At 72.0% G+C, this 224,586-nt stretch carries 207 protein-coding genes and 7 pseudogenes (2 of these 214 cut by a window edge); 105 read left to right on the forward strand and 109 right to left on the reverse strand.

Annotated features, from left to right (window positions below; translation table 11 throughout):
• The 3 genes from ACVHNB_RS22830 to ACVHNB_RS22840 form a co-directional block, all read right to left on the reverse strand.
• Positions 1–905: the 5' portion of an alpha/beta hydrolase gene (locus ACVHNB_RS22830; protein WP_456225736.1), read on the reverse strand. It extends 94 nt beyond the left edge of the window; 905 of the gene's 999 nt are visible here — the first part of the coding sequence; the start codon lies at positions 903–905; the stop codon falls past the left edge of the window.
• A 20-nt stretch (positions 906–925) separates the two neighbouring features.
• Complete coding sequence (locus ACVHNB_RS22835; RefSeq protein WP_456225737.1) at positions 926–2,542, reverse strand: phosphodiester glycosidase family protein; 1,617 nt, start codon at positions 2,540–2,542, stop codon at positions 926–928.
• A gap of 186 nt (positions 2,543–2,728) precedes the next feature.
• On the reverse strand, positions 2,729–3,757 hold the full coding sequence (locus ACVHNB_RS22840) for a LacI family DNA-binding transcriptional regulator (RefSeq protein WP_456225738.1): 1,029 nt from the start codon (positions 3,755–3,757) through the stop codon (positions 2,729–2,731).
• Positions 3,758–3,896: 139 nt separating this feature from the next.
• Between ACVHNB_RS22840 and ACVHNB_RS22845 the strand changes: the two genes are divergently transcribed.
• From ACVHNB_RS22845 to ACVHNB_RS22860, 4 genes are all read left to right on the forward strand, one after another.
• Complete coding sequence (locus tag ACVHNB_RS22845) at positions 3,897–5,198, forward strand: ABC transporter substrate-binding protein (RefSeq protein WP_456225739.1); 1,302 nt, start codon at positions 3,897–3,899, stop codon at positions 5,196–5,198.
• The gene (locus ACVHNB_RS22850; RefSeq protein WP_428956846.1) at positions 5,195–6,124 is read left to right on the forward strand and encodes a carbohydrate ABC transporter permease; all 930 of its coding nucleotides are present in this window, start codon (positions 5,195–5,197) and stop codon (positions 6,122–6,124) included. Before ACVHNB_RS22845 ends, ACVHNB_RS22850 begins: the two co-directional genes overlap by 4 nt.
• A complete protein-coding gene (locus ACVHNB_RS22855; RefSeq protein WP_428956845.1) occupies positions 6,124–6,966 on the forward strand; it encodes a carbohydrate ABC transporter permease in 843 nt (280 codons plus the stop codon). The genes ACVHNB_RS22850 and ACVHNB_RS22855 overlap by 1 nt, the downstream gene beginning before the upstream one ends.
• Before the next feature lie 104 nt (positions 6,967–7,070).
• Complete coding sequence (locus tag ACVHNB_RS22860) at positions 7,071–9,356, forward strand: beta-xylosidase/alpha-l-arabinosidase (protein WP_428957758.1); 2,286 nt, start codon at positions 7,071–7,073, stop codon at positions 9,354–9,356.
• 104 nt (positions 9,357–9,460) lie between these two features.
• Here ACVHNB_RS22860 and ACVHNB_RS22865 read toward each other — a convergent pair whose 3' ends face one another.
• The gene (locus ACVHNB_RS22865) at positions 9,461–10,051 is read right to left on the reverse strand and encodes an isochorismatase family protein (protein ID WP_456225740.1); all 591 of its coding nucleotides are present in this window, start codon (positions 10,049–10,051) and stop codon (positions 9,461–9,463) included.
• A 195-nt stretch (positions 10,052–10,246) separates the two neighbouring features.
• Here ACVHNB_RS22865 and ACVHNB_RS22870 point away from each other — a divergent pair, with 195 nt between their 5' ends.
• Positions 10,247–11,239, forward strand: a complete 993-nt coding sequence (locus tag ACVHNB_RS22870; protein WP_428956843.1) for a GlxA family transcriptional regulator — start codon at positions 10,247–10,249, stop codon at positions 11,237–11,239.
• Positions 11,240–11,259: 20 nt separating this feature from the next.
• Here the strand turns inward: ACVHNB_RS22870 and ACVHNB_RS22875 are convergent, their stop codons facing one another.
• Positions 11,260–12,279: an Lrp/AsnC family transcriptional regulator gene (locus ACVHNB_RS22875; RefSeq protein ID WP_428956842.1), complete on the reverse strand. Its 1,020-nt coding sequence runs from the start codon at positions 12,277–12,279 to the stop codon at positions 11,260–11,262.
• A 217-nt stretch (positions 12,280–12,496) separates the two neighbouring features.
• Here ACVHNB_RS22875 and ACVHNB_RS22880 point away from each other — a divergent pair, with 217 nt between their 5' ends.
• Complete coding sequence (locus ACVHNB_RS22880; RefSeq protein ID WP_428956841.1) at positions 12,497–13,888, forward strand: MFS transporter; 1,392 nt, start codon at positions 12,497–12,499, stop codon at positions 13,886–13,888.
• Positions 13,885–15,114, forward strand: coding sequence for an amidohydrolase (locus ACVHNB_RS22885; RefSeq protein ID WP_428956840.1), 1,230 nt, complete (start codon positions 13,885–13,887; stop codon positions 15,112–15,114). Before ACVHNB_RS22880 ends, ACVHNB_RS22885 begins: the two co-directional genes overlap by 4 nt.
• Before the next feature lie 31 nt (positions 15,115–15,145).
• Here the strand turns inward: ACVHNB_RS22885 and ACVHNB_RS22890 are convergent, their stop codons facing one another.
• The 4 genes from ACVHNB_RS22890 to ACVHNB_RS22905 all read right to left on the reverse strand — a co-directional run bounded on the left by ACVHNB_RS22890 (position 15,146) and on the right by ACVHNB_RS22905 (position 17,554).
• Positions 15,146–15,634 carry an SRPBCC domain-containing protein gene (locus ACVHNB_RS22890; RefSeq protein WP_456225741.1) on the reverse strand — a complete coding sequence of 163 codons (489 nt, stop codon included), beginning with the start codon at positions 15,632–15,634 and terminating at the stop codon, positions 15,146–15,148.
• Positions 15,635–15,670: 36 nt separating this feature from the next.
• On the reverse strand, positions 15,671–16,849 hold the full coding sequence (locus tag ACVHNB_RS22895; RefSeq protein ID WP_428956838.1) for a 4-hydroxybenzoate 3-monooxygenase: 1,179 nt from the start codon (positions 16,847–16,849) through the stop codon (positions 15,671–15,673).
• A gap of 111 nt (positions 16,850–16,960) precedes the next feature.
• Entirely contained in the window at positions 16,961–17,254 is a 294-nt protein-coding gene (locus tag ACVHNB_RS22900; RefSeq protein ID WP_428956837.1) for a GNAT family N-acetyltransferase, read from the reverse strand.
• 33 nt (positions 17,255–17,287) lie between these two features.
• Positions 17,288–17,554: a hypothetical protein gene (locus ACVHNB_RS22905; RefSeq protein WP_428956836.1), complete on the reverse strand. Its 267-nt coding sequence runs from the start codon at positions 17,552–17,554 to the stop codon at positions 17,288–17,290.
• Positions 17,555–17,692: 138 nt separating this feature from the next.
• On the opposite strand from ACVHNB_RS22905, the gene ACVHNB_RS22910 reads away from it, so the two are divergent.
• Positions 17,693–18,355, forward strand: a complete 663-nt coding sequence (locus tag ACVHNB_RS22910; protein WP_428956835.1) for a M15 family metallopeptidase — start codon at positions 17,693–17,695, stop codon at positions 18,353–18,355.
• Positions 18,356–18,364: 9 nt separating this feature from the next.
• Here the strand turns inward: ACVHNB_RS22910 and glsA are convergent, their stop codons facing one another.
• The gene (gene glsA / locus ACVHNB_RS22915) at positions 18,365–20,158 is read right to left on the reverse strand and encodes a glutaminase A (protein WP_456225742.1); all 1,794 of its coding nucleotides are present in this window, start codon (positions 20,156–20,158) and stop codon (positions 18,365–18,367) included.
• An 88-nt stretch (positions 20,159–20,246) separates the two neighbouring features.
• On the opposite strand from glsA, the gene ACVHNB_RS22920 reads away from it, so the two are divergent.
• The gene (locus ACVHNB_RS22920; RefSeq protein ID WP_456225743.1) at positions 20,247–20,816 is read left to right on the forward strand and encodes a DinB family protein; all 570 of its coding nucleotides are present in this window, start codon (positions 20,247–20,249) and stop codon (positions 20,814–20,816) included.
• 15 nt (positions 20,817–20,831) lie between these two features.
• Here ACVHNB_RS22920 and ACVHNB_RS22925 read toward each other — a convergent pair whose 3' ends face one another.
• The 3 genes from ACVHNB_RS22925 to ACVHNB_RS22935 all read right to left on the reverse strand — a co-directional run bounded on the left by ACVHNB_RS22925 (position 20,832) and on the right by ACVHNB_RS22935 (position 24,763).
• Positions 20,832–21,893, reverse strand: a complete 1,062-nt coding sequence (locus tag ACVHNB_RS22925) for a PP2C family protein-serine/threonine phosphatase (RefSeq protein WP_456225744.1) — start codon at positions 21,891–21,893, stop codon at positions 20,832–20,834.
• Between the two features lie 93 nt (positions 21,894–21,986).
• Positions 21,987–23,804: a bifunctional sugar phosphate isomerase/epimerase/4-hydroxyphenylpyruvate dioxygenase family protein gene (locus ACVHNB_RS22930; RefSeq protein WP_428956831.1), complete on the reverse strand. Its 1,818-nt coding sequence runs from the start codon at positions 23,802–23,804 to the stop codon at positions 21,987–21,989.
• A 56-nt stretch (positions 23,805–23,860) separates the two neighbouring features.
• Positions 23,861–24,763 carry a shikimate dehydrogenase gene (locus tag ACVHNB_RS22935; RefSeq protein ID WP_456225745.1) on the reverse strand — a complete coding sequence of 301 codons (903 nt, stop codon included), beginning with the start codon at positions 24,761–24,763 and terminating at the stop codon, positions 23,861–23,863.
• 165 nt (positions 24,764–24,928) lie between these two features.
• On the opposite strand from ACVHNB_RS22935, the gene ACVHNB_RS22940 reads away from it, so the two are divergent.
• Together ACVHNB_RS22940 and ACVHNB_RS22945 are read left to right on the forward strand one after the other, a co-directional pair.
• The gene (locus ACVHNB_RS22940) at positions 24,929–25,594 is read left to right on the forward strand and encodes a TetR/AcrR family transcriptional regulator (protein ID WP_428956829.1); all 666 of its coding nucleotides are present in this window, start codon (positions 24,929–24,931) and stop codon (positions 25,592–25,594) included.
• A gap of 182 nt (positions 25,595–25,776) precedes the next feature.
• Entirely contained in the window at positions 25,777–27,138 is a 1,362-nt protein-coding gene (locus ACVHNB_RS22945) for an MFS transporter (RefSeq protein ID WP_428956828.1), read from the forward strand.
• A gap of 63 nt (positions 27,139–27,201) precedes the next feature.
• Here ACVHNB_RS22945 and ACVHNB_RS22950 read toward each other — a convergent pair whose 3' ends face one another.
• Both ACVHNB_RS22950 and ACVHNB_RS22955 read right to left on the reverse strand, forming a co-directional pair.
• Positions 27,202–28,605 (reverse strand): MFS transporter, encoded by a 1,404-nt coding sequence (locus ACVHNB_RS22950; RefSeq protein ID WP_428956827.1) that lies wholly within the window; start codon positions 28,603–28,605, stop codon positions 27,202–27,204.
• A 179-nt stretch (positions 28,606–28,784) separates the two neighbouring features.
• Complete coding sequence (locus ACVHNB_RS22955; protein ID WP_428956826.1) at positions 28,785–29,660, reverse strand: LysR substrate-binding domain-containing protein; 876 nt, start codon at positions 29,658–29,660, stop codon at positions 28,785–28,787.
• A 136-nt stretch (positions 29,661–29,796) separates the two neighbouring features.
• Between ACVHNB_RS22955 and ACVHNB_RS22960 the strand changes: the two genes are divergently transcribed.
• The gene (locus tag ACVHNB_RS22960) at positions 29,797–30,969 is read left to right on the forward strand and encodes an L-talarate/galactarate dehydratase (protein WP_428956825.1); all 1,173 of its coding nucleotides are present in this window, start codon (positions 29,797–29,799) and stop codon (positions 30,967–30,969) included.
• 46 nt (positions 30,970–31,015) lie between these two features.
• Entirely contained in the window at positions 31,016–31,957 is a 942-nt protein-coding gene (gene kdgD / locus ACVHNB_RS22965; protein ID WP_456225746.1) for a 5-dehydro-4-deoxyglucarate dehydratase, read from the forward strand.
• A 7-nt stretch (positions 31,958–31,964) separates the two neighbouring features.
• Here the strand turns inward: kdgD and ACVHNB_RS22970 are convergent, their stop codons facing one another.
• Together ACVHNB_RS22970 and ACVHNB_RS22975 are read right to left on the reverse strand one after the other, a co-directional pair.
• Entirely contained in the window at positions 31,965–33,623 is a 1,659-nt protein-coding gene (locus ACVHNB_RS22970; protein WP_428956823.1) for a thiamine pyrophosphate-binding protein, read from the reverse strand.
• A gap of 52 nt (positions 33,624–33,675) precedes the next feature.
• Positions 33,676–35,142, reverse strand: a complete 1,467-nt coding sequence (locus tag ACVHNB_RS22975; RefSeq protein ID WP_428956822.1) for a sodium:solute symporter — start codon at positions 35,140–35,142, stop codon at positions 33,676–33,678.
• 155 nt (positions 35,143–35,297) lie between these two features.
• On the opposite strand from ACVHNB_RS22975, the gene ACVHNB_RS22980 reads away from it, so the two are divergent.
• From ACVHNB_RS22980 to ACVHNB_RS22990, 3 genes are all read left to right on the forward strand, one after another.
• Complete coding sequence (locus ACVHNB_RS22980) at positions 35,298–36,734, forward strand: PucR family transcriptional regulator (protein ID WP_456225747.1); 1,437 nt, start codon at positions 35,298–35,300, stop codon at positions 36,732–36,734.
• Positions 36,735–36,802: 68 nt separating this feature from the next.
• Entirely contained in the window at positions 36,803–37,162 is a 360-nt protein-coding gene (locus ACVHNB_RS22985; RefSeq protein ID WP_428956820.1) for an AIM24 family protein, read from the forward strand.
• Positions 37,163–37,211: 49 nt separating this feature from the next.
• Positions 37,212–38,309: an abortive phage infection protein gene (locus tag ACVHNB_RS22990; RefSeq protein WP_456225748.1), complete on the forward strand. Its 1,098-nt coding sequence runs from the start codon at positions 37,212–37,214 to the stop codon at positions 38,307–38,309.
• Here the strand turns inward: ACVHNB_RS22990 and ACVHNB_RS22995 are convergent.
• Both ACVHNB_RS22995 and ACVHNB_RS23000 read right to left on the reverse strand, forming a co-directional pair.
• Positions 38,206–38,571, reverse strand: coding sequence for a YkvA family protein (locus ACVHNB_RS22995; protein ID WP_428956818.1), 366 nt, complete (start codon positions 38,569–38,571; stop codon positions 38,206–38,208). The genes ACVHNB_RS22990 and ACVHNB_RS22995 overlap by 104 nt on opposite strands.
• Positions 38,572–38,613: 42 nt before the next feature.
• Entirely contained in the window at positions 38,614–39,408 is a 795-nt protein-coding gene (locus ACVHNB_RS23000) for an SDR family NAD(P)-dependent oxidoreductase (RefSeq protein WP_428956817.1), read from the reverse strand.
• Between the two features lie 131 nt (positions 39,409–39,539).
• On the opposite strand from ACVHNB_RS23000, the gene ACVHNB_RS23005 reads away from it, so the two are divergent.
• Positions 39,540–39,710, forward strand: a complete 171-nt coding sequence (locus ACVHNB_RS23005; protein WP_428956816.1) for a hypothetical protein — start codon at positions 39,540–39,542, stop codon at positions 39,708–39,710.
• A 19-nt stretch (positions 39,711–39,729) separates the two neighbouring features.
• Here ACVHNB_RS23005 and ACVHNB_RS23010 read toward each other — a convergent pair whose 3' ends face one another.
• Positions 39,730–40,236: a DUF5709 domain-containing protein gene (locus ACVHNB_RS23010; RefSeq protein ID WP_428956815.1), complete on the reverse strand. Its 507-nt coding sequence runs from the start codon at positions 40,234–40,236 to the stop codon at positions 39,730–39,732.
• A 325-nt stretch (positions 40,237–40,561) separates the two neighbouring features.
• Between ACVHNB_RS23010 and ACVHNB_RS23015 the strand changes: the two genes are divergently transcribed.
• Together ACVHNB_RS23015 and ACVHNB_RS23020 are read left to right on the forward strand one after the other, a co-directional pair.
• Positions 40,562–41,881: an SLC13 family permease gene (locus ACVHNB_RS23015; protein WP_456225749.1), complete on the forward strand. Its 1,320-nt coding sequence runs from the start codon at positions 40,562–40,564 to the stop codon at positions 41,879–41,881.
• Between the two features lie 190 nt (positions 41,882–42,071).
• Positions 42,072–42,491: a Ser-Thr-rich GPI-anchored membrane family protein gene (locus tag ACVHNB_RS23020; protein ID WP_428956813.1), complete on the forward strand. Its 420-nt coding sequence runs from the start codon at positions 42,072–42,074 to the stop codon at positions 42,489–42,491.
• Here ACVHNB_RS23020 and ACVHNB_RS23025 read toward each other — a convergent pair.
• Together ACVHNB_RS23025 and ACVHNB_RS23030 are read right to left on the reverse strand one after the other, a co-directional pair.
• A complete protein-coding gene (locus ACVHNB_RS23025) occupies positions 42,488–45,118 on the reverse strand; it encodes an FUSC family protein (RefSeq protein ID WP_456225750.1) in 2,631 nt (876 codons plus the stop codon). The two genes, ACVHNB_RS23020 and ACVHNB_RS23025, sit on opposite strands and share 4 nt — an antisense overlap.
• Positions 45,115–45,585 (reverse strand): MarR family winged helix-turn-helix transcriptional regulator, encoded by a 471-nt coding sequence (locus ACVHNB_RS23030; RefSeq protein ID WP_456225751.1) that lies wholly within the window; start codon positions 45,583–45,585, stop codon positions 45,115–45,117. The genes ACVHNB_RS23025 and ACVHNB_RS23030 overlap by 4 nt, the downstream gene beginning before the upstream one ends.
• Positions 45,586–45,741: 156 nt before the next feature.
• Between ACVHNB_RS23030 and ACVHNB_RS23035 the strand changes: the two genes are divergently transcribed.
• The 4 genes from ACVHNB_RS23035 to ACVHNB_RS23050 all read left to right on the forward strand — a co-directional run bounded on the left by ACVHNB_RS23035 (position 45,742) and on the right by ACVHNB_RS23050 (position 51,690).
• A complete protein-coding gene (locus ACVHNB_RS23035; RefSeq protein WP_456225752.1) occupies positions 45,742–48,339 on the forward strand; it encodes an ATP-binding protein in 2,598 nt (865 codons plus the stop codon).
• Between the two features lie 98 nt (positions 48,340–48,437).
• Positions 48,438–49,853 (forward strand): FAD-binding oxidoreductase, encoded by a 1,416-nt coding sequence (locus tag ACVHNB_RS23040; protein WP_428956809.1) that lies wholly within the window; start codon positions 48,438–48,440, stop codon positions 49,851–49,853.
• Between the two features lie 57 nt (positions 49,854–49,910).
• Positions 49,911–50,543: a DUF6629 family protein gene (locus ACVHNB_RS23045; RefSeq protein ID WP_428956808.1), complete on the forward strand. Its 633-nt coding sequence runs from the start codon at positions 49,911–49,913 to the stop codon at positions 50,541–50,543.
• A gap of 181 nt (positions 50,544–50,724) precedes the next feature.
• Positions 50,725–51,690 (forward strand): NAD-dependent epimerase/dehydratase family protein, encoded by a 966-nt coding sequence (locus ACVHNB_RS23050; RefSeq protein ID WP_456228930.1) that lies wholly within the window; start codon positions 50,725–50,727, stop codon positions 51,688–51,690.
• An 8-nt stretch (positions 51,691–51,698) separates the two neighbouring features.
• On the opposite strand, the gene ACVHNB_RS23055 is transcribed toward ACVHNB_RS23050, so the two are convergent.
• Positions 51,699–52,388, reverse strand: a complete 690-nt coding sequence (locus ACVHNB_RS23055) for a phosphogluconate dehydrogenase C-terminal domain-containing protein (RefSeq protein ID WP_456225753.1) — start codon at positions 52,386–52,388, stop codon at positions 51,699–51,701.
• Here ACVHNB_RS23055 and ACVHNB_RS23060 point away from each other — a divergent pair.
• Positions 52,345–52,557 (forward strand): annotated as a pseudogene (locus tag ACVHNB_RS23060) (FCD domain-containing protein); the annotation flags it as partial. The gene ACVHNB_RS23055 and the pseudogene ACVHNB_RS23060 overlap by 44 nt on opposite strands.
• A 13-nt stretch (positions 52,558–52,570) precedes the next feature.
• Here ACVHNB_RS23060 and ACVHNB_RS23065 read toward each other — a convergent pair.
• Positions 52,571–53,509: a GlxA family transcriptional regulator gene (locus ACVHNB_RS23065; protein ID WP_428956806.1), complete on the reverse strand. Its 939-nt coding sequence runs from the start codon at positions 53,507–53,509 to the stop codon at positions 52,571–52,573.
• 222 nt (positions 53,510–53,731) lie between these two features.
• Between ACVHNB_RS23065 and ACVHNB_RS23070 the strand changes: the two genes are divergently transcribed.
• The 6 genes from ACVHNB_RS23070 (at position 53,732) to ACVHNB_RS23095 (ending at position 58,024) form a co-directional block, all read left to right on the forward strand.
• The gene (locus ACVHNB_RS23070; RefSeq protein WP_428956804.1) at positions 53,732–54,403 is read left to right on the forward strand and encodes a DJ-1/PfpI family protein; all 672 of its coding nucleotides are present in this window, start codon (positions 53,732–53,734) and stop codon (positions 54,401–54,403) included.
• 47 nt (positions 54,404–54,450) lie between these two features.
• Complete coding sequence (locus tag ACVHNB_RS23075) at positions 54,451–54,771, forward strand: hypothetical protein (protein ID WP_428956803.1); 321 nt, start codon at positions 54,451–54,453, stop codon at positions 54,769–54,771.
• A gap of 2 nt (positions 54,772–54,773) precedes the next feature.
• A complete protein-coding gene (locus ACVHNB_RS23080; protein WP_456225754.1) occupies positions 54,774–55,241 on the forward strand; it encodes a hypothetical protein in 468 nt (155 codons plus the stop codon).
• A gap of 2 nt (positions 55,242–55,243) precedes the next feature.
• Positions 55,244–55,516: a DUF3817 domain-containing protein gene (locus ACVHNB_RS23085; RefSeq protein ID WP_428956801.1), complete on the forward strand. Its 273-nt coding sequence runs from the start codon at positions 55,244–55,246 to the stop codon at positions 55,514–55,516.
• Between the two features lie 92 nt (positions 55,517–55,608).
• Positions 55,609–57,150, forward strand: a complete 1,542-nt coding sequence (locus ACVHNB_RS23090) for a PstS family phosphate ABC transporter substrate-binding protein (protein WP_456225755.1) — start codon at positions 55,609–55,611, stop codon at positions 57,148–57,150.
• A gap of 58 nt (positions 57,151–57,208) precedes the next feature.
• On the forward strand, positions 57,209–58,024 hold the full coding sequence (locus ACVHNB_RS23095; protein WP_456225756.1) for a hypothetical protein: 816 nt from the start codon (positions 57,209–57,211) through the stop codon (positions 58,022–58,024).
• On the opposite strand, the gene ACVHNB_RS23100 is transcribed toward ACVHNB_RS23095, so the two are convergent.
• Positions 58,021–58,563, reverse strand: a complete 543-nt coding sequence (locus ACVHNB_RS23100; RefSeq protein WP_428956798.1) for a helix-turn-helix domain-containing protein — start codon at positions 58,561–58,563, stop codon at positions 58,021–58,023. The genes ACVHNB_RS23095 and ACVHNB_RS23100 overlap by 4 nt on opposite strands.
• 146 nt (positions 58,564–58,709) lie before the next feature.
• On the opposite strand from ACVHNB_RS23100, the gene ACVHNB_RS23105 reads away from it, so the two are divergent.
• A complete protein-coding gene (locus tag ACVHNB_RS23105; RefSeq protein WP_456225757.1) occupies positions 58,710–59,948 on the forward strand; it encodes a benzoate/H(+) symporter BenE family transporter in 1,239 nt (412 codons plus the stop codon).
• Here ACVHNB_RS23105 and ACVHNB_RS23110 read toward each other — a convergent pair.
• Positions 59,908–60,633: a type 1 glutamine amidotransferase gene (locus tag ACVHNB_RS23110; RefSeq protein WP_456225758.1), complete on the reverse strand. Its 726-nt coding sequence runs from the start codon at positions 60,631–60,633 to the stop codon at positions 59,908–59,910. The two genes, ACVHNB_RS23105 and ACVHNB_RS23110, sit on opposite strands and share 41 nt — an antisense overlap.
• Before the next feature lie 98 nt (positions 60,634–60,731).
• Here ACVHNB_RS23110 and ACVHNB_RS23115 point away from each other — a divergent pair.
• The 3 genes and pseudogenes from ACVHNB_RS23115 to ACVHNB_RS23125 all read left to right on the forward strand — a co-directional run bounded on the left by ACVHNB_RS23115 (position 60,732) and on the right by ACVHNB_RS23125 (position 63,188).
• Positions 60,732–61,587, forward strand: a pseudogene (locus ACVHNB_RS23115) (fructosamine kinase family protein).
• A 42-nt stretch (positions 61,588–61,629) separates the two neighbouring features.
• On the forward strand, positions 61,630–62,712 hold the full coding sequence (locus tag ACVHNB_RS23120) for an NAD(P)H-dependent amine dehydrogenase family protein (protein WP_456225759.1): 1,083 nt from the start codon (positions 61,630–61,632) through the stop codon (positions 62,710–62,712).
• Entirely contained in the window at positions 62,709–63,188 is a 480-nt protein-coding gene (locus tag ACVHNB_RS23125) for a carboxymuconolactone decarboxylase family protein (protein WP_456225760.1), read from the forward strand. Before ACVHNB_RS23120 ends, ACVHNB_RS23125 begins: the two co-directional genes overlap by 4 nt.
• Positions 63,189–63,250: 62 nt before the next feature.
• On the opposite strand, the gene ACVHNB_RS23130 is transcribed toward ACVHNB_RS23125, so the two are convergent.
• A complete protein-coding gene (locus ACVHNB_RS23130) occupies positions 63,251–64,036 on the reverse strand; it encodes an SAM-dependent methyltransferase (protein ID WP_428956792.1) in 786 nt (261 codons plus the stop codon).
• 371 nt (positions 64,037–64,407) lie between these two features.
• Between ACVHNB_RS23130 and ACVHNB_RS23135 the strand changes: the two genes are divergently transcribed.
• Together ACVHNB_RS23135 and ACVHNB_RS23140 are read left to right on the forward strand one after the other, a co-directional pair.
• Positions 64,408–65,247: a nitroreductase/quinone reductase family protein gene (locus ACVHNB_RS23135; RefSeq protein ID WP_456225761.1), complete on the forward strand. Its 840-nt coding sequence runs from the start codon at positions 64,408–64,410 to the stop codon at positions 65,245–65,247.
• Between the two features lie 47 nt (positions 65,248–65,294).
• Positions 65,295–65,759: a cupin domain-containing protein gene (locus ACVHNB_RS23140; protein WP_456225762.1), complete on the forward strand. Its 465-nt coding sequence runs from the start codon at positions 65,295–65,297 to the stop codon at positions 65,757–65,759.
• A 3-nt stretch (positions 65,760–65,762) separates the two neighbouring features.
• On the opposite strand, the gene ACVHNB_RS23145 is transcribed toward ACVHNB_RS23140, so the two are convergent.
• The 4 genes from ACVHNB_RS23145 to ACVHNB_RS23160 form a co-directional block, all read right to left on the reverse strand.
• Positions 65,763–66,725, reverse strand: a complete 963-nt coding sequence (locus ACVHNB_RS23145) for a D-2-hydroxyacid dehydrogenase family protein (RefSeq protein WP_428956789.1) — start codon at positions 66,723–66,725, stop codon at positions 65,763–65,765.
• Between the two features lie 68 nt (positions 66,726–66,793).
• Positions 66,794–67,351, reverse strand: coding sequence for a cysteine hydrolase family protein (locus ACVHNB_RS23150; protein ID WP_456225763.1), 558 nt, complete (start codon positions 67,349–67,351; stop codon positions 66,794–66,796).
• A 45-nt stretch (positions 67,352–67,396) separates the two neighbouring features.
• Positions 67,397–68,731 carry an MFS transporter gene (locus ACVHNB_RS23155; protein WP_428957756.1) on the reverse strand — a complete coding sequence of 445 codons (1,335 nt, stop codon included), beginning with the start codon at positions 68,729–68,731 and terminating at the stop codon, positions 67,397–67,399.
• 64 nt (positions 68,732–68,795) lie between these two features.
• The gene (locus ACVHNB_RS23160) at positions 68,796–69,242 is read right to left on the reverse strand and encodes a MarR family winged helix-turn-helix transcriptional regulator (RefSeq protein ID WP_456225764.1); all 447 of its coding nucleotides are present in this window, start codon (positions 69,240–69,242) and stop codon (positions 68,796–68,798) included.
• A 295-nt stretch (positions 69,243–69,537) separates the two neighbouring features.
• Between ACVHNB_RS23160 and ACVHNB_RS23165 the strand changes: the two genes are divergently transcribed.
• Positions 69,538–70,398 (forward strand): glycoside hydrolase family 16 protein, encoded by an 861-nt coding sequence (locus ACVHNB_RS23165; RefSeq protein ID WP_456225765.1) that lies wholly within the window; start codon positions 69,538–69,540, stop codon positions 70,396–70,398.
• A 76-nt stretch (positions 70,399–70,474) separates the two neighbouring features.
• Here the strand turns inward: ACVHNB_RS23165 and ACVHNB_RS23170 are convergent, their stop codons facing one another.
• Both ACVHNB_RS23170 and ACVHNB_RS23175 read right to left on the reverse strand, forming a co-directional pair.
• On the reverse strand, positions 70,475–71,185 hold the full coding sequence (locus ACVHNB_RS23170) for a ribonuclease H family protein (RefSeq protein ID WP_428956785.1): 711 nt from the start codon (positions 71,183–71,185) through the stop codon (positions 70,475–70,477).
• A 151-nt stretch (positions 71,186–71,336) separates the two neighbouring features.
• A complete protein-coding gene (locus tag ACVHNB_RS23175; protein ID WP_428956784.1) occupies positions 71,337–71,732 on the reverse strand; it encodes a nitroreductase/quinone reductase family protein in 396 nt (131 codons plus the stop codon).
• A 461-nt stretch (positions 71,733–72,193) separates the two neighbouring features.
• On the opposite strand from ACVHNB_RS23175, the gene ACVHNB_RS23180 reads away from it, so the two are divergent.
• The gene (locus ACVHNB_RS23180; RefSeq protein WP_456225766.1) at positions 72,194–73,021 is read left to right on the forward strand and encodes an endo alpha-1,4 polygalactosaminidase; all 828 of its coding nucleotides are present in this window, start codon (positions 72,194–72,196) and stop codon (positions 73,019–73,021) included.
• A 10-nt stretch (positions 73,022–73,031) separates the two neighbouring features.
• Here ACVHNB_RS23180 and ACVHNB_RS23185 read toward each other — a convergent pair whose 3' ends face one another.
• Entirely contained in the window at positions 73,032–74,363 is a 1,332-nt protein-coding gene (locus ACVHNB_RS23185) for a hypothetical protein (RefSeq protein ID WP_456225767.1), read from the reverse strand.
• Between the two features lie 76 nt (positions 74,364–74,439).
• Positions 74,440–75,753, reverse strand: coding sequence for an LCP family protein (locus ACVHNB_RS23190; protein WP_456225768.1), 1,314 nt, complete (start codon positions 75,751–75,753; stop codon positions 74,440–74,442).
• Between the two features lie 220 nt (positions 75,754–75,973).
• Between ACVHNB_RS23190 and ACVHNB_RS23195 the strand changes: the two genes are divergently transcribed.
• Entirely contained in the window at positions 75,974–76,213 is a 240-nt protein-coding gene (locus tag ACVHNB_RS23195; RefSeq protein ID WP_428956780.1) for a hypothetical protein, read from the forward strand.
• A gap of 65 nt (positions 76,214–76,278) precedes the next feature.
• Here the strand turns inward: ACVHNB_RS23195 and ACVHNB_RS23200 are convergent, their stop codons facing one another.
• Positions 76,279–77,226, reverse strand: coding sequence for an SDR family oxidoreductase (locus ACVHNB_RS23200; RefSeq protein WP_456225769.1), 948 nt, complete (start codon positions 77,224–77,226; stop codon positions 76,279–76,281).
• A 246-nt stretch (positions 77,227–77,472) separates the two neighbouring features.
• Here ACVHNB_RS23200 and ACVHNB_RS23205 point away from each other — a divergent pair, with 246 nt between their 5' ends.
• The 4 genes from ACVHNB_RS23205 to aroA all read left to right on the forward strand — a co-directional run bounded on the left by ACVHNB_RS23205 (position 77,473) and on the right by aroA (position 81,405).
• Positions 77,473–79,095 carry an FAD-dependent oxidoreductase gene (locus tag ACVHNB_RS23205; protein WP_456225770.1) on the forward strand — a complete coding sequence of 541 codons (1,623 nt, stop codon included), beginning with the start codon at positions 77,473–77,475 and terminating at the stop codon, positions 79,093–79,095.
• Positions 79,096–79,141: 46 nt separating this feature from the next.
• Positions 79,142–79,708, forward strand: coding sequence for a rhodanese-like domain-containing protein (locus tag ACVHNB_RS23210; protein ID WP_456225771.1), 567 nt, complete (start codon positions 79,142–79,144; stop codon positions 79,706–79,708).
• On the forward strand, positions 79,705–79,971 hold the full coding sequence (locus ACVHNB_RS23215; protein WP_428956776.1) for a metal-sensitive transcriptional regulator: 267 nt from the start codon (positions 79,705–79,707) through the stop codon (positions 79,969–79,971). Before ACVHNB_RS23210 ends, ACVHNB_RS23215 begins: the two co-directional genes overlap by 4 nt.
• A gap of 162 nt (positions 79,972–80,133) precedes the next feature.
• Positions 80,134–81,405 carry a 3-phosphoshikimate 1-carboxyvinyltransferase gene (gene aroA / locus ACVHNB_RS23220; RefSeq protein ID WP_456225772.1) on the forward strand — a complete coding sequence of 424 codons (1,272 nt, stop codon included), beginning with the start codon at positions 80,134–80,136 and terminating at the stop codon, positions 81,403–81,405.
• 21 nt (positions 81,406–81,426) lie between these two features.
• On the opposite strand, the gene ACVHNB_RS23225 is transcribed toward aroA, so the two are convergent.
• The 4 genes from ACVHNB_RS23225 to ACVHNB_RS23240 are packed head-to-tail and all read right to left on the reverse strand — an operon-like array spanning position 81,427 to position 86,045.
• A complete protein-coding gene (locus ACVHNB_RS23225) occupies positions 81,427–82,800 on the reverse strand; it encodes a GH1 family beta-glucosidase (RefSeq protein ID WP_428956774.1) in 1,374 nt (457 codons plus the stop codon).
• 41 nt (positions 82,801–82,841) lie between these two features.
• The gene (locus ACVHNB_RS23230) at positions 82,842–83,714 is read right to left on the reverse strand and encodes a carbohydrate ABC transporter permease (protein WP_428956773.1); all 873 of its coding nucleotides are present in this window, start codon (positions 83,712–83,714) and stop codon (positions 82,842–82,844) included.
• The gene (locus ACVHNB_RS23235) at positions 83,707–84,714 is read right to left on the reverse strand and encodes a carbohydrate ABC transporter permease (protein WP_428956772.1); all 1,008 of its coding nucleotides are present in this window, start codon (positions 84,712–84,714) and stop codon (positions 83,707–83,709) included. Before ACVHNB_RS23235 ends, ACVHNB_RS23230 begins: the two co-directional genes overlap by 8 nt.
• A gap of 14 nt (positions 84,715–84,728) precedes the next feature.
• Positions 84,729–86,045, reverse strand: coding sequence for an ABC transporter substrate-binding protein (locus tag ACVHNB_RS23240; protein ID WP_456225773.1), 1,317 nt, complete (start codon positions 86,043–86,045; stop codon positions 84,729–84,731).
• Between the two features lie 203 nt (positions 86,046–86,248).
• Here ACVHNB_RS23240 and ACVHNB_RS23245 point away from each other — a divergent pair, with 203 nt between their 5' ends.
• From ACVHNB_RS23245 to ACVHNB_RS23260, 4 genes are read left to right on the forward strand one after another with little or no spacing between them, the layout of a single operon-like run.
• Positions 86,249–87,541 (forward strand): ROK family transcriptional regulator, encoded by a 1,293-nt coding sequence (locus ACVHNB_RS23245; RefSeq protein ID WP_428956770.1) that lies wholly within the window; start codon positions 86,249–86,251, stop codon positions 87,539–87,541.
• A 29-nt stretch (positions 87,542–87,570) separates the two neighbouring features.
• On the forward strand, positions 87,571–88,422 hold the full coding sequence (locus tag ACVHNB_RS23250) for a hypothetical protein (protein WP_456225774.1): 852 nt from the start codon (positions 87,571–87,573) through the stop codon (positions 88,420–88,422).
• 48 nt (positions 88,423–88,470) lie between these two features.
• Positions 88,471–89,040: a GNAT family N-acetyltransferase gene (locus ACVHNB_RS23255; protein ID WP_428956768.1), complete on the forward strand. Its 570-nt coding sequence runs from the start codon at positions 88,471–88,473 to the stop codon at positions 89,038–89,040.
• Positions 89,037–89,504, forward strand: a complete 468-nt coding sequence (locus ACVHNB_RS23260; protein WP_428956767.1) for a pyridoxamine 5'-phosphate oxidase family protein — start codon at positions 89,037–89,039, stop codon at positions 89,502–89,504. The genes ACVHNB_RS23255 and ACVHNB_RS23260 overlap by 4 nt, the downstream gene beginning before the upstream one ends.
• 60 nt (positions 89,505–89,564) lie before the next feature.
• Here ACVHNB_RS23260 and ACVHNB_RS23265 read toward each other — a convergent pair whose 3' ends face one another.
• Positions 89,565–91,187 (reverse strand): MDR family MFS transporter, encoded by a 1,623-nt coding sequence (locus ACVHNB_RS23265; RefSeq protein WP_428956766.1) that lies wholly within the window; start codon positions 91,185–91,187, stop codon positions 89,565–89,567.
• Positions 91,188–91,336: 149 nt separating this feature from the next.
• The gene (locus ACVHNB_RS23270) at positions 91,337–91,975 is read right to left on the reverse strand and encodes a TetR/AcrR family transcriptional regulator (RefSeq protein WP_428956765.1); all 639 of its coding nucleotides are present in this window, start codon (positions 91,973–91,975) and stop codon (positions 91,337–91,339) included.
• Between the two features lie 127 nt (positions 91,976–92,102).
• Here ACVHNB_RS23270 and ACVHNB_RS23275 point away from each other — a divergent pair, with 127 nt between their 5' ends.
• Positions 92,103–92,654, forward strand: a complete 552-nt coding sequence (locus ACVHNB_RS23275) for a DUF4232 domain-containing protein (RefSeq protein ID WP_456225775.1) — start codon at positions 92,103–92,105, stop codon at positions 92,652–92,654.
• Positions 92,655–92,658: 4 nt separating this feature from the next.
• Here ACVHNB_RS23275 and ACVHNB_RS23280 read toward each other — a convergent pair whose 3' ends face one another.
• Positions 92,659–94,533, reverse strand: coding sequence for a discoidin domain-containing protein (locus ACVHNB_RS23280; RefSeq protein WP_428956755.1), 1,875 nt, complete (start codon positions 94,531–94,533; stop codon positions 92,659–92,661).
• Positions 94,534–94,856: 323 nt separating this feature from the next.
• On the opposite strand from ACVHNB_RS23280, the gene ACVHNB_RS23285 reads away from it, so the two are divergent.
• The gene (locus ACVHNB_RS23285; RefSeq protein ID WP_428957754.1) at positions 94,857–96,611 is read left to right on the forward strand and encodes a coagulation factor 5/8 type domain-containing protein; all 1,755 of its coding nucleotides are present in this window, start codon (positions 94,857–94,859) and stop codon (positions 96,609–96,611) included.
• Here ACVHNB_RS23285 and ACVHNB_RS23290 read toward each other — a convergent pair.
• The gene (locus ACVHNB_RS23290; RefSeq protein ID WP_428956754.1) at positions 96,600–96,869 is read right to left on the reverse strand and encodes a DUF5133 domain-containing protein; all 270 of its coding nucleotides are present in this window, start codon (positions 96,867–96,869) and stop codon (positions 96,600–96,602) included. The genes ACVHNB_RS23285 and ACVHNB_RS23290 overlap by 12 nt on opposite strands.
• Positions 96,870–96,983: 114 nt before the next feature.
• Positions 96,984–97,703: a PP2C family protein-serine/threonine phosphatase gene (locus tag ACVHNB_RS23295; RefSeq protein ID WP_428956753.1), complete on the reverse strand. Its 720-nt coding sequence runs from the start codon at positions 97,701–97,703 to the stop codon at positions 96,984–96,986.
• Positions 97,704–98,018: 315 nt separating this feature from the next.
• Here ACVHNB_RS23295 and ACVHNB_RS23300 point away from each other — a divergent pair, with 315 nt between their 5' ends.
• The gene (locus ACVHNB_RS23300; protein WP_456225776.1) at positions 98,019–100,382 is read left to right on the forward strand and encodes an ATP-binding protein; all 2,364 of its coding nucleotides are present in this window, start codon (positions 98,019–98,021) and stop codon (positions 100,380–100,382) included.
• Between the two features lie 76 nt (positions 100,383–100,458).
• On the forward strand, positions 100,459–102,189 hold the full coding sequence (locus ACVHNB_RS23305; RefSeq protein WP_456225777.1) for a sensor histidine kinase: 1,731 nt from the start codon (positions 100,459–100,461) through the stop codon (positions 102,187–102,189).
• Between the two features lie 9 nt (positions 102,190–102,198).
• On the opposite strand, the gene ACVHNB_RS23310 is transcribed toward ACVHNB_RS23305, so the two are convergent.
• The 3 genes from ACVHNB_RS23310 to ACVHNB_RS23320 form a co-directional block, all read right to left on the reverse strand.
• The gene (locus ACVHNB_RS23310) at positions 102,199–102,900 is read right to left on the reverse strand and encodes a response regulator (protein ID WP_428956750.1); all 702 of its coding nucleotides are present in this window, start codon (positions 102,898–102,900) and stop codon (positions 102,199–102,201) included.
• 95 nt (positions 102,901–102,995) lie between these two features.
• Positions 102,996–103,454, reverse strand: coding sequence for a Crp/Fnr family transcriptional regulator (locus ACVHNB_RS23315; RefSeq protein WP_428956749.1), 459 nt, complete (start codon positions 103,452–103,454; stop codon positions 102,996–102,998).
• A 255-nt stretch (positions 103,455–103,709) separates the two neighbouring features.
• Positions 103,710–104,297 (reverse strand): Rv1733c family protein, encoded by a 588-nt coding sequence (locus ACVHNB_RS23320; protein ID WP_428956748.1) that lies wholly within the window; start codon positions 104,295–104,297, stop codon positions 103,710–103,712.
• Between the two features lie 262 nt (positions 104,298–104,559).
• On the opposite strand from ACVHNB_RS23320, the gene ACVHNB_RS23325 reads away from it, so the two are divergent.
• The 3 genes from ACVHNB_RS23325 to ACVHNB_RS23335 all read left to right on the forward strand — a co-directional run bounded on the left by ACVHNB_RS23325 (position 104,560) and on the right by ACVHNB_RS23335 (position 108,137).
• Positions 104,560–105,423, forward strand: a complete 864-nt coding sequence (locus tag ACVHNB_RS23325) for a universal stress protein (RefSeq protein WP_428956747.1) — start codon at positions 104,560–104,562, stop codon at positions 105,421–105,423.
• 80 nt (positions 105,424–105,503) lie between these two features.
• A complete protein-coding gene (locus ACVHNB_RS23330) occupies positions 105,504–107,108 on the forward strand; it encodes an alpha-amylase family glycosyl hydrolase (protein WP_456225778.1) in 1,605 nt (534 codons plus the stop codon).
• Between the two features lie 120 nt (positions 107,109–107,228).
• Positions 107,229–108,137, forward strand: coding sequence for a TIGR03619 family F420-dependent LLM class oxidoreductase (locus ACVHNB_RS23335; RefSeq protein ID WP_428956745.1), 909 nt, complete (start codon positions 107,229–107,231; stop codon positions 108,135–108,137).
• Between the two features lie 31 nt (positions 108,138–108,168).
• Here ACVHNB_RS23335 and ACVHNB_RS23340 read toward each other — a convergent pair whose 3' ends face one another.
• Positions 108,169–109,377 (reverse strand): cytochrome P450, encoded by a 1,209-nt coding sequence (locus ACVHNB_RS23340; RefSeq protein WP_456225779.1) that lies wholly within the window; start codon positions 109,375–109,377, stop codon positions 108,169–108,171.
• A gap of 148 nt (positions 109,378–109,525) precedes the next feature.
• On the opposite strand from ACVHNB_RS23340, the gene ACVHNB_RS23345 reads away from it, so the two are divergent.
• Both ACVHNB_RS23345 and ACVHNB_RS23350 read left to right on the forward strand, forming a co-directional pair.
• Positions 109,526–110,539, forward strand: a complete 1,014-nt coding sequence (locus ACVHNB_RS23345) for a LacI family DNA-binding transcriptional regulator (RefSeq protein WP_428956743.1) — start codon at positions 109,526–109,528, stop codon at positions 110,537–110,539.
• Positions 110,540–111,045: 506 nt separating this feature from the next.
• Complete coding sequence (locus ACVHNB_RS23350; RefSeq protein ID WP_456225780.1) at positions 111,046–112,506, forward strand: PP2C family protein-serine/threonine phosphatase; 1,461 nt, start codon at positions 111,046–111,048, stop codon at positions 112,504–112,506.
• A gap of 46 nt (positions 112,507–112,552) precedes the next feature.
• Here the strand turns inward: ACVHNB_RS23350 and ACVHNB_RS23355 are convergent, their stop codons facing one another.
• On the reverse strand, positions 112,553–114,046 hold the full coding sequence (locus ACVHNB_RS23355) for a DNA-binding protein NsdB (RefSeq protein ID WP_428956741.1): 1,494 nt from the start codon (positions 114,044–114,046) through the stop codon (positions 112,553–112,555).
• 233 nt (positions 114,047–114,279) lie between these two features.
• Between ACVHNB_RS23355 and ACVHNB_RS23360 the strand changes: the two genes are divergently transcribed.
• Both ACVHNB_RS23360 and ACVHNB_RS23365 read left to right on the forward strand, forming a co-directional pair.
• Positions 114,280–115,431, forward strand: coding sequence for an aminoglycoside phosphotransferase family protein (locus ACVHNB_RS23360; RefSeq protein WP_428956740.1), 1,152 nt, complete (start codon positions 114,280–114,282; stop codon positions 115,429–115,431).
• Between the two features lie 387 nt (positions 115,432–115,818).
• Positions 115,819–117,798 (forward strand): N-acetylmuramoyl-L-alanine amidase, encoded by a 1,980-nt coding sequence (locus tag ACVHNB_RS23365; RefSeq protein WP_456225781.1) that lies wholly within the window; start codon positions 115,819–115,821, stop codon positions 117,796–117,798.
• 77 nt (positions 117,799–117,875) lie between these two features.
• Here the strand turns inward: ACVHNB_RS23365 and ACVHNB_RS23370 are convergent, their stop codons facing one another.
• The 4 genes from ACVHNB_RS23370 to ACVHNB_RS23385 form a co-directional block, all read right to left on the reverse strand.
• Positions 117,876–120,098 (reverse strand): glycoside hydrolase family 95 protein, encoded by a 2,223-nt coding sequence (locus tag ACVHNB_RS23370; protein WP_456228931.1) that lies wholly within the window; start codon positions 120,096–120,098, stop codon positions 117,876–117,878.
• 259 nt (positions 120,099–120,357) lie between these two features.
• Positions 120,358–120,855, reverse strand: a complete 498-nt coding sequence (locus ACVHNB_RS23375) for a hypothetical protein (RefSeq protein ID WP_428956738.1) — start codon at positions 120,853–120,855, stop codon at positions 120,358–120,360.
• A gap of 58 nt (positions 120,856–120,913) precedes the next feature.
• The gene (locus ACVHNB_RS23380; RefSeq protein WP_456225782.1) at positions 120,914–123,796 is read right to left on the reverse strand and encodes a helix-turn-helix transcriptional regulator; all 2,883 of its coding nucleotides are present in this window, start codon (positions 123,794–123,796) and stop codon (positions 120,914–120,916) included.
• A gap of 100 nt (positions 123,797–123,896) precedes the next feature.
• Positions 123,897–124,529, reverse strand: coding sequence for a CGNR zinc finger domain-containing protein (locus tag ACVHNB_RS23385; RefSeq protein WP_428956736.1), 633 nt, complete (start codon positions 124,527–124,529; stop codon positions 123,897–123,899).
• A 64-nt stretch (positions 124,530–124,593) separates the two neighbouring features.
• Between ACVHNB_RS23385 and ACVHNB_RS23390 the strand changes: the two genes are divergently transcribed.
• Positions 124,594–125,316, forward strand: coding sequence for a leucine-rich repeat domain-containing protein (locus ACVHNB_RS23390; RefSeq protein WP_456225783.1), 723 nt, complete (start codon positions 124,594–124,596; stop codon positions 125,314–125,316).
• A gap of 28 nt (positions 125,317–125,344) precedes the next feature.
• Here ACVHNB_RS23390 and ACVHNB_RS23395 read toward each other — a convergent pair whose 3' ends face one another.
• From ACVHNB_RS23395 to ACVHNB_RS23420, 6 genes are all read right to left on the reverse strand, one after another.
• Entirely contained in the window at positions 125,345–126,259 is a 915-nt protein-coding gene (locus ACVHNB_RS23395; protein ID WP_456225784.1) for a universal stress protein, read from the reverse strand.
• 181 nt (positions 126,260–126,440) lie between these two features.
• Positions 126,441–126,683: a DUF397 domain-containing protein gene (locus ACVHNB_RS23400; protein WP_428956733.1), complete on the reverse strand. Its 243-nt coding sequence runs from the start codon at positions 126,681–126,683 to the stop codon at positions 126,441–126,443.
• Positions 126,684–126,778: 95 nt separating this feature from the next.
• Positions 126,779–127,954, reverse strand: a complete 1,176-nt coding sequence (locus tag ACVHNB_RS23405; RefSeq protein WP_428956732.1) for a thiolase domain-containing protein — start codon at positions 127,952–127,954, stop codon at positions 126,779–126,781.
• Positions 127,951–129,015, reverse strand: coding sequence for a thiolase domain-containing protein (locus tag ACVHNB_RS23410; protein WP_456225785.1), 1,065 nt, complete (start codon positions 129,013–129,015; stop codon positions 127,951–127,953). Before ACVHNB_RS23410 ends, ACVHNB_RS23405 begins: the two co-directional genes overlap by 4 nt.
• Positions 129,016–129,981 carry a Zn-ribbon domain-containing OB-fold protein gene (locus ACVHNB_RS23415; RefSeq protein WP_456225786.1) on the reverse strand — a complete coding sequence of 322 codons (966 nt, stop codon included), beginning with the start codon at positions 129,979–129,981 and terminating at the stop codon, positions 129,016–129,018.
• 228 nt (positions 129,982–130,209) lie between these two features.
• Positions 130,210–131,010 carry a crotonase/enoyl-CoA hydratase family protein gene (locus ACVHNB_RS23420; RefSeq protein WP_456225787.1) on the reverse strand — a complete coding sequence of 267 codons (801 nt, stop codon included), beginning with the start codon at positions 131,008–131,010 and terminating at the stop codon, positions 130,210–130,212.
• 184 nt (positions 131,011–131,194) lie between these two features.
• On the opposite strand from ACVHNB_RS23420, the gene ACVHNB_RS23425 reads away from it, so the two are divergent.
• Together ACVHNB_RS23425 and ACVHNB_RS23430 are read left to right on the forward strand one after the other, a co-directional pair.
• Complete coding sequence (locus ACVHNB_RS23425) at positions 131,195–132,814, forward strand: acyl-CoA synthetase (protein ID WP_456225788.1); 1,620 nt, start codon at positions 131,195–131,197, stop codon at positions 132,812–132,814.
• 71 nt (positions 132,815–132,885) lie between these two features.
• On the forward strand, positions 132,886–133,668 hold the full coding sequence (locus ACVHNB_RS23430) for a GNAT family N-acetyltransferase (RefSeq protein WP_456225789.1): 783 nt from the start codon (positions 132,886–132,888) through the stop codon (positions 133,666–133,668).
• Between the two features lie 28 nt (positions 133,669–133,696).
• Here the strand turns inward: ACVHNB_RS23430 and ACVHNB_RS23435 are convergent, their stop codons facing one another.
• Complete coding sequence (locus ACVHNB_RS23435; protein ID WP_428956726.1) at positions 133,697–134,533, reverse strand: alpha/beta fold hydrolase; 837 nt, start codon at positions 134,531–134,533, stop codon at positions 133,697–133,699.
• A 160-nt stretch (positions 134,534–134,693) separates the two neighbouring features.
• Here ACVHNB_RS23435 and paaK point away from each other — a divergent pair, with 160 nt between their 5' ends.
• Positions 134,694–135,989 (forward strand): phenylacetate--CoA ligase PaaK, encoded by a 1,296-nt coding sequence (gene paaK / locus ACVHNB_RS23440; RefSeq protein WP_456225790.1) that lies wholly within the window; start codon positions 134,694–134,696, stop codon positions 135,987–135,989.
• Between the two features lie 102 nt (positions 135,990–136,091).
• On the opposite strand, the gene ACVHNB_RS23445 is transcribed toward paaK, so the two are convergent.
• Complete coding sequence (locus ACVHNB_RS23445) at positions 136,092–137,603, reverse strand: acyl-CoA synthetase (RefSeq protein ID WP_456225791.1); 1,512 nt, start codon at positions 137,601–137,603, stop codon at positions 136,092–136,094.
• 117 nt (positions 137,604–137,720) lie between these two features.
• Between ACVHNB_RS23445 and ACVHNB_RS23450 the strand changes: the two genes are divergently transcribed.
• Entirely contained in the window at positions 137,721–140,135 is a 2,415-nt protein-coding gene (locus ACVHNB_RS23450) for a penicillin acylase family protein (protein WP_456225792.1), read from the forward strand.
• Between the two features lie 65 nt (positions 140,136–140,200).
• Here ACVHNB_RS23450 and ACVHNB_RS23455 read toward each other — a convergent pair whose 3' ends face one another.
• Positions 140,201–141,757 carry an acyl-CoA synthetase gene (locus tag ACVHNB_RS23455; RefSeq protein ID WP_456225793.1) on the reverse strand — a complete coding sequence of 519 codons (1,557 nt, stop codon included), beginning with the start codon at positions 141,755–141,757 and terminating at the stop codon, positions 140,201–140,203.
• 210 nt (positions 141,758–141,967) lie between these two features.
• Positions 141,968–143,068 carry an NAD(P)H-dependent flavin oxidoreductase gene (locus tag ACVHNB_RS23460; protein WP_456225794.1) on the reverse strand — a complete coding sequence of 367 codons (1,101 nt, stop codon included), beginning with the start codon at positions 143,066–143,068 and terminating at the stop codon, positions 141,968–141,970.
• 169 nt (positions 143,069–143,237) lie between these two features.
• Between ACVHNB_RS23460 and ACVHNB_RS23465 the strand changes: the two genes are divergently transcribed.
• Positions 143,238–145,058 carry a serine hydrolase gene (locus ACVHNB_RS23465; RefSeq protein WP_456225795.1) on the forward strand — a complete coding sequence of 607 codons (1,821 nt, stop codon included), beginning with the start codon at positions 143,238–143,240 and terminating at the stop codon, positions 145,056–145,058.
• Positions 145,059–145,333: 275 nt separating this feature from the next.
• Here ACVHNB_RS23465 and ACVHNB_RS23470 read toward each other — a convergent pair whose 3' ends face one another.
• The 4 genes from ACVHNB_RS23470 to sigJ all read right to left on the reverse strand — a co-directional run bounded on the left by ACVHNB_RS23470 (position 145,334) and on the right by sigJ (position 151,223).
• Complete coding sequence (locus tag ACVHNB_RS23470) at positions 145,334–146,884, reverse strand: phytoene desaturase family protein (RefSeq protein ID WP_456225796.1); 1,551 nt, start codon at positions 146,882–146,884, stop codon at positions 145,334–145,336.
• A 101-nt stretch (positions 146,885–146,985) separates the two neighbouring features.
• A complete protein-coding gene (locus tag ACVHNB_RS23475; protein ID WP_456225797.1) occupies positions 146,986–149,265 on the reverse strand; it encodes a tetratricopeptide repeat protein in 2,280 nt (759 codons plus the stop codon).
• 88 nt (positions 149,266–149,353) lie between these two features.
• Entirely contained in the window at positions 149,354–150,226 is an 873-nt protein-coding gene (locus ACVHNB_RS23480; protein ID WP_456228932.1) for an oxygenase MpaB family protein, read from the reverse strand.
• Positions 150,227–150,284: 58 nt separating this feature from the next.
• The gene (gene sigJ / locus ACVHNB_RS23485) at positions 150,285–151,223 is read right to left on the reverse strand and encodes an RNA polymerase sigma factor SigJ (RefSeq protein WP_456225798.1); all 939 of its coding nucleotides are present in this window, start codon (positions 151,221–151,223) and stop codon (positions 150,285–150,287) included.
• A gap of 150 nt (positions 151,224–151,373) precedes the next feature.
• Between sigJ and ACVHNB_RS23490 the strand changes: the two genes are divergently transcribed.
• Positions 151,374–152,456, forward strand: coding sequence for an LUD domain-containing protein (locus ACVHNB_RS23490; protein WP_428956716.1), 1,083 nt, complete (start codon positions 151,374–151,376; stop codon positions 152,454–152,456).
• Positions 152,457–152,475: 19 nt separating this feature from the next.
• Here the strand turns inward: ACVHNB_RS23490 and ACVHNB_RS23495 are convergent, their stop codons facing one another.
• The gene (locus tag ACVHNB_RS23495) at positions 152,476–153,654 is read right to left on the reverse strand and encodes an acyl-CoA dehydrogenase family protein (RefSeq protein WP_456225799.1); all 1,179 of its coding nucleotides are present in this window, start codon (positions 153,652–153,654) and stop codon (positions 152,476–152,478) included.
• 101 nt (positions 153,655–153,755) lie between these two features.
• Entirely contained in the window at positions 153,756–154,250 is a 495-nt protein-coding gene (locus ACVHNB_RS23500) for a ferredoxin (protein ID WP_456225800.1), read from the reverse strand.
• A 171-nt stretch (positions 154,251–154,421) separates the two neighbouring features.
• Here ACVHNB_RS23500 and ACVHNB_RS23505 point away from each other — a divergent pair, with 171 nt between their 5' ends.
• Positions 154,422–155,303, forward strand: coding sequence for a GNAT family N-acetyltransferase (locus ACVHNB_RS23505; RefSeq protein WP_456228933.1), 882 nt, complete (start codon positions 154,422–154,424; stop codon positions 155,301–155,303).
• A gap of 92 nt (positions 155,304–155,395) precedes the next feature.
• Here ACVHNB_RS23505 and ACVHNB_RS23510 read toward each other — a convergent pair.
• Positions 155,396–155,476 (reverse strand): annotated as a pseudogene (locus tag ACVHNB_RS23510) (hydrophobic protein); the annotation flags it as partial.
• A 60-nt stretch (positions 155,477–155,536) separates the two neighbouring features.
• On the opposite strand from ACVHNB_RS23510, the gene ACVHNB_RS23515 reads away from it, so the two are divergent.
• From ACVHNB_RS23515 to ACVHNB_RS23540, 6 genes are all read left to right on the forward strand, one after another.
• Positions 155,537–156,508: a cation diffusion facilitator family transporter gene (locus ACVHNB_RS23515; RefSeq protein ID WP_428956713.1), complete on the forward strand. Its 972-nt coding sequence runs from the start codon at positions 155,537–155,539 to the stop codon at positions 156,506–156,508.
• Positions 156,509–156,581: 73 nt separating this feature from the next.
• Positions 156,582–156,986 carry a VOC family protein gene (locus ACVHNB_RS23520; RefSeq protein WP_428956712.1) on the forward strand — a complete coding sequence of 135 codons (405 nt, stop codon included), beginning with the start codon at positions 156,582–156,584 and terminating at the stop codon, positions 156,984–156,986.
• A complete protein-coding gene (locus ACVHNB_RS23525) occupies positions 156,964–157,614 on the forward strand; it encodes a DUF6328 family protein (RefSeq protein WP_428956711.1) in 651 nt (216 codons plus the stop codon). The genes ACVHNB_RS23520 and ACVHNB_RS23525 overlap by 23 nt, the downstream gene beginning before the upstream one ends.
• 102 nt (positions 157,615–157,716) lie before the next feature.
• On the forward strand, positions 157,717–157,875 hold the full coding sequence (locus tag ACVHNB_RS23530) for a hypothetical protein (protein WP_456225801.1): 159 nt from the start codon (positions 157,717–157,719) through the stop codon (positions 157,873–157,875).
• 66 nt (positions 157,876–157,941) lie between these two features.
• Positions 157,942–158,433: a response regulator gene (locus tag ACVHNB_RS23535; RefSeq protein WP_428956710.1), complete on the forward strand. Its 492-nt coding sequence runs from the start codon at positions 157,942–157,944 to the stop codon at positions 158,431–158,433.
• A gap of 259 nt (positions 158,434–158,692) precedes the next feature.
• Positions 158,693–159,709: a hypothetical protein gene (locus tag ACVHNB_RS23540; protein WP_456228934.1), complete on the forward strand. Its 1,017-nt coding sequence runs from the start codon at positions 158,693–158,695 to the stop codon at positions 159,707–159,709.
• A gap of 87 nt (positions 159,710–159,796) precedes the next feature.
• Here ACVHNB_RS23540 and ACVHNB_RS23545 read toward each other — a convergent pair whose 3' ends face one another.
• Positions 159,797–160,429 carry an HdeD family acid-resistance protein gene (locus tag ACVHNB_RS23545; RefSeq protein ID WP_456225802.1) on the reverse strand — a complete coding sequence of 211 codons (633 nt, stop codon included), beginning with the start codon at positions 160,427–160,429 and terminating at the stop codon, positions 159,797–159,799.
• Between the two features lie 59 nt (positions 160,430–160,488).
• A complete protein-coding gene (locus ACVHNB_RS23550; RefSeq protein ID WP_456225803.1) occupies positions 160,489–163,020 on the reverse strand; it encodes an ATP-dependent Clp protease ATP-binding subunit in 2,532 nt (843 codons plus the stop codon).
• Positions 163,021–163,115: 95 nt separating this feature from the next.
• On the opposite strand from ACVHNB_RS23550, the gene ACVHNB_RS23555 reads away from it, so the two are divergent.
• Positions 163,116–163,493 carry a DUF488 domain-containing protein gene (locus tag ACVHNB_RS23555; protein WP_428956707.1) on the forward strand — a complete coding sequence of 126 codons (378 nt, stop codon included), beginning with the start codon at positions 163,116–163,118 and terminating at the stop codon, positions 163,491–163,493.
• A 6-nt stretch (positions 163,494–163,499) separates the two neighbouring features.
• On the opposite strand, the gene ACVHNB_RS23560 is transcribed toward ACVHNB_RS23555, so the two are convergent.
• The 5 genes from ACVHNB_RS23560 to ACVHNB_RS23580 form a co-directional block, all read right to left on the reverse strand.
• Entirely contained in the window at positions 163,500–163,883 is a 384-nt protein-coding gene (locus tag ACVHNB_RS23560; protein WP_456225804.1) for a helix-turn-helix domain-containing protein, read from the reverse strand.
• 104 nt (positions 163,884–163,987) lie between these two features.
• Positions 163,988–164,347 (reverse strand): luciferase domain-containing protein, encoded by a 360-nt coding sequence (locus ACVHNB_RS23565; protein WP_428956705.1) that lies wholly within the window; start codon positions 164,345–164,347, stop codon positions 163,988–163,990.
• 110 nt (positions 164,348–164,457) lie between these two features.
• Positions 164,458–165,624, reverse strand: a complete 1,167-nt coding sequence (locus ACVHNB_RS23570) for an acyl-CoA dehydrogenase family protein (RefSeq protein WP_456228935.1) — start codon at positions 165,622–165,624, stop codon at positions 164,458–164,460.
• Positions 165,625–165,707: 83 nt separating this feature from the next.
• Positions 165,708–166,349 carry an HAD family hydrolase gene (locus ACVHNB_RS23575; RefSeq protein WP_456225805.1) on the reverse strand — a complete coding sequence of 214 codons (642 nt, stop codon included), beginning with the start codon at positions 166,347–166,349 and terminating at the stop codon, positions 165,708–165,710.
• Positions 166,346–167,158, reverse strand: coding sequence for an SDR family oxidoreductase (locus ACVHNB_RS23580; RefSeq protein ID WP_428956702.1), 813 nt, complete (start codon positions 167,156–167,158; stop codon positions 166,346–166,348). The genes ACVHNB_RS23575 and ACVHNB_RS23580 overlap by 4 nt, the downstream gene beginning before the upstream one ends.
• Before the next feature lie 204 nt (positions 167,159–167,362).
• Between ACVHNB_RS23580 and ACVHNB_RS23585 the strand changes: the two genes are divergently transcribed.
• A complete protein-coding gene (locus tag ACVHNB_RS23585) occupies positions 167,363–168,013 on the forward strand; it encodes a TetR/AcrR family transcriptional regulator (RefSeq protein WP_428956701.1) in 651 nt (216 codons plus the stop codon).
• Here ACVHNB_RS23585 and ACVHNB_RS23590 read toward each other — a convergent pair.
• Entirely contained in the window at positions 167,989–168,573 is a 585-nt protein-coding gene (locus ACVHNB_RS23590) for a PadR family transcriptional regulator (protein ID WP_456225806.1), read from the reverse strand. The two genes, ACVHNB_RS23585 and ACVHNB_RS23590, sit on opposite strands and share 25 nt — an antisense overlap.
• A 78-nt stretch (positions 168,574–168,651) precedes the next feature.
• Between ACVHNB_RS23590 and ACVHNB_RS23595 the strand changes: the two genes are divergently transcribed.
• On the forward strand, positions 168,652–169,044 hold the full coding sequence (locus tag ACVHNB_RS23595) for a nuclear transport factor 2 family protein (RefSeq protein WP_428956699.1): 393 nt from the start codon (positions 168,652–168,654) through the stop codon (positions 169,042–169,044).
• A 3-nt stretch (positions 169,045–169,047) separates the two neighbouring features.
• On the opposite strand, the gene ACVHNB_RS23600 is transcribed toward ACVHNB_RS23595, so the two are convergent.
• The gene (locus ACVHNB_RS23600) at positions 169,048–169,968 is read right to left on the reverse strand and encodes a LysR family transcriptional regulator (protein WP_456225807.1); all 921 of its coding nucleotides are present in this window, start codon (positions 169,966–169,968) and stop codon (positions 169,048–169,050) included.
• Positions 169,969–170,078: 110 nt separating this feature from the next.
• On the opposite strand from ACVHNB_RS23600, the gene ACVHNB_RS23605 reads away from it, so the two are divergent.
• On the forward strand, positions 170,079–170,774 hold the full coding sequence (locus ACVHNB_RS23605; RefSeq protein WP_428956697.1) for a type 1 glutamine amidotransferase domain-containing protein: 696 nt from the start codon (positions 170,079–170,081) through the stop codon (positions 170,772–170,774).
• 24 nt (positions 170,775–170,798) lie between these two features.
• Here ACVHNB_RS23605 and ACVHNB_RS23610 read toward each other — a convergent pair whose 3' ends face one another.
• Positions 170,799–171,212 carry a Zn-ribbon domain-containing OB-fold protein gene (locus tag ACVHNB_RS23610; protein ID WP_428956696.1) on the reverse strand — a complete coding sequence of 138 codons (414 nt, stop codon included), beginning with the start codon at positions 171,210–171,212 and terminating at the stop codon, positions 170,799–170,801.
• 114 nt (positions 171,213–171,326) lie between these two features.
• On the reverse strand, positions 171,327–172,043 hold the full coding sequence (locus tag ACVHNB_RS23615) for a TetR family transcriptional regulator (RefSeq protein ID WP_456225808.1): 717 nt from the start codon (positions 172,041–172,043) through the stop codon (positions 171,327–171,329).
• A 117-nt stretch (positions 172,044–172,160) separates the two neighbouring features.
• Here ACVHNB_RS23615 and ACVHNB_RS23620 point away from each other — a divergent pair, with 117 nt between their 5' ends.
• Positions 172,161–172,949 (forward strand): electron transfer flavoprotein subunit beta/FixA family protein, encoded by a 789-nt coding sequence (locus tag ACVHNB_RS23620; protein ID WP_428956528.1) that lies wholly within the window; start codon positions 172,161–172,163, stop codon positions 172,947–172,949.
• A gap of 57 nt (positions 172,950–173,006) precedes the next feature.
• Positions 173,007–173,969, forward strand: coding sequence for an electron transfer flavoprotein subunit alpha/FixB family protein (locus ACVHNB_RS23625; protein ID WP_456225809.1), 963 nt, complete (start codon positions 173,007–173,009; stop codon positions 173,967–173,969).
• 30 nt (positions 173,970–173,999) lie between these two features.
• Here the strand turns inward: ACVHNB_RS23625 and ACVHNB_RS23630 are convergent, their stop codons facing one another.
• A complete protein-coding gene (locus ACVHNB_RS23630) occupies positions 174,000–174,587 on the reverse strand; it encodes a hypothetical protein (protein ID WP_428956692.1) in 588 nt (195 codons plus the stop codon).
• A 171-nt stretch (positions 174,588–174,758) separates the two neighbouring features.
• Entirely contained in the window at positions 174,759–175,208 is a 450-nt protein-coding gene (locus ACVHNB_RS23635; RefSeq protein ID WP_428956691.1) for a cyclic nucleotide-binding domain-containing protein, read from the reverse strand.
• A gap of 213 nt (positions 175,209–175,421) precedes the next feature.
• Here ACVHNB_RS23635 and ACVHNB_RS23640 point away from each other — a divergent pair, with 213 nt between their 5' ends.
• Positions 175,422–176,498 carry a D-alanyl-D-alanine carboxypeptidase family protein gene (locus ACVHNB_RS23640; RefSeq protein ID WP_428956690.1) on the forward strand — a complete coding sequence of 359 codons (1,077 nt, stop codon included), beginning with the start codon at positions 175,422–175,424 and terminating at the stop codon, positions 176,496–176,498.
• A 59-nt stretch (positions 176,499–176,557) separates the two neighbouring features.
• Here the strand turns inward: ACVHNB_RS23640 and ACVHNB_RS23645 are convergent, their stop codons facing one another.
• Positions 176,558–176,938 (reverse strand): hypothetical protein, encoded by a 381-nt coding sequence (locus ACVHNB_RS23645; RefSeq protein ID WP_428956689.1) that lies wholly within the window; start codon positions 176,936–176,938, stop codon positions 176,558–176,560.
• Between the two features lie 222 nt (positions 176,939–177,160).
• On the opposite strand from ACVHNB_RS23645, the gene ACVHNB_RS23650 reads away from it, so the two are divergent.
• The 3 genes from ACVHNB_RS23650 to ACVHNB_RS23660 are packed head-to-tail and all read left to right on the forward strand — an operon-like array spanning position 177,161 to position 179,499.
• Positions 177,161–177,676: a hypothetical protein gene (locus tag ACVHNB_RS23650; RefSeq protein WP_428956688.1), complete on the forward strand. Its 516-nt coding sequence runs from the start codon at positions 177,161–177,163 to the stop codon at positions 177,674–177,676.
• Between the two features lie 18 nt (positions 177,677–177,694).
• A complete protein-coding gene (locus ACVHNB_RS23655) occupies positions 177,695–178,330 on the forward strand; it encodes a class F sortase (protein WP_428956687.1) in 636 nt (211 codons plus the stop codon).
• Positions 178,331–178,389: 59 nt separating this feature from the next.
• Positions 178,390–179,499, forward strand: coding sequence for an aminotransferase class V-fold PLP-dependent enzyme (locus tag ACVHNB_RS23660; RefSeq protein WP_428956686.1), 1,110 nt, complete (start codon positions 178,390–178,392; stop codon positions 179,497–179,499).
• A gap of 45 nt (positions 179,500–179,544) precedes the next feature.
• On the opposite strand, the gene ACVHNB_RS23665 is transcribed toward ACVHNB_RS23660, so the two are convergent.
• The 6 genes from ACVHNB_RS23665 to ACVHNB_RS23690 form a co-directional block, all read right to left on the reverse strand.
• Positions 179,545–179,937 carry a hypothetical protein gene (locus ACVHNB_RS23665; protein ID WP_456225810.1) on the reverse strand — a complete coding sequence of 131 codons (393 nt, stop codon included), beginning with the start codon at positions 179,935–179,937 and terminating at the stop codon, positions 179,545–179,547.
• 47 nt (positions 179,938–179,984) lie between these two features.
• Positions 179,985–180,983: a type I glyceraldehyde-3-phosphate dehydrogenase gene (gene gap, locus ACVHNB_RS23670; protein WP_428956684.1), complete on the reverse strand. Its 999-nt coding sequence runs from the start codon at positions 180,981–180,983 to the stop codon at positions 179,985–179,987.
• Positions 180,984–181,101: 118 nt separating this feature from the next.
• Positions 181,102–182,058, reverse strand: a complete 957-nt coding sequence (locus tag ACVHNB_RS23675; RefSeq protein ID WP_456225811.1) for a GlxA family transcriptional regulator — start codon at positions 182,056–182,058, stop codon at positions 181,102–181,104.
• A gap of 26 nt (positions 182,059–182,084) precedes the next feature.
• The gene (locus ACVHNB_RS23680; protein WP_428956682.1) at positions 182,085–182,768 is read right to left on the reverse strand and encodes a lysophospholipid acyltransferase family protein; all 684 of its coding nucleotides are present in this window, start codon (positions 182,766–182,768) and stop codon (positions 182,085–182,087) included.
• 112 nt (positions 182,769–182,880) lie between these two features.
• A complete protein-coding gene (locus ACVHNB_RS23685; protein ID WP_428956681.1) occupies positions 182,881–184,245 on the reverse strand; it encodes a cation:dicarboxylate symporter family transporter in 1,365 nt (454 codons plus the stop codon).
• A gap of 256 nt (positions 184,246–184,501) precedes the next feature.
• Complete coding sequence (locus tag ACVHNB_RS23690; protein ID WP_456225812.1) at positions 184,502–188,959, reverse strand: HAD-IC family P-type ATPase; 4,458 nt, start codon at positions 188,957–188,959, stop codon at positions 184,502–184,504.
• Positions 188,960–189,165: 206 nt separating this feature from the next.
• Between ACVHNB_RS23690 and ACVHNB_RS23695 the strand changes: the two genes are divergently transcribed.
• Positions 189,166–189,561, forward strand: coding sequence for a hypothetical protein (locus ACVHNB_RS23695; RefSeq protein ID WP_456225813.1), 396 nt, complete (start codon positions 189,166–189,168; stop codon positions 189,559–189,561).
• Positions 189,562–189,612: 51 nt separating this feature from the next.
• On the opposite strand, the gene ACVHNB_RS23700 is transcribed toward ACVHNB_RS23695, so the two are convergent.
• Positions 189,613–189,744 (reverse strand): hypothetical protein, encoded by a 132-nt coding sequence (locus tag ACVHNB_RS23700; protein ID WP_428956678.1) that lies wholly within the window; start codon positions 189,742–189,744, stop codon positions 189,613–189,615.
• A gap of 534 nt (positions 189,745–190,278) precedes the next feature.
• Here ACVHNB_RS23700 and ACVHNB_RS23705 point away from each other — a divergent pair.
• Positions 190,279–190,533 carry an HIT family protein gene (locus ACVHNB_RS23705; RefSeq protein WP_456228936.1) on the forward strand — a complete coding sequence of 85 codons (255 nt, stop codon included), beginning with the start codon at positions 190,279–190,281 and terminating at the stop codon, positions 190,531–190,533.
• Between the two features lie 80 nt (positions 190,534–190,613).
• Here ACVHNB_RS23705 and ACVHNB_RS23710 read toward each other — a convergent pair whose 3' ends face one another.
• Positions 190,614–190,847 carry a hypothetical protein gene (locus ACVHNB_RS23710; RefSeq protein ID WP_456229011.1) on the reverse strand — a complete coding sequence of 78 codons (234 nt, stop codon included), beginning with the start codon at positions 190,845–190,847 and terminating at the stop codon, positions 190,614–190,616.
• On the opposite strand from ACVHNB_RS23710, the gene ACVHNB_RS23715 reads away from it, so the two are divergent.
• From ACVHNB_RS23715 to ACVHNB_RS23755, 9 genes and pseudogenes are all read left to right on the forward strand, one after another.
• Positions 190,746–192,041, forward strand: a complete 1,296-nt coding sequence (locus tag ACVHNB_RS23715; RefSeq protein ID WP_456228937.1) for a transcriptional regulator — start codon at positions 190,746–190,748, stop codon at positions 192,039–192,041. The two genes, ACVHNB_RS23710 and ACVHNB_RS23715, sit on opposite strands and share 102 nt — an antisense overlap.
• 196 nt (positions 192,042–192,237) lie before the next feature.
• Positions 192,238–192,849 (forward strand): toll/interleukin-1 receptor domain-containing protein, encoded by a 612-nt coding sequence (locus ACVHNB_RS23720; RefSeq protein WP_428956676.1) that lies wholly within the window; start codon positions 192,238–192,240, stop codon positions 192,847–192,849.
• The gene (locus ACVHNB_RS23725; RefSeq protein ID WP_456225814.1) at positions 192,846–195,176 is read left to right on the forward strand and encodes a hypothetical protein; all 2,331 of its coding nucleotides are present in this window, start codon (positions 192,846–192,848) and stop codon (positions 195,174–195,176) included. Before ACVHNB_RS23720 ends, ACVHNB_RS23725 begins: the two co-directional genes overlap by 4 nt.
• 12 nt (positions 195,177–195,188) lie before the next feature.
• Entirely contained in the window at positions 195,189–196,130 is a 942-nt protein-coding gene (locus ACVHNB_RS23730) for a hypothetical protein (RefSeq protein WP_428956674.1), read from the forward strand.
• The gene (locus ACVHNB_RS23735; protein ID WP_428956673.1) at positions 196,127–197,377 is read left to right on the forward strand and encodes an OmpA family protein; all 1,251 of its coding nucleotides are present in this window, start codon (positions 196,127–196,129) and stop codon (positions 197,375–197,377) included. The genes ACVHNB_RS23730 and ACVHNB_RS23735 overlap by 4 nt, the downstream gene beginning before the upstream one ends.
• Positions 197,378–197,468: 91 nt before the next feature.
• Positions 197,469–198,911 carry a hypothetical protein gene (locus ACVHNB_RS23740; protein ID WP_456225815.1) on the forward strand — a complete coding sequence of 481 codons (1,443 nt, stop codon included), beginning with the start codon at positions 197,469–197,471 and terminating at the stop codon, positions 198,909–198,911.
• The gene (locus ACVHNB_RS23745; protein ID WP_428956671.1) at positions 198,908–199,321 is read left to right on the forward strand and encodes a hypothetical protein; all 414 of its coding nucleotides are present in this window, start codon (positions 198,908–198,910) and stop codon (positions 199,319–199,321) included. The genes ACVHNB_RS23740 and ACVHNB_RS23745 overlap by 4 nt, the downstream gene beginning before the upstream one ends.
• A gap of 210 nt (positions 199,322–199,531) precedes the next feature.
• Positions 199,532–200,296, forward strand: a complete 765-nt coding sequence (locus ACVHNB_RS23750) for a hypothetical protein (protein WP_456225816.1) — start codon at positions 199,532–199,534, stop codon at positions 200,294–200,296.
• Positions 200,297–200,681: 385 nt separating this feature from the next.
• A pseudogene (locus ACVHNB_RS23755) lies at positions 200,682–200,851 on the forward strand (arsenic resistance protein); the annotation flags it as partial.
• Positions 200,852–201,270: 419 nt separating this feature from the next.
• Here ACVHNB_RS23755 and ACVHNB_RS23760 read toward each other — a convergent pair.
• The 6 genes from ACVHNB_RS23760 to ACVHNB_RS23785 all read right to left on the reverse strand — a co-directional run bounded on the left by ACVHNB_RS23760 (position 201,271) and on the right by ACVHNB_RS23785 (position 206,592).
• On the reverse strand, positions 201,271–201,597 hold the full coding sequence (locus ACVHNB_RS23760) for a DUF1048 domain-containing protein (protein WP_456225817.1): 327 nt from the start codon (positions 201,595–201,597) through the stop codon (positions 201,271–201,273).
• Position 201,598: 1 nt separating this feature from the next.
• A complete protein-coding gene (locus tag ACVHNB_RS23765) occupies positions 201,599–201,955 on the reverse strand; it encodes a DUF1048 domain-containing protein (RefSeq protein WP_428956668.1) in 357 nt (118 codons plus the stop codon).
• The gene (locus ACVHNB_RS23770) at positions 201,952–202,278 is read right to left on the reverse strand and encodes a PadR family transcriptional regulator (RefSeq protein WP_428956667.1); all 327 of its coding nucleotides are present in this window, start codon (positions 202,276–202,278) and stop codon (positions 201,952–201,954) included. The genes ACVHNB_RS23765 and ACVHNB_RS23770 overlap by 4 nt, the downstream gene beginning before the upstream one ends.
• Positions 202,279–202,809: 531 nt before the next feature.
• Positions 202,810–203,184, reverse strand: a complete 375-nt coding sequence (locus tag ACVHNB_RS23775) for an FtsX-like permease family protein (RefSeq protein WP_456225818.1) — start codon at positions 203,182–203,184, stop codon at positions 202,810–202,812.
• Positions 203,185–203,547: 363 nt separating this feature from the next.
• The gene (locus ACVHNB_RS23780) at positions 203,548–205,386 is read right to left on the reverse strand and encodes a glycoside hydrolase family 97 catalytic domain-containing protein (protein ID WP_456225819.1); all 1,839 of its coding nucleotides are present in this window, start codon (positions 205,384–205,386) and stop codon (positions 203,548–203,550) included.
• 318 nt (positions 205,387–205,704) lie between these two features.
• Complete coding sequence (locus ACVHNB_RS23785; RefSeq protein WP_456225820.1) at positions 205,705–206,592, reverse strand: LysR substrate-binding domain-containing protein; 888 nt, start codon at positions 206,590–206,592, stop codon at positions 205,705–205,707.
• Positions 206,593–206,675: 83 nt separating this feature from the next.
• Between ACVHNB_RS23785 and ACVHNB_RS23790 the strand changes: the two genes are divergently transcribed.
• Positions 206,676–207,275: a nuclear transport factor 2 family protein gene (locus ACVHNB_RS23790; protein WP_456225821.1), complete on the forward strand. Its 600-nt coding sequence runs from the start codon at positions 206,676–206,678 to the stop codon at positions 207,273–207,275.
• A gap of 6 nt (positions 207,276–207,281) precedes the next feature.
• Positions 207,282–208,277, forward strand: coding sequence for an amidohydrolase family protein (locus ACVHNB_RS23795; protein WP_456225822.1), 996 nt, complete (start codon positions 207,282–207,284; stop codon positions 208,275–208,277).
• 227 nt (positions 208,278–208,504) lie between these two features.
• Here the strand turns inward: ACVHNB_RS23795 and ACVHNB_RS23800 are convergent.
• A pseudogene (locus ACVHNB_RS23800) lies at positions 208,505–208,753 on the reverse strand (helix-turn-helix domain-containing protein); the annotation flags it as partial.
• A 35-nt stretch (positions 208,754–208,788) separates the two neighbouring features.
• On the opposite strand from ACVHNB_RS23800, the gene ACVHNB_RS23805 reads away from it, so the two are divergent.
• Positions 208,789–209,178 carry a hypothetical protein gene (locus ACVHNB_RS23805; protein ID WP_456225823.1) on the forward strand — a complete coding sequence of 130 codons (390 nt, stop codon included), beginning with the start codon at positions 208,789–208,791 and terminating at the stop codon, positions 209,176–209,178.
• A gap of 314 nt (positions 209,179–209,492) precedes the next feature.
• Here the strand turns inward: ACVHNB_RS23805 and ACVHNB_RS23810 are convergent, their stop codons facing one another.
• Genes ACVHNB_RS23810 through ACVHNB_RS23820 form a run of 3 tightly spaced genes read right to left on the reverse strand, consistent with a single transcriptional unit; the run spans position 209,493 to position 212,917 of the window.
• Positions 209,493–210,398, reverse strand: a complete 906-nt coding sequence (locus tag ACVHNB_RS23810) for a polysaccharide deacetylase family protein (RefSeq protein ID WP_428956658.1) — start codon at positions 210,396–210,398, stop codon at positions 209,493–209,495.
• 24 nt (positions 210,399–210,422) lie between these two features.
• Complete coding sequence (locus ACVHNB_RS23815) at positions 210,423–211,586, reverse strand: maleate cis-trans isomerase family protein (RefSeq protein ID WP_456225824.1); 1,164 nt, start codon at positions 211,584–211,586, stop codon at positions 210,423–210,425.
• Complete coding sequence (locus ACVHNB_RS23820; RefSeq protein WP_456225825.1) at positions 211,583–212,917, reverse strand: MFS transporter; 1,335 nt, start codon at positions 212,915–212,917, stop codon at positions 211,583–211,585. The genes ACVHNB_RS23815 and ACVHNB_RS23820 overlap by 4 nt, the downstream gene beginning before the upstream one ends.
• A 169-nt stretch (positions 212,918–213,086) precedes the next feature.
• Between ACVHNB_RS23820 and ACVHNB_RS23825 the strand changes: the two genes are divergently transcribed.
• Together ACVHNB_RS23825 and ACVHNB_RS23830 are read left to right on the forward strand one after the other, a co-directional pair.
• A complete protein-coding gene (locus ACVHNB_RS23825) occupies positions 213,087–213,791 on the forward strand; it encodes a GntR family transcriptional regulator (protein WP_456225826.1) in 705 nt (234 codons plus the stop codon).
• Positions 213,792–213,916: 125 nt separating this feature from the next.
• Positions 213,917–214,423: a hypothetical protein gene (locus tag ACVHNB_RS23830; RefSeq protein WP_456225827.1), complete on the forward strand. Its 507-nt coding sequence runs from the start codon at positions 213,917–213,919 to the stop codon at positions 214,421–214,423.
• 154 nt (positions 214,424–214,577) lie between these two features.
• Here the strand turns inward: ACVHNB_RS23830 and ACVHNB_RS23835 are convergent.
• A pseudogene (locus ACVHNB_RS23835) lies at positions 214,578–214,763 on the reverse strand (transposase); the annotation flags it as partial.
• Positions 214,764–214,913: 150 nt separating this feature from the next.
• On the opposite strand from ACVHNB_RS23835, the gene ACVHNB_RS23840 reads away from it, so the two are divergent.
• Entirely contained in the window at positions 214,914–215,120 is a 207-nt protein-coding gene (locus tag ACVHNB_RS23840) for a hypothetical protein (protein WP_428956653.1), read from the forward strand.
• Between the two features lie 249 nt (positions 215,121–215,369).
• Here ACVHNB_RS23840 and ACVHNB_RS23845 read toward each other — a convergent pair whose 3' ends face one another.
• Entirely contained in the window at positions 215,370–216,221 is an 852-nt protein-coding gene (locus ACVHNB_RS23845; protein ID WP_428956651.1) for a helix-turn-helix transcriptional regulator, read from the reverse strand.
• A gap of 178 nt (positions 216,222–216,399) precedes the next feature.
• Here ACVHNB_RS23845 and ACVHNB_RS23850 point away from each other — a divergent pair, with 178 nt between their 5' ends.
• Positions 216,400–217,200: an NADPH-dependent F420 reductase gene (locus ACVHNB_RS23850; protein WP_428956650.1), complete on the forward strand. Its 801-nt coding sequence runs from the start codon at positions 216,400–216,402 to the stop codon at positions 217,198–217,200.
• A gap of 250 nt (positions 217,201–217,450) precedes the next feature.
• Here ACVHNB_RS23850 and ACVHNB_RS23855 read toward each other — a convergent pair whose 3' ends face one another.
• Entirely contained in the window at positions 217,451–218,431 is a 981-nt protein-coding gene (locus ACVHNB_RS23855; RefSeq protein WP_456225828.1) for an AraC family transcriptional regulator, read from the reverse strand.
• Between the two features lie 40 nt (positions 218,432–218,471).
• Here ACVHNB_RS23855 and ACVHNB_RS23860 point away from each other — a divergent pair, with 40 nt between their 5' ends.
• Together ACVHNB_RS23860 and ACVHNB_RS23865 are read left to right on the forward strand one after the other, a co-directional pair.
• Entirely contained in the window at positions 218,472–219,386 is a 915-nt protein-coding gene (locus ACVHNB_RS23860) for an alpha/beta fold hydrolase (RefSeq protein WP_428956648.1), read from the forward strand.
• Positions 219,387–219,723: 337 nt separating this feature from the next.
• Positions 219,724–220,491 (forward strand): SDR family NAD(P)-dependent oxidoreductase, encoded by a 768-nt coding sequence (locus ACVHNB_RS23865; RefSeq protein ID WP_456225829.1) that lies wholly within the window; start codon positions 219,724–219,726, stop codon positions 220,489–220,491.
• Between the two features lie 512 nt (positions 220,492–221,003).
• Here the strand turns inward: ACVHNB_RS23865 and ACVHNB_RS23870 are convergent.
• Both ACVHNB_RS23870 and ACVHNB_RS23875 read right to left on the reverse strand, forming a co-directional pair.
• Positions 221,004–221,198: a hypothetical protein gene (locus ACVHNB_RS23870; RefSeq protein WP_456229012.1), complete on the reverse strand. Its 195-nt coding sequence runs from the start codon at positions 221,196–221,198 to the stop codon at positions 221,004–221,006.
• Positions 221,199–221,215: 17 nt separating this feature from the next.
• Positions 221,216–221,679 (reverse strand): annotated as a pseudogene (locus tag ACVHNB_RS23875) (transposase); the annotation flags it as partial.
• Between the two features lie 457 nt (positions 221,680–222,136).
• On the opposite strand from ACVHNB_RS23875, the gene dhaK reads away from it, so the two are divergent.
• The 3 genes from dhaK to dhaM are packed head-to-tail and all read left to right on the forward strand — an operon-like array spanning position 222,137 to position 224,192.
• Positions 222,137–223,129 (forward strand): dihydroxyacetone kinase subunit DhaK, encoded by a 993-nt coding sequence (gene dhaK / locus ACVHNB_RS23880; RefSeq protein WP_428956646.1) that lies wholly within the window; start codon positions 222,137–222,139, stop codon positions 223,127–223,129.
• Between the two features lie 44 nt (positions 223,130–223,173).
• Positions 223,174–223,782: a dihydroxyacetone kinase subunit DhaL gene (gene dhaL, locus ACVHNB_RS23885; RefSeq protein WP_428956645.1), complete on the forward strand. Its 609-nt coding sequence runs from the start codon at positions 223,174–223,176 to the stop codon at positions 223,780–223,782.
• Entirely contained in the window at positions 223,779–224,192 is a 414-nt protein-coding gene (dhaM, locus tag ACVHNB_RS23890; RefSeq protein WP_428956644.1) for a dihydroxyacetone kinase phosphoryl donor subunit DhaM, read from the forward strand. The genes dhaL and dhaM overlap by 4 nt, the downstream gene beginning before the upstream one ends.
• Positions 224,193–224,260: 68 nt before the next feature.
• Here dhaM and ACVHNB_RS23895 read toward each other — a convergent pair whose 3' ends face one another.
• Positions 224,261–224,586, reverse strand: the end of a protein-coding gene (locus ACVHNB_RS23895) for a glycoside hydrolase family 75 protein (protein ID WP_456225830.1). It continues 391 nt past the right edge of the window; only the last 326 of its 717 coding nucleotides appear in the window; its start codon lies off the right edge, out of view; it ends in the stop codon at positions 224,261–224,263.

The raw sequence follows: 224,586 nt of genomic DNA on the forward strand, positions 1-224,586 counted from the left end.
AAGTGGGTGGTCAGGCGGCGGGCGCCGAGGCGGTCGAGTTCGCCGGCCAGAGCCTGGTTCTGCCGGTTGAAGTCCGCTTCGAGCGCGCTGGTGGTGCCGGGCGGGTCGAGCGGGCCCGTGGTGCCGTCGCCGCACGAGAGGTAGACGGGGATCCGGGTGAGGCCCTTGGCCAGGTGGTACGGGTCGTGGGCCGCCCAGATGTCGCGCTGGGCGACGGGGTCGCCCCAGACCTTGCGCGGGTCGTCGCCCTGGCCGGCGAAGAAGCCCATGATCCGGTCGACGGACTCGTCGTTCAGGAGCGGGTGCACGGATCCGGAGTACGCCGCTGCCGCCTTGAACATGCCCGGGTGCCGGGCGGCGTACATGAGGGCGCCCTGGCCGCCCATGGACAGGCCCGCCACGACGCGGCGGGCGCCCGCTCCCCAGTCGCGTTCGAGGAGCCCGCGCAGCTCCTGGGTGTGGAAGGTCTCCCAGGCCGGGTCGCCGCCCTGTCCGTCGTTCCACCAGTCGCTGTACCAGCCGTTCCAGCCGGCCTCCGGCATGACCACGAGGACGTCGCGCAGGCTGTCGACGCGGGCGACGTCGGTGAGGTTCGTCCAGGAGGTGTAGTCGCCGCAGCAGCCGTGCAGCAGCCACAGGGTGGGCCAGTGGTGACGGCGGTCCTTCGGGTTCCAGCCGTCGGGGGTGAGCAGGCGGACGTTCACCGTGCGGCCGCCGAGCGCGGATGAGCGTACGGACAGGTCCACCTGCCGGTCGGCGACCCGGGTGACCGCGACGACCTCGGCGCCGCGGGAGGCCGTGGCCGGGTTCGCGGCCAGTGCTGTCGAGTTCGGTACGAGGGTGAGCAGCAGGGCGGACAGAACGAGCAGCAGGGGTCTGGTCCAGCGGATCGAGGCGGCGGTCATGGCGGCTCCCGTCGGTCGGGTCAGGTGCGGTCGGGGAGGATCAACAGGGCGTCCCCGACCGGGCGTTCACCGGTGGCGTCGGACGGATCGCCCAGCACTTCGCCGTCGGCGACCATGGTGGTGGAGCCGCCGCCGTCGAGGTTGATCGCGTCGCGCAGGCCCAGTGCCTTCGCGACCGCGGCGCTCTCCGGGATGCTGAGTCCGAGCGCGCCGGTGCTGCGCCCGTCGGCGGTGACGAGCACGGTCCGTCCGGCGGCGTCCACGCCGGCCAGCGTGCGCGGATTCCGTTTGTGCGCCCAGCCGTAGAAGAAGCTCGGGTTGCCGGGCTGGACCATCCCGTCGGCGGCCGGGGTGACGTGCAGCCGGCCGTCGCGGACCAGTTCGGGGCCGCCGTTGACGATGCTCGTCCCGCGGGGCGTCGGGACGGGACGCCCCGCGGTGTCCCTCAACCCGCCCTGGAATGCGAGCTTCCGGCCCGTCTTCGCGACGGCGGCCAGGGCCGCGACGTTCCGGCCGGTGGCCTGGACGGAGCTGCCGCCGTCCGGCAGCGCACCGCCCCGCGGGGAGCGCACCTCGGTCACCCGGCCGTGCCGGTCGAGCACCGCCTCCAGCCCGTCGCCCTCGGGGGTCCGCTGTCCGAACTCCGGGGTGAAGGCGACGAGTTCGTCGGGGTCGGTGCAGGTCGTGTCGTGCAGGGGCGCCGAGGTGGGGGTGTCGTCGGCGGTGCCGCCGCAGTTCCTGATCAGGCCCGGCACCCGGTCGATGCCGTCCAGGGGCAGGACCTCGCCCCCACCGACGATCCGGCCCCGCCAGGTGAACCGCTCGACCCGGGTCCCGCGGGCGGAGTCCCGGACGACCAGGCCCGGCCGCCCGTTCACCGTCTCGCTCAGCAGCCGGCCGTCGTAGACGCCGACGCCGGCCGGGTCCCCGGGAGCGCCGGCGCGCGGGTCGAGGACGAAGAAGCCGGCGTTGACGGCCGCGGTCGCGCCGGCCGCCGCGGCCAGCTCGCTGGTCGTCTCGCGATTCTCCAGATCCGGGCCGTACGAGGCCCGCAGTGCGCCGCGGAACCGGTGCGGGTCGACGGTGAGCACGTCGATCCGCCAGGGTCCGCGGTCCGTGGGGTTCCCGTCCCATCCGGTGTACGCGGCCGCGCCGGTGTACCCGGCCGTGCGCAGCCGGGTGCGTTCGGCCGTCACCGCCGCCTCGGAGTCGAACCGGCCGACCCGGACCCGCCACCCGAGCGATCCCCCGGCGTGGTCCGCCACGGCCGGGGTGACGACGTCCTCGGCGCGGGCGTCGAAGCCGTCCGCGCGCAGGTCCGCGGCGAGTTCGTCGGCGCTGGCCCGGTCCTTCAGCGCTGTCGGGGGCGCGTCGGGGTCCGGGGAGCCGGCACCGCCGGGGATGGAGACCTCGACCGTCCACGGCAGGGGCGAGGCGTCCGCGCCGCGCACGATCCGGGTGAGGGTGACACCGGGCTGGAGCGTCCGGGTGGTGCGGGTCTCGGACAGGTCGGGGGCGCCGAGCGGCAGGCCGCGGTGCGCCCCGGGCCGCGGCGCCGAGGACGCCGGCGCCGGCAGGGACCCGAGCACGGCGAGGACGGACAGCACCGCGCCCGCGCCGAACAGTCTGCTGTTCACGAACCCCCCACGGGACGCCACTGCGCAAGCCGGACGGGCGTCCGGTGCAGGACGGCCCTCGCAACGGTGCGTGTGGTCGAGACCACCAGTCAAGGCATGTACACGTAATTCATCCGGCCGTTCCGGACCGCTGGGCCGGCCGTCGCCCGCCCGACCTCTCACCGCTCCCCCGGGCGCCGGACCTTCCTATGCCGCGGGCGCCGCCGTGCTCTTGCGCTTGACCAGGCTCGTCGCCAACTCCAGCCGTGTCGTGACCGGTTCGCCCCTCCGCAGGCGCATCAGCATCTGCACCGCCTCCTCGGCCATCTGCCGCAGCGGCTGGTGGACGGTCGTGAGGGCGGGGCTCGACCACTGGGCCAGGGGCACGTCGTCGTAGCCGACCACGGACAGGTCCTCCGGGACCCGCAGCCCGCGCAGGCGAGCCGCCTCCAGCACGCCGAGGGCCTGCAGATCGCTGCCCGCGAAGATCGCGGTCGGCGGTTCGGGCAGGTCGAGCAGCTCCACCGCGCGCTCGCGGCCGCCCTCGACGTGGAAGTCCCCGTACCGCACGAGCTCGGGGTCGGCCGGGAGTCCGGCCATGCTCAGCGCCGAGCGGTAGCCGTCGAGGCGGGCCAGCGAGCACAGCATGTCGCCGGGGCCCGTGATGATGCCGATGCGCCGGTGGCCGAGTTCGAGCAGGTGCCGGGTGGCGACCAGGCCGCCGTTCCAGTTGGCCGAGCCGACGGAGGGCACGTCCGGCTCGGGGTCTCCGGCCGGGTCGATGATGACGAACGGGATGGAGCGCGACCGCAGCCGCTGCTTGACCTCGGCGGGCAGCGCCGAGAAGACCAGGACCACGCCGCGCGGCCTGCGCTGCAGCACGCCCTCGATCCACTCGGGCCCCGGCGCCTGACGGGTGCCGCTCTCGGTGAGCACCACGCTGGCCTGCTGGGCCTTGGCGACCTTCTCGACGCCCCGGATGAGCTCCAGCGCCCAGACGCTCTCCAGCTCGTGGAAGACCAGCTCGATGAGCGGGGCCTCCCGCGCGGCCCGGGTCGTGCGCCGGTAGGCGTGCTCCTCCAGGAGGTTCTCCACCCGGGTCCGTGTCGGGCCCGCGACGTCCTGGCGCCCGTTGAGCACTTTCGAAACTGTCGAAAGGGAGACCCCCGCCTCCTGGGCCACCTGCGCCAGGGTGATGCGGCCCAACTCCTCGTCATCTCGCATGGTGAGGAGCATAAGCCACCGCCAAGTCCCCCCGCCTCGTAACGCTTTGGTAACCCGACGCCCCGGGGTTGACCCCTCTCTGGGCGACACCTACCGTCCCGACGTGTGAACTTTCGGTAGCTGGACCGAAAGAGTTTCGAGAGGCGGGACCATGACCCTACGCGCACGGTTGCCGAGAACTGTCGCCGCCGGCGGTGCGGCGCTGACACTGCTGTTCGCCCTGGCCGGATGCGGTGGCTCCGACGCGGCCGGCGACGACGGGAAGATCCACGTCCTGGTGTACGGGGACTCGGCGAACAAGGTGGAGAAGCAGCTGATCGCCGACTTCAACAAGAAGTCGAAGGTGAAGGCGGTCCTGGACACCATCCCGGGCGCCGACTACCAGGCCAAGTTGCAGACGATCATCAGCAGCAAGCAGGCCCCGGACGTCTTCTACAACTGGGGCGGCGGCAGCATCAAGCCCTTCGTGGACGCGGGACTGCTCCTCCCCCTCGACGACTTCATCGCCGAGGACCCGAAGCTCAAGTCGAACTTCCTGCCGTCCGTGTTCAACAGCGCCACGGTCGACGGCAAGCCGTACGGCATCCCCATGCGCGGCACCCAGCCGGTGCTCCTGTTCCACAACAAGAAGGTGCTCGACAAGGCGGGCGTCGAGCCGCCCACGACGTGGGACGGACTGCTCGCCGCGGTCAAGGCGCTCAAGGCCGAGGGCGTCACCCCGATCGCGCTCGGCGGCGGCGACCGCTGGCCGACCCTCATGTGGTTCGAGTACCTCTACGACCGCATCGCCGGTCCCGACCTGTTCCAGAAGGCCCTCGACGGCGACAAGGACGCCTGGGCGAGTGCCGACAGCAAGAAGGCGCTCGGCATGATCAGGGAACTGGTCGACGCCGGGGCGTTCGGCTCCAACTTCGACTCCGTGAAGTTCACCGACCAGGGCTCGCCCACGCTGCTCGCCACCGGCAAGGCCGGCTTCGAGCTGATGGGGTCCTGGGAGTACTCGACCCAGCAGGACGCCCACCCCGAGTTCGCGAAGAAGGACTTCGGTTACACCGCCTTCCCGTCCGTCGAGGGCGGCAAGGGCGACGCGGCCGACCTGGTCGGCAACACCAACAACTTCTACTCCGTCCTCAAGAAGACGAAGCACCCCGATGCCGTCGCCGAGTTCCTGAAGATGCAGTACTCGGACGAGTTCGTGAAGGCGCATCTCGGCATCGGCAACCTGCCCACCACGACGAACACGGCCGACCATCTCGACGAGGCCGTGAGCCCCGACTACGCGAAGTTCCAGTACGACCTCGTGAAGAAGGCCCCGTCGTTCCAGCTGTCGTGGGACCAGGCCTACCCGCAGTCCGCGGCGACGTCGATGTACCAGGCGATCCAGCAGTTCTTCAACGGATCGCTGGACGCGGACGGCTTCGTCAAGGCGATGCAGGCCCTGCCCACCTCATGACCGACGAGCCCCTGCGCGCCCGCGCGACCCCGGCCCGCGGCGACGGCGGCGGTGCCGGGGTGGGCCGCCCCGGTGTCGGCTGGGCGGTCCCCGCCGCGGTGTTCTTCGCTCTCTTCGCCCTCGTTCCGCTGGTCCTGGTCGCCGTTCTGTCGTTCGCGAGCTGGAACGGCCTGACCGACCCGGAGTTCGTCGGCCTCGACAACTGGCAACGGCTCCTCGACGACCCGGTCATGCTCAAGAGCCTGTGGCTGAGCGTCCTGCTGACCGTGCTCGGCGTCGCCGTACAGACGCCGCTCAGTCTGCTCCTCGGTGTCTGGGCGGCCGGGCACCAGCGCAACCGGGCCGTCCTGTCGGCGATCTACTTCGTCCCGCTGCTGCTGTCCGCCGCCGCCGTGTCCGTCCTGTGGCGCGCCGTCCTCGACCCGAACTTCGGGGTGCCGGCGCAGGCCGCGTGGCTGTTCGGCGACGGCAATCTCTTCGGGCACCAGGCCACCGCGATCGGCGTCCTCGTGTTCGTGAGCACCTGGCAGTTCACACCGCTGCACACGCTCATCTACCAGGGCGCCGCCCGCGCCGTGCCGCCGGTCCTCTACCAGGCGGCGCAGATCGACGGCGCGGGCACGGTGCGCCAGTTCTTCCACATCACCCTGCCGCAACTGCGCAACAGCATCATCACCTCGACGATCCTGATGGTGGTCGGCGGCCTCACCACGTTCGACACGGTGCTGATCCTCACCCAGGGCGGGCCCGGCACGGACACCACCATCAGCGCGTACTACATGTACCAAAAGGCGTTCAAGAGCTTCGACTACGGAGCGGCCTCCGCGGTCGGGCTGCTCCTGGTCCTCGTCGCCACGGTCGTCTCGCTCGTCATGGTGCGCCTGTCCGGCTACGACAAGATGCGCAGCCAGATGGAGGGACTGTGATGAGCGCCAGGACCGGGGCAAGGCGGCGCGAGCGCCCCAACTACCTCGCCGGATTCGGCTCGTTGATCTGGCTGTTCCTGGTCGGCCTGCCGCTGTACGTGATGCTGGTGGCCACGTTCCAGTCGCGCGCCGACTACGGCGGGAACGGACCGCTGTCGCTCCCCCGGCACTTCACGCTCGACAACTACGTCGACAACTTCAACAGCGGTTTCGGGCAGTACTTCGTCAACACCCTCGTCGTCACGGTCAGCGTGGTCGGCATCGTCCTGCTGCTCGTGCCCCCGCTCGCGTACGCCATCGTGCGCGGCCGCGGCCGGCTCACCGGCGGGGTGTTCCGGCTGTTCCTGCTGGGCCTCGCGATCCCCGCGCAGGCCGTCATCGTGCCGATGTTCTACGTGATCAGCGAGGCCGGCCTCTACGACCACCTCATAGGCGTCATCCTGCCGACGGCCGCCTTCGCGATGCCCGTGTGCACGCTCATCCTGACCGGGGCCATGCGGGACATCACGCCGGAGCTGTACGAGGCGATGACGATGGACGGCGCGTCACCGTGGCGGACCTTCTTCCGGCTGGTCCTGCCGCTGTCCCGCAGTGGTCTGTCCACCATCACGGTGTACTCCGCGCTGCAGGCGTGGAACGGCTTCCTGTTCCCGCTGGTGCTCACCCAGTCCGCGGACTCCAAGGTCATCACCATGGGGCTCTACGACTTCCAGACCGAACACGGCGTCGACATCCCCGGCCTGCTCTCCGCGGTCGTGCTGTCCATGCTGCCCATCCTGATCGTCTACCTGTTCGCCCGTCGTGCCCTGGTCCAGGGGCTGATGGGAGTCGGAGGAAAGTGACCGACCACATGAGCCGAACGGACCGGGACGCCGCGTCCCCCGCCCCGCTGTGGCGCGATCCGAGCGCCGCGCCCGCCGACCGGGCCGACGCGCTGCTCGCGGCGATGTCCCTCGAGGAGAAGATCGCCCAGCTCTTCGGGGTCTGGGTCGGCGCCTCGGCGGAGGGCGGCGACGTCGCCCCGTACCAGCACGACATGGAAGAGGCGGTCGACCTCGACGAGCTGCTCCCGCACGGGCTCGGCCAGTTGACCCGGCCCTTCGGGACCGCGCCCGTGGACCCGGCCGTCGGCGCCCTCTCGCTGGCGCGCACGCAGCGGCGGATCGCCGCGGCGAACCGGTTCGGGATCCCCGCCCTCGCGCATGAGGAGTGCCTCGCCGGGTTCGCCGCCTGGGGCGCCACGGCGTATCCGGTGCCGCTGTCCTGGGGCGCCACGTTCGACCCGGCGCTGGTCCGCGCGATGGCCACGGCGATCGGGCGCGACCTGCGCTCGGTAGGCATCCACCAGGGGCTCGCCCCGGTGCTCGACGTCGTACGCGATGCCCGCTGGGGCCGCGTCGAGGAGACGATCGGAGAGGACCCTTACCTCGTCGGCACCGTCGCCACCGCCTACGTCCAGGGCCTGGAGTCCGCCGGGATCGTCGCCACGCTCAAGCACTTCGCCGGGTACTCCGCGTCCAGGGCGGGACGCAATCTCGCCCCCGTCTCCATGGGGCCGCGCGAGTTCGCCGACGTGGTGCTGCCGCCGTTCGAGATGGCCGTGCGGGAGAGCGGCGTCCGGTCGGTGATGCACGCCTACACCGACACCGACGGCATCCCGTCCGCCGCCGACGAGCAGCTCCTGACCGGGCTGCTCCGCGACACCTGGGGGTTCGAGGGGACCGTCGTCGCCGACTACTTCGGGATCGCGTTCCTCCAGACCCTGCACGGGGTGGCCGGTTCCCTCGCGGAGGCCGCCGGCACCGCGCTCACCGCCGGGGTCGACGTGGAACTGCCGACGGTGAAGGCCTTCGGTGAACCGCTGCGCAAGGCGGTCGCCGACGGGCTCGTACCGGAGCACCTGGTGGATCGGGCGGCCCGCCGGGTCCTCGCCCAGAAAGCCGAGTCGGGCCTGCTGGACCCGGACTGGGACCCGACCCCCGCCAGGCTCACCGGCACCGACGCGGAACGCGTGCGGAGCTCCGTCGACCTCGACCCCGAGGGCAATCGCGACCTGGCCCGCCGCATCGCCGAGGAGTCCGCGGTGCTCCTGACCAACGACGGCACCCTCCCCCTGGCCCCGGCGCCGGGGGCCCGCGTCGCCGTGATCGGTCCGCTCGCCGAGGAGCCCACGGCCGTACTGGGGTGCTACTCGTTCCCGGTGCACGTCGGCAGCCGTACGCCGGACACGCCGCTCGGCATCGAACTGCCCACGCTGCACGAGGCGTTGGCGGCGGAGTTCCCCGGCAACGAGGTCGTCGTGGCGCGCGGCCTCGACGAGGTCGACGCGCCGCGCGGGGCCGGTTTCGCCGCGGCCGTCGAGCTGGCACGCGGCGCCGATGTGGTCGTCGCCGCGCTCGGCGACCGGGCCGGCCTGTTCGGGCGGGGCACCAGCGGCGAGGGGTGCGACGCCGCCTCCCTCGCTCTGCCCGGCGCTCAACAGGAACTGCTCGACGCACTCCTCGACACCGGCACTCCGGTCGTCGTGACGATGCTCGCCGGCCGCCCCTACGCCCTCGGGCGGGCGGCGGAGGAGGCGGCCGCCGTGGTGCAGACGTTCTTCCCCGGCGAGGAGGGCACCCGCGCGCTGGCCGGGATCCTCAGCGGTCGTGTGCTCCCGTCGGGGCGGCTGCCGATCGGCGTGCCCCGGCAGCCGGGTGCGCAGCCCGCGACCTATCTCGCGGCGCGCCTCGGCCAGGCCTCCGAGGTGTCGAACCTCGATCCGGGCCCGGCCTTCGGTTTCGGACACGGCCTGGCCTACACGACGTTCGAGTGGAGCGACCTGGACGTGCCCGGCCGGATCGCCGCCACCGACGGCGAGTTCGAGATCGCCTGCACGGTCCGCAACAGCGGATCGCGGCCCGGCACCGAGGTCGTACAGCTCTATCTGCACGATCCGGTCGCCTCGGTGGTGCAGCCCGTGCAGCGTCTCGTCGGCTACGTACGTCTCGACGAGCTGGCGCCGGGCGAAGCGGTCCGGGTCCGGGCCCGGGTTCCGGCCGATCTCGCCGCGTTCACCGGGCGTGCGGGCCGGCGCGTCGTCGAGCCCGGCGAGCTGGAGCTGCGGCTGAGCGCGTCGAGCACGCGTCCGCTGCTGACCGCGCGCGTCACCCTGACCGGCCCGGTGCGGGAGGTCGACCACGGCCGTCGCCTGCACGCGCACCTGACGACGGAGCCGGCGCCGGTCGCCTGACCGGTTCGGTGTGCCCGGCCGTCGGTCAGGACGGCCGGGCTCCGGCATGTCGACATACTTTCGGGAGTCCGGAACGGTCAGCGACTGCCGGCGCGTGACGGGTGTCAGACCAGGGACGCGCCGTGCGGGACGACGACGCCGTAGAGGTCGGCGATCGTGGCGAGCGCGCCACGGTGGATCTGGTCCGCGGGCAGCTCCGTGCCCAGGGACGACAAGGGCCGCGTGGCGCTGGCGTCGGCGACGACCGTGGGCCGGTTCCCGCGCAGGAACGAGCCCTGCGCGGTGAACAGCACGCACATGTGCGTCATGAACCCGACCACGATCACGTCCTTGTGCCCGGCGGCATCGACATGGTCACCGAGGTCGGTGTTCACGAAGGAGTCCGGGGCCTGCTTGACGACGACGGGCTCGCCCTCGACCGGGGCCACGCGCGGGTGGATCCGGCCGATGTCCTCGCGGATGTCGTACGGGGTGCCCGGGCCGCCGTCGTGCATGACGTGCACGACCGTCGCGCCCGCCGCCCTGGCCCGGGCGAGGAGTCCGGCGGCGGCGTCGAGCGCGGCCTGCCAGCCCTCCAGCTCCAGGACGCCACGGGTGTACGTGTTCTGGTAGTCGACCAGGATCAGGGTCGAGTCGGCGAGCGACGCGGGCGTCTCGTCGAAGCCGTTGAGCGCGCGCAGGGTCGTCGTAGCCATGGGAGTACCACCTCAGGATTCGTACGGGTTCTCGCAGGTCACCGCGTGGTGAGCCACGTCTGGAACGCTATGCGCGGTCCGCCGATGTCTGCAATGTCATCTAGCATGCAGATCCGGACATCGCCGCCGCCGTGCCCTGCCGGTCCGGCGACACCGGTCCGGACCTCACCGTTGCCGATCCACCCGGGGGACCCGTTGAGCACCGTCGAGCGCCTCGTCGTCATCGTTCTCTTCGAGGGCGTCGATCTGCTCGACGTCACCGGACCACCGGAGGTCTTCGCGCTCGCACGGCGCGAGACGGCCGACGCGACGGGTTACGACGTCGTCCTGGCCGCCGAGACGAGGGACCCGGTCACCACCTCGGCGGGGGTGCGCCTGCTGCCGGACGCCACGTTCGCGGAGGTCGCCGAGCGCTCCATCGACACCCTGCTGGTGCCCGGGTCCGTCGATGTCGACGACGAGCGCCGGGTGCGGGCCCTGACCGATCCCGTCGTGGTCGACCGGGTGCGCACCCTCGCCGGGCGGTCCCGGCGCATCACCTCCGTGTGCGTGGGCGCACATCTCCTCGCCGCGGCCGGTCTGCTCGACGGCAAGCGGGCCACGACGCACTGGTCGACGGCGCAGCAACTCGCCGCCGACCACCCGGAGATCGATGTGGACGCCGACCCCATCTTCATCCGCGAGGGCGACGTGTGGACCGGCGCGGGCATCAGCGCCTGCCTCGACCTGTCCCTCGCCCTCGTCGCCGACGACTTCGGCGAGGCCACGGCCCTGCGCATCGCCCGGCAGCTGGTGATGTACCTCAAGCGGCCGAGCGGGCAGAGCCAGTTCAGCGTGCCTCTCGAACCCGCCTCCACCACGCGGCGCACCGAGGATCTGCGCCTCTACGTCACGGCTCACCTCGGCGAGCACCTCACGGTCACGGACCTCGCCGCGCACGCCCACGTCAGCGAGCGGCAGCTCACCCGCATCTTCAAGACCGAGCTCGGCACCACCCCGGCCGGGTACATCGAGTCCGCCCGGGTCGAGCGGGCCCGCAACCAGCTGGAGTCCACCGACGCGACCCTCGAACGCATCGCGTCCACGTGCGGGTTCGGCACGACGGACACGCTCGTCAGGGCCTTTCGCCGCCAGCTGGACACGACACCCACGGAGTACCGGCGCCGCTTCCGCACCCTCCCCGGCTGAGCGCCGGCGGGCGCGACGGGTCACCAGGGGCGGATCGCCCGCAGCCCCACGCGGCGGCCGTCCTCGTCCAGGAGATGGCCCATGCGTTTCATCGTGTGCAGGCCCACGATGCGGTCGGTCACCGTCAGGGTGGGCAGGCGGGCGCCCAGGGCGGTCTCGCGGCGCTGGATGTCCGCGAGGTCGTGCACCCACAGCGTAGTGAAGATGTTCGCGCTGCCGGTGACCGACGCGACCACCCGGCACTCGGGCAGCGCGGCCAGGGTCCGGTGCACGGTGGCCGTGTCGCGTGCCGGGGCCCGGGCGAGGAAGGACACCGGGACGGGCCGGCCGGCCAGCACGGGGGCCATGTCGCAGCGGAAGGTGAGGACCCCGGAGTCGGCGAGGCGGTGCAGCCGGCGGCGGACGGTGGCCGGGCTGGTGCCGGCGTGGTCGGCGAGCGCGGCGAGTCCCAGCCGGCCGTCGCCCACCAGCGCCTCCAGCAGCGCACGGTCCACCGTGTCGGGTTCGAGGACAGGGACCGGTTCCCGCGCTCCCGATGCCGTGGCGCCGAGGGCTGTCAGCTGGGTGGGCGCGAGCGAGCGCAGGCGCCAGCGGCTGCCCTCGACGGAGAGGGACGTCGCGAAGAGGCAGTCGACGGAGACGAGACCGGGCAGTGGCTCGAGCCGGGTCGTGAGGAAGCGGGTGAGCGCGGGCAGGTCCGGGGCGAGGACGTCGAGGAGCAGGTCGGCGCTGCCGGGCCCGGTCAGTTCGACCGTCGCCGCCTCCTCGAACCGGCACAGCCGCTCGGCGACGCGGCGCCGTGTGCCGGGGCGGCAGCGCAGCAGCACGAACGCGGTGCAGCGGCTCCTGGAGAACTCCCGGCCGGGCGCGGCGTAGACCCACGCCAGCCCCTGCTCGGTCAGCCGCTCCCAGCGCCGGGCGAGGGTGCTCGCGGTGACGCCGAGCGCCGGGGCGAGATCGGTCCACGGGGCCCGCGGGCGCAGCTGCAGGGCGTTGACGAGGGCGAGGTCCAGCTCGCTGACGGTGACCGTTTCTCGCATGCGCGGTGTGCTCCCTGCATCTTTCCGTCGAATCGGCGGTCGCGTACGGCCGCCGCCCGCACAGTAGCCAGCACTTTCGATTCCGGCCACCAGAAGGAGGCCCCCTGTGGGCACAGACGTGGGCGCAGATGTGGGCGCAGCAGGTTCTACGGCGGGCAGACGGCCCCCGGGCCTTGTCCCGGGCGGCCTCGGCACCGGTCGCGGGATGCTCGCCGCGATGGCGGTGGTCGTGGCGTTCGGTGGTGTCGTGCAGGGCTATCTCACGCCGCTGCTGCCGGAGTTGGGCCGTCAGCTGGGTATCGGCGGTGTGGGTCAGAACAATCTGTACCTGCTGTCGCAGTGCGCGTTCGCCGTGCTGACGCCGCTGCTGTCGCGGTTCGGTGACCTGTACGGGCACCGGCGGCTGCTGCGGGTGGCGCTGACGATGGTGACGGCGGGTTCGCTGCTGATGGCGGTGTGGCCGACGGTGCCGACGCTCGCCGTGGGCGTGGTGCTGCAGGGCGCGCTCGTCGGGTTCTTCCCGCTGCTCGCGGGGATCCTGCGTTCCCGCGCCCCCGAACGCGGCCGTACCGGCATCTCGCTCCTGGTCGGCGCGCTGCTGATCGCCATCGGTGTGGGCGGACTGGTGGCGGGAGCCCTGAGTGAACGGCACGCCGTGGCGGGTCTGTGGGCGGCGGTTCCGGTCGCGGTCGTCGCCCTGGTCGCCGGTCTGCTGCTGCCGGACAGCGACGGGCCGCGCGGCGGCCGGTTCCACTACGGCGCGGCAGCCCTGCTGACGGCCGGTCTGGTGGCGCTCGTCCTGGTGCTCGCGCAGGGCGGTGCCTGGGGCTGGGCGTCGGCGCGCTCCCTGGGCACCGGGGCGTTCGCCGTGGCGGTGCTCGGGGCGTGGGTGGCGGTCGAGCGGCGTGCGGCGCATCCGCTGGTGAACGTACGCATGCTGAGCGACCGGCGGCTCGCGGTGGTCAGCGCGCACACGTTCTGCGCGGCGTTCGGCACGATCGGTTTCCTGGGGGCCAACGCCCTGTTCCTCGGCTCCGACCCGGCCCGCACCGGGTACGGCATGGGCCTCGGTCCGCAGGCCATCGCGACCGTGTCACTGGCGATGGTGGTCGCGGGGTTCGCCGGTTCCACGGCGACGCCGCGGCTCGCACGACGCATCGGTGACCGGGCCGTGCTCGCGACCGGCGGCGTCCTCGTCGCGGTGGGCTTCCTCGGCATGATCCTGTTCCACGCCACGCTCCCCCAGTACGTCACGTCGGCGTTGCTCGTGGGCCTGGCGACGGGCCTGTTCGAGTCGATCACGCGGACGCTGTCGGCAGAGATCGTGCCCGAGCGGCAGACAGCGCTGGCCGTCGCGCTCAACGAACTGGCCCTGTCGCTGGGCGCGGCGATCGGCGCGGCCGTCATCGGCGGCCTGTTCGCGGCGCATCAACTGGGCGGCACGGGCGGCCGCATTGCTCTGTCGGGCTACCAGTGGAGCTGGGGTGTGTGCGGCGCCGTGGCACTGCTCGGGGCGGCCCTGGGGCTGGTCTACGGCGAGCGCCGGACGCCCGCTCCGCACCCCACCGCACCCGTCTCCCCCGTCACCCCGAAGGAAGGCCTCGTATGACAACGCCACGGACCGCCCCCGATGCGGTACGCGCACCCGACGCGGTACACGAACCCGACCCGGTACGCGCAGCGGTACAGGGGGCGGTGGGCACCTGGCGCGAGCATCTCGTCGCGCTCAGCCACAGCCTGCACGACGAGCCCGAGACCGCTCTCCAGGAGCACCGCTCAGCGGCCAAGCTCACCGAGCTCCTCACGACGGCGGGCTTCACGGTGACCCGCCCTCTCGCCGCCCTGCCCACGGCCTTCCAAGCCACGTACGGATCAGGAGACTTGGTGCTGGCGTTCTGCGCCGAGTACGACGCGCTGCCGGGTATCGGGCACGCCTGCGGGCACAACGTGAACGGCGCCGCGGCCGTCGGCGCGGCGCTCGCCCTCGCGGCCGTGGCGGACCGGCTCTGCATCACGGTCCGGCTGATCGGCACCCCGGCCGAGGAGGACATCGGCGGGAAGGTGCTGCTCGTCGAGGCCGGGGTCTTCGACGACGTGGCGGCGGCGATGATGGTGCACGCCGCGGCCGACGACAGCGTCGGCGCGTCGTCCCTCGCGATCGGCGCGTGGGACATCACCTACCGGGGCAGGCCCGCGCACGCGGCCCTCGCGCCGTGGGAGGGCGTGAACGCGCTGGACGCGCTGACCGTGGCCCAGACCGCGCTCGGCCTGCTGCGCCAGCACCTGCCCCCGGGGTCCCTGGTCCACGGCATCGTCACCGACGGCGGTGGCGCGCCGAACGTCGTCCCCGAACTCACCCGCGCCCGCTACGAAGTGCGCGCCCCCACGGTCGAGCAGCTCGCGGCCACCCAGGACCGGGTCCGCGCCTGCTTCGAGGCCGGCGCCCTGGCGACCGGTGCCCGCCTCGAACTGGAGCCCCGTGGAAGGGACTTCGCGGATCTGCGCCAGGATGACTTCCTCACCCGTGCCTACGTCGACGCGGCCCGCGCACTGGGTCGCGACCCGGTGTCCCGGCGCGGCGAGACGATGGCGTCCACGGACATGGGCAACGTCTCGCGTCTGCTGCCGTCGATCCACCCGACCATCGGCTACGACACCGGTGGCGCCCTGCAGCACACGGCCGGTTTCGCGTCGTACGGGAAGTCACCGGGCGCCGACCTGGCGGTCCTCGACGGCGCGGTGGCGCTGGCGCTGACCGCGGTGGCGGCCGCGACGGACGGCGCGCAGCGGCGCCGCCTGCTCCAGGGCGTCTCGGGCCGTGCCCGCGTCGAATGACCGCAGGTGATCGCGGACGTCGGCCGCTGCCTCAGCCCGTCGCCTGGTTCGGGGCCGGGCGCCCCTGCCCCTCCACGTACCGGGCCAGGTTCGCGAGGGCCATCCGGGTGCCCGTCTCGTTGTCGGCGGCGGGCACCGCGTCGGGGACGCCCTCGTGGACGAGGAGGACGTCGGTGCCGCCGCCGGCCGCGGTGAGCGTCGTGGTGATCGTCATGGTGCCGCGCAGCGCCGGGTCGGCGGTCTCGAACTCGAGCTCCTCGACGACCTGTTCGTCCGGGACGAGCCGCACGAAGCTGCCGTGGTATGTGTCGGTGCGGGCGTCCGACTTGCCGGTGGCCGTGGGCGCGTCGTACGTGAGCGACACCCGGAACCTGCCTCCCTCGCGCGCGTCGAATTCGTGGACCCGGCCGCGCATCCCGGCGGGCGTCCGCCACGCGGCGACCGCGTCCGCGTCCAGCAGCGCGCGGTAGACGGCGCCGGGCGAGGCGTTCACATGATGGGACATCCGTGTCGCATACATGGCGCCACGCTAACGGCGCCGCCCGACGGGGGCGCGTCAGTAGCGCTCGGCGGTGCCCAGGTACTGCTCGGCGAAGGCGGCCGCCGCGCTCGGAGACGTGAACAGACGGCGCAGCCGGGCGAGTGTGGTGCCGGTGCGGAACGGGTCACCCGTGGCCGCCCCGTGGTACACCTCCGAGAGCCACTGCGAGAACTCCTGGTAGTCCCAGACGCGGCGCAGACACGTCTGCGAGTACGACGCCAGTCCTGCTTCCGCGTCCGGGAGTTGACGGATGTGCGCGGTGAGGGCGTCACCGAGGAGGAAGGCGTCGTGCAGGGCGAGGTTCATGCCCTTGGCCGCGATCGGCGCGACCAGATGGGCGGCGTCTCCGGCCAGGAACAGACGCCCGTGCCGCATCGGTTCGACCACGTAGTCGTGCATGTCCAGGACGCGCTTCTCGATGAGCGGGCCCTCGGTGAGCGGCGCGGCGCCGGTCGCGGCGAGGCGGCGGTGCAGTTGCTCCCAGACGCGGTCGTCCGGCCAGCCGTCCGGGTCGTCGCCGGGCGGGCACTGGAGGTAGTAGCGGGTGACGTCCGGGCTCCGGGGCATCTGCCCGGCGAATCCGTCGGGGTGCATGCCGAACAGCACGCAGTCCGCGGACGGCGGCGCCTCGGCGAGCAGCGCGAGCCAGCCGATGCCGTAGTCGTGCCGTGCGACGCGGACCGGGCCGGCGGACAGTGCGCTCCGGCCGGTGCCGCGCGCGCCGTCGCACCCGGCGACGAAGTCGCAGTGCAGCACGTGCCGCCGGCCGCTGTCGGGGCTGGTGTACGAGACCGAGGGCCGGTCGGTGTCCACGTCGTGCAGCCGTACGTCTCGGGCGTCGAAGCGGATGTCGCCGCCGCGCGCATCGGCGTACTCGTGCACCAGGTCGGTGACCAGCAGCGGCTGCGGGTAGACGAAGTGGTGACTGCCTGTCAGTTCGGTGTAGGGAAAGCGGTGTCGTTCCCCCTCGAAGCGGAACTCGCAGGCGGTGTGCCGGCCGGCCCGCGCGAGCAGGTTCCCGGCGAGGCCGCGCTTCTCGAGGCCGCGTACCGCCCACTCCTCGATGACGCCCGCGCGCGGGCGCCGTTCGATGAACGCGCGCGTCTCGCGCTCCAGGACCACGCAGTCGATCCCCGCGGCCCGCAGGATGTTCCCCACCGTGAGTCCGGCGGGACCGGCGCCCACGATGACCACCGGAAAACGTTTCGGGGAAAGGGAGTTGGGATACCGGGTGGCAGTCACGCGGCCATTATGGCGACGGCTGCCGCGGGGTGTGCACCGGAGTGCGGAGTCGCTCTGCGGGCGTCATGGCGCGAGGAGCCGCGCGTACCGGCTGGCCCACGTCACCGGGCCCTCCTCCGCCCGCTGTCCGGGGGCGCCGCCCACCGGCACATCGCCGCGGTGCGTGAACCCCCGGTCCTCGTAGGAGGCGCGCAGTCGTCCGTTGGACCGCACGCAGTCCAGCCGCAGCGCCACCGCGTCGTGCTGTCGCGCGGTCCGTTCGGCCCAGTCCAGGATCACCGCGCCCAGGCCGCGGGCCCAATGGCGCACCGCCGTCCGGTGCACGTACACGGCGGTGCCGGCCGTGTCCGCCCACAAGGGATCGGCCCGGTCCAGCGTGACCGTCCCCCATCATGGCGCGTCTCCCTGCCAGGCGAGGCGGCTTCCCCCGCTGTCCACGGGCCGGTACAGCGCACGGCCTCCCGGACCGAACGCGCCCAGTTCGGTGGGGAGCGCGACGACCGCTGCCCCTTCCTGGTCGGGCCGGTCGGTGACATCCAGGAGCAGCCCGTCCAGCGGGCCGCCCACCAATTGCGCGTAGGCACGCCAGGGCCGCGGGCCCGCGTCCTCGTGGTCGGCGCCGTACACCCTTCCCTGCATGAACTCCTGCTCGTCCATGCCGTCCACCCTCGCAGCCACCACTGACAATCGGCATCGGGCACCCCGGTCCTGCCCTGTCCGCTGGGCGGGGGCTCGTCACACCGGTCCCCGGCGTTTCACGTCTCCCGCGCGGGAGACGCCCTCTAGGTTGACCCGGTGCCCCACCGCTGCCGCTTCCTGCTGCTGACCTCCCTGCTCACCGCCCTGCTCGCGACCGTCGTCGCCGGGCCGGCCCGTGCCGTGGAGGCCCCGCCCCGGTTCACGTACCAGGTACGGGGTGTCACCACGGCCCAGCTGGGCCGGACGTGGCATCGCGGCTGTCCCGTGGCGCCGCGTCGTCTGCGCTCGGTCCGGCTCGACCACTGGGGGTTCGACGGCCGGGTGCACCGCGGTGAGATCGTCGTGCACGAGCGGGTCGTCGACGACGTGGTGTACGTCTTCAGGAAGGCGTTCGCCGCCCGGTTCCCGATCCGCAGGATGCGGCCCATGGCGGCGTACAACGGAAGTGACACAGCCGCGATGGCCGACGACAACACGTCCGCCTTCAACTGCCGCGGGGTGACCGGGAACGCCGGTGTGGTCTCCCAGCACTCCTACGGTGACGCCGTCGACATCAACACCCTGGAGAACCCGTACGTGGACGTGCACGGCCGGGTCCATCCGGCGGCCGGAGCCCGGTTCCTCGACCGGCGTCGGCGGGCGCCGGGCATGCTGCGCGCCGGGGACGCCGTGACGACGGCGATGCGGCGCGTCGGCTGGGCGTGGGGAGCGCGCTGGGCGCACCCGGACTATCAGCACTTCTCCGCCAACGGCCGCTGAGGGACAGGCCTAGGGGCGGTCGACGGTCTCGGCGCCCTCCAGCGGCGCCCGCTCCAGGAACGCCACCGCGTCGGGCACCCGGTCCCGCAGCCGTACCAGTGCGGCGGCGGTGAGCGTGCGGCAGGACGTGTCGCGTTCGGCGAGGACCTGCCGGGCGAAGCGGGCGGGGAAGTCGGCCGGGGTGAGTGCGGCGCCGGGTCCGGCCGACCACGTCCGCAGCGGGGAGACCGCGCCGGCGGCGTCGGCGCAGACGGCGAGGCGCCCCGACTCGACGTACCAGAGGACGATGCGTTCGCCCGGCCGGGCGGCCGGGGGTTCGACCGTCTGCCCGGCGTCGAGGTGCAAGGTGTCGAAGGCCTCGGCGAGGGCCGGGCGCAGCCGCTCGTCGGCGCGGCCGAACAGGTCGCAGGCGGCGAGCGGGACCGGATCGTCGGGGTCGAGCCCGAGGGCGGTGAGGAGGTCGTCCTCGCAGGTCTCCAGGGCCCGCCCCAGGTCGGGGAACTCGTCCGAGGTGCGGCTCATGGCCTGCCGTTCGTCGGGGTCGGCGAGCACCATCCGCACGCCGCGCCCGCGCAGATCCGCGCCGAGGGCCCGCAGCAGATCGGCGGCGACGGTCTCGACGCGGCCGACGCGCGTCAGGTCGAGCACGAACCAGCCGACGGCCGGGGTCAGTTCATGGGCCACGCGCAGCGTCTGCTCGGCGGTCGCGAAGTCCAGGTCGCCCTGCAGCACGTGGACGCGGATCCGGTCCGGGTGGGCGTCCAGGGCGGCGCGCTGGGTCCGCGGCCGGTGGCGCAGGGATCGCAGCGGAGTGCCGTGCAGGGAGCGGGGCGGCAGTGGGCGGCGCTGCGGGTCGACGGCCCGCATCAGGTGCAGCCCGAACTGGTCGGAGAGCAGGTGGCAGGCGGCGATGCCGCGCACACTGTTGCCCTTCTCCTCCAGGGGCGGGCTGAACACGCCGATGCCGAACTGTCCCGGCAGGGCCACGCCGATCGCGCCGGACACCCCGCTCTTGGCGGGCATGCCGACCTTGAGCATCCAGTGGCCGGACGCGTCGTACATGCCGCAGGTCGCCATGACGGCGAGGACGTGCTGGGCGTGGCGCGGGGCGACGACGCGGCGGCCGGTGACCGGGTTGACGCCGCCGCCGGCCAGGGTCGCGTGCATCACGGCGAGGTCGTCGCAGGTGACGAGGACGGAGCACTGCCGGAAGTAGACGCCGAGCTGCTCCTCCACGTCACCGGTGAGCGAACCCGCGTTGTGCATGAGGTAGGCGAGGGCCCGGTTGCGGTCGCCGGTCGCGCACTCGGAGGCGTACACCGCCTCGTCGACGTCGAGCGGGCGGCCGGCGAAGGCGCTCAGGCCGTCCAGGATGCGGGCGGAGCGGGCCTCGGGAGTGTCTCCGGCGACCAGTGAACTGGTCACGATGGCACCGGCGTTGACCATCGGGTTGGGCGGGCGGCCGGTGCCGGGCTCCAGGCGGATGGAGTTGAAGGCCTCCCCGCTGGGCTCGGCGCCGACCCGCGCGAGGACCTCCTCCAGGCCCCGGTCGGCGAGGGCGAGGGCGAACACGAACGGCTTGGACACGGACTGGACCGTGAACGGGGCCGTGGTGTCGCCGCTGCCGTAGACCTGGCCGTCCAGGGCGCACAGGCTCAGCCCGAACAGGTCCGGGTCGACGCGGCTCAGCTCGGGGATGTACGAGGCGGGATCGCCGTCGTCGAGGTCGCGCAGCCGGACCCGCACCCGGTCGAGGAGCGCGGTGAGCGGATCGTTCGGGGCGCCCTGCTGCTTGTGTCGCACCCGGCCATCGAAACCCATCCGGGGCGGTGGTGCACCCGCTGGTGGAAATCGCCTTGGGCCGGCCGGACGCGCAGGGCAGACTCCCGGCATGAGCGAGATCGAACAGAAGAAGGACCTGCTCCGCTATCTGCAGGATGCCAGGGACGCGCTGCTGTGGAAGCTGGAAGGGCTGTCGGAGTACGACATCCGCCGTCCGCTGACGCCGACCGGCACGAATCTGCTGGGTCTGGTCAAGCATGTGACGTCGGTGGAGCTGGGCTACCTCTGCGACACGTTCGGCAGAGCGCACGACGTGCCGCTGCCCGATCCGGACGAGGACTCGTACGCGACCGCCGACGAGTCGCGCGAGCTGATCGTGGAGCGCTACCGGCGGGCCTGGACCCATACCGACGCCTCGGTCCACGCCCTCCCGCTGGACACGGTCGGCGCGGTGCCGTGGTGGCCGAAGGAGCGCAATGAAGTGACGCTCCACCACGTACTGGTCCGGGTGCTCGGCGACACACAGCGGCACGCGGGGCACGCCGACATCCTCCGTGAGGGCCTCGACGGCGCGGTGGGATGGCGCGAGGACAACGACAGCCTGCCCTCGCACGATCCGGCGTGGTGGCAGGAGTACCGCGACCGGCTCCAGCGCGTGGCCGAGCAGGCCGGGAAGTAGCTGGGGCGGGCCGGGTCAGGCTTCGCGGTGGCGGAGCAGCAGCATCGCCGCGTCGTCGTGCAGCGGTCCTGTCGCGTGGTCCACCAGGTCCGTGCGCAGCCGCTCGATGGCCGCCTCGGCGTCGGGGTCCTTGAGGAGGGACACGCGCTCGGCGAGCGGGTAGAAGTCCCCGGCCCCGTCCCGTGTCTCGCTCACCCCGTCCGTGTAGAGCAGGATCTGGTCGCCGGGTGCGAAGTCGACGGTGTACGGCAGGGGCTGGTCCCCGCCGTGCTCGCTCAGGCCGAGCGGCAGCGCGTACCGGGGCGGCTCCGGGAACAGGGTGGTGCCGTCGGCGCGCACGATCAGCGGCGGCGGGTGCCCGAAGTTGAGGAACGTGACGGCGCCACCGCCCGTCGGCACCTCGACGAGCAGGGCGCTGACGAACCGCTCGCCCTCCAGCTCGCGGTCGACGGCGCGGGCCAGTCTGCCGCCCAGGCCCGCGAGTTCGGGTTCGTCGTGGGCGGCCTCGCGGAAGGCGCCGAGCACCAGCGCCGCGGTCTCCACGGCCTCCAGCCCCTTGCCCTGGACGTCGCCGATGACGGCCCGGGTGCCGCCGGGCGCCACCACCACCTCGTACAGGTCGCCGCCGATCCGGGCCTGCGCCACGGCCGAGGTGTAGGAGACCGCCACCCGCAGTTCGCCCGCGACGCGGGGCACCGGACGCAGCAGCACCCGCTGCGCGACCTCGGCTATGGAGCGGACGCTGGCCAGTTCGGCGTCGCGGCGCTCCCGGAGCGCCACCGCGAGCAGGCCGGCCGCGGTGACCCCGGCGACGCTGACCACCGCGATGTACACGCGCCGCCTGCCGAGCGTGCCGTCGGACGCGGCGAGGACGACGCACAGCAGGGCGGCGACGGCACCGATGCGGGCGGTGCGCCGCTTGCTGCCGACGAGGCCCGCGAACGCCGGGCCGAGCGACATCAGGGGCAGCAGGCCGAATCCCGTGGGCGTGAGCACTTCGGTGACGACCACGAGTGCCATCACGCAGTACGGCAGGGCGGGCAGCACCCGCCCGTCCAGACCCTTCGTCTGCCTCATCGCTCCCCCGCCGGGACGGCTCGTCAGTCGGTTCCGTCGGTTCCTGAGCGTATGCGTGTTTTCTTGGGGCCTGATGAGATTCCCGTGATCTCGTTACCCGATCGCAGTCCGCGGCGGCGCCCCCGATCCGTGCTGGGCGGCGAGGCGCACGGGTGCGTTCTGGGCGCCGTAGCCGCGGTAGCCGGTGTCGCGCTGGGTCAGTTCGAAGAAGACGCGGCCCAGGGTGTGCGTGTAGCAGTGGCGGAAGACGCCCTGGCTGTCGCGGTCGTAGAGGATGCCCAGTTCCTGGTACGTCTCCAGCTCGCCCGGGGCGAACTCGAAGCGTGCGGCGAGGTCGTCGTAGTAGTTGGCCGGCATGGGCAGCAGGTGCCCGCCGGCCGCGCGGAAGCGCCGGGCGGCCGTGACGACGTCGTCGGTGGCGAGGGCGATGTGCTGGGCGCGGGCGTGCTCGTCGCCGGGCGCGGGGCCCACGCCGAGGGCGATGCGGACGGCGCCGTCGGCGCTGGTGAAGGCACGGCTGCGGAGCAGGCCGTAGGGGTCGGCGACGTCGACGCTCGGCTGGGCGTCGAGTCCGAGGACGCCCCGGTGGAACAGGGAGGCCTCGTCGAACTGGTGCCAGGGCTGGGCGAGCGCCAGGTGGTCGATGCCCCGGATGCCCGCGTGGTCGTCGGCGTGCTCGCCGGTGGGCGCGAAGTCGGTGGTCCAGCTGGGGTGTCCGGGCCGGTCGGTGGCGCAGAAGAAGAGTTCGGTGCCGTCGGGGGCGGCGACCGCGTCGAGGAGCACGTCGCCGGTGGAGCGGCGGCGCGGCAGCACGGGGGCGAGCAGGGCCTCGGCGCGTCGGGCGGCGGCCACCGGGTCCGGGGTCTCCAGGCCGACGGCGGCCAGGACGGTGCCGTCGCGGCGGGCGGCGGGCCCGGTGTTGAGCAGGACGCGGGCCGGGCCCTGCTCCCACAGGTCGACGGGTTTGCCGCGGTGGCGGCCGGTGCGGGTGAAGCCGAGCGCGGTCAGCAGCGCGGCGGCGGGTTCGACGTCGGGGGTGACGAGTTCGGCGAACGCGACGCCGGTGGGCACCACGGGCGGCGGCAGCTCGCCCTCGCCGACGGCCTCCTGGAGGACGAGGAGGGAGCGCAGGGCGTCGACGGCCGCGGGCCCGGCCTCGGCCTGGCGGAACACGTCGTTGAACACCTCCAGGGACAGGGGGCCCGCGTAGCCGGTGCGCAGCACGTGCCGCAGCAGTCCCGCGACGTCGAGATCGCCCTGGCCGGGGAAGCAGCGGTAGTGGCGGCTCCACTGCAGGACGTCCATCGCGAGCAGCGGCGCGTCGGCGAGCTGGAGGAAGAAGATCTTGTCGCCGGGGATGTCGGCGATGCCTTCGAGGTCCTTGGGTTCGCGGCCCCGGGAGAGGATGTGGAAGCTGTCGAGGCAGGTGCCGAGTGCGGGGTGGTCGGCGGCCTCGACGATGCGCCAGGCGTGGTCGTACGTGTTGACGTGGCGGCCCCAGGCGAGCGCCTCGTAGGCGACGCGGATCCCGAAGTCGGCCGCGCGCTCGGCGAGTCGGCGCAGGTGGCGGGCGGCGAGGGCGTCGTCGTCCGCGGCGAGCGGCGAGACGCTGGAGCAGACGAGGACCGTGTCGGCGCCGAGGCGCTGCATGAGACGGAACTTGTGCTCGGCGCGGCGCAGGTTCTCGGCGAACACGTCGGCGGGGACGGCCTCGATGTCGCGCATCGGCTGGTACAGGTCGATGCGCAGACCGAGGTCGGCGCACAGGCCCCGGATCTCCTCGGGGGCGAGGGGGCTGGCGAGCAGGTCGTTCTCGAAGATCTCGACGCCGTCGAACCCGGCGCGGGCGGCGGCGGTCAGTTTCTCGGTGAGCGACCCGCTGAGCGAGACGGTGGCGATGGAGGTGCGCACGGCGGACTCCTGCGAGGGGAAGGGAAGGTCGCGTGGGGCTCTGCGGGCGGGGGCGGTCAGGCGGTGCCGGCAGCGGCTCCCGAGGACTTCAACGTGCCGGTCGGCTGGGCGAGTCGGGCGAAGTGGTCGAGCATGCGTCCGGCGTCCGGCTCGCGCCCCGTGAAGAGCCGGAACGCGTCGACGGCCTGGAAGACGGCCATGCCGCCGCCGTCGAGCACGGCGCAGCCGAGCGCGCGGGCGGTGCGCACGAGCTCCGTCTCCAGCGGTCGGTACACGACCTCGGCGACCCACAGGCCGGGGTGCAACAGGTCGGCGGGGAACGGCAGTCCGGGGTGCGCGGCCATGCCGGTGGGGGTGGCGTGCACGATGCCGTCGGCGTCGGCGAGCAGGGCGGCGAGCGCGTCCGGGGCCGCGGCGGCCGCTCGTCCGGCGCCGAAGTGCCGGTCGAGGGAGTCGGCCAGCGCGGCGGCCCGCTCGGGCGCCGCGTCGACGAGGGTGACCCGGCCCGCGCCGAGGGTGAGCACGGCGTGGGCGACGGCGGCGCCCGCTCCCCCGGCGCCCACCTGCACGACGTGGTCGGTGCGGACGTCGGGCAGGCCGCGCGCGAAGGAGGCGGCGAATCCGGTGACGTCGGTGTTGTGGCCGGTGGCGCGGCCGTCCGCGATCACCACGGTGTTGACGGCGCCGAGCGCCTCGGCCTGCGGGGACAGGGCGTCGAGGTGCTCGATGACGAGCTGCTTGCACGGGTGCGTGACGTTCAGCCCGTCGAAGCCGACGTCGCGGGCGGCGCGCAGCAGCTCCCCCACGTTCTCGGGCCGCAGGCCGAGGGCGTCGATGTCGAGAAGGCGGTAGAGGCAGCGCAGCCCCTGCCGGTCGGCCTCGCGCTCGTGCAGGGCGGGAGTGAGCGAGGGGCCGATTCCGGCTCCGATCAGACCGACGAGATACGAGTCCTGGGGCACGTGGGACCTCCTGGCCGGGCAACCGCCCGACGCTAATGTACGAACTGGTTCGTTACTCATATCAAGCCTGGCGCCGTGAGGGAAGGGCCGCACCCGGGGCGGGAGCAGGCGCTGCTTCTACAATCACCTGCACAGGCCCGCCGTCCGTCCGCCCGAAGGATCCTGATGACCACTGTCGAAGAACCGGCGCGACGCGAGGGCCGTATCCGCGACGCGGCCCGCACGAAGGCCGAGATCCTCGCGGTCGCCACCGAGGAGTTCGCCCGCGCCGGGTACACCGGGGCGCGCGTCGACGAGATCGCCGCTCGCACCCGCACCACGAAGCGGATGATCTATTACTACTTCGGCGGCAAGGAACAGCTGTTCACGGCCGTCCTGGAGCGCTCGTACGCGGTCATCCGGCACGCGGAGCGGGACCTGGACGTCGAGCACCTCGACCCGGTGGCCGCCATCCGCCGGCTCGCGGAGCTGACCTTCGACCACCACGAGGCCCACCCGGACTTCATCCGGCTCGTGAGCATCGAGAACATCCACGACGCAGAGCACATCACCGCGTCCGAGACGCTCAGCTCCCTCAACTCGCCCGCCATCGACGTGATCCGGCGGATCCTGGAGGAGGGCCGCACACAGGGTCTCTTCACCGCGGACGTGGACGCCGTGGACCTGCACGCGATGATCAGCTCGTTCTGCTTCTTCCGGGTCTCGAACCGGCACACCTTCGGCGCCCTGTTCGGCCGCGACCTGACCGCCGAGGACCGGCGCGAGCACTACCGCACGATGCTCGGCGACATGGTCATCGCCTATCTGACGGCGGATCGCCCGGACGCGTAGTCCGCGGCATCTCCCTCGGCACGACCCCTTGACAGGCGGGTAACACCGGCGCAACATCCGTAGCCACCCGCTACTAACTATCCAGTGGGTTAATTAGCCGGACGCGCTTTCCGGCTCCGCCGACCCGCTCACCCCACCGGGCCCCGGCACCTCTCCCCTTCCCGTCCCCCGAAGGAGCCCGTGTGTCCGTCCCCGCAGCACCGCCCCGAGCCCCGCAGGGCCAGCCCCGCAAGGCCGCGCTCGCCGCCTGGATCGGCAGCGCCCTGGAGTACTACGACTTCTTCATCTACGGCAGTGCGGCCGCGCTGGTCTTCCCGAAGGTCTTCTTCGACGAGTCCGATCCGGCGAACGCCACGCTGCTCTCGCTCGCCACGTTCGGCGTGGCCTACGCCGCGCGCCCGGTCGGCGCCTTCTTCCTCGGCCATGTCGGCGACCGGCTCGGCCGTCGCAAGATCATGGTGTTCACGCTGGTCCTGATGGGTCTGTCGACGTTCCTGATCGGCTGTCTGCCCACCCGCGGCCAGGTCGGTTCCCTCGCCCCGGTCCTCCTGGTGCTGTGCCGGGTCCTGCAGGGCATCTCGGCGGCCGGCGAACAGGCGAGTGCCGGTTCGATGACGCTGGAGCACGCACCGCCGCACCGCCGCGCCTACTTCACGAGCTTCACGCTCAGCGGCACTCAGGCGGGCCAGCTCCTGGCCACCCTGGTCTTCCTGCCGATCGCGGCACTGCCGGAGGACCAACTCCTGTCGTGGGGCTGGCGGATACCGTTCTGGCTGAGCGTCGCGGTCGCCGTCGTCGGCTACGTCATCCGCCGCACGCTGCACGAGACGCCCGAGTTCTCCCGCCAGACCTCGGCCACGGAAGGCGTGGCGCGGCTTCCGCTCGTCGTGCTGCTGCGCGACCACTGGGCGGACGTGCTGCGGGTGATCGGGGGCGCGCTCGTCGCCTCGGTCAGCACGATCTTCACCGTATGGGCGCTGTCGTACGCGACGAGCGACGCGGTGGGCATGGACCGTTCGGCGATGCTGTGGGTCGGCGCCCTCGCCAATCTCGTGGCGCTCGGCGCGATCCCGCTGTGGGCCCGGCTCGCCGACCGCATCGGTCGCCGCCCCGTCTACCTGACCGGCGCGGCCGGCAGCGCGCTGCTGATGTTCGGCTACCTCTGGGCGATCTCGACCGGGTCGTACCCGCTGACGTTCGTGTTCGGCATCCTCGCCTTCGGTGTCGTCTACAGCGCGGCCAACGCGGTGTGGCCCTCGTTCTACGGCGAGATGTTCCCGACCCGCGTCCGTCTGTCCGGCATGGCGATCGGCACGCAGATCGGCTTCGCCGTGGCCGGGTTCGCGGTGACGTTCGCGGCGCAGATCGCGGGCCCGGACGGCACCGACTGGTTCGCGGTGGCACTGTTCACCGCCGCGCTGTGCCTGCCGCCGGTGATCACGGGTGTCACGGCGCGCGAGACGCACAAGGTACCGACGGAGCGCCTCGGTGAGCGGGGCGCGGCGGCCGCCGAGGTGGAGAACGGACAGCCGATGGTGGCGTGAGGGACGGACGCGGTGAGGGGCGGGGTGTCAGGGCCCGCCCCTCATCGTTTCGCCCTCAAGCCCTCAGACGGTCCGGGTGCTGCGCGGGGCGTCCGCGGATTCGAGCTCGTCGAGGTCCAGGCGCCTGATGTCCTTGACGATGACGGCATAGCTGACGACGGCCAGGGCGGCGCAGACGCTGACGAAGGCGAGGGCCAGGTCGAAGGAGCCGGTGGCGTCGATGAGGTAGCCGACGACCAGGGGCGTGACGATGCCCGCGACGGCTCCGAAGGCGTTGAAGACGCCGCCCGCGAGGCCCGCGATCTGCTTCGGGGCGACATCGCCGATCACGGCCCAGCCGAGCGCGCCGAGCCCCTTGCCGAAGAAGGCGAGCGACATGATGAGGACGACGAGCCAGGACGCCGTCACGAAGTTGCAGATCATGATCGTGGTGGACAGCAGCAGACCGGTGACGATGGGGATCTTCCGTGCCACGGTGAGGCTGACGCCGCGCCGGGCCAGCAGGTCGGAGAGATAGCCGCCCAGGACGCCGCCGGTGAAGCCGCACAGGGCGGGCAGCGACGCCACGAATCCCGCTTCGAGGATGCTCATCCCGCGCTCCTGCACCAGGTAGACGGGGAACCAGGTCAGGAAGAACCACGTGATGGTGTTGATGAAGTACTGGCCGATGAAGATGCCGAGCATGTTGCGGTTGGTCAGCAGCGTCTTGACGTGACGCAGTCCGCCGTCCTGCCCGGTGCGGGCCGTGCCGGATGCGCCGGGCGCCGGGCTGTCCATGTCGATCAGCGCGCCGCCCGCGCCTATGTGGTCGAGTTCGGCGTCGGTCATCCTCGGGTGGCTGCGCGGCGGGTGGACGACCCGGGTCCAGATCAGGGCCAGGACGACACCGACGCCGCCGATCACGGTGAAGACGTGCTCCCAGCCGAGCGCCGTGACGAGCCAGCCCATCAGCGGGGCGAAGGCGACCGTCGCGAAGTACTGGGCGGAGTTGAACAGCGCGGACGCGAAACCGCGTTCCTTCGTGGGGAACCAGGCGGCGACGATCCGGGAGTTGCCCGGGAACGACGGCGCCTCCGCGAACCCGACGACGAAGCGCAGGATGAACAGCAGCACGACCGCGGCGCCCGCGAAGAAGCCGATGGCCCCCTGGGCCATGGTGAACACCGACCACAGGAAGATGGCCGCGCCGTAGACCCTCTTCGAGCCGAAGCGGTCGAGCAGCCAGCCCCCGGGGATCTGCGCGATGAGGTACGACCACGAGAACGCGGAGAAGAGCAGGCCCAGTTCACCCGAGCTGATGTGCAGCTCCCGCTGCATGGTGTCGCCGGCGATCGACAGGGTGGACCGGTCGGCGTAGTTGATGGTCGTGACCACGAAGAGCATGGCCAGAATGACGTACCTGAGGCGGCCGGCTCTGGCGGGGGCAGCTGAAGTCACCGGGGCGTCCTGCCGGTTGAGCGCTGTCATGGCGGTCGTTCTCCTAGACCTGGAGGGGCGGCGGCTCTGCCGCGTGTGGTCCGAGCCACATGGCCTGTGGCTGGAGTTGACCGTAGGTTCAGCGCCCATTCCCGTCTACATCGATTTTTGTAGGCTGCGATACCTTCCCGGTATGACGGGCGACCGATGCGGAAGCCACCGCTCCGGCGTCACAGGTGCTGGAGCAGCGCGTGCAGCGCGGGGTTGTCGTTGGCCCTCCGCCAGGCCAGATGCAGCTCGACGGGCGTCGGGTCGGGCAGTTCGAGCGTTCTGAACGTGATGCCGGAGAAGCGCATCTGCGCGGCCGCCGCCGGCACGAACGCGATGCCCCAGCCCGCGTTGACCATGGCGAGCAGGCTGTGGACCTGGCTGAGGTACTGGGTGAACCGGGGCGTGACCTGTGCCGTGCGGAAGACGCTGACCAGCAGTTCGTGGAAGTACCGCGCCTCGACCGGCGAGTACATGAGCACGTCCTGCCCGCCGAACTCGCCCATCCGCAGCGGACCTTCGCCCTCGGCCAGCGGATGGTCCAGGGGCACGGCCGCGAGGAGGCCCTCCCTTATGGCGGGCCGGGTGACGAGATCGGGGCCGGTGCTGGAGGGGCGGATCATGCCGAGGTCGAGCGAGCCGTCGGCGATCGCCTCGAGTTGGTCGCGGGTCACCTTCTCCCGGAGCACGATCTCGGTGCCGGGCATGACGGAGCGGGCCACGTCGAGGAGCGTGCCGAGCGACGAGTAGGCGCTGGCGGCGGTGAAGCCGACGGCGATGGCCCCGGCCTCGCCCGCGGAGACCTGCTGCGCGGCGAGGGTGGCGGCCTCGGTCTGGCGCAGGATGGTGCGCGCCTCGTTGAGGAAGGCCCGGCCCGCCGGGGTGAGACGGACCGTGCGGTTGGTGCGGTCGAGGAGCTGCACGCCCAACTCGTGCTCCAGGAGCTGGATCTGGCGGCTCAGGGGCGGCTGGGTCATCCGCAGCCGTTCGGCGGCCCGTGTGAAGTGCAGTTCTTCGGCGACGGCCACAAAACTCACGAGCTGAGCGAGCGTGAACAACGATGCCCTCCGGGTATCAACGCATCCAAAAACTATGTTTGACGTGGATCAATCGCCGACCTTAGCGTCAAGGTCGTCCACGGCGAGACCTCCCACCCCGCCGTCCGCGCATCCCCAGGAACATGAAGTGGTGACCATGACGCACGCAGCCACCCCCGTCGCCGGCCTTCGAGGCGAGGCCGCTCTCGACTCGATCACCTGGATCAGACTCTCGTCGGTCGCCCTGCCCCTGGCCACCCCGATCAGCGACGCCAAGGTGCTCACCGGACGGCAGAAGCCGATGACCGAAGTCGCCTTCCTGTTCGCGGAGATCGAGACCGCGCAGGGACGGACCGGGATCGGCTTCAGCTACTCCAAGCGCGCCGGCGGCCCCGCCCAGTTCGCCCACGCCAAGGAGATAGCCGACAACCTCATCGGCGAGGACCCCAGCGACATCGGCCGGCTGTGGACCAAGCTGGTGTGGGCCGGCGCGTCCGTGGGCCGCAGCGGTGTCGCCACCCAGGCGATCGCCGCGCTCGACATCGCCCTGTGGGACCTCAAGGCCAAGCGGGCCGGTCTGCCGCTCGCCAAACTCCTGGGCGCGCACCGCGACTCGGTGCGCTGTTACAACACGTCGGGCGGCTTCCTGCACACCCCCACCGACCAGGTCCTGGACAACGCCACCGCGTCACTGGCCAGCGGCATCGGCGGCATCAAGATCAAGGTCGGGCACCCGGACGGCAAGCAGGACCTGCGGCGTCTGACGGCGGTCCGCGAACACATCGGCGACGACGTGCCGTTGATGGTCGACGCGAACCAGCAGTGGGACCGGCCGACGGCCCAGCGCATGGGCCGGGCCATGGAGGAGTTCGGCCTCGTCTGGATCGAGGAGCCCCTGGACGCGTACGACGCGCAGGGCCACGCGGCGCTCGCCGCCTCGCTGGACACGCCGATCGCCACCGGCGAGATGCTGGCCAGCGTCGCCGAGCACTACGAGCTCATCCGGCACGGCGCCGCCGACGTCATCCAGCCCGACGCCCCGCGCATCGGCGGCATCACCCAGTTCCTCAAGCTGGCCGCGCTCGCCGAACACCACCACCTGCAGCTCGCCCCGCACTTCGCCATGGAGATCCACCTCCACCTGGCCGCCGCCTATCCGATCGAGCCGTGGGTGGAGCACTTCGACTGGCTGGAGCCCCTCTTCGAGGAGCGGATGACGATCAGCGACGGCCGGATGCACGTTCCGGCCCGGCCGGGTCTCGGCGTCACGCTCACCGACCAGGCGCGCTCCTGGACCCAGGCCACCCACGAGGTGGGCCGGCGCGCCTGACCCGGTCCCGCCACCTCTTCCTCTTCCCTCCCGGAGCACTCCACCCATGACGTCCTTCACCCCTTCGGAGCTCGGCCGCCGTATCGGCTCGGGCCTGCTCTCCTTCCCCGTCACCCACTTCACCGCCGACGACCTGTCCTTCGACGAGGGCGCCTACCGCGCCCACATCGAGCGGCTGTCCACGTACGAGGTCGGCGGGCTCTTCGCCGCGGGCGGCACCGGCGAGTTCTTCTCGCTGACGGCCGCCGAGACGGAGCAGGTGGTGACCGCGGCGGTGCGGGCCGCGCCCGAGGGCACCCCGATCCTGGCCCCCGCCGGATACGGCACCCGTACCGCGATCGAGTACGTACGGGCCGCCGAACGCGCCGGCGCCCACGGCATCCTGCTCTTCCCGCCCTATCTCACCGAGGCCGGACAGGAAGGGCTCGCCCGGCACGTCGAGGCGGTCTGCCGCGCCACGAACCTCGGGGTCATCGTGTACGGCCGGGCCAACGCCGCCTACAGCGCCGACACCCTCGTCCGGCTCGCCGACTCCTGCCCGAACCTCATCGGGTACAAGGACGGCATCGGTGACATCGACGCCATGACGCGCATCTACACGCGCCTCGGTGAGCGCCTGACGTATGTCGGCGGCCTGCCCACCGCCGAGATGTTCGCGCTGCCCTACCTCGAACTCGGCGTCACCACCTACTCGTCGGCCATCTTCAACTTCCTGCCCGAGTTCGCCCTCGACTTCTACCAAGCGGTGCGCGAGCGGCGGCACGACACCGTCATCAAGCTCCTCGCGGACTTCGTCCTGCCGTACACCGAGATCCGCAACCGGCAGGGCGGCTACGCGGTGAGCATCGTCAAGGCCGGCATGACCGTCACCGGCCACGGTGCCGGGCCGGTCCGCCCGCCGCTGACGGATCTCACCGAGGCCGAACGGGCCGAACTGGCGGCGCTGATCGAGGGCGCGTCCGGCTCCGCCCCGGCGGGCGCGGTGTAGGGATCCGTCAGCCCAGGTGCGTCGGCGCGAACATCCGCAGCAGCGCGGGCAGCACGACGACGTTCGGCCCGGGCGCCGTGAGTGCCGCCGCCAGGTCCTCCCGGAGGGCCTCGGGGGTCGTGCGCACCGCGGGCACACCGAACGACTCGGCGAGGGCCACGAAGTCCGGCCGGGTCAGTTCGGTGCCCTCGGTGTCGCCGAAGGTGTCGGTCATGTACTCGCGCAGGATGCCGTAGCCGCCGTCGTCGACGATCAGCCAGGTCACGTCGAGCTCTTGCTGCTTGGCGGTGGCGAGTTCGGCGATCGAGTAGAGGGCGCCGCCGTCGCCGGATACCGCGAGCACGGGCGTCGTCGGGTCGGCGACGGCGGCGCCGAGCGCGGCCGGGAAGCCGTAGCCGAGGCCGCCCGCGCCCTGCGCCGAGTGCAGCGGTCCGGGCCAGGCGGACCAGGCCCAGTACGCGAGGATGGTCATGTCCCAGAAGGACGGGGCGTCGGCGGGCAGGGCGTCACGCACGGCGGCCAACACCTGCTGTTCCAGGCCGAGTTCCTGCCCCTCGATGCGTTCCCGTACGGCTGTCAGGACATCGGCGACACGGTCCGCGGCGGCGTCGTCGGGGCGCTTGTCGACCGCCTCGGCGAGTGCCTGGAGCGCCAGGCGGGCGTCGGCGTGGATGCCGAGGGCCGGATGGTTCGCCTCCAGCTTGCCCGCGTCCGCCTCGACGTGGATCACCCGGCCGCGGGGCGCGAACGTGTGGTAGTTCGAGGAGAGTTCGCCGAGCCCCGAGCCGACGACCAGGAGCACGTCGGCGTCCTCCAGGAAGGCGGTCGTGTGCCGGTCCTCCAGCCATGACTGGAGGGAGAGCGGGTGCTCCCAGGGAAAGGCACCCTTGCCTCCGAAGGTGCACACCACCGGAGCGTTCACCTTCTCCGCGAGCGCGCGCAGTTCCTCGGCCGCGCCGGCCCGGACCACGCCGCCGCCCGCGATGATCGCCGGACGCTCGGCCGCGGTCAGCAACTCGGCCGCGGCAGCGGTGAGTTCGGGCCGCGGGCGCGGATCGCGCGGCGTCGCGTCGATCTGCGTGACGACGGGCAGCGCAGCGGGGGCGAGCAGTACGTCCTGCGGGATCTCCACGTAGACCGGTCCGCGCGGCGCCGTGAGCGCCGATTCCCAGGCCGCCGCGATCGCCGACGGGATCTGGGACTGCGTCCGCACCTGGTGCACGGACTTCACGACTCCCCTGAACACGGCTTCCTGATCGCGGAGTTCATGGAGGTAGCCGTGCCGGCCGCCGCCGACACCCGCCAGCGGCACCTGGCTGGAGACGGCGAGGACGGGCGCGCTGGCGGCGGCCGCCTCCTGCAGGGCCGCCAGCGACATCAGCGCGCCGGGGCCGGTGGACACGAACAGCGGGGCGGCCGTCCCCGTCGTGCGGCCGTACGCGTCCGCGGCGAACCCCGCGTTGTTCTCCACGCGCAGTCCCACGTACCGCAGGTCGGAGCGGCGCAGCGCGTCGAACAGGCCCAGCGCGTGCTGGCCCGGCACGCCGAACACCGTGGCGGCGCCCAGGGCCGCCAGCGTCTCGATCACCAGGTCGCCGCCGATCCGCGCGGCGTCCCGCGCCGGGGCGGTGGTGTCGGTGGCGGGTGAAATGTCCCTGCTGGTCATGCGCACGTGCCTTCTTTCCTGGTACTGGTTCACTTCGTGGGCCGGGCGCCGCTCACGGCTGCGCCGCGACCGCTTCCGCCGCCGGGGCCGGCGCCTCCGCGCGCCCCGCGAGCCGCTCCCGCCAGTGGGCGAGCACCGCCGGGTCGGTGGGCCGGGTGGCCAGGGAGACGGCGACGTAGGCGACGAGGGAGGACAGCAGCCCGTAGTAGACGGGCTCGTTGGCGAGGATGCCGTAGCCGGCCATCAGGCCGATGACGGCCAGGCCGCCGACCGCGACGGCGGCCAGCGCGCCGGCGGCGGTGCCGCGCTTCCACAGCAGGCCGCCGAGGATCGGCACGAGGAGCCCGCCGACGAGCAGGTTGTAGGCGACGGTCAGCGCCTCGACGACGTCGTTCAGGGCGATCGCGATGCCGATGACGGCGAGCCCCATGACGAGGATGAACGCCCGGTTGCCGGAGACCTCGTCGCCGTGGTCGCGCTCGGGGCGGATCGCGCCGCGCACCCGCTGCCAGATGTCGTTGTTGGCGACGGTGGCGCAGGCGATCAGCGCCCCGGACGAGGTCGACATCACCGCGGCGAGCGCGGCCGCCAGCACCAGACCCCTTACGCCGACCGGCAGTTCGTCCTTGACGATGGTCGCGAACGCCGAGTCGGCGGACGGCAGCTTCGGGTACATGACCTTCGCCGCCGTCCCGATGACGGCGCCCGCGATCGCGTACACGAGGCAGTACGTGCCCGCGGCGGTGCCGCCGAGCCGGGCGACCTTGTCGCTGCGCGCGGTGAACACGCGCTGCCAGATGTCCTGCCCGATGAGCATGCCGAACGTGTAGATGAGGACGTACGTGAAGATGGTCTCGCCGCCGATGCCCAGCGGGTCGAAGTACGACGTCGGCAGCTTCGCCCGCATCGCGCCGAAGCCGCCCGCCTTGACGACGGCGATGGGCAGCAGCAGAAGCAGCACGCCGACGGTCTTCACGACGAACTGCACCATGTCGGTGAGCGTGATGGACCACATGCCGCCGAGCGTCGAGTACGCGACGACGATGGAGCCGCCGAGGACGATCGCCAGGGTGCGGTTCATGTCGAAGATGACGTCGAAGATCGTGGCGTAGGCGATGGTGGAGGTGACCGCCAGCATCAGCGTGTACGCCCACATCACGATGCCGGAGATCAGACCGGAGCGGCCGCCGTAGCGCAGGTCCAGCATCTCGGAGACGGTGTAGACCTTCAGGCGGGAGATGCGGGCCGAGAAGAACACCGACAGGGCGAGCAGGCCGAGGCCGATGGTGAACACCATCCAGGCGCCGGACAGGCCGTACTGGTAGCCGAGGCCGACGCCGCCGATGGTGGAGGCGCCGCCGAGCACGATCGCGGCCATGGTGCCCGAGTACATGCCGGGCCCGAGCCGGCGGCCCGCGACGAGGAACTCGGACTTGGACCGGGCGCGGCGCATGCCCCACCAGCCCATGGCCAGCATCCCGGCGAGATAGACGACGATCACTGTGTAGTCGACGGCCATGGGGCAGCCCTCCTTCACGCTCTTCGGCGAGGGGTTCGGCGGGGATTCAGCGGGGGGTGCGGGGGGTGTGGGGCACGACCCTAGATGGCCGGGAAGCGGCGCTGAAGTGTACGTTTCCTCCACCCACAGGCCTGTCAGTAGAGGAAACGTCCACCATGCCCGACGCGGCAGCCGTCCCCCCGACTCCCCCGGTCCCCCTGAGCACCTTGCTGGCCCGCGAGGACCTGGGGCTGCGGCTGATCGCGGGCGGTCCGGCGGACGACGTGGTGGTCCACTGGGTGCACACGTCCGAGATGCCCGATCCGTATCCGTATCTGCTCGGCGGGGAGCTGCTGCTGAGCGCGGGCGCGCACGCCACCGAGGCCGCGGGCACGGGCCCGTACTTCGACGACTACGTGACGCAGATCGTGGCGGCGGGCGGCGCGGCACTCGGCTTCGGGCTCGCGCCGGTGCACGACACGGTGCCGCGCGCGCTGGTGGAGGCGTGCGAGCGGCGCGGGCTGCCGCTCCTCGAAGTGCCGCCCCGGACGACGTTCAGCGGCATCGCGCGCGCCGTGTGGAGCCTGATGGCCCAGGCCAGGCACGCGGAGCTGCGCCGCGTCACGCAGGCGCAGCAGCACCTCGCCGCGGCTGCCGCGCGCCCCGATCCGGTGGCGGCCGTGCTCGGTCAGCTGGCCCGGTTCGCGGGCGGGTTCGCGGTGCTGGTCGACGCGGACGGCACCGTGGTCCGGCAGGCCGGGCAGGAGCCGCCGCAGGACGTGGCGCGGGCGCTGACGGCGCTGACCGATGTGGTGCGCGGGACGTCGGCGGGTGCGCGCCCGGCGTCCGCGTCCGACACGGCCGGCGGCACCCGGCTGTCCGCGTACGCGGTGAGCGGCCGGGGCGGCGCCGCGCTCGGCCTGGCCGGGCCGTCGCGCGACAGCGGGGACCACACCGTCGCCGGGGCGGCCGTCGTGCTGCTGTCCCTGCTGACCAGCCGGCATCAGGGTGCGGGAGCGGCCCGGGCCGCGGACCGGTCCGCGGCGCTGGTCAGACTGCTGCTGGGCGCGCGCCCGGAGGAGGTGGCCGGGTTGCTGGGGTCCCGCGAGTGGCAGGTCGCCCAGCTGCGGTGGACGGGGTCCGCGGGTGGGCCGCCGCCCCGCCCGGCGCTGCCCACGCCGCTGCTCGACGGGGAGGGCGATCAGGTGCGGGCGTTGTTCCCCGCGGACCAGGAGATCGCCGGGCTGCCGGGGTGGGCGACCGGTGTCAGCGCCCCGGCCGGCATCCGGGACCTCCCGCTGGCCGACGCCCAGGCGGCCCGCGCCCTGGCCCGGGCCCGCGCGACCCGCACCCCGCTCGTCCACCATCGCAGCGCGGCCCCGGATCTCGCGCTCACACCGCTGCTCGACGCCCCGGCCCTGCTGGAGACGCTGCGCAGTTGGCTCTCCCTGCACGGCAGTTGGGACCGGACGGCCGGGGCGCTCGGCGTGCACCGCAACACCGTGCGCCAGCGCATCGCCAAGTGCGGGGCGCTGCTGGACGCCGATCTGGACGACCCGGACGTCCGGATGGAGCTGTGGTTCGCGTTGCGGCACACGCCCGGAGCGGCATAGCCGATGGTCGCGCGGCCGCAGACTTTCGGCCGAGGCGCCGCCCGCCCGGGCGTTCCTAGCATCGCCGCATGGATGTCGACGTACGCCACAACCCCTCGTTCGCCGTGGCCCGGGTGGTCCCGGCCCCCGGTGAGTCCGTGCGGGCCGAGGGCCGGGGCCGGGTGGCCGCCGCCTGCTACGGGGCACTGGACCGGGTGGAGTTGGGTCCGGGCGAGACGCTCGTCCTGGACTCCGGTCATCTGGTCGCGTTCGAGGACGGCCTGTCCTGTGCGACACGGAAGGTGACCCGCGGTCTGCTGCAGACGCTGAAGTCGGGCGAGGGGCTCGTCTTCGAGTTCACCGGTCCCGGCCGGCTGTGGACGCAGAGCCGCGATCCCGGCGCGCTGACCACCTGGCTCACGGCCGAACTCCCGTTCAGCCGCGGCTAGCGGCGGCATCCGGACCGACGACTGTGGGGGCGTCATGAAGGACATCGACATGAGCAGGGCACGCTTTCTGGGCCTCGCGGGGGCGGTCGGCGCGGGGGCACTGCTGCCGGCGGGCGCCGCGGCGGCGACGGCCCGCGGACGCTCCTGCGGGCTGTCGCACCGGGGTGTCGTGTACGAGGTCGGCGCGGGCGAGACACCCGCGACGGCCTGGAGCGCGGCGCGGGCCCGCGCCGATCTGCGGGCGATCCGCGACCGGCTGCACGCGGACTCGGTGAAGATCACCGGTGACGGGGTCGAACGGCTCACCGGCACCGCCGAGCAGGCGGCCGAACTCGGGCTGCGGGTCTGGCTGGAGCCGACGCTCGGTGACGTGCCCGCCGGCGACATCCTGGACCATCTCGCGCAGACCGGCCGGTTCGCGGAGCGGCTGCGGCGGCAGGGAGTGCCGGTCCACCTGAACGTGGGGTGCGAGTTCCTGCTGTTCGTCCCCGGCATCGTGCCGGGCGCCACCGCCGTCGAGCGGATCGAGAACCTGGCCAAGGGCCATGTCGACCCGGTGCGGACGGCGCTGAGGCTGCGCCGGTTCACCGCGCGGGCGGCGGCGGTCGGGCGGTCCGTCTTCCACGGGCCGCTGTCGTACGCGGCGGCGCAGGACGAGGGCGTGGACTGGGACCTGTTCGATCTGGTGTGCCTCGACTACTACGGGACCTTCCCCAGCGCGGCGGGGCACGTCCGGGAACTGCGCAGGCACCGGCGGCCCGGGAAGCCGCTCGCGATCACCGAGTTCGGTACGTGCACGTTCGAGGGGGCGCCCGGGAGCGGCGGCATGGGCTGGGACGTCGTCGACTACGCGAAGGACCCGCCGGAGATCAAGGGCGGCCTGGTCCGCAGCGAGCGGACGCAGGCCGCCTACCTGACCGAGGTGCTGCGGGTCTTCGACGCGATGGGCCTGTACGCGGCCATGGCGTACACCTTCGTCACGCCGGACGCACCGCACCGTGACGAGCCCCGGCTCGACCTGGACATGGCGAGCTACAGCCTGGTCAGGCCGGTCCGGGACCGCCCCGCCGATCCGGGCTCAGCCTGGCACTGGGAGCCGAAGGAGTCGTTCCACGCGCTGGCTCGGGCCTACTCCGCGATGACGTGACGGCCCGCGCCGCGGAGTGCAGTGACTTCAGCGCGATGAGAAGGACCCCGATGTCGTCCAGGTAGATCGGGTCGGGGAGCAGGTCGACCGGCGAGATCGTGTAGACCACGGCGGCCCAGAACAGCGCTTTGCTGCGCAGCGGGATCCCCGCGTCGACGAGGAGTCTGCGCGCCTGGAAGACACGCACGAGCAGATAGCCGGCGGCCGCCAGCATGGCCACGGCCGCCACCGCGGCCAGGACGAACCATGTGCGGTCATCCATCAGTCGTCCACCTCTGTCCGGTCCCGGTTCGGGCACCCGCGCTCACGGCAGGATGGAGTCCACGTACCCGCCATCGACCCGTACCGCACCTCCCGTGGTCGCCGATGCCTGGTCGGATCCGAGGTAGACGACCATGTTGGCGATCTCCTCCGGCTCGATCAGACGGTGCAGGAGCGACTGCGGCCGGTGCTGGCGCATGAAGGCGCGCTGCGCCTCGTCCCACGGCAGGTCCCGGTCCACGAGTTCGTACACGAAGTCCTCGACCCCGCCGGTGTGAGTGGGACCCGCGAGCACCGAGTTCACCGTGACCCCGGTGCCCGCGGCCCGCTTGGCGAATCCGCGGCTCACGGACAGCAGCGCCGTCTTGGACATGCCGTAGTGGATCATTTCCGCCGGCACCACGACGGCCGAGTCGCTCGCGATGAACTGCACCCGGCCCCAGCCGCGCTCCATCATGCCCGGCAGGAACATGCGGGTGAGCCGGACGCCCGCGAGGACGTTCACCTCGAAGTAGCGCCGCCACTCGTCGTCGCTGATGTCGAGGGGTTCGGCGGAACCGAAGATGCCGAGGTTGTTGACCAGGATGTCGGCCTCGGGCAGGGCGTCGGCCACGTGCCGGGCGCCGTCCTCGGTGGCGACGTCCGCGACGACCGGGACCAGATCGGCCTCCGGGGTCTGCCGGGTCAGCCGTTCGATGCTCTCCCGCACACGCTCGGCCGAACGTCCGTTGACCCCGACGCGCGCCCCGGCCCGGGCGAGGCCGGTGACGATCGCCGCTCCGATGCCCTGGGTGGAGCCGGTGACCAGCGCCGTCCGACCCGTCAGATCGATCCGCATGCTCCGTTTCCTCTCCTCGGCCGTGGGCCGACGTTGTCACACGTACGTCCGGTGTCCGGGTGCGGCGCACCGCCGGTCACGCGACGATGGGGCCGACTCGGGGCGGAACTCGACACGAGGAGATCGACGCCGTGCTCATCATCGTCGCGATGGTCCTGGGAGGACTCAGCGTGGTCTGCATAGGCATCACCGCCCGTCAGTGCGCGACGGACGACGTCGCGCTCGGTCCGCCGGTCGTCGCCCTGCTGACCGCTTTCACCTCGGTCGCGCTGATGCTGACGGCGACCGCCTACGGGCACTGACACCCGCCGGCGGGGGCCGTCACAGCAGCCGGTCGTCCTCGTCGACCAGGTGGACGGCGGCCTCCTCGGCGGAGGCCGCTCCGCCGTCGAGGCCGACGTCCTCCGCGAGCATGTCCTTCTCGGCGTCCTCGTGTGCGCCCTCGTCCGGTGCCACGAGCCGGCCCGCGCGCAGATCGCCGACCTCGTCGTCGAGCGGTTCGCCGTCGCCGTCGGCCAGATCGCCGACCCCGTCGTCGTCCTCCTCGTCCGACTCGAGCGCCTCGTACGCGTCGATCACGGGGTCGGGGCGTTCCTCGGCCAGCCGCTCGTCGAGGCTCTCGCCCTCCCGCTGCTCCGCCGCGGTGGTGCCCGTGTGCTCGACACCGAGCGGGCGCTCGGGGGGCGACCACCCTTCGTCGTACGGGTCGACTCCGCGGTCGCTCAGGGTGTCCTCCGCGTCCAGGACGCCCTCGTCCTCCCGCGCGTCCGGGTCTCCGGGCTGGTACACCTCGTCACCCATGAACGCCTCGTCGTTCCGCTCGGTCATCCCGTGTCACCTCGTCTCCCAGTCCCCGTGCCTGTTCGTCTCCTGTCCCCGTCACGTAACCAGCCTGCGCCACGTCACGCATATCGGCCCCTCAGCCGTGGGATTTACGGAGCGCCCGGGGCTTTGGTGAAGAATCTGCCATATATGCGCAGTTCCGGCGTTACATCCCTCAGCGTCCGCCACGGGCCGAGGTCCAGGTGCGGCGAGGGCGGGCCCGGGGCCGGGAACGCGGACCACGGTTCTCGATCCGACCTCGTCGCGGATATTGACAGGCTCATGACTCACAGGGAAATTGGCTGAGCCACTCTTCCAATTGGAGTCGCCCGTGTCCGCAGAGCTGCTCTCGATCCTCGTCCTGGCGGTCGTCTTCGTGATCGCCACCACCCGCTCCGTCAACATGGGAGCCCTCGCCTTCGCCGCGGCCTTCGCGGTCGGCGGGCTCGCCGCCGACCTCGACGCCGACGCCGTGTTCGCGGGGTTTCCCGGGGACCTGTTCGTCGTCCTGGCCGGGGTCACGTATCTGTTCGCCATCGCCCGCGCCAACGGCACGACCGAGTGGCTGGTGCACGCCTCGGTCCGGCTGGTGGGCGGCCGCGTCGCGCTGATCCCCTGGATGATGTTCGCCGTCACCGCCGCGCTCACCGCGATCGGCGCCGTCAGCCCGGGGGCGGTGGCCATCGTGGCACCGCTGGCGCTCGGGTTCGCCGCGCAGTACGGCATCAGCCCGCTGCTGATGGGGATCATGGTGGTCCACGGCGCGCAGGCCGGCGGCTTCTCGCCGACCAGCGTCTACGGCTCGACGGTGAACAGCATCGTCGCCCGCGAACACCTGCCCGGCAACGAGGGCGTCCTCTTCCTCGCGAGCCTCGTCGTGAACACCGTCGTCGCCGGCATCGTCTACACCGTGCTGATGCGCCGCGGCGGCGTCCCGGTCCGCGCACCCGAACGTGCCGCGGTGGCGGTCGGCGGCGACTCCACGGCCGCGTCGAACGAGTCACCGGAGCAGGCGGCGGACGGGACCGCGACCTCGCCTCCCGAGGAACCGCGGCTGGACGGACCGCGCATCGCCACCCTCACCGGTCTCGTGGCGCTGGTCGTCGGCGCCCTCGCCTTCGACCTCGACGTCGGCCTGACGGCGATCACGATCGCGGTGGTGCTCAGTGTGGTGTGGCCCGCGACGAGCACGACCGCGGTCGCCGAGATCTCCTGGTCCACGGTCTTCCTGATCTGCGGCGTGCTCACCTACGTCGGCGTACTGGACGAGATGGGCACCATCAAGTGGGCCGGGGACGCCGTCAGCGGCATCGGTGTCCCGCTGCTCGCCGCCCTGCTGCTCTGCTACATCGGCGCGATCGTCTCGGCGTTCGCCTCGTCCGTCGGCATCATGGGCGCGCTGATCCCTCTCGCCGTGCCGTTCCTCGCGGCGGGCGAGGTCGGCGCGGTGGGCATGGTGGCGGCGCTCGCCGTCTCGGCGACCGTGGTCGACGTCAGCCCGTTCTCGACGAACGGGGCGCTGGTGCTCGCGAACGCGGAGGACGTGGACCGGGACCGGTTCTTCCGTCAGTTGATGCTGTACGGGGCGGGGGTCGTGGTGGTCGCCCCCGCCGTGGTGTGGCTGGCGTTCGTGGTGCCGGGGCTCGGCTGAGGTGAGCGTCGTGGCGCGCGCGAGCATGCGCGGCGTCGGCCGCCCTGTCCTGTCGAGTCGGCCGCTTCGGGCACCGATCCGTACCCCATGGGGTGGCGCTGACCCATGATCCCTTAGGTGATCTTGTACGGGTGGCAGGTCTGACCTTGTCGGTTCCTTGTCGAACTCCCGATCGGAACGAGGTCGTCGCATGCGCCGTACCGGATTCCTGGCCCTGGCCGCCGCCCCACTGCTGTGGGGCTTCAGCCCTCCCGCCGAGCCCGCCGCTGCCGTCACCGTGACCGCCCCGGTTGCGGACTCCGTGCACCCGACGGGCGGCAGCCTGTTCGTGACCTGGCAGAACGGCACCGGGCGGGAGGTGGACATGTGGCTCGTGCGCGGCGGCACGGCCCGTGTGGTCCAGCTCGCCGCGAAGCTCACCGACGCCCCGTCGGGCGAGACCGCCACGGTCCTGCCGAAGGTGCCGGAGGGCGCGGGCTACGCGATCGAGGTCGTCGCCCGCGACGGCGGCGAACAGGGCTACAGCGCGCCGTTCACCGTTGCCGCGGGCGGCACGGGGGCCGCGGGCGCGACACGTCGGACACCCGCGGCCGCTCCCGCAGGAGCCTAGGAACGCAGCTCCACGTCCTGCCGCACCGTGCCCGACGGCCGCTGCACGGTGACCAGTACGGCCCGTGGCGCGTGCCGGGCGGCGGAGATCACCAGTGTGTGGGTGCCCGGGGGCAGCGCGTCCACGCCGTAACTGCCGTCTGTCACCGGGGACTTGGCGAGGCGCTTGCCGCGGGCGCTGATCACCGTCACCCATGCGGGGCAGCCCTCGGGGTGTGCGGCGCAGTACACGCGGCCCTCGACGCGCGCCGTCCCGGTGGGCTCGGACGCCCGTAGGTGAGGCTCGTTCCAGGCCGCCATCAGGGCGCGGGTGCGCCGCTGCATGGGCGAGGCGGGCGCCTGCGCGGTGCGGCCCTCCGCGGCGATCGGAAGGCCGGCCTGCTCGGCGTAGGCGGCGAGGGTCTCGTCGAGGGCGTCGAGTTCCCGCAGCGCGGTCTGCAGGCGGCGGGCGCGCGGGCCCGGCGGGGCCGGGGCGAGTTCCGCCTCCAGCTCACGGACGAGCGGGCCGATCCGCCGCCAGGCACCGTCCACCTCGCCGCTCGCGAAGAACCGGTCGAGTTCCTTGAGGGACGCGGTGAGGGTGGCGGTGACCAGTCGGGCGCGTTCGGCCAGGCGCGGCGCCAGGTCGACGTCGATGTCGGCGGCCACCGCCAGCGCCCGGGCGTGGCCCGTCGCCGTGGCGAGGAGCGCTGCCCGGTGCTCGGCGGCGGGCCCGCGCACCCCGACCGGCATCCGCACCAGCGGCCGTACGACGCTCTGCACCTGGCTCAGCGCGGCGTCCACCGCGCGGGCCGCCCCGCGCAGCCGGACCGGCTCGTCCGGCCGGGACCAGCGCTGTTCGACCTGCATGACCACCTGGGCGAGCGCGTCGACGTAGCCGCGCTCGGCCTCCTTGACGACGGTGCGGCGGGACAGCGGGAAGATCAGGGCGGCGCAGGCGGTGGCGACGAGGATGCCGATGCCGTTGTCGAGGAGCCGCTCCCCCAGCAGGTGGTTCATGCCGCTGTCGGGCGTGGTGAGGGCGTAGAGCTGGACGAGAGCGACGACCAGGCCGACCACCCAGCAGGCGTAGGCGCGCTGCATGCCCCAGGCGCCGAGGGTGAGTCCGGCGACGATGACGGCGAGGGTCGCGTACACGTGGTCGCGGCCGATGAGGTGCAGGACGACGATGCCGAGGACGGCGCCGATCGCCGTGCCGACCATGCGGTGGCCGAACTTGCGCAGGCGTTCGTGGGTGGTGTTGGTGCCGAACAGCGTGATCATGACGCCGACCAGGCCCCAGTAGAAGCGGTGCGGGTCGATGGCGTCGGCGATCGGGCAGACGATGGCGGCGGCGACGGCGGCGTGCACGGGGACGCGGACGAACGGGACGGCGCGGCGCCAGCCGGACTCCGAGCCCGCGGCGAGGACGCGCCGGGCGGGGCCGGCCGAGCCGGGCAGCCGGTTGTTCTCCAGGGCGACGGTGGGCTGGAACGGGACGTCGGCCGGGCTGGTCGACGCGGTGTGGCCGAGGGCGAGCCAGTCGCGCAGGGACGCGGCGAGCGAGTCCAGGAGGTGTCCGATGCGACGGGCGAGCACGGCGGCCTCGACGTGGTCGGCCGGTGCGGTCGCGTCGCCCAGGATCGTCTCGGCGCGCTCCTGGATGTGGGCGGCGGCCGGGCGCAGGCCCTCCGCCTGGCCGAGGGGGGTGTCGCGGGCCAGCACGAGGCCGACGGCGAGCGCTTCGCGCAGGGGCTCGGGGACGGGCTGCCGGGTCAGGTCGGCGGCCGCCTGGCCGATGCCGCGCAGGGCCAGTTCGGCGTCGAACAGGTGGCGGTGCAGCAGTTCGGCCGCGGCCGGGTCGGCGGCGACCTCGGGCTGGGCGAGCCGGCCGTCGATGGTGACGGTGGTGATGTTCAGGCGGCGCAGCGAGCGGTTCATCCGGCGCACCGCTCGTTCCCGGTCGGCGTCGGGGTCGAGCGTGTCGACGGCGGCGTCGGCCACTCGCCGGGCCTCGACGACGAAGGCCCGCTGGGTGCGCAGCAGGTCCTCGCGGGGCATGGGGTAGCACAGCAGCAGGCGGGTGGCGAGGACGGCCGCGGCGGAGACCAGGGCGACGGCGAACGCCTTGCCGACGAGCGCCGTCGGGATGCCCGCGAGCATGCCGACCATCAGGCCGTTGAACAGCATCATGCCGGTGAGCAGGGCCATCGGCCCGAACCGGGCGAGGAAGAAGGTCAGCGCGAGCGCGGTGATCATCAGGACCATCTGCGGGACGCGCTCCCCGTTCAGGGAAGCGCACAGCCACAGCACCGCGGTGTACGGGAACGGCATCCACAGGATGGCGCGGGCGAGCCGGTCCCAGGTGTTCTCGGCGACAGCGAACGCGCTCATCAGGCCCATCATCCCGGCGACCATCATGCCGATCATGGGCGGGATCGACAGGGCCTGCGCCATGCCGTAGCCGACGGCGAGGGAGGTGACCATGGCGACCAACGACCGCCATCCGGACTGGAGTTGGCCGAGTCCGGGGTCGGCGGCGAGCACCCAGTCCCACCGTCTGCGCGGCCCGGCGACCCGGTGGGGGGCGAGGTCCGCGGCGGTCCGGTGCGGGGCGGACGTGTCCGGCAGTGTGTCCGGGGTGGTCAACTGGCCTCCGATTCCATGGCGTTCACAAGTACGGCGATGGCATCCCGCGCGGCCGAGACCGCGCGCTCCGAGTCGTCGATACCGCCGTCGAGAGCGGTGAGCAGGGCGGCGGCCATCCGCTGACGGCCGCGTTCGAGCAGTTCGCGCCCGGCGGGCGTGAGCGATGTCTCGACCGCGCGCCGGTCTGACGCGCAGCGCTGCCGTTCGACGAGCCCGGCCTCTTCGAGCTTCTGCAGGATCACGGTGACCCGCGGCTGCGCCATCCCGGTCCGGGCGGCGAGCTCGGTGACCCGGCGCGGTGCCGGTTCGAGCGCGTCGAGGAGTGCGACCTGACTGCGCGTGAGTCCGAACTCACCTGCCCGGAACAGGGCTTGGGTGAGCTGCCCGATCCCCCGCAGCAGACCGCGGGCGGCGCCTTCGATGCGCCGGGCCTCGAAGGTACCGACGGACTCCGAGGATAGATGCATACGGAAATTATATACATGTCAGATACAAGCACTCGGTCCGGGGTCCGGCCCGGCCCTACGACGCCCCGGTCGCGGCCGTGCCGCGGGTCTCGTTCGATCGACGTATCCCGCCGCACGACGCGGCCGCGCCCGGCGCCGTGGTGGGAGGATCCGGACATGGACGGGGGGATCCTCGAGCGGGATCTCGAACTGCAGCGACTGGCCGCCGCCGTACGGGACGCCGCGGACGGCGCGGGCTGTGTGGCGCTCGTCGTCGGCGAGGCCGGGATCGGCAAGTCCTCCCTGGTGCGAGCCCTGCCGGGGGTCCTGCCCCGCGGCGCGCGGCTCCTGGTCGGGTACTGCGACGACCTGGCCACGGGCCGCCCCCTGGGACCGCTGCGGGACCTCGCCGGCGGCGTGGGCGCGGAGCTGGCGCGGGCGCTGCGCGACGCGGGCGACCGGTACCGGGTGCACGAGGCGCTGTACGCGGAGCTGGCCGGCGGTCCGCGCCCCGCGGTGCTGGTCGTGGAGGACGTGCACTGGGCCGACGAGGCCTCCCTGGACGCGTTGCGTTATCTGGTGCGCCGGGTCGACGGGCTGCCCGCCGCGATCGTCCTCACCTACCGGGACGACCAGGTCGGCCGCGGCCATCCGCTGCGGCAGCTGCTCGGGCTGCTGTCGGGGGTCGCCCGGGTGCACCGGCTGCCGCTGGCCCCGCTGTCGCCCGGGGCGGTGCGCGCCCTGAGCGCGGCGGCGGATCTCGACGCGGCGCAGGTGTACGCGGTGACGTCGGGCAATCCCTTCTTCGTCGCCGAGGTGATCGCGGCGGGCGACACCGGGCAGGTGCCGCCGACCGTCGTCGACGCCGTGCTGGGCCGGCTGCGCGGCCTCGACGACGCGGCCCGGGACGCCCTCGAACAGTTGGCAGTGGTGCCCTCGGCGGTCGAGCGTCCCCTCGTGGACGCGCTGCTGCCGGACGGCGACAGCGCACTCGCGGCGGGGGAACAGGGCGGGCTGCTGGTCGTGGCGGTCGACCGGGTGGCGTTCCGCCACGAGATCATCAGGCGCGCCGTCGCCGACTCGCTGCCGGCGGCGCGCCGGATCGCGCTCGACCGGGCCGTCCTGTCCGCGCTGGTGACGACCCCGGGCGCCGACCGGTCGCGGATCGTGCACCACGCGGCGGCGGCCGGGGACACCGGGGCCGTGACGCGGTTCGGGCCGGGGGCGGCCCGGGACGCGGCGCGCGCGGGCGCGCACCGGGAGGCCGCCGCCCATCTGCGGCTCGTGCTGCGGCACCGGCACCGGTTCGGCCCCGCCGAACAGGCCGATCTGCTGGAGCAGTTCGCGGTCGAGAGCTACACCATCGGGGATGCGCGAGCAGCCGTGACGGCCCAGCGCGACGCCGTCGGGGTCCGCCGCGAGCTGGGCGACCTGCGGGCGCTGGGGGCGGATCTGCGCTGGCTGTCGCGCATCCACTGGTGGGCCGGCGACGCGGCGGCGGCACAGGCGGCCGCGCGCGAGGCGCTCACCGTGCTCGAACAGGCCGGTGACAAGCGCCTGTTGGCGCTCGCCCTGAGCAACACGGCACAGCTGCGCATGCTGTCCGACGCGTACGCGCAGGCCGTCGAGTACGGCGAGCGGGCCCTGGCGCTGGCCCGCGAGGCGGGCGACACGGCGATCCTCGCGCACGCCCTCAACAACGTCGGCAGTGCCCGCTGGCGGTCGGGCGACCCCTCGGGGCAGCGTCAGCTGGAGGAGAGCCTGCGGGTGGCGCTGGCGGCCGGCGAGGTGGAGCACGCCTGCCGGGCGTACGCGAACATCGTCTGGTCGCTCCTCGACGACCTGCGTCTCGCCGAGGCGGACCGGTACCTCACCCCCGCCACGGAGCTTGCCGACCGCGCCGAGCACCTGGGGTTTCTCACCTACCTCCAGGTGGAGCGGGCGCTGCACCGGTTCGCCGCGGGCGACTGGGCGGCGGCCGAGCGCTTCGCGCTGCTCGGCGCCGATGTGTTCCCGCCCGCCCGCTGCCCCGCGCTCACCGTGCTCGCCCGGATCCGGATCCGGCGCGGCCACCCGGGTGGCGGTGAGCTCCTCGACGAGGCCTGGCGGATCGCCGTGGGCACCCGTGAACTGCAGCGCACCGGGCCGGTGGCGGCGGCCCGCGCGGAGGCCGCCTGGCTGCGCGGCGACCGGGCAGGTGTGGTCGCGGCCGCCGCGCAGGTGTACGCGCGGGCCCGGCGGCTGTCCGCCCCGCAACGCGCCGAACTCGGCTACTGGCTCAGCAGGGCGGGCAGAACCGTGCCGCCCGACGGCTCGTGCCACCCGTACGCGCTCCAGGCGGCGGGCCAGTGGGACAAGGCGGCCCGGCTGTGGCGGGAGGCGGGCTGCCCCTATGAGCACGCGGCCGCCCTCGCACAGAGCCCGGACCCGGCGGACAAGGTGGGCGCGCTCTCCGCCCTGGACGCCATGGGCGCGGTTCCGCTGGCCCGCCTGGTCCGGGCCGAGCTGCGGGCGCTCGGCGTGCGGCGCGTGCCGCGCGGCCCGCACGCGGCGACGCGGCACAATCCGGCAGGGCTGACCGACCGCCAACTACAAGTGACACGGCTGCTGTTGGCGGGCCTGACGAATCCGGAGATCGCCGACCGGCTCGTCGTCTCCGTCCGTACGGTCGACCACCACGTCAGCGCGGTCCTGGAGAAGCTCGACGCGCCCACCCGGCGCCGGGCCGCCGCGCGGGCCCGGGAACTCGGGCTGCTGCCGGGCGGCGAAACATAGGCAGGCGGCGGGCCAGAGGTGGGTGGCGGGCACGCATGCCGGGGCGGGCCCGCGGCCGTAGAACGAGCGGACGACGTCCATCAGGCTCGGGGGGCCGCATGACCACCACGCCCGCACAGGCGGCGCGCCGTGAACTGAAGTCTTTTCAGGGCGAGTTGACCGGTCCGCAGGATTCGGGGTACGACGAGGCCCGCGCCGTCTACAACGCGATGATCGACCGGCGCCCCGCCCTCGTGGCGCGCTGCGCCGACGCGGACGACGTCGCGCGTGCCATCGGCTTCGCCCGCCGGCACGCGCTGCCGCTCGCGGTGCGCGGCGGCGGCCATCACGGCGCGGGCCTGGGCACCTGCGACGACGGAGTCGTCGTGGACCTGGCGCCGCTGGACTCCGTGGAGGTCGACGCCGCCGCCCGCACGGTCCGCGTCGGCGGCGGCGCCACCTGGGGGCTGGTCGACGCGGCCACCCACGAGCACGGCCTGGCCACCCCCAGCGGCATCGTCTCCACCACCGGCGTCGGCGGCCTCACCCTCGGCGGCGGGCTCGGCCATCTCTCCCGGCGCTGCGGCCTGACGGTCGACAACGTCCTGGCCGCGGAGGTCGTCCTGGCCGACGGCACCCAGGTACGGGCGGACGCCGACGAGCACACGGATCTGTACTGGGCGCTGCGCGGCGGGGGCGGCAACTTCGGCGTCGTCACCGCGTTCACGTTCCGGCTGCACGAGGTGTCCACGGTCGTGGCAGGACCCAGCTTCTGGCCCGCCGAGCAGGGCGGCGACGTCCTGTCCGTCTACCGGGAGTTCATTCCGTCCGCGCCCCGCGACGTCAACGGCTTCTTCATGTACGGGACCGTGCCTGCGGCGCCCCCGTTCCCCGAGGAACTGCACCTGCGCAAGGTGTGCGGCGTCGTGTGGTGCCACACGAGCGGCGATCCCGAGGCGGCGGGTGCGGCGATGGCGCCGTTCCTCGACCGGCTCCCCGGCCCGCTGCTGCACGCCGTCGCGCCGATGCCGCACCCGGCCCTGCAGTCGATGTTCGACGAGCTCTACCCGCCCGGTCAGCAGTGGTACTGGCGGGCCGACTTCGTGCGGGACATCCCGGACGAGGCCGTGGCGCTGCACGCCAAGTTCGGGCCCGAGGCGCCGACCGTGCAGTCCGGGATGCACCTGTACCCGATCGACGGAGCGGTGCACGACCACCGGGCGGCCGACACGGCGTTCCACTACCGGGACTCCAGGTGGGCGAGCGTCGTCGCGGGCGTGGACCCGGACCCGGCGAACGCCGAGCTCCTCAGGCGCTGGACGGTCGACTACTTCGAGGCGCTGCATCCCTTCTCGGCGGGCGGCGCCTACGTGAACATGATGATGGACGAGGGGCAGGAGCGCGTACGGGCGAGCTACCGCGGCAACTACGCGCGGCTCGCCCGGATCAAGGCGGCCCTGGATCCGGAGAACCTCTTCCGTCTCAACCAGAACATCGAACCCGATCCGGCCTCCCGCTACGAGGCCCGGCCCTGACCGTACGAGGAGAGCGCCGACGCGCCGCGGCGGCTTCGGGAACGTAGCGTTGCGCGCATGTGCTGGAGCGCGACGGCGGATCTGGTGGCGGGCAGCGCGATCACCGCGGTGGGGGTCGCGTGCGTGGCGCGCGCGGCCCGCACCCGACCGCGTGCCCTGCCGCTCGCGGCGCTCCCGCTGCTGCTCGGTGCCCACCAGATCATCGAGGCGGTGATCTGGACCGAGGGCGGTGGCCGCGGGCCCCTGGTCGTCGCCTGGGCGGTGATCGCCCTGCCGCTGCTGCCGCTGTGGGTCCCGGTGGGCGTGCTGTGCGCGGCACCGGACCGGGCCCGCCGACGCCTCGTGGTCCCGCTCGTGTGCGGCGTCGCGACCTCCGCCGCCCTCGCGTACGTGCTGGCGACGAAGACGGTCACGGCCGGGATCCGCGGCCACACCATGGGCTACGAGATCGGGCTGCCGCACGCCGGATGGCTGATCGCGGGATATCTGGTGGCGACGATCGGTTCGCTGCTGCTGTCCGGCGACGGGGGCCTGGTCCTGCTGGGCGGTCTGGTCGCGGTCGGCGCCGCCGTGTGTGCGGCGCTGTGGCGCTGGGAGTTCATCTCGACGTGGTGCGCCGCCGCCGCGCTGTGCTCGGTGGTGCTCTACGGCTGGGTCCGCCGGGACGCACCGGCCGCCGACCGGGACTGAGCCCCTCCCGCCCGTTCTCCCGCGTGCCGCGCGCAAGCCCCCGCTCCCCCGGCCCCTCCCTGCGGGCGCCCCATCCTTGCTACACCCATGCGCGAGAGTTAGAGTCTCTAACAGACGCGATGAGTCATCACACCCGATGTCGCCGCGCGCGTCCGCCGAAGGGATTCCCATGACCAGCACCATGACCACCGCCCGGCCCCTGCACTGCGTCCTCGGCTCCGGCCCCGCCGGGACCGCCCTGGCCGAGGAACTCGTGCGCCGCGGTCACCCCGTGCGCCTCGTCGACCGCACGGGCGAGGGGCCCGCCCTCCCCGGCGTCCGGCGCCTCGCCGCGGACGTCAGCACTGCGGAGGGCGCGCGCATCGCCGTCGACGGGGCCGCCGTCGTGTACCACTGCGTCAATGTCGGCTACCACCTCCAGGTCGCGGTGATGCCGAGCATCCAGGAGGCCGTGCTGGGCGCGGTGGAGGAGAGCGGGGCGCGCCTCGTCGTCCTCGACACGCTGTACCCGTACGGCGGGACGGGTGGCGCGGTGATGACGGAGGACTCGCCCTGGCAGGCCACGACGCGCAAGGGGCGGATGCGGGCCGAGCTCGACGAGAAGTACCTGGCGGCGCACCGTGCGGGGCGTGCCCGGGTGGCGCTGGGCCGGTCCGCCGACTTCTTCGGACCCGGCGTCCTCAACTCGACGCTGGGCGGCGCCGTCTTCCCTGCCGCGCTGACCGGCGGCGAGGTGCCGGCCCTCGGCGACATCGACCAGCCGCACAGCTACACGTACATACGCGATGTCGCGGCCGGTCTCGCCACGCTCGGCGAACGCCCCGACGGCGACGGCCGCGTCTGGCACCTGCCGACCGACACGGCGCTGTCCACCCGCGCCGTCCTCACGATGGTCGAGCGGCGCACGGGGCGGCCGCTCCGGCTGACCGCGGTGCCCGAGCCGCGGCCGTTCGGGCCGTTCGACGAGCGGTTCATGGCCGAGTACGCCGAGATGTTCTACCAGCACACCGAGCCGCAGATCATGTCGTCGGCCGCCTTCGAGGGGCACTTCGGCGTCCGCCCCACCCCGCTCGCCGAGGCACTGGACGCCACCCTCGCCTGGTACGGCGCGTGGCTGAGCGCCCAGGCCACGGCGGGCCGGCGTTGACGACGTGATCAGTACGGCTGGCGCTTGATCTCCTTGATCTTGAGCATGCGCGTGATGACCTTGTCGAGCTCGGCGTCGTCGAAGACCTTCTTCCAGTCGTCGCGGACGATCGACTCGCGGCCGAAGTCCATCGCGATGAGGCAGGCGTCGGAGAACGGGTTGGAGCCCTTCAGCGTGTTGGCGAGGGCGACCTGGGTGTGGCCGAGCAGCATCGCGCGGGCGGCCTTCTCGGGGACGCCGACGGTGTGCACGGTCTCGTGCAGCGCCTCGGTGAGCAGCGCGCCGACCATGCAGGCGATCGTCTCGACGAGCGTCGGCTCCAGGACGGCCAGCTGCTTGACGGTCACCCAGTGGACGTCGACGACGGGGGCGCACATGACGCGGATGACGGAGTCGGCGAGGGCCTGCTTCCCGGCGTCGCCGCCCTCGTACGCGGCGACGACCTCCTGCGGGGCGGCGATCCCGCCGAAGGTGTCCTGCCACTCCTCCTTGGTGGTGCGCTCCAGGAAGACGGACGGGTGGCAGGGGTGGGCGCAGGCGTAGTGCACGTCATCGCGGGCGAACAGCAGGCCCGCGTACGCGGCGGCCGGGTCGAGGGTGAGGACGACGGCGCCCGGCTTCATCAGCGGCACCAACTGCTCCGAGACGGTGCCGATCCGGGCGCTGCTCCAGGTGTGGATGGAGCGGGTCAGCGACATCGAGGGCACCGTCAGCGGCACCCTGTGCGAGCACGACGCCGTGCTCAAGGCGATCCGCGACCGGGATCCGGAGGCCGCGGACCGGGCGATGACCGAGCACATGCGGATGGCGAGCGCCCGTCTGCGGGAGTCGATTGCCCCGGCGGACGACGGCGACCGGTCGGCCTGACCGGTCGCGGCGGTCAGCTGAAGGTACGGCGGTACGCCTGCGGGCTGACCCCGGTCGTGCGCTTGAAGCGGTCACGGAACGCGGTGGGCGAACCGAAGCCGACCTGGGCGGCGATCCGTTCCACCGGATGCCCGGTGGTCTCCAGGAGGTGCTGGGCCTGCCGGATGCGGGCCCGGTGCAGCCACTGCAGCGGAGTGGTGCCGGTCTGTTCGCGGAAGCGGCGCATGAGCGTGCGGGTGCTGACGCCCGCGCGGGCGGCGATGTCGGCGAGGGTGAGCTCGCTGTCCAGATGGTCCCGGAGCCAGGCGAGCAGCGGTTCGAAGGTCGACCCCTGAGGTGCGGGCGCGTGGTCGTGGACGATGAACTGCGCCTGCCCGCCCTCCCGTTCGAGGGGCATGACGGAGAGCCGGGCCGCGTCCGCCGCCACGGCCGAGCCGTAGTCACGGCGGATCAGGTGCAGACACAGGTCGAGGCCGGCGGCCGCGCCGGCCGAGGTGAGGATCTGCCCGTTGTCGACGTACAGGACATCGGGGTCGACCTCGACCTCGGGGTACGTGGCGGCGAGCAGATCCGCGGCGATCCAGTGGGTCGTCGCGCGCAGTCCGTCCAGCAGACCGGTGGCGGCCAGCGGGAAGGTGCCCGAGCAGATCGACGCGATGCGGGTGCCCTGCGCGGCGGCCGTCCGCAGTGCGTCACGGACGGCGGGCGGGAGCGGGGCCGTGGGCGTGGCGGTACCGGGCACGATGATCGTGTCCGCACCCTTGAGGCCCTCCAGCCCCCGGTGCGCGCGGATCGTGAACGCGCCCGCGTCCACCTCGGCACGCTCGGCGCACACGCGGACCTGATAGCCGGGGCGCCCGTCCGGGAGGCGGGTGCGGTGGAAGACCTCGATCGGCGTGGACAGGTCGAACGGGATCACCTGGTCCAGCGCGAGGACGGCGACGATGTGCATGGCCAGAACCTACCCCTTCACCTGGATGACGCCACAGCCTTCGACGGGAACAACGATGGATCTGACCTGCGAGAAGACTTCCCGGAAGGCTGCCGGGCGGACTTGGCGATATTCCGTTGACAGTCGTCACTATTGCCACTGGGACGGGCGGGCGCGGCTGACTAGCGTCGACGGCGATCCCGGCTCCCGCCGGGCCCGTCGCACATGAAGGAACCTCCCCCCATGCACGTCCAGATCGTCCTCTTCGACGGCTTCGATCCCCTCGACGCCGTCGCCCCGTTCGAGGTGCTGCACGCGGGCGGTGTCGCGTCCGGCGGCGCGGTCCGGGTGGAGCTGGTCTCCGCGGAGGGTCCGCGCGACGTGGTCAGCGGGACCGGCGGATTCACCCTGCGGGCCACCGCCGCCCTCGACCCGTCGCGAGCGGGCCTCGTGCTGGTGCCCGGAGCCTCGGGGCGCCTCGGCGAGCCAGGCGAGGTGCCCGACGAGGACACGGCCGGGGACTCGGTCCCCGTGCTGCTGGGCCGCACGCTGGACACCGGGCTGCCCGCGCTGCTCAAGGCCGCGATGGACAACCCCGAGCTGACGGTCGCGACCGTCTGCGGCGGCTCGCTCGTCCTGGCCCTGGCCGGGCTGCTGGAGGGCCGCCCCGCCACGACGCACCACCTGGGCCTGGACCTCCTGGACGCGACCGGTGCGCACGCGGTGGACGCCCGGGTCGTCGACGACGGCGATCTCGTCACCGGCGCCGGTGTCACCTCTGGGCTCGACCTGGCCCTGTATCTCCTGGAGCGCGAGGTGGGCCCCCAAGTCGCCCACGCTGTCGAGGTGTTGTTCGCCCACGAGCGGCGCGGCACGGTCTGGCGGGCCACGGGTCCGGAGCCCGCCCGGCTCTGACCGCGTCCCCGCACGCTCACATCCCGAGAAGAGAGAAGAACCATCGCATGTCCGTCGAAGGCATCTGGGACCTGGCCGTCGTCACCCCCATCGGCACGATCGAGGCCGTCGTCGAGCTCCGCCGGGAGGGCGCCGGTCTCACCGGCGTCGCGCACGGCGCGGGCGAGGAAGTACCGCTGAAGGAAGTGGAGTCGACCGGTGACCGGCTCACCTGGAAGCAGGCCGTCACCAAGCCGCTGCGGCTGAATCTGGCCTTCGCCGTGACGGTCGACGGCGACAGCCTGAACGGCACGTCCCGCGCCGGACGCCTCCCCGCCTCGAAGGTCAGCGGCACGCGCCGCCCCGTGGCGACGGGCGCGGGCCACTGACCATGGCGAAGCTCCTGCTCTCCCTGCACGTACTGGCCGCCGTCCTGACGGTGGGGCCGGTCACCGTCGCCGCCAGCATGTTCCCCGCGTCCCTTCGCCAGGCGCTCGGTCCGGCGGGCGACGCCGACGCGCTCTCGACGCTGCGGACACTGCACCGCATCTGCCGGGTCTATGCGGGCGTCGGCATCGCCGTACCGCTGTTCGGGTTCGCGACGGCGAGCAGCCTCGGCGTCCTCGGCAGTGCCTGGCTGATCGTCTCGATCCTGCTGACCGCGGCTGCCGCCGCCGTACTGGCGCTGTGGATCCTGCCCGCACAGGAAGCGGCCCTGGCCACGGCGGAGCGGACCGACGGCTCACCGCTCCTGCGGGGCGGCAGCCAATTGGCCATGCTCACCGGCGTGTTCAACCTTCTCTGGGCCACGGTCACCGTCCTGATGATCATCCGCCCCGGCTCCACCACGGGGGTGTGACCATGCGCGTACATCCTCTGCGCATCGCGGCGCACACCGAACTCCTCTCCCTTCTGGTGCTGTTGGGGAACCTCGCGACCGTCCACCTCCAGGCCGTCTCCTCGCTCATGGGGCCCACGCACGGCTGCACCTACCTGATCGTCGTCGTCGCGACCTGGCGGCACGGCCGGGCGGACGGCGGGGCGAAGGCCGTCGCACTGGTCCCCGGCGTCGGCGGACTCCTCGCGCTGCGCCGGCTCGGCCAGGACAGCGCCGTGGCCGCCACCGGACCCTGAAGTCCGTTCCGGCGCTGAACATCTGACGAACAGTCGGCGAAGCTCGGCAGCGGACCCGCCACAGGGTGCGGCGGGTCCGTAGCGTCGGCCCCATGGGATGGCTCGAGATCACCTTCACGGCCGCGGGTCTGCTGCTCGGCGCCGTCTCCATCGTCACGCCGTTCGTCGCGGACCGGCGGGCCCGGCGCAGCAGACGCATCGGCTTCCGCAAGCAGATGGACATCGCCATAGGACACAACGGCCGGGTGAGCGGGGCCGATCCGCGGCTCGGCCTGTTCAACGACCTGCCGGCGATGCGGGACGCCACCCTCGTGCTGCTGCGCATCGAGAACGACGGCTCGCGGTACATCGAGGAGTCGGACTACATCGATCCGTCGACGCAGTACGGGCTCACCGCCGAGTTCCCCGGGCGGCGCATCGAGGCCCAGGACGTGACGCTGCCCGCCGAACACGCCAACCTCATGGGCTACTTCGAGAACCAGCCCGGGCTGCTCGTCGCCGGTCCGGGCACGCTGCGCATCCCGCGCGTCCCGCTGAAGCCGGGCGCGTACTACAAGATCCTGGTGCTTCTGACGGGCGGCCAGGAGGCTGACCCGGTCGCCGTCACCGGCGACATCAAGGACGGCACGCTCCACGAGAACCACAGCCTCACCCCGGACGAGAAGCCGCCGGTGTTCAGCAAGCAGGCCCGCTGGACCACCGTCGCGCTCGGCCTCGCACTCATCGCCGCCGCGACGCTGCCCCCGCTGATGCCGTCCCCGCTGCCGGACGACTGCGCGACGGGCGCCCTGCGGCTGACGGGCTCCACGGCGTTCGCGCCGGTCATGACGGAGCTGGCGCAGAAGTACCGGGAGCACTGCGGCGGCCGCCCGGAGATCACCGTCGCCGCCCACGGCAGCCGCACGGGGGTGCGCGAACTCGCCCTGTCCGGTGGCCGCTCGGAGCAGGGCGCGACGGTCATCGCGTTCTCGGACGGGCCGCGCCCGGCGAGCTACACCCGGCTCGCCGAGAGCCGCGTCGCGATCTCCCTGTTCACCCTCGTCGTCCAGGACGACGTGCGCCTGAGGAACCTGTCCGTCGCCGACGTGCGCCGCGTCTACCGGGGCGAGATCCGCAACTGGTCGCAGCTCGGCGGCCCCGACCTGCCCGTGGTCCTGGTCAGCCGCACCTCCGGCTCCGGCACCCGCAGCGCCCTCGGCCACCGGGTCCTCGCGGGCGCCGACGAACCCCCGGCCTCCTCCGACGACTGCGTCGCCCGTACCGTGCGCGGCGCCGCGGTGCTGCGCTGCGAGCTCGACTCGACCGAGCAGGTCCTCGACACCGTGGCCCGCACCCCCGGCGCGATCGGCTACAGCGAGCTGCGTGCCGCGTCCCCGCCGGAGGCGCCGCGCGGACTGCACCGCGTCACCCTCGACGGCCACACCCCCGACCCCGACCGCCTCACCACCAGCGGCTACCCGTACCGCGAGATCGAGTACGCCTACACCTACGGACGCCCGCCCGCGGACTCGCCGGCGTCGAGCTTCCTCTCGTACGCCGTCGACAACGGGACCGGCAAGGGCGTGGTCGCGACCTACGGCCATCTGCCCTGTGGCACGGCGGTCGGCCTTCAGGTGTGCGACAAAGGCGGCTGAACATACAATTTATGGGTATTTCGGGCGCTCGGAGCGCCCGGGACGGCGAGGTGACGTCATGGCCGGACAGCCTTCCCCCCTGCTGCGCCGAGCGGCGCGCGTTCCCGTGACCGCGGCGGTGGTGTGCGCGAGCGTGTTCGCCGCGGGCCCGGCCCTGGCCGACGACGGGAGCTCGACGGATCCCGGCGCACAGCAGCTGGCCGCCGACGCGAAGAAGGAACTCCTCGACGCGCGCTCCCTGCATCTGGTGCTGGCCAACCGCGCGGACGGCGACCGGGACGCCCGCGCTCCCGCCGCGTTCGACCTGCGTCTCGACGAGGACGGGAACTGCGCCGGGTCGCTGCGGATGGGCACCGGCGGCGCCGACGGCGGCAGCGTCGACCTCGTGAAGCGGGGCGACGAGGTGTGGATGAAGCCGGACGCGACGTTCTGGAAGACGCAGGTGTCCGGCGGCTCGGGCGAGCTCGCGGCGCAGTTGTTCGGCGACAAGTACGTGCACGGCACCACGGACGACCCGATGCTGGACGGCCTCGCGGACGCCTGCGACCTGGACGCGTTCCGCGGGCAACTGGAGAGCGGCTCCGCCCGCGACGCCCAGGAGAAGCTCACCAAGGGCGCCACGACCACCGTCGATGGCACCCGCGTGGTCCCGCTGACCGGCCAGGACGAGGACAACCGGATCACCCTGTACGTCACCGAGGACGCGCCGCACCGTCTGGTGCGGGCCACCGAGCAGGGCCCGGACGAGAGCGTCACGATGACGCTCACCGACTACGACCGCCCGGTCCCGAGCAGCACGCCGTCGGCGGACGAGTCCGTGGACGTCTCCAAGCTGCGCGACGTCGACCCGAGCGGGACGCCGCCGCAGGTCTAGTCGGTGACCTTCGGGTACCGCACGAAGAGGATCCCGTGGACCTCGCCCCGCGGGGCGCTGTAGCGGTGCGGGGCGTCGGCCCGCCAGTGGGCGTGGCCGCCCGGGCCGACGGTCTGCGGCCGGTCGGGGAGGCCGACGACCGCGGTGCCGGACAGCACCATGAGGCTCTCGGTGGTGTGCGGCACATGGGCGGTCGAGTCCTGCGTGGCGCCGCCGGCGATGGTGACGCGGAAGACGTCGGTGGCGGCTCTCTCGTCCTCGTACCGCTCCAGCAGGACCGCGGTGACGGCGCTGCCGGAGACGCCGCCCGCGCCCTCGGCCACGCCCGCCGGCGGGTCGTCCAGGACCGCGCTCAGCGGACTGCCGAGCGCGGTGGTCAGTGCGTAGAGGGTCTCCAGGGTGGGATTGCGCAGCCCGGACTCCAGCTCCGAGAGGGTCCCCTTGCCGACGCCCGAGCGACGCGCGAGCTCGGACAGGGACAGGCCCCGGTCCAGGCGCAGCCTCTTGAGTCTGCGTCCCACCTCTTCGTTGAGGCCCATCGTCCCGGCTCCCGTCCGTCACCGCGGCTGCGTCCGACATCGGTTTGTTGACGGTTCACCGCCCACCTCCTTAGTGTTCCATAAACAGAACGTTCCGTTTATGGAACGCCTTCTGCCCCTGCCGCACCTCCGGAAGTGATGCCCGCATGTCCCCACTCGCCCGCCTGCGCGCCATCGCACCGCCCTCGGCCGTCGCGGCGGGGCTCATCGCCGTCACCGTCGGGGTGACCAGCTCGGCGGCCCTGGTCTTCACCGCGGCGCGCGGCGCCGGGGCGGACGCCCGGGAGATCTCCTCGTGGATGCTCGCCCTGGGCGTCGGCCTCGCCGTCACGTGCGCGGGCCTCTCGCTGCGTTTCCGGGCTCCCGTCGTGACCGCCTGGTCGACGCCGGGCGCCGCGCTGCTGGCCACCGGGCTCAGCGGTGTGTCGATGGGCAAGGCGGTCGGGGCGTTCGTGTTCAGCGCCGTACTGATCCTGCTCAGCGGGCTCACCGGCTGGTTCGCCCGCGTCATGGACCGGATCCCGGTCCCGCTCGCGGCGGCGCTCCTCGCGGGGGTGCTGCTGCAGTTCGGCACCGGGCTCTTCGCGGGGATGGACGGCAGTTTCGCGGTCGCGTTCCCGATGTTCGTGCTCTACCTGCTGGGGCGCAGGCTGCTCCCCCGGTACGCGGTCCTGCTCGCGCTGGGCGGTGGCGTCGTCGCCTCCGTGCTGACCGGGGGCTGGCACCTGGAGAAGGTCAGGCTCTCGCTGGCACAACCGGTGTTCACGACGCCGGAGTTCGACTGGAAAGTGCTCGTCAGCGTCGGGGTGCCGCTGTTCGTGGTCACCATGGCCTCGCAGAACCTGCCGGGGGTCGCCGTACTGCGCGGCTCGGGCTATCAGGTACCGGTCTCGCCGCTGCTGACCTGGACCGGTGCGGTCCAGGCCGTGCTGGCCCCGTTCGGCGCGTTCGGCATCAACCTGGCGGCGATCACCGCGGCGATCTGCACCGGCGAGGAGGCCCACCCGGATCGTGAGCGGCGCTTCCTCGCGGCCGTGTGGGCGGGGTTCTTCTACCTGTGCGTGGGGCTGCTCGGCGCCACCGTCGCCTCGCTGCTGGTCGCGATGCCGCACGCGCTCGTGCTGGCGGTCGCCGGCATCGGCCTGCTCGCCACCATCGAGGGGTCGCTGGCCTCCGCCCTGTCGGACCCGGCCTCGCGGGAGGCGGCCGTCGTCACCTTTCTCGCCACGGCGTCCGGGGTGACGCTCCTCGGTATCGGCTCGGCGTTCTGGGGACTGCTCGCGGGAGTGCTCACCAGCGCCGTCGCCTCGCTCGGGCGCCGCAGGAACCCGCAGGAGAGCCCGGTCACGCCCGAGCCCGGCACACCTGCGCGAAGCGGCGCGTGAACCGCGACCACGCCGCGACCGCCGCGTCCTCGTCGGCCACCGCCCGCGCATGGATACGGTCCCTGTCGACGCCCCGCGCGGCGAGCTGGTCCCGGTCCCATCCGGCGATCCGGTCGGCGTCGGCCTCGGGGTGGAACTGCACGCCCCACGCGCTCGCGCCGACCCGGAACGCCTGATGCGGGCAGTCGTCGCTGGACGCCAGCCAGACGGCGCCCGGCGGCAGTTCGGTGATCGCGTCGACGTGCCGCTCGATCGCGGGCACCGTCGCCCCGAGCCCGTGCAGCAGCGGGTCCCGGTCCGCCTCGGGGCGCAGCCGGATCGCGGTGCTGCCGTACTCGGGCCGCCCGTGCTCGGCCCGCACCACACCGCCCGCCACCTGGGCGAGCAGTTGCCCGCCCAGGCAGATGCCGAGGAACGGGGTCGCGTCGGCCAGCGCCTGGCTCACCAGGCTGCGGGTGGCCGGAAGCCACGGCGCGCGCTCGTCGTCGTCCGGCAGGAAGCCGCCGCCGAGCACCACCAGCGGGCGCCCGTCGAGGTGCTCGGGCACGGCCTCGCCGTCGTACGGGCGCAGCACTCGCGTCTCGACGCCGGCCTCGCGCAGCCAGGTGCCGACCCGGCCGGGGCCACCGCTTCGGGTGTGCTGCACGACCAGGACGGGTCCGGAGCCGCGCTCGTCCGCCCGCATGATTCGGCTCCCTTGTTCGACACCCCTGTTGATCAGTGCAGGAGATCAGGGCGCCGCACGCCGCGTCAACGCCCGAGTGCGCCCCTACGCTGGGAAACATGCCCCCTGCATCGTCCGCCGCCGCGTCGGCCGCCGCCCGCTTCACGGGGCGGCGGGCCGTCGAGCAGCGCCCTCGGTCCGGCAGCCTGACGGAGGTCGTCCTCGACGACGGGCACGTGGTGATGGTCAAGCGGGCCGGCTCTCCCGACGCGGTGCGGGCGGAGGCGGCGGGGCTGCGCTGGCTCGCCGACGCGGGCGCCGTCGCCGTGCCCAGGACGTACGGGTACGACGCGGGCCGGCTCGTGACCGACCGCGTGGCCGACGGCCGGGCGACCGCCAAGAGCGCGACGCGGTTCGGCCGGGACCTGGCCGCGCTGCACGCGGCGGGCGCCCCCGCGTTCGGCGCCCCGCCGCCCGGCGGAGGCGTTCATCGGCCTCGCGCCGATGCGCAACGTGCCGGGCACCGACTGGCCGCAGTGGTACGCCGAGCACCGGGTGCTCCCCTACCTGCGCCTCGCGGTGGACGACGGCACGCTCAGCGCCGCCGAGGCGCGGACCGTCGAGAAGGTCCTCGGTCTGCTGCCCGGTCTCGCGGGCCCCGCCGAGCCGCCGGCCCGGCTCCACGGCGATCTGTGGAACGGCAACGTGCTGTGGGGCCCCGGCGGTGCCGCGTGGCTGATCGACCCGGCCGCGCACGGCGGGCACCGGGAGACCGACCTGGCGATGCTGCGGCTGTTCGGCGCCCCGCACCTGAGGCAGATCCTCGACGGCTACCAGGATGCGGCGCCGCTCGCGGCCGGCTGGCAGGACCGCGTCCCGCTGCACCAGCTGTTCCCGCTGCTGGTGCACACGGTGCTCTTCGGCCGCGGCTACGCCGAGCAGGTCCTGGCCGCCGCCCGGAGCTTACTCCCGTAGCAGGTCTATGAACTGACGACCCATCAGGTTACGCTCCGCCGCATGACTTCGACCGTGGTCTGGGGTACCGGGAACGTGGGCCGCGCGGCGATCCGAGCCGTCGACGCCCATCCCGGACTCGAACTCTGTGGCGTGCTCGTGCACGACCCCGCCAAGGACGGCCGCGACGCGGGCGACCTGGCCGGTCTCGACCACGCCCTCGGTGTCACCGCGACGACTGATGTCGACGCGGTGCTCGCGGCCCGTCCCGGTGCCGTCTTCTACGCCGCCTCCGGCGAACTCCGCCCGGACGAGGCCCTCGCCGACATCTGCCGCGCGTTGCGCGCCGGGGCGGTCGTCGTCTCCCCGGCCCTCTATCCGCTCTACGACCATCGCAGCGCGCCGCCGGACTTCACCGATCCGGTGCGCGCGGCGATCGACGCGGGCGGCGGCTCCCTGTTCGTCTCGGGCGTCGACCCCGGCTGGGCCAACGACGTCCTGCCGCTGCTGGTCAGCGGGCTCGGCACCCGCGTCGACGTGCTGCGCTGCCAGGAGATCTTCGACTACTCGACGTACGACCAGGAGGACTCGGTCCGCCATCTCGTCGGTATGGGCCACCCCATGGAGTACGAGCCGCTGATGCTCGCCGCGTCCATCCCCACCATGGTGTGGGGCGGACAGCTGCGCCTGATGGCCCGGGCGCTCGGGGTCGAACTCGACGAGATCCGCGAGACGTTGGAGCGCCGGCCGCTGGAGAGCGACGTGACGACGGCGACCATGGGCGACTTCGCCGCGGGCACCCAGGGCGCGGTCCGCTTCGAGGTGCAGGGCGTCGTCGACGGGGAGGTCCGCATCGTCGTCGAGCACGTGACCCGGATCCATCCCTCGTGCGCACCCGACTGGCCGGTGCCGCCCGGCGGCGGGGCCGGCGCGCACCGCGTCATCGTGGAGGGACGCCCGCACATCGAGGTCACCGTGCAGGCCACCGACGAGGGCGGCAATCACTCGGCGGGCGGCAACGCGACCGCCGTCGGGCGTCTGGTCGGCGCGATCGACTGGCTCGTGGCCGCGCCGCCCGGGCTCTACGACGCGCTCGACATACCCGTGCTCCCGGCCGTCGGCCGACTCGGAAGGAAGCAGCCATGAGGATCGACATACCGGACGGCCAGGAACCCATCCCGTACGTGTGGGGCGAGATGGTGCCCGGGATCGGGCCCGCGGCGGCGCAGTTCTCGATGGCGGTGTACGACCACACGACGCTGGGGCTGCGGGAGTTCGAGGCCGCGCGGCTGCGCGTCGCGCAGATCAACGGCTGTCTGTTCTGCCTGGACTGGCGCACCGAGCGGGACGGCGAGAAGGTCGAGGCGTCGTTCATCGACGCGGTGGAGGACTGGCGCACCACCGACGCCTTCGACGAGCGGACCCGGCTGGCCGCCGAGTACGCGGAGCGCTACACCGTCGACCACCACGGTCTCGACGACGCGTTCTGGAAGCGGATGACCGCGCACTACAGCCAGGCCGAGATCGTCGAGCTGAGCATGGCCATCGGATCGTGGCTGGCCTTCGGCCGGCTCAACCATGTGCTCGGGCTCGACGCGGTGTGCGTCCTGCCGGGGCACTGAACCGCCGCGTGACGGCCGGGCCCTGGGCAGGTCCCGGCCGTCACGGGTCGGTCCCGTCCGGGTCAGGGCACCCGGGCCACCACGGCGTAGATCCCGCTGCCCTCGGCCTCGGGGGCGGGCTCCTCGCGGTACCACTCGGGCGCCGTGACCAGGCCGGGCGCCACGGGCTCCAGGCCCTCCAGGAAGCGGCTCACGCCCTCGCGGGTGCGGAACCCGAGCTTGATGCCGCCCTTCGCGTACTCGGCAGTGACCTGGTCCGACAGCTCGGGGAAGATGTCGGACGAGGCGTGCGAGAGCACCAGGTGGCTGCCGGAGGGCAGCGCGGAGACCAGCGTCGAGACGATCTCGTACGGGTTCTGCTCGTCGGAGATGAAGTGCATGAGCGCGATCAGCGACAGCGCGATCGGCCGGTCGAAGTCGAGGACGGTGCGGGCGTGTTCGAGGATCGCCTTCGGGTCCCGGACGTCGGCCTGGATGTAGTCCGTGGCGCCTTCGGGGGTGCTGACGAGCAGCGCCTCCGCGTGCCGCAGCACGATGGGGTCGTTGTCGGTGTAGACGACCTTGGCGGCGGGGACGATGCGCTGCACGATCTGGTGCAGGTTCGGCGCGGTCGGGATGCCGGTGCCGACGTCCAGGAACTGGTCGACGCCCTGGGCCGCGAGCCAGGCCGACGCCCGGTGCATGAACTCCCGGTTCTGCCGCGCCGCGTCGCGCGCCTCGGGCGGCAGCTTCGCGCCGACGGCCTCGTCGACGGGGTAGTTGTCCTTGCCGCCGAGCAGCCAGTCGTAGACCCGTGCGGGGTGCGCCTGGCTGGTGTCGATCCGGGGCCGGGGGGCGGGTGCCGTCATGGGCGGGCTCCATCGTCGCGAGGGGCGGGGCGGGTCGGATGACCTGGCCCTCAGTTTGCCACGTCAACTACCCGCGTTGATCAGGGCGTTGGCACAGTTCACGCGCGGTACGGCTTTGACAGCGGACGGTGGTGTCTGGTCCCATGGCCGCGGTGCCGCGTGGCGCCGGCCACAGAGCAGTGGGCCGGCCGGACGCCGGGCGAGCGCCCTTCTCTCAGGACTACGCCATGAGCCTTCGTTCCGCGACCTGATGTGCGTGCGCCCTCGGCGCACCCTCCGCGTTCCCGCTGACGTCCCGCGCGGCGCCGTGCCGCCGGACCGCAGCGTCCCACCGTGCCTTCGCGCATCGCTCCAGAGGAGTTCCCTTCCGCATGCCCACGCTCTCTCAGCCCTCCCCCGCCCTCTCCGAGGGCCCCGGCCTGCTGCGCCTCACCACCACCGGGGCCCGCTCGGGCCGCCCGCACACCGTGCCGCTCGGATACGTCCGGCACGCCGGGCAGTTGCTCGTCGTCGCGTCGGACCGGGGTTCCGACCGGCACCCCGGCTGGTTCCACAACCTGCTGGCCCGGCCCGTCGTGACGGTCGCGCTCGACGGTGACACCTTCCAGGCCGTCGCGGTGCCCGCGCAGGGTGCGCGCCGCGCGGAACTGTTCGCGGCCGTCGTCCGCGCCGCGCCCGGGTACGCCGGGCATCAGGCACGCACCACCCGCGCCCTTCCGGTCGTGGTCCTCGACCGGCCGGCGACCGCGGCTCCGGAGACCGTGACGACGCTCGCCGGGAAGCTGCTGCAGGTGCACACCTGGCTGCGGGACCAGCTGCGGCACGTGCGGGCGGAGACCGAGGCCCACTTCGCCGCGTCGACCGCCGCCGGGCCGGGCCTCGGCCTGCAGATCCGGCAGCACTGCCTGGCGTTCTGCCAGTCCCTGGAGTTCCATCACGACAGCGAGGCCGGGCACCTGTTCCCCGGGATCGCCCGGTGGCACCCGGAGCTGGCCGACGTGTTCGAGCGGCTGCGCGGCGAGCACGTCGCGGTGGGACGGATCCAGGACGCGCTGGTGGCGCTGCTCGACGACATCGCCACGGCCGACCCCGAGGTGTTCCGCGCCGAGCTGGAGCGGATGACGAAGGAGCTCACGGCGCATCTCGACTACGAGGAGGAGCATCTGCTGCCCGTGCTCGCCGGGGTGCCGTGGCCGCCGGTGCGCCCTTAGGGTGGCCGGAGCAGCCGACGTCCGCGGATTCGCCGGAGGGAGCAGCCGTGCGCGACTGGCGGAGCGAACTGGGCCTCGAACCGCACGGTGAGGGCGGCTTCTTCCGGCGGATCTACACCGGCCCGCAGGAGATGGTGACCGCGCACGGCCCGCGGCCCTCGGCCTCGTCGATCTACTACTTGCTCGACGGGACGCAGCCGAGCGGTCTGCTGCACCGCAACCGCAGCGACATCCTGCACTTCCTGATCGACGGCGGTCCGCTGGAGTACGTCACGGTCGATCCCGTCGGCCGGCTCGCACGCACGGTGCTGGGCGCGGACGCCGAGCGGTTCCTGCTGGTGCCCGGTACCTGGTGGAAGGCGTCGCGGCTCGTCGGCGGCGCCTCCCACGGTCTGGTGGCGGAGGTCGTCACACCGGGGTTCGACTACGCGGACCACGAGTTCGCCCCGCTGTCCGTACTGGACGATTTCCCGCACCTCGCCGACGAGTTGCGGGAGTTCGTGCGCGCGTAGGTGTCAGCCCAGGGTGCGGATCGGGCTGCCCGCCAGATACGCCTCGATGTCCTCGATCGCGCCCTGGAAGTATCCGTCGTAGTTGCCGCGGGTGACATAGCCGAGGTGCGGCAGGCCGAGGAAGTTCGGTGCCGTGCGCAGGGGGTCGTCCAGCGGCAGGGGTTCGGTCGCGAACACGTCGCTGCCGGCGCCGGCGATCCAGCCCTCGCGCAGGGCGCGCAGCAGCGCCTCCTGGTCGACGATCGCGGCGCGCGAGGTGTTGACCAGGTAGGCGGTGCGGCGCATCCGTCGAAGGTCCTCGGCGCCGAGGAGACCGCGGGTGCGTTCGCTCAGCACGAGGTGCACGGAGACGAAGTCGCTGGTCTCCAGGAGTTCCTCCTTGGAGGCGGCGAGTTCGGCCCCTGCCTCCGCGGCTCGCTCCCCGGTCAGGTTCTGGCTCCAGGCGGTGATGTCCATGCCGAAGGCGGCGCCGACGCGGGCGACCCGGCTGCCGATCTTGCCGAGTCCGAGCAGGCCGAGGCGGCGGCCGTGCAGGTCGGCGCCGAGCGTGGACTGCCAGGGGCCGCCGGAGCGCAGCTGGTCGTTCTCGGTGACGACGCCGCGGGCGAGGCCCAGGATGAGGGCCCAGGTCAGCTCGGCGGGCGGCTCGGAGCTGCTCGGGGTCCCGCAGACGGTGACGCCGTGCGCGGCCGCGGCTGCCAGGTCGATCGAGGCGTTGCGCAGCCCCGAGGTGATCAGCAGGCGCAGCTTGGGCAGCCGGGCGAACAACTCGGCCGGGAACGGGGTGCGTTCGCGCATCACGACGACGATCTCGCAGTCGCCGATCTCCTCGACGAGCTCGTCGTGGGCGGTCAGCGAGCGGTGCAGGAAGCGGACGTCGACACGGCCCGCGAGTCCCGCCCAGTCGGCCCGCTCACGGGCGACGTCCTGATAGTCGTCGAGTACGGCACAGCGCAGCGTGGTCACCAACACTCCCCAGGGTTCGATCGGCTGCCACGACAGTAGGTGTTCCGCCCGAGGAGATCGCGTACGGGTCACACCCTGGTCGCCAGGGTGTGCGCCCACTCGCTCGTCGTCGTCACGTCACCGCGCCGGTTGAGGACCTTGGTGACCAGGGTCTCGTGCAGTTCGGGGTCGGGGTCGAAGCAGGCGTCGGACAGGACGGTGACGCGATGGTCCAGGTCGGCCGCCTGAAGGGCGGTGGACAGGACGATGCCGCCGGTGGCGATGCCGGCCAGGACGAGGTGGTCGATGTCCTGTGCGGCGAGGATCTGCTGGAGGTTGTTGCCCGCGAAGGCGCTGACGCGGTTCTTGTGCACGACGAGTTCGTCGCCGAGCGGGGCGACGTCCGGGTGGATGGCGGCACCGGGGTCGTCGGCGGTGAACAGGTCGGGCGGCAGGGAGCCGAAGGTCTTGTTGCGGGGGTGGGCGTCGACGTGGCCGGGGCGCAGCCGCAGGGCGACGTGGATGACGGGGATGCGGGCGGCCCGGGCCGTCTCCAGCGCCCGGACCGCGCGCGGCAGGTAGTCGGCGGACACGTGGGCGAGGTGGCTGAGCTGGAGGTCCATGGCGAGCAGGGCGGTGCGGGACACGATGATGCCTTTCGTGAGGGGGGCTGAGGGTTCGGAGGGGAGCGGCTATGCCTCTCCCGCGTCGGAGAGGCGACGCAGGCTCCGGTCGAAGACGGTGACGAGGAGGTACAGGACTCCGGCGCCGAGCATGAACCAGGCGAGACGGTGCATGCCGCCGGTGTCGGCGCGCTGTCCGAAGGACGCGGCGGTCGCCGCGGAGGCGACCATCGAGCCCACGTAGGCGAAGGTCCGCAGCAGACCGGCGGAGGAGCCGGTGCGCGCGGGGTCGGCCTGGAAGTACACGGAGTTCTGCAGGGCCAGGCTGTTGGCGCCCTGCGGCACCCCGAAGATCACGGCCAGGACGAGCAGCGCCCACAGGGGGCTGCGCGCGCTGAGGGTCAGCATCAGCAGGCAGGCGGCGATCTGACCGACGGCACCGAGCAGGAGCTTTCCGAGGACCCCGGCGCGCCGGCCGACGGTGACGGAGACCGCGATCCCCACGAGGAACATCGGGATCTGCACGAGTCCGGCGTGGAAGGGCGAGAGCCCGTAGCTCTCCTCCGTCCACTGGGTGAACCCGTAGAGGAAGGCGTAGGAGACGACGTAGGCCACCAGCGATCTGCCGTACGTGGCCAGCAGCGGCGCATTGCCGCCGAGCACCCTGAGGTCGATGAAGGGTGTCTTCGCGCGCAGCTCCCGCACCGTGAAGCAGGCTCCGGCGACGACGGTGATCAGCGGCAGGTACCAGTTGCCGACGCGCAGGTTCATCAGGAACAGCAGCAGTGAGAACAGCACGACCGCGAACAGGGCCATGCCCGGCAGGTCGATCCGTGCGGCCAGGCCGGCCCGGGCGGGGGTACCGGTGCGCGGCTGCTCGGGCAGGCGCAGGGCGCCGAGGACGACCGCGACCACGGCCAGCGGGATGTTCAGTGCGAAGGTCGCACGCCAGCCGCCGAGGCCGATGAGCAGGCCGCCCAGCAGGGGGCCGATCACCGCGATGGTCTGATTGGCGACGGCGAGCGTCGTCAGCACGCCCGCCGGGCTGTCCCGGCCGGTCCGCTCGGCCTCGCTGCGCAGCAGGGCCATGGCGGCGGGATAGCCGGCACAGGTGCCGAAGCCGAGCAGGACGCGCGCCGCGATCAGGACGCCGAGGTCGGGGGCGAGCGTGCCGACGACTCCGGCGACGCCGACGAGTCCGGTACTGAAGAGGAAGAGGCGGCGGGGCCCGAAGATGTCGATCAGCCGGCCGACGACCGGCTGCCCCAGGGCGGTGGCCAGGTAGAGCGCCGAGACCAGCCAGGCGGTCCGCGAGAGCGACGCCCCGAACGCGGCGGCGATGGGCACGAGCGCGACGGCGACGATGGTGGAGTTGATCGGGTTCAGGATCGAGCCCAGCACCATCGGCGGCAGCAGCCGGTGGTCGAAGCCGGCCTGCCCGGGGTCGCCGCGCGTGGCGGTCGTACGGTCAGTCACGGACGAGTCGCTCCAGTACGGCCATGGCCGCGATCACGGTCTGCCGTTCCTCTTCGGTGCACTTCTTCTGCAGTTCGCCGGCGAGCCATTCGCCGCGGGCCTGCCGGCCTTCCTCGGCGCGCCGGCGCCCTTCGGCGGTGAGCGCGATGAGCAGCCGGCGCCCGTCGTCGGGGTCGCGGCGCCGCTCGACCAGTTCCCGTTCGGCCAGGGCGGCGACCGTGGCGGTCATCGACTGGTGCCGCATGCCCTCGGCGGCGGCGAGGTCGCTGGTCGTGAGTCCGTCGTTGCCGATGAGGCGGGCCAGGACCGATGCCTGGGGGAGGCTGATGTCCTCGGCGTCCGATGCCGCGCGGATACGACGCCGCAAGCGCCCGATGACGGCCCGGACCTCCTGCGAGGCACGGACGGCCGAGGGCGACGTCCCACGAGTTTCGCTCATGCCCCCACCGTAGGATCAGTAGCTCTAATTGTCCAGTTTACCTGCGCAGTTTAACTGGATGACCGAAGAGCGACGGCCGGAGATGACACGACACCCCCGCATGGGCCCGACGTGCACGCCTGCCAACTTCCGCCGCCACTCGACGACTTGGTATGGACGAATGCCTTGACGTCCCTTCCGCCCGTCTCTTAAATCAACTCTTGAAGTAAACGCACCACGCGCACCCCCCTTGTCTTCACTTTCTGGCGCGCCCGAGACAGGCGCGATCCCCCTACCCGAAGTGACGTGATGCCACATGCGCATACCCCTTCGCCGCCGGCTGCCCCTGGCCACGGCCGCTCTCCTGTGCCTGGGCGCCGGTCTCGTCCCCGCGGCGCACGCGGCCGACGCCGACACCGGCGGCCGCACCTCGGCCGCCGCGGCCACCTTCACCGACGACTTCGACGGGCCCGCGGGCTCCGCCGTCGACGGTTCGAAGTGGCAGACCGAGACCGGCGACAACGTGAACAACCACGAGCGGCAGTACTACACGTCGGGCACGAACAACGCGGCGCTCGACGGCCAGGGCCACCTGGTCATCACCGCCCGCAAGGAGAACCCGGCCAACTACAACTGCTGGTACGGCAGTTGCCAGTACACGTCGGCCCGCCTGAACACGTCCGGCAAGTTCTCGACGACCCACGGGCACGTCGAGGCCCGCATGAAGATCCCGCGCGGGCAGGGCATCTGGCCGGCGTTCTGGATGCTCGGCGACGACATCGGTTCGGTGGGCTGGCCCAACTCGGGCGAGATCGACATCATGGAGAACGTCGGCTTCGAGCCCTCCACCGTGCACGGCACGATCCACGGGCCCGGCTACTCCGGCTCGGGCGGCATCGGCGCGGGCTACTCACTGCCCGGCGGTCAGGCGTTCGCGGACGACTTCCACACGTTCGCCGTGGACTGGTCGCCGAACTCCATCAAGTGGTCGGTGGACGGCACGGTGTACCAGACGCGCACGCCCGCCGACGTCGGCGGCAACCAGTGGGTGTTCGAGAAGCCCTTCTTCGTCATCCTGAACCTGGCGGTCGGCGGGTACTGGCCGGGTGACCCGGACGGCAGCACGCAGTTCCCGCAGCAGCTGATCGTGGACTACGTGCACGTGTCCAACGGCTAGCCCGCCGCGCACCCGGAAAGCAGATCTGCCCAACCACCCAGGTTTCAGGGGTGGTTGGGCAGTTTTCTGGATGCGATCAGGCCGACGTGCGGCACTCCGGGTGGCCCCAGCCGTCGGGGTTCTTGGCGATGTCCTCGCCCGCGGCATAAGAGCGGCCGCACCGGCAGCGGCCGGGGAACTTCGCCTTGAGCGTGCGCGACGAGGACGCCGAGGACGAGCCGGTGCGCTTCTTGGCGGCCGCGGCGCGGGGGCGGGCCGAGCCGCCCGACGACTTGGCCGACGGGGACGAGGGCGGCGGTTCGGGCGAGCCGAGGGCGCTGCCCGCGTCCTCCTGCACGATGGCGGCCTGACTGGCGGCACGGTCCGCGAAGTCGTTGAGCGGGTCGCCGTCGACCTGGTGCGCGGGCACGTACTTGAACTCGACCTTGCGGCCCTCGAGCAGCGCGTCGATCCGGGCGACGAGCTCCTGGTTGGCGACCGGCTTACCGGCGGCCGTCTTCCAGCCCTTGCGCTTCCAGCCGGGCAGCCAGGTGGTGACCGCCTTCATCGCGTACTGGGAGTCCATCCGGACCTCCAGCGGCACATCCGGGGCGACGGTGCTCAACAGCCTTTCCAGGGCCGTGAGTTCGGCGACATTGTTCGTCGCGGTGCCCAGCGCTCCGGCCTCCCACTGGACGGGCCGCTCGTCGCTGTCGGCGACGACCCACGCCCACCCCGCGGGGCCGGGGTTTCCTTTCGACGCGCCGTCACACGCCGCGATCACACGTTCTGCCATGCCCCCGATCATGCCAGGGTGCGGGCCCGACCGGGCAACCCTGACGCGTCCACGCCAGACGGCGGGGCTCCGGGGTGACCCCCGGGTCTTCCGGAGCCGCGTTCCCACCGCCCCTCCCCCTCCGAGCGGGCCCGGCGCGCCGCAGCGTCCCGGGTACGGCCGCTCAGTCCGCCAAGTCGATCCGGATCGTCAGCAGTTGGGTGCCGAAGGCACGGACGGCCGCGCTGTTGTAGCGGGGCAGGGTCCGCAGGCGGGCGCGGGCGTCGTCGTCCGGGAGCAGGTGCGCGGTGCCGGTGTGCCAGCGGCCCCGCAGCCGGACGCGGACCGCCGGATCGGCCTGGATGTTGCGCACGTAGTGCGACGCGAGGCCGAACTCCGAGACGAGCCAGAAGGCGTCACCGACGCGGCGCCCACCGACCGGGGTGCGGCGCGGCAGCCCCGAGGTCCGGCCCGTCGTCTCGATCAGGACCTGACCGGGCATCCGGGTCGACAGCGGGTTGGCGACCCGGCGCTGGAACGTCGTGACGATGCGGTGCTTGATCTCCTGGGCGCGCGACATGTCGGCACTGTAGCGGGGCGGTGAACAGGAGTTCCCCACGCGCGGATCCGCCTTCGGCGCCGTGGCCGCAGTGCCTGGCCGGGCGTGAGGCAACGTGAAGCAAAGGGAAGCCCCGACCGTGACGGGGGACCACGGCCGGGGCGGCTTCTGGGTGGGCACGGATGGCGGTCGCCTCTCGGCGGGGGGCTCCGCAGGGCTTCAACCGAACGATCTTCCCTGCGGGCGATAGGTAGGGCCCGGGGACACTGTTCCATCCGTGCCCACGATGGGTTCAACGGACAAGGGGCCAGGGTTGTTCCCGGCCGTTTCGGGGCGAGGCGTGAGGTGTGTCACGGTCGGTACGGTCTCGTGTCCACCTGTCACGAAAGGACCGCCCGTGCGGTGGTCGTCCGGCCCGCGGAGGCATCGGGTCCGTTTTCGCCGGGCGCTGTGGTGGCGCGCCGACGCCGTAGGGTGCCGTTGTGATCTTCGTCCCGGTTTCCCGCCGCCTGTCCGCCCTGTGCCTCGTCCTGGCCGCCGCTCTGCTGTCCGCCTGCTCGTCGGCCCCGGCCGGTGAGGACCGGCCGCCGCGCGTCCAGCGGCCCACGCCCGGTATGGACTTCGACTACCAGATCGGGGGTGCCTACCGGCCGCCCGCCGGGGTGCGGGCCGTCGCCAGGGACCGCGGCTCGGCACCGGCCCGCGGGCTCTACAACGTCTGCTACGTCAACGCGTTCCAGGCCCAGCCCGAGGCGCTGCGCTGGTGGCGGGACCGCCACCCCGACCTGCTGCTGCGGGACGGGAAGGGCCACTTGGTGATCGACGAGGACTGGGACGAGGCGCTCCTCGACCTCTCCACGGCGGACAAGCGGGCACGGCTCGCGAAGATCGTCGGGCCATGGATCGACGGCTGCGCGGACGACGGCTACCAGGCCGTCGAGCCCGACAACCTCGACTCCTACAACCGTTCCAAGGGCCTGTTGAAGCCCGCCGACGCGGTCGCCTTCGCCAAGCTGATCACGGACCGCGCCCATGCCGCGGGGCTCGCCGCCGGCCAGAAGAACACCACCGAACTGCTGCCGAAGCGCGCGGCCATGGGCTTCGACTTCGCGGTGGCGGAGGAGTGCGGCCGCTACGACGAGTGCGCGGACTACGCCTCCGCGTACGACGACCGGGTCTTCGTCATCGAATACCGCGCCGCCGATCTGGCCCGCGCCTGCCGCGCTGAGGGCACGCGGCTGTCGATCGTGCTGCGGGATCTGGACGTCCTGCCCGCGGGGTCGAAGGGGTACGTGCGCAAGACCTGTTGAGCCAGGGGCGTCAGGCCGTGCGGGATCCCGCGCCGATGGCGTCCAGACGGCGCTGGATCGCCTCCAGGGCTCCGGGGCGGCGGCCCGGGACCTGATGACGCAGCGCCGTGAGGGCGGTGGCCTGCGCCCTGGCACGGGCCGGATCGCCGACCTGCTCCCACTGGTGGTGGGCGCGGTCGACGGCCGCCTCGACGTCCTCGTCGGTGAGGGCCTCGCCGCGGGCGAGCCGGGCCTGGGCGACCGCGGTCCACAACTCGCAGCTGCGGCCCGGGTCCTGGGCGAGCCGGGCCAGATCGGCCCGCACCTCCAGCCAGTGGATGGCCTGCGGTGAACCGGCCCCGTGCGTGCGCAGCGCCTCGCTCTCCCAGGTCGCGGCGATGGCGGCGGCCTCCCCGTGCCGCCCGGCCTGGGCCGCCGCGAGCAGCGCCGGGTGGGGGTCGCCTCCCTCGGCGGGGCGGGCCGCTGGCACCGGGGCGACCGGAGCGGGAACGGCGCGGGGCGGGGCGGGCTCCGCGTGGGCCGGGGCGGGCTCTGCCCGGGCCGGAGCGGGCCTTACGCGGGCCGGGACGGGAACGGACTGTGCGGGTGCGATCTGGGCCGACGAGGCCCCGGCGGGCGCGACCTCGGCCGAGGTGGCCTCGGCGGGCTGCACCGTCACCCCGTGGGCCGGGTCCGGGAAGCGCGTGTCCGACGCCAGGAACAGCGCGTCCGCGGGGCCCGCGCAGGCGGCCGCCACCTCGTGCAGCCGGGCCGGCGCGGGGCGCTCGCCGCTGCGCCAGATGTCGGCGTACGCCCTGAGGTAGGCGGGGGTCAGTACGGTGCGGCGCGGCGGGGGCGGGGCCACGCGTCCGTACAGGCGCACTCCGTGGCCGAGTCCGAGGCCGCCGGCCCGCACGTGGTCCCAGGCTGCCGCGTCGGCGACGAGGTCGAGGACGACGGTGGTGGTGTGCGGGCGGCGCAGGGCGATCTCACCGGTCAGCCAGTGCCAAGGCAGGGCCGTGTAGCGCAGCGTGGACGGGGTGGTGCGGGCCAGCGCGAAGTGGAGCAGACGCTGGCGGTGGTCGAGCTGGAGCTGCCCGGTGACGTACAGGTGGAGCGGTCCGGGCTGTGCGGCGGCCGTGCGGATGCGGGTGAGGACGGCCTGCGGGTCGAGCGGGTCGGCGAGTTCGACGACGGTGGCCGCCGCCGTGCCGGTGAGCGCGCTCGGCGGGACCGCGGCGAGCGTCGGCAGCACGGCGGCCGCGTCGATGAGGCACCCCTTGCCCGCGGGCGCGGCAGCGAGCAGCAGCGCCGTCCCCGGCTCGGTGGAGTGTTCCTCGTAGGTGCCTTGCGCGTTGATCACCCCAGCACCGTAACCGGAATCCGTCGGGGCGCGCGCCCCGACGGAGCATCCCAACTGGTCCGGCTACGGCTGGTTTTCAGCCGTTTTCGGTGGCCGGCCGCGGGCAGCGCAGCCGGTCGCCGGTGACCGGGGCGCCCTCCACCATGCTGCGGTCGTACGTCACTTGCCGCACGCCGCGGTCCTCGCTGCCGACGACGACACGGAAGACGGGGCCGGAACCGGCCACGGGGCGCAGTCGGGCGCCGGGCAGGGCGGCGGCCAGGGACGGTGCGTAGCGGGCGCGTTCCGGGTCGTAGGTGACGACGGTCGGGCCCGCCGGACGGGTCGCGCGCGCCGGGGCCTCGGTCACGGCGAAGCCGCTGGCGCGCAGCCCTTCGGCGATGCGCGAGTCGTCGACGGTGACCTGGGTCTCGGACGGGAGCGTGCCGACGGCGACCGGTCCGTCGGTCCGCCCGCCGGGCGGGGCGAGCGGCCGGTCGGCGCGCAGCGCCGCGAACATCTGCCGTGCGCGCGGCTCGTCCCACAGCAGGGTGGAGCCCCAGTCGGGTACGCGGTGGTCGAAGTCGGCGATGGGGACGGTGGCGAACTCGGTCCGCTCCGGGGTGAGTTCGCGCATCGACCAGGCGAGGGAGACGAGTGTTGCGGCGTCCGTGCGGCCGTCGGTGCGCACGTGGGCGAGCAGGGCGCGGGCCGTTCGCGCGGTGGCGACGGGGTTCCGGAAGAGCTTGGCGTCGGACAGCCGCGCCAGCATGCCGAGCAGCAGCTTCTGCTGGCGGCGCACCCGGCCCAGGTCCCCGGGCGGGAAGACGTGCCGGGCGCGGGCGTAGCGCAGGGCTCCGCGGCCGTCGAGGTCATGGGTGCCGGCGGAGAGTTCCAGGCCGGAGTTCTCGTCCGCGAGGGGCGTGTCGGTGCACACCTCGGCGCCGCCCAACTGGTCGACAGCGGCCTCGAACTGGCGGAAGTCGGCTTCGAGGTAGTGGTCGACGCGCACTCCGGTGGCGCGTTCGACGGTGCGGACGGCGAGGTCGGCGCCGCCGTGCGCGAACGCGCCGTTGATCTTGCCGCTGTGCGCGGGGTGGTCGTGCGGCGCGAACGGCACGTACGAGTCGCGCGGCAGGGAGACGACGCTGAGCCGGCGCCCGTCGGCGGCGATGTGCACGAGCATCATCACGTCGGTGCAGCCGCACTCCTTGCCGCCGACGTGCAGCCGGTCGATCTCCTCGCGGGTCAGTCCGCTGCGCCGGTCGAGGCCGACGACGAGCAGGTTGGTGCCCGCTCCGGAGGCGGGCGCGGGGCCGGGGTCCGCTCCCGCGACGCCGGTCCAGGCCAGGGTGGCGGTCAGGAGGGCGGCGGCCAGGGCGTGGCGGCGCCGGGGACGGTGTGGGGGCATGGGTTCCTCCGCCGGTGGACGGTCGGGACGGTTCGGGCCCGTCGGTGCGGTTCGGCCAGGGGGACGCCTCGCCGAATCCAGCAGGTTAGGCCCGCAATGCCCAGATGTGGCGCCCCGCGCCGCGCCGCGGCCGCCGATTCACCGTCCTGCCGTGCGGCACGCTGCCGCCGGGGGGTGTCTGAGGGTGCGGACTCTTCCCCGGACGACGAAGCTGAGGGGCATGGACGGACTCGACGGATACCCCTCAGTTGTCGTGCACGCGGCGCAGCCCGGCGGGCGGCGGGTCACCGTCCGCGGTGAGGACGCGGGGCTCGCGACCTCACGGGCGGACGTGGTGGAGTTCCTGCGCCGCGCCGGGCTCGAGGACGCCTCGCTCGACGACCCGGACGTCATCGAGTGGCGCGGCGGCGGGAGCGCGATCTGGCCCGCGCAGATCGGCGATCCGGAGGACGGGATCTAAGGCCTGTCCGGCGGATCCCGCCGCGGGCGCGCCCTGATCCGCGGGACAGGCACTCGGTCCGGGGCCTACCGGTACCCGGTGACATCGGCGGGCTTGCCCGCGTCCTGGACCTCGACGAGGTAGCGCCAGGCGTCGGGCCTGCTGCCGTCGAGGTCGGTGAAGCCGTAGACCTGGGCGAGGCCGCCGCTGGAGAGCGAGGTCCCGTTGAAGCGGGACACGTCCGGGTCGGCGGCGAGAGCGGCGACCGCGCGGCCGGTGTAACGCGGCGTCTCGGAGATGGCGAAGTGCGGCTGTTCCCCGAGTGCGTCACGCCAGGTGTCCTCGGTGACGCCGAAGTGGCCGAGCATGATCTCCGAGCGCATCCAGCCCGGGGTGAGGGCCACGGCGGTGGCGCCGCGGGGGCCGAGTTCGTGGCCGAGGGCGAACGCCATGCGCAGGACGGAGCTCTTGGCGAGGTCGTAGAAGAAGGACACGCGGTAGTTCGTGCGGTTGTACTCGGCCGTGCCGTCGGTCACCTCCACGACCAGGCCGCCCGGGGTGCGCAGCAGCAGGGGGAGCGCGAAGTGGCTGGTGATGGCGTGGGTCTCCACGGCGAGGCGGTGCAGCCTGAGGCCCTTGTCGAGGTCGTGCTCCCAGACGGGGGCGTCCCAGTCGAAGAGGTTCTCGCCGCCCCAGATGTCGTTGACGAGGACGTCGAGGCGGCCCTGTTCGGTCTCGATGCGTGCGACGAGCGCCCTGACCTGGTCCTGCTCCAGGTGGTCGGTGGGGACGGCGATGCCCTGGCCGCCGGCCGCCGTGACCAGGTCGGCGGTGTCCTCGATGGTCTCGGCACGGTCGTACTCGGAGCGCCGGGCGCGTGTCGTCCGGCCGGTGACGTAGACCGTGGCACCGGCGGCGCCGAGTTCCACGGCGATGCCGCGGCCCGCGCCGCGGGTGGCGCCCGCGACGAGGGCGACCTTGCCGCTCAGCGGGGCTTCACCGGTCCGGCCGTCCTGCTGCTGCGTGTGCGTCACGTTCGTCTCCTGTGGTGATTCCGGCATCGTCCGCCACTCTCCGCGTCGGCCCCGCTGAGGGGCCTGCGCCGTCGCGCCTTGTTCGCGCCTCGTTCGGTCCTCTTCGTCGAGCATCCCCCCGAATCCCGACATCTTCTGTCCGGCTTCCCGGCCGGTCGGCGGGCGCTGACCTGCACCGGAATACCCCCGGGGGTATATCTGATACCCTAGGGGGTATAGAGTCGCTTGTGGCACCTGGAGGTTCCCGTGAAGGTCGTGGTCATCGGAGGCGTGGCGGGCGGTATGTCAGCGGCCACCCGGTTGCGCCGGCTCGACGAGCGGGCGGAGATCGTCGTGCTGGAGCGTGGCGCCCATGTCAGCTACGCCAACTGCGGGCTGCCGTACTTTCTCGGCGGTGTCATCGAGGAGCGCGACGCGCTGCTCGTGCAGACGCCCGAGGCGCTGCGGGCCCGCTTCCGGCTCGACGTCCGCGTCCGGCACGAGGCCGTCGCCGTGGACCGCGCCGCACGGACGGTCCGGGTCCGGGACCTGGTGAGCGGCGACGAGTACGCGGAGGCCTACGACCGGCTGGTGCTCAGTCCGGGGGCCCGGCCGTTCGTGCCGCAACTGCCGGGCGTGGAGCGGGCGTTCACTCTGCGGGACGTCACCGACACCGACCGGATCGCCGACACCCTCGCGGCCGGGGCACGCACCGCCGTGGTGGTCGGCGCCGGATTCATCGGCGTGGAGGCGGCGGAGAACCTGCGCCGTCGCGGACTGACCGTGACGCTGGTGGAGCTGGCTGGTCAGGTACTGCCGCCGCTGGACCCGGAGATGGCGGCGCCGCTCGCCGATGAGCTGCGCGCGGGCGGGATCGAGCTGGCGCTCGGCACCCAGCTGAAGGAGGTCAGGGAGGGCGACGTCGTTCTGGACGACGGGCGGACCGTGCCCGCCGATGTCGTCCTCATGGCCATCGGCGTACGCCCCGATGTCGCGCTCGCCCGCGCCGCCGGGCTCACCGTCGGGCCGCGCGGCGGCATCGCGGTCGACGAGACGGGGCGCACCAGCGACCCCGCCGTGTACGCGGTGGGCGACGCCGCCGAGAAGCGCGACGGGCTGAGCGGCGAGAGCGTCCTCGTGCCTCTGGCGAACCTGGCGAACCGGCACGGGCGGCTCGTCGCCGACGCGATCGCCGGACGCCCGGTGACGGCACGGCCGGCCACCGCCACCGCGGTCGTGCAGGTCTTCGGGCTGACCGCCGCGGCCACCGGCTGGAACGAGAAGCGGTTGCGGGCCGCGGGCCGCCCGTACCAGGCGGTCCATCTGCACCCCGGTTCGCACGCGGGCTACTACCCGGGCGCCTCGCCCATCGCCCTGAAAGTCCTCTACGACCCGTCCGACCTGCGCATCCTTGGCGCGCAGGCGGTCGGTGCCGAGGGCGTCGACAAGCGCATCGACGTGATCGCCACCTCCATCGCGGGCGGGCTGACCGCGCCGGAACTGGCGGATCTGGAGCTGGCCTACGCTCCGCCGTACGGCTCGGCGAAGGATCCGGTCAACATGGCCGGGATGATCGCCGAGAACCTCGCCACCGGCACGGACCGCACCGTCCAGTGGCACGAGCTGACCGCGGTGCGCGACGCGGGCGCCACCCTCGTCGACGTGCGCACGGCCGCCGAGCACGCCCGGGGCGCGATCCCCGGTGCGGTCAACGTCCCGCTCGACGAGCTGCGTGAGCGCGCCGCCGACCTGCCCGACGGCGACCTCGTCGTCCACTGCCAGGTGGGGCTACGCGGCCACACCGCGCTGCGCCTGCTCGCCGGGCTCGGCCGCGACGCCGTCAACCTCGACGGCGGGTACGCCACCTGGTCCGCCGGGCAGGCCGCATGAACCGTCCGACCCCCACCCCTCACCCGTCACGTCACCTGGGAGAAGCATGAGCACCACCCTCGCCCCCGCCGAGCTGCGCGCCCGGCCCGCCGACGGCACCCTCGTCGTGGACGTCCGCGCACCCGGCGAGTACGCGTCCGGACACGTGCCCGGCGCGGTCAACGTGCCGGCGGAGCACCTCGACGCGCTGCTGCCCGACCTGCGGGCCGCGGCCGAGGCGCGGCGCATCGTCGTCGTGTGCGCGGCCGGTCAGCGCTCGGCCGCCGCCTGCGCGAAGCTCGCCGACGCGGGCGTCGAGGCGGTCGGCCTGGCGGGCGGCACGCAGGCCTGGACCGCCGACGGGCTGCCCGTCGACACCGCCGCGCGCCCGCAGCGCGCCGTCTGGGCCATGGACCGCCAGGTGCGGTTCACCGCCGGTTCCCTCGTTCTGCTCGGCCTCGCCCTCGGGCGGCGCGCGCCGAAGGGCCGTCTGCTGGCCGCCGGGATCGCGTCCGGCCTGGTGTACTCCGGGCTGAGCAACACCTGCGGCATGGCGGCGATGCTGGGCAAGCTGCCGTTCAACCGGCCGGAGCCGGGCGCGCTGGACTCGGCCCGCGCGGCGCTGCGCGGATGAGCGGTAACCCGGCGGCCACCGATGCCGTACTGAAGCGGCTGCGCCGTGCGCAGGGCCAGCTGGCCGGGGTCATCGCGATGATCGAGGCGGGCCGGGACTGCAAGGACGTGGTCACGCAACTCGCCGCCGTGTCAAGGGCGTTGGACCGGGCCGGCTTCAAGATCATCGCCTCCGGCATGCGGGACTGCATGAATGCCGCGGACGGGGAACAGCCCCCGCTCAGCGAGGACGAGCTGGAGAAGCTGTTCCTGTCGCTGGCGTGACGACGGCCCTGGGCGCGCCGCTCTTCCTCGGAGCGGCGCGCGCGGGGCCGTTCTGACGTCCGGCGTCCGTACGGGGCGGGAAAAATGACCGCCGCCCGGGCGGCCCTACAGGGCAGGATCGGGGCCGACCCTGCTGTGGACACCCGTGCTGGAGCATCTGTCGTGACCGTCGTCGACGTCCCCGGATCCAAATCCCTCACCGCCCGCGCGCTGTTCCTCGCGGCAGCCGCCGACGGCGTCAGCACCTTGCGGCGCCCCCTGGCCTCGGACGACACGGAGGGCTTCGCCGCCGGTCTCACCGCGCTCGGCTACCGCGTCGAGCGGACCCCGGAGCGCTGGTCGGTCCAGGGCAGCCCGGCCGGTCCCCCGCGCGACACGGCCGAGGTGTACTGCCGGGACGGCGCCACGACCGCGCGCTTTCTGCCGACCCTGACGGCGGCGGGCCACGGCACCTACCGCTTCGACGCCTCGGCCCAGATGCGGCGCCGGCCCGTGGCCCCGCTGACGCGCGCGCTGCGCGCCCTGGGTGTGGACGTGCGGCACGAGGAGAGCGAGGGACACCATCCGCTGACCGTGACGGCCGACGGGGTGCGAGGCGGTGAACTCGCCCTGGACGCCGGGGAATCGTCGCAGTATCTGACCGCACTGCTGCTGCTCGGCCCGCTCACCCGCGACGGGCTGCGGATCACCGTCACACGGCTGGTGTCCGCGCCCTACGTCGGGATCACGATCGCGATGATGCGGGCGTTCGGCGTCACGGTGAGCCGCGAGAACACGTCCCGGGGTGAGGTGTTCTCCGTGCCGCCGGGCGGGTACCGGGCGGCCGATTACGCGATCGAGCCGGACGCGTCCACCGCGAGCTACTTCTTCGCCGCGGCGGCCCTCACGGGCCACGAGACGACCGTCCCCGGTCTGGGCCGCGGCGCGCTCCAGGGCGATCTGCGGTTCGTGGACGTCCTGGAGCGGATGGGCGCGCGGGTGCGGGTGGACGACGACCGGACGACCGTGTCCGGGACCGGCACGCTCCGCGGGATCACCGTCGGCATGCGGGACGTCTCCGACACGATGCCCACCCTCGCGGCGATCGCCCCCTACGCGTCGGGCCCGGTCCGGATCGAAGACGTCGGCAACACCCGGGTCAAGGAGTGCGACCGGCTGGCGGCCTGCGCCGAGAACCTGCGCGCCCTGGGGGTTTCCGTGACCACCGGCGAGGACTGGATCGAGGTCTCCCCCGGCACACCGCGTCCGGCACGGATCGCGACGCGCGCCGACCACCGCATCGCGATGTCGTTCGCCGTCGCCTCCCTGCGCACACCGGGCATCACCTTCGACGACCCCGGGTGCGTCCGCAAGACGTTCCCCGCTTTCCACGAGGTCTTCGCCCGCACCCGGGCGGCCTGGGGGCTCGCCGCCGCGGCCTCACCCGACAGGTGAGACCGCGGCGGGGTGCCGGGCTCAGGCGGCGCGCCGGGCCCGCGCCCCGTGGCGGCGCACGATGTCGGCGTACCGGTGCCCGCTGCCCTTGATGGTGCGCACCTGCGTCGCGTAGTCGACGTGGACGAGGCCGAACCGCTTGTCGTAGCCGTACGCCCACTCGAAGTTGTCGAGCAGCGACCACGCGAAGTACCCGGCGAGCGGAGCACCCTTGCGGACCGCGCGGGCGCAGGCCGCGATGTGGTTCACGAGGTACTCCTCGCGCTCCGGGTCGTCGACGGTGCCGTCGGGGCGCACGACGTCCGGGTACGCGGAGCCGTTCTCGGTGATGTACAGCTTGCGGGCGCCGTACTCGTGGGTGAGACGCAGCAGCAGGGACTCGATGCCGTTCGCGTCGACCTCCCAGTCCATCCCGGTGCGCGGGACGCCGAGCCGGCGCACCGCGTCCGCGTACGGGGCCGGGCCCGCCGGGTGGTCGGCGATCACGGACGGGAAGTAGTAGTTGAGGCCCAGCCAGTCGAGGGGCTCGGCGATGGTCGTCAAGTCGCCCGGCTTCTCCGGGAGTTCGACGCCGTACACCTCGAGCATGTCCGCGGGGAAGCCGCGGCCGTGCACCGGGTCGAGCCACCAGCGGTTCGCGTGGCCGTCCATCCGGCGGGCCGCCGCGATGTCCTCGGGGCGGTCGGTGGCGGGCTCGACCTGGGCGAGGTTGTTGACGATGCCGATCTCCGCGCCGGGCACGTGGGCGCGGATCGCCTGCGTGGCCAGGCCGTGGCCGAGCAGCAGGTGGTACGAGGCCTGGACGGCGGCGGTCAGATCCGTCCAGCCCGGCGCCATCCGGCCTTCGAGGTGGCCGATCCACGCCGAGCAGAGCGGTTCGTTGAGCGGCGTCCAGTGCTTCACGCGGTCGCCGAGGCGCTCCGCGACGACGGCGGCGTAGGCGGCGAAGTGCTCGGCGGTCTCCCGCACCGGCCAGCCGCCCCGGTCCTGGAGCACCTGCGGCAGGTCCCAGTGGTAGAGGGTGACGGAGGGGGTGATGCCCGCGGCGAGCAGCGCGTCGATCATCTCGTCGTAGAAGTCGAGGCCCTTGGCGTTCACCGGTCCGTCGCCGCCGGGCACGACGCGCGGCCACGCGACGGACAACCGGTAGGCGTTCGTGCCCAGTTGCCCCATCAGGGCGATGTCGTCGCGCCACCGGTGGTAGTGGTCGCAGGCGATGTCGCCGTGGTCGTCGTTGTCGACCTTGCCGGGGGTGTGCGAGAAAGTGTCCCAGATCGAGGGCGAGCGGCCGTCCTCAAAGACGGCTCCTTCGATCTGGTACGCGGACGTGGCCGTGCCCCACAGGAAGTCGTGCGGGAAGGCGGAAACATCCACGGAAGCGTGGGGGTCGGACACAGGGTTCCTTTCACGAAGGGGCGGACCGGGAGGGGCGTCGGTCACTTGACGGCGCCGGCCGTCAGGCCGGTCACGAGGTAGCGCTGCAGCAGCAGGAAGCCGGCCACGACGGGCACGCTGACCACCAGCGAGGCGGCCATGATCTGGTTCCAGTACACGTCGTTGAGGTTGGCGTAGGCACCGAGACCGACCGAGAGCGTGCGGGTCGTCTCGTTCGTCATGACGGAGGCGAACAGCACTTCTCCCCAGGCCGTCATGAACGAGTACACGGCGACCGCGACGATGCCGGGGATCGCGGCCGGCACGATGATCCGGAACAGGGCGCCGAGCGGGCCGCAGCCGTCGACGAGGGCCGCCTCGTCGAGGTCGCGCGGCACGGACTCGAAGTAGCCGATGAGCATCCAGATCGAGAACGGCAGCGTGAACGTCATGTAGGTGAGGATCAGTCCGCCGCGCGAGCCGAACAGGGCGATCCCGGTGGCGTTGCCGATGTTGACGTAGATGAGGAACAGCGGCAGCAGGAAGAGGATGCCCGGCAGCATCTGCGTCGACAGGACGGTCACCGTGAAGACGCGCTTGCCGCGGAAGCGGTAGCGGCTGACCGCGTAGGCGGCGAACACGGCGATGACGACCGAGCAGACCGTCGCCGCTCCCGCCACGATCACCGAGTTCGTGAAGTACTTGGCCAGCGGGACGGTCGACCAGATGTCGATGTAGGGGCGGATGGTGAGCCCGCTGGGGATCCAGCGGAACTCGCCCTGGACGTCCTGAAGCGGCTTGAGCGAGCTGGACACCATGACGAAGACGGGCAGCAGCACGAAGCCGGCGAGCAGCGTCAGGAAGATCCGGCGGGACCACACGAAGGACCGGGGCGCCGCCATCGGCGACCGGTGCCGCACTGAGGTGTCAGACATCGGCGGTCTTCCTTCCCCGCGAGGTGAGCGCCAGGTACACGCCCGTCACGACGAGCAGGAACAGCAGGAGCAGGACGGACATGGCGGAGCCGGTGCCGAAGTTCCAGGTGACGAACGACGACTGGTAGATGTGGACCGAGATGAGGTCCGCGGCCTTGGGCGCCGCCTTGCCGAACATCACGTACGGCGTGTTGAAGTCGTTGAACGTCCACAGGAACAGGACGAGCACGAGGACCTGGTTGACGGGCCGCAGCGACGGCAGCGTGATGCGGCGCAGCTGCTGCCACAGGCCGGCCCCGTCCAGGGCGGCGGCCTCGTACATCTCCTTCGGGATGTTCTGCAGACCGGCCATCACGATGAGGAAGGCGAACGGCCAGCCCTTCCACACGGACACGGTGAGCAGCGCGTAGAAGCTGTTGTCGCCGATGAGCCAGAAGGACGGCTTGTCGGTGACGCCGAGCTGGTCGTGCAGGACGTGGTTCACCAGGCCGTTGTCGTGCTGGAACATGAACACCCAGGTGATCACGGCGGCGTAGACGGGCAGCGCGTACGGGATCAGGAACAGGGCGCGCAGGATGCCGCGTCCCTTGAACGTCTCCTGCATGTAGACCGCCGCCGCCGTGCCGATCGCCCAGCACAGGCCGACGGAGAGCAGCGTGAACAGGCAGGTGACGAAGAAGGAGTGGAGCAGTGCCTGGCCGACCGGCGCGTCGAAGTCGACGGCGATCTTGAAGTTGTCGAAGCCGGACCACGGCGCGGAGCCCCAGTCGCGGATGTAGAACTGGGTGAGTTCCCGGAAGCTCATCACGATGCCCATGACCATCGGGATGAGATGGACGAGCAGTTCGAGGACGAGCGCGGGCAGCAACAGCAGGTACGGCAGGCCGATCCGGCGGATCCGCCCGGGGCGGCGGCCCTTGCCGCGCGCCGCCCCGGGGGAGGTCTTGCCGACGGCCCGCCCCTCCCCCGCCTCGGCGGGGGACGTGGCGGTCGTGGTCATGACGGTCTCCGCACTCACTTCGTCGGCATCGACTGCTGGGCATTGGTCAGCGCGGCCTTCACGGACTCCGTCGTGACCGGCTTGCCCGCGGCGGCGTCCGCGAAGAGTTCCTTCACGGCCGTGCCGACGGCGGTCTCGAACTGCGACTCGTCGGCGACCTGCGGCAGCGGCGCCGCGCTCTTGGCGAGGGTCTCCTTGAGGACGCCGGTGGACTGGGCGTTGAACGCCGGGTCCTCCTGCGCGGCCTTGACCGGCGGGATCGAGCCGTAGGTCTTGTTGAGGAGCTTCGACTCCTCGTCGCTGGTCATGAACTTGACGAACTTCGTGGCGCCGTCGAGGTTCTTGGTGTTCTTGAAGACGGCGATGTTGATGCCGGCGACCATGGAGTTGACGTTCTGGCCCTGGCCGGGAGCGCCGGACTGGACGGGCGCGGGCACGACGCCCCACTCGTCGTCCTTCATGCCCTGCGACTTGAAGGTGGAGGCGGCGGCCTGCCACAGGACCATCGCGGTCTTGTTCTTGGAGAAGTCGCTCAGGGACTGGTTCTGCGCGTACTCGGCATTGCCCGGCGCGATGATCTTGTCCTTGGCCATCAGGTCGACGTACTGCTTCACGGCCTTGACCGCGCCGTCGGAGGTGAAGTCCGGCTTGCCGTCGGCGGTGAACCAGTCGGCGCCGTGCTGCTTGGCCAGGACGAAGATCTGGTGGATGTTGTTGGACAGGTTCGAGCCCTCGGCGGCGAGGCCCCACTTGCCGCCCTTGGAGATCTTCTTGCCGTCGGCGACGAGCTCGTCCCACGTGGTCGGGGGCTTGGAGATCCCCGCGTCCTTGAACATCTTCTTGTTGTAGTAGAGCGCGTACGACATCGAGTACAGCGGGACCGCGGCCGGGTCCTTGCCCGCGGCGCCGGCCGAGCCGATCGCCGACTCGACGAACCGGTCCTTGCCGCCGATCTTGTCGAAGTTCTTCGCGTCCCACGGCAGCAGCGCGCCGCTCGCCTGGAGCGAGGCGCTCCAGGTGTTGCCGATGTTGAGGACGTCGGGGCCCTGGCCCGACGTGGTCGCGGTGAGGATCCGGTTGAGCAGGTCCGACCACGGGACCACCTCGAGCTTGACCTTGATCCCGGTCTGCTTCTCGAACTTGTCGAGCTCGGGCTGGAGGACCTTCTTGTCGACCTCGATGCTGGCGCCCTGGTTCGACGCCCAGTACGTGAGCGTCTTCGGGGAGTCGTTGGACCCGCCGCCCGAGGACGAGCCACCGCCGCAGGCGGTCGCGGCGAGGGCGAGCGAGAGGGTGGCAGCGCCGACGGCTGCGGCTCGGATTCTGCTCATGGCTCCAGGTGTCCCTTATCCGGAGGAACCCCGACCGCGTTCACGGAATCTCACCAGCGCGAGTTCAAGTAGTGAACGCCCTCAGGGCTTAATTTAGGCTGTGAGTTAAGCCGCACAAGAAGAGGGCGTCAAGGGATCCGACACGGGTATCTTGCGCGGGGCGGGCGTTGTTGGCGCCCCGCGGGCGCAGGGAGAGGGAGATCATGGCCGGGCGGAACGGGCGTACGGTGCACGACCTGCGGCGCGAGAATCGCGCGGCCCTATTGCAACAGTTGTATTTCGATGGCCCGCTCAGCCGGTACGAACTGGGCCCGGCGACGGGCCTGAGTTCAGGCTCCGTCAGCAACGTGGTGGCCGAACTGGCCGCTGAGGGGCTGGTGGAGGAGGCGGGCAGCGTCGAGTCCGACGGCGGGCGGCCGCGCACCCTGCTGCGGATCGCGCCGGACTGCGGCCTGCTGATCGGCGTCGACGTCGGCGAGAACCTGGTCCGCGTCGAGCTGTTCGACCTGGTACTCACCGAACTGGCCCGCGTGGAGCGGCCGTTGGAGGTCAGTGACCGCTACGCCGTCGACGTGGTGGTGGGGCACATACGCGACGGGATCGCCGAGGTGCTGGCGGCGGCGGGCGCGGACCCCGGGCAGTTGCTCGGGGTGGGCGTCGGGGTGCCCGGGATCGTCGCGCGGGATCCCGAGCAGGGAGCCGTGGTGCACGGCCAGACGATCGGCTGGCGGGCGGTGCCGCTGGAACGGCTGCTGCGCGCGAGCTCGCCGCTCCCCGACGAGGTCCCGTACTTCATCGACAACGGAGCCAAGACGCTGGGCCAGGCGGAGATGTGGTTCGGCGCCGGGCGGGGCGCGGGCAGCGCGGTGGTGGTGCTGTTCGGGTCGGGCGTCGGCGCCTGCGCGGTCACCGAGGCCGGGGCGGAGGGACGGGCCCTGGAGTGGGGGCATCTGACGGTGCGGGTGCAGGGGCGGCGCTGCCGGTGCGGCGCGCTCGGCTGCCTGGAGGCGTACGCGGGTGCGGAGGCCCTCGTCGAACGGTGGCGGGAGGCGGGCGGGGTCCCGCGCCGGGCGGCGGGCGAAGAGGCGGCCCTGGCCGAGCTGTTGGCGACGGCGTACGAGGAGGGCGGCCCGGCGCCCGACCGGGATCTGGCGCTGTCGGTCCTGGAGGAGACCGCCGAGTACCTGGGCGCGGGCCTGTCCGACCTGATCAACCTCTTCCAGCCGGAGCGGATCCTGATCGGCGGCTGGGCCGGTCTGCGGCTCGGACCGCGGTTCCTGGAGTCGGTGCGACGGCACATCGGCACGTACGCGCTCGACTATCCGGTCGGGCGGGTCGGCGTGGAGCTGGGCCGCCTGGGTCCGGACGCGGTGACGGTCGGCGCGGCCACGTTGCCGCTCGCGGGGTTCTTCGCCCGCGGCGGCCGACGCGCCGAGCCGGCCCCGGCGCAGGAACTCGCCGGGTGGCGGCGGGCGTTGGTGCATCGCAGGGGGTGAAGCCCCGCGGCGGCGTCAGGGGGGGCGCAATGGGTGAAGGGTTGGCGGACTGGTTCCGCGGGACGGGCGAGCGGCGGCGCCCCGTACGGGGCATCAGCACGACGGGCGACAAGCCCTGGGTGCGGGACCGGCCGCAGGGCGCGTGTCCCGTCCCGGACCGGGAGCGGGACTGGATCGAGCGGTGGCTGGACTGGTGCGCGGGGCAGTTCGGGCCGCCCTCGGCCCCGCTGCGGGAGGTCGCCGGGCCGGGGTTCGTCGCCGCGGACTTCACGGGCACGCAATTGCAGGCCGAGTCCCTGGTGCGGCGGGTCGCCGCGGTGATGGGCGCCGACGTCACCGAAGTCTCGGTGATGCTCGTGGAGGCACCGGAGGGACCGCCGCCCACGAAGCGGCATCAAGTGGGCGCCTACCGGCGGACGTCCGGCGGGGCGGTCATCGAACTGGACCGCGGTGTGGCGGCCCGGCGGGACACCTTCGCGGCACTCGTCGCACACGAACTGGCGCACGCACGGCTCATCGGCGAACGGCGCATCGGCGACCGGGACTTCGCCGAGCGCGAGGAGGAGCGGCTCACCGACCTGGTCACCGTGTTCCTCGGCATGGGCGTCCTCACCGCGAACGCCGCCGACGACTATGTGAAGGCGACCGGGTACTCGGTGGCGCCGCTGGGCGAGCTCACCGACTGGATGCTCACCGGGCGTCGCGACCAGCCGCCGCATCGCCTGGGCTATCTCGGCCCGGGCGAGTTCGGCTACGCGCTCGCCTGCTGGAGCGTCCTGCGCGGTGACCCCCGGCCGCCGCCCTGGGCCCGGCATCTCGCGGCGAGCGTCAGGCAGGCGTTCACGCAGGGCCTGGCCCACCGGGCGGCACGACGGGACTGACACCGCACTGGCCCGCCCCCTTGTCCGTGCGCGTGCTTCGATGGGCGCGTGAGCGATATCGACAGCAGCACGCCGCAGATCGGAGTGCGCGGGGACGGCGATCTGCCCGCGTGCGTCACTGTTCTGCGCGCGGTGCACCTCAGCGACGGCTACCCGGTCAACTGGCCCGACGATCCGGCCCGTTGGCTGGGCGGCGGCGCGGACGAACCTTCCTGGGTGGCGCACCGGGGCGGACGCGTCGTCGGCCACGTGACGCTGACGCGGCCCGGCGCGGGCGACGTGGCGCCGACGCTGGTCGCCTCGGGCACGGGTGTGGCGGTGGTCGGCCGGCTGTTCGTCGATCCCTCGGCCCGCGGGCACCGGATCGGCACCCTCCTCATCGAGACGGCCGTACGCGAGGCCCGGCTGCGCGGGGCGCGGGCGGTCCTCGACGTGGCCGCCACCGACCGTGCGGCCGTCGCCCTCTACGAGCGGCTGGGATGGGAGTTTCTCGGCACGCGCCAACAGGAGTGGCAGCCGGGCCAGTTGGTCGACGTACGGTGTTACGCGGCTCCCGCCCCAGGCGGCGGACCCGAGCACACCGCATCGTCGCAGCCGACCGTGAAGGAGTCTCCATGACCGACGCCGCGCCCGCCCGTTCGGCGAAGCAGCGCAAGCAGGACACGCTCGCCCGCCTGGAGCGGGACGTCGACGCCTGGGTCTCGACCGCCGCGGCGGAGGGGGGTCGGCCGTACATGATGCCGCTGTCGTTCCTGTGGCTCGACGGAGCGGTGTACGTGTCGACGCGCGCGACCAATCCGGTCGCGCGCAACCTCGCGGCGACCGGCACGGTGCAGCTCGCCATCGGGGACACCCGGGATGTCGTGCGGATCGAGGGCGAGGCCGTGGCGCTGCCCGACGCCGAGGTCACCGCCGGGTTCGGGGACGCGTTCGCGGCGAAGTGCGGGTTCGACCCGCGCGCCGCCGACGGCCCGTACCCGTACTTCCGGATCCGTCCGGTGCGGATCCAGGCCTGGCGCGAGGCGAACGAGATCGCGGGCCGGGACCTGATGCGCGACGGCACCTGGCTCGTCGCGGACTGAGACACGTGTGCCCCTCGCCGCACGGGGCGGCGAGGGGCACGGCACGGGGTGGCGTGCGCGTCAGCCGACCGGGGCCGGCTCCTTCTCGGCGACACCGTCGGCGTCGCCGGGCGCCGCGTTCTGGGCGTGCCAGTCGTCGTTGTCGGCGAGCGGCTTCTCCTTCAGGACGAAGGCGAGGACCAGGCCGACCGCGAAGACGGGCAGCAGGTACAGGAAGATCGGGACGAGCGCTTCCTGGTAGGAGTTGACGACGGTCTCGCGCAGGTCGGCCGGGAGCGCACGGACCAGCGCCGGGGTCAGCGAGTCGCTGTCGCCGACCTTGGCGGCGGCCTCGGCGGGGATGCTCGTGGCGAGCTTGTCGGTGAGGCGGCTGGCGAACACGGCGCCGACGACGGCGGTGCCGAGCGTCGCACCGATCTCCCGGAAGAAGTTGTTCGCGGAGGTGGCGGTGCCGACCTCGCTGCCCGGGAAGTCGTTCTGCACCGCGAGCACGAGGGTCTGCATCATGAGGCCGACGCCGGCGCCCGCGAGACCCACGTACACACAGACCAGCCAGACCGGGTCGGACACGTCGAGCGTCGACATCAGGTAGGCGACGAGCATGATGATCAGGGTGCCGGCGATCGGATAGACCTTGTAACGGCCCGTCTTGGACATGATCGCGCCGGACGGCAGGGCGGTGCCCATGATGCCGACGACCATGGGGATCAGCAGCAGTCCGGACTCGGTGGCGGACTTGCCGTAGACCATCTGCAGATACGTGGGCATGTAGCCGACGATCGCGAACATGCCGAGACCGATGACGATCATGCCGAGCAGCGTGGCGACATTGAAGATCGGGCTGCGGAACAGGTGCAGCGGGATGACCGGCTCCTTGGCGCGCTTCTCCGCGGCGAAGAACAGGATCCAGGCGGCCACCGCGCCCACGCCGAGACCGATGACCAGCGGGTCGGACCACGCGTACTGGGTGCCGCCCCAGCTGGCGAACAGCACGGTGCAGGTGACGGCGGTGGCCATCAGGGCGGTGCCGAGGTAGTCGAGCGTGACCGTGACGGCCTTGCGGGGCAGCTTGATCGCGACGGCGGCGACGAACAGGGCGAGGACGCCGAGGGGCAGGTTGACCCAGAACGCCCAGCGCCAGGAGTGCGCGTCGGTGAACCAGCCGCCGAGCAGCGGCCCGACGACGGAGGACAGACCGAAGACGGCGCCCATGGGTGCCATGTACTTGGCGCGCTCACGCGGCGGCACCAGGTCGGCGATGATCGCCTGCGAGGTGATCATGAGACCACCGCCGCCGAGGCCCTGGAGGGCGCGGCCCGCGATCAGGGTGCCCATGTTCTGGGCGAGTCCGCAGACCACGGAGCCCACCAGGAACAGGGCTATGCCGGCCAGGAAGATGTTCTTGCGGCCCATCAGGTCGCCGAGCTTGCCGTAGACGGGCATGCCGATGGTGGCGGCGAGGATGTAGGCGGTGGTGATCCAGGCCATGTGCTCGATGCCGTTGAGCTCGCCGACGATGGTCGGCAGCGCGGTGGACACGATGGTCTGGTCGAGGGCGCCGAGCAGCATGGTCAGCATCAGCGCGGCGAAGATGAGCCCGAAGTTGGCCGGCTTGGCGATGCTCTCGTCGGCCGCCGGGCCGGGTCCGGTGTCGATGCCCTCGGATGCGGGGGCGTGCGTCATTGCGTGGTTCTCCGATGTGCGGGGGTGGACGGGTCGGCTGACCGTGCGGCGCGGGGAGAGCGGTGGCCGCGTACGGGTACTGCGGGGTTCGGGGAGAGGTGCGTGGGTGACCGCTTCGGGGAGGGGCGCCGGTCACACGGGTGGGGCGCCTACTGCACCGCGGCCTGCCCGAGCAGGGTGCGCAGCGCGGTGAAGGAGTCGCGCACGCAGGCGGCGGGACCGTCGTGGTGGTCGCCCGTCTGGGCCCACCGCTTCAGTCCGCTGCGGACGGTCGCCATGGCGATGCCCGCGAGCAGTTCGGCGGCCTCGCCGTCGGGCGGGGTGCCGGTGCGCCGGGCGATGGTGCCGGCCAGATCCCGTTCCACCGCCTCGCACTGGGCGAGGAACGTGGCGAGGACGGACGGCACGCCTTCGGCGATGCGCAGGGTGTCCTCCAGCTCCCGGGGGCCCGGGGCGGCCTCCTGGAGGTGGTCGGCGAGCACGTCGCCGAGATCGCGCAGGACGGCGTCGGTGTCCCGGCCCTCCCCCGCGGCGAACCGCTCGGCGAGGGCGTCGGGCAGGCTGCCGGGCAGGGCGAACAGCGCAGCTTCCTTGCTGGGGAAGTAGTTGAAGAAGGTGCGGGGCGAGACCCCCACCTCGTTGCTGATCATCTCGACCGTCACCCGCGCGAATCCCAGCTCGCGCACGAGCCGCAGCGTGGCGGCGTGCAGCTCGGCCCGCGTACGGCGGCGCCTGCGGGCGCGCAGGCCCTCGGCTGGCGCGCTCTGCTGCGGGTCGGATGTGATCACGGCGAGAATTCTTGCACACCGTGCAAACTTGCGGTCACTGCACCCCTGGCCGCTGGACATGTACAGAGTCGACCATCCGAGTTAGCCTCTTATATCCGTATTTGCGGCAACGACCCGAGGTGCCTCGATGCACGTACGCCCTGTCACAGCGGCCACGGTCGCCGCACTCGCCCTGACCGCCCTCGCCGCCCCGACGGCCTGGGCGGACGCCTCGGCCGCCGAGCTGCCGCGCTGCGCCGAGAAGGACCTCACGGTGCGCGCCGAGCCGTCCGACGACGCCGACGACGTCCTGAAGCTGAGCGTGCGCAACGACTCGGCGCGGGCCTGCCTCGTCGACCGCGTCCCGACGATCACCTACGGCGATCTGGACGGGGCGGCCCTGCCGCTGCCGACGGTGCCGCACGCGGGCCGGACGCTGGCCGCGCACGGCACCGCCTACGCGGCGGTCCGCTCGGTGTCGGACTCCGACGACGCCGAGAAGGAGGCCCGCACCGTGATGTACGTGAACGTCGCCGCCGTTCCCGACCACGACGGGCGTACGTTCCAGGCGCTGAAGCTGGGCGCCCCGGCCGGCGTGCGCGTCTGGGAGCCGGTGACGACCCTGTGGCAGTCGTCCCCGGACCGGGCCGCGCAGGTGCTCGAGGAGGAGACCACCGGCCGGGGCACCCTCGCGGTCTAGGCGGTCACCCCTTCTGCTCCACCCGCACCCAGTCCACCTCCGCCTGGACACCGCCGCGCGCGACAGCGTCCACGCTCGACTGCGGCAGACCCCAGTAGGGCTGGGTGACCTTGTTCCAGCCGGCCGGGTAGGCGCCGCCGAGCGCGAGGTTGAGGATCAGGTACTGGTTGTGGCCGAAGACCCACTGGCCGCGCGTGGACTCCAGCTTGTTCCTGGTGGTGCGCTGGACGAGGCGGTCGTCGACGGTGAAGCGCATCTCGGTCGGCGTCCACTCGACACCGTAGGTGTGCCACTGGTCGGCGCGGCCGCCGTCGGCATAGTGCTGGAGCGCGCCGATGTTGCCGTCCGCCGAGTAGCCGGGGCCGTGCAGGGCCGAACTGGTCCAGTCGCCGTAGCCGATGTTCTCCATGATGTCGGTCTCGCCGGACGCGGGCCAGGACACCGACGGATCGTCCACGTCGCTGCCGAGCAGCCAGAAAGCGGGCCAGAACCCGTCCCCGACCGGCAGCTTCATCCGTGCGCTGACCTTGCCGTAGGTGAAGTCGAGCTTGGTGTGGGTGTCGATGCGGCCGGACGTGAAGTCGTAGGTGCCGCCGCCGGCCTGAGTGCAGCCCTTGCAGTACTTGGCCGCGAGGACCAGGTTGCCGCCCGCCGTGCGGACGGTGTCGGTGGAGTCGACGTAGGCCTGGGACTCGCCGTTGACCGGACCCATCTCCTGGCCGGTGCGCACGACGCGCCACTTGGAGCGGTCGAGAGCGGCGCCGGTGAAGTCGTCGAAGAACGTCGTGCGGTACGTGCCCGACTGGGCGCCCGGCAGCGGCGGGTACGCGGCGCCGGCGCTGCCGCCGGTGCCCCAGACCTCGAACTCGTAGAGTGAGTAGCCGAATTGGGCGGTGGCCGGGGCCGGGTTGTAGAAGGACCGGCGTTCCTTGCCGAGCATCCGGACGTAGCGGCCGGTCGCGGGGGTGGGCAGGCGGACCGTGTCGCGGCGGCCGGCCGCGTCGCCGGGCGACTTGATGTCGGCGCGGCGGGCGGCGACCTCTGCGGCGCTCGGGCGGTACACCGTGCGCCAGGTCCTGTTGTCGTCGGAGACCTGGAGTTCGTAGTCGACGGCGTACGCGGCCTCCCAGTACAGGTCGACGGTGTCGATGGTGGAGGCGGCGCCCAGGTCGACCGAGACCCAGCGGTCCGCGTTCCAGTCGCTGGACCAGCGGCTCTGGTCGGCCTTCAGGTCGGCGGGTCTGCCGCCGTCGGTGACGAACGCCGGTGAGTTCCCGGCGTGTTGGTAGTAGTTGCTGTACGCGGGGTGGTGCAGGGCGAGGTTGGTGCGGGTCGTGGAGGCGGGGGCCGGGGCGCCCCCGTACACCTTGAACGAGTAGAGGGAGTAACCGTAGGGCGTGGCACGCTCGATGCCGCGCAGGCGGACGTAGCGGCCCGTCACCTCCTGCGGGTAGGTGTGCGCGGTGACACTGCCGCCGGTGCCGGCGTCCTCGGTGTAGAAGGGCTGCCAGTCGGTGCCGTTCTTCGAGACTTCCAGGGCGTACTGCTTGCCGTAGGCGGCCTCCCAGTCGAGGGTCACGCGGTCGATGCGCAGGGTCGCGCCGAGGTCGACGCGCAGCCAGGCGTTGTCGGAGAAGGTGCTGGACCAGCGGGAGCCCGCGTCACCGTCGACAGCGGCGCCGGGACCGGTCCCGGCGTTCTCGCTGCCGGACGCGGTGACGGAGGCGGGGTTCGCGGCGTACGCGGCCGCGGCGAGGTCGGTGTTCCAGTCGGCTGCCACCGCGGCGGTGCGGGGTGCGGCGGTGGTCGGGGGCGCGACAGCCGTGGCCAGGGCGGCCAGGACCGCGGTGGTGCTGAGCAGCAGGAGGTGGCGACGCATGTCTCTCCTTCACGGAAACCCTCACGGACTCGGAAGGGAGAGCGCTCTCGGCGGAACGTACGAGGCGCCCCGCCGCGTGTCAACAGGGACCTGCGAGGAACACGGCGCGCACGCTCTTTCCATCATCTCCTGAAGCCCCAACTACCCTTTTCGCGGCTTTTGTTGACACTGAGACCCCATGAATCCCGCGAACTTCGGTCACAACTCTTGACGCTGGATTCACGCACCTGAAACATGCCACGCCAGGAGAGCGCTCCCACCACCCCCACTCGTTCACTTCATGAACCAGGAGAGCCGCTGTGCCCCACCTCCCCCACCTCCCCATGCCCTTGTCCCGCCGCAGCGTCCTCGGCGCGGCCGCCGTCTCAGCAGCCCTCCCCGCGCTGGGCTCGGCGGTCGCGTCCGCGGCCCCGGCCGCACCCCGCGAGACACTCGCCGGCGGTGGCGACCTCGGGCCCAACGTGATCGTGTTCGATCCCGCCACGCCCGGCATCCAGGCCAAGCTCGACGAGATCTTCAAGCAGCAGGAGTCGGCGCAGTTCGGTGCCGGGCGCTACGCGCTGCTGTTCAAGCCCGGCTCGTACAGCGGTCTGAACGCCCAACTCGGCTTCTACACCTCGATAGCGGGCCTGGGCCTGTCCCCCGACGACACGACCATCAACGGGGACGTGACGGTCGACGCGGGGTGGTTCAACGGAAACGCCACCCAGAACTTCTGGCGCAGCGCGGAGAACCTGGCGCTGGTGCCGGTGAACGGCACGAACCGGTGGGCGGTCTCGCAGGCGGCGCCGTTCCGCCGGATGCACGTGCGCGGCGGCCTCAACCTGGCGCCCGACGGCTACGGCTGGGCCAGCGGCGGCTACATCGCGGACAGCCGGATCGACGGCAGCGTGGGCCCCTACTCGCAACAGCAGTGGTACACCCGCGACTCGTCCGTCGGCGGCTGGCTCAACGCCGTCTGGAACATGGTGTTCTCCGGTGTCGAGGGCGCGCCCGCGCAGAGCTTCCCCGACCCGCCGTACACCACGCTCGACACGACGCCGGTCTCCCGCGAGAAGCCGTTCCTGTACCTGGACGGCGCGGACTACAAGGTGTTCCTGCCGGAGAAGCGGACGAACGCCCGCGGCACCAGCTGGGGCAGCGGCACCCCGCGCGGCACCTCGGTGCCGCTCGACCAGTTCTACGTGGCGAAGCCCGGGGACAGCGCGGGCACCTTGAACAGCGCCCTGTCCCAGGGCCTCCACCTCCTGCTGACGCCCGGTGTCTACCACCTGGACGCCCCGATCCAGGTGGACCGCGCGGGCACGGTCGTCCTCGGTCTCGGCTACGCCACGCTCGTCCCGGACGGCGGGGTGGGCGCGCTGAAGGTGGCCGACGTGGACGGGGTGCGGCTCGCCGGATTCCTGATCGACGCGGGGACCGTCAACTCCCCCACCCTGCTGGAGGTCGGCCCGCAGGGCGCGTCCGCGGACCACTCCGGCGACCCGATCACCGTGCAGGACGTCTTCGTCCGGATCGGTGGCGCGGGCGCCGGCAAAGCGACCACCAGCATGGTGATCAACGCGCGGCACACCATCGTCGACCACACCTGGGTGTGGCGCGCCGACCACGGTGACGGCGTCGGCTGGGACACCAACCGCGCCGACTACGGCATCGTGGTCAACGGCGACGACGTGCTGGCCACCGGCCTGTTCGTGGAGCACTTCAACAAGTACGACGTGCAGTGGAACGGCGAGCGCGGACGCACGATCTTCTTCCAGAACGAGAAGGCGTACGACGCCCCCGACCAGGCGGCGATCCAGAACGGCTCGGTGAAGGGCTTCGCCGCGTACAAGGTCGCCGACTCCGTGACGAATCACGAGGGATGGGGGCTCGGTTCGTACTGCTACTACAACGTGAACCCGGCGATCCGGCAGGACCACGGCTTCGCGGCACCGAACACGCCGGGGGTGAAGTTCCACGGTCTGCTGGTCGTGTCACTGGGCGGACAGGGCCAGTTCGAGCACGTGATCAACGACATCGGCGCGGCCACGTCGGGCACCGACACGGTGCCGTCGACGGTGGTGTCATACCCCTGACGCCTGCGGGCGCGCCGCCCCCTGGGGGCGGGGCGCCCCGATGAGCGAGTCGTCGTGGACGCGGGCACCGGGCAGCCGGTGCCGGGCCGCGACCAGGGCGGTGTCGATGTCGCGGGTCCCCGTGGCGACGCAGAGCGTGTACGTCACGTCGTCCAGGCGGCGCCGGGCCTCGGCGCCGCCTGCGTCGGCGTCGAGGGCGATGAGCGCCTCGTACTGGCGGATCAGATCGGCCAGCAGGGTGGGGTGGGCCAGCAGCATCGGCGGGGCTCCTTGTCGTGGCGCGGCGGGTTCGACGCCCGTGTGCCCCGAGCCCGGGTCCGCAAACGGAGGGAACGGTCCGCCCTCCGGGAGGTGGTGCCGGGCCGACGGCCGCTACCTGCTGCGGGGGTGCAGCGGCTCCACGGCCAGCAGCGAGGCGTCGTCCTGCAACTGCCCCTGCGCGTGGTGGAGCAGGTCCGCGGCGAGCGCGGCCGTGAAGCCGGTGAGGGGCGTGGAGCTCAGCTCGGCGGCGCGTTCGGCGAGCGGGTAGAAGGTGCCGGTGGCGTCGCGGGCCTCGGAGGCGCCGTCCGTGTGGAGCAGCATCCGGTCCCAGGCGCTGTGCGGTATCGGCTGGGCCGCGCACCAGCCGTGGGCCAGGTCGAGCAGGCCGAGCGGGGGCGCCGGGGCGGGCACGGCGGCGGGCACCGCGCCGCCGTCGCGGAGCAGCAGGGGAGGCGGATGGCCGCAACAGACGAGTTCGGCGGAGCCGTCCGGGACCACGGTCACGAGGGTGGCCGTGACGAACCGGTCGGGCTCGTCCGAATGGGCGACCAGGGAGTGCAGGCGTACCGCGAGTACCTCCAACGAGCGCTGGACCAGCGCCAGTTGACGCCATGCTTGGAGTACGGAGTCGGCAGTGCGGGACAGTTCGGGCCCCTTGCCCATGACGTCGCCGATGAGCAGCCGGGTACCGAACGGGGTGTCGACGACGCCGTGCACGTCGCCGCCGCTGCTGCCGTCACGCCCGGAACCCGAGGTCAGGCGGCGGGCACTGACCTTCAGGGTGCCGACCGTGTCCGGGAGCGAGCTGGTCGTGCGCGGGCGGGTCGTCATGGGGGCCTTCCAAGAGCGAGCCGGGCCATCGGATCCGGCGGGCGATGGCGGCGCGGCCGGTGTGACGTTCCGTGAAGTGTAGCCATTCGGATGCACTGTGTGACGGATTCTTTGAAGTGCGTACCGAATGCACTCCAGGCCTCCGGATCGTGGCACGGACAGGCCTGCGCGGCGGGGTAGTTTCCCACCTCTGCCGCCCGTGCGCGTGGCGATCCGGTGAAGCTGTCCGGAACACGACCGGATCCTTCTAGCGTGAGGGCACAAGGCGCGCCGTCCTGTCCGTCGCTGCCCGCACCGTACGGAGTGAGACCTCTCATGAACCGCAGTTCCGGCCGTCGCACGTCGGGTGAACTGCCCGCCGAGGCAACCAGTTTCGTCGGCCGGCGACGAGAGCTGGCACAGCTGGCCGACGTGCTGACACGGGCCCGGCTCGTGACGCTGACCGGCCCCGGGGGCGTCGGCAAGACCCGCACCGCGGTGCGCTCCGCCTACGAACTGCGCGACCGCTTCCCGTCCGGGGTGCACCTGGTGGAGCTCTCGGCGCTGAGCGACCCGGAGCTGCTCGCGAACACCGTCGCCGCCGCGCTCGACCTGCCCGAGCAGACGGCCCGCCCGCCGATCGAGGTGATCGCCGACTATCTGGAGGGCCGGAACCTCCTGCTGCTGCTCGACACGTGCGAGCACCTGGTCGACGCGTGCGCGGTGCTGTGCGACGAACTCCTGCGCGCCGCACCGGGACTGAGGATCGTGGCGACGAGCCGGCAGCCGCTCGACGTGGCCGGCGAGCACGTCCTCGCGATCGGGCCGCTGAGCGTGCCCGAGCCGTCGGCCGTCGGCACGGAGCCGGGCTGCGACGCGCTGGACCTGTTCGCGGACCGGGCATCGGCGGCGGTGCCCGGCTTCACACTGAGCGACGACAACCGGGCCGACGTGCTGGCCCTGTGCCGTCGCCTCGACGGGATACCGCTCGCCATCGAACTCGCCGTGTCCCGGCTGCGGGTGCTCTCCCTCGACGAGATGCTGACCCGCCTCGACGACCGGTTCCGGCTCCTGACGGGCGGGCGCCGCACCTCGGTGCCGCGCCACCAGACACTGCGCACCGCGATCGGCTGGAGCCACGACCTGTCCACGCCGTCGGAGCGGCTGCTGTGGTCCCGACTGTCCGTGTTCGCGGGCGAGTTGAGCCTGCAGGCCGCGGAGTCCGTCTGCGCGGACCCGGCCGGCGACGCCGCGCTGCCGGCCGACGACGTCCTGCCCGCCCTGATCGGCCTGGTCGAGAAGTCGGTCGTGATCAGGGTGGAGACCCCCGACGGCACCCGCTACCGCATGCTCGACACGATCCGCGAGTTCGGCCTGGAGCAGCTCGCGGCGCTCGGCGACGAGGAGCCCACCCGGCGCCGCCACCTCGCGTACTTCCTGGACGTGGCCCGGTCCTTCGACGAGGAGTGGACGGGCGACGCGCAGATCCCGCTGCTGCGGGCACTGGTGCGCGACCGGGCGAACGTCCGGATCGCCCTGGAGTACTGCGTGGCCTCGCCCCCGCTCTCCTGTCAGGGACTGCGGATGGCGACAGCCCTGTGGGGGTACTGGCACGCCACGGGCCTGCTCACCGAGGGCCGCTACTGGCTGCGCCGCACCCTGGACGGCTGCCGCGACGAGAGTCCCGAACGGGTCAAGGCGCTGTGGCTGACCAGCTGGTACATGGACATCCAGGGTGAACGCGGCCTCAACAAGGCTCTGTTGGAGGAGGCCGCGGAGATCGCCGCGCGCATCGACGACCCGGTCGGCGCCGCGTGGACACTCGCCTTCCAGGCGCACCGCCGCTACTTCCTCGGCCGGATGGAGGGCTGCGCCGCCGACTTCGAGGAGGTGCGCACCCGGATGACGGCGCTCGGCGACGACACCGGCCTGCTGATGCTCGGCTTCTACGGCGGGTTCATGATGATCCTGTCCGGGGACCACGAGAAGGGCATCGCCTGGTGCGACGACTCCCTCGTGCGCGGTGCCGCGCACCCGGCCGAGCAGTGGGCCCGGGGCTGGGCCCTGTGGGTCAAGAGCGTCGGGCTGTGGCTGCAGGGCGATCACGAGGCCGCCGTCGCGTGTTCACGGGAGGGCATGCTCAGCAAGGCGGCGCTGCACGACCTGCTGGGCATCGCCCACTTCATGGAGGGGCTCGCCTGGCACGCGGCACAACTGCGGCACTTCGAGCGGGTCGCCCTGCTCCAGGGCGCCGCGGACGCGCTGTGGCGCCGGTCCGCGAAGGAGGCGAGGTTCGGGATCCCGGTGCTGCACGCGCTGCACGCGGGTGCCGCGGCTCAGGCGCGGTCCGCGCTGGGCGCCGACGGCTACCACCACGCGTTCACGGAGGGCGGCCTGCTTCCCCTGGACACCGTGGTGGACCTGGCCCTGACCGACGAGTCGGCGGCCGCCCCGGACGTGCCGCCGCAGCGCACGGGGCCCGCCGACGGACTCACGCCGCGCGAGCGGCAGGTCGCCGCGCTCGTCGGCGAGGGCCTGACCAATCGGGAGGTCGCGGCCGAGCTGGTCGTGTCCAAGCGGACGATCGACTCCCATGTGGAGCACATCCTCACCAAGCTCGGTTTCACCTCCCGTGCCCAGATAGCCGCGCTGCACCGCGCCACGGAGCCGGACGCGCCCGTTCCGTCACCCGAGCTGTGACGAAGCAGGTCACGGCGGGGACACCAGCCGCTACCGTGAGTGGAAGAACGTGCACCCTAGGTCCCGCGGAGGTCGGATGGGCGACGACGCTGCACGGGGGACCGGGCCCCTGCCGAGGCTGCGGCTCGACGAACTGCTGGAGGAACTCCAGGTCCGGATCGACGCCGTGCGCGGCACCCGCAACCGCCTCCAAGGTCTCCTGGAAGCGGTCCTGTCGGTCGGTCAGGAGCTGAACCTCTCCCAGGTGCTGCGCCGCATCGTGGAGGCGGCGGTGGTGCTGGTCGACGCCGAGTACGGCGCCCTGGGCGTCATCGGCGAGGACCGGCGCAGGCTGTCGCAGTTCCTGCCGGTCGGCATCAGTGACGACCAGCGGGCCAGGATCGGCGACCTCCCGTCCGGGCACGGGCTGCTCGGTGAGCTGATCCGGCATCCCGAGCCGCTGCGGCTGTCCGACCTGGCCGACAGTCCGGCGTCGTCCGGGTTCCCCGCGCACCATCCGCCGATGCACACCTTCGTGGGCGTCCCGATCCGGGTGCGCGACGACGTGTTCGGCAACCTGTACCTCACCCAGAAGCGGGGCGGTATCGACTTCGACGACGAGGATGTCGCGGTCCTCCAGACGCTGGGCGCCGCGGCGGGCGTCGCGATCGAGAACGCGCGCCTGTACGAGGAGGTCCAACTGCGCGAGCAGTGGATCCAGTTGAGCGCGGAGTTCACCGGCAGCCTGTTGTCCGGCACGGCGGAGATGCCGGTCCTGCACCTGATGGTGGAGCGTGCGCGGGAGATCGCCGCCGCGGACCTCGGGATGGTGGCGCTCGTCGTCCCGGGCACCGACGAACTCCACGAGACCCTGGCCCTCGGGGAGTTCGCCGCGGCCCACCACGATGTGACGCTGCCGCGCAGGGGCACCTTCGCGGGCGCCGCGCTGGCGGCCGGCGAGCTCGTCACGACGGACGACGTGCGCAAGGATCCGCGGATCACCTACCAGCCGGCGCGCTGGGAGGGCGTCGGCCCCGCCGTCGCCGTGCCCATCGGCACGAACGCGAGTGTCCGCGGGGTGCTGACGCTCGCCCGCCGCGCCGAGCGACAGCCTTTCGCCGCGGCCGAGTTGGCGCCGCTGGTCGGGTTCGCGGGACAGGCCGCACTCGCCCTGGAACTGGCGGACCGGCGGCGAGACGCGGAGCAGATGAGCCTCCTGGAGGACCGTGACCGTATCGCCCGGGACCTGCACGACCTGGCGATCCAGCGGCTGTTCGCGACCGGCATGACGCTGCAGAGCGCGCAGCGGTTCGTGCAGCACCCGGAGGCGGCCGAGCGGCTGATGCGGGCCGTGGACGATCTGGACACCACCATCAAGATCATCCGTTCCACGATCTTCGGGCTGCGCGAGCAGGAGGCGCCGCAGACGGCCGCCGGGCTGCGGATGCGCACGGTACGGGTCATCGAGGACGCGGCGCGCGTGCTCGGCTTCACTCCGGCGCTGCGCATGGAAGGTCTGATCGACGTGGATGTGCCGGCCCCCGTCGGCGACGACGTCGTGGCGGTCCTCGGCGAGGCCCTGACGAACGTGGCGCGGCACGCGCGGGCGACCTCCGCCGAGGTCGCGCTCGTCGTACGCGGCCGGGTCCTGACCCTGACCGTGGAGGACAACGGCGTCGGCATCCCGGACACGCCGGACGGGCACCGCAGCGGTCTGGCGAATCTGGCGGCACGTGCGCGGGGCCGGGGCGGCACGCTCACGACCACGGCACGGGAGGCCGGGGGCACCCGCCTGGAGTGGCAGGTGCCGTTGAAGGACGGGGGCTGACAGCGCCGGCTACCGGGGCGGCGGCAGTCTGCTGGCCATCACCGCCGCCTGGATCCGTCGCTCCACCCCCAGCTTCGCCAGCAGCCGGGAGATGTTGTTCTTCACCGTCTTCTCGGACAGGAACAGCCGCAGACCGATCTGCCGGTTGGTGAGCCCCTCCCCCACGAGGGTGAGAATGTCCCGCTCCCGCTCGGTGAGTTCGGCGAGCTGGCTGTCGGCGGCGGGGCCGGCGCCGACCTGCCCCGCCTCACCGGCCTCGGGCCCGCGCAGGCTCCGCATCAGTCGCGCCGTCGTCGCAGGGTCGAGCATCGACTGGCCCGAGGCGACGGTGCGTACCGCGGAGACCAGGTCGGAGCCCTTGATCTGCTTGAGGACATAGCCCGCCGCTCCGGCCATGATGGCGTCCAGGAGCGCGTCGTCGTCATCGAACGACGTCAGCATCAGGCAGCTCAACTCGGGCAACAGTGCGCGTAGTTCACGGCAGATGGTGATGCCGTCGCCGTCGGGCAGGCGGACGTCGAGCACGGCGACGTCGGGCCGCAGCGCGGGCCCCCGGGTGAGGGCCTGCGCGGCGGTCGCCGCCTCCCCGACGACCTCCATGTCGGGTTCGGCGCCCAGCAGATCCCGCAGGCCGCGGCGGACCACTTCGTGGTCGTCGAGGAGCAGGATGCGAATGGGCCGGTCCGCGGAGAAACCGGGTGGCTGAGGCATACGTCCCCCTCGGATGTGGTGTCCCTAGATCCTGGGGCCGTGAGGGGTGATCCGCCAGGGCCGAACGGTCCCGATCGGTCCCGCGCGCGGCGCCGTCACGCCGCGTCGTATCCGTAGGGCGCGTAGACGTCGAGGAGCCGGGACCGGGTGACGCTCAGCCGGTGGGCGAGGACCCGGCCGACCCATTGGGCGACGAACGAGCCGAGCGCCGGGTCGGAGGCGCACATCAGGCGGACGGTGAACGCGTCGAACTCGTAGGCGCGCACCGGGGTTTCGGCCGCGGCGCCGAGCTGCCACACATAGGGCGGGAACAGCCAGGACCAGCCGATCAGCTCGCCGTGTCCGAGGGAGTCGACGACGGGCGCGGGCCGTCCCGGCAGCGGTATGTCGAGGGCGACGCTGCCGCTGCGCACGATCCAGAACCGGTCGGCGCGCGAGCCCGCGTCGAAGAGGCGGGTGCCCTGCGGGAAGGCCACCTCGCGGGCGATGCGCATCAGCCGGCCGTGGTGCTCGTCGGGCAGGGTCTGGCTCATGCGCGGGGCCATGGCGGTCATGAGCGGCCTCCTTCCGGGGCTCGGCACGACGGCCGGGAGATCTTCCCTCCGGCGTCCGCGACCCGGGCACCGTGGCTCGACGCCGGGCCCGGGCTGCGAAAGTCGCACTGGTCCGGACCGCCGTCGTGCGATACCTCGACGATCGCCGTCCGCGACCTGCGCGCCCAGGGGCCGAACGGCTCTGGCCTGGGGGCCTGTCGGATCCGGGGCGCCGCCCCTGTTGCTCGTCCACGGTCCGGGGCCTCGGGTGCCCCCCTAGGTCGGGCGGCGTCCCCAGTCGGGTCCGACGCGTCGCCATTCCCGTTCCCAGCCGGCGAGTCGGAGGCGGTCGAGAATGCGGTGCAGGACGAGCCGGACGGCGACGGCGAGCCCGGCGACGGTCGTGGTGACGAGGAGCGCCCTGGCGACGGTGCGCGACCAGATGTCGTCGCCGTTCCACGGTGCCGTGGTGACATCGCCGCGCGCGTCGAGCCAGACCGTGACGGCGTCGCCGTGCTCCAGGCCGGCCTCGACCGGGGCGAGGGCGGTGATCGTGCGGCCCTCCCGGTCGGTCCAGCGCACCGTCACCGGATAGGTCGGGATGTGCTGGACACCGTCGGCGGAGGGCGTGAACTCCGGTGCGTCGTCGAGGAGTCGGGCCCGGACCTGATGGCGGGCGGCGAGCTGGGTGCGGGCGTGGTCACGGGCGTCCGCGTGCGCCGCGCAGCCGCTCACCGCGCCCAGGGCCGGCGCGACCAGGAGGGCGAGCACGCCGAGCAGCAGCGCCGCCCAGGCCTCGACCACATCCGACCTGCGGCGCAGCGGGTTGCCCCGCCATACCCGGCTCGGCCAGTACCTCTTCATGGCCGCCTCCCTGCCTCACGCTCGCGCGGGCGGGCGGCGCGGCACAGGGGCCGAACGACCCCTCGCCCAGGGCCGGTCCGCCTCTGCCGACGGAAACGGCGCGGGTGAGATGGTCCGAGGCACGCCTGCTCCCGCACGCGGCGACGTGCCCGGCGCACGGCTCTCGCCGTGCACCCGGTTCCTGGGGACGGACACGCGTGACCGCTCTCTTGCGTGGAACCCGCGACGGAGCACACCGCTCACGTCATCGAGAGGTTCCGCCATGACCAGCATGCGCGTCCTGACCGTCGGGACGGACGGTTCGCGGGAGAGCATGGACGCCGCCCACTGGGCGGCTCGCGAGGCGCTGCGGCGCGGCCTGCCGTTGCGCCTGCTGCACGCCGACAGCGGAAAGCGGCTCGCGCCGCCGCTGGCCGACGTCGATCTGCCGGGGCGCGGCGTCCTCGACCGCGTCGCACTTCAACTCGCCTACGCGCACCCCGCGTTGGAGATCCTGGCCCGCCGTCGCAGCGCGCCGCCGATCACCGCGCTCCTGGAAGCGGCCACCGTGTCCGAGACACTGGTCCTGGGCTCGCGCGGCTTCACGGGGTACGCCGGGTTCCTCGTCGGCTCGGTGGCACTCGCCGTGACGGCACAGGCCGACCGGCCGGTCGTCCTGGTGCGGGCGGGCGAACTCCCGCAGGACGAGCACGTCCACGACGGCCCCGGGTTCCTGCCGGTGGTGGTCGGCCTCGACGTGACGGCCCCCGCCGACGAGGTGCTGTCGTACGCCTTCGAGGCGGCGGCCCTGCGCGGCACCGAGCTGCACGCCCTGCACGCCTGGACCCTGCCGCCGCTGCGTGGCGACTCGCAGGGCGCGGCGCTGCCGGGGGACGCGGCGCGCCGCGAGACGCTGCGCCGCCGGGCCCTGGCGGGCGCGCTCCAGGTGTGGCGGGCGAAGTACCCGGAGGTCCCGGTGGTGGAGCGGCTGGTGTACGGGCAGCCGGGCCACCACCTCCTGAAGGCGTCGACGGCGGCGAGCCTCACGGTGATCGGGCGCAGCTGCGCCACGGCCCGGCTGGGCTGCACGGCGCATTCCGTGGTGCATCACGTGACCAGCCCGATCGCGGTCGTCCCGCACACGTGAGACCCGGACCGGCCCGCTAGCCCTGGTCCGCCACTGCTCGTAGGCTCGATCTCCCTCGACCGAAAGGCAGTTGGCGCTCCATGACCGCGTTCCGCCCCGCCCCGGCCTGGCTGTCCGACGCCGTGTTCTACCAGATCTACCCCCAGTCGTTCGCCGACTCGGACGGGGACGGGATCGGTGACCTGGGCGGCATCGTCGAACGGCTCGACCATCTGGCCTGGCTCGGCGTCAACACCGTCTGGATCAATCCGTGCTTCGTGTCGCCCTTCCGCGACGCGGGGTACGACGTGGCGGACCATCTGACGGTGGCTCCGCGCTACGGCTCCGGCGACGACCTGGCCGAGCTGGTGGATCTCGCCGGGCGGCGCGGCATCCGGGTGCTGCTCGACCTGGTCGCCGGGCACACCTCGGACCGGCACCCCTGGTTCCGCGCGGCCGTGGACGACACCGCCGACCACCGCTACATCTGGACCGCGGACGGCGTCCCGGACGGCTTCGTGCCCTCCCCCGGCACTCGTGCGGGCGCGTATCTGCCGAACTTCTTCGACTCGCAGCCCGCCCTCAACTTCGGTTACGCCCGCGAGAGTTCGCAGGAGCCCTGGCGGCAGCCGGTGGATGCCGAGGGGCCGCGCGCCAACCGGGCGGCGCTGCGCGACATCATGGACCACTGGCTGCGTCTGGGGCTGTCCGGGTTCCGGGTCGACATGGCGGCGTCGCTGGTGAAGGACGACCCGGACAAGCGGGCGACCTCGGCCGTCTGGACCGAGCTGCGGCACTGGCTCGACCGCACTCATCCGCAGGCGGTTCTGCTGTCCGAGTGGGGCGACCCGCAGGTGTCCGTACCGGCCGGATTCCACGCCGACTTCTTCCTCCAGTTCGGTGGCCCCGCGGACGGCCTGCCGATGCGTTCGCTCTGGAACAACGGGGCGGGCACGATCAATGACGCGTGGGATCCGCTGGACTGCTTCTTCGACGCCTCGGGACGCGGATCACCCCGCCCGTTCGTCGAGGCCTGGCGCGCGGCGACCACCGCCCTGGGCGACACCGGCTTCGTGTCCCTGCCCACCGCCAACCACGACTTCTCCCGCCTCAACTGCGGTCCCCGCACGGCCGGTCAGCTCCCGGCAGCGTTCGCGTTCCAGCTCACCTGGCCGACGCTCCCGGCGATCTACTACGGCGACGAGATCGGCATGCGGTACGTGCCGGGCCTGCCCGACACCGAGGGCAGCGTCCTCGGCCCGCACTACAACCGGGCCGGTTCCCGTACGCCGATGCAGTGGGACGACGGTCCGGGCGCCGGCTTCTCGACCGCGCCCGAGGAGCGCTTCTACCTGCCGCTCGACCCCGACCCGCACCGCCCCTCGGTCGCCGCGCAGCGCGCCGACGAGCACTCCCTGCTGCATCTCGTGCGCCGTCTCGTCGCACTGCGCAGGTCCACCCCGGCGCTGGGCCACGACTCCCCCGTCGAGGTGCTGCACGACGGCCATCCCTTCGTGTACGTCCGCGGGGACCGGTTCCTCGTGGTCGTCAATCCAGGCGCGCAGCAACAGAGCTGGAGCGCGGACGACCAGCGGCTGGCCGGGGCGCGGGAGGTCGAGGCGGACGGCGTGCGAGTGACCGGGGACGGGGTCACGGTCAAGGCGGACGGATTCGGCTACGGGATCTTCGCACTGCCGGAGAGCTGACCCGACGGCACGGCCGCGCGCCTGTCCGGAGCCGCGGACGATCCCGGCAGCGGGAGGCGCGCGGCTTGAACTGATCGCCCGGCTTCGACGCCCCGCCTCAAATGATCAAGACTTCGCGTCATGCGATACGGCGTCAACCTCCTCAACTTCGGCTCCGGCACGACCCCCGAGAACCTGGTACGCCAGGCCACGGACGCCCGTGACCTCGGGTTCACCCTCGCGATGATCTCGGACCACATCGCGGTCACCCCGGACGTGCACTCCGTCTACCCGGCCCCGTTCTACGACCAGTTCCTGCTCGCGGCCCATCTCGCCGGACGGGTGCCCGGCCTCGCTCTCGGCACGACGATCACCGTGATCCCCTACCGGCATCCGCTGCACACGGCCCGGCTCGCCGCCAACCTGGACCAGCTGACCGACGGCGGGTTCGTCCTCGGCGCGGGCGTCGGCTGGTCGGCCGCCGAGTACCGCACGCTGGGCGTGCCGTTCGAGGAGCGCGGGGCCATCACCGACGAGTACCTCACCGCGATCCGGGCGGCCTGGACGCAGGACCCGTGCAGCTTCGAGGGGCGGTACGTGTCCTTCGAGGGCGTCCGCACGGCGCCGGCCCCCGCGACGTCGCCGCACCTGCCGGTCTGGGTGGGCGGCGACTCCCCCGCGGCGCTGCGCCGGGCGGCGCGGCTCGGCGAGGCGTGGCATCCGTTCCGGCCGACGCTCGCGGGGCTGCGCGAGCGGCTGCCCCGGCTGGCGGAGGAGGCGGAGCGGGCGGGGCGCCCGGTGCCGGAGTTCGCGCCGCGCGTCCAGGTGGCGGTGGGGTCCGTGCCCGACACGGACGACCGGCCGTTGGGGCACGGCAGCATCGAGCAGATCCGGGCCGATGTGGAGACGCTCGCGGAACTGGGGGCCACCCACGTGCTCTTCGACACGTATCCGGGAGACCCCGCGGCCCGGGGCAGCGCCGAGGACGACCGGCGCCTGCTGGAACTGCTGGCCGAAAAGGTGCTCATTTCAAGCCCCGTCGGCGGCTGAGGGACGGGACCCGGACGGGCCCCCGTGGCCGTCACCAGGTCACCGGCAGCTCCCGCGGGCCACGGATGAACCCCTTGCTCTGCCAGACGATGTCGCCCGGATCGCCCGCGAGACGCAGCTCGGGGAAGCGGGCGAGCAGCCCGGCCAGCATCACCTCGGACTCCATCCGGGCCAGCATCGCGCCGATGCAGTGGTGCGGGCCGTGTCCGAAGGAGAGGTGCGCCGTGCCCGTACGGTCGAAGTCGACGGTGTCCGGGTCCGGGAAGGCGTCGGGGTCGCGGTTGGCCGCGAGGTACGAGGCGTAGACGGCTTCGCCGCGGCGGATGAGGACGCCGCCGACCTCGACGTCCTCGGTGGCGACGCGGGGCAGCCCCACGCCGTTGCGGTGCGGGATGTGCCGCAGGAGTTCGTCGACCGCCCCCGGCAGCAGCGCGGGTTCGGCCCGCAGCCGGTCGGCGAGCTCCGGGCGGGTGAGCAGCATGTAGACCATGTTCGCGCTGTTGTTGCGGACCGCGTGAGCGCCGCTGACCAGTACGGCGGTGGCCAGGGAGACGGTCTCCGCGTCGCTGATCTCACCGGCGTCCCGGGCCCGTGCGAGCACGGAGGCGAGATCGTCGTCGGTCGAGCCCGCCCGCGAGGCGAGGAGTTCGACGATGTACTGCCGCATGCGTTCCTTCGCGGCCTCGCTGGACTTGGGCCCGGGCCCGGCCGATAGGATCACGTCGGGCCAGTCGGCGAGCCGCGCGCGGTCCTCGGGCGGGACGCCCAGCAGATCGCTGACGACGGCCAGCGGGAACGGTCCGTGCAGGTGCGCCACCAGGTCGGCCGGCGGTCCCGCCTCCTCCATCGCGTCGAGCAGTTCGGCCGCGGTGCGCTCGGCGAGGGGCCGCAGCCCCTTCATGGTGCGGCCGGTGAACGCCTTCGTCATCACCTTCCGCAGCCGCGTGTGCTCGGGCGGATCCGCGTAGTTGAGGCCGACGGTGGCGGCGACGCGGTGCGCCATCATGCCGTTGACCTCGCGGCCGACGAGCGCGGAGCGGCTGAAGCGCGGGTCGGAGGTGACCAGGCGCACGTCCTGGTAGCGGGTGACCAGCCAGGCGTGCTGCTCCTGCCCGAACGGCATGCGCACCCGCGCCACCGGTTCCTCGCGCAGCACGTCGGCCAGCAGCGGATCGAAGGTGAGCTCCGGCAGATCCTCCAGGGCCCATTCGCGTACGGTGTCGGCGGTGTCGTTGTTCACGCGGCCATGCCTTCCCCGCGCCCGCACCGGAGCACTCCGGGCCCGCCGGTCCGCCGCCTGATCGGACGACCGGCCCCAGGCGGCGACCGTCGGACGGATGCCACCGGCACGCAAACGAGTCGCAAGCGTTGCGCTAATCTTGCGTTCCATGACGCGCAGACTTGCTCAGGTGGCGAAGAAGGTCGGAGTCAGCGAGGCCACGGTCAGCCGGGTGCTCAACAACAAGCCGGGTGTCTCGGAAGCGACGAGACAGGCGGTGCTGACCGCCCTCGACGTCCTCGGCTACGAGCGGCCGACGCAGCTGCGCGGCGAGCGGGCCCGACTGGTCGGACTCGTCCTGCCGGAGCTGCAGAACCCGATCTTCCCGGCGTTCGCCGAGGTGATCGGCGGCGCGCTCGCCCAGCAGGGGCTCACCCCGGTGCTGTGCACGCAGACCAAGGGCGGGGTCTCGGAGGCGGACTACGTGGAACTGCTGCTGCAGCAGCAGGTGTCCGGCGTGGTGTTCGCGGGCGGTCTGTTCGCGCAGGGCGACGCCGAGCACGGGCACTATCAGCGGCTCGCCGAGCGCAAGGTTCCCGTGGTGCTCGTCAACGCGTCGATAGAGCGACTCGGCTTCCCCTGCGTGGCGTGCGACGACGCGGTCGCGGTCGAGCAGGCGTGGCGGCACCTGTCGTCCCTCGGGCACGAGCGCATCGGTGTCGTCCTCGGCCCCGACGACCACATCCCCTCGCGGCGCAAGCTGGTCGCGGCGCGTGCGGCCGCCCGGGCCGCGGGCGGGAAGCTGCCGGACGACGCGGTCGAGCGGGCGATGTTCTCGCTGGAGGGCGGGCACGCGGCGGCGGCCCGGCTGCTGGCCCGCGGCATCACCGGCATCATCTGCGCCAGCGACCCCATCGCGCTCGGCGCCGTGCGTGCCGCGCGCCGCGCCGGTCTGTCGGTGCCCGGTGACGTCTCGGTGGTCGGGTACGACGACTCGGCGTTCATGAACTGCACGGAGCCGCCGCTGACCACGGTGCGCCAGCCCATCGAGGCGATGGGCCGCGCCGCGGTCGAGCTGCTCGTCGCGCAGATCCAGGGCGGCGCGGTGCCGCCCGGCGAGCTGCTCTTCGAGCCCGAGCTCGTGGTGCGCGGCTCGACGGCACCGCCGCCGGCGACCGCGTAGCACGGGACGCCGGGACGGGGGCGACAAGATTCGGACACCTCGGGTCCGCCGGACATCGGCGGACCCGGGTGCCCATATCCCGCACAAACCCACTTGGTCATTCTTTTTGCGATGTACACGCGGCATCTTGCAGTCATTCAGCACCGTCACAGCGGCGCCGCATACGACACCTTCCAGTCGGCGGCACCCCGCCCACCAGTGACGCTCTCGACGACGGCCACCCGCCCGGTGACACGGCGGCGGGGCCGCGGACGGCCCGCGGCGTAGGAAGCGCTACGCCGTTCGGCCACTCACGCGGGCCCGACGGACCAGCAAGGCGTACGCCGAACCGGCCGTGCGTTCGACCATAAGGGCCGGGAAGGGCCTTTACGAGGACTGCGACATATGCCAGAAGCACCACCGCATCGTGTATGGCCAAATCCCTTACGGGGTCCGGCGGCCTGTGCCAAAGTCGTAACCGGTCCTTCCGTCCGCCGTGGCCACCCGTGCCAGCATCGGAGTTCGTCATGCCCCCCCATGTCTTCGCGGACCGCCCCGCCGGCCAGCCGCCGGAGCGTGGCACGGTCGACGCGCTGATCTCGCAGACACGTCGGCTGCTCGGCGACGTCGACGCGGTCCGCCGCGAGACCGCGGGCTCCACCGGCGACGAGGCGGACGCCGAGACCCGGTGGCAGCGCGCTCTCTACGAGCTGGCGGTGCATCAACTCAGCGATCTGGACCGGCACTTGGCCCAGCTGCGGGAGGACCCGACAGCCCGTGCCGGACTGCCGCCCCGGCACACCGCCGCCGAGTCTCAGCAGGGATCGCTGCTGAGCCGGGTCGGCAGTGCCGAGTGGAACCTGCTCACCGACGAGGCCAGCTGGTCCGGGGAGCTCTACCAGATCTTCGGCCGGGACCCGGCCGCGCCCGCGCTCACCCTCGACGAGCTGCCGGCCCTGGTGCACGCCGACGACCAGTCGAAGCTGACCACGATGGTCACGGACTGCCTGATCGACGGCAAGCCGATCGACGGGGAGTTCCGCGTCGTGCACCCGGACGAGTCCGTGCGCACGGTGCACATGATGGGCGAGCCCGTGCTCGACGCCGACGGCTCGACCACCTCCATGTGGGCGGTCGTGCGCGACGTCAGCGAACTGCGCCGCAGCCAGCGTGCGGTGAGTGAGACCCGTGACTCGCTCCAGCGCCAACGGCACATCGCGCAGACCGAGCACCGGCTCGCGGTCGAGCTGCAGGAAGCCGTGCTACCGCCGTGGCGTGGCTCCCTGCGGCTCCCGCGCGGCGGCCCCGGCCCGGCCGACGGCCGGGCCGCACTCGATGTCGCCGCCCTCCACCTCCCCTCCACCACCGACAGACTGATCGGCGGCGACTGGTACGACGCCATCGAACTGCCCGACGGGCAGGCTTTGTTGGCGATCGGCGACCTGGCCGGGCGTGGCGTCGCGGTCGCCTCCGGCACGGCGATGCTGCTCGGCGCCGTACGCGGCATGGCCGTCTGCGGCGCCGAACCGGGCGAACTGCTCGGCAGGCTGAACCACCTCCTCGATGCCTCCGCAGGGCCCTCCCTCGCCAGCGCCCTGTGCTGCCGGTACGACCCGGCGGCCCGAACACTGGCGTGGGCGCAGGCGGGACACCCCGCCCCGCTGCTCTTCCGCGACGGGACGGGGCGTGCGCTCACGCCTCCTGAGGGCGTCCTCCTCGGCGTGACCTCCGGCGCCGTCTACGGACAGGCGGACCGGACGCTGCGCGAGGGCGACGTCCTGCTGCTGCACACCGACGGCCTGGTGCCGCGGCACGACAACAGAGCCGACGGAGCCGATGACACCGCCGAGGGCCGATGGAGCGCTCTGGCACCACGCCTGACCGCGGCCCGTGACGCACAGGAGTGCCTGCGTCTGGTCGTGGACGAGTTCGGCGCCGATGAGCGCGACGACGACTCCTGCGTGCTCGTCGCCCGGATCGGTTCCTGACGACGTACTGGACGTACGGGAAGATGTGCCGATCCTCGTCCGGAGCTCAGGCCTGGACGCGCTTCCCTGTCGCTCCCTTCGGCAGGGCCAGCTTGATCTCGCGCCGCAGATCCTCGATCTTCTGATAGCCCGCGAACTGGCCGGTGAGCCGGTACATCTCGCGCAGCCGGTCCCAGGTGCGATGCGACGAGTTCGATCCCATCGACGACAGGGCCAATCGCGCGTACCGGTCCGCCTGTTCGGGATCGTCGGCGATGAAGCAGGCCGACGCCATCGACAGGTGGTCGAAGATCTTCGAACGGTCACGGCCGCCCGCCCGCAGCTCGAGGGCCTCCCTGGCATGGCGCTGTGCGATGACCGCGGCGCCCGGCTCGTGCTCGGCGAGGGTGCGGTAGGCGAGGGCCTGCATGCCGTGCAGATCCGCCTCGTCGAACATCTGCATCCAGCTCGGCGGTGCCACGTCACCCCGGTCCGAGACGAAGAGGTCCTCCGCCTCGCCGAGGGTGCGGCGCATCGCCTGGCCCTTGCCCATCGACGCCTGTGCCCAGGCCTCGATGGTGTAGAGCATCGCCCTCGTCCGGGGCAACACCTCGTCGCCCGCACCGGACTTGGCCAGCTTCATGAGGTCCAGCGCCTCGTCGGGCGCGCCCAGGTGGATCTTCTGGCGGGCGGCCCGCGAGAGGGCTTCGCCGGCGCGCGGCCGGTCGCCGCCCTCGCGCGCGGCGTGCGCGGCGATGATGAAGTACTTCTGGGCCGTGGGCTCCAGACCGACGTCGTGCGACATCCAGCCCGCGAGCACGGCGAGATTGGCGGCGACGCCCCACAGGCGCCGCTGCAGATGGTCGGGGTGGCGGTAGGAGAGCATTCCGCCGACTTCGTTGAGTTGGCCGACGACTGCCTTGCGCTGCAACCCGCCGCCGCGGGAAGCGTCCCAGGCCCGGAACACCTCGACCGAGCGCTCCAGTTCCTCGATCTCCTGCGACCCGATGGGGGCGGCCTCGTAGCGGTCGAACCCAGCGGGGTCGGCGTGCAGGGGATCGTGGTTCCTGGGGGCGTCGGCCGCGAGGGCCGGGTCGGTGTGCAGCCAGTCGTGCATGGCGCTGCTGAGTGCGGATCCTGCGGCGAGCGCGGCACCCGCGCCCACCAAGCCGCGTCGGTTGAGCATGAGGTCCATTCCCGTGAATTCGGTGAGGACCGCAGCTGTCCGCTCGGGCGCCCACGGCACTCCGTCGGGACCCTGTTGCTCCAGGTCCCCGCCGCCCTGCCGTTTCCCCGTGCGCCCGTGTCGGACAAGACCGAGATCCTCGATGGTCACGACACGGCCGAGTCGCTCGGTGAACAGCGCCGCCAGCACCCGCGGTACCGGATCGCGCGGGATCTCTCCCATGTCGATCCAACGCCGCACTCGCGAGGTGTCCGTCGCCAGTTGGGGGTGGCCCATGGCCGCCGCCTGCCGGTTGACGAGTCGCGCGAGTTCGCCCTTGGACCAGCCGGCCAGGCCGAACAGGTCGTTCAGACGGGTGTTGGGTTGTCCGCTCACGTAAGCCCCCAGGTTCTCGGCTGAAGTTGACAGTAGCCCTCTGTCAGTTGCTGAGCGACTATTCGCCAGGGTTCGCCAGGGTGCGCCAGCTGTTGTGCTCCCGGCACCGGGGTGTCAGGTAGGAATGCGCCACCCCGACCCGGTCGCCGCAGGGCATTCCCCAGGGTGTACCGCATCGGCCGGGCCGGGCGGCGCAGGCAACTCGTCGGCACGCGAAGGGATCTGTATCGCCCATGTACGCAGCATCGTCCTCCGTGTCCGCCCCGCCCCGGCCGCCCCGCCCCGCCCGTCCGGCGGTGTCCGGCAGCGGCCCGTACCTCGACCCCATGCGGCCCGCGACCGCGGCGCTCGGAGGCGTCGGCCGGCCGCGTCGTGCCCCGGGGCTCGGCACGCAACCCCTCAGCGGGAGACTCGACTTGTCCGGCCCTCAGGGCGCCCAGCTGCGCACGGCGATCGCCTCGGTGCACCGGATCTGCCCGGAGTTCCATCCGGTGCAGGTGCTGCGCCGCAGTGCGCGCTCCGTGCTGCTCGTCGGAACCACCGGGCGCAGCACCGCCGTCGCGAAGTGTTTACTGGACCACTCCCCCGTGTGGACGGAGCGGATCCGGCACGAGATAGCCGCATACCGATCGTTCGTCCGACACCGGCCGCCGGTGCGGGTACCGCGTCTGATCGCGGCCGACCCGGACAACGGCACGCTGGTGATCGAGCGGATGCCCGGCCGGGTGGCGGCCCTGCAGCGTCACCCGGTCGAGGCACCTCCGCGGACGGACGTGCGCGCCGCGCTCGGCGCGATCTGCCGGCTCAATCAGTGGCGGCCTCCGGCGGGCACCTTCGACGCGCCGCTGGACTACGCGGAGCGGATCAACCGGTTCCATGACCTCGGTCTGCTGACCGACCGCGACATGGGCGACCTGCAGAAGCTGCTGCACGGCATCGCTCACACCTCGGGCCGCGGCGGCATGGGCCAGTTCTGCCACGGTGACGCCCTGCTGTCGAACGTCCTGCTCTCCCCCGCGGGTCCGGTGCTCGTGGACTGGGAGCACGCGGGCTGGTACCTGCCGGGCTACGACCTGGCGACCCTGTGGACCGTGCTGGGCGACGCCCCGGTGGCGCGGCGGCAGATCAGTCAGCTCGCGCAGTCCGGCGGCCCGACGGCGCGTGACGCGTTCCTGGTCAATCTGATGCTCGTACTGACCCGGGAGATCCGTACCTACGAGACGGCCGTGCAGCGTTCCCTGCACGAGCAGACCCCGGCGGCACCGGTTCCGGCCCACCCCGGTGCTGCGCCGTCCGGCGAGGAGCAGCGGCTGTTGCTGCGCCGGCTGCACGACGACTGCAACATGGCCCGCAAGGCGGTCCGTGCGGCGGTCGGCACTCGCTGACGGGGACGCGGGTCCGCGGTGCGCCCGGGAGGAAGACGGTGCACCGCGGATCTTCGTGGTTCTGGACGGGCGGCTGCAGGAGCCGTGGATCGGTGAACTCCACGCGGGCGTGGGGGAAGCGGAGCACTCCGCTTCCCCCACGCCCGTTCTCGTGTGTCCGCGACCGTGGCCGCAGCCGCCCATTGGTCTACTCCACTGACGCACCGCAGGCGGTCGCACCACCGCACAGGAAACCCATATACACGCCCGCTGACATGGGAAATCCTGGGGAATTCCGTTGCCCGTCGGATGATTGACGGATCGTCGGTGAGCCGATACCACTGACGCACAACCCGCCCCGCACGCCCCGAGCAGCATCCCCACCACCCACCCTCCCAGGAGGCACCGTTGCATCGGTCCACCCGTTCCATCCCCGCCAGACGCCCCCGTGCGGGCGTGCGGGCGGCGGGCACGCTCGCCACGGCGGCCCTGCTGCTGCCGCTGCTCGGCGCGGCCCCGCCCCAGGACGCCGGAGCGGCCCCTTCGGCGCTGCTTCAGGGCGCGTTCGCCTCGGCCGCGGCCGAGTACCAGGTGCCGCAGAGCGTGCTGCTCGGCGTCTCGTACCTGCAGTCCCGATGGGACGCGCACGACGGCGCGCCGAGCGTCACCGGCGGCTACGGCCCCATGCACCTCACCGACGCGCGGACCGCGATCGAGAACACCGTGGCGCACAGCCACGCGGAGGGCGACGCCCGCGGCGACGACTCCCGCGCCCCGCTCAAGGCCTCCGAGGCCGTCCCGACCGAGGGCCAACTCCCGGCCCGGCTGCGGACGTTGCCGCGCGCCGCGGAGCTCTCCGGCATTCCGGCCGAGCAGCTGCGCAGTGACGCGGCGGCCAATGTGCGCGGCGGCGCCGCCCTGCTCGCGGCCGCACAGAGGAAGCTCGGCAAGCCGCTCAGCGACGACCCGGCCGACTGGTACGGCGCCATCGCGACGTTCTCCGGCGCGGACGACACGGCGACCGCGGCGACGTACGCCAACGACGTGTTCGCCGTGATCCGCGACGGCGAGCAGCGGACCACGGACGCCGGCCAGAGCGTGACGCTCGCCGCCGACGCGGACGCGAAGCCGCGGGCCGCACAGCTTCAGAAGATGGGCCTGCGCAAGGCGGACACGTCCGACACCGAGTGCCCGAGGACCGTGTCGTGCGAGTGGATCCCGGCGCCGTACGAGGAGTTCGGCGACGGCGACTACGGCAATCACGACCTGGCGGACCGCCCCAAGGACCAGAGCATCGACTACATCGTCATCCACGACACGGAGGCGACGTGGGAGCAGACGCTGAAGCTGGTCCAGGACAAGACGTATCTGGCCTGGCACTACTCGCTGCGCTCGACCGACGGGCACGTCGTGCAGTCGATCAAGGCGAAGGACGTCGGCTGGCACGCGGGCAACTGGTACGTGAACGCCAAGTCGATCGGCCTGGAGCACGAGGGCTTCCTCGCGCAGCCCGACTCCTGGTACACGGAGGAGATGTACCGGTCGTCGGCGCGCCTGGTGTCGTACCTGGCGAAGAAGTACGACATCCCGCTGGACCGGCAGCACATCCTGGGCCATGACACGGTGCCGGGACCGACGACGTCGACCATCCCGTCGATGCACACGGACCCCGGCCCGTACTGGGACTGGGCGCACTACTTCGCACTGATGGGCAAGCCGTTCCACCGCACCGCGGGTCCGAACGCCGGGGTCGTCACGATCAAGCCCGACTTCGCGAAGAACCAGCCGCGCTTCACGGGCTGCGACAAGGCCGGTGAGGACTGCGCGCCGCACGGGTCGAGCGCGGTGCGCGTGTACACGGAGCCCAGTGAGGACGCCCCGCTCGTCAAGGACATCGGTCTGCGGCCGGGCGGCCAGGACTCCACGATCGACGTGAACGACATGGCGTCGCGTGTCTCGACGGGCCAGCAGTACGCGGTCGCCGACCGCAAGGGCGACTGGACGGCGATCTGGTACCTCGGCCAGAAGGCCTGGTTCAAGAACCCGGCGAAGCAGCCGACCGCCCTCGGCGCCAAGGGACTTGTGATCACACCCAAGGCGGGCGCGAGCGAGATCCCGGTGTACGGGCGGGCCTACCCGGAGGCCTCGGCCTATCCGGCGGGCATGACGCCGCAGGCGGTCTCGCCGCTGCCGTACAAGCTCCTGGCCGGGCAGCGCTATGTGATCGGCGGGCGGACGACGGGTGAGTACTTCTACTCGCCCACCTTCGACACGTCGACGCACAAGGTCGTCAAGGGCAAGGACGTGTACTACGAGATCCAGTTCGCGCACCGGGTCGCCTATGTGCGGGCGGCGGACGTCCAGGTGGTGCCGTCCACGGTGTCGTAGCCGGCCTTTCCGGTGGTGCGGTGGGGCCCGGGTCCGCGTGGGGGCGGACCCGGGCCCCACGGCTGCGCGGGGCACGGTCAGTCGAAGACGTACCGGCGTCCGGCCACGGCCTTGACGGTCTTCTCCCCGAACAGGGTGCTGCGCAGGGTCAGTTCGCGGGTGCGGGCGGCGGTGACGACGATGCGGGTGGCGCGGCCGCCCTGCCAGTCGATGTCGACGGTGGCGCCGCCGCGGGCCCGCAGTCCGCGCACTGATCCGTCGGGCCAGCTCGCGGGGAGCGCCGGCAGCACCTCGATCACGTCGAACTGGCTCTGCAGCAGCATCTCCACGACGCCGGACGTGGCACCGAAGTTGCCGTCGATCTGGAACGGCGGGTGCGTGTCCCACAGATTCGGCAGGGTGGACGCCTTGAGCTGTTCGGAGAGCATCTTGTGCGCGTGGTCGCCGTCGCGGAGCCGCGCCCAGAAATTGATCTTCCAGGCCTTGGACCAGCCGGTGCCGCCGTCACCGCGGGCGGTCAGCGACACCTTCGCGGCGTCGGCCCAGGTGCTGTCGGGCTCGATCTGCCGCCCGGGGTGCAGGGCGTACAGGTGCGAGACGTGCCGGTGGTCGTCGGTGGGGCTGTCGAGGTCGGTCTTCCACTCCTGGAGCTGCCCCCAGAATCCGACCCGCAGCCCGGGATCCAACTCGGCGAGGGTGTCGGCCAGTTGATCGCGGAAGGCAGGCGAGTCGCCCAGCGTCCGCGCCGCTTCCAGGGTGTTGGTGAGCAGGTCGTGGACGATCTGCTGCGACATGGCGGCGCCCGCCGTGAAGTCGCCGTGCTCGGGGGAGTAACTCGGCGTGACGACGAGGGTGTTGTCGCGTGGATCGGTGCGCAGGTTGTCGATCCAGAACTCGGCCGCGGACTTCATCAACGGGTACGCGGTGGTGCGCAGGTAGGCGGTGGACCCGCCGAAGCGGTAGTGCTCGTAGAGCTGCGCGGTGAGCCACGCGGCGGCCTCGGGGAACCAGAAGGAGGTCGACCAGTCGTGCACGCCCGTGAAGCCGTACGGGTTGGTCTCGTTGTGCACGACCCAGCCGCGTGAGCCGAACATCTCCTTGGCCGTGCGTTCGCCGGGGGCCCGTAGCGCCGTCACGAAGCGGTCGTACGGGGCCGTGGTCTCCGGCAGGTTGGCGGCTTCGGCGAGCCAGTAGTTCATCTGCAGGTTGATGTTGACGTGGTAGTCGGCGGACCAGGGCGGCGTCGTCGACTGGTTCCAGACGCCCTGCAGGTTCGCGGGCAGCGAGCCGGCCCGGGAGGACGCGATGAGCAGGTAGCGACCGTACTGGAAGAAGAGTGCCTCCAGGGCGCGGTCGGCGGGGGTCGTCCCGCCCGTGTAGCGCGCCAGGAGCTGGTCGGTGGGGACGCCGGCGGGCGGCGTCTGGCGGATGTCGAGGGCGACCCGGTCGAAGAGCGCACGGTGGTCGCGCAGGTGCCGGTCGCGCAGCGCCGTGTGGCTCTTCGCCGCGGCCCGGTCGACGGCGGCGGTGACCGCGGCGCTCGGGTCGGGCCCGCGGTAGGCGGGGTAGGTGTCCGCGTAGTCCGTCCCCGCGGCCAGGACGAAGGACACGCTGTCGGCGCCGGTGACGGTGAGGCTGCCGTCGTCGGTCGCGGTGAGCGTGCCGCCGGTGTGCCGGACCCGGACCTGCGCCTCGAACGTCAGCCCGTTGTCGGCGAGTTGCCCCCTCACGGTGATGCGGTCGCCGGTCGCGGTCGCCGTGAAGTCGGTGCGGGGCGAGGTGTAGCGCAGGGTGCAGGTGACGGAGCCGGGGCGGTCGGCGAAGAGACGGCCCGCGAGCACGGAGTCCGGGTGGGAGGCGAAGTACTCCCGCCCGTGGACGGTGTCCCCGTCCGTGTACGCGACCGTGGCGAGGGCGGTGCGCAGGTCGAGGGCGCGCCGGTAGTCGGCCGGGGTCCCGGCGGGGGCGCCGGGGATGTCGAGGCGGAGGTCCCCGAAGGTCTGGTGGGCGCCGTAGCCGATGCGGGCCTGGCCGAGCTCGGCGGCGACGGTGTCGGGGTCGAGCTGCGTCTCCGCGTCGAGCCTTCCCTGCACATCGGCGAGGGCGTCGGGGCGCGGACTGCGCCAGTTGCCGAAGTCGTAGCCGTCCTGCGCGCCGGGACCGCCGGTCCACAGGGTCTTCTCGTTGAACTGCAGCTGCTCCGAGGCGAGGGTGCCGAAGACCATCGCGCCGAGGGCGCCGCTGCCGATGGGCAGGGCCTCGCGCTCCCAGTCCGACGCGGGAGCCTTGTACCAGAGCAGCAATTCATCGGAGGGCTCGGCCTGTGGATCGGCAGCGGCCGCCGATCCGGCGAAAGGACCGAGACCCGTGGCGAGCAGGGCGGCGCCGACGGCCGCACCTTTGACGGTGGTTCTTCGCTTGATGCCGTTGATGACGTTGGTGCCGTCGGTTCCGTCTGTCTCAGAGCGCTCAGGATTCCCAGAAGGCATGCCTCGTGACGCTAGAGGTCCGATGACTCTGCGACAAGGGGTGGGAACGCTCCGGATCGGGCGGCCGGTGTCAGCTCTGCTGGAACAGCTCCGCGGGCAGCGGCTTGAGCAGCGCGTACAGGTCGTCGGTGATCGGACGGTCCCAGGAGGCGATCGTCACGAGCACGTTGTCGCTGCGGTCGAACTGGACGCAGGAGATGCGCGTCTCGGACAGCTTCAGGCGCCGCACGATGAGGAGGTTGTCGCCCTGCATCACCGGGACGTCCTCGACCTCGGTGACCGTGACCTCCTCGTCGTTCTCCAGCGCGATCAGCAGCTGGGCGACCTCGAAGGGGATCTCGCCCTCGGCGGTCTCCCGGGCCGGTGAGCCCTCGGGCAGATTGCCGATGATCATCGCGGGACCACGGCCGCCGAACAGGTCGTAGCGCAGGAACACACCCTGGCAGCTGCCGTCGGGGGCGGGCAGCAGGCCCGCGCCGAGGTTGCCCGGCCAGTCGCCCGGATCCATGGCCAGGACGTCGAAGTCGGGGCCCGCGGGGGTCGCTGCGCGGCGGCGGAGGAAGGACATGCTGTCCATCGTACGTCGCCGGTGGGCGACGGCCCGCCTCGGGGTTTGGCGGACCCGGCTACTCCTCCAGGGCCGCGGCGAGGCCGGTCGGGTCGGTGCCGACCTTGCGGTACACCGACGACAGGAGCCGCACGACGGTCTGCTCGTCGAGACGCAGCTTTCTCGCGATCTCCGCCGGGCACAGTCCGCGCGCGGCGCACCCGGCGACCGCGCGCTCCCGCGCCGTCAGGGTGTCCGTCGCCGCGCCGCGCAGCGGGCGGGGCCGCAGCCCCGCGGCGGCGAGTTCGTCGCGGGCCCGCTCCACGAGGCCGTCCGCGCCGCAGGTGACCGCCACGTCCAGACCGCGGTAGAGCTGGTCGGCGGCTTCCTTGGCGCGGCCCGTGCGGCGCAGTTCCGTGCCGAGGGCGACGAGCGAACAGGCCAGTTCGTATCCCGCCGGTGAGCGTTCGAGGTGGGCGACCGACTCCTCCAGGAGCTTGGCGCGCGGCGCGCCGGAGGAGACCTCGGCGGCGGCGCGCAGGGCCTGTCCGATGGCGGACGGCGCCCCGAAGAGGCGGGCCCGTTCGACGGCGTCCTGGGCGATGGCGAGGGCGCGCTCCGGAGCGTCGTGGGCCTCGGCGCGGGCGAGGTGCAGCTGCCAGGGGCACCAGGCGGGGTTGCGCATGCCGCGGGGGTCGAGCCGGCGTCCGGCCGCGGCGAGCTCGACGGCGGCTTCCTTGGTGCGGCCGAGGGCGAGCAGCAGTTCCCCGTAGACGGTCTGCGCGTCGGGGAAGACGACGGCGGCGGGGAACGGCTCCCCGAAGGCGTACGTCTCCGCCACGGCCTGTGCCTCGGGGACCCGGCCGCGGGCGAGGAGCACCTCGACGAGGGTGCCGACGGCGTACCAGTGGGCCGGGGTGCCGGGTCCGACGCGCTCGGCGAGGCGCAGGCCCGCGCGCGCGAAGTCCTCGGCCTCGGCCAGGCGTCCGCGCCGGTAGCGGACGTAGCCGAGGATCGTGTACGCGAAGGAGAGATGGGCGCCGCGCCAGCCCGCGTGCTCGAAGTCGGCGATGCCCTCGACGAAGAGTTCCTCGGTGCGGCCGGGACGGTCGGCGTAGAGGAAGGACATGGCGACGAGGACGGGGACCTCGAAGCCGCGGTCCTCGTCCGCGGCCCAGCGCAGTCCGCCGGCCAGGGCGCGTTCGGCGTGCCGGATCACGGTGGCGACGGGTTCGCCGCGCAGGGTGGCGTCCCAGGTGCGCAGCCCGATGAGGTAGCGCTCGGTGAGGTCGCGGCCGGTGAGCCGGTCGGCGAGTCCGGCCAGGCGCCGGGAGCGGGCCGGGGACTCGGGTTCGTCGGCGCGGAAGGCGTCCCACATGAACTGTTCGGCCTGCATGCGCAGGCGGACGCGGGAGTCCGTGGTGCGGCGCATCTCGCGGCGGAGGATCTCGGACGCCTCGGCCAGCCGGTCGCTGTGGGCGAGGACTTGGGAGAGCCGGTAGACGATGCCGTGGCGCAGCGCCGGGTCGGTGATGGGCTCTTCCAGCGCGGCGCGCAGATGGTTCACGGTGGTGGCGGGTTCGGTGAGCAGGGAGGCGCTGCCGAGTTCGTAGAGGACGACGGCCCGGTCATCGAAGGGCGGGGGTTCGCGCAGCGCGCGGGCCAGGTAGCGGCGGGCGGCGTCGGGGGCGCCCGCGCGGACGGTCTCGCGTGCGGCCGCGCGCAGTTGCTGCACGACCCAGGGGTCGCCGTCGGGGTGGGTCTCCAGGAGATGGCGTGCGGCGGCCGAGGCGCCGAGCCCCGCGTTGACGACGGTCCATGCGGCCTGGCCGTGCAGGGCGACGCGGACGCCGCCGGGTATGGCGCGGTAGACGGCGGTGGCGATGAGCGGATGGACGAATTCGAGGGTGTCCACCCCGGTGAGGATGCGGGCCGTACGCAGCCGGTCGGCGGCGTCGGCGGCTTCCTCGGAGCCCAACCCGGCGACGGCGGAGGCGAGTTCGGGGGAGATCTCGGTCCCGAGGACGGCGCAGGCCCAGGCGAACCGAACGGTGGAGGCGCCGAGGCGTTCGAGGCGGGCGACGAGACCGCTGCCCTTGACGGCCGCGGCGAGGTCGCGCAGCAGGTGGGCCCCGTTCTCCGTCGGGGCGAGACCGCGGTCGTGCACCTTCGCGGTCAACTCGACCGCCTCGAAGGGGTTTCCGGCGGTGACGGCCCAGCACTCGCGGCAGAACGCGTCGTCGGCGTGCGCGCCGAGGGACTCGCGGACCATCCGGGCGATGGCGGACGCACTGAGCGGTTCGAGGCCGAGAGGCCGGCGACCCGCGCGGCCCGGCAGACCGCGCAGCGCCTCGGCATGGTCGGGGAGCTCCTCGGGCCGGTAGGCGACGACGAGCAGCAGCGGGAGCTCCTCGGCGCGGGGCGCGAACGCGGCGAGCCAGCCCAGGGACTCCGGGTCGGCCCAGTGGGCGTCGTCGAGGACGAGGACCATGGGGGCGCGCTGCACGGCGAGGTGGGTGAGCACCCAGTCGAGGCCGTCGCGCAGGCCCTGCGGGTCGGGCGGCGCCCCGTCGGTGGCGGCGCACAGGCCGAGCGCGGGGCCGACGATGGCGTACCAACTGCCCAGCCGGGCACGGAGTTCGGTCTCGGGCAGTCCGGCGAGCTGGGGCTGGACGAGCTGGCGTGCGACGTGGAAGGCGACGCCCTGTTCCTGTTCGCCGCCGCGTGCGTACAGGACGGTGCAGCCCTTGGCGGCGGCCCGCCTGCGCACCTCGGCCAGCAGGGTCGTCTTGCCGAGTCCGGCGCGTGCGGCGACGGCGAGCAGTGCGCCGTGCGGCCGGTCGGGCGGCTCGAGGCCGGCGGGACGCAGCCCGGCCAGCTCGCCGAGTGCCTCGTCGACAGCGGCGAGCTCGCTGTCGCGCTCAAGCAGCGTCCGCCTGCCCCGGCTGCCGCGCTGAACCATGGCGCACCCCCAGCCGCGGCGGTACGGCCGGCGCGGGGAGCCGGTGCGCGCCACGGTTTCCAGATCTGTCAGCCTACGCCGAACAGTTCCGGCAGGAGTGTCATGTGGCGCTCTGCGTCAGGGAGTTGTGCCGCTCGTGGTGACGGGCCACTCGGGCCCGGTTCCCGCAGGACGGCTTGCACCACTCCTGGCGCGGGTGTTCCTTGAGGAAGTACCGCACGCAGCGCGGCGCGTGGCAGGCGCGCAGCCGCTGCCGGTCGGCGCCGGTGAGGAAGGTGAGTGCCGCGCGGGCGAGCGCCGCGGTGAGCAGGTCGGCCCCGGGTGCGTCGGCGGTGGCCGTCTCCCGCACGCTCGGGGCGTCGTCCCCGTCGGGCCAGTGCAGGACGGGGACGGTGGGCACGCGTGCGGCCGCCGTGTTCAGGCGGGTCAGGGCCTCGGGGACGGGGAGCAGGCGGCGCGCGTCGGCCGGGCTGGGCTCCCCCGGGCGGACGGCGCGCGCGAACAGGGCGCGCACGGCGGCCCGCACCTCACGGACCTGTCGCAGGGTCTCCTCGTCGCCGGTGAAGTCCGGGTCCAGGGGCAGCGTGGCGGAGTGTGCGCGCACCCATGCGGTGAGGCCGTCGGGCGCGAGGAGGTCGTCGGCCACGCCGCCGTTCCCGTCGTGCCGGATGGTGAGGGCGAGGTCGAGGACGAGCCGGGTGCCGTCGGGGCCGGCCGTGCTGATGTCACGCATGACCCTAATGATAGGTTCCCCGTCAACCATTAGCACGGGCGGTGGGGTGCATCGGGAGGGGACCATGCGGGACGGCACGCTCACGTACTGGCGGGCGGGTCTGGAGGCCCTGCCGGAGGAGGTGTGGAGCCATCCCGCACTCGAAGTGCTGCTGCTGCCCGACAACCGGCTCACGCACGTACCCGACCGCATCGGCACCCTGACGCGCCTGCACACCCTGGACCTCGGCCACAACCGGCTGACCTCGGTGCCCGCGCGACTCGGCGACCTCACCGGCCTGACCCGGTTCCTGTATCTGCACGACAACCGGCTCACCGGGCTGCCCGACACGCTCGGCGCCCTCGACCGGCTCGGCTATCTCAACGTGGGCGAGAACCGGCTGACGTCACTGCCCGCGACACTGGGCGCGCTGGCCGGCCTCGTCGAACTGCGCGCCCAGCACAACCGGCTGACCGCGCTGCCCGACAGCGTCGGCGCGCTCGCCGCGCTGCGGGAGTTGTGGCTGCGCGGCAACCGGCTCACGGATCTGCCCGCGCCGGTCCGGCATCTGCGGGAACTGCGGGAACTGGAACTCCGGGACAACGCCTTCGCCACCGTCCCGGAGGCGCTGCGCGACCTGCCCTCGCTGCGCCGGCTCGATCTGCGCGGCAACCGGCTGCGGGACCTGCCCGCGTGGGTGGCCGGGCTGCCCGCGCTGGAGAAGCTCGACCTGCGCTGGAACGACGTACGCGTCGCGCCCGGCCTGCTCGACGAGCTGACCGGGCGCGGGTGCGTCGTACTGCGCTGAGCCTCCCGTGGTCCGAGCCCCCGTCCGCTCAGTCCTCGTCCTGCCCGGCCGGCGGCACGACCGCGACCGGGCTCGCCGCGTGCAGCAGTACGGCGTGGGTGACCGAGCCGAGCATGGGAGCGGGACGGGTGAGGCGGCGGCGGTGACGGCCGACGACGACCAGGTCGGCCTCCCGCGAGTTCTCGACGAGGTGGCCCGCCGCGTCGCCGGGCGCGACGTACAGCTCGACGTCGACCTCAGGGTGAGACTTCCGCTGGGCGGCGACGGCGTCGTTGGCCAGATTCAGCGTCTCCCGCTCGGCGGCCTCCTGGTCCACCGTGGTCGGCGTGAAGTCGCCGAACGCGGACCAGGCGAGGACCGGCCACGGGTAGGCGGCGACGATCTGCAGCCGGGCGCCCGTCCGCGCTGCGTGCTCGAAGGCGAAGCGCAGCGTGGTCTCGTCCGGGTCGTCGGTCTGCAGGCCGACGACGACGCGCGGGCCGGGCGGCACGGGGGTGTCGCCGTGCACCTCGCGGCCCGGTGGCGGCACCACGACGACGGGGCAGGCGGCGTCGCGGGCTGCGGCCACCCCGTTCGAGCCGAGCAGCAGGCTGGCGAAGCCGCCACGGCCGCGTGAGCCGAGCACCAGGAGCTGGGCCTCGGCGCTAATCTCGGGCAGCACCGCTGCGGGCAGCCCGTCACGGCTGATGAACTCCAGGGGCGGCAGCCCCTCGCGTCCCTCCAGTGCCGTGCGTACGTCCCCGACGACGGAGTCGTCGGCGGGTTCCTCGGGCCCGGCGACGAGTACGGCGGGCTGGAGGTAGGGCGCGTACTGCCGCACATGCACGATGCGCAGGTCGGCACCGCGTCGGGCCGCCTCGGCGAGCGCCCATTCCAGGGCGCGCTTGCTGTCGTCGGACCCGTCGACCGCGGCGACGACGGGCAGGGGCTGCGGCGTGCTCATGAGTGGTTCGCCTCCGACACCGGGCACGCTGACGGTGCCCTCATTGACCGGCTGTTCCTGTGGCCAGGCTCGCGCACACAAGAGCCACAGGACAGGGCCGAAGGTCACGTGTCGGAAACCGGGCGGGAAAACGGCGCGTCCGTCATGGCTCCCCAGGTGCGCCGCCCCTTCCCGCGCACCTCTAGGTCAGGTCGAACTCGCCCTCGCGGGCACCGAGGACGAACGCTCCCCACTCGTCCGGCGTGAAGATCAGCGAGGGGCTCTCCGGGCTCCCGCTGTTGCGCATCGCGATGAATCCCTCCACGAAGGCGATCTGGACATCGCCCAGACCCCTGCTGCTGGAGCGCCAGTCCGCCCCGCTCAGGTCCAGGTCCGGCTTGTCCCACCCCATGAGCGGGTGCTGGTCGACGGTGCTCTCGGCCACGTCCGTGCTCCTCCCGGTTCGTCGTCCGTGCGCCAGCCTAGCGATCGGTTCGGACCCCGCACAGGCCACGAAGGTGGCGATCGTTCATCGGGCGATCAACCGGTGGGCGGCTCGGCACCGACGAGCCACATGGCGAAGAACTGCGACCCGCCTCCGTAGGCGTGCCCGAGCACCTTCCGGGCGCCGTCGACCTGGTGCTCCCCGGCCTGGCCGCGTACTTGCAGGGCGGCTTCGGCGAAGCGGATCATGCCGGAGGCACCGATGGGGTTGGTGGACAGGACGCCGCCCGACATGTTCACGGGCAGGTCGCCGTCCAGTTCGGTCACGCCCGACTCGGTGAGCTTCCAGCCCTCGCCTTCGTCGGCGAAGCCCAGGTTCTCCAGCCACATCGGCTCGTACCAGGAGAACGGCACGTACATCTCGACGGCGTCGATCTCCCGGCGCGGGTCGGCGATGCCCGCCTGCCGGTACACGTCGGCGGCGCAGTCCTTGCCGGCCTGCGGTGACACGAAGTCCTTGCCCGCGAAGAGGGTCGGCTCACTGCGCATGGCGCCGCCGAGCAGCCAGGCCGGCGGGCGGGGTGAACGGGCCGCTCCCGCACGGTCGGTGAGGATCATCGCGCAGGCGCCGTCGGAGGACGGGCAGGTCTCGGAGTAACGGATGGGGTCCCAGAGCATGGGCGACGCCTGGACCTTCTCCAGCGTGATGTCGTGCTCGTGGAGATGGGCGTAGGGGTTCTTCAGGGCGTTGCGCCGGTCCTTGTACGCGACGAGGGATCCGACGCTGTCGGGCGCGCCCGTGCGCCGCATGTAGGCCCGTACGTGCGGGGCGAAGAAGCCGCCGGCCCCGGCCAGCAGGGGCTGCTGGAACGGGATGGGCAGGGAGAGACCCCACATCGCGTTCGACTCGGACTGCTTTTCGAAGGCGAGGGTGAGGACCGTGCCGTGGACGCGCCCCGCGATGAGGTTGGTGGCGACGAGCGCGGTCGAGCCGCCGACGGACCCGGCGGTGTGCACGCGCAGCATCGGTTTGCCGACGGCACCGAGCGCGTCGGCGAGGTACAGCTCCGGCATCATGACGCCCTCGAAGAAGTCGGGCGCCTTGCCGATGACGACGGCGTCGATGTCCGCCCACGTCAACTCGGCGTCTTCGAGTGCCTTTTGGGCCGCTTCGCGGACGAGCCCGGCGATCGACACGTCGCGACGGGCCGCCACGTGCTTGGTCTGCCCGATCCCGACGACGGCCACGGGCTCCTTGGCTGTGGTGCTCATCGCTGGTCCTCCCCTTCGAGTACGGCGACCAGGTTCTGCTGCAGGCAGGGCCCGGACGTGGCGTGGGCGAACGCCCGGTGGGAGGCGCCGCGGTGGATGCGGGCGGCGGCCTCGCCGATGCGGATCAGTCCGGCGGCCATGATCGGGTTGGCGGCGAGGGCGCCGCCCGACGGGTTGACGGCGACGTCCTCGCCGAGCCGCAGCGCCTTGCGCAGGACGACTTCCTGCGAGGTGAACGGGGCGTGCAGCTCGGCGGTGTCCGCGGGCCGTTCGAAGGCACCCGCGTTCTCGGCGGCGAGCCGTGTCGACGGCGAGTCGGTGAGGTCGCGCACGCCGAGGGAGTGGGCCTCGATCCGGTGGTCGATGCCACGGATCCAGGCGGGCTGCTCGCACAGCTCCCTGGCCCGGTCGCCCGCGGCGAGGATCACGGCGGCGGCCCCGTCCCCGATGGGCGGGCAGTCCCCGGTGCGCAGCGGATGCACGACGTAGTCACCGTGGGCCACGTCGGCGCCGCGCACCTGGGCGTGCGGGTTGGCCCCGGCGGCCCGGCGGCTGCGGGCGGCGACCCCGGCGAGGGCGGGCTCGTCGGTCTCGCCCGCGTCGATCAGGGCCTGCGCCTGGAGCGCGGCGAGCGCGACGGAGTCGGGCCACAGCGGGGCGACGTAGTACGGGTCGAGCTGCCGGGTCAGCACGTCGCGCACCGAACCGGGCGAGGACTTCCCGTAGGAGTAGACGAGCGCGGTGTCGGCGTCGCCGGTCAGCAGCTTGGTCCACGCCTCGTACAGCGCCCACGCGCCGTCCATCTCCACGTGCGACTCGGAGATCGGCGGCCAGGCGCCGACGCCGTCGAGCGCCATGGTGAAGGAGAAGGCCCGCCCGGCGAGGTAGTCGCTCGACCCCGAGCAGGTGAAGCCGATGTCACTGGTCTTCAGGCCCGTGGTGTCGAGCACGTCGTGCAGGACGGGCATGAGCATCTCCACCTCCGACTGTTCGTCGGTGGTGCGCCGGTGGTCGGTCTGCCCGAAGGCGACGACGGCGATGTCCCGGATCGGCGGCCGCATTCAGATCAGCTCCTTGTACGTGTCGTAGTCGGCGTCCGGTTCGCCGGTCGGCCGGTAGTGGTCGGGGTAGCGCCCGCCCTCGCTCCACACCGGTTCGACGCGCAGCCCCATCCGGACCTGGTCGTAGGGGATCCCGGCGATGCGCCCGTGCAGGGCGAGGTCGGCGCCGTCGAGCGCGATGTGCGCGTAGACGTAGGGCAGTTCGATGTCGAGGTTCTTGGCCTTGACGTTGACGATGCAGTACGTGGTGACGGTGCCGGCCGGGCCGACCTCCACCTGCTCGGTGGTGGCGACGCCGCAGGTGGGGCAGGCGCCGCGGGGCGGGACGTAGACCTTGCGGCAGGAGGGGCAGCGTTCGCCGACGGTGCGGTTGTCCGCGAGGGCGTTGATGTACCGGCTCTGGGCGCCGCCCGGGCTGTAGGTGTAGTCGAGGCGGGCCTGCGCGACGATACCGGTCACCTGGTCCTCGAACTGCCCTGTGTGAGGGGCTACTTGAGGGTCTGCGGCGGTGCTGTCGTCGTCCGGTTCGAAGCAGGCGATGTCCGTGATGGCGCCGACCCGCTCCTCGGCCCAGCGGATGCGGACGCGCTGACCGGTGTGGACGGCGTCCGGGCCGGGGGCGTCGAGGGCGTGCAGCACAGCGGCGTCGGCGCCGTCCAGCCTGACCAGCACCCAGGCGAAGGGCGTGTCGAGGGGCTGGCCGCGGCGGGGCTCGGGGTTCCAGGCCCACGTGGTGACGGTGCCGGAGGTGCCCACCTCGACCAGGTCGCGGATCTCGTCGGCGGTGACGGGGTCGTACTCGACCGGCGGCACGAGGACGCTGCCGCCGGCGGTGCGGACGCCGAGGACCGTGCGCTCGCGCAGACCGGTGAGGAAGGCGCTCTGGACGGGTCCGAGGGAACGGGTGAAGGGGAACTCCACGACCAACGGTGCGCGGAGTACCTCCGGTCGGGGCGTGGTTGTCATCTGGGCTCCTTCAGACGTGCAGGGGGTTGGGGGCGGGGGCTCGTCCGCCTGGTTGCTGTGCGGTGCCGGGAGCGGCATGTTGCGTGCGCACCCTCATGAGGCGGCAGCGGAGCCGCATGCCTCAGGGGCGCGGGGAACTGCGCGATCGGCCCCACCGGCTCCGCGCCCGGCACCGCACAGACACCCGGCAGACGCGTGACCGAACGGCACGGCCAGTTCGGGGAACCTCTACTCCCGCCGGTACACAGGCGGCCTCTTCTCCGCAAAGGCACGCGCACCTTCCTTCGCATCGGCCGTGTCGAAGACCGGCCACCCCCGCTTCAGCTCGGCGGCCAGACCGTCCGCCTCCGTCAGCTCGGCGGCCTCGTACACCGACGCCTTCACGGCCTCCACGGCCAGTGGCCCGCACGCGTTGATCCGCTCGGCGATCTCCAGCGCCGCGTCCAGGGCCGTGCCGTCCGGCACCACCCGGCCCACCAGGCCGATCGCCGCCGCCTCGGCCGCCGGGTACGGACGGCCGGTCAGCAGCATCTCCAGCGCGTGCGTGCGCGGGATCTGGCGCGGCAGGCGGACCGTCGAGCCGCCGATGGGGAACAGGCCGCGCTTCACCTCGAACAGGCCGAACGTCGCCGACTCCCCCGCGACCCGGATGTCGGTGCCCTGGAGGATCTCCGTGCCGCCCGCGACGCAGTGGCCCTCCACCGCCGCGATCACCGGTTTGCGCGGGCGGTGGTGGCGCAGCATCGCCTTCCAGTGCAGGTCCGGATCGGCTTTCATGCGGTCGCGGTACTGCTCGCCGTCCATGCCCTTTCCGGCCAGCGCCTTGAGGTCCATGCCCGCGCAGAACGATCCGCCGGCGCCGGTGAGCACGACGGAGCGGACCGTGTCGTCGGCGTCGGCCTCCAGCCAGCCGTCGTACAGGCCGACGAGCATCGGCAGGGACAGCGCGTTCTTGGCCTCGGGCCGGTTGAGCGTGAGCACGAGCGTCGCGCCTTCGCGCCGCACGTCGAGATGTTCGGTCCCACCCATGACTGCCCTCCAGTCGGCTGACGCCTCAAGACCCCTGGGACCAGAACAGGTTGCAGGAGGGCGCGGGCCAGTTCAAGAGTTTTCTGACACTCAGTCAGATTTCTTGTGCGGGGCCCCTTCCCCCTTCCATCCGCCTCTGCTCTGATGACGGCCACACGAGATGACGCCAGGGTCAGGAGGAGCGGTGGAGTACAACCTTGCCGACCTGTTCGAGTCGGTCGTCGACGTGGTCCCCGACCGCGAGGCACTCGTCTACGTCGACCACCCCGGCACGGGTGCGGAGCGCAGGCTGACGTACGCACAGCTCGACGCGGCGGCCAACCGCATCGCCCACCATCTGATCGACAGCGGGCTGCGCCCCGGCGAGCACCTCGGGCTGCACCTCTACAACGGCATCGAGTACCTGCAGACGGTGCTGGGCTGCCTCAAGGCGCGGGTGGTCCCGGTCAACGTCAACTACCGCTACGTCGAGGAGGAGTTGGTCTACCTCTACCGGGACGCCGATCTGGCCGCCCTGGTCTTCGACGCGGAGTTCACCGAGCGCGTGGCGGCGGCGCTGCCGCGGACGGAGAAGCTGCGGCACCTGGTGCGGGTGGGGACCCCGGCGGCGGACACGCCGCCGCTCAAGGCCGTGGACTTCACCGAGGCCGAGGCGACCGCGTCGCCCGAGCGCGGGTTCGCGCCGCGCTCGCCGGACGACCAGTTCATCATCTACACCGGCGGCACGACGGGCATGCCCAAGGGCGTGATGTGGCGTCAGGAGGACCTGTTCTTCTCGGGGTTGGGCGGCGGCGCACCGACGGGCGAGCCGGTGTCGCGCCCGGCGGAACTGGCCGAGCGGGTGGCCGCGGGCGGCGACGGCATCACTTTCTTCCCCACTCCCCCGCTGATGCACGGCACGTCCACCCTCACGGCCTTCATCGGCTTCAACTTCGGCCAACGCATCGTCATCCACCGCAAGTTCGTGCCGGAGGAGGTGCTGCGCACGATCGAGAAGGAGAAGGTGACGAGCATGTCGCTGGTGGGCGACGCGATGCTGCGCCCGCTCATCGACGCGCTGAACGGACCGCTGAAGGGTACGGACTGCTCGGCGATGTTCAGCGTCTCGTCCTCGGGCGCGATCATGTCGGACACGGTGCGCGCCCAGTTCCAGGCGCTGGTCCCGAACGTGATGCTGCTCAACAACTTCGGTTCGTCGGAGTCCGGCTTCAACGGCACCGCGACGGACGACTCGGGCGCCGGCCAGGGCTTCCGGCTGCGGGTCAACGCCCGTACGCAGGTGGTGGATCCGGCGACGTACGACCCGGTGGCCGTCGGCGAGGTGGGCCGCCTCGCGCAGCGCGGCCATGTCCCGCTGGGCTACTACAACGACCCGAAGAAGACCTCGGAGACGTTCTTCCAGAAGGGCGACGAGCGCTGGGTGCTGCTCGGTGACATGGCGACGGTGGACGAGGAGGGCATCGTCACCGTGCTCGGCCGCGGCTCCCAGTGCATCAACACCGGCGGCGAGAAGGTCTATCCGGAAGAGGTCGAGCAGGCCCTGAAGTCCCACCCTGACGTCTACGACGCGCTGGTGGCCGGCGTGCCGGACGAGAAGTGGGGCAACCATGTGGCCGCCGTCGTCCAGCTGAGAGCCGGCGCCCCCGCCCTCACCCTGGACGCCCTCCAGACCCACTGCCGCAGCCATCTGGCGGGCTACAAGATCCCGCGCCAGCTGATCGTGACGGACCGCATCCAGCGGTCACCGAGCGGCAAGGCGGACTACCGGTGGGCGCGGACCGTAGCGGCCGAATCGGCGCAGTGACAGCAGGTCCGGCGCGGGCCGCCCGCTCTCATGCAGTTGCCGAGCGACGGGCCCGCTGCTGAAGTGGCCGGATGGATCAAGAAGCGGTGCTGGCCCTGTTCGACCGGCAGCTGCGGCGTGCGGCGCGGCCGGACGAGCCGGGGGCGCGGGTCGAGCGGGTCGGCGATGTCGTCCGGCAGGTCGGGCCCGGCGCGGGGTGGAACGGGGTGCTGTGGTCGGGGCTCGACGCGGCGGGCGCGGACGCGGCCATCGCCGAACAGGTGCGGTTCTACCGCGGGTTGGGCGTCGAGGCCGAGTGGAAGGCGTACGGGCACGACCTGCCCGGCGACCTGGGGGCACAGCTGACCGCCGCCGGGTTCGTGGCCGAGGAGACGGAGACCCTGCTCGTGGCGGAGACGGCCGGGCTGCCCCTCGGCGTCGCGCCGCCGGACGGGATCCGGCTGCTGCCCGTCACCGAGGAGGCCCAGGTCGGGCTGGTCGAGCGGGTGCACGAGCGGGCCTTCGACAGCGGCCGGTCCTCGATCGGGCACCAGGTGCGGCAGCAGCTCGCCCACGATCCGGGGACCGTCCCGGCCGTGGTCGCGCTGCACGGCGACGAGCCGGTCAGCGCGGCCCGCCTGGAACTGCACGAGGGCACGGACTTCGCGAGCCTGTGGGGCGGGGGCACCGTGCCCGAGTGGCGCGGGCGCGGCATCTACCGGGCGCTCGTCGCGTTCCGGGTGCGGATCGCCGCCGAGCGCGGGTTCTCGTACGTCCACGTCGACGCCTCGTCGTACAGCAGGCCCATTCTGGAACGGCTGGGGTTCGTGGCACTGGGCACGACCACTCCGTACGTTCTGGGGGCGGCCGGGTAGCCGACGCGGTGACGGCCGGCCCGGCCCGTCAGCCGGCCAGGAACTCGGCCACCCGCGCCACGAAGAACTCCTCGTCGTCCAGCCAGGGGAAGTGCGCGGCGCCCGGCTGCACCACGACGCGGCCCCGCGGGTAGCACTCCGCGGCCTGCCGCGCGAGCCCGGGGCGCGGGCCTCCGTCCAGTTCACCGGCGAGCAGCAGCACCGGGGCGTCGAGCCGGGTCAGGGCCGCGCGCGTCGCGGGCGGGTCGTAGGCGCCTTCGGCGCCGTAGCGCACCTCGGCGCGTTCGTTGCTCTGGTCGTCGGTGCGGGCCGCGTGCGCCTGGGCGCGCTCGTCCCACCGTCCGTAGAAGAACGCGTCGTAGAGGTAGTCGGCGTCGTCCCGGCCGGCGAGCATCTTCTCGTACTCCACGTACGCGGCCTCGAACCATGTCTCGTGGCGCCTCAGCTGCGCGGCGGCGCGCCGGTCCGCCAGGCTCGCCCGCAGGCCCAGGGCCCACTGCGAGGAGGTGACCTGGACGAGCCGCGCGATCCGCTCCGGGTACCGGGCCGCGTACAGGGCGGCGAGGTTGCCGCCCGCCGAGTGGGCCAGGAGGTCCATCCGCTCGAATCCGAGGTGGGCGCGGAGCGCCTCGACGTCGGCGACCTGCCGGTCGCAGCGGTACGTCGCCTCGTCGGCCGGCACCGCGGACTGCCCGGTGCCGCGCAGATCGAGGAGGTACAAAGTGCGGTGAGCGGTGAGTCCGCCCAGGTCCCCGAGGTACTCGGACGCGCGCATCGGCCCGCCGGGCAGGCAGACCAGCGGCGGGCCCGACCCGCGTACGTGACAGACCAGTTCGGTGCCGTCCGGCGCGCTGAACGTGAACATGGCGTGATCATCACAGGCGGGCGGGCCCGCGACAACGCCTTTGTCGACGGCTCGGGCCAACACGTCCCGTCGTATGTCTTGACGCGGGCGGCTCCGTCTTGAATTACTGACGGCCAGCAGGTCAACCGAATGATCGGTCGGGAGTTCGGGAGTGCGGTCGATGACGACGCAGTGGTGGGACGAGGGCGAGCGCCTGGACGCGGCGGAGCTGCGAGCGCTTCAGCTGGAGCGGCTGCGGGCCACGCTGGGCCGGGTGTACGAGCGGGTGCCGTTCTACCGCGAGGCGTTCGACAAGGCGGGGGTTCGCCCCGAGGACTGCACGGCGCTGGAGGACCTGGCGCGGTTCCCGTTCACGACCAAGGCGGACCTGCGGGACAACTACCCGTTCGGGATGTTCGCGGTGGACCGGGCGGACGTGCGGCGGCTGCACGCCTCCAGCGGGACGACGGGTCTGCCCACGGTCGTCGGGTACACCGAGGACGATCTGTCGATGTGGGCCGACATGGTGGCGCGGGCGATCCGCGCGGCGGGCGGCAGGCCCGGGCACAAGGTCCATGTGGCGTACGGGTACGGCCTGTTCACGGGCGGGCTCGGCGCGCACTACGGCGCGGAGCGGCTGGGCTGCACGGTCATCCCGGCGTCCGGCGGCATGACGGCCCGCCAGGTCCGGCTGATCCTGGACCTGGAACCCGAGATCATCATGGTCACGCCGTCGTACATGCTGACGCTGCTCGACGAGTTCGAGCGGCAGGGCGTCGACCCGCGGTCCACGTCCCTGAAGGTCGGCATCTTCGGCGCGGAGCCGTGGACGCAGGAGATGCGGCGGGAGATCGAGGAGCGGTGCGGCATCGACGCCGTGGACATCTACGGCCTGTCGGAGGTCGTCGGACCCGGTGTCGCGCAGGAGTGCGTGGAGACGAAGGACGGGCTGCACATCTGGGAGGACCACTTCTTCCCCGAGGTGGTCGACCCGGTCACGGGCGCGGTGCTGCCCGACGGGGAGCCCGGCGAGCTGGTCTTCACGTCCCTGACGAAGCAGGCGATGCCGGTGATCCGGTACCGGACCAAGGACCTGACGCGCCTGCTGCCGGGGACGGCACGGCCCGCGTTCCGCCGCATGGAGAAGATCACCGGCCGCAGCGACGACATGGTGATCCTGCGCGGGGTGAACCTGTTCCCGACGCAGGTCGAGGAGATCGTGCTGCGCACGCCCGGCGTGGCCCCGCACTTCCAGCTCCGGCTGACCCGCGAGGGCCGGATGGACGCGCTCACCGTCCGCGCGGAGGCCCGGCCCGACGCGACACCGGACGAGCGGACGGCCGCGGCGCGGGCCATCGCGGCGGGGATGAAGGACGGGGTCGGGGTCACGGTGACCGTCGAGATCGTCGATCCGGAGACGCTGGAGCGCTCGGTCGGCAAGATCAAGCGGATCGTCGACCTCCGTGACCACCGCTAGGGCGTGTCCGGCGGATCAGGTCGCGTCCGGGTGACCCGTGCCGTTCTGTGCCGGACCCCGCGCCCGCGACACGATCCGCCGGACAGGTCCTGGCTGCGGCGCTCACTCGGCGAACCGGTCCCTGAGCTCCCGCTTGAGGATCTTCCCGCTGGCGTTGCGCGGCAGTTCGTCCACGAAGACGACCCGCTTGGGCGCCTTGAAGCCGGGGAGCTTCTCGCGCGCGTGGGCGAGCAGGTCGGCCTCGGTGACCTCACGCGTACGGACGACGACGGCCGTCACCGCTTCGATCCACCGTTCGTCGGGCAGGCCGATCACGGCGGTCTCCGCGACCGCCGGATGCGTGTAGAGGGCGTCCTCGACCTGGCGCGAGGCGACCAGCACGCCACCGGAGTTGATGACGTCCTTCACCCGGTCGACGACGGTGAAGTAGCCCTCGCTGTCCCGCACGGCGAGGTCACCGGACCGGAACCAGCCGTCGCGGAAGGCCTCCCGTGTCTCCTCGGGCTTGTCCCAGTAGCCGTCGCACAGCTGCGGGGAGCGGTAGACGACCTCGCCGGGCGTGCCGTCGGGCACGTCCTTGCCGTCCTCGTCGACGATCTTCGCCTCGACGAACAGGACGGGCCGCCCGCACGAGTCCATCCGTCCCTCGTGCTCGTCGGGCCCGAGGACGGTGGCGAGCGGCCCGATCTCGCTCTGCCCGAAGCAGTTGTAGAAGGCGAGCCCCGGGAGCCGCGCGCGCAGCCGTTCCAGGACGGGGACCGGCATGATCGACGCCCCGTAGTACGCCTTGCGCAGCCCGCCGAGGTCCCGGGTCGCGAAGTCGGGGTGCTGGGACAGGCCGATCCACACGGTCGGCGGGGCGAAGACGCTGTCGGCCTCGCCCGTCTCGACCAGGTCGAGGATCCGCGCGGCGTCGGGGGCGTCCAGCAGCGTGTTCGTGGCGCCGACCGCGAGGTAGGGCAGCAGGAACACGTGCATCTGCGCCGAGTGGTACAGCGGCAGCGAGTGGACGGGGCGGTCCGTGTCCTTCAGATCGAGCGCGTGGATCGCGCTGACGTACTCGTGGACGAGGGCCCGGTGCGACATCCGGGCGCCCTTGGGCAGCGCCGTCGTCCCGGAGGTGTAGAGGAGCTGGACGAGGTCGTCGGCGCCCGGCTGCCGCGCGTCGTAGGGGGTGGCCGCCGCGAGACGCGCCAGCAGGGAGTCGTCCGCGTCGCGCAGCGCCAGGGTCCGGACGCCCTCGGGCAGGCGGCCGGCGAGGTCGGGGTCGCTGAGCACGAGCGCGCTGCCGGACTGCCGGACGATGTACGTGAGGTCGTCGCCGGTCAGGTTCTGATTGACGGGTACGTGCACAAGGCCCGCGCGGGCACAGGCCAGGAACCCGACGAGGTACGCGTCGGAGTTGTGCCCGTAGGCGCCGACCCGGTCGCCGGGGTCGAGCCCCAGGCCGCGCAGGACGCCTGCCGCGCGCGAGACGGCGTCGTCCAGTTCCTCGTACGTCCAGGTGCGCGGCCCGTAGCGCAGGGCGACGCGCGCCGGGGTGCGGCGGGCGCTGCGTCGCAGGACCCCGTCGACGGTGCTGCCTGCCGCTTCGGCTGCCGGTGACCTCGTCATGGCGTGATCCTGTGCGGTGTCGGACGCCAGGTCAAGACGTGTGCGCACGACGCTCTGCAGGCGACATACCGATTGGTACGCTCAACCGCCCCTGTCCGCACTGCAGTTGGGAGCACGATGCGTACCCGTCTGAGACAACGGCGCCTCATGGTCGTCGGGACCGCTCTGCTGACCGCGCTCACCGCCACGGCCTCGCTGCCCTCGGCGGCGGCCGACCGGCACGACCGTCCGCACGGTGGCGGCCTGTCCGCCACGATCCGCTACACCGAGTACGGCATTCCCCACGTCCTCGCCAAGGACTACGCGAACCTCGGTTTCGGCACGGGCTGGGCGCAGGCCGCGGACCAGGTGTGCACGCTCGCCGACGGTTTCCTGACCGTACGGGGCGAGCGCTCGCGCTGGTTCGGGCCGGACGCCGCGCCCGACGGGTCGCTCTCCTCGGCGGCCAAGAACCTCTCCAGCGACCTGTACTTCCGTGGCGTGCGGGACACGCACACGGTGGAGAAGCTGCTCGCCACACCCGCTCCGGCCGGGCCCAGCAGGGACGTCAAGGACGCGATGCGCGGCTGGGCCGCCGGGTACAACGCGTGGCTGAAGCAGAACCGGATCACCGACCCGGCGTGCAAGGGCGCGGACTGGGTGAAGCCGGTGACGACGCTGGACGTGGCGGCGCGCGGTTTCGCGATCTCGGTGCTCGGCGGGCAGGGACGCGGCATCGACGGCATCACGGCGGCGCAGCCGCCGACGGCCGGCGCCGAGGGGAAGGCGGCGCCGTCGAAGTCCGAACTGGCGGACGCCGCGCGCGCGTTGTTCTCCCAGGACGACTCCGACATGGGCTCGAACGCGGTGGCGTTCAGCGGCGAGACGACGGCGAACGGGCGCGGTCTGCTGCTCGGCAACCCGCACTACCCCTGGCAGGGCGGCCGCCGCTTCTGGCAGTCGCAGCAGACGATCCCGGGTGAACTGGACGTCATGGGCGGCTCGTTGCTCGGCACCACGGGGATCTCCATCGGCCACAACGCGCACGTCGCGTGGAGCCACACCGTCGCGACGGGCGTCACCCTGAACCTGCACCAGCTGACCCTCGCCCCGTCCGACCCGACGGCGTACGTGGTGGACGGCAAGCGGGAGAAGATGACGAAGCGGACCGTGACGGTGCCGGTGCGGGGCGGCGCCGACGTGACGCGGACGCAGTGGTGGACCCGCTACGGCCCGGTCGTCACCTCGCTCGGCGCCCAGCTCCCCCTCCCCTGGACGGCGACGACGGCGTACGCGCTGGGCGACCCGAACGCGCTCAACATGCGGGCCTCGGACACCGCGCTCGGCTTCAGCAAGGCGCGCTCGACGGACGACGTGCTGCGGGCGCTGCGCCGCACCCAGGGCATCCCCTGGGTGAACACGATCGCCGCCGACTCGAAGGGCCACTCGCTGTTCACGCAGTCACAGGTCCTGCCCCGCATCACCGACGACCTGGCGGCGCGCTGCTCGACGCCGCTCGGCAAGGTCACCTACCCGGCGTCGGGGGTCGCCGTGCTGGACGGTTCGCGCGGGGACTGTGCCCTCGGCAGGGACAAGGACGCGGTGCAGCCGGGCATCTTCGGCCCCTCGCGGATGCCGGTCCTCAAGGACGCCCCGTACGCGGAGAACTCCAACGACAGCGCCTGGCTGGCCAACGCGGACCGGCCGCTGACCGGGTACGAGCGGGTCTTCGGAACGGTCGGCACGCAGCGTTCGATGCGGACGCGCGGCGCGGTCGAGGACGTCGCGGCGATGGCCGGCCGGGGCGGGCTGACGGTCGCGGATCTGCAGAAGCAGCAGTTCGCCGACCGGGTACCGGCCGGGGACCTGGCGGCGGCCGACACGGCGAAGGCGTGCGCGGCGCTGCCGGGCGGCTCGGCAACAGGCAGCGACGGCAGGGCAGTTGACGTAACGCAGGCGTGCACGGTCCTGGCAGGCTGGGACCGGACCATGAGCACCGGCAGCCGGGGCGCGCTGCTCTTCGACCGGTTCTGGCGGAAGCTGACGGCGACCGTCGCGGCGGACAAGCTGTGGAAGGTGCCGTTCTCGGCCGCCGACCCGGTGCGCACGCCGAACACCCTCGACACCCGGCAGCCCGGATTCGCGACGGCGCTCGCCGACGCGGTGGCCGAACTGCGGGGCGCGGGCATCGCGTTGGACGCGAAGCTCGGCGACGCCCAGTTCGTGGTGCGCGGCGGTGAGCGGATCCCGGTGCACGGCGGCACGGAGTCGCTCGGCGTGTGGAACAAGGTCGAGCCGACCTGGGACGCGAAGGGCGGCGGCTACACGGAGGTCGTGCACGGCTCCAGTTACATCCAGGCCGTCGGCTGGGACGGCGGCCGCTGCCCGGTGGCACGCACGCTCCTGACGTACTCCCAGTCGTCGAACCCGGACTCGCCGCACTACAGCGACCAGACGCACCTCTTCTCCGGGAAGAAGTGGGTCACGGAGCGCTTCTGCGAGCAGGACATCCTGCGCTCGCCCGCGCTGAAGGTGGTACGGGTGCGCGGCTGACCCGTCGGGAGGGGAGGCCCTGCCTCCCCTCCCCCGCGCCTGCTCCGCGTCGCCCTCGTCCAGGATCAGACGGCCCGGGTCCGCCCTTCCCAGTACGGGTCCCGCAGCCGGCGCTTGTAGAGCTTGCCGTTGGGGTCGCGGGGCATCGTCTCGATGAAGTCGACGCTCTTGGGGCGCTTGTAGCCCGCGAGCTGCGTCTCGCAGTGGGCGAGGATCTCGGCGGCGAGGGCGTCGCCGGCCTCGCGGCCCTCGGCGACCTCCACCACGGCCTTCACCTCCTCGCCCCAGTCGTCGTGCGGGATGCCGAACGCGGCCGCGTCGGCGACGGCCGGATGGGTCAGGAGCGCCGACTCGATCTCGGCGGGGTAGATGTTGACGCCACCGGAAATGATCATGTCGATCTTGCGGTCGCGGAGGAAGAGGTAGCCGTCCTCGTCGAGGACGCCCAGGTCACCGACGGTGAAGAAGTCGCCGATGCGGTTCTTCTTCGTCTTGGTCTCGTCCTTGTGGTACGAGAATCCGCCGGTCTTCATCTGCATGTAGACGGTGCCGAGTTCTCCGGCGGGCAGCCGGTTCCCGTCGTCGTCGAAGACGGCCAGCTCACTGATGGGCCAGGCCTTTCCGACCGTGCCCGGTTTCTTCAGCCAGTCCTCGGCGGTGGCGAAGGAGCCGCCGCCCTCGCTCGCCGCGTAGTACTCCTCGACGCAGGTGCCCCACCAGTCGATCATGGCGCGTTTGACGTGGTCGGGGCAGGGCGCGGCGCCGTGGATGGCGTGCCGCATGGAGGTCACGTCGTAGCGGTCCTTGACCTCCTGCGGGAGCGCGAGGAGGCGGTGGAACTGGGTCGGCACCATGTGCGTGTGCGTGCACCTGTGGGTGTCGATGACACGCAGCATCTCCTCGGGCGCCCACTTGTCCATGAGGACGACGGGGTGCCCGATGTTCAGTGCGGCGCCCGCGAACTGCAGTACCGCCGTGTGGTAGAGCGGCGAGCACACGAGGTGCACGTTGCCGTCGAACGGCTTGATGCCGAAGATCCCGAGGAATCCGCCGAGGTAGGCCTCCTCGGGGAGCTTGTCCTGCAGGGGGCGGCGGATGCCGCGCGGGCGTCCCGTCGTGCCGGACGTGTAGTTCATGACCCAGCCGAGCGTCCGGCCGTCCGGGGCCGACTCCCGCTGTCCGTCGAGGAGTTCGGCGTAGGGACGGAAGGTGTCGACGTCCCCGACGGCGTACCGGTGCGTCGCGGGCAGCCCGGCCTCGTCGGCGGCGGCCCGCGCCTGCTCGGCGAAGCGCTCGTGGGCGATCAACACCTTCGCCCCGGAGTCGGCGACGATCCAGGCGATCTCCGGTCCGACCAGGTGGTGGTTGACGGGCACGAGATAGAACCCGGCCTGCGAGGCGGCGAGGTAGGCGGTGAAGAACTCGACGCCGTTGGGGAGGACCACGGCGAAGGCGTCGCCGCGTTCCATCCCGGCCTCGCGCAGGCCGTGCACCATCTGGTTGACGGTCGCGTGGAGCCGGCCGGCGCTCCATTCCTCGCCGTCCGGGGCGTGCAGGACGGTGCGGTCGGGATTCTCGGCGGCCTGGGCCCAGAAGCCGTTCGGGGGGTTCTGGTCGGACATGGGGTACGTCCCTTCTGCGGGTGGGTGGTCATCGGCTTCTCGTCTGCCGGGGGCCGTGCGATGCCGGGTGCGGGTCCGGTGGGGCTTCTCGCGCGGTTCTCCGGGCGTTCGATGAGGCGGCAGCGAAGCTGCGCGTCCCAGGGGCGCGGGGAACCGCGCGAGAAGCCCCATCGGACCCGCCCCACAACCTGACCGCACTCCTGCGGCGCGCTACCTCCCCGCGATCCGGTTGACCCGGTCGATGGCCCGCTCGAAATCCCGGGTCAGGTCGTCGAAGACCGCCTGGACGCTGCGTTCCTCGTTCATCCGGCCCACGATCTGGCCGACCGGGGTGCCGAGCAGCGGCTCCACCTCGTACTTCTGGATCCGCGAGACCGCCTCGGCGACGAGCAGCCCCTGCAGCGGCATGGGCAGTGTGCCGGGCCCCGACGGGTCGTCCCAGGCGTCCGTCCACTCCGTACGCAGCTGGCGCGCCGGTTTGCCGGTCAGCGCGCGGGAGCGCACTGTGTCACCGGAGCCCGCGGCGAGCAGTTTGCGAGTGAGGGCGGGCGAGTGCATGTCGGCTTCCGTCGTGGTCAGCCAGACCGAGCCGAGCCAGACACCCTGTGCGCCGAGCGCGAGCGCGGCCGCGATCTGCCGGCCGCTGCCGATGCCGCCCGCGGCCAGCACCGGCAGCGGGTCGACGGCCTCGACGGCCTCGGGGGTCAGCACCATCGACGCGATCTCGCCGGTGTGGCCGCCCGCCTCGTAGCCCTGGGCGACGACGATGTCGATGCCCGCGTCGGCGTGCTTGCGGGCGTGCCGGGCGCTGCCCGCGAGGGCGGCGACGAGGACGTCGTGCTCGTGGGCGCGCGCGATGACGTCCGCCGGGGGTGAACCGAGGGCGTTGGCGAGGAGTTTGATCGGATAGTCGAAGGCGACGTCGAGTTGGTTGCGGGCGACCTGTTCCATCCAGCCGGTGATCCGCCAGCCGGACGCCTCGCCCGCGGCGAGCTCGGGCACCCCGTGCTTGGCGAGGGTGTGCTGGACGAACTGGCGGTGCCCTTCCGGGATCATCGCCTCGACGTCGGCCTCGGTGACGCCCTCGACCTTCTTCGCGGGCATGACGACGTCGAGCCCGTAGGGGCGGCCGTCGGCGTGCGCGTGCAGCCAGTCCAGGTCGCGGGTGAGGTCTTCGGGTGCGGTGTAGCGGACCGCGCCGAGCACGCCGAAGCCTCCGGCCCTGCTGATGGCGGCGGCCACCGCAGGGAACGGCGTGAAGCCGAAGACGGCGTGCTCGATCCCCAGTTTCTTGCTCAGCTCCGTCTGCATGCGCGCAGGATGCCGCAGCGGACCGGCCGACGGAAGAGCTTTTCTGATGCAGCGTCAGATTCTTCACGGGCCGGTCACCGGACACGGGTGGTTGACACAGGGCGGCGCTGACATGAAAGTTTCACCCGTCGCGGAAGATCCCGAAAGATACTTTCAGGAGGGCCCGTTCATGGCCGCAGAGACCGGAGAGACCGGAGCAACCCAAGCAGCGGACAGACCCGGCGGCGCAGGAGCCGGACTCACCCGGCGCCGGCTCGCCGGGGCCGGTCTGGCCCTGGGCGGCGCGCTCGCCCTCGCCCCCTTCCCGGCCGGCCCCGCCGCGGCCGCCGGGCAGCCGACACAGCGGCGGCGCCCCACTCTGCGCCGGGGCTCCCCCGAACGCGCGGGCCTGCTCGCCGGCCATCTGCGCCAACTGGTCGCGGACGCCGAGAAGTTCCTCGGCCCGTCCCCCAAGCATCCGTGGTACGCCGGTGCGGTGCTGCTCGCGGGCCGCGGCGGCACGGTGGCGCTGCACCAGCCGATCGGCAAGGCGGTGCGCTACTCGCGCTACGACGAGACGACGGACACGGGGGTCGAGTTCCCCGCGGACCAGCAGATCGGCATGGCCGAGGACACCGTCTTCGACCTGGCCTCGGTGTCGAAGCTGTTCACGTCGATCCTCGCCGTGCAGGAGATCGAGCGCGGCGCGCTGGAGCTGGAGGCCGAGGTCGCCTCGTACCTGCCGGACTTCGCGGGCGCGGGCAAGCAGGACGTGACGATTCGTCAACTCCTGACGCACACCTCGGGTTTCCGGTCCTGGATCCCGCTCTACAAGGAGTCCACGCGCGAGGGGCAGCTCCGTCTCATCTGGAACGAGGCCCTGCTCAACCCGCCCGGCACCGCCTACCTCTACTCGGACCTCAACCTCATCTCGCTCCAGCTGGTCCTGGAGAAGCTCACCGGCGAGACCCTCGACGCGCTGCTGCGCGGGCGGATCACGGAACCGCTCGGCATGACGCGCACCCGCTACAACCCGCCCGCCTCCTGGAAGCCGAGGATCGCGGCGACGGAGGACGAGCGGGCGCCGTGGTCGGGCCTGGACCGGGGCCTGGTGTGGGGCGAGGTGCACGACGAGAACGCGTTCGGGTTCGGCGGCGTCGCGGGCCACGCCGGCGTCTTCTCCTGCGCGTGGGACCTGGCGGTCCTCGGCCGGACGCTGCTCAACGGCGGGGTGTACGGCAGCGCCCGCATCCTCTCCGAGAAGTCCGTGGAGCTGATGTTCACGGACTTCAACACGGCCTTCCCCGGCGACGAGCACGGCCTGGGCTTCGAGCTCTACCAGCACTGGTACATGGGCGCGATGGCGACGCCGCGCACGGCGGGCCACACGGGATTCACCGGCACCTCGATCGTGCTCGACCCGACGACGGACTCGTTCCTCATCGTGCTGGGCAACTCCGTGCACCCCGTGCGCACCTGGCGATCCGGCTCCGCTCCCCGGGTCGCCACGGCCAACAACATGGCGCGCGCCGTCGCGGTGCGTCCCGCGCACGGACGTACCGCCTGGTTCTCGGGCATGGCCGGCGCCACGTCGGCCACCCTGACCCTGCCGGACCTGCGCCTCTCCTCGCCCGACGCACGTCTGACGTGCGCCCTGTGGTGGGACACGGAACCGCACTCCGACTTCCTCTTCCTTGAGGTGTCGACGGACGGCGGCTCCAGCTGGAAGCCTCTTCCCTTCACCACGGACCGTGCCGACGACCACCCGTCGGGCGCGGTGGACGGCTACGCGGGCCGCGCCTGGCACCGTCTGTCCGCGGACCTCGGCGGCTTCGGCTCGGCGTCCACCCGGGTGCGCTGGCGGTACACGACCGACCAGCTGTACGTGGGACGCGGGGTCTACGTGGACGGTGTGCGGGTCACCGACGGCCACCGGATCGTCTTCGACGAGGCCCGCCCGGCCGACTCGTCCCGGATCGACGCGGTGGGCTGGACGGAGGCCCAGGACTGATCCGGCGCCACCCCACGAACCCGGTGGGCGGCTCGGGTGCGGCGAGCAGTTCCCGGGCCGTCGCACGGCCGAGCTCCGCGGACTCCTTGTCGCCGCACTCGCTGGTGGCGGCGCCCGGCCAGACCACCGCCGAGGCCGGGTCGACGCCGCCCTCCTCCAGCGCCGCGCGGAACCCGCGCAGCCGCTCGCGCCGGTCGACACTGCTGACCGAGCCGGAGAGGTCTGTCCCTCGTCCACCGTCTTCGCGGCCTGACCCGGAGCGGGGTCACCGGCTCTCAGCGGCCGAGCACCGCCATGGCCGCGTTGTGCCCGGGGATACCGCTGACCCCGCCGCCGCGCACCGCTCCGGCGCCGCACAGCAGCACGTTCGCGTGGGCGGTCTCCACGCCCCAGCGGCCCGTGCCGTCCTGTGCGTACGGGAAGGACAGGGCCCGGTGGAAGATGTTGCCGCCGGGCAGGCGCAGGTCCCGCTCCAGGTCGAGCGGGGTCTTCGCCTCGATGCAGAGACGGCCGTCGGCGTCCTCGGCGAGGCAGTCGGCGAGCGGCTCGGCGAGGTGGGCGTCGAGCTGCGCGAGGGTGGCCTTCAGGAGGTCCGCGCGGGCGGTGTCGTTGTCCTGCGTGAACAGGCGTGCCGGGGTGTGCAGCCCGAAGAGGGTGAGGGTCTGGTAGCCGCGGGCGACGAGGTCCGGGGCGAGGATCGTCGGGTCGGTCAGGGAGTGGCAGTAGATCTCGGAGGGCGGCGCGCTCGGCAGGGAGCCGGCGGCCGCCTCGGCGTACGCGGTCGCCAACTGGCCGTACCCCTCGGCCACATGGAACGTCCCGGCGAACGCCTCGCGCGGGTCGACCGCGGTGTCCTTCAGCCGGGGCAGCCGCTTGAGCAGCATGTTGACCTTGAGCTGGGCGCCTTCGGCAGGGGCGGGCGGGGTGTCGCCGAGGAGCCGGGCGAGGTCCTGCGGGGAGGCGTTGACGAGGACGTGCCGGGCGGCGACCGCGCCCTCGCCGTCCTCGGTGCGGTACGTGACCTCGGCCCGCTGTCCGTCGGTCTCGATCCCGGTGACCTCGTGGCCGGTGACGAGGTGGGCACCCGCCGCACGGGCCGCGGCGGCGAGCGCGTCGGTGAGCGCGCCCATGCCGCCCACGGGCACGTCCCAGTCGCCCGTGCCGTTGCCGATCACGTGGTAGAGGAAGCAGCGGTTCTGGGCCAGGGACGGATCGTGGGCGTCGGCGAACGTGCCGATCAGCGCGTCGGTCAGGACGACGCCGCGCACCAGGTCGTCCTCGAAGGACTCCTCGACACCGACCCCGAGGGGCTCCTCGAAGAGCAGCCGCCAGGCCGCGTCGTCCCCGATCCGCTCCCGCAGCGCGGCACGGCTCGGCAGCGGTTCGGTGAGGGTGGGGAAGACGCGTTCGGCGACCTGCCGGGTGGTCTCGTAGAACCGGGTCCACGCCGCGTACTCGCGCTCGCCTCCCGTCAGCCGGGCGAAGGAGTCCCGGGTGCGGTCGGCCCCGCCGCCGACGAGCAGCCCCGTCGGGCGGCCGTCGCGGACGGTCGGCGTGTACGAGGACACGGTGCGCTGCCGCACGGCGAAGTCGAGCCCCAGCTCGGCCACGATCTTCCTGGGGAGCAGGCTGACCAGGTACGAGTACCGGGAGAGGCGGGCGTCCACGCCGGGGAAGGGCCGGGTGGACACGGCGGCGCCGCCCGTCCGCCCGAGGCGTTCGAGCACGGTGACGGTGCGGCCGGCACGGGCGAGATAGGCGGCGGCGACGAGACCGTTGTGGCCGCCTCCGACGATGACGACGTCGTACTGATCTTTTACGGGCATGGCTCTTGGTAGCACTCCTCGCAGCGGAATCAAGCCCCGCAGGCCGTATCGAGCCCCTCCGGCGATTGAGGAGCGGGGTCCGGGGCGGAGCCCCCGGGGCATCAGCCGCGGTTCTGCCCGCGCTGCCTCAGCGCCGCGGCACGCCGGTACAGCTCGGCGGCCTCGCCGCTCCGCCCCAGCTGCTCCAGACAGTGCGCCTCATCGTTCCTGCTGGCCAGGGAGTCCACATGGGCCTCCCCGAGAACCCGCTCCCTGGCGGCAGCCACCGTGCGGTACTCGACGAGCGCGTCCTGCCACCGCCCCAGCCAGCCGAGACCGACCGCCACCTCCCGGTGACTGATGAGGGTGTCGACGTGGTCGGGGCCCAGGACCCGCTCACGGATCGCGCACACGTCGCGGGCCTCGGCGAGCGCCTCCTCCCAGCGGGCCATGCGGCCGAGGTTGACGCCGAGGCCGTGCCGGGCGCGCAGCGTCTCGGGGTCGCTGGGGCCGCTGACCCGGGCGCGGTCGTCGATCAGGTCGCGGTAGAGCGTGAGCGCCTCCGCGCTGCGTCCGAGCCGGCCCAGGCTGATGCCCACCTCGTACCGCGCCGCCAGGGTGTCCGGGTGGTCGGCGCCCAGCGCCTGCGCCCGGGCCTCGGCCACTTCGCGGTAGGTGCGCAGGGCCTCGCTCCAGCGCCCCAACTGGCCCAGTGTGTAGCCGACTTCGCAGCGGGTGACGAGCGTGTCGGGGTGGTCGGCGCCGAGCACGCGGGCCCGGGCGTCGGCGACCTCGCCCGCCATCCGGTACGAGTCCTCCAGGCGTCCGAGCCGGCTGAGGTTGAAGGCGAGGTTGTGGCGGCAGCGCAGGGTGTCGGGGTGATCGGGCCCCATGACGCGCTCGCGCGCCGCGAGGACCGCCGTGTACGCCTCGTGCGCCTCGAAGTGCCGGCCCAGCTTGCCCAGCACGTACCCCACTTCCTGGCGCGCCCCGAGCGTCTCGGGGTGGTCGGGGCCGAGCGCCCGCTCGCGCCCCTCGACCACGCGCCGGTACTCGCGCAGCGCGTCGGCGGCGCGCCCGGTGCGGCTCAGCGAGAAGGCGACCTCGTAGCGGCTGGCGAGGGTGTCGGGGTGATCGGGGCCGAGCGCGTGCTCCCGTTCGGCGGCGACCGCGCGGTGCACCTCGCCGGCCTCGGTCCAGCGGCCGAGCCGGCCGAGGCTGAGGCCCGCGTGGTGCCGGGAGGCGAGCGTGGCCAGCAACTCCGGTGCCGGTGCGGGGCGTTCGGACCGCTCACCCGATGCCGTCCGGGTTCCGGCGGCGGGCCGCGGGACCCAGTCACCGGCGAGGCCGGACGCGGTGTCGGGAGGGGTGACGCGCAGTCCCGGTCCGCCGGTGGCCTTGTGGCCGGTGCTCATGCCGCGCGTCCAGGACGGCAGGCGAGGCTCGCGCGGGCCCGACGGCCCGGTGCCGGTCTGCGGGTCCGGGCGGAGTGCGATCTGCGGGGCGCGCACCGTCGGCACGTACGCTCCGCGCGCCGAGCGTCCGGTGGCGATGCGACGCCCCAACTCCCGTGCGTCGCCGGGGCGTTCCTCGGGGTCCTTGGCGAGCAGGTCGAGGATGATCCGGTCGACGTAGAGAGGCAGTTCGGGCCGGTGGCTGCGGGGCGGCTCGGGCGGGGTGTCCCGGTGTCCGACGAGGACGGCCCACGCGTCGTCCAGGTCGAACGGCGGCGCGCCCGTGGCGATCTCGTACAGCACGCACCCCAGCGAGTACAGGTCGCTGCGCTGGTCGACGTGGATGCCGCCGATCTGCTCGGGGGACATGTAGTGCGGGGTGCCCATGGCGATGCCGGTGCCGGTGAGCCGGGCGGTGAAGCCGATGTCGTGGCCGAGGCGGGCGATGCCGAAGTCGCAGATCTTCGCCGTGCCGTCGGCCAGGCGCACGATGTTGGCGGGCTTCAGGTCGCGGTGCACGATGCCCTGTTCGTGGGTGTAGGCGAGGGCGGACGCGACCTGCTCGGCCATGTCGACGACGTCGTCCACGGCCAGCGGATGATGCCGGTTGTCCTCCAGGAGCTGACTGAGGTTCCTGCCCTCCAGGAGCTCCATCACCAGATACAGGACGCCCTCGTACTCGCCGAAGTCGTGCACGACGGTGATGCCGCGGTGCTGCAGCGCCGCCGCGACCCGCGCCTCTCTGCGGAAGCGCTCCCGCAGCACGCGGGTGAAGGACTGGTCCCGCTGCGGTCCGAGCGGCTTGAGGCACTTCACGGCGACGTGCCGCCCGAGCGACTCGTCGCGGGCACGCCGCACCTCGCCCATGCCGCCGCGGCCGATGCGCTCAAGCAGCCGGTACCGCCCGTGGATCAGCCTGATGCTCCCGGTCTCCCCCGACTCCGCCATGTCCCGCTGTCGCCCCCCGTAGCCTCGCTGCGCCCTCCCCGGCGGGCTCCGTCGTCACCGCCGGACAGACACGGGCGTGACGACGGGCCTAGTCCAGTATGGCTACCCATCTGCCGACTTTGTACGGTGCCGGGCGGGCGTCGGGGCCGAGTCTCGCCATGGCGCGCAGGATGTGTTTCGGGGGCAGTTGCCAGCGCACGCGGGCGGGAACGCAGCGCAGCGCCGTGCCCGTGGCGCGCAGGCGGCGGGTGACGACCGCGGGGGCGGGAGCGGGCCGTCCGTACAGGTCATGGGCGTGGGGCGGCAGTGCGGCGTACGCCAGATTGGCCACCCGCCGCCACAGCGCCTCGCGCGCCGGGACCAACAGCGCCTGGGTGGGCGGTCGTTGCAGGAAGTCGTCGACGACGCGGGCCTCCGGACCGGCGGCCAGTTCAGGCCGCACCTTCTCGAAGTACTCCCGCACCTCACTCTGGCTCGAAGGGACTTCGTCCGGGTCGAGGCCGACGAGGCGGGCGCTGGTGCGGTGCTCAGCGACGTACCGGTCGGCCTGGGCCTCGGTGAGCCTGAAGCCGGAGCGTCGCGCCACGTGCAGGTAGGAGTCGATCTCGGCGCAGTGCACCCACAGCAGCAGCCCGGGCTCGTCGACGCCGTACCGCTCCCCCGTGTCCGGGTCCGTGGCCGAGAGCATGCTGTGGATCTTGCGGACCCGCGCGCCCGCCTTCTCCGCCGCCTCGGTCGTCCCGTACGTGGTGGTCCCGACGAAGCTCGCGGTCCGCATCAGCCGGCCCCAGGCATCGCGCCGGAAGTCCGAATTCTGCATGACGCCGCGCACCGCGCGAGGGTGCAGCGCCTGGAGGTACAGGGCTCGCACGCCCGCCACCCACATCATGGGGTCGGCGTGCATCTGCCAGGTCACCGAGTCGGGCCCGAACAGCCCCGGATCCGCCGCACCCGCCCGCATCACGCGCGCCTCCTGTCGTCACCCTGGCCGACACGACCAGCTTACGCAGCCGTCGGTCTCAGCCGGTCCGCCAGGGACGGAGCTTCTCCGGGTTCCGCACCGCCCAGATGCGCCTGATCCGGTCGCCCGTGACCTCGAACGCGAACACGGTCACGAGCGTGCCGTCCTGCCGCGCCGCCAGGCCGGGCAGGCCGTTGACCGTGCATTCCAGGAACGTGGTGCGCTCACCCGACACCCGGGCGATCTCGGCGTAGGCGCGGGCGATCCGCTCTCCGCCCACGATCGGGTGCAGGTGGGTGACGGCCAGCCCGCCGCCGTCGGCGGTCGCGGTGGCGTCGGGGTCGAGCAGGCCGATCAGGGCTTCGATGTCCTGGGCCTGCCACGCCGTTCTGAACCGCCTGACGATGCCGGCCTGCCCGGCGCCCGGCCCCGCCGGGGTCCGCGCGGTGCGGATGCGGCGGCGGGCGGACGAGGCCAGCTGACGGCAGGCCGCCGGGGTGCGCCCGACGATGTCGGCGACCTCGCCGAAGGGATAGCGGAAGACGTCGTGCAGGACGAACGCGACGCGTTCGGCCGGGGTCATCGTGTCGAGGACGACCAGGAAGGCCATCGTCACCGACTCGTCGAGGGTGATCCGGTCGGCCGGGTCGGTCCCGCCGGCGCCGGAGGGACCGGTGATCCACTCCGTGGGTTCGGGCAGCGGCTCCGGGATCCAGCTGCCCACGTACGTCTCCCGCCTGGCCCGCGCCGAGCCGAGCAGGTTCAGGCAGATGCGGCCGGCGACCGTCATCAGCCAGGCGCCGGGCACCTCGATGTCCTGCCGCTCCCGTGCGGACATGGCGTACCAGCGGGCGTAGGTCTCCTGCACGACGTCCTCGGCGTCGGCAAGGGACCCGAGGAGTCGATAGGCGAGATTGATCAGCCGGCGCCGCTCGCTCATGATCGCGTCGAGGCCCGGATCGTCCTGATCGTCGCAGTGCTCTGCTCTGGTGGTCATCGTCTCGCCGTCTCCCTCGCCCGCTCCCGTGCCACTACCCGGTACGACAGGACAGCCCACCGGAATGTGAGGCCGAGGTGCCGCCTCACATTCCGCGCGGCTGCGTTGTCGTACCGGCGAGGACGACAACCAGAGGGAGAGGGGACGTCGATGCACGACTTCCAGGCCGTCGCGGACCGCGTCGAGATCGAGGCGCTGCGCGGCGAGTTCACCGACGCGGCGATGATGCGCGACCGGCCCCGCCTGGCGTCGCTGTTCACACCGGACGGCGTGCTGCGCATGCCCGACATCCCCGTCGAGCAGATCGGCCGCGAGGAGATCAGGGCCGGGGGCGAGCGGCTGCAGAGCCAGTGGGACTTCTTCGTACAGACCACCCACCCCGGCAGCATCGTGCTCGACGGCGACACCGCGACGGGCCGCGCCTACATCCATGAGCTCGCGCGGACCCTCGACGGACGCCAAGGTCTGAACTACGCCGTCTACCACGACCGTTACCGGCGCACCGCGGAGGGCTGGAGGTTCGCCGAGCGGGTGTACGAGGTCAGGTACCTCGACACCTCCCCGCTGGCGGGCACGGCACCCCGTGCGGCGCGGGGCGGCACCGGGACCGGCCCGGCTGAGGCCGCGTCGTTCACCGACCCGGCACCGGCCGAACGACTGGAGCGGGTGGCCGCCGCGCTGCGCGCCGGCGGCTTCGCCACCGAGATCCTCGACGACGCGGCGGCAGCACGCGTCCGCGTCAGGGACCTGATCCCCGAGGGGGCCGGCGTGTTCACCGGGGCCAGCGAGACGCTCCGGCTGTCGGGGATCGACGAGGACATCAACACCGGCGGCCGGTACGACGCGATCAGGCCGCGCCTGCTGGCCATCGACCGTGCCACCGGCGCCGACGAGATCCGACGGCTGGCCGCGAGCCCCGATGTCGTCGTCAACAGCGTCGCCGCGGTCACCGAGACCGGCTCGCTCGTTCTCGCCTCGGGCAGCGGCAGTCAGCTCCCGGCCAACGCGGGCGGCGCCGCCCACGCGATCTGGATCGTCGGCGCGCAGAAGGTCGTGCCCGACCTGAGCACGGCCCTGCGCCGCGTCGAGGAGCACGCCCTCCCGCTGGAGAACGCCCGCGCCCGGGCGGCGTACGGGATGCCCAGCGCCGTCAACCGCCTGCTCGTCCTCAACGCGGAACCCCGCCCGGGGCGCGGCACCGTCCTGCTGCTCCGAGAAGCCATCGGTTACTGATACGAACCACAGAAGTGACCTAGCGGCGCACCCGCGGCATCCCGAGTCCGATCCACGAGATGATCTCCCGCTGGATCTCGTTGTTGCCGCCGCCGAACGTGAAGATGACGGCCGACCGGTAGCCGCGTTCCAGTTCACCGTGGAGCACGGCGCCCGCGCTGCCCTCCTTCAGGGCGCCCGCGGCGGCGACCACCTCCATCAGCCAGGCGTACGCGTCGCGGCGTGCTTCGGAGCCGTAGACCTTCACCGCGGATGCGTCCTGCGGCATGAGGGTGCCTTCCTGGACGGCGTTCACCATCTGCCAGTTGAGGAGTTTCATCGCGTCGAGCTTGGTGTGGGTCTGGGCGAGCCGCTTCCTGACCCAGCCGAGGTCGATGACGCGGCGGCCGTCGGCGAGCTTGGTCTCCATGGCCCAGCGCTGGACGTCGTGCAGGGCGCGGATGGCCATGGTGCCGTGCGCGGCGAGGGTGACGCGTTCGTGGTTGAGCTGGTTGGTGATCAGGCGCCAGCCCTTGTTCTCGTCGCCGACGCGGCGCGCGGCGGGCACGCGGATGTTCTCGTAGTAGCTCGCCGTCGTGTCGTGCGAGGCGAGGGTGTTGATGACGGTGCAGGTGTAGCCCGGGTCGGAGGTCGGGACGAGCAGCATCGTGATGCCCTTGTGGGGCGGGGCGTCGGGGTCGGTGCGGACGGCGAGCCAGACCCAGTCGGCGGTGTCGCCGTTGGTCGTCCAGATCTTCTGCCCGTTCACGACGTAGTCGTCGCCGTCCCTGACCGCGCGGGTCTTGAGGGCGGCGAGGTCGGTGCCCGCGTCCGGTTCGCTGTAGCCGATCGCGAAGTCGAGCTCGCCCGAGAGGATCTTCGGCAGGAAGAACTCCTTCTGTTCCTCCGTGCCGAACTGCATGATCGTCGGGCCGACCGTGTTGAGCGCCATCAGCGGCAGCGGTACGCCCGCCTGGGCCGCCTCGTCGAAGAAGATGAACTGTTCCATCGGGGTCAGGCCCCGGCCGCCGTACTCCTTGGGCCAGCCGACCCCGAGCCACCCGTCGGCGCCGAGCCGGCGCACGGTCTCGCGGTAGAAACGCTTCTGGGCGGCCGGGTCCTCGTAGCGTGCGTACGCGTTGTCGGGCACGAGGTCGGCGAAGTAGGCGCGCAGCTCGGTGCGCAACTGCTGCTGCTCAGGCGTGTATTCGAGGTGCACGGCCCCTCCTGGCGGTCAACTGGGCGGCGTCGGCGCGGGTTTGACGGCGCACACAGTAGAACGCGTTCCAGAAATAGGGAATGCCGGGGACGGATCGGCCGTCAGTCGAGGATCGCCAGGAAGTCGGTACAGGCCCGCGCGCAGGCACGGCACTGCTCGGCGCAGTGCGCGGCGTCGGGGACCACGTCACAGGCGTGCGCGCCGTCCAGTACGACCGCGCGGCACCACTCGACCTGGAGCCGGAGCGCGTACTCGTCCTGGTGTGCGTCCTCCGCCAGGAGCCGGCAGGTCGCGTCGCAGACCTCGACGCACAGCAGCAGGGTGCGCCGCAGCCCGTGTCTGGCCCCGGCCCGACCGGCGTCCCGTTCCGCCGCGAGCCGGACGGGGCCGTGCGCCGGCGGGACGATGGGGCCCGGCTCGACGGAGCTGACGAACAGGGCGCCGACGCGGGCGCACTCGGCGCAGCTCTGGGCGCAGGCGAACCGGTCCTCGAGGAAGCGGACGAGGTCGTCCTTCGGCGTCTCGGTCATCAGGGCGGGGTCAGCGGCCTCGGTGGTCTCGGTGCGGAGGTACGGATACTTGTTCGTGGAGGCCACAGGCCCGGCTCCTCTCCAGGGGACGTCTGCTCGCGCAGGCGGGTAGCCGGATCCCGGGTCCCCAAACCGGGCGGCCGGACGCCGTCGCGGTAATTCCTTTGCGGCCCACGGTCCACGGGGTTACGTTCTGCCCGCCCCATCGCCACCGACTCAGGAGTGCCCTTGCCGCACGTGCCGCCGCAGCCGACCCCGCTCATCGATCCGCATGCCACGGCGGGCACGCGTCGCCTCGTCTGGCTGGCGCAGGACGCGCAGGGCGATCCCGTGGGGACGGCGTCGCTGCGCCTGTTCGACCGCGACGGGCAACGGCATCTGGCCGAGCTGGTGATCCGGGTGCATCCGGCCGAGCGGCGCGCGGGAGTGGGCTCCCGATTGCTCACGGCCGCCGTCGGCGCCGCCCGCGAGGACGGCCGGCGCTCCGTGCTCGCCTCGGCGGACGGCGACTCCCCCGGTGAACTCTTCCTGGCGGCGCGGGAGTTCCGCAGAGTGCTCCGTCTGACGTACTCGCGGCTCGTGCTCGCCGACGCGGATGTCCCGGCCCTCACGGCGGCGGCCGGGCGGGTCCCCGCCGGCTACCGGCTCGTGGAGTGGGACGGCACGGTCCCGGACGCCCTGGCCGCGTCGTTCGCGGCGTCGCGCCGGGCCATGGACGACATGCCGATGGACGACGCCGACCACGGCCGCGTCGAGTGGGACGTGGCGCGGGTACGAGCCGTCGCCGAGGCCGTGGCGCGCCGCGGCGACCTGCTGCACACGGCCGCCGCGATCGACACGGCGGACGGTTCGGTGGCCGGATTCACGGAGCTGGTCGTGCCGGGCGCCCGCGAGGGCGACGGGGAGCACTACGGCACGGGGGTGCTGCCGGAGCACCGGGGCAGGGGGCTGGCCCGCTGGATGAAGGCGGATCAGATCCTGCGGGTGCGCGAGCGCCATCCCCGGCTGACCGGGCTCGTCACGGACACCGCGGACAGCAATACGCCGATGCGCACGGTCAACGACGCGCTCGGCTACGTACCGACGCATCGCTCGTGCACCTACCAGCTGGACCTCTAGCGGCACAACACCCCCATCGGGCCTGACGCCCGGCGGGGGCTTCGTCCGCACGGTTCACCGGATCTTGGTTTACGGGACCGGGCTCCGGTTACTCACCATCGGTACCAGCGCGACCGCGATCCGCCTTCGGTCGTGCCGCGTACCAGGAATCCGAGCAGCCACAGAACCAGGACGAAAGCCATCACAGTCATTCCCTCTCTGCGCACCGAGTCCCGGCAAACGCCCCTCATACAATGCGAGTTGACGACGTGAGCGAGAACACGAAGTCCGGCACGTCCGAGGACCGCAGGACCCGGCTGACGGTCCTGGTGGCCCTCGCCGCCAATCTGCTCATCGCCGTGGCGAAGGCGGTCGGCGGTCTGATCGCCGCGTCTCCCGCGCTGCTGTCGGAGGCGGCGCACTCGGTGGCCGACAGCCTCAACGAGGTGTTCCTCCTCGCGGCGCTGCGCCGCAGCCGCCGCCCCGCGGACCACCGGCATCCCTTCGGGTACGGCAAGGAGCGGTTCTTCTGGTCGCTGCTGGCCGCGGTCGGCATCTTCGTGATGGGCGGCTGCTTCTCCTTCTTCCAGGGCTTCGAGGCGCTGACGACACCCGCCGCCGAGGAGTCCCGCACGGGCTATGTCGCCGGGCTCGTGGTCCTCGGCGTGGCACTGCTCGCCGAGGGCGCCTCCCTGGTCCGTGCCGTCCACCAGGTCAGGGCGCAGCCCGGCGAGGGCGTCGGCGCCGACCCCGCGCTGCGCACGGTCCTCGCCGAGGACAGCACGGCGGTGGCCGGGGTGCTGCTGGCCGCGGGTGGCATGGTGCTGCACAGGGTGACGGGCGACATCGTCTGGGAGGCGTCGGCGTCGCTGGCGATCGGCGTGCTCCTGGTGTACGTCGCGTACCGCCTCGGCAGGAGCGCGCGAGACCAGCTGATCGGCGAGGCCGTCGATCCGGAGCTGCGCCGCGGCATCCGCGAACTCCTGGACGCACAGCCGGAGATCGACTACCTGGCGGCGCTGCACACGATGCGCCTGGGCATGGACTCGACGCTCGTCGCGGCCCGCGTCGATCTGACGCCCGGGATCGACAGCGAGCGCCTGGAACTGGTCAGCGAGCGCATCAAGCGCAGCATCCGGAACACCTGGCCCGAAGCGGATCAGGTGTTCCTCGACGTGGTGGAGGTGCCGCGCCGGGTACGTGACCGGCCCCCGGCCACCAGGTGATTCGGGGGGACGAACGCGGGTACTCGCGGAGCCATGGCGAGCGCCGGCCTCGTCGGCGGGCAGGGGAGGTCCCATGAGCCAGGTGGAATCGGCGGTGCTGGTCCTGGACTGTGCGGAGCCGGAGGAGCTCGCGGAGTTCTACCGGGTGCTGCTCGACGGCGAGCTCGAGCGGCCGGCCGGCGACAACCGCATCGAGCTCGTCGGAGCGGGCGGCACCCGCATGGCGTTCCGCCTCGACCTCAATGCCGCCCCGGCCAGCTGGCCGCGCCCCGACGACTCCCAGCAGGCCCACCTGGACCTGCTGGTGGCCGTGGAGCACCTGGACGAGGTGGAACGCCAGGTGATCGGGCTCGGCGCGCGGCCGCTGGAGACGCGTGGCAACGTGGGACGGACCGAGACGCGTCTGTACTGCGACCCCGCCGGCCATCCGTTCTCCCTGCGCAGTGTGAGGGACCGTGCGCAACCGAAGTCGAACTGACCGAGAAGCGAGCGGCTCCCGCCCGGACCACCGACCGGGCGAGCCCACGGCGGGGGCGAGGGGGCCCCGGCGCGGCCGGAGCGAGTCCGTCGAGGAGCGGGCCGACCGGCAGTGGTCGGAGCTCATCCAGGAGCTGCGGGTGGCCCTGACCGGGGTGCAGATCCTCTTCGGATTCCTGCTCACCGTGGTGTTCACCCCGCGCTTCCCGGACCTCTCCGACACCGATCGCACCATCTACATCGTGACGGTCGTCCTCGGGTCCGCGGCGACGGGCGCCCTGATCGGCCCGGTGTCCTTCCACCGGCTGGTCACCGGTCGACGGATCAAACCGCAGGCGGTGGCCTGGGCCTCCCGCCTGACCTTCGTGGGACTCGTGCTGCTGCTGTGCACGCTGGTGTCGGCGCTCTTCCTGATCCTGCGCATCGCGATGCACGACCCGTTCGCCCCCGTGCTCGTCGCCGTGCTCCTGGCCTGGTACCTGCTGTGCTGGTTCCTGCTGCCCGCCTGGGCACGCGCCCGCTACACGGAAGAGGACACCGAAGACACCGAGGACGCCGAGGATGACCAGGCCGTCGAGTACGCCGGCGAGGGCGCCGAGGACGGCAGCAAGGACCCGAGCGCCACTTGACGCACTGTGCGCACCTTCGATCGCTCGATGAACACAAAAGACCGTCTGCCTAGCCGTCTACAAGCCGAATCAGCCCACATTCGCCCGAGAAGAGGTCTCAACATGAACGAACGACTACGCGCACCGCACCCCGCGGAGACCAAGCACGAGGTCAGAGGCCGCATCCGCACCTGCCGCCCGGCCCACCGCGACGGACGCGATCCCTCCGAACCCGACAGGGACCGGGATCCGGACTGGAATCTGGTGCGCGGAGAGGACTGAGACCCCTCTTCCGCCGCCCGCGTTCCGGCATATGCTGTCGGTGCCGAAGAGGGGAGGCACCCGGCGATGCCCACCGCTGCACGGCCCAGAATCCTGCTCGTCGACGATCGCGACGACACCCTGTTCGCCATGGAGAGCGCCCTCGCCCCGCTCGGCTATCCGGTGGACCGGGCGAACACCGGGGACGACGCCCTCAAGGCGGTCCTGCGCGGCGGCGTCGCGGTGGTCCTCCTGGACGTCCTGATGCCCGACGTCAGCGGCTTCGAGGTCGCTCATTACATGGCGCGCCTGGAACAGACCCAGGACATCCCGATCATGATGATCACCGGCGCCGGACAGGACCCCGCGCTCGCCGCCAGAGCCTTCGAGCTCGGCGTCGCCGACTACGTCGTCAAGCCCATCGAGCCGTGGGTGATGCGGACGAAGGTCCGCTATCTGTACGAGACGAGCCAGCGCCTGCGCGTATTGCGGGAGCGGCTGCGTGCGTACGACGACGACGGATCACCCCCCGCCCCGGCGGCCGGCTTCGAAGGCCACCCCCTGCCCCGGCCGGCCTGACCCCGCCCCCTCTTCCGCCCGCGACGGTGTCGATGCTCACACCAGGTCAGGGGCGACCTCCCAGCATGTGGTTGTACAGTACAACTTGGTTAAGAGTTGTATAAGCCAACCTATGGAGGTCCTGCCCATGCCCGCCGACCACAGAGCTCAGCGGCCCGAGAGCGCGGGTGCCGTACGCGGGGTGGTACGCGGGGCGGCGAACGGCGCGCACAACCCGGCGCTGCGCCACGTCCTGACGCATCTGCTCACCCCGCTCCTGATGTGCGTGGGCATGGGGCTCGCCTACCTCGGCGCCTTCGCGTCGCCCGAGCCGCACCATCTGCCGGTCGCCGTCGTCGGCTCCGGTCCGCAGGCCAAGGTGTTCGCGCAGACCGTGAAGGACAAGGCGGGCGACGCCCTCGACGTGCGCACCCTCGGCACCCGCGCCGCCGCGGTCGACCAGCTCAGGACGCGGGACATCGACGGCGCGTACGTGCTCGGCGGCAAGGCGCCGGAACTGATCGTCGCGTCGGCGGGCTCCGACACGACGGTCTCCGTGGTCGAGAAGATCTTCACGCCCGTCGCCGCGCAGCGGGGCGAGCCGCTCGAGGTGACGGACGTGGCGCCCCCGGTGTCCGACGACCCGACGGGGCAGGGCCTGTTCTTCCTGCTCGTCGCGCTGAGCATCGGCTCGTACGCCTCGGTGGCGGTCCTGGGCGGCGCCGGGGCCGCGCTGCGGATGCGGACGCGGGCGCTCCTCGCGGTCGGCGTCTCCGCGGTGGTGAGCCTGATCGGCGCGGCGTTCGCGGGGCCGGTCTTCCACCTCGCGCACACGAACCTGTGGGGCCTGTGGGGCATGGCCTGGGTGTACTCCGCGGGGATCCTGCTGATCGGCGTCGGTCTGCACACGTTCCTGAAGCGGTGGACGACGCTCGCCGTGATGGTGCTGTTCGTGATGCTCAACTTCACGAGTTCCGGCGGCATCTTCCGCCCCGAGCTGCAGAACGGGTTCTTCGGGAGCCTGCACGCCTTCTGGAACGGCGCCGGCTTCGTCGAGGGCGCCCGCAGCCTCCTGTATTTCGACCACTACGGCCTGGGCCGCTACGTGTGGACGCTCGTGGCGTGGCTCGCGGTGGGCGCGGTCGTGCTCGCGGTCGCTGCGCTGGCCGAACGGCGCCGGGAGCGGGCAGTCGTTGTGACCGCGGCCGCCGACCCGGCCCCCACGGCCCCGGCCACCGACCCGGCCGCGCAGGAAGCCGATGTCGAGGAGGAGCTGGAGGAGACCGTCGGCGTCTGACGCGCCGCTCCCCCGCACGGCACGGTGCCCCGCGCTCGTCGAGAGCGCGGGGCACCGTCGCGTACGTCATCCACGTCGCACAGGGCCTCAGACGCCGTGCGGCAGCTTCTTCGCGCGGTTGCGCAGCATGAACGCCTCGACGATCTCGACGACGCCCATCGCCACCAGCCAGCAGCCGCCGACGAGGGTGAGGACGGCGACCGACTCGAACGGCGAGACGATGAGCACGATGCCGGCCAGGGCGCTGACGATCCCGAGGAAGACCTGCCAGCCGCGCGCGGGCATCGCGGGGTCGGACGCCGCCGCGGCGGTCTGGGTGATGCCGCGGAACAGCCACCCGATGCCGATCCACAGGGCGAGCAGCAGGATCGACTGCATCGAGCCTCGGAAGCAGAACAGCCCCAGCAGGATCGAGACGGTGCCGCTGATGAACGCCATCACGCGCAGGCCCGTCGTCACATGCGTGCCGAATGCCGTGACCAGCTGGAAGACACCGCTGACCACGAGATAGACGCCGAACAGGACGCCCGCCGCCCACAGCGAGGCGCCCGGCCAGACGAGGACGAGCACCCCGAGGATCAGGGCGGCGACGCCCGCGAGGAGGACCGCCTGCCAGGCCATGTCGGCGAGTCTGCCGAGCGGGCCCTCGGGGCCGCGTGACGGCTCCTCCCGGTCGGCGCTGCGGTGCGTGCTCTGCGGGTCGTACGGTGCTTGGGTCATGTTCGACTCTTCGCACCGGCACCTGGCACCCACCAGCCGGGTGGACCGAACGGGTGACCTCAGGCGGGGGCGGGCTCGGGGTGCCGCACCGACAGGGCCAGGGAGTCGTCCGCGACGTCGACCACGATCGTGTCACCCGGGTCGGCCTCCCCGGAGAGCAGCAACGAGGCGAGCCGGTTGTCGAGTTCGGCCTGGATCGTGCGGCGCAGCGGGCGCGCTCCGAACTCGGGCTGGTGACCGTGGGCGACCAGGAGCTTCTTCGCCGCCTCGGTGACGTCGAGGGTCATGCCCTGGGCGTGGACGCGCCGCCTGCTCTGGTCCAGGAGGTGTTCGACGATCTCGCCGAGGTCGTCCTGGGTGAGCCCGTGGAAGACGATGATGTCGTCGATGCGGTTGAGGAACTCGGGCAGGAAGCGGGCCCGCAGCTCGTCCATCAGCGCGTCCTTCAGCGTCTGGTCGAGCGCCCCGTCCTCTCCCTGGCCGTCGCCGCGGTGGGCGAGGATGCGCTGCGCGCCGATGTTCGAGGTCATGATGACGACGCAGTTGCGGAAGTCGACGGTGCGGCCCTGCGAGTCGGTGAGGCGGCCGTCGTCGAGCACCTGCAGCAGGGTGTTGAACACGTCGGGGTGCGCCTTCTCCACCTCGTCGAACAGCAGCACGCTGTAGGGCCGGCGGCGGACCTTCTCGGTGAGCTGCCCGGCCTCCTCGTGGCCGACGTATCCGGGCGGTGCCCCGACGAGCCGGGAGACGGTGTGCTTCTCCTGGAACTCGCTCATGTCGAAGCGGATCATGCGGTCCTCGTCGCCGAACAGCAGCTCCGCGAGCGCCTTGGCCAGTTCGGTCTTGCCGACGCCGGTGGGGCCGAGGAAGAGGAACGAGCCGACGGGCCGGTTCGGGTCGCCCATCCCGGCGCGGTTGCGACGCACGGCCTGCGCGACGGCGGTCACCGCCTCGTCCTGGCCGACGACCCGCTCGTGCATCGCCTCCTCCAGCTTGAGGAGCTTGTCCTTCTCGGTGGCGGTGAGCTGTGCGACGGGGATGCCGGTACGGCGCGAGACGACGTCGGCGATGTCGTCGGCGGTGACCTCGACGACGCCCTCGCGACGCTCCTCGACCCCGGCCAGCTCGCCCGTCACCTCGGCGATCCGTGCCTTGATCCCGGAGGCCTTCTCGAAGTCCTCGTTGGCGACGGCCTCGTCCTTCTCCCGCTTCAGCTTGGCCAGTTCGTCCTCGCGGCTGACGACCTCGGTGGAGCGGCCGCGACTGCGCAGGCTCACCCGGGCACCGGCCTGGTCCATCACGTCGATGGCCTTGTCGGGCAGGAAGCGGTCGCCGATGTAGCGGTCGGAGAGCTCGGCCGCCGCGGCCAGCGCGCCGTCGCCGAAGCGGACCTGGTGGTGCGCCTCGTACGTGTCGCGCAGGCCTTCCAGGATGAGCACCGTCTCCTCGACGGTCGGCTCGGGGATCATGACGGGCTGGAAGCGGCGCTCCAGCGCCGGGTCCTTCTCGACGTACTTGCGGTACTCGTCGATGGTGGTGGCGCCGACGACATGGAGCTCCCCGCGCGCCAGGGCGGGTTTGAGCATGTTGCCGGCGTCCATGGAGCCCTCGCCGGTGGCGCCCGCGCCGACGACGGTGTGCAGCTCGTCGATGAAGAGGATGACGTCACCGCCCGCCTCCTGGACGTCCTCGATGACCTTCTTGAGGCGTTCCTCGAACTGTCCGCGGTACTGGGCCCCCGCGACCATCGCGGACAGGTCCAGCGAGACGACCCGCTTGCCGTCGAGGATGTCGGGCACCTCGCCCGCCACGATGCGCTGCGCGAGGCCCTCGACGATGGCGGTCTTGCCGACACCGGGCTCGCCGATGAGCACGGGGTTGTTCTTGGAGCGCCGGGAGAGGATCTCGACGGTCTGCTCGATCTCGTCGGCCCGCCCGACCACCGGGTCCAGCTTGCCGGCCTTCGCCTCCTCGGTGAGGTCACGGCCGTACTCGTCGAGGGTGGGGGTGTTGCTGTTCGGCGGACCGCCGGCCGCGGCGGGCACGCCGTCCGCGCGGGCCGCCGTGTCGGTGACGCCGCGCAACCGGTCCGCGTCCGTGCCCTGGGCCCGCAGCAGCCGGGCCGCGCCCGTGTCCGGGCTGTCGAGCAGGGCGCCGAGGATGTGCTCCGGGCCGATGTACGAGACCCCCGCGGCCTGGGAGAGCGCGTGCGCGGCGGTCAGGGTGCGCTTGGCGGCCGGGGTGAGGCCGGGCTGGGCGGACGGTACGGCACTCTCGGCGGGCAGGATCTCCGCGATCGTCCGGGCGAGCGCGTCGGGGTCGGCGCCGGCCTGCGCCAGCAGGCTGCGCGCCGGGTCGACCTGGGTCGCCGCCCACAACAGGTGCTCGGTGTCCAGGTCCGAACTGCCGTCCTCCACCGCCCTGTTGGTGGCGAGTCCGATCAGTTCGCGCGCCGAATCGGTGAGCAGCCGTCCGATCGGTACGCGCTGCACCGCGGGCGGCGCCGACCCCGGGGACATGCCGAAGAAGCGGTTGAGGAGCTCGCCGAAGGGGTCGGGCGATCCGAGGGGCGATCCGAAGGACATCGACATGGCGGGGTCTCCCGGTAGGACGTCACGGCAACACCTCTCACTGAAGCAACACCTCGCCCGCCTCGCAAAGCGTGGGAAAGCAGCACAATGGGCCCATGAACGCAATTCCGCCGTCCGGCCCGTACCCGGTCCGCCGCGTCTACGACCCGCCCGCCCCGTCCGACGGCACACGCCTGCTGGTCGACCGCCTGTGGCCGCGCGGGATCTCCAAGGAACGGGCCGCCGTCGACGAATGGCTGAAGGACATCGCGCCGTCCAAGGAGCTGCGCTCCTGGTACCACGAGGACCGCGCGGGGCGGTACGCGGAGTTCGCCGAGCGCTACGGCGCGGAGCTGGCCGACCCGGTCCGCGCCGGCCTGGTCGGCCATGTCCGCACCCTGGCCCGGCGGGGTCCCGTCACGCTGGTGACGTCGGTGAAGGACGTCGAGCACAGCCACGTACCCGTGCTCGCCCGCCACCTGGAGGGATCCTGAGCCGCGTCAGGCCGCCAGGCAGACCGTGCCGCGCGTCCCGGCGCCGGATGCGCCCGATCCGAGCGCGGTGACCGCGGTGACCGCGGTGACGGGGACCGGCCCGCGCACCTGCGCGGCCCGCGCCAACTCGCCCTGCGCGAGCGACAGTACGTCGACGAGCCCGAGCCCGAGCGCACCGGCCGCGGCGGCGAGCATCTCCGAAGAGGCCTCCTTGCGGCCGCGCTCCACCTCGGAGAGGTAGGGCATGGAGATCCCCGCGACGTCGGCCACGTCCTGCAAGGTCCGTCCCTGCGCCCGGCGCCGACGGCGCAGCACGTCCCCGACGACATGCCGCAACAGCGGCTCCTGAGCGGCGGCGGGACGGGGCCTGCGGGTCTCGTGGTTGGTCATCGGCTCAGCGTACGGCGGGGCGGCCGTGCCGGGACCCGGCTTCGCCCAGGGCGATATCGGCGGGCCGGCCGGTCGCGTGCGCCCTGACCCGAGAAGTGCGGAGCCTACGACGCCCGCGGACGTTCCCAGTCGCACGGCGGGGAGGGGCAGGCGTGCGCGTCGTGCTCCTTGAGCGCGACGCTCACCAGGCTCAGCAGCAACTGCACGTCCGTGTCGCACTCCAGGAGCACGGTGATCCAGGAGGCCCCGGGATGCACACGGATGGCGCTGTTGTGCCGCAGTTGGGGCAGGAGCCGCTGCACCACCGTCGCGGTGAGGTACAGATCGGCGCTGTCGTCGGCGTGGAAATGGACGAGTTCGTGGCCCGCCGCGCCGAAGGCGTGCCCAACCGAGCACCGGGGCGGGCCACTTACCAGGTTCGGCCATGTCCCGAGTTCGGTCATGGCGCGCTGGGCCGCGGTCATGCCTCCATCCTCGCGCACGCTTCACCTGGAGGACCACCCCCAGCAACCCCCGCGTACTTGCACGTTGTTGACGCGGGGGGCCACTGGACGTCACCGGGGCCCGAAGGAGGTCACCGCTCGCCGCGCTCGGCCTCCCGGCGACGCAGCTCGCGGCGGGCGATGGTCCGCTTGTGCACCTCGTCGGGGCCGTCGGCGAGGCGCAGGGTGCGCAGGTGCGCGTACATGCTCGCGAGCGGGAAGTCGTCGCTGACGCCCGCGCCGCCGTGCACCTGGATGGCGCGGTCGACGACCTTCAGGGCGACCTCGGGGGCCGCGACCTTGATGGCGGCGATCTCGGTGCGGGCCTGCTTGTTGCCGACGGTGTCCATCAGGTACGCGGCCTTGAGGGTCAGCAGCCGCGCCATGTCGATCTCGATGCGGGCCTCGGCGATCCAGTCCTGGATGTTGGCGCGGTCGGCGACGGGCGCGCCGAACGTGGTGCGCGCCTGCGCCCGGTCGATCATCAGGTCCAGGGCGCGTTCGGCCATGCCGAGGGAGCGCATGCAGTGGTGGATGCGGCCGGGGCCGAGCCGCGCCTGGCTGATCATGAAGCCGTCGCCCTCGCCGGCGAGCAGGGCCGTGGTGGGGACCCGTACGTTCTCGAAGAGCACCTCGGCGTGGCCCTCGCGGTCCTGGTAGCCGAAGACGGGCAGGCCGCGCAGGACGGTGACGCCGGGGGTGTCGAGCGGCACGACCATCATCGACTGCTGCCGGAAGGCAGGCCCGTCCGGGTCGGTCTTGCCCATGACGATGAGGACCCGGCAGTGCGGGTGGAGGGCGTTCGAGGTCCACCACTTGCGGCCGTTGAGGACGTAGTCGTCGCCGTCGCGCTCCATCCGCATCTGGATGTTGCTCGCGTCCGAACTGGCCACGGCGGGTTCGGTCATGGCGAACGCGGAGGCGATCTCGCCGGCGAGCAGCGGCTTGAGCCACTTCTCCTTGTGTTCGGCGGTGCCGAAGAGCGTGAGGACTTCCATGTTGCCGGTGTCGGGCGCGTTGCAGTTGGTGGCCTCGGGTGCCAGGTGGGCGCTGCGGCCCATGATCTCGGCGAGCGGCGCGTACTCGAGGTTGGTGAGGCCGGGGCCCCATTCGGGGTGCGGGTGGAAGAGGTTCCACAGGCCGCGCTTCCTCGCCTCGGTCTTCAGCTCCTCGATGACCGGCGGGTGGAAGTGCGGGTCGCCGGACTCGGCCATCTGCGCGGCGTACACCGCCTCGGCGGGATAGATGTGCTCGTCCATGAAGGCGAGCAGTTTGTCCTGGTACTCCTTGGCCTTGTCGGACGGCTCGTACACGGGTCCTCCCACGGGTGTCTGATGCGGTATCAGTGGTGATCCAGCGGCGCGAGCAGCCGGGCGAGTCCGGCCGCGGTGGTCGGGGCGTCGCGGTGCACGACACCGGCGATGCCGAGCCGGGCCGCGGCCGTGATGTTCTGTTCGAGGTCGTCGACCATGACGGTCTCCTCAGGCCGCACGCCGAGCTGTTCGCAGGCGATCGCGTACGCGCGCCGCGAGGGTTTGCGCACGCCGATCTCGCCGGACACGGTGCGGGCGTCGAACAGGGCGGGCAGGTCGAACCCCGCGTAGCAGTCGTCACCGAGGGAGTTGGAGAGCATGCCGACCCGGTATCCGTCGGCCCGCACCTTCGCCACGAGGGCGACCATCTCGGCGTCGGGACGCAGCCGCGCCTGCAGCCCGCTCACGAGGCCCGGCCCGTCGTCGACGGCGACCCCGTGGGCCCGCAGCCGCGCCGCGAAGCCGTCCTCGAACTCCCGCTGCCCGATGCGCCCTTCCTCGTGCGCCACGAGCAGCGCGGCGCTCTCCTTGTCCTTCGACAGCAGCCGCAGCAACAGGCCCGGCTCGGCGCCGAGTTCGCGCCCCAGTCCCTCGAAGGCGGCGACGACGCTCGTGGTGAGGACACCGCCGAAGTCGAAGAGGACCGCGCGGCGCGCGGGAGACTCGGTCATCGCACGGCCTCCTGGTAGCGGCGCATGCCACGCAGCCACCGGTCGTAGTCGCTGCCCTTGTGGCGGAAGAAGTCGAGCACCTGCGGATGCGGCAGGACGAGGAACCGTTCGTCACCGACGGCCGCCACCACCCGGTCGGCCACGTCGAGCGGCCGCAGCAGGTCCCCGGAGTCGAGCACGGCGCGGGCGGCGGCGCGTTCGGCGGGGTCGGTGGAACGGGTGCCCGCCATGAGCAGCTCGGTCTCGACGCCCTGCGGGCACAGACAGCTCACCCGCACGCCCCGGTCGCCGTACGTGACCGAGAGCCATTCGGCGAAGGCCACGGCGGCGTGCTTGCTCACGGAGTACGTGGCGGAGCCGATCTGTGTCAGGAGGCCGGCGGCCGAGGCGGTGCTGAAGAAGTAGCCCTGACCGCGCTCCAGCCAGCCGGGGACGAGGAGCCGGGCGGCGCGCACGTGCGCCATGACGTTCACGTCGAGGGCACGGCTCCACTCCTCCTCGCTCGCGTCGAGACCGGCGCCGCCGCCGACCCCGGCGTTGGCGAAGTACAGGTCGACCGGGCCGAACCGCTCCTGCGCCGCGTCGATCAGGGCGCGCAGGTCGTCGGTGTCCGCGGCGTCGGCCGCCCGGCCCGCGACACGCTCCCCGTGCTCCTCGGCCAGCCGCCGCACGGTCGCGTCGAGGCGTGCCGCGTCGAGGTCGGTGAGCTGGACCCCGCGGGCCCCGGCCTCCAGGAGGCGCTGCGCGACGGCGGCTCCGATACCGCCCGCGGCCCCGGTGACCACGGCGACCCTGTCCTTGATCAGCATGCGCATCTCCCCTTCTCGGCACGGCCATCGGCACCGTACTTGAATCCGGGTTCAGGTTCAATGGAGGGCGGGCAGCGGGCTCGAGGCCTGTGGAGCCGGCCGGGATCCCCTTGCGGACCTGGGCTGATAGCATCCACGGCCACCGGCGGGGTACACGGTGCCCCACCTGCCCGCACCTGCTCGAACGACAGTGAATGGACCGACTTGACTGCCCAGGCCCCGGCCGCTGACGGCGGCCAGAAGCAACCGATCACACCCCGCAGCGCCCGGGGCGTCAGGACGCGCAATGCCCTGATCACGGCCGCGCGCGAGGTCTTCGAGCGCGACGGGTACCTCGACGCGCGGATCACCGACATCTCCAAGGCCGCGCACGTCGCCTCGGGGTCGTTCTACACGTACTTCAACAGCAAGGAAGAGATTTTCCAGGCGCTGGTGGAGCAGGTGCAGGAGGAGATGCTCCACCCGCATCTGCGTGAGCGCACCGGGATCACCGATCCGCGGGAGCTCATCGACGCCTCGAACCGCGAGTACCTGCGCGCGTACAAGAAGAACGCGCGGTTGATGGCGTTGTTCGAGCAAGTCGCCCAGGTCGACGAGCAGTTCATGAAGCTGCGCATCGAGCGGGGCAACGCGTTCGCGCGGCGCAACGCCAAGCTGATCCGGTCACTTCAGGAGAGCGGCGCGGCCGACGCGAGCCTGGATCCGCTGGTCACGGCGCACGCCCTGTCGGTGATGGTGAGCCGCATGGCGTACATGGTGTTCGTGCTCGGGCAGCGCATTCCGTACGAGCGCCTGGTGACGACGCTCAACAAGATCTGGGAGAACGGGCTTCAGCTCGCGGAGCCCGAGGCCTGAGCGGCGCGGGCGGCGCGGAGGTCCAGCACGTCCAGGGCGCGCCGCCCCCAGCGCAGGTACTCCTCCTCCAGGGCGATGCCGCCCAGCAGCGTCAGGTAGGGGCCGACCCGCTCCCCCTCCACGAGGAACTCCGCCTCGCCGAGGCCGCCGAGCAGATGCCGGCGCACCCTCTCGTAGCGGGCGAGCTTGCCCTGCGCCCAGGCCATCCGCTCCTCGATGTGCGCGCGCACCGCGTCGAGGTCGCCGACGTCGACGGCCTGCACCTTCACCATGAGTTCGTCGCGCATCGCCATCGGCTTCGGCTGCTTCGCCGTGAACGCGACGAGATCGGCGCGGCCCGCCCCGGACAGCGTGAACATCCGCTTGTTCGGCCTGCGCTCCTGCGGCACGACCCGCGCGTCGATGAGTCCCTCGGCGGCCAGCCGGTCCAGCTCCCGGTAGAGCTGCTGCGGCGTCGCGGCCCAGAAGTTCGACACCGAGACGTCGAAGATCTTCGCCAGGTCGTATCCGGAGGCCTCGCCCTCCAACAGGGCGGCCAGGACCGCGTACTTGAGAGACATATGGACACCTTACAGCTCGGCGATTATTCTCTCTCGCACCTATTCAAATAGTTGTCTATCAAGAACGAGGTGGCGTCCATGCATCCCTTCCGCGCGGCGGTGGAGAAGGGCGATCTGGCGGCGGTCGAGGACTTGCTGGCCGAGGACGTGGTGTTCACCAGCCCGGTCGTGTTCAAGCCGTACCCGGGCAAGGCGATCACCGCGGCGATCCTGCGGGCGGTCGTCCGGGTCTTCGAGGATTTCCGCTACGTACGCGAGATCGAGGGCGCCGACGGGCGTGACCACGCGCTGGTCTTCGAGGCCCGGGTCGGCGACCGGCAGATCACCGGCTGCGACTTCCTGCACTTCGACGAGGACGGCCTGATCGACGACTTCATGGTGATGGTCCGGCCGCTGTCGGCGGCGCAGGCGCTGCAGGAGGCGATGGCCGCGCAGTTCGAGCGGATCTCGCGGGAGGCGGCCGGCGCCTGACCGTCACTCCTGGTGAGCCGACCTCAGGAGGTGGTCCCGCACGAGAGTGACGTGCGGGTTGGTCGACGAGCCGGGGCGCTGGACGAGGAAGGTGGTGTTGATCGGGGCGTCGTCCGGGTCGTGCAGCGGCACCAGCGCGCCGGAGGCCAGCTCGTCCGCGCACAGGTAACGGGGCAGCACGCTGAATCCGGCGCCGCCGGCCACGGCCGCGATCACCCCGCGCAGATCGGGCACGGTCACGGCGGGGGTGCGGGTCAGGCGGCTGCCGAAGACGTGGCGCCAGTAGCGGCGGACGATCGGCAGGTCTTCGGCGTACGCGACGAGCGGCACACCGTGCAGGGCGGCCGGGCCCTCGGTGACGAGGCGCGTTCCGATCCGCTCGGCCCAGGCGGGCGCGGCGACGAGGACGAACTCCTCGTCGGCGAGCGGCGCCGAGGCCAGGGTCCGGCCGCGCGGCCGGACGGTGGCGACGACCAGGTCGTGCCGTCCGGCGCGCAGCGCGTCGAGCAGGTCGTCGGTGAGGCCGAACGCGATCCGCAGCCGTACGCCCTTGTCGACGAGCGGGGCGAGCTTCGGCAGCACGCTGTGCGAGAGGTACTCGGCGGGGCCGGCCAGGTGGACGGGGTCCGCGTCACCCGCGCCGAGCGGACCGCCCGGGCCGCTGACCGCGCCGAGCTCGTCGAGCGGGGACACGACGCGCGCCGCCAGTTCGTCGGCGAACGGGGTCGGGGCGACCCCGCGCGGCAGCCGTGCGAACAGCTCCCGGCCGAGCTGGGTCTCCAGGGCGCGGATCTGCGTGGTGACCGTGGGCTGCGACAGGCCCAGCAGGCGGGCGCCCGCGGTGAAGGAGCCCGACCGGTACACCGCGAGGAACGTGCGCAGCAGGTTCAGGTCGGGCAGCCCATTGGCTTCCCTATCTCTCACATGGCCGAGCCTATTGGATTCCCATGGGTGCGCGGGCCTACGGTCGAGAACGTCGCCGCACTGACGCGCTCTGCACGAAGCGGCGGATCCGCACCCTGGGAGAAGCACTCATGTCGAAGATCCTTTTCGTTCTGACCGGCGCCGACCACTGGACGCTCGCCGACGGCACCCAGCACCCCACCGGCTTCTGGGCCGAGGAGGTCGTCGCCCCCTACCAGGCCTTCAAGGCAGCGGGCCACGAGATCGTCGTCGCCACGCCCGGCGGCGTCGTGCCCCCGGTCGACCACGGGAGCCTCGCGCCCGACTACAACGGCGGCCCCGAGGGTGCCGAGCGGACCGCGAGCGCGCTCGCCGCGATGACCGAGCTGCAGTCCCCCGTCAAGGTCGAGGACGTCGACCTCGACGACTACGCCGCCGTCTTCTACCCCGGCGGGCACGGCCCGATGGAGGACCTCGCCGTGAACGCGGACTCCGGCCGGGTGCTCACCCTGGCGCTGCGCAGCGGCAAGCCGCTCGGCGTGGTCTGCCACGGCCCGGCCGCGCTGCTCGCCGCGACGGGGGCCGACGGCACCAACGCCTTCAAGGGCTATGACGTGGCCGCGTTCACGAATGCCGAGGAGATCCAGGGCGGGCTCGCCGAGCGCGCGAAGTGGCTGCTCCAGGACCGCCTCACCGAGGCGGGGATCAAGGTCGACGTCGGTGAGCCGTGGGTGCCGCACGTGATCGTCGACCGGAACCTGGTCACCGGCCAGAATCCGGCGTCGTCGGCGCCGCTCGCCACGGAGCTGCTCAAGAAGCTGGGCTGACGACCCCGCGGGGCGGCGGCCGGCTCAGCGCAGGCCGTCGTCCCCGGCCGGGTCGCAGAGCTCGAAGACGACTTCCCCGGAGTCGGCGTGGGCGCCCTGCACGCCGCGCGCGCGGCGCACGGTGGCCCCCACCCACACCAGGTGCGGGGCCGTGCCCACGATGCGGCAGGGCACGACGAAGTCCTCGGGGAAGCGCACCAGCGACTCGTTGCGCGCCACCCCGGTGCCGCGGTGGACCACCCGCGACTGCACCACGATGCCCGGTCCCGCGCTGTGCTCCGTCTCCAGGTCGCTCGACGCGCAGACCGGACAGAGCAGCCGCCGGAACGACGCGGTGCCGCACCAGCGGCACCGCTGGTGGGCAAATCCCGTTTCGGTTTCCGTCCTCGGCGTCATGACGCCGATACCGCCCATGGACATCCCGGACACCTCTGACATCGGTCGGCCTCCCCGCGCTCACCCGCTGCGCGCCGGGCTGCGGCCACGGCGCCTCCTTCTCAGCGTATGGCACTCAGTGCCGCGCAGTAAAGACACCGAGTACCTTCGATGTCGTCAGTCGTTCCGCAACGCCGATTCCACCTGCTGGATGACACGCCACATGGGGACGCCCTTGGCGGCGACCATGACGACGACCTCCTCGTCCGCTACGGCCGGGGCGGGCGCCTGCGCCGACCCGCCCCACACCTGCCGTACGAGGCCGAGCGCGCGGTCGACGGCCGTCTCGGCGTCGCCCTCGCCGCCCGAACGCAGCCAGGAACGGAGCCCGTTGTTGTGCGCGGCCACCACGGACGCCGCCACGACCTCGGCGCGCAGCGCACCGTCCGCGGCGCCGCCCCAGCGACGGCGCAGATATCCGGCGAGGGTCCGCTCGTAGCGCCGCACGACGGAGAGTTCGTACGTCCGAAGGCCCGGCACCTCGCGCGTCAGCCGGTAGCGCTGGACGGAGAACTCGGGGTTGGTGGCGTACATCCGCAGCACGAGCTGGGCGGCGTCGCACACCACGTCGACCGCGTCCCGCTCGTCGCTCGCGGCGTCGAGGAACGCGGTCATGTCGGCCAGGCAGCTCTCGTGGTCCGGGAAGACGGCGTCCTCCTTGGACGGGAAGTACCGGAAGAACGAGCGCCGTCCGACCCCGGCCCGGGCCACGATGTCGTCGACGGTCGTCCGCTCGAACCCGCGCTCCAGGAACAACTGGAACGCCGCCTCGGCCAGCACCTCCCGCATGGGTGCCTTCTTCTGTGACCCGTTGGCCTCGCGCGCCTCGCTCATGCCGGGAACGTAACACCGCACGAGCCGTTTTGGCACTACGTACCTTTACAGAGGGAACTGAGTGCCATACGTTGGCTCTCATAGGACTGTGAGGATGCTCTGAGCGAGGGAGCCGGCGTGAGCTTGAGGATCGTTGTCACCGTGAAGTACGTGCCCGACGCCACTGGCGACCGGGGCTTCGCCGATGACCTGACCGTTGACCGTGACGAGGTGGACGGTCTGCTGTCGGAGCTGGACGAGTACGCGGTGGAGCAGGCGCTGCAGATCTCGGAGAATTCCGATGACGATGTGGAGATCACCGTGTTGACGGTGGGTCCCGAGGACGCGAAGGACGCGCTGCGCAAGGCGTTGTCGATGGGTGCGGACAAGGCGATCCATGTCGAGGACGACGATCTGCACGGCACCGACGCGATCGGCACCTCTCTCGTGCTGGCGAAGGCGATCGAGAAGGCCGGTTTCGATCTGGTGGTCTCCGGGATGGCGTCCACGGACGGCACGGCGGGTATTGTGCCGGCGCTGCTGGCCGAGCGGCTGGGGGTGCCGCAGGTGACGTTGTTGTCGGAGGTGGCGGTCGAGGGCGGCACGGTGACGGGCCGCCGGGACGGCGACACCGCCTCGGAGCAGCTCCAGGCCTCGCTGCCGGCCGTCGTGTCGGTCACCGACCAGTCCGGTGAGGCGCGGTACCCCTCGTTCAAGGGGATCATGGCGGCGAAGAAGAAGCCGGTGGAGGCCTGGGACCTGTCGGACCTGGACCTGGAGGCCGGGCAGGTCGGTCTGGAGGGGGCCTGGACCAAGGTCGACGCGGCCACCGAGCGTCCGGCGCGCACCGCGGGCACGATCGTGAAGGACGAGGGTGAGGGCGGCAAGCAGCTGGCCGAGTTCCTCGCCGGCCAGAAGTTCATCTAGGCACCGACTCGTCGAGTCGTCAAGTCGTCATCACATTGCGAGAGTTGGAAGATTCCCATGGCTGAAGTTCTGGTCTACGTCGACCACGTGGACGGTGCCGTCCGCAAGCCCACCCTGGAGCTGCTCACGCTGGCCCGCCGGATCGGTGAGCCGGTCGCCGTCGCGCTGGGTGCGGGCGCGGGTGACACGGCGGCCGTGCTCGGCGAGCATGGCGCGGTGAAGGTCCTCACCAACGACGCCGCCGAGTTCGCCGACTACCTGGTCGTGCCGAAGGTGGAGGCGCTGCAGGCCGCGGTCGAGGCGGTCTCGCCGGCCGCGGTGCTGGTGCCGTCGTCCGCGGAGGGCAAGGAGATCGCGGCGCGTCTGGCGCTGCGGATCGGGTCGGGCATCATCACCGACGCCGTCGACCTGGAGGCTGGCGCGGACGGGCCGGTGGCGACCCAGTCGGTGTTCGCCGCCTCCTACACCACTAAGTCCACCGTGACCAAGGGCGCCCCGGTCATCACCGTCAAGCCCAACAGTGCCGCCGTGGAGGCGGCCCCGGCGGCCGGCACCGTCGAGGCCCTCACCGTGTCGTTCTCGGAGAAGGCGACCGGTACGAAGGTCACCTCGCGCACCCCGCGCGAGTCGACCGGGCGGCCGGAGCTGACCGAGGCCGCGATCGTGGTCTCCGGCGGCCGCGGCGTCAACGGCGCCGAGAACTTCGCGCTCATCGAGGCGCTCGCCGACTCCCTGGGAGCGGCCGTCGGCGCGTCCCGGGCCGCGGTCGACGCCGGCTGGTACCCGCACTCCAACCAGGTCGGCCAGACCGGCAAGTCCGTGTCGCCGCAGCTGTACATCGCCAACGGCATCTCCGGCGCGATCCAGCATCGGGCCGGCATGCAGACCTCGAAGACCATCGTCGCGGTCAACAAGGACGCCGAAGCCCCCATCTTCGACCTCGTCGACTACGGCGTCGTCGGCGACCTCTTCGACGTCGTCCCCCAGCTCACCGACGAGGTCAAGACCCGCAAGGGCTGAGTGACCCGTCGCCCGGCGCGCCCAGGACCGTCACAGCTCCTGGGCGCGTCGGCGTGCGTAGTACCCGGCGGCCCCCACCGAACCGGCGACCAGCGCGCCGCCCAGGACGAGCTGCACCGTGCTGAGGCCGCCCAGCGAGCCGCCGTCACCGGCGTGCACGCCATGCAGTTCGGTGCCGCCCCGGCCCGACACGGTGAGGGTCTGCCGCACGACGGTGCCGCTCTCGCAGCTCACCGAGATCGGGAACGTCCCCGGGCGCGCCCCGGCCGGCACCTGGAATTGCCCCACCACATCTCCCTGGTGGGTGCTCGTCTGCAGCGGGAAGTCTCCGGCGCCGAGGCTGTTGGCGTCGCCGGTGGCGCGCCGGTCCTTGCCGCAGGCGGTGGTGTTCGCCGTGACGGTGGTGCCGGGGCGGGCGTCGGCGGGGACGAGTTCGAGGGATCCGGACGAGGCGGCGGAGCTGTCCGGAACCTCGGTGTCGGAGGTGGCGCCGTCCCACGAGGGGCTGTCCCACGTCGTGTCGTCGCCCTCCGCCCAGGCGTGGGCGCAGAGCGGCGTGGCGAGGGTGAGCAGGGCGGCGGCGACGGTGGAGGTCGACCAGGACACGGTGCGACGCATGCGGGGCCTCTCGGGACGGGCCGGCGGCGCGGCCACGGACGGCGTTCCCGGCAGAGCCAACCCCGCAAGGCCGCGCGCCGCCTGTCGAGGCGTCGAGGTGGGTGACGAACGGGGCACGCGCGGGTGACGCCGGGCGCCCGTCCGGCGACTCCTCGTGTCCGGCCCCGGCTCCTAGAGGTGCCCGTGCACCCGGTGGGCCTCGACCAGCTTCACGCGTGCCGCTTCCAGGCGGTGCGCCATCACCTCGGCCACGCCGTGCAGCAGGGTCATGCCCAGGGCCGGTTCGAGATCGCACAGGCCGCGGACCGCGCCCGCGTCGAACTCGTAGGCGCGCACCGGGGTGAACGCCTCGGCGCCGAAGTCCCATTCGTAGGGCGGGAACAGCCAGGACCAGCCGAGCAGATCGCCCGGTCCGAGCGGGTCGCCGGGCAGCCTGGTGCGGTCGGAGACCCGTACGTCGAGCGTGACCGTGCCGGTCCTGATGATCCAGAAGCGGTCGGCCCGGTCCCCTTCCTCGAAGATCCGGGCGTCCTGGGGGAACGAGACTTCCTCGGCGAGTGCCATCAGCCGGTCGCGATAAGCACGCGGAAGTCGATTCAGCAGTCGTGTCTGGGCCGTCATGGCGAAACACCTCCACCGTCGTGTCATTCCAGCGTACGTGCGACGCGGTCCATACCGAGCGGGGCGAACAATCGCCCGAAAAGGGTAGTCCTTCCTCGTCCGGGGCGCACCTCGACCACATGGCGTAAGCGGATCGCGGGCCGACGATCATGCCCCTACGTTTCCGGCATGGCGAAATTCATCGGCTTTTACCCTGGTATTACCAAGGCAGTTGTGACGTCAGGGCTGTGCGCGGCGATCGGTGCCGGGGTCGTCGCCGGTCCGGCACGGGCCGCGGTCCCGGCTCCGGCGCCGCCCGCCGTGCCGTCCCTGTCGGCGCTGTCGTGGGAAGTCATGGACGCCGGCTCCGGGCAGGTACTGGCCGCGAAGGCGCCGCATCGCCGGCTGCCGCCCGCCAGCACGCTCAAGACACTGTTCGCGGTGACCCTTCTGCCGAAGCTCCGTCAGGACGTCGTGCACAAGGCGACGTCGGCGGATCTGGCCGAGGTCGCCGAGGGCAGCAGCCTGGTCGGGGTCGACGAGGGAAGCCGGTACACGGTCGCCGATCTGTGGCGCGGGGTGTTCCTCAGCTCCGGAAACGACGCCGTGCACACCCTCGCGCGGATGAACGGCGGGCTGTCGCGCACCCTCACCCAGATGCAGGCCACCGCCCGCCGGATCGGCGCCCGCGACACCCAGGTGCGCTCGCCCGACGGCTTCGACACGCCCGGCCAGTTCTCCTCCGCGCACGACCTGGCGCTGATCGCCAGGGAGGGCTTCAGGAACCCCGACTTCCGGCGCTACATGGGCACCAAGTGGGCTCGCTTCCCGGCTTCCGGCGGCCCGCGCGCGTACGAGATCCAGAACACCAACCGGTTGCTGGTCGGTTCGCACGGGGTGGAGCCCTATCGCGGGCTCATCGGCGTCAAGAACGGGTACACCTCGCAGGCCGGCAACACGCTCGTGACGGCGGCCACCCGCAAGGGCCGCACGATCCTGGTCACGGTGATGAATCCGCAGGAGGACTCGTCCAACGCGGTCTACGAGGAGAGCCGCGCCCTGCTCGACTGGGGCTTCGACACGGCGCCGCTGCGCCTGGTGCACGGCGCGGGACCCCAACGCCCCTCCACAGCAAGCAAGTTGGCTGCTGCTGCCGCAGCCGCGCCGGCCGCGCCGGCCGCATCGGTGGAGACCACGGACTCCGGTCCGGGCATCGGCCGCCATCTCGGCGCCGCGGCCGCGCTCCTCGTACTGTCCTGCGTCCCCGTCCTCGTCCGCAGGCGGCTGCGCAAGCGGCACGCCTCACGCTGACCGGCGCGCGGCCGTCACCCGTCGACGGCCGCGCGCCCTTCGGTCCCGACCGGTGTCGGTCAGCGGTGCACGTTGACGTGCACGACCGGGGAGACGGCGCCGCCGCCGACGATGCGCAGCGAGTTGTGCCCGATCAGGCCGAGCTTGACGCGCAGGTCGTAGCCGCCGGTGCGGTTGGTGGTCATGGTGATCGGCAGGGGCACCCAGTGCTTGCGGTTCCCCTGCCACTGCTGGAGCGTCACCCGGGTGCCCGCGCGCAGATGCTGGGTCTTCCCGTAGACGCGGAACTGCTGCCACGCCTTGACGCTGCCGACCGTCGCCTTCGCGCTGATCGACGGGCGCACGGCCTGGACCGTCGCGGTGTGCCCGGGCGCCGCCGCGGCCACCGGGCCGGTCAGCACCGCCAGGGCGGACAGGGCGGCGGCGGACGCGTACTTCATGCGATTCATATTCAACTCGCTGTTCTTTTCCGGGAGTTGTCCGAGCTGGTTACGCGGTCCAAAGATAGGCAAATCGCCGAGACGTCCCGATCAGCAACACGCTCCCCCGGAAATGCTTTTCGGTTTATTGTCCTGGACCACCCCCATTCGGCCCCACGAAATGGTCGGCTCGGGCCGGTCCTCATAACGTCGCAGGAGTCGCCTATTCTCCGGAGGACTCGCATGCGCTCCATATCCGTACTCTCGTCCGCGCTCGTCTCCCTCACCGTGATCGGCCTCGCCTCGCCGGCCGCCGTGGCCGACGACGGGGGTACGCAGCCCGATGTCACGTCCTTCGGATTCACCGTTTCGCCGCGCACGGTCGCCGCGGGCGGCACGGTCACCCTGAGCTCCACGGAATGCGACGTTCCGACGGTGCACGTGACGGCCCCGATCTTCGACAACGTCGAGCTCAATGAGGGCCACTCCGCCACCGCGCGGGTCTATCCGGACGCCAAGCCAGGCGCGCAGTACGACGTCACCTTCGAATGCAACGGCGAAAAGGGCACGACGTCCCTCACCATCGCCACCGGGAACACCGATCCCGGCACCACCGTCAACCGCGGCGTGAAGGCCGGGCTCGGCGGCAGCTCGGGCGGCACCGACCCCGCGCTCATGGCGGCGGGCGGCGCCCTGATCGCCGGAGCGCTCGGTGTGGGCTACCTGCGGCTGCGCAAGCGTCGCACCGACGGCTCCTGACAGGCAGGGACCCCGCCCGTGTCGTCGGCCCCGTCGAAGGCCCGCCGCCCCTCCTGGTCGCTGCTCGCCGTGATCCTGCTGGCGGGCGTGCTGCTCGTGCACCACGGTGTGTCCCAGGCGGACGGCCCGCCGCAGCCCGACCCCGGAGCCGCGAAGCTCGGCACCACGACGCCGCCCGCCGATCCGCTCCCGGCCTCCGCGCCCGTGCGGGTGCGCATCCCGGAGATCGGGGTGAACGCTCCGCTGACCCGGGTCGGCCGGGACAGCGAAGGCTGGCTGGACGCGCCGCCGCCCGAGAACGCCAATCTGGCGGGCTGGTTCACGGACGCCGTCAGTCCCGGTGAACGCGGCACCGCCGTCATCGACGGCCATGTCGACAACGCGAAGGGTCCCGCCGTCTTCTACGGGCTCGGCTCCTTGAAGAAGGGCGAGCACATCGAGGTCGACCGCGCCGACGGCAGGACCGCCGTGTTCGAGATCCACGGCATCGACGTCGTCGACAAGACCCACTTCCCCGACCGCCGGGTCTACGGCAGCACCGGGCTGCCCGAACTGCGCGTCATCACCTGCGGCGGCTCGTACAGCAAGCGCACCGGCTACACGGGCAACGTCGTCCTGTACGGGCTGCTCACCGAGGTGCGCGACCGGTCCTGAGGCGCGGCCCGCGAGGGCCGGTCCACCCGTCGCGGCGGCCGCGGGGCAGGATGCCCGCCATGGGACTTCACGATCTGTACGGGCTGACTCAGGTCATCAATGCCAGGGGGCCGTTCACACCGCTGGGCGTGTCGCGCAGCGATCCGAGGGTCGGGGCCGCCACGGCCGCGGCGCTGGGCGAGTTCTTCGTCATGGAGGAGCTGCAAGACCTCGCGAGCCGGGTGCTGGCCGAGGCCACCGGCGCGCAGGCGGCGACCGTCGTGCACTGCACCTCCTCGGCGATCACGCTGGCGGTCGCCGCGTCGATGACCGGGACGTCGCCGGAGCGGATCGCGGCGCTGCCGGACACCAGCGGTCTGCCCACCCGCGTGGTGCTCCCGGCGGGGCACGCGGTGCACTACGGCCATCCGCTCGTGCAGGACATCCGCCTGGCGGGAGCGACCCCCGTGCTCGCGGGGACCGGGGACGACTGCACCCTCGCCGACCTGGAACGGGAACTCGCCCACCCCGCGACGGCCTGCCTGCTGCTCGTGTCCTCACGCCTGGTGCGCGGGGCCTGCGTGCCGCTCGCGGACGCCGTGGCGGCGGCCCACCGGCGCGGGGTCCCGGCGGTGGTCGACGGTGCGGCGCAGGACTTCCGTATCACCGAACTCCTCGGCACAGGAGCCGACTTGGTCCTGGTGAGCGGCCAGAAGTACCTGGGCTCCCCCACCGCCGGCGTGGTGCTCGGCGGCGCCGGTCCCGTGCGCGCGGTGCGGGCGCAGGAGAAGGGCATCGGCCGGGCGATGAAGGCCGGCAAGGAAGCCGTCCTCGGGGTGCTCGCCGCGCTTCAGGTGCGGCAGGACACCGATCCCGACGCGTGGCGCCGGGCCCAGACGGAGAAGGTCGCGCGCTTCGTGGAGCGGGCGGGCGCCCTGCCGGGGATCCGTGCGACGCTCGCCGCCGACCCGACCGGGCTGCCCTTCCCCCGCGCGAAGCTCGGGGTGGACGCCGCAGGAGGTGGGCCGGACGCGGCGGCACTGGCCCGGTCCCTGCGCGCGGGCTCCCCGGCGATCTGGGTCCTGGACCACGCCCAGGACCAGGGGGAACTCCTCCTGGAACTCGTCCCGCTCACCGACCGGGAGATCGACGTCGTCCTGGACCGGCTCGCACGGCTCCTGGCGGCCTGAGGCGGTTCGTCACCCCTCAGGCCCGCCCGCGTCCCCGGCCGGCGGTCAGACGCGGCCGCCGGTGAGGCGGGTGACCGGTCCCTGGCCGGCGCGTTCCGCGCGGCGTCCCGCAACGAAGGACGCCGCGGTCAGGGCGGACACCCCGACCGTGGCCCCCGCCGCGATCACCTTGGGGTTCTTCAGCGCGGTCCACGCGGTCGTGGCCGCGGAGGCCACCTGCCCGGCCGCGGCCGTGACGTTGTCGCGCGCGGTGGTGACGGCGGCCCCGGTCGTGGTCGCGGCCCGGTCGGCGGCCTCACCGGCGCCGGTCGCGGCACGCGCCGCCCCGGTGCCGGCCGACTCGGCGGCGCGGCCCGCGGCCTCTGCGGCGGACTCCGCCTTCGCCGCCGCCTTGCGTGCCGTCCTCGTCCTGTTCTCGTCGTCTCGTGAATACGTCATGGTGTGCGGTTAGCCGTCTTCGGCACACGCAAACACCGCGGGCGCGCTCACCGGCCGGCGAGAAGCTCCAGCGTGTCGATGACGCGGTTCGAGAAACCCCACTCGTTGTCGTACCAGGCGACGACCTTGATGTGCCGCCCGTCCACACGGGTCAGCTCCGAGTCGAAGATCGCCGAGGCCGGGTTGCCGGTGATGTCGGACGAGACGAGCGCGTCCTGCGAGTACTCGAGGATTCCGGCCAACGGCCCCTGCGCCGCCGTGCGGTAGGCCGCCAGCACGTCGTCGCGCGTCACGTCCCGCGCGACGGTCGTGTTGAGTTCGACGATCGAGCCGACCGGGACCGGCACCCGGATCGAGTCGCCCGACAGCTTCCCGTCGAGGTTCGGCAGCACGCGGCCGATCGCCTTCGCGGCGCCCGTCGTGGTCGGTGCGATGTTGACGGCGGCGGCGCGGGCCCGGCGGGCGTCGCGGTGCGGGCCGTCCTGAAGGTTCTGCTCCTGTGTGTAGGCGTGCACCGTCGTCATGAACCCGTGCTCGATCCCGGCGAGTTCGTCGAGGACGGCGGCCAGCGGGGCGAGCGCGTTGGTCGTGCAGGAGGCGTTCGAGACGATCGTGTGCAGCTCCGGGTCGTACGCGTCGGTGTTGACGCCGTACGCGAGCGTGACGTCGGCGCCGTCGGACGGCGCGCTGACGAGCACCTTCTTCGCGCCCGCGTCGAGGTGCGCGCGGGCCGCCCCGGCCGAGGTGAAGCGGCCGGTCGCCTCCAGGACGATGTCGACGCCGAGTTCGGCCCAGGGCAGCCGGCCCGGCTCCCGCTCGGCGAGCACCTTGATGCGGTGGCCGTCGACGACGAGGTCGCTGCCGTCGGCGCTCACCGGGCGGCCGAGCCGGCCGGCCGTCGAGTCGAAGGCGAGCAGCCGCGCGAGCGCGGTGGGCTCCGTGAGGTCGTTGACGGCGACGACCTCCAGCTTGCTGTCGCGTTCGAGCAGGGCGCGCAGCACGTTGCGTCCGATGCGGCCGAATCCGTTGATGGCGATACGAGTCATGAGAAATGTCCCTTCTCTCTTCGCCCTCAACACTCGCGCGCGGCGCCCCCGGGTGACAGCGGCACGATCGCCACGGTCCGCAAGGATCCTGCCAACCGGTTCCGCCGCAGGTCGCGGGCTACGCCTGCCGGCCGAAGGTGCGCCGGTACTCGCTCGGTGTCGTGCCGAGGATGCGCTGGAAGTGCAGGCGCAGATTCGCGCCGGTGCCGAGGCCGACGTCGGCGGCGATCTGCTCGACGCTGCGCTGCGAGCGCTCCAGTTGTTCGCGGGCCACGTCGATCCTGGCCCGCATCACCCACTGCATGGGCGTGTAGCCGGTGTCGTCGACGAAGCGCCGCGAGAAGGTCCGCGGTGACACCGCCGCGTGCTCGGCGAGGGCTTCCAGGGTGAGCGGTTCGCCGAGGCGGTGCAGTGCCCATTCGCGGGTGGCGGCGAACCGTTCGCCGAGCGGTTCGGGGACGCTGCGGGGCACGTACTGGGCCTGGCCGCCGCTGCGGTACGGGGCCGCGACGAGGCGTCTGGCCGCGTGGTTCGACGCGGCGACGCCGAGGTCGCCGCGCAGGACGTGCAGGCACAGGTCGATGCCGGAGGCGGCACCCGCCGAGGTGAGCACGCTGCCCTCGTCGACGAACAGGACGTTCTCGTCGACCCGCACCCGCGGATGCTTCGCGGCGAGCGCCCGGGTGTAGTGCCAGTGGGTCGTGGCGCGCTTCCCGTCGAGCAGTCCGGTGGCGGCGAGGGTGAAGGCGCCCGTCGAGATGGCGGCCAGCCGGGCGCCCCGCTCATGAGCGGCCGTCAGCGCGTCGACGACAGCGGGCGGCGGGTCGTCGCGGTCCGGGAACCGGTAGCCGGGGACGAACACGATGTCGGCCCACGCGAGCGCCTCAAGGCCGTGGGCGACGGTGTACGACAGCCCGTCCCCACCGGTCACCGGGCCGGGGGCGGCCCCGCACACCCGTACCTCGTACGGCATGCTCGCGCGGGTCGTGAACACCTGGGCCGGGATGCCCACGTCGAGCGGCTTGGCGCCCTCGCTGACCAGGACGGCGACGCGATGCAGGCGGGAGGCGGACACGGGGACGAGCGTACGCGGGGTCGAGGTCACCCGGCCTGCCGGGCGCTGCCGGCCGCCGGTCCCGCGAGCGCCCCGAGGTGCGCGGCGGCGGTCCGCCAGGCGTCCGTGACGGCGCCGTGCGCGCGGCGTGTGGCGGCGATCCGGCCGCCGGTCAGGGTGAGCGGTGCCCCCACGTGGACGTGCAGGGCCGGTCGGCGCAGCGGCGCGGTCAGCACCCCGGCGACCTGCTTGGCCACGCTGCCCGAACTGATGCGCCGCGCCCCGGCCTGGCCCACCGGCACGACGGGTGCCCCGGTGCGCTCGGTCAGCCGGGCGACCCCGCTGCGGAACGCGCGCGGGGCGGCCTCGCCCGCGTCGGCGCGGGCCGGTATCCCGCCCTCGGCGTAGACGAGCAGCAGGCGCCCCTCCCCCAGCGCGGCCGCGGCGAGGTCCAGGGCACGGGCGGCCCGGCGGTCGCCGCGGTGCACGGGGATGTACCCGTCGCGCGTGAGGGCGCGGCCGAGGAGCGGGGTCCGCCACAGTCCCGCGGCGGCCATGACGACGGGCCGCGCGTCGAGGCGGTGCAGCGCCGCGAGCACGACGGCCGGGTCCGTGAGCGAGGTGTGGTTGGCGACGATCAGGCTGCCCGGGGCGAGCGCGGCGTCGTCGTCCGTGGTCACGGTCAGGCGGCCGACGGTCGGCACCAGCAGGGCGGCGAGGCGACTGAGCAAGGGGACTCCCGGTCTCGGGCGATGGTGGGTTCATCGTCGGCCGGGGCGGTGACGGTGGGCCTGAGTGCGCGTACTCACTTTCGCATGAGGCCCACCGCCCGTGTCCCTCCGGTCAGGTCTCCGGGTGCGTCGCGGCGGGCGCGCTCTCCGGCTCCCCTGCGGACGCGCGCGCCGCCGGGGCGGCCGGCTCCTCACCGTTCAGGACCTTCTTGGCCGTGACCCGGTCCAGGGCGCCCTCCCACCGGGAGACGGCGAAGACGGCGACGCAGTTGCCGAGCAGGTTCGTGGCGACGCGCATCGAGTCCATGATCCGGTCGACGCCGAGGAGCAGGGCCACCGCCGCGGCCGGGATCACTCCGAGCGCGGAGGCGGTGGCGGACAGCGCGAGGAACGCCGAACCGGGCACGCCCGCCATGCCCTTGCTGGTGAGCATGAGGATCAGGACGACGGTGATCTGCTGGCCGAGGCTCAGGTCGACGCCGATCGCCTGGGCGATGAACAGGGTGCCGATGGAGAGGTAGATGGAGGCGCCGTCGAGGTTGAAGGAGTAGCCGGTCGGCAGGACCAGGCCGACGGCATCGTCCCGGCAGCCCGCCGCGCGCAGCTTCTGCATCATCCGCGGCATCACGGTCTCGCTGGATCCGGTGCCCAGCGCGAGCAGCAGTTCCTCGCGGGTGTAGCGGACGAACTTCCACAGGCTCAGGCCGGTCACGGCCTTGAGCGCGAGGGCGAGGAGGGCGAGGAAGGCGAGGGCGACGCCGTAGCAGACGGCGATCAGCTTTCCGTACGTCGACATCGCGCCCACGCCGTACTCCCCGACGAGGTGGGCGGTGGCTCCGAAGACCGCGAGCGGGGCGAGCTTCATGATGTAGCCGACGATGGTGAACACGACGTCCTGGGCCTGCTCGATGAACGGCAGGATCTGGGGCACCTTGCGCTGTCCCAGGTGCAGCAGCGCGGCGCCCACGAGGCAGGCGAGGACGAGGACTTGGAGCAGCGAGTTCTCGGCGAAGGCGCCGACCGCGCTGTCCGGCAGCGACTCCAGGATGAACTGGGCGGTGGACGGCAGGTGCCCGCCGCCCGTGGCGTCGTCGACCGCGCTCTGGTCCAGCTTGGCGGGGTCGACGTGCATGCCGGCGCCCGGCGCGAGCACATTGCCCGCGACGAGCCCGACGACCAAGGCGACGCTGGTGGCGACCTCGAACCAGATCAGTGCCTTGAGACCGATGCGGCCGAACGCCTTCAGGTCGCCGGCCTTGGTGATGCCGGCGACGACGACGCAGAAGACGAGCGGGGCGATCATCGCCTTGATGAGGCGGACGAATCCGTCACCGAGTGGTTGCAGCGACGAGCCGATCTGCGGCCACAGCCTTCCGACCAGGACTCCGAGCAGCAGGGCGAACAGAACTTGTGCGAACAGACTGGTGCGCAGGACACGTCCTGCGCGACGGACGATACTTCCGGTGGCGTGCGGCACGGGCACTCCTACGAGACGGTTGTTCTGCGATACGGAAACAAACTTCCGCGCCGCCTCACTATTACGGCCCTCGATACGTCACGAAAGATCTCCGATCAACTTCCGTGCAGATCTTGGAGATTGATCCAACACGGCGGTGCCCATGTGTCCGCCTTCGAGAGACTTGGGCGGTCCCTCAGACGTCGGGGACGTCGTGGCGGCCGATCGGGATCACCAGCGGGGTGGAGCCGACCGGGTCCGTGGTCACCTTGGTTAGCTAAGGCAAGGCCAACCCTGTTTCTCCTGATGGGGCAGCCTCATCGCCCCTCGCGTCGCCGGAGCTCGACCACGCCCCGGGCGCATGCCGCGGAGGCTGCGACGAGTTGGCGCGGGACCTCCGGATCAGCAGACCTGCCATCACTGTTCCCGCGACGCTGGAGGCCGCGGCGATGGTCCATGCGACGGGGCCGAGCGGGGTGCAGCCGAAGAAGTGGCTGACCCCCGGGGTCTGTACGACGGCGACGAGTACGGCTGCGGATCCGAGGCCGGCCGCGATGACGGTCGCACTGCGGTGGCCGGCCAGCAGGGTCTGGCCCAGTTGGGCGCCGACGAGCGAGAGCAGGGCGACGGTGCGGGCCCGGGCCGCGCGGCCGGTGGGGCGGGCCAGCAGCCATCCGCCGAGGGCGGCCAGCGCGGTGGCGCCCGCGCGGATGCCGGTCTCGCGGGTCAGGGCGGCGCCCAGGGAGATCTCGGGGCCCTCTTTGAGGGATTCGGATGCCAGGGCCCTGCGGGGCGGGCGGGTGGCGACGGCGACCGCGGGGACGAGGTCGGTGAACAGGTTGACGAGCAGCAACTGCCGTGCGGTGAGCGGGGACTGGCCGGTGAGGGTCGCGGCGGTCACGGCGAAGGCGATCTCCCCGAGGTTTCCGCCGACGAGGATGGCCAGGGCCTGGCGCACGGTGGCCCAGAGGGCGCGGCCTTCGATGAGGGTGGCGAGGACGGGTTCGAGGCGGCCGTTGGTCACGACGAGGTCGGCGGCGGCGCGAGCGGCCGGGGTGCTGCGCCGGCCGAAGGCGATGCCGACGTCGGCGAGGCGGATGGCGGGGGCGTCGTTGGCTCCGTCGCCCGTCATGGCGACCGTGCGGCCCTTGCGTTGGAAGGCACGGACGACGCGGACCTTGTGGTGGGGCGTGGCGCGGGCGACGACGCCGACCGTGGGGAGCAGGTCGTCGAGGCGGTCGTCGTCGAGGGCGTCGAGTTCGGCGCCGGTCACGACGCGGTGTCCGTTGACCAGGCCGAGCTCTTCGGCGATGGCCTCGGCTGTGCCGGGGTGGTCCCCGGTGATCATCACGATGTGCACGCCTGCCGCGCCGAGTCGGGCGATCGGCTCAGCGGCGCCGCCGCGTACCTGGTCCACGAGGAGGAGGAAGCCGAGGAAGTCGAGCCCTGTGACGTCCTCGTCGGCGAGCTCGTTGTCGTCCGGCGTCCGCTCACCGGCGGGGTAGCGGCGTTCGGCGACGGCGAGAACACGGTGTCCGTCCGCGGTCAGCTTCTTTCCCTCCGTCAGCACCGCCCGCCTGCCGGACCGGTCGAGGGGCCGGCCGTCTCGGGTGGTGCAGCGGGCCACGACCTTCTCGGGTGCGCCTTTGACGGACAGCAGCAGCCCGTCACGGTAGTGGCCCTGGGCCGCGTGGAATCCGCGGCTCGGCTCGAACGGCAAGGTGGCGGTGTGCTTCCACCCGGGCGCCGCTGTGTCCCGGCGTACGCCGTGCGCGCGGGCGCGGCTCGCGACGGCCTGGTCGGTGACGTGGGCCAGCCTGCGGCTGCCGCGCGCGCGGGGCGTGGCCCGCAGGCCCGCCGCCAGGACCGCGCGATGGTGCGGTTCCAGCTCGTCGAGGAATCGGGTGCGTCCCCGGGCGTGGACGGAGGCGAGGTCGAGGCGCCCGTGGGTGAGCGTGCCGGTCTTGTCGAAGCACAGGACGTCGGTACGGCCGGCCGCCTCGATGGTGCGGGCGTTACGCACGAAGACGCCATGGGTGGCCGCCAGGCGTCGTGCCGCGGCGAGTTGGGCGGCGGTGACCAGGAACGGCAGTCCTTCCGGCACACTGGCGACGGCCAGTGCGACGGCTGCGCCGATCGTCTCGCGGACCTGGCGGCCGCGGAGCAGTCCCGCCGCCACCACGGCTCCCGCCGAGGCGAGGGCCGCGGGCAGCGCGGCCCTGGTGATCTGCCCCAGGCGGCGCTCGACCCCGGTCTGCGGGGCGTCCTCGCCGAATTCCGTGCCGCGTTCGGCTTCGGTGGCCGTGCCGGTGGCGACGACGACGGCCCGGGCGTGTCCGGCGGCCAGGGTGGTGCCCTCGTAGGCCATGGACGAGCGCTCGGCGAGGTGTCGGGCCAGGACCGGGGCGGCGGACTTGGCCACCGGCAGCGACTCGCCGGTCAGGGCCGACTCGTCGGCCTCCGCTCCGTCGGCCGTCAGCAGCCGGCAGTCCGCGGGCACGACGTCGCCCGCGTGCAGGCTCACGACGTCCCCGACGACGAGCCGCTGCGCGGGGATCTCCTGTTCCGCCCCGTCGCGGACGGCCCGGGCCGGGATCACCGAGCGGTGGTACAGGCGGGCCGCCGCCCGGTCCGCCCGGTAGCGCTGGGCGCCGCCGATCAGGCCCGACGCCGCGGTGACCGCCATGATCATCGCGGCGTCCAGGACCGCGCCGACCGAGGCGGACACGGCGGCCCCGCCGACGAGGACCGGGGTGAGGGGGTTGGCCGTCTCGGCGACGAACGCACGTGCCAGGGACGGCGGGGCGGTGCGCGGGGACGGCCGCAGCCGCGCCCGCACCTGATCGGCCGTCAGCCCCTGCTCCGCGCTTCCGGTCCTGGCGAGCACCGTGGCCGGGTCCATCGCGTGCCACGCGGGCGGCACCGCCGCGCCGGGAACGGGCCGCGTCAGCACGCGCGCGGCGGACCACACCGCTGCGGCCAGGCCCAGCACGGCGACCCCGTTCACGGTCAGCAGACTGCGCGCGAGGGGACGGCGGACGAGGACGTCGCTCACCGCGTTGCTCGCCGCTCCGAGACCGGCGGACACCTGGGCGAGCCGCACGCCCCAGTGGGCGACGGTCCGCTCGGCCTCGCACGCTTCCAGCAGCACGATCGCCTGGCCGAGCGCGGACCCGATGTGGACATGCGCGCCCCACGGCGGTTTCCCGTCGGTGCCGGTGACTCCCGCTCCGAGGTCGGCGGCCGCCAGGGCGTCCCGCTGTCGTGACACCAGCAGCACGCCCGAACCGTCGCGTTGGGCCGCCCGGACGGAGTCGGTCAGCCGGGCGCCGCCCTCGACCACCCTGTCCCCGCCCGTCACCTCGGGCGCCTTCAAGTCCCCTTGCGTGGTCAGCACGGTGAGGCCGGCGCGCCGCGCGGCGGCGATGAGCCCGTCCCACGCCTCGTCCGCTTCCGGCACCACTCCGACCAGGGCGTGCAGCCGGCCGTCGCGCACCAGACCCAGCACCTGGAGGGCGCCGCTCTGCTCCAACTGCATGTGCGCGTCGACGTACTTGGGGTACGACTCCGTGCTCTGCGGATCCGGTCGCGGGCAGCGGTCCACGGAATCGAGCCGCCACCGCCCTTTCTCGTGCGCCTGATCGAGGCGCTGCGGATCGAACAGCCGGTGTGCCGCGGCGGCCATCTCCCCCGCCTCCTCGCTCGCCTCGACGGGAAGCAGGTCCGTGAGCAGGTACCGGCCGGTCAGGAGGGAGTCGACGTCGAGGAGGGCGACATCGATACGGTCGAGCCGTCGCAACGCCGCGCTGTCGGTGACGAGCAGGCCACGCCGGGACAGCCCCCGCCCCAGCACACAGGCGAATGCCTCCCTGGCCAGCCAGGACGCTTTGGGAATCGCCGACACGGCCGCGCCCGCCGCGCGCAGGGGCTGGCGGGTCATCGCGAGCGTCCCGGCGAACGAGGCGCCCGCCACGGCCGCGGCACGGTCGGCGTACCGCTCCACCGCACCGGCGCGCAGGGGCACCTCACGGGGCATCGGGCGCACGCCGGCCGCGGCGAACCGTTCGGCGGTGCCGGTCAGGTGCGCCTCCGCCGCCTGCCAGGCGGTCTGTTGGGCGCGGAGTTCCCCCAGGCGCAGGGCATGGCGCAGCGCGTCGACGCCGAGGCCGAGGCTCAGGCCGGAGCCGGCGTTGATGACCGCGCCGAACAGGGCCCGGACGACTTCCGTGTCCTGCAGCCCGAGGACGCGCTCCACCGAGCGGCGCAGGCGTGGCTGCGCGTCCAGGGTATTCAGCACGGAGACCGTCAGTTCCGGGAGCGGAGCCCGGCCCGCCAGTCGTGCCAGCAGGGCCACCGGCACGGCCGTCAGGTGAGCGGCGAGCACCACCTGTGCCTGGCGCGTCGCCACGGGCAGCCAGGGGTGAGCGGGCAGTGCGCCGTCGGCCTCGTGCTCGTCCTCCAGCGCCTGGGCGGCGTCGGCCAGGACCTCGACCGTCCGGTCGCGGTCCACGGTGTCGTCGACGGCGGCGACGACGTGCCCGAGATGGCTGTTGACCGCCACCCAGCGCACCCCTGGCACGGCGGCCAACCGCTGCTCGCAGGCGCGGGCGAGACGCTCGGCTCCGGTGCCCCCGAGCCCGCGCACCGCGATGTGGATGCGCTCACCGCGCAGGTGGGCCCGCGCGTCGAACGGTACTCCCAGGCCGGTGAGGAGCGGCCGTACCAGCGCCCGCACAGAGACTGTTCCGAGGTTCCACATAGTGCGGCCCACCTCTCCGCAGCCTGGCGGCCCCGAGGTAGGTATCCTCCCGCACAGCTACCCCCGGGACACGGTCGCGATTCGGCCTTCGCACCCGGCAGACCGGGACAACCGGAGGATCGGCGTGACCCGACCGGGCACGGGTACGCACAGCACTCTCAGGCAACGAGACAGGAGCTGAGATGCCCAGTCCAGCCAAGAGCAAGCGGGACACCGTCACCGTGCACGAAGCCTCGCCGCCGGAGGAATCCGTGCACGTCGAGGCCCACGAGAACGACCAGCACCTGACCATGCACACCCTGCATGCCAAGCTGCCGATCCCCTACTTCACGCCAGGTGACCTCGCAAGCAATACGCGGACCGTCACCGGCTGGCTGCCCTCGCCACCGCCGACGAAAGACCTTGTCTACTACGGTGGCCTGAGCGCCCTCGCCCTGGCGGGAGCCATCGAATGGCCAGTGGCTCTGGTGGTCGCCGGAGCGACCTGGGTGGTCCGGGGCACACGTGAAGCCCCCGCGCACCGCCCGCGCCCCGCGCACGAAACGGAATCCGTACCGGTGACCGGTACCGGAAGCTGAGGAGAAGTCGTCCGCGTGGCGGCGCGGCCTGCGCCGCCACGCGTACACCACTCAGACGGTCGCCGTGCCGGCCTGCCGGTTCCGGACGTACGCCCAGTACAACTCGTACGCGAGCCGAGCGAGGATCACCTCGGCCACCATCAGCCCGACCTTCACCAGCAAGGCCTCCACAAACCCACCCATGGGTCACACTCCCGTTCACCGATCCACGTCCGGACACGTCCGGCCTCCGGCCCGCCGACGTCGCCGCTTCGCCGGGCAGTTGCCCTGCGGACAAGGCGGCCGGATGTCGACGGGGCGAACTCTGGTTGAAGCGGCGGTGACGAACGGGGGCACTCCTGTCCGGCGATCCAGTGGTACGGGACGAGGGGGAACCGGTGCTCGTCGCGCCGATGGTGCGCCGCGGGTACAACAGTGACGGGACACGCTGATCCGCTGATCCACCGATCTGCTGAAGACCCCGTACTCGACGTCAGTGACGCCTGCAGGGCGAGCCGCAGCCCGCGTCCGCGCCGACCCTAAGCTGGGCGCGGACGCGCTGAGGCGTCCAGGAAGCCGGGAGACATCCCTGTGAGTGCAGAGCTCGCCCCCGGGGCGCGTCCGCGATCCGCCGGATCGTCCCCGTACCCCGTGCAGGAGTCGTGCCCGTTCTGCCGCATCGTCGCCGGGGTGGCCCCTGCTCGAGTGCTGCGGGAGTGGCCGGACACCTTGGCCATCGTGCCGCTCGCCGCGGTCACACCCGGACACGTTCTGGTCATCCCTCGTGCCCATGTGGCGGACGTCGGGGTGGATCCCGCCGTATCGGCGCGCACCATGCGCCGGGCGGCGGAGTTGGCCGCCGACCTCGGTGAATGCAACATCATCACCTCGCGCGGGGAAAGCGCCACACAAACGGTGTTCCATCTGCATTTGCATGTTCTTCCCCGATACCCGGAGGACGGCCTGGCGCTTCCTTGGGCGCCCGCTTCTTGATCGGGCGATCCGCACTCCTATTTGTGTGCCCTTCGTGAAGATCCTTGGTTTGAGCCAAGATTGGCTGGATAAAAAGAGGATCAGACGAACTGCACGGCGCTCACTTCAGCGGTGCAGCCGTCGTTCGGGGGGTTCAATTGATGGAAATCGCAAAGGCGTTCGGGCCTGAGTTGCGCCGACGTCGAGAAGAGGCAGGTCTCTCCCTTTCCAAGCTGGCGGACCTGGTCAATTTCTCCAAGAGTCACCTGAGCAAGGTCGAACGAGGGAAACGCCCGAGCGTTCAACTCGCCCGCGCCTGCGACCGCGCGCTCCACGCCGAAGGGGCCTTGAGTTCGCTGGCCGGCCCGCAGACGGGCACCTCGGCCCAGGGGGAGGAGTCCAGGGCCGCGTCTCCCGCCGCCACCGCGGACACCTGGTCCGCGCCCTGGACACTGCACCTCTCGGTGGACCGCGGAAACGACTTTATGGCTTTTCGCCCAAGGGCCCTGTCGGATCCCACCGAGAAACCCGCGGTCATGTCCTGGCGCCTGCCGGAAAATCCCGATGGAGAAGGTGAGCGCAGCCTCGCCTTACCTCATTTCCGTGCGCTCTTCGACGAGTGCCGCGCGCTGGGACAGACATTGGGTCCCGGAGTGGTCTCCCCTCTTCTCGTGACTGCCACAAACGCCCTGCGGACTCTCGCCGGTACCGCGCCCGGCGCCGAGCGAAGTTCGCTCCTGCGCCTCGCCGGCCGTTTCGCGGAGTACGCGGGCTGGATGTCCCAGGAAACCGGCGACGACTCCGCGGCGCTGTGGTGGACGGACCAGGCCGCCGCGTTGGCCGCCGCCTGCGATGACCACGATCTCGTCGCCTACTCCCTCATCAGGCGCGCGGAGATCGCCCTCTACGCCGAGGACTCCCGCGGCACCGTCGAACTCGCCCTGCACGCCGCCCGGCAGACCGACAATCCACGGGTGCAAGGGCTCGCCGCCCAGCGCGAGGCGCAGGGATACGCCCTTCAAGGCCTCGACTCCGCCTGCCGCCACGCGCTGGACCGGGCCGCCTCACTGATGTCCGCCGCTTCCGCCGACGGCCCTCCGGACCCGGACGGGCCGCCCGTGCTCGGCAGCCTGCACATGGACGACCCGACAGGCTTCGTGTCCGGATGGTGCCTGCTCGACCTCGGGCGGGCCGAGGAAGCGGCCGGCACCCTCGCGGCAGGTCTCGACACCGTGCCCGAGACGGCCCGCAGAGCCAGAGCGCGCCACGGCGCCCGGCTGGCCCTCGCCCTCGCCGACTGCGGCGAGCTCGAACACGCCTGCGCGGTCGCCGCACATGTCACGGCCTCGTTGCCGATGGTGGACTCCGCCACCATCCGCTCCGAGCTGCGCAGGCTCAACCGCGCCCTCAACCGGTGGCATCACGACCCCCGCGTGCGATCGGTCACGGCGGGAATCGCCGCCGTCCTGCACGCGGAAGGCCCCCGCCCGTACGGCGGAACCGGCGTCCGGGGACGCGCCGTTTTCTGACCGTCGTTCCGGACGGGACCCGGGGTGTTCCGTTGCCCCGGACACGGGGCGCGGGCAACTGATTGAACTCCCCCGACGCTGCTGAAAATCTCACCATTCTCGGCTCCGGCAACACCTGTGCCCGGTGCTGTCCTGAGCCACGCGATCCGAGGCCGCGTACCCACGCGGCCTGTTCCGGCTCCGAAGGAGTCTCTCGATGACCGGCATCTTCATCAACTACCGCACCGGCGACGGCGGCGAGGCCGCCGTACTGATCGACAACGATCTTCGCCTCCGCTTCGGGGACGATCAGGTCTTCCGCGACCGGCGCGCCATGGAGCCGGGCATTCACTACCCGCCGGAGATGGCCCGTCGCCTGGAGGCGAGCACCGTCGTCCTCGTGCTGATCGGCGAGCACTGGCTGAAGGTGACGGACGAGTCCGGCAACCGCCGGATCGATGACCCGGACGACTGGGTGCACTGGGAGATCCGCCGCGCACTGGACCTGGGGAAGATCGTCGTCCCTCTGCTCCTCGACGGCGCCGCGCTGCCCACGAAGGGTGAACTGCCTTCCCGGATTGCACAGTTGGCGGAGCGTCAGAACAGCCGGCTGGTCATCCCGTACGCGCACGAGCAGATGGCCCCCATCAGGGCGTTCCTGGAGCGGCACGTACAGCCCCGGCCCGCGGCTCCCGCCGTACCCCCGCCGTCCAAGTACCACGTCGCGTCGAACACGGGTGTCGTGGGCGACTGGGGCACGTACATCGAGAACGACAACTCCGGGCTCCGCGGGCGCCGGGACCCTGACGGCGACGGCAGGACCGCATGAGCGCGGAGAACGCGGCGGACGTTCCGCCGGCACCGGAGGCGGAAGCGGGCGCTGACGCCGAACACATCCCGGTGGAGTCCGCCGCGGAACCACGGACCGACGATGGCCTGATCGCGGAGGAGCACACCGCCGGCGAACCGTCTTCCGGACGGTCGCCGCAAGCGGCCAGGGACGCAGCCGGGGACGACGTACAGGACACCGCGGGCAAGGGGAGCGGGGACGAGGGCGGCACCGCCCGCAAGGACACCGCGAAGCGTTCTCCCGCCGACGACCTCCAGGGCGAGGAGCACGTCGACTTCGGGGCCAACGTGCGCGAGCGGCAGAACGGTCTCCTCGCCCACCGTGCCGCCGTCAGCGGCGACGGACTGGCCATGTACGTCGAGAACTTCAACGCGGACGGCCGACGGAGTGTCGGGGTCCGCATCAGCCGGTTCACCCAGGAACGCGTCCTCGACCTGTACGAGGACGTCCCGGGCCAGTCCGAGATCGAACAGGCCCTCAAGGAACACCGCGTCGTCGTGCTGTGGGGACGCGTCGGCAGCGGCCGCCGGTCCACGGCCGCCGTCCTGCTCGCCCGGCGGGTGGCCCGCTACCGCATCAGGTTGGTGCACGCGGACGGCGGTGGCGACCCGCTCCAGGCCCTGTGCGAGGCGCCGGGGCAGCTCGTCGAGGGCCACGGATACCTGCTGGACGCGGGCGACCGCCCGGTCACCCCGGAGATGCTGGACCGGCTGGTGCACGTGGTGACCGACCGGGGCGCTCACCTCGTGGTCATCGGTACCCGCGCCTCGACGGGCTCGGAACCGCTGCGCGGCCAGGTCTTCGAGCACGTCCATCCCGATCTGGCGCGAGTGCTCGAGAAGCACCTGGTCGCGCTGTTGGCCGGTCACGTCGACGGCTGTCCGCGGGCGCGTGGCCCCGAGCAGCACACGTGCGACACCGCGGCGGTCGACCGCTACGTGGCTCAGATGCTCGACCATCCCGAGGTGCAGCCCCTCGTCAAGGTGCCTCCCGTCGAACAGGTCGTCGACCTCGCCCGGTACCTGGCGAGCGCGATCCACTCGGAGGAGCCGGACCTGCTCGCGATATGGCGGGACCGCATGCGCCACCTCGCCCGGCGCATGCTCTCCGGCGACGGCGACCCCGAGGAGGGCGCTCCGGCCGCTGCGCACGTACAGCCCTTCCGCATGGCCTACGCGATGTTCCACCTGCATCCGCTGGCCGACGCCTTCACCGCGGGAGAGGTGCTCAGCGCCGAGATCCTGCCGCTGTACGAGACGCGCGAGTCCCCGCCGCCCGGCCATGTCTTCAACCGCGACCTCGCCCGGCTCATCCCCGTGGAGATGCGCTCCGCCGACGATGCCGACGGCGCGACCCCGCGCCGGGCACACCTCGTGGACGTGAACCTGCTGCATGCCTTCCTGGAGGTGGCCTGGCACGAGTACGACAGCCTCCGCAGTCCGCTGCTGAACTGGCTCACGGCGCTGCTGGGACGGTCCGACCTCGGGCTGGAGCGTGTGCGCGTCAGAGTGGCCGAGATCGCCGGGATCCTGCTGCGCCACGACTTCGACGGCGTCTACCGGCAACTGATCCGCCCGTGGGCGAACGGCGAGTCCGCGGTGTACCGGCAGTGCGCGGCGGTCGCCATGGAGGCCGCCTTCCTCGACGAGGGGCTCAAGGACCGGGTGGCCGGCCAGGTGCGCGACTGGTCGAACAGCCCCGGCCTCCTGCTGCAGGACAGCGCGGCGCGCACCTACGGCACGCAGGTCGGTCTGTCCGACGTGCCCGCCGCGCTGCGCCAGCTCACCTCCCTCGGCGCCCGGCCGGAGCTCGCGGCCCGCAACTCCGTGGCCTTCTCCACCGCGTGGCTCTACCTCAACGGCGAGGAGGACGCGGTCATCGCACAACTGGGAGCCTGGCTCGACGCGTCCAGCGACCATCTGACCCGTCACGCCGTCCGCACCACGCTGACCCTCAGCCGTTTCGGCTCCGGACCGGGGCGCCGGGGCCGGCCCGCTCTCGCGGAACGGGCGCTGGTGGACGAGCAGTTCCTGGATCTGCTGGCCGCCCTGCTGGCGAGGGCCCTGCTCTCGGCGGAGACCTCCACCCGGGCCTGGGACCTGATACGGCAGTGGCTGGTGGCGGCGGACGACCACGAGGACCTGGCGGCTCTGTTCGAGACACTCGCGCTGCGCATCTTCTCCCGGGCCCTGCGCTCCCGGGCTCTGTGGCATCTCCACGTCTGGGCGCTGCGCCACACGAAGTCACCCACTCTCCGACGCATCGACCTGGCCGTGCGGACCGCTTCCGGTCCGCACGGCCGGTGAAAGGGGACCGTCATGGCCTACCGAAAGGGCTTCTTCGCCCGGCTGCGCGACCGGTGGCGCGCCCGTCGCTCCGCCAACCGCGAGGTCGATTACGAGCCGCCCGGTCCTACCGAGGTCACCACGCCGGTGCCCGACGCCGAGGCCGATACGCCCGCCAAGCAGTCCGAGGTCGTGGAGACGGTGCTCGACGCCACCGATCTCACCGTGCCCGCCCGGGGCGAGCTGTTCGACTTCCACCTTCTGCCGTATTTCCGGTGGACCTGCGCCACCCTCGACTACGACGAACTGCACCAGCGTGTGGCGCGGTTGGAACCGGGCGCCCGAGCCAAGCTGGTCCGGCGGGCCTGGACGGTCTCCCGCGACCATGTCCCGGAGGAACCGGCGGCGGCCGAGAAGGCCATCAATCGCGAACTGCGGCCCGGCTGGTGCTACGAGGACGGCAAGCACATGATCTGGTGCCGGCCCCGGGTCGGTGTCCGCATGGACCCTGCCCTGCACCGGTTGGTCCAGCCGTTCCGGCTGACGGAGCGGCGCATGCGGGAGGAGCACGACCTGCGCCGGCTCAAGGCCGAACAGGCCCAGCACCTGACGCACGTCTGGCTCGACGTCATCGCCGAACTGGAGCAGCTCGGCGAGCTGCAGCCTGCCCAGGGCGATGTGCCGGCGCACCGTGAACTCACCCCGGCGCAGCTGCAGTTCCTCGCGCCCTTCGCCTCGGTGCTCGCCGACGAGGACTTCGCCGCGGCGATGGCCCGGCTGCGGGACGCCCGCAGGTCCGGCACCCATGTCCTCGCCGACGTGCTCGCCGAGGCGAGCAGGAACCACGAGCGGGTCGGCCTCTTCGAGTTCGCGAACGCCTACGACAAGGCGCACAGCAGCTTCTGCCAGCTCATGGGATTGCAGCCGTTCTCGTGGGTGGACCGGGCGACGGCGTCGCAGGAGGACCCCGCATGAGACGTTCCACCGGACGGGCGAGGGACCTGCTGGCCCCGGTCCTGGTCCTCGCCCTGTCGGCCGCCGGACTGACCGCGTGCGACACACCCCCGCCGCCGGACCCGTGCGCCTGGACGACGCAGGCGCCGAAGTCCGGGCTGGGCCGGACGGTGGTCATGGTGGACGTCTCGGCCTCCTTCCGCGACGCTCCCGGTTCGGGCACGGTGCGCGATCCGCGGGACGCCGTCGCGGAGTACGTCCGGCGGGCCGTACGGCAGAAACGGACCGTGTCGGTCGCCGCGTTCGACGGCCATGGCCCCACCGGCGTCCACTGGCTGAAGCCCCGCTCCACGGACTGGGCCGCCGAGGACGGCAATCCCGACGGTCAGGAGCAGCTGCGCAAGGACGCCGTCGACTGCATCCAGAAGGACGTCGCAGCGGCTGCCCGAACAACAGCCGCGAAAGACGGCACGGACGTGCTGGCGGCGATACGGGCAGCCGGCGGCGCACTGCACGACGTGCGCGGACGCCGGGAGCTGATCGTCGTCAGCGACGGTCTGGCGACCACCGGCTGCGCCGACCTGACCCGGTCCCTCTTCCAGGAACACGAGGAGATCGACGCGATCCTGCGCGTCTGCCGGAACCGCAAGGAGCTGCGGGACGGAACGCTCACCGGGGTCCGGACGGTCTTCACCGGACTCGGACAGCCCGCCGTCGACCAGCCGGTCCCCACGGCCGCCCAACAGCAGTGGCTGGTGGACCTGTGGACCGTGCTGTGCGCACGGTCCCATGCGCGGAGCGACCGGAGGGCTCGCTGCGACATCGCCGGCACCCAGCTGGCCGTCCGGCGCACCGCCGGGACGTCGGGCACGAGGGTGACGGCCGCCGCCGATCCGGCCGTCACCTTCGGCGACGGCCACCGGCAGCGCTACCGGCTCCCCGGCGCGGCCCTGTTCGACACGAACTCCGCGACGCTGCGGCCCGGGGCGAAGGACACGCTGGCCGAGATCGCCGTGGCCGCGCGCAGCGTGCCGGGCGCGCGGGTCCGCGTCGACGGCTACGTGGACCCGCGCGGCGATCGGGCGAGCGACGGGCCGCTGTCCCAGGCGCGCGCCGACGCGGTCGGCGACCAGCTGCGGGAACTGGGCGTCGACAAGGTCACGAGCCGTGGGCGAGGGCTGGCGCCGGGCTGCCCGGGCCGGGCGGCGTCCGCGGGAGCGGACCGGTTGCAGTGCGACCGACGGGTCGACATCGAGGTCGTCACATAGTCGCGGACATCGCGGGCCGGCCCTCGGACGGGGCCGGCCCGCGGATCGAACGGTCACCAGACGAGCGGGTACCAGGGAAGCGAGCCGAGGAATGAGCGTCAACGGTAATGCGCCGCAGGCGGCACGGCGGTCTCCGGGCGCGGTCACGTGCCCCGTCCAGGTCCTGCGACCGGCGGACGGCGGTGACGACGCCGGGCCCCGGCCGCCGGCCGGGCGGACGGTGGACCGGACGGACAGCAAGGAACGCGCCGCCCTCATGGCCGCGTTCGCCCTCGCCAACAGCGGACTCGCCCAGGCGCACGCCGGGCTGGGCGAGCGCGCCGCCGACGTGCAGCGGTCCGCCGACCGGGCCCGCGGTGCGCTGGAGGCCGTCGAACGCTTCGAGCACACCCGGACACCGGGGAAGGCCCGGCAGCGGGCCGAGGAACTCGACGCGGAACACGCCCAGGACGGGCCGGAGGATCTGCGTCGCTCGTCCCGGCTGTGGCGCTGGGTCCTCCTGCCGCTGGTCGTGCTGGCGGGCATGGCTTTCGACACCGCCTTCATCGGCACCATCCTGCAGGCCCTGATGAAGGTGGGCCCCCACCAGGCCGCGTACTACCTGGCGTATCTGCCGGGGCTGGCGGTCCCGATCTGTCTGCTGGCGGCGGGCACCCTGCTGGCCGAATCCTGGTTCCGCCACCGTGTCACGGCCGCCCGCGGTACGGAGCGGACGCGGCGCCGTCTCACACGCGAGGGCCGGCGCCTGCGCCTCGAGCGCGTCACCGAGACCCGTGAGCGGAGCAGCCTGCCCTGGCCGGTCGCCGGATGGCCGCTGTTGTTCACCCTGGGGATCCTCGCGATGTCCGGCTTCTGGGCCTACACCAGGACCGTGCAGGTCGGCAGCGACCGACTGGGCTTCCTCGCCGCGTACCGGCCCGCTGTGGTCGTCCTGCTGCTCATGCTGGGCCTCGCCACGGTGCTGGCCAAGATCATGGCCCACAACCCCTACGCCCACCGTGCGAAGCGCATCGTCGAAGGGGCGCAGGAAGCGGAGAAGACGGCCGCGGACCTGCTCGCCGCAGCCCGGAACGAGATCGCCCGGCTGCTCACCTCCTGGTCGAGGCTCAAGTCCGCGACTCTGGCGGCGGAGGATCAGGCGCACCGGGCTCTGGACGACGCCTGCATAGCCCTTGTCCAGGACCGGGCCCGCAGCGGTGTGGCCGGAGACTTCGCCTTCCCGCTGCGCGCGCTCGCCTGGCCGTGGCCGCAGGAACCTCTGAGCGACACCGCAGGTGGAACCGCGCCCCCTCCCCCACGGGTACGGATGGAGCTGCTGGAGGACATCCACACCGTCCTCACCCGTTGCGATCCGGAGCGACTGCACGAGGCCCTCACCAACGTGGCGCGCAGGATGAACACCCAGTGGAACCTCGACGCGGCGTCGGCTGCCCCGGGGACGAAGGAGGCAGCCGACGATCCGGCCGGCCCCGCGGCACCGCCGCGGCAGCCGGAGAGTGCGAACGACCCGCAGGTGACGGAGGAGGGCACATGATCCCAGCATCGTGGGAACAGCGGGCCAAGCACCTGGAGTTCCTTCAGAGCGCCATCGCCCGGCTGAGCACGAACTCCTTCCTGGTCAAGGGCTGGACCATGACCGTGACGGGCGCCTTCCTCGCCGTGGCGGCACAGTTCTCCACGTGGTCCGTGGCGGCGACGGCCCTGGCCGTGACCGTGGGTTTCTGGTGCTTGGACAGCTACTACCTCCGCCAGGAACGTCTGTTCCGCTCCTTGTACGAGAAGGCGGCGGTCGGGGATCCGGCCGCCGTGCCGCTCTTCACGATGGACGTCGACCGGTACGGCGGCCCGGTGGGCAACGCCACGGTGTTCCTGTCCCGCACGCTGCTGCTGTTCTACGGCATTCCGGTACTCATCGACGTGGCGGGCATTGCCGTCCTTGTCTGACTCCCGCCCGCCTTGGACCAGCCCCCTCGGTCCCCCGGGCGAACCATGAACGCGCCCTACCGGTGCCGGGTGCATCGCCTCGTGCGAGGCGAAGATCGTCTGATGCCCGATCGTGATCCACGGGTGTACAACCCCGTGCGGATCCCGGCTGTCTGAAAGGCGCCGGAGGACGAGTCTCCGGCGCCTTTCGGTACAGAGATCGGGGATCAGGTGGGGAAGAAGGTATGGAGAGCTGTCGTGGCCGGTGGCGCGGCGGCGGTGTTCACGGGCGTGGCCGCGGTGCCGGCCGGGGCGGCCGAGGGCGGGGTCTCGTTCACCCGTGTCCAGGTGAACGGCGGCAAGCCCATCGTGATCGGGGTGTCGAACGAGGTCGCGGTGCCCACCTCCTTCCGGATGGCGACCACCCACAAGTGGAAGTGGCCGGCGGTGTTCCTGTACCGCGGCAGTACAGGTGACCGACTGTGGCACGCCGTCGAGACGAGCGACTGCATCACGGTGAGCTCGGGCGTCTGCGACATCAACGAGACGATGTACTTCGACCCGAGCGAGTGGGACATGCTCAACAGCGAGGCCGGAGCCTGGAAGGTCGCGGCCGAGGTGTACTTCCAGGGCGGCGGCGGTGACGTCGATGACGAGGGCCTCACGGCCTACGTCAAGCGCAACTCCCGCCTGACCGTGAATGCCTCGCCCGAGCCGGTGTCCAAGGGCAGGACCATCACCGTGACCGGAAAGGTCACGCGGGCCAACTGGGAGACCAAGAAGTACGCCTCCTACGAAGGCCGCCTGGTGAGCCTGCAGTTCAAGCCCACCGGAGCCACCGCCTACACCACGGTGAAAAAGGTGTACGCGAACGCCTCGGGTGATCTCAGGACGACCGTGAAGGCATCCAAGACGGGCACGTGGCGCTGGGTGTACTACGGCAACACCACCACCGGGCCGTCGACTTCGGCCGGGGACAACGTCGTAGTGAAGTGAGTTCCCTGGCTGCCTCTCGAGCTGCTCGGCATCCAACTCCCCCACCCGTTGCCGCTTTCGTGGCTCCGCAGTCGGGCTTCCGGCCTTCGGCTCCGGCACGGCTTCCCCTGTTGGACTGCTGGCCCATCCTCGTCGGCCTTGACGGTGGAGACGTGCGGTTCGGGACCCTGGATGAGCGACGTCTGTGGAGGTACCCGAGCGCCTGGCGCTGTCCCGCAGCCACAGTTACGGGACAACCTTCAGCCTGAACAACGCGACAAAGGGGCCGGGCAACTGCCCGGCCCCTTCACGTGACCTTCTGCTGGCGAGCCCATCGGTCGAGATCCTCAACCGTGAACTGTTCATCCTCCAGGGCAGGCGCCCGCCGGTTCCTCACCGCGACCGGGTGGTGAACTTCGTGGTGGTTCCGCGGGCCGTCGCGGCGATGTACACATTCCTGCCGGCCGACCGGTCCATCCGGATCGAGGTCCTGCTGGTGCTGCCGTGCTCGTGCGTGGTCCATGTGATCGTCTTCTCCGCCTTGCTGGCGGATCAAGGCGCCGTCCGCTCCGAGCGGCTTTTCGCCGTATGACTTGCGGAGCCCCACGGCGGAGACGGCGGTCGGCGACGGAAGACCATCACCTCGCCTGGATGTGGGCATGACAGACATAGGCATGGTGCTTCCCTTCGGAGGCTGGAGAACTGAAGGCACAAGGAGGAGTGGAGCAGTTTCGGAACTCGGATCCACTGACTGTCCGTGACTACACGTCAGTCGTGGCGTCCCGAGACATGCAGTTGAGCGCACCCGCCGCCGAGTACCTGCCCGCCGCGGGTGCGGGCAGGGCTGAGCCAGGTCTCCCCAGCGTGCTCGCCCACCTCGGCGGACAGGATCTGCGGCGGCCTCTGACGACCGGTCGGTCCACGCCTGTTCGCGCTGCGTCGAGGCGAACGAACGGTGCCCGCGGGCCGGGCCCACTGGCATGACACGCCGGGTACTACTTCTCGGTCGTGCTTGATTCCCCACTGATGGACGCTTGGTAGATGTCCGCATAGGTACGCGAGTCCTTGACCAGGTCGTCGCAGAACGCGGCGACGTCCTCGCCGGTGAGTTCCAGGACCCCCCTGCCCGAGGCGGCGCCCTCCTCGAAGAAGTCGACGATCCCGGGGAGCAGAGGCCCGTCGGGCAGATCGACCGGTCCGACCTTGAACAGGTACTTCTGCATCTCCTTGTAGACGATCTGGTAGTCCGGCGGGAGCGCCTTGACCCGAGCCGTATGCGCCCGCCACTGCTTCTTGCCTTCGATGATGTCCTGGATGCCCACGTCAGCCTCCCAGCCGGCTCAGTTTCCGTGCGACGTTCCTGTTCAACTGCTCGCGCCATCGGTCGCGATAGGTTCGCGCCCCTTCTCCACCGGCCAGCGCCGCGCAAAAGCCCTGGATGTCGTCGCCGAGCACCTCCTGGACGCTCTGCCCGTCCGCCGCTGTCTCTTCGAGCAGCCCCAGGGCGGCGTCGAGGATCGGTATCAGGTTGCGGCCGGTGAAATCCCCGTGCGGAAAGAGGTGGGCCTTGATCTGTTCCCACGCCGTGCGGTAATCGTCCGGCAGGTTCGCGGCCCTGACTTCGAACGCCTTCCATTCCCTGGTGAGATCGCTACCGGTGATGGTCTCCCAGAAGTTCATTTCCCGCCCTCCTTCAGCCTGTTGATGCGTGATGAGACGTACTGCCACTTCACCCAGAACGTCGCGAGTTCCTCGCGTCCGGCGTCGTTGAGCGCGTAGAACTTGCGCGGCGGACCGACTCCGGAAGGCCGTTTCGTCACCTGGACGAGTCCGTTCCTCTCCAGCCGCAGCAAGATGGTGTACACCGTCCCCTCGATGACGTCGGCGAAGCCGAGCTCGTTCAGCCGGCGGGTGATGGCGTATCCGTAGGTTTCTTCCCTGCCGATGATTTCGAGCACGCACCCTTCGAGCGTGCCCTTCAGCATCTCCGTCAGGTCGTCCATCGCGAGTCCTCCTCGGCCCTAGGGGTACTGCGTAGTACCGAGTACCGCTATACGGTACCACCGAGTACTGGAGGGTGTCGGCGATCGACCGCGCCCGTACCCGAGGCGGGGCCGCGCTGAGCTGAGCAATGGGTCGGGCGAGTCACGACTCATGAGCGTGATCACCAAGAGAGTGAGGATGGGTTCGCAGTGCCCTGGCCGGGTCTCATGGTCACGGACCTTGCGGCGCGCGTGCAGCAGCCAGGCGAGCGAGCGCCCCGCGAGCCGAAGCGGCCCCCCGGGAAAACCTTCAGGCGGCCTCGCCAAGCCTCACTCATTGCCTCCAAAGAAGGCCATGCGCGGGCGAGTTGAGTGCGCTTCCCGTCGCGCCATCGGCGGCATTCTGGCGCTGTGCTCGAGGAGATTGACGCCGCGTTGACGGCGCGGGCGGCGGCCCGTCCGCGCGTGGCGGAGGCAGCCCCGGCCGGCTCGATCCCGCGCCCGCTCAGGACGTCCGGCGAAGTCCGTCAGGTGCGGCAGGGCCGGCCGTGTTCATGGGGCAACGGCGGCCTCTACCAGTTTCGTTCGCAGCGCGAGTGCCGTCGGAAGCAGGACCGTCACGAACGTCAGCACCACCGCGGTGGCGACGATCGTCACGCAGATCCAGCCGGGCCCACTGGGCAGCACCGTCCCGTCCAGGGCCAGGCCGAAGGAGACCAGCGAGCCGGTGGCGACGCCGGTGCCGAGCACCATGCCGACGACCGCGGTCACCATGGCCTCGACGGACATCATCCACAGCACCTGGCGCCGGGTGGAGCCGATCAGCCGTCGTAGCGCGAACTCGCCGCGCCGCTCAGCGGTCGCCACGATCAGCGAGTTGACCAGCGCGGCGGCCAGCAGAAAGCCCTTCTCTGTCCCACGGCTCACCGAACTCCTTGCCGAAGACGCCGCCTCACAGCCGGACCCCCAGACCAACAGCGTGACCTCTTGAGCTCGCCGCCGACCGACACGAACGCCGTCTGGACACAAACGTCGTCGACACGCAGGCGCCGACTTGCTGCGTCAGGGCGAGCAGCCTTCCCACGATGCGTTGCCGTGCAGGCCACGCACACCTCGCTGTCGACGCCAGACCAGGCCCGGACTGAGTGCCCAGCGCGGCGATGCGCCCGACACGTCTTCACGCTGATCGCCACCACAGCCATGGATGCGGACGTGGCGTGCCCGACGCGAACGCCTCGTGTGGCCGGCCACCGACGACGGCCAGCCGCACGGGGCGCATCACGTCGAACGTCAGGCCTTGTGGGCGACGGCGGCGAACCCGCCATTGGCCGGGACATCCACCTTCAAGGTGTCGCCTGCCGTCACCTTGTGGCTCTCCCGCACGAGTCCGTCCGGGCCGTCCCTGACCACGTCGATCGTGTACGTGCCGTGCTCCAGGAAACGAAGCGGCACCTTCTCGGTGTGGGCCTCGCCGGCGGTCACGTTGCCCAGGAACCATCGGTCGCCGTCGCGGCGGGCGATGGTGGTCTGCTTGCCGGGGTCGCCGGCGACGAGCTGCGTCTCGTCCCAGGCGGTGGGCACGGACTCGAGGAACTTCTCCAGCTCCGGGCGCTTGCGGTACTCGTCGAGTGCTCCCGCGAAGTTCTGGAACCCGGACTCGTAGACCACCGAGAGCGCCAGCTCCGCCGCATCGGACACCGGGATCTTGCCGGTCTGGAAGTCCATCGGGGTGAAGTCCATCGAACCGACCACGTTGCGGGTGTAGGGCAGCACCGACACATTGGCCGCCGTCACGTTCAACTGCTCCGCGCCGTGCACCGCTTCCATCGACATGACCTGCGGCCAGGTCCGTGCGATGCCGTGCGGAATGGTCGAACCGTGGAAGTCGACGAGGAGGTGGCGCGCCGCCGTCTCCTTGAGGATCTCGTCGTACCACTTGTAGCGGACCTGCTGGTCCGAGTCCATGAAGTCGATCTTGACTCCGACGACGCCCCACTGCGCCAACTTGTCGAACATGGACTTCTGTTCGTCGGCGGTGTCCACGTCGCCGTAGTTCATCCAGAGCAGGATCTTGACCCCGCGCTCCTTGGCGTACGCGGTCAGTTCCGGCATCCAGTCGGTGGTGTTCCAGCCGTCGTCGACGAGGGTGTACTCCCAGTGGTGCTCGGCGGCGTAGTCCACCATGGATTTCTGCTTCTCCAGGCTGCGTTGGGCCTCGTGACCGCCGTCCATCCAGGACCAGGCGACCTTGCCAGGCTCGATCCAGGAGGTGTCCTCGATCCGGGATGCCGGGGCGACGTCGTCGTTGAGGGTCGACTCGGTGACCGTCGCCAGATCGCCGGTGGTCACCGTTCGCCACGGGGTGCTCAACGGACCGGGCGAGTTGATCTCGTCGTCCGCGAGCGAGACTCGGTACTGCCCGTCGCCCTTGGTGTGCGCCAGGTGGCTGCCGTCGTAGGTGCCGGTCACGTCCGACTCGCTCAGCAGCGCGTAGTCACCGTGGACACCCGTTCCTCGGGTGCGGAACAGCGCCGGGTAGGCATAGTCGCCGCCAGCGGCACCGGCGGCCGACGGCGACTGGTGCGCGGCTTCATAGTTGCCGTTCGACCAGTTGTTGACCCACGCCGACGCGTTGTCGGGCAGCTCGAAGGTGGAGGCCTCCTTGGTGACTTTCACGCCGTCGCCCTCGGCGTCGGGCACCACGTAGCGGTAGACGATGCCGTCGGCCGCGGCGCGCACCACCACTCCGAGCTTGGCGCCGTTCCCGTTCTCGAAGTCGAACCGGGACTCCGTCTGATCGACCGTGCGCTCCAGGCGCTTGCCGACCGTGGTGGTGTAGTGCTCCTGCACCCGTCTGTCGGTCCTGCGCACGAACTTCAACCCGGAGGTGAGGTCACCTTCGTCGGTGACGATCCCCAGGGCTCCAGGTTCCAGCACGGTACGGCCCTTGAGCTGAACTCCGAGCGAGAGCTTCCCGTCATCGTTCAGGCGGAGGGCGGCAGTTGGACCCGTTCCGCCGCGAGAGACAGCCCAGGACCGGTCGTCGGCCTGTGCCGACGGAGCGAGCACGCTGCCCGCCATGGCCGCGGTCAGAATGGCGACGAACAGTACGGGTGGTCGTACACGCATGAGTTCCCCTTGGTCGCAGAAGCCCCGACATCGTTGTCAACGGCCCGAATCGAGCTGAGGGACGGCCTTCCGGACGGCACGTGCTCTCGTGCAGCACAGAGAGCCGGACCTGAACCGAGCAGTTCACGTACCTGAACATAGAACGGCACCGTGAACTCTCGTGCGGGAGACGCTAGATCCAGAGCCACTCAGGGGTCAACCCTCCGGCACAGGAACAGCCGATCAGGGATGGCTCGCGCGGTCGACACGCTCCGGCCAACAGCGGCCGGCACGTCATCCACGCCGACGGCAACCCCGCGTCGCACCTGCAGCTTCCGGTCAGGACTGCGCGACCCGGGCGGGCCGGTCCCAGGAGCTGACGAACGCGCGGACCGGACCGGCCAGTTCGTCGGGGCGGCTGAGCCTCACCACCTCGACATCGGCCGCCATGTCCCGTAGCGGCCGGTAGACGATCTCCGGCAGTCCGATGCGTTCCGTGGCGGCCGGGACGACGGCCACGCCGACGCCGGCCGAGGCGAGCGCGAGCGCGCCGAGCGTGCCGGTCACCCGATGGACGCGCGCCCGCTGCTCGGTTCCCAGCCGGTCGAGCACGGTCCTGTCGTCCTCGTCAGCCGCGTACACGACGAGGCTCTCGCTCTCCAGGTCGGTGGGGACCACCGAGGCGGCGGCAGCCAGCGGGTGATCGTGGTGTACGGCGATCGACAGGGTCGTCCGCACGCCACGCCCCCTCACGAGGTCGTCCACGTCGCTCAGCCCATTGTCGGGGCTGTATCCGATGTCGAGCGTGCCGTCGCGCAGGCCCTGCACCTGTGCGGCGGGCGGGAGTTCGGTCACGTGGAGTTCCACGCGCGGGTGTGCCTGGTGAAAGCGGTGCAGGTCCGTGGACAGGATGCCTTCCAGCACGGCGATCCCGGAGAACCCGATCCGCACGGCGCCGGTCTCACCTCTGACCGACTGCCGTGCGACATCCAGGGCTCGGTCGGCCTGCGCGAGCGTACGGCGCGCCTCGACGAGCAGCAGTTCCCCCGCTTCCGTCAGCTCGACGCGACGGCTGGTGCGTACGAAGACCGGACCTCCCACCTCCCGCTCGAGCGCCTTCACCTGGGTGCTCAGCGTCGACTGGGTGACGTGCAGCCGTGCGGCCGCACGACCGAAGTGACAGTCCTCGGCGACAGCCACGAAATAGCGCAGGTGGCGAAGTTCCACGCGCGACCTCCGATCGTTCAAAGCGAACAATAGATCAGATCTATCAATTGGATCTATTGATGGAAGGGTCGGAGACTGTGGGTATGTCTGAATCGACCACACTTCAGGACCGTCAGGACATCGCCGACCTCATGACCGGGTGGATCCATCGTGATCTGGGGCAGTGGGACCGGCTCCGGGAGCTGTTCCACCCGGGCGCCCGGATCGAGATCACCTGGTTCGAGGGCGCGGCGTCGGACTTCGTCGACGCGTCCGCGCGCATGGCCACCACCGGCCTGCGGACCAAGCACCTGATCACCGCACCCAGCGTGACCTTCTCGGCAGACGGCATCCGGGCGGTCAGCGAGACCAATGCGGTCATCGTCGCCGAGAACAGCACGCTCGACCTCGGCTGCAACGGCCACAACCGGTTCATCGACCGCATCGAGCGTCGGGACGGCGTCTGGCGCATCGTCGACCGCAAGAGCGTGTACGACTTCGCCACCTTCACCTTCCCCGCCGGGATCGTGGAGATCGACGCCGAGGTGGTGGCCAAGTACCCCCGTGAGTACGGCGCGCTGGCCTACGTACTGGACCGGAGCGGTTTCCCCGTCGAGCGCACCTTCGCGACCCAGGGCAGCGAACTGGAACGCGACATCAAGGAGTCGGCCTTCGCCTGGCTCGGCGCAGAAGCCGGAGCGTGACGCGCCATGAAGCTGATCACCATTGAGGAGCACACCCTCGACACCGCGGTGGCGCAGGCCTCGGCCGCGCGCGCGACGGAAGTGAGTCCGCACTTCGGGACGGCGTACTCGCCGGCGAGCGGACTGCCCTACTGCCCCACGCCCGAGGAGTTGGAAGACCTCGACGAAGGGCGCATCGCCGACATGGACGCGCACGGCATCGACATGCAAGTGCTGTCCAACCTCACCACACAATTCCTGCCGGCCGACGTGGCACCCGAACTGGTGCGGGGAGTCAACGACCGGCTTGCGGGCGCCTGCCGACGCCACCCCGACCGTTTCGCCGCCTTCGCCTCACTGCCCACGACGGCCCCGGAGCAGGCACCGGCCGAACTCAAGCGCGCCGTCGAGGAACTCGGTCACGTCGGCACGCTCATCCACGGCCGTACGGACGACGAGTTCCTGTCCGCCGAACGCTTCGACCCCATCCTGCGGGCAGCGGCCGAGCTGAGGGTCCCGATCTATCTCCATCCCGCCCCACCCACCCGAGGCACAAGCGCGGTCAACTACGAGGCGGGGCTCGATCCCGTGGTCGCCACGCGGTTCGCCACCGCCGGGTGGGGGTGGCACAACGAATCGGGCATCCACTTCCTCCACCTCGTACTCAGCGGCGCGCTGGACCGCCACCCGGATCTGCAGTTCATTCTCGGGCACTGGGGCGAGATGGTCCCCTGGTTCCTGGACCGCCTCGACGAGGCTCTGCCCCAGCACGCGACGGGACTTGACCGGACGATCGGCGACTACGTGCGCCAGAACGTCTACTACACGCCCAGCGGCATGTTCACGGCACCACACCTGCACTTCTGCGCCGATGTCCTGGGCACCGACCGAATGATCTACTCGGTCGACCACCCCTTCGTCGGCAATGCGGGCGCCCGCAGCTTCCTGGAGAAGTGTGACCTGCCCGCCGACGCCAAGCTCGACATCGCCCACCGCAACGCCGAACGGCTCCTGGGGGTGTGACGCGCACACGCCCCGGCGGATACACCCAGGTCCACAGCCTGCTCCTTAAGGGCTGTCCCGTAACTGATCTTCGCTGTCATCGGGGTGCGGCCGACCGTCGCGGGGTCCTGCCGCTTATCCGGCGAGGTTGAGGTTGTGCAGACGGGCGATGCCGAGCATGGCGTGATGGACGCCGTCGCCCTTGAGACGGCAGTCACGCAGGATGGAGCCCCTACCTGCTTGTGGGAGGGCCCGAGATGGTCGATGATCCGGTTGGCCGCCGACTTGGAGACGCCGAAGAGCGGAGCGTACTGGCGCAGCGTCAAGTTCGTGCGCCAGTACGCCGCGACCAGCAACACCCGGTCTTTCAACGGCAGACTCCACGGCCGTCCACGCCGCGGCTCGTCTGCGACTTCACGGCGTACCACGGTCATCAACTTGCCGAAGCAGCGCGGGCTCAGCCCGGTGAACGTAAAATTTCCCGCGCGCTCTGGCAGACCAGCGCAATCAACGGCTCATATGCTCGTCGGCTGTGACTACTCCTTCCTTGTACGTCTTCATCGAAGAGGACGCCACCGAGCTCGAGAGCGTCGAGGGGAAAGTCCTCAGCCTGCATCGTTGGCATCTGGCGGCCAGCCAACATGTTGACGGAGACAGGGCAGCCGCCGAGGCGAGAGCTGAGGAACTTGCCAGCAGCCACATCCCGCAATACATAGGGAAGTGGCTCAAGGCCGGCGGCAGGCCATACCGGAGCGTGTTCCGCATGCACGACGGGACATGGCTGGTGAAGATGAAAAGCGGCTACGAGGAGACGCACTTCCGCGTGAGCACCGGCGAGCTCGTCCTCATGGAAGAGGAGATCAAGGGGCAGGATCCGCCCGCACCCGCCAGGAAGGGGCTCAAACGGTTGCTCGGCCGCTGAGCTGACCTGTCCCAGCCAGGCGACCGACGTCTGCCGACAAGCCCCGGAACGCGCGGACACCGTTGCACAGCCCCGTCGTTCAAGATGCCGCGGCGCAAGGGGCGGCCGGAGATGCTTTACGGGACAGCCCTTGGCGCGCGGCGCAGAGCATCAGCTCGTGGCCGACCCGCTCTACTCCACGAGTATCCGCCTGCCCACGTCGCCAGGGACGACAACAGCAGGTCATCATGCTTCCCCATGCTGGAGCGATGCGGATCGCCGGCCCAGATCCGCCAGGCCGGACGGCGCATGCCGGGCGATGCACGGTGAGGACCTCAGCGCACGTCGGCCGGCCGCGCGGCGCGCTCGAAGGGGTAGCGCCGCCGGAACTCGTCCGCCGCGTCCTCGAGCGTCACGAACGACACACCCTCGTGCCCGGAGACGTACTCGATGAACCGCTCCAGCATGAGCAGCACCTGCGGGCGGCCCGACACGTCGGGGTGCAGGGTCACCGGGACGACGGCGTAGTCCAACTCCCTGTGCACCCAGTCGAACTGGTCTTTCCAGTCCTGTTCCAGGGCTCGGGGCGAGACGTAGCCGTGGCTGTTGTGGGAGTGCTTGTTGAACATCATCGGCGGCAGGTCGTCGACGTACCAGTTGCCGCAGAACTCGACGAGGTCGACCTCGTGTCCGTGCACGAGCGGCTTCATCCAGTCCTTCGCCTCACCTGCATAGTCGATCTTCGTCCAGGAGTCGCCGACTCGGGCGTAGAAGGGGGTGAAGTCCCGGTAGTTCTGCGAGTGGTCGTAGGAGAAGCCGTACTTGTGCAGGAGCGCGGCCGTCGACTCGGACATCTCCCACCACGGGGCGACGTACCCCTTGGGCCTGCGCCCGGTGAACTCCTCGATGAGTTCCACGGACTTGGCAAGGACGTCCTCCTCCTGCTGAGGCGTCATCGCGATGGGGTTCTCGTGCGAGTAGCCGTGGGCCCCGATCTCGTGCCCCGCCTCCACGACCATCCGGGTCTGCTCGGGGAACGTCTCGATGGAGTGGCCGGGAATGAACCAGGACGTACGGATTCCATAGCGCTCGAACAGCTTCAGCAGGCGCGGGGTGCCGATCTCGCCCGCGAACACTCCGCGCTGGATGTCGTTCGGCGAATCCTGGCCGCCGTAACTGCCGAGCCAGCCGGCCACCGCGTCTACATCTACACCGAGCGCTATCTGGATGTTCTTGGCCATGGGTGAAGTGCTCCTCTTGTGCTTCTAGTTGGGAAGGAGGGTGCTGAGGTTTGCGGTCGCCGTGGCGAGGGCCCGGGTATCACCCGGTGTCCAGTCGCGTTCGCGCGCGCTGTGCACGGAGATCCATCCGGTGAGCGAGTCGCCCGACTCGACGGGCGACAGCATCTGGGCGCGCACGCCGTACACGTCGACGAGTGCCTGCGGCGGATGTGGCGCGGCACGGAAGTGCGGCTGGATCAGCGGACGCCGCTCGGCCTCCAGCCACTCCACGGTGTTCAGGCGACGCTGGTCGAGGGAGGCGTCGCGGCGGATCGAGCGCTCGCCGGGGCGCAGCGCCTCGCCCGCGGTGAGATCGACGTGCAGACCGTGATCCGGCAGGTCGACGCGGAACGTGGTGCGGTCCGCGCCGGTCGCCCGCAGCAGCGTCCCGAGGACTTCCTGGACTCGGGCGCGAAGACTGCCGTCGCGCAGCAGCTGTCCGTAGCCGGACCACGACGGGTACGCCCCGGCTAGGTCGAGCGCGCGCCACAGCGTTGCCGTCACAGAGTCGAACACCGGCATGTTCAGGGATCGTTCGAGGCGCTCGGCTTCGAAGGCTCCGTGCACGTTGGTGCAGACGACGGCGACGGCCTGCGCGCCGTCGGTGGCGGCGCACTCGATCTGGCGGGCCACGTCGGCGGCCGGGATCCTGGCGAACGCCTCGTTGTCGTCCTCGCCGAAGGGCTCCGCGAGAACGCAGTCAATGCCCTCCTTCGCGTACGTCCTCACGATGGCGTCGGCCACGTCGCGGGTGTAGGGCAGGGCAAGCCCGAGCCGGGTCACGCCGTACGCGGCGCAGGCGTCGAGCAAAGCGAGCGTCGAGGTGGTCGCCGAGATGCCCGTCTCGGCGGTGAGTGCCTCGGCCAAGGCGCGGTCCCGCTCGATGCCGAGCCAGGAACCCGACGTCCCGTTCCAGACCAGGACGTCGGCCTTGGCGTCGGCCAGCTGTCTGGCCGCTGCGAGCATCGGCTCCTGGCCGAACTGGGCGTCACTGCCCGTGTCCAGGGCGATCCGGGTCACCGGTACCCGCGCGAAGTGCGCGGTGGCCAGGCCCTCCGAGCCCTGGAGCAGTCCGTACGTCACGGGCTCCAGGCAGGTGTTGGACGACGGCGTGAGCATCCCCACGCGCAGCGGACGGTGATCGCTCATCGGACGACGAGCCTCCTCGAATAGTCGATGACCAGGGACGAGACGGTGAACAGGGCGCCCGCGCCGACGAAGTAGAGCAGGGCCCAGGTGTAGGAGCCGGTGCCACCGACGATGAAGCCGACCGCGATGGGTGTGACGATCCCGGCGATGTTCCCGGACAGGTTCATGGCGGCGCCGACCACTCCGGCGTTGGCGCGGCCGCCGAGCGTGGACGGCAGCGCCCAGTAGAGGCCGGCCCAGCGCAGGAAGAACAGGACGCCGGAGAGGAGCACGACGGCGGTCATCGCGTCGGGCACCAGGACCACACCGAGCAGCCCGGCCATCACGGCGGCGCCCGCGACGCCCATGAGTGTGCGAAGGACGGTGTTGGCGCGGGTGCCGCGCGAGCGCCAGAGGTCGGCGAGCCAGCCGCCGGTCAGTTCCCCGACGAACCCGGCGCCGAAGATGAGCAGCGTGGACCAGCCGATCGACTTGATGTCGAAGCCCTTGGTCTCCGACAGGTACAGCGGGCCCCAGGTGAGCAGCCCGTAGAAGACACCGTTGAAGCCCATCCAGCCCAGGCACATGCCCCAGAACGAGCGGTACTTGAGGTAGTCCACCAGGCGCGCGGGCCGGTCCTCGCCGGGCGCCGCGGCGTCCTCGGCGGCATGCGCCCGCTCGATGTACGCGGCCTCCGCGGCGTTCACGGCAGGGTGCTCGCGCGGGGTGTCGCGCAGGAACCACAGGGCGAGGAAGCCGACCGCCACGGTCGCCGCGCCGGCGACGACGAAGCTGGTGCGCCAGCTCCCCGTCCAGGCGATCAGACCGGAGATGGCGACGCCGCCGAGCGCGGAGCCGAGCGGAGCCCCGCCGTCCATCAGGACCGCCCCCCGCCCGCGCTCGGCTGCGGGCAGCCAGTGGGCGTTGAGCTTGCCGCCCGCCGGCATCACCGGTGCCTCGACGGCGCCGAGCGCGAGCCGCGCGGTGAGCAGCGAGCCGACGCCGGTGGCCCCCGCGGTCAGCGCCGTGGCGACGCCCCAGCCGACACAGGCGCCGCCCGCCATCCGGCGCGGCCCGAACCGGTCGATGAGCCGTCCGGCCGGGATCTGCATCAGCGCGTAGGTCCAGAAGAACGCGCTGAGCACGAAACCGGTGACCTCTTTGGACAGATGCAGGTCGTCGGTGATGAGCGGCAGGGCTACGGACACGGAGCCACGGTCTATGTAGTTCAGCGTGACGATGGCGAGGAGGAGAAGGAAGATCCTCCAGCGAGTACGCGTGGGTGGCGCCTGGTCGGTTCTCGCGTCCTGGGCGGCCGCGCCGGAGACGTCGGCCGCTTTGGCTGATGGCATGTCAAACCCTCTTTCCGGCAGGGAAGAACTGCGTAAGGGGGTGTTGCAGGACAAGCAAGCACGCTTGTGACGTGCGGAATCCGCGCTATGGCATACCAAAGAATGCGACGGCCAACGCCCCGCGTCAAGGCGTTGGTATACCGTGAGGACTCATTGACGGGGAGGAAACATGGCACAGACGGCAGGCGCGGGCCCCGGCGCGGCGGGCTGGTTGCGCGACCAGGTCTGCGAGGGCATCCGGGACCGGATCATCTCCGGTCAACTCAGGCCCGGCGACCGGCTGTTGGAGCGGGACGTGGCCGAGGAGTTCGGCGTCTCCCGGATCCCCGTGCGCGAGGCGATCCGGGTGCTGCTCAGCGAGGGATTCCTGGAAGCCGTCTCGCCCCGCAGGATCGTCGTCAAGCAGCTGTCGTTCCAGGACGTGCTCGACCTCTTCGACCTGCGCGAGGCGCTCGAAGTGCTCGCCGCGCGCCGTGCCACCGAGCGCGCCGGGCAGCGGCAGGTCGACGCCCTCGGCCGGCTCCTCGACAGCGCGGGCAAGGCCACCCGCGCGGGCCGCGCCGACCGCATCTCCCGCGCCAACACCGCCTTCCACCACCACATCGTCGAGATCGCCGGCAACGCGCTCCTCGCCGCGACCCTGGAACCCCTCGAAGGCCGGATGCGCTGGCTGTTCCAGCAGGTGGACGACCCGCGCCCGGTCTGGGACGAGCACCGCGCACTGTACGAGGCGATCGCCGCCCGTGACGCGGACCTCGCGGCCGACCGGGCGCTACGTCACGTACGGCACTACCGCGAGGTGGCGCTACGGGTGCTCTTCGACATGGAGGCCACCGCTCCGGCAGAAGTGGGCGACGCGGTCGGCGAACCCTGACGGATGTCTCCTACGACACCCGAGATTCGAACTCTCCGCCCGGTCACTGAGGCTCCTGGAGCCGTCTTGCTCCCCAGGCCGATCGAGTCAGGAAGCGCCGCGCATACCCCTCAGGGAGATTCCTCGTGGCCCTGTGCGATGCGCGCGTTCAGGTGCAGGTCATGGAGCATCTACGGCTGTTGCCGTGCTTCCGACGAAGCGGCACACCAGAGTGTTCGCTGAACGAAAGGGGCCGCATGTCACGCGATACAGCCGAAGCAGAGGCGGAGATGAAGGGGATCACGTTTCCCGCCGGGCACGGAAAGCACTACGTGACGCTGGCCGAACTACTGGTTCGCCTCGGCAGCTTCGGGCTGGACCTGACGTGGCGCGTCGAATGCGACGAGATCGTCGATCCTCGCTGTGTCGAGATGGAGAGACGGTCCGCCGATGCAGGCATGGACACGTTGACTCTGTTGTCGTTGACGACCCCCTTCCTCCAGTTGATCGACGCCGAAGCACGTGGGTTCGCCGAGGACAAACTGGTGCTCGTCCTGACCGAATTCGACAGCTCCTTTTGGGACATCAGGGCTGTCGACGAGCGCGTACTCAGCGAACTTCGCCGCCAATACCCTGGTGCCAAGGACCTCTGAACGGGACGCTTCACTCCGGACGGAGCCATAGGCGGATCCCGGCCACGGGATCGTGTACTTGATCTGGCGTCTGCGCAGGTGACGCCCGAGCGGGCGGCACCCGCCTTCCCCGGCGAGGTGAATCGTGCATGTGAGACCGCCTCGCGAGCGTCCCGTGAACCGTCTTCCAGCTACCGAAGCAGGGAGGCAGGTCCCGCCAGGGGAGGCCGGTCCGCTGCCGGAACAGAATCCCGTCGATCACACGACGGTGGCATTGCCAGCGTCCACCCCGCCCGCGATGCGTCGGCAAATGCGGCTCCAGCCGAGCCCACTCCTCATCCGAAAGATCTCCCCGTCCCAAGTCCCAAGTCCCACGAAACGAGTGCCCAGTGGGATCGTCACTCGACCCGTCGGACACGACCTAGGCGACAGCGCCAAACGAGAAGCCCTCGATCGAGGGATGTTCCCGCCCGGGCCGAACCATGATCAGCATGCGGGCGTCGCCACGGGCATGACCGATGAATCCGACCACCTGGACCAGCCCGGGATGGTACGCCTCACCATCGACGGCGCCGACACTCAGGCCGTACTCGCCCTCGCCTACGAACTGACCACCTGCCACAACCTCACCGGCCCCAGCACACCCGACCCCCTCCCCGACCATCCCGGGGCAAGGACCTACCTGTACGGCTACCCGGCCGTCATGCCCTACGACTGACCCCCACGTTCCTCACCCCGCCCATGACGCAGAACCCGCCGAAGGTGGACGACTCCTGCCGCATCAGCGGCGGCGAGTGGTCCGCCGCCACGAAAACACGTACGTCGACAACGCGCTCACGTTGCTTGCGGGCGGCGGGCGCGCCGTTCCCGGAGAAGCCCACGGGTCCCAGCAAGACGCGCTCCACCTCGGGCACGTTTCCGCCCTGCGGGACAGAGCCCACACGTGCGCCCGGAGCGGTGCCGGTCTTCAGTGTGCTGCTGTGGTTACCCGCTTACGGAGCAGGGCGAGCTTCTCGGCCGCGCCCGTGTTCGGAGCGGCCCAGTTCAGCACGATGTGCAGGTCGGCTCGTTCGATGGTCATGATGTCGCAGTCGAGGACGATCTCACCGAGGTCGGGGTGGACAACCGTCTTGTGTGAGCGCCCGATCGGCAGGGTTTCGTAGCGGGTCCAGAGGTCGGCGAAGTGTGGGTCGGTCTCTCGGAGTCCGTTGATCAGTTCGGTGACGGCGCGGTCGTCGGGGTATCGGTCGGCGGCCCGTCGCAGGTCGGACACCATCATGCGTTCGAATGCGTCGGCGTGTGCGGCGTCGCGCTCGATGCGGGATGCGCCAGGTGCATACGGGGCGGCGAAGTGTCCCCAGATCAGGTTGCTCGATCGGGCATCGGTCGCGGCCGGGCTGCCGAACAGTGCGCCCCAGAGCGAGTTGCTCTGCACGAGGTCCCAGGAGGCGGTGAAGACGGCCAGCGGTGTGTCGCTCATGCGGTCGATCATGCGCTGCACGCCGGGTGGCACCTCGCGGGGCACCGTCCCGGACGGCGGGACGAGCGCACCTGCCAGCCGGTAGAGCAGTTCACGATCCACGGCGTTGAGCCGCAGTGTCTGCGCGAAGGCCGCCAGGATCTGGGGGGAGGGATTCTTCGCGCGGCCCTGTTCGAGCTGTACGAGGTAGTCGACGGAGATGCCGGCCAGGACGGCCAGCTCCTCACGCCGCAGGCCCGGAACTCGTCGGTTGCCTGCAACCGGCAGGCCGACCGCGGCCGGGCCGATGCGCTCTCTCCACGCGCGCAGTGCTGGGCCGAGCGCGGTGTAGGTGGTCATGAATCCAGTATGAGCCTGCTGGTGAGGGGCTGGGTGGTACTCGCGCTACCAGGGACGACAGCGCCTGGTGCACCCCTGCGGCCAGGCCGAGCATCGCCTTGTCGGTCCACATGCGTCAGAGGCACGGCGGAACCTTGCCGCCCGCTGACGGCACCTTTTGAACAAGGAGATACCCAAGATGGCACCCACCATCGGAATCATTGGCTCTGGTCTGGTCGGCGGCTCCGTCGCTCGTCTGGCTGTCGCCGCCGGCTACAGCGTTGTGCTCAGCAACTCACGAGGCCCGGAGTCGATCGCGGAACTCGTATCGGATCTCGGTCCGCTGGCGCGCGCCGCAACGGTCGATGAGGCGATCGCGGCCGGCGACATCATTGCCCTTCCTGTCCCGCTCGCGAGTTACGCGGCGCTGTCGGCCGACAAGCTGGCCGGGAAGGTTGTCCTGGACCAGACGAACTACTACCCGGAGTTCTGGCGCAACGCCGAACTGGATGCCGGGAAGCTCACGTCAAGTGAACTCGTGCAGCGGCACCTCAAGGACTCCCTGGTCGTGAAGGGCCTGCACAATCTGGACTGGAACCACATGTACTCCAACGCCCGCCCGAAGGGCGACGCCGAGCGGACGACCCTCCCGATCGCTGGTAACGACGCCGGTGCCAAGAAGGCGGTGACGCAGTTCTTGGAGGCGGTCGGCTACGACGTGGTCGATGCCGGCTCGCTCGCGGAGAGCTGGCGGATCGAGCCCGAGACGCCCATCTACTTCTGGCCGTACACCCCTGCCATCCCGGACGGGATCACTGGGGATGAGGAGAAGCGCTTCTACCTCGCACACCCGGTCCCGCCCGTCTCGCCCGAAGCGGCCCGCAAGATGATCGACAGCGCGGAGCGACCGTCACCCGTCGGTGGCACGCTGGCAGGGATGCCCCCCGCCCACGTCGCCATCTTCATGGACCAGGCGAGCGCCAACACCGTGAACAAGTAGCACCCGGGCGTGCCGAGTGCCGTCGTGCGGCACTCCTGCGCTGATTCCTCAGTCCTTCGCTGTCACCGCTCAGGTCCAGACTCGCGCGGCTCTTTTGGGCCAGAGTGCTCAGGGGTGCTCGAACGCCGGATCGGCATGCGGTGGGGCCCTGTCCGCTGGACAGGGCCCCACCGCATGGAAACCCCCGCGCTCGCCGGCCGCACGACACGACACCTCGATGTACAGGGCCGCGGTAAGAGCCGAGGGCCGGCTACCCCACCCCCGCCTGTTGGCGTGCCTCGTCGCGGAAGAATCGAGGAGAAGTCCCGACCACGCGCCGGAATGCCGTACTGAAGGCGCTCTCGGACTCGTAGCCCGTTGCGGCGGCCAGCTCGGAGATGGAGCGGGTGTCACTGCGCAGCGCGTCACGGGCCAGGCTCATCCGCCATTCGATGAGGTAGGTCAGCGGGGCTGTGCCGACCTTGGCTTTGAACGCCGCGGCGAACGCGGACCGTGACATGTGGCTGATCGCGGCGAGCTCGTCGAGCGTCCAGCGCCGGCTCACATCCGCATGCATCGCGCGCAGGGCCGCCCCGATGCCGTCCTCGACCAGTGCCCCGAGCCAGCCGACGGGATGATCGGTCTGATCAGCGTGGACGCGCAGCATGTGGACGAGAATGAGCTGTGCGAGGTGCTCCAGTACAAGGGATCGGCCGACGCCGGCAGATTCCATCTCCGCGACCGTGAGGGCGGAGAGGTTCGACAGGAGTGCTCCGCGCGGGTCGCCGGCCCGGACGAGGACGATGGGCGGCAGCACGTCGAAGAGCGCCGAGGCGTGGGCCTCCTCGAACACGAAGTCGATGCAGCAGACGTAGGTGTCCTCATCGGCCTCGGCGCCGATGCGCACCTCGCCAGCGTTCTCGCTCTCGTGAAAAGCAGTGGCCTGGCTCGGCGTCACATCGAGAATGCTGGCCAGTGTGTAGGACGGCGGGTTGTTGAGCAGGAAGAAGTCGCCCTTACGCAGCAACACCGGCTCGCAGCCGTCGAGGGCCATCCAGCACTCGCCCTCGAGGACGACGCCCAGCTTCACGTGCGGGTAGGGATCGAAGAGGACGGCCCAGGGGGAGGCAGCGTGCACCCGTGCCGGGACGACCGCCTGTGTGCGCAGAAGTCGCAGAACGTCGACGATCGGGTCGCCTGATCCGACAGCCCCATCCCGCCTGGACGATGCGTAATGTTTCCTGGAAGCCACGTTATTCATCATACGCGCGTGCGCTCCTACGGTTGAGCCCATGAGCAACGCACCGACGGTGTCCGCAACGGGCATCAACACCACGGACGGGCTGTCCAGCAAGAACTACAAGATGATCGATGCCCTCGGTCATCAGCTGCGGGTGTACGACGAGGGACCGGCCGACGCGCCGACCCTGGTCATGTTCCACGGCGCCCCGCACAACTCGCTCGAATTCCGCTTCAACGTTCCGGCGCTCGTCCAGGCCGGATACCGCGTGGTCATTCCGGAGCACCTGGGTGCCGGCGGATCGGACCGTCCCGAGGACGTGGAACTCTACTCGGGCCACCACGACTACGAGCGTGCCCTGGCGGTGGTGGACGCCCTGGGCATCGAGAAGTTCTACGTCGAAGGCGGCGACCGCGGAAGCCTCCCGCTGTGGATGCTCGCCGCCCTGAATCCCGAGCGAATCCTCGGTCTCGTCTCGGAGAACGTCAGCCACCTCAACGGCTTCTTCATCGATCCGGCCCTCGATCAGCGCAAGCGGTCGTGGTACATGTCCTACTTCCAGTTCGAGGCTGCGGAAGAGGCGCTTCGCGCGGACGACTGGGCTCTGGCGAGGGAGTTCTTCGACTGGCACCCGGACATGGAGCACATCATCGCGGACTGGGAACGGCCCAACGGCCTGAAGGCCAGCTGGCTCAACTGGTACCACGCGACGGTCAACCCCGACGACGCTCCCAAGGCGGAGCCGCTGCCCGACGTGACGGTGCCCGTGCTGCAGCTCTACTCCATGAACGACCCCTACATCGGCCCGGAGCAGCTGATCACCGGCCGCGAGTTCATCAAGGGTCCCTTCACCCTCAAGCGCATCGGTGGAGCGGGCCACTTCATCGCCCGCAACGCCCCCGACGTGTTCAACCGCGAGGTCATCAAGTGGCTCGGCGACCGCGAGAGTGAGCGTCGCGGCAACTGACGCCGGCCGACATGTCCTGAGCCCGTTCGCGGGACGGGCTCAGGACGACCTGCCCCACAGGGCTGCAGCCCGTCCGCGCGACGGTTGTCCGCAGGCGAGCGGCTCTTGCCGCCGTTCCCCTGCCTGGACGATCCGTAATTCCTCTCGGACTTCACGTTATGGAATGCGTTGACCCATGTCCCTCACAGTGAAGGACATGGGTCGCCCGGACGGCACATACCGAACGACGGACCTCAACTAAGCCCGGCTTCCTGCAGCACTCGCTGCCCAGATCGGCCGAAGCAGGCCGCAGCCACGCTCCTTCAACACCCACATCTTGCCCAGTAAGGAAATACTCGTGTCAAAGTTGCTCGCTGGAAAGACCGCCCTCGTCACCGGAGGGTCGCGCGGTATCGGGCGCTCGATAGCCGAGCGTCTCGCGGAGGAAGGCGCGCTCGTCGCACTCACCTACAACGCCAGTAAGCACGGCGCCGACGAGACGGTCGCAACGATCGAGAAGGCCGGTGGGAACGCTTTCGCAGTCCACGCGGACCTCGTCGACGCGGAGTCCATCCCCCACCTGTTCACGCGGCTCGACGACGAATTCATGCGGCGTAAGGGAACCCGAACCCTCGACCTGCTGATCAACAACGCAGGAAACTCGGGCTGGGGCGGCCTCGCGGACGCCACGCCGGACAGCTGGGACACGATGTTCGCAGTCCACGCTCGCGCGCCCTTCTTCATCGTCCAGTCAGCACTGAGCCGCCTCGCTGATAGCGGACGGATCATCAACGTCTCCTCCGGCGCAGCCTCGCGACCGATGCAGGCGGTCCCCGTCTACTCCATGGCCAAGGCAAGCATCAACAACCTGACGCACGCCCTCGCGATGGAGTTGGGGCCCCGAGGCATCACAGTGAACGCCGTCGCGCCAGGCTGGGTGCGTACCGACATGAACGCGGCCGTCCGCGAGAACGCCGAGATGGCGGCGGCGATCGAGGCGGACACCGCCCTGGGACGTTTCGGTGAAGTCGCCGACATCGCCTCAGTAGTGTCCTTCCTGGCCTCCGACGAAAGCCGCTGGGTGACCGCCCAGGTCATCGAGGCGAGCGGCGGCTACAAGCTCTGACCCCTGCAGCGGCACCGTGGTGAACGGGTGGACGGACCGGGCGCGCCTGAGCTGGCCGAGGGTGACCTCTGGCAGCCGCGAAGGCCACGAACAGCGCGGTTGAACCGTGTCCGCCGCTCCGTTCAGCCGGGTCAGCAGTTCAGGCTCTCGTTCGCCGGCCGGCCCGTCTGACTCGGCGTTTTCGGAATCCGGTCGGGCTGCGGCTGCGTGGGCAGCTCCCTGATCGCGAAGCCGGACTGCGATAGGGCACCACGCAGCTGCCGGTTCTCTACGGTCAGTTGGCTAGTGCACGGACGAGGCGCTCGATGTCAGTGCGCAGTTGGCACAGCTCCGCTGCGTCCTTGGGGAGCGTTACTGGTTGTGATCAAGGAGTGGCTCGTCTGACCTCTTGATCCAGATCATCGCGGCGCGGAAGTGGAGGCCAGCGAGGTAGCTTCCCTCGCACTCGTAGCGGGTGGCGATGCCTCACCACACTCACCGGCTGGCCTTTGGCAGGGCGGAATGGGGGAGCTCTACGAGCGGTCAACGAGGAGGTGGTTGGCGGCGAAGCCGAAGAAGGCCGCGCCGGTGACCTGTTCGAGGCGGCGGCGGAACGCGGAGCGTTGGATGCGGTCGCTCAGAACCGAGGCGGCACGGGAGAGGAACCAGTACCAGGCAGCCAGCTCGACCAGATCAATGACGGTGAAGAACAGCGTCGCACTGAACACCAGCGCGTCTTGTGGGACGAACTGCGGGATTTGTAGAGGCCGACGTCGTGGCCGATGGGCCGACCGCCCTTCCTGCGCTTCTTCTTTCGGTTGGCGGCTGGGTCCCTCTTCTCCGGGATGACTGCTTTGATACGACGTCTTCGAAGAAAGACGCGGTTACCGCGGGACGAGTAAGCCTTACCTGCGGCGACTGCATCGGGTCGGGTGCAGGGGCGGCCAACAGGATCACGGATGCGCACCATCTTCAGTACGGGGATGAAAGCGGGCTGTCGGCTGCCTGCCCCGCGGTCAGCACGAACGCCAGCGGACGGCATTTGCGGTCGGTGGCGAGGTGGACCTTGCTGGTCTGTCCGCCTCGCGAGCGTCCGAGAAGCGCGGCCTTCAGGCGGAGCTTGCGTCTGCGCCGGATGCGCCGCCGTTCTTCCTGCTCCGGGCCGTCCGCGACATCCTTCCCGACTTGTTCTGCCCGGCCGCCCCTTACGAGATGATCACGTTCGTGTGCGGGGTCGAGCAGGTCCGTTGATGAGCTTGTCGCCCGGCCGTCGATCCCTCGCATCGGCCACAAGACAGGGCACGAGGCCACCTGGGTTCATGCCGTAGTTCACGACCGAGGGGCCCCGACCGCTCCGGGAGCTGACGCTGTGCCCCAGAGCTGAGCACCGGTCCGGTGCAGTATGCGGTCGCGACGTGCATCCCCATCGCAGCAGGTGCTTGACACCGACCGCCGATCGGTACTGACGTGGGACCACCACCACCGATCGCGCCGCCTGATGATCCGTCACCAAAGTCAGCATCAGGTCGGCAACAGCACCGCTCAGCCCCGCTGCAGACCGCCCGGGACCGCCCTAGACCGCCAAGATCTACAACCGGGCATAACCAATCCGACCAGGCAAGACGCAGGTCAGAGCAACAACCGCTCACGTCACTCGGAGGTACCGATGAGAATGTTGATCAATGTGGCCGAGACTGTCGTCACCGATGCGCTGCGCGGCATGGCGGCCGCCCACCCCGAACTGACCGTGGACGTCGACAACCGGGTGATCCTGCGCCGGGACGCGCCGGTCGCCGGGAAAGTGGCGCTGGTGTCGGGCGGCGGGTCCGGGCACGAGCCGCTGCACGGGGGGTTCGTGGGCCCGGGGATGCTCTCCGCGGCCTGTCCCGGTGAGGTGTTCACGTCGCCGGTGCCCGATCAGATGGTGCGGGCCGCCGCCGCGGTGGACAGCGGGGCGGGCGTGCTGTTCATCGTGAAGAACTACACCGGTGACGTGCTCAACTTCGACATGGCGGCCGAACTCGCCGAGGACGAGGGCATCCAGGTCGCCAAGGTGCTCGTGAACGACGATGTCGCGGTGACCGACAGCCTGTACACAGCCGGACGGCGCGGGACCGGCGCGACCCTGTTCGTGGAGAAGATCGCGGGCGCCGCCGCCGAGGAGGGGCAGCCGCTGGAGCGGGTCGAGGCGATCGCCCGGCAGGTGAACGCCGCCGCGCGCAGTTTCGGCGTGGCGCTGAGCGCGTGCACCACGCCCGCGAAGGGGTCGCCGACGTTCGATCTGCCCTCCGGGGAGCTGGAGCTGGGCATCGGCATCCACGGCGAGCCGGGGCGCGAGCGGCGCCCCATGATGACGTCCGGGGAGATCGCCGACTTCGCCGTCGACGCCGTGCTGGAGGACCTGAACCCGAAGAGTCCGGTACTCGTCCTCGTGAACGGCATGGGGGCCACCCCGCTGCTGGAGCTGTACGGCTTCAACGCCGAGGTGCAGCGGGTGCTCGCCGAGCGCGGGGTGCCGGTCGCCCGCACCCTCGTCGGCAACTACGTCACGTCCCTCGACATGGCCGGCGCCTCCGTCACCCTGTGCCAGGTGGACGAGGAACTGCTGCGCCTGTGGGACGCGCCGGTCAGCACGGCCGGTCTGCGCTGGGGCATGTGACGGCCGGCGCCCTCGTCAACGTACCTACCACGCAAGGAGACCATGTGCTCGACGCCGATTTCTTCCGGCGCTGGATGGCGGCGACCGCGGCCGCGGTGGACCGCGAGGCCGCCCGGCTCACCGAACTCGACTCGCCGATCGGCGACGCCGACCACGGCAGCAATCTGCAGCGCGGCTTCACCGCCGTACGGGCCGCCCTGGACAAGGACGCGCCCGCGACCCCGGGGGCCGTGCTCACCCTCGCCGGGCGGCAGTTGATCTCCACCGTGGGCGGCGCGTCGGGGCCGTTGTACGGCACGCTGCTGCGGCGCACCGGCAAGGAGCTCGGTGACGCGGCGGAGGTGAGCCAGGCCGAGCTGGCCGGGGCGCTGCGCGTCGGGGTGGACGCGGTGGCCGCGCTCGGCGGGGCGGCGCCGGGTGACAAGACGATGCTGGACGCCCTGGTGCCGGCCGTGGACGCGCTGGTGGGCGGTGACTTCGCCGCGGCGCGGTCGGCCGCCGAGCACGGCGCCGAGGCGACGACTCCGCTCCAGGCCCGCAAGGGCCGGGCGAGTTATCTGGGCGAGCGCAGCATCGGGCACCAGGATCCCGGGGCGACGTCGTCGGCGCTGCTGATCGGCGCGCTGGCCGAGGCCGCGGGGGACGCCGCGTGACCGCCCCCGACAAGGCCGTCGGCATCGTGCTGGTGTCGCACAGTCAGGACGTCGCCGAGTCCGTGGCGCGGCTGGCGGCCGGACTCGCCGGGGGCGGCGACACCGCCCCGGTGGCCGCGGCGGGCGGCACGGAGGACGGCGGTCTCGGTACGAGCGCGGAGCGGATCTCGGCGGCGGCCGCGCAGGTCGACCGCGGCTCGGGGGTCGCGGTCCTCGTCGACCTCGGCAGTGCGGTCCTCACCGTGAAGGCGCTGCTCGCCGAGGGCGACGAACTCCCCGACGGCACACGCCTGGTGGACGCCCCGTTCCTGGAGGGCGCGGTCGCCGCCGTGGTCTCCTCCTCGGCCGGGGCGGACCTGGACGGAGTCGTGGCGGCGGCATCGGAGGCGTACACGTACCACAAGGTGTGACGACAGGACCCACGGGCAGGTCGCGGCGGACGTCCGCGGCCTGCCGGGGAACCGGTCGCATGGACGCGTCAGTGCGCGCGCAGCAGCTTCCTCGCCGCCGCCTCCCCCGCCGCGACGGCCGAGCGGTGGCTCTCGATGGGGCGGGCGGTCGTCCCGGGGAAGAGGATGTACGTGACCTCGCCGGCGGCGCCGCCGCGCACCGGGTGCGGGTTGATGCCGAGGGCGCGGGCCGCGGCGTACGAGGCCTCCCCGATCAGGTCGCTCGGGCCGGTGTCGCCCACGACGGCGTACACGACCTTCCCCCGGTGGACGATCGCCGCGACGGTGCCGCCGCGGATGCCGGAGCGGGCCGGTTTCCAGATGCGGCTCGCGCCGGGCACGACGACGTAGGGCA

Source organism: Streptomyces sp. YJ-C3, from assembly GCF_053891275.1.

Bases quoted from the DNA above. Each gene is read 5' to 3' on its own strand.
- ACVHNB_RS23610 (WP_428956696.1), bottom strand. From the start codon at position 171,212: ATGTCAGAGGTGTCCGGGATGTCCATGGGCGGTATCGGCGTCATGACG.
- ACVHNB_RS23840 (WP_428956653.1), top strand. From the start codon at position 214,914: ATGACCGATGAATCCGACCACCTGGACCAGCCCGGGATGGTACGCCTC.
- ACVHNB_RS23810 (WP_428956658.1), bottom strand. From the start codon at position 210,398: ATGGCCAAGAACATCCAGATAGCGCTCGGTGTAGATGTAGACGCGGTG.
- ACVHNB_RS23625 (WP_456225809.1), top strand. From the start codon at position 173,007: ATGGCTGAAGTTCTGGTCTACGTCGACCACGTGGACGGTGCCGTCCGC.
- ACVHNB_RS23565 (WP_428956705.1), bottom strand. From the start codon at position 164,347: ATGACCGCGGCCCAGCGCGCCATGACCGAACTCGGGACATGGCCGAAC.
- ACVHNB_RS23410 (WP_456225785.1), bottom strand. From the start codon at position 129,015: ATGCGGCCGCCGATCCGGGACATCGCCGTCGTCGCCTTCGGGCAGACC.
- ACVHNB_RS23095 (WP_456225756.1), top strand. From the start codon at position 57,209: ATGGCCGGACAGCCTTCCCCCCTGCTGCGCCGAGCGGCGCGCGTTCCC.
- ACVHNB_RS23450 (WP_456225792.1), top strand. From the start codon at position 137,721: ATGCGTACCCGTCTGAGACAACGGCGCCTCATGGTCGTCGGGACCGCT.
- ACVHNB_RS23765 (WP_428956668.1), bottom strand. From the start codon at position 201,955: ATGAACTTCTGGGAGACCATCACCGGTAGCGATCTCACCAGGGAATGG.
- ACVHNB_RS23230 (WP_428956773.1), bottom strand. From the start codon at position 83,714: ATGTCTGACACCTCAGTGCGGCACCGGTCGCCGATGGCGGCGCCCCGG.
- ACVHNB_RS23815 (WP_456225824.1), bottom strand. From the start codon at position 211,586: ATGAGCGATCACCGTCCGCTGCGCGTGGGGATGCTCACGCCGTCGTCC.
- ACVHNB_RS23730 (WP_428956674.1), top strand. From the start codon at position 195,189: ATGGCCTACCGAAAGGGCTTCTTCGCCCGGCTGCGCGACCGGTGGCGC.
- ACVHNB_RS23550 (WP_456225803.1), bottom strand. From the start codon at position 163,020: ATGTCGATGTCCTTCGGATCGCCCCTCGGATCGCCCGACCCCTTCGGC.
- ACVHNB_RS23385 (WP_428956736.1), bottom strand. From the start codon at position 124,529: ATGCGTGACATCAGCACGGCCGGCCCCGACGGCACCCGGCTCGTCCTC.
- ACVHNB_RS23155 (WP_428957756.1), bottom strand. From the start codon at position 68,731: ATGGTGCTGGGCTCGATCCTGAACCCGATCAACTCCACCATCGTCGCC.
- ACVHNB_RS23240 (WP_456225773.1), bottom strand. From the start codon at position 86,045: ATGAGCAGAATCCGAGCCGCAGCCGTCGGCGCTGCCACCCTCTCGCTC.
- ACVHNB_RS23645 (WP_428956689.1), bottom strand. From the start codon at position 176,938: ATGAAGTACGCGTCCGCCGCCGCCCTGTCCGCCCTGGCGGTGCTGACC.
- ACVHNB_RS23380 (WP_456225782.1), bottom strand. From the start codon at position 123,796: ATGGTTCAGCGCGGCAGCCGGGGCAGGCGGACGCTGCTTGAGCGCGAC.
- ACVHNB_RS23540 (WP_456228934.1), top strand. From the start codon at position 158,693: ATGTGCGTGGGCATGGGGCTCGCCTACCTCGGCGCCTTCGCGTCGCCC.
- ACVHNB_RS23615 (WP_456225808.1), bottom strand. From the start codon at position 172,043: ATGAGCGAGGCGCGCGAGGCCAACGGGTCACAGAAGAAGGCACCCATG.
- ACVHNB_RS23700 (WP_428956678.1), bottom strand. From the start codon at position 189,744: ATGGGTGGGTTTGTGGAGGCCTTGCTGGTGAAGGTCGGGCTGATGGTG.
- ACVHNB_RS23275 (WP_456225775.1), top strand. From the start codon at position 92,103: ATGCACGTACGCCCTGTCACAGCGGCCACGGTCGCCGCACTCGCCCTG.
- ACVHNB_RS23110 (WP_456225758.1), bottom strand. From the start codon at position 60,633: ATGCGGGCGGACGAGCGCGGCTCCGGACCCGTCCTGGTCGTGCAGCAC.
- ACVHNB_RS23850 (WP_428956650.1), top strand. From the start codon at position 216,400: ATGGCACCCACCATCGGAATCATTGGCTCTGGTCTGGTCGGCGGCTCC.
- kdgD (WP_456225746.1), top strand. From the start codon at position 31,016: ATGACGTCCTTCACCCCTTCGGAGCTCGGCCGCCGTATCGGCTCGGGC.
- ACVHNB_RS22880 (WP_428956841.1), top strand. From the start codon at position 12,497: ATGGCGGTGGTCGTGGCGTTCGGTGGTGTCGTGCAGGGCTATCTCACG.
- ACVHNB_RS23405 (WP_428956732.1), bottom strand. From the start codon at position 127,954: ATGAGCACCACAGCCAAGGAGCCCGTGGCCGTCGTCGGGATCGGGCAG.
- ACVHNB_RS22860 (WP_428957758.1), top strand. From the start codon at position 7,071: ATGTCCCTCGAGGAGAAGATCGCCCAGCTCTTCGGGGTCTGGGTCGGC.
- ACVHNB_RS23245 (WP_428956770.1), top strand. From the start codon at position 86,249: ATGGCCGGGCGGAACGGGCGTACGGTGCACGACCTGCGGCGCGAGAAT.
- ACVHNB_RS22995 (WP_428956818.1), bottom strand. From the start codon at position 38,571: ATGGATGACCGCACATGGTTCGTCCTGGCCGCGGTGGCGGCCGTGGCC.
- ACVHNB_RS23575 (WP_456225805.1), bottom strand. From the start codon at position 166,349: ATGACCGAGTCTCCCGCGCGCCGCGCGGTCCTCTTCGACTTCGGCGGT.
- ACVHNB_RS23100 (WP_428956798.1), bottom strand. From the start codon at position 58,563: ATGGGCCTCAACGAAGAGGTGGGACGCAGACTCAAGAGGCTGCGCCTG.
- ACVHNB_RS23545 (WP_456225802.1), bottom strand. From the start codon at position 160,429: ATGACCCAAGCACCGTACGACCCGCAGAGCACGCACCGCAGCGCCGAC.
- ACVHNB_RS23725 (WP_456225814.1), top strand. From the start codon at position 192,846: ATGAGCGCGGAGAACGCGGCGGACGTTCCGCCGGCACCGGAGGCGGAA.
- ACVHNB_RS23215 (WP_428956776.1), top strand. From the start codon at position 79,705: ATGAGCGGTAACCCGGCGGCCACCGATGCCGTACTGAAGCGGCTGCGC.
- ACVHNB_RS23160 (WP_456225764.1), bottom strand. From the start codon at position 69,242: ATGAGCGAAACTCGTGGGACGTCGCCCTCGGCCGTCCGTGCCTCGCAG.
- ACVHNB_RS23070 (WP_428956804.1), top strand. From the start codon at position 53,732: ATGCACGTCCAGATCGTCCTCTTCGACGGCTTCGATCCCCTCGACGCC.
- ACVHNB_RS23135 (WP_456225761.1), top strand. From the start codon at position 64,408: ATGCCCACGCTCTCTCAGCCCTCCCCCGCCCTCTCCGAGGGCCCCGGC.
- ACVHNB_RS23210 (WP_456225771.1), top strand. From the start codon at position 79,142: ATGAGCACCACCCTCGCCCCCGCCGAGCTGCGCGCCCGGCCCGCCGAC.
- ACVHNB_RS22890 (WP_456225741.1), bottom strand. From the start codon at position 15,634: ATGTATGCGACACGGATGTCCCATCATGTGAACGCCTCGCCCGGCGCC.
- ACVHNB_RS23010 (WP_428956815.1), bottom strand. From the start codon at position 40,236: ATGACCGAGCGGAACGACGAGGCGTTCATGGGTGACGAGGTGTACCAG.
- ACVHNB_RS23170 (WP_428956785.1), bottom strand. From the start codon at position 71,185: ATGATCGGGGGCATGGCAGAACGTGTGATCGCGGCGTGTGACGGCGCG.
- ACVHNB_RS23720 (WP_428956676.1), top strand. From the start codon at position 192,238: ATGACCGGCATCTTCATCAACTACCGCACCGGCGACGGCGGCGAGGCC.
- ACVHNB_RS23390 (WP_456225783.1), top strand. From the start codon at position 124,594: ATGCGGGACGGCACGCTCACGTACTGGCGGGCGGGTCTGGAGGCCCTG.
- ACVHNB_RS23470 (WP_456225796.1), bottom strand. From the start codon at position 146,884: ATGCCCGTAAAAGATCAGTACGACGTCGTCATCGTCGGAGGCGGCCAC.
- ACVHNB_RS23300 (WP_456225776.1), top strand. From the start codon at position 98,019: ATGAACCGCAGTTCCGGCCGTCGCACGTCGGGTGAACTGCCCGCCGAG.
- ACVHNB_RS23745 (WP_428956671.1), top strand. From the start codon at position 198,908: ATGATCCCAGCATCGTGGGAACAGCGGGCCAAGCACCTGGAGTTCCTT.
- ACVHNB_RS22940 (WP_428956829.1), top strand. From the start codon at position 24,929: ATGACCACTGTCGAAGAACCGGCGCGACGCGAGGGCCGTATCCGCGAC.
- ACVHNB_RS22855 (WP_428956845.1), top strand. From the start codon at position 6,124: ATGAGCGCCAGGACCGGGGCAAGGCGGCGCGAGCGCCCCAACTACCTC.
- ACVHNB_RS22950 (WP_428956827.1), bottom strand. From the start codon at position 28,605: ATGACAGCGCTCAACCGGCAGGACGCCCCGGTGACTTCAGCTGCCCCC.
- ACVHNB_RS23075 (WP_428956803.1), top strand. From the start codon at position 54,451: ATGTCCGTCGAAGGCATCTGGGACCTGGCCGTCGTCACCCCCATCGGC.
- paaK (WP_456225790.1), top strand. From the start codon at position 134,694: ATGACGACGCAGTGGTGGGACGAGGGCGAGCGCCTGGACGCGGCGGAG.
- ACVHNB_RS22970 (WP_428956823.1), bottom strand. From the start codon at position 33,623: ATGACCAGCAGGGACATTTCACCCGCCACCGACACCACCGCCCCGGCG.
- ACVHNB_RS23695 (WP_456225813.1), top strand. From the start codon at position 189,166: ATGCCCAGTCCAGCCAAGAGCAAGCGGGACACCGTCACCGTGCACGAA.
- ACVHNB_RS23455 (WP_456225793.1), bottom strand. From the start codon at position 141,757: ATGTCCGACCAGAACCCCCCGAACGGCTTCTGGGCCCAGGCCGCCGAG.
- ACVHNB_RS23435 (WP_428956726.1), bottom strand. From the start codon at position 134,533: ATGTTCACGTTCAGCGCGCCGGACGGCACCGAACTGGTCTGTCACGTA.
- ACVHNB_RS22980 (WP_456225747.1), top strand. From the start codon at position 35,298: ATGCCCGACGCGGCAGCCGTCCCCCCGACTCCCCCGGTCCCCCTGAGC.
- ACVHNB_RS23570 (WP_456228935.1), bottom strand. From the start codon at position 165,624: ATGGACGAGCACATCTATCCCGCCGAGGCGGTGTACGCCGCGCAGATG.
- ACVHNB_RS23795 (WP_456225822.1), top strand. From the start codon at position 207,282: ATGAAGCTGATCACCATTGAGGAGCACACCCTCGACACCGCGGTGGCG.
- ACVHNB_RS23360 (WP_428956740.1), top strand. From the start codon at position 114,280: ATGTACGCAGCATCGTCCTCCGTGTCCGCCCCGCCCCGGCCGCCCCGC.
- ACVHNB_RS23040 (WP_428956809.1), top strand. From the start codon at position 48,438: ATGACCACCACGCCCGCACAGGCGGCGCGCCGTGAACTGAAGTCTTTT.
- ACVHNB_RS23770 (WP_428956667.1), bottom strand. From the start codon at position 202,278: ATGGACGACCTGACGGAGATGCTGAAGGGCACGCTCGAAGGGTGCGTG.
- ACVHNB_RS23335 (WP_428956745.1), top strand. From the start codon at position 107,229: ATGCGATACGGCGTCAACCTCCTCAACTTCGGCTCCGGCACGACCCCC.
- ACVHNB_RS22985 (WP_428956820.1), top strand. From the start codon at position 36,803: ATGGATGTCGACGTACGCCACAACCCCTCGTTCGCCGTGGCCCGGGTG.
- ACVHNB_RS23320 (WP_428956748.1), bottom strand. From the start codon at position 104,297: ATGAAGAGGTACTGGCCGAGCCGGGTATGGCGGGGCAACCCGCTGCGC.
- ACVHNB_RS23780 (WP_456225819.1), bottom strand. From the start codon at position 205,386: ATGCGTGTACGACCACCCGTACTGTTCGTCGCCATTCTGACCGCGGCC.
- ACVHNB_RS23265 (WP_428956766.1), bottom strand. From the start codon at position 91,187: ATGACGCACGCCCCCGCATCCGAGGGCATCGACACCGGACCCGGCCCG.
- ACVHNB_RS23235 (WP_428956772.1), bottom strand. From the start codon at position 84,714: ATGACCACGACCGCCACGTCCCCCGCCGAGGCGGGGGAGGGGCGGGCC.
- ACVHNB_RS23820 (WP_456225825.1), bottom strand. From the start codon at position 212,917: ATGCCATCAGCCAAAGCGGCCGACGTCTCCGGCGCGGCCGCCCAGGAC.
- sigJ (WP_456225798.1), bottom strand. From the start codon at position 151,223: ATGACCACCAGAGCAGAGCACTGCGACGATCAGGACGATCCGGGCCTC.
- ACVHNB_RS23650 (WP_428956688.1), top strand. From the start codon at position 177,161: ATGCGCTCCATATCCGTACTCTCGTCCGCGCTCGTCTCCCTCACCGTG.
- ACVHNB_RS23555 (WP_428956707.1), top strand. From the start codon at position 163,116: ATGAACGCAATTCCGCCGTCCGGCCCGTACCCGGTCCGCCGCGTCTAC.
- ACVHNB_RS23415 (WP_456225786.1), bottom strand. From the start codon at position 129,981: ATGACAACCACGCCCCGACCGGAGGTACTCCGCGCACCGTTGGTCGTG.
- dhaK (WP_428956646.1), top strand. From the start codon at position 222,137: ATGAGAATGTTGATCAATGTGGCCGAGACTGTCGTCACCGATGCGCTG.
- ACVHNB_RS23420 (WP_456225787.1), bottom strand. From the start codon at position 131,010: ATGGGTGGGACCGAACATCTCGACGTGCGGCGCGAAGGCGCGACGCTC.
- ACVHNB_RS23480 (WP_456228932.1), bottom strand. From the start codon at position 150,226: ATGCGGGCGGGTGCGGCGGATCCGGGGCTGTTCGGGCCCGACTCGGTG.
- ACVHNB_RS23165 (WP_456225765.1), top strand. From the start codon at position 69,538: ATGCGCATACCCCTTCGCCGCCGGCTGCCCCTGGCCACGGCCGCTCTC.
- ACVHNB_RS23195 (WP_428956780.1), top strand. From the start codon at position 75,974: ATGGACGGACTCGACGGATACCCCTCAGTTGTCGTGCACGCGGCGCAG.
- ACVHNB_RS23120 (WP_456225759.1), top strand. From the start codon at position 61,630: ATGACTTCGACCGTGGTCTGGGGTACCGGGAACGTGGGCCGCGCGGCG.
- ACVHNB_RS23860 (WP_428956648.1), top strand. From the start codon at position 218,472: ATGAGCAACGCACCGACGGTGTCCGCAACGGGCATCAACACCACGGAC.
- ACVHNB_RS23305 (WP_456225777.1), top strand. From the start codon at position 100,459: ATGGGCGACGACGCTGCACGGGGGACCGGGCCCCTGCCGAGGCTGCGG.
- ACVHNB_RS23260 (WP_428956767.1), top strand. From the start codon at position 89,037: ATGACCGACGCCGCGCCCGCCCGTTCGGCGAAGCAGCGCAAGCAGGAC.
- ACVHNB_RS23080 (WP_456225754.1), top strand. From the start codon at position 54,774: ATGGCGAAGCTCCTGCTCTCCCTGCACGTACTGGCCGCCGTCCTGACG.
- ACVHNB_RS23735 (WP_428956673.1), top strand. From the start codon at position 196,127: ATGAGACGTTCCACCGGACGGGCGAGGGACCTGCTGGCCCCGGTCCTG.
- ACVHNB_RS23515 (WP_428956713.1), top strand. From the start codon at position 155,537: ATGCGAGTTGACGACGTGAGCGAGAACACGAAGTCCGGCACGTCCGAG.
- ACVHNB_RS23055 (WP_456225753.1), bottom strand. From the start codon at position 52,388: ATGTCGCTGACCCGCTCCATCCACACCTGGAGCAGCGCCCGGATCGGC.
- ACVHNB_RS23790 (WP_456225821.1), top strand. From the start codon at position 206,676: ATGTCTGAATCGACCACACTTCAGGACCGTCAGGACATCGCCGACCTC.
- ACVHNB_RS22975 (WP_428956822.1), bottom strand. From the start codon at position 35,142: ATGGCCGTCGACTACACAGTGATCGTCGTCTATCTCGCCGGGATGCTG.
- ACVHNB_RS23560 (WP_456225804.1), bottom strand. From the start codon at position 163,883: ATGACCAACCACGAGACCCGCAGGCCCCGTCCCGCCGCCGCTCAGGAG.
- ACVHNB_RS22990 (WP_456225748.1), top strand. From the start codon at position 37,212: ATGAGCAGGGCACGCTTTCTGGGCCTCGCGGGGGCGGTCGGCGCGGGG.
- ACVHNB_RS23665 (WP_456225810.1), bottom strand. From the start codon at position 179,937: ATGACGTATTCACGAGACGACGAGAACAGGACGAGGACGGCACGCAAG.
- ACVHNB_RS23175 (WP_428956784.1), bottom strand. From the start codon at position 71,732: ATGTCGCGCGCCCAGGAGATCAAGCACCGCATCGTCACGACGTTCCAG.
- ACVHNB_RS23090 (WP_456225755.1), top strand. From the start codon at position 55,609: ATGGGATGGCTCGAGATCACCTTCACGGCCGCGGGTCTGCTGCTCGGC.
- ACVHNB_RS23660 (WP_428956686.1), top strand. From the start codon at position 178,390: ATGGGACTTCACGATCTGTACGGGCTGACTCAGGTCATCAATGCCAGG.
- ACVHNB_RS23330 (WP_456225778.1), top strand. From the start codon at position 105,504: ATGACCGCGTTCCGCCCCGCCCCGGCCTGGCTGTCCGACGCCGTGTTC.
- ACVHNB_RS23740 (WP_456225815.1), top strand. From the start codon at position 197,469: ATGAGCGTCAACGGTAATGCGCCGCAGGCGGCACGGCGGTCTCCGGGC.
- ACVHNB_RS23315 (WP_428956749.1), bottom strand. From the start codon at position 103,454: ATGACCGCCATGGCCCCGCGCATGAGCCAGACCCTGCCCGACGAGCAC.
- ACVHNB_RS23605 (WP_428956697.1), top strand. From the start codon at position 170,079: ATGTCGAAGATCCTTTTCGTTCTGACCGGCGCCGACCACTGGACGCTC.
- ACVHNB_RS23085 (WP_428956801.1), top strand. From the start codon at position 55,244: ATGCGCGTACATCCTCTGCGCATCGCGGCGCACACCGAACTCCTCTCC.
- ACVHNB_RS23595 (WP_428956699.1), top strand. From the start codon at position 168,652: ATGCATCCCTTCCGCGCGGCGGTGGAGAAGGGCGATCTGGCGGCGGTC.
- ACVHNB_RS23590 (WP_456225806.1), bottom strand. From the start codon at position 168,573: ATGTCTCTCAAGTACGCGGTCCTGGCCGCCCTGTTGGAGGGCGAGGCC.
- ACVHNB_RS22885 (WP_428956840.1), top strand. From the start codon at position 13,885: ATGACAACGCCACGGACCGCCCCCGATGCGGTACGCGCACCCGACGCG.
- ACVHNB_RS22865 (WP_456225740.1), bottom strand. From the start codon at position 10,051: ATGGCTACGACGACCCTGCGCGCGCTCAACGGCTTCGACGAGACGCCC.
- ACVHNB_RS22850 (WP_428956846.1), top strand. From the start codon at position 5,195: ATGACCGACGAGCCCCTGCGCGCCCGCGCGACCCCGGCCCGCGGCGAC.
- ACVHNB_RS22845 (WP_456225739.1), top strand. From the start codon at position 3,897: ATGACCCTACGCGCACGGTTGCCGAGAACTGTCGCCGCCGGCGGTGCG.
- ACVHNB_RS23325 (WP_428956747.1), top strand. From the start codon at position 104,560: ATGACCAGCATGCGCGTCCTGACCGTCGGGACGGACGGTTCGCGGGAG.
- ACVHNB_RS23130 (WP_428956792.1), bottom strand. From the start codon at position 64,036: ATGACGGCACCCGCCCCCCGGCCCCGGATCGACACCAGCCAGGCGCAC.
- ACVHNB_RS22840 (WP_456225738.1), bottom strand. From the start codon at position 3,757: ATGCTCCTCACCATGCGAGATGACGAGGAGTTGGGCCGCATCACCCTG.
- ACVHNB_RS22905 (WP_428956836.1), bottom strand. From the start codon at position 17,554: ATGGACGAGCAGGAGTTCATGCAGGGAAGGGTGTACGGCGCCGACCAC.
- ACVHNB_RS23465 (WP_456225795.1), top strand. From the start codon at position 143,238: ATGGCCGCAGAGACCGGAGAGACCGGAGCAACCCAAGCAGCGGACAGA.
- ACVHNB_RS23035 (WP_456225752.1), top strand. From the start codon at position 45,742: ATGGACGGGGGGATCCTCGAGCGGGATCTCGAACTGCAGCGACTGGCC.
- ACVHNB_RS23050 (WP_456228930.1), top strand. From the start codon at position 50,725: ATGACCACCGCCCGGCCCCTGCACTGCGTCCTCGGCTCCGGCCCCGCC.
- ACVHNB_RS23105 (WP_456225757.1), top strand. From the start codon at position 58,710: ATGTCCCCACTCGCCCGCCTGCGCGCCATCGCACCGCCCTCGGCCGTC.
- ACVHNB_RS23845 (WP_428956651.1), bottom strand. From the start codon at position 216,221: ATGACCACCTACACCGCGCTCGGCCCAGCACTGCGCGCGTGGAGAGAG.
- ACVHNB_RS23125 (WP_456225760.1), top strand. From the start codon at position 62,709: ATGAGGATCGACATACCGGACGGCCAGGAACCCATCCCGTACGTGTGG.
- ACVHNB_RS23030 (WP_456225751.1), bottom strand. From the start codon at position 45,585: ATGCATCTATCCTCGGAGTCCGTCGGTACCTTCGAGGCCCGGCGCATC.
- ACVHNB_RS23825 (WP_456225826.1), top strand. From the start codon at position 213,087: ATGGCACAGACGGCAGGCGCGGGCCCCGGCGCGGCGGGCTGGTTGCGC.
- ACVHNB_RS23530 (WP_456225801.1), top strand. From the start codon at position 157,717: ATGAACGAACGACTACGCGCACCGCACCCCGCGGAGACCAAGCACGAG.
- ACVHNB_RS22960 (WP_428956825.1), top strand. From the start codon at position 29,797: ATGACGCACGCAGCCACCCCCGTCGCCGGCCTTCGAGGCGAGGCCGCT.
- ACVHNB_RS22875 (WP_428956842.1), bottom strand. From the start codon at position 12,279: ATGCGAGAAACGGTCACCGTCAGCGAGCTGGACCTCGCCCTCGTCAAC.
- ACVHNB_RS23430 (WP_456225789.1), top strand. From the start codon at position 132,886: ATGGATCAAGAAGCGGTGCTGGCCCTGTTCGACCGGCAGCTGCGGCGT.
- gap (WP_428956684.1), bottom strand. From the start codon at position 180,983: ATGACTCGTATCGCCATCAACGGATTCGGCCGCATCGGACGCAACGTG.
- ACVHNB_RS22920 (WP_456225743.1), top strand. From the start codon at position 20,247: ATGAGCGAGATCGAACAGAAGAAGGACCTGCTCCGCTATCTGCAGGAT.
- ACVHNB_RS23285 (WP_428957754.1), top strand. From the start codon at position 94,857: ATGCCCTTGTCCCGCCGCAGCGTCCTCGGCGCGGCCGCCGTCTCAGCA.
- ACVHNB_RS23490 (WP_428956716.1), top strand. From the start codon at position 151,374: ATGCACGACTTCCAGGCCGTCGCGGACCGCGTCGAGATCGAGGCGCTG.
- ACVHNB_RS23295 (WP_428956753.1), bottom strand. From the start codon at position 97,703: ATGACGACCCGCCCGCGCACGACCAGCTCGCTCCCGGACACGGTCGGC.
- ACVHNB_RS23310 (WP_428956750.1), bottom strand. From the start codon at position 102,900: ATGCCTCAGCCACCCGGTTTCTCCGCGGACCGGCCCATTCGCATCCTG.
- ACVHNB_RS23290 (WP_428956754.1), bottom strand. From the start codon at position 96,869: ATGCTGCTGGCCCACCCCACCCTGCTGGCCGATCTGATCCGCCAGTAC.
- ACVHNB_RS23395 (WP_456225784.1), bottom strand. From the start codon at position 126,259: ATGAGCACGCCGCAGCCCCTGCCCGTCGTCGCCGCGGTCGACGGGTCC.
- ACVHNB_RS23045 (WP_428956808.1), top strand. From the start codon at position 49,911: ATGTGCTGGAGCGCGACGGCGGATCTGGTGGCGGGCAGCGCGATCACC.
- ACVHNB_RS23635 (WP_428956691.1), bottom strand. From the start codon at position 175,208: ATGACGGCCCAGACACGACTGCTGAATCGACTTCCGCGTGCTTATCGC.
- ACVHNB_RS23375 (WP_428956738.1), bottom strand. From the start codon at position 120,855: ATGTCCTTCCTCCGCCGCCGCGCAGCGACCCCCGCGGGCCCCGACTTC.
- ACVHNB_RS23350 (WP_456225780.1), top strand. From the start codon at position 111,046: ATGCCCCCCCATGTCTTCGCGGACCGCCCCGCCGGCCAGCCGCCGGAG.
- ACVHNB_RS23280 (WP_428956755.1), bottom strand. From the start codon at position 94,533: ATGCGTCGCCACCTCCTGCTGCTCAGCACCACCGCGGTCCTGGCCGCC.
- ACVHNB_RS23445 (WP_456225791.1), bottom strand. From the start codon at position 137,603: ATGACGAGGTCACCGGCAGCCGAAGCGGCAGGCAGCACCGTCGACGGG.
- ACVHNB_RS23630 (WP_428956692.1), bottom strand. From the start codon at position 174,587: ATGCGTCGCACCGTGTCCTGGTCGACCTCCACCGTCGCCGCCGCCCTG.
- ACVHNB_RS23000 (WP_428956817.1), bottom strand. From the start codon at position 39,408: ATGCGGATCGATCTGACGGGTCGGACGGCGCTGGTCACCGGCTCCACC.
- ACVHNB_RS23190 (WP_456225768.1), bottom strand. From the start codon at position 75,753: ATGCCCCCACACCGTCCCCGGCGCCGCCACGCCCTGGCCGCCGCCCTC.
- ACVHNB_RS23475 (WP_456225797.1), bottom strand. From the start codon at position 149,265: ATGGCGGAGTCGGGGGAGACCGGGAGCATCAGGCTGATCCACGGGCGG.
- ACVHNB_RS23345 (WP_428956743.1), top strand. From the start codon at position 109,526: ATGACGCGCAGACTTGCTCAGGTGGCGAAGAAGGTCGGAGTCAGCGAG.
- ACVHNB_RS23065 (WP_428956806.1), bottom strand. From the start codon at position 53,509: ATGCACATCGTCGCCGTCCTCGCGCTGGACCAGGTGATCCCGTTCGAC.
- ACVHNB_RS23020 (WP_428956813.1), top strand. From the start codon at position 42,072: ATGCGCCGTACCGGATTCCTGGCCCTGGCCGCCGCCCCACTGCTGTGG.
- ACVHNB_RS22925 (WP_456225744.1), bottom strand. From the start codon at position 21,893: ATGAGGCAGACGAAGGGTCTGGACGGGCGGGTGCTGCCCGCCCTGCCG.
- ACVHNB_RS23460 (WP_456225794.1), bottom strand. From the start codon at position 143,068: ATGCAGACGGAGCTGAGCAAGAAACTGGGGATCGAGCACGCCGTCTTC.
- ACVHNB_RS23580 (WP_428956702.1), bottom strand. From the start codon at position 167,158: ATGCTGATCAAGGACAGGGTCGCCGTGGTCACCGGGGCCGCGGGCGGT.
- ACVHNB_RS23520 (WP_428956712.1), top strand. From the start codon at position 156,582: ATGAGCCAGGTGGAATCGGCGGTGCTGGTCCTGGACTGTGCGGAGCCG.
- ACVHNB_RS23535 (WP_428956710.1), top strand. From the start codon at position 157,942: ATGCCCACCGCTGCACGGCCCAGAATCCTGCTCGTCGACGATCGCGAC.
- ACVHNB_RS23250 (WP_456225774.1), top strand. From the start codon at position 87,571: ATGGGTGAAGGGTTGGCGGACTGGTTCCGCGGGACGGGCGAGCGGCGG.